Below are 230,686 nucleotides of genomic sequence, written 5' to 3' on the forward strand. Positions count from 1 at the left end.
AGCGATGACTTGCATATCCTCGACGAAAAGCGAGAGGGAACTACGATTCGCTATTTATCAATTTTGCTGCCTTTTTGGTGAGCAGAGGGAACGTCGATTCGCTAATATGTCTCTTTTGGCTGAAATGCTGCTCTTGGAGGGGAAATAAGTGATTGTAGTTCCGTCTAGGCAGCTAAACAGGATAATTTAGCTTAAATAGCGCACCGAGGTTCCCTTCAGCAGGAGCGATGACTTGCATATCCTCGACGAAAAGCGAGAGGGAACTACGATTCGCTATTTATCAATTTTGCTGCCTTTTTGGTGAGCAGAGGGAACGTCGATTCGCTAATATGTCTCTTTTGGCTGAAATGCTGCTCTTGAAAGGGGAAATAAGTGATTGTAGTTNACCGCCTGTAAAGAAGAACGCTTGACAGGCTCACTTTGGTGATGCCGAAATAAGGAACTCCGTGCTAGGAGTTGCAGGTTTCGTTCATATCAGCGCACTGACGTTCCCTTTCAGCAGGAGCGATGACTTGCATATCCTCGACGAAAAGCGAGAGGGAACTACGATTCGCTATTTATCAATTTTGCTGCCTTTTTGGTGAGCAGAGGGAACGTCGATCAGCTATTTTGCCTCTTTTGGCTGAAATGCTGCTCTTGGAGGGGAAATAAGTGATTGTAGTTCCGTCTAGGCAGCTAAACAGGCTGATTTAGCATAAATAGCGCACTGACGTTCCATTCTCAGTAACAAATAGGAGTCTTTTGGGACTCTTATTCCGCCTCTTTAGCCACTTTTTGTGGAAATAGGAGCTTCTAGAGACTCTTAACGTTTAAGTGAAGTGTGGATTCGGGAGAAATATCGTCGGATAAGACCTTATGGAGCTAATCTCACTATAAAAGCCCGAATTTCCTACAAGGCCCCTTAAACATNAAGTGAAGTGTGGATTCGGGAGAAATATCGTCGGATAAGACCTTATGGAGCTAATCTCACTATAAAAGCCCGAATTTCCTACAAGGCCCCTTAAACATCGTACAAGCTATTGACATTCAAACCAATTAAAGATTTCAGAAAGGGATTTATCCGTTTAAATGCCCTGATTGTAATGCTTAAACAGAGAATAACGTGATATCTTGGCACCTAATGGATATCAAACATTGTACGGAGTTTGCAAGCTTTGGCCAAATATACACAACATAGACGTAATTTGCGCTGCATCAACCTTTAGAAACACGATTGACTAAGGCCAGCGTAAGCTGGTTATTTTGTTTAGTAAAAATCAGGATAATTGTCCATATTAACACTAATAGCTTTTGCTTAGGAGAGGGGGGAGAAATCATGGATACAGAGACATATCGTTTTGCTAACTTTGGCACACGTGAAGATTTGCTGGAAGATTTGCGCAGACTCGAATCCCGCATGAAGGATGAGCTGGGGTATGAGGTCGCCCTAATTGCTTACACGCAAGAAGATGTTGAGAGTAAGTAAAGCAAAGTTTGAGCTATTAGAAGGGGGGGGTCTATATGAATAAAACGATCTTCAAAATCGTGGTGACCGCACTACTCGTCGGTCTTTCAGCAGGCTGCACAGCAGCGAGTCCCAAAAATCAAGCAGGCGCAAGCTCTTCCAACCCGAGTGCTGGCAGTTGGGATACAGGATTAAGAAACAATGAAAATCCTTCGATGGGTGCAAAGAGTGTCAATCAATCACCGCAACCAACAATTCTGCAACCTACGATCGATAATGTGAAAGCACATATCAACACGCATTTGAAGTTGAATCGGGATTTAGCGGATCAAATTATTCAAGCGGCGCACCTAGGATCTACAGCGGTTGCCGTAACCGATAACAATATTTATGTTGCAGTTGATATGGGGGGCATGCAAGCGATGGGCGCCGATGATGGCGTTAAAATGTTAAGTAAACATAACGACCCGGAAAACGAAGCAGGCTTGTTCGGCTCGGGGGTAGGCTCACAGATGGATTGGCTATCGGCCAAACCGATTCCAGCGGAAAGTGCCAATGCCATTCGACATTTGTTAACTCGGATTTATCCGGAAACGAATATTTTCATCTCGTCGAATCCACATTTTGTGAATCGGATGATGTACTATGACACGCAACAGCGAAATAATAAACGAATGGATACGTATTTGAATGAATTTAACACGATGGTCCAATATGTGTTCCCAACCTATTCCTCGGGGCAAAGAAACGTCTTACCTTAAGAATGCTTAAAAAAGCAAAATGAGTAACTTTTCCTAAATTGCGCTCCCTCAGCTGTTTGCTGGGGGTTTTGTCGTATATCTTTGCGTTCTTAAAATGTTTAATCACTTCTAAAAAAGGAGTACGACGGTGTTAACACATTCCGAATATCTGAATGCTTGTCACGCGTCTAATTAGGATGAATGAGTAATCGGTATAAGGTCCGTGCTTATTGCAGTTCGCGAGAGTGTGATTATGTTCATAAGGATGATGTCATCCAAGCGATTAACTTTGAAACCGCATACGGTTTGGCGCTGTATTATAATGATTCTCCTTCCAAACCGAGTTGTCCGAAATGCGGAGAATCAATGGCTTTTTATTCTCACTCGATTATTGACGAACCGTGGCTGCCCTGAAAAGCTTGACAATCTAAGCTTCCCTGATAAATAGTAAGAGGACAAGGGATCAGGAAAGGACCACCAAAGTCATGATGACAGATACTTTACCACAAGAAATACGCGAGCATATAAAGCAGAATAAACAGCAAAGACACACAGAGCATACGGCAGTAGAACGTAAACTTATTGGAACTGCAGCTTTCGAAGCCCCTAGTGAAGACATTTTAACGGATGCCCTGATCGCTCTCTATTTGGGCAAAAATGTCTTGTTGAAGGGTCCAACAGGGTCGGGAAAGACGAAGCTGGCTGAGCATGTTTCAGCATTCTTTGATCAGCCCATGCATGCCGTAAACTGTTCAACGGATCTCGATGCGGAAGCCTTGCTAGGATTCAAAACGCTAACACACGATGAGCAGGGTCGTACTCAGATCGCCTTTATTCCCGGTCCAATCATGAAAGCCATGACGAAGGGGCATTTTCTATACATAGACGAAATTAATATGGCTAAGCCGGAAACGTTGCCATTGATAAACGGTGTTTTGGATCATCGTAGATCGATTACAAACCCTTTTACAGGGGATGTCGTTACAGCACATCCGGATTTCCGAGTTATTGCAGCGATTAACGAAGGCTATATTGGCACAGTGCCTCTCAATGAAGCTTTGAAAAACCGATTTGTAACGATTGATGTCCCCTATTTGCAAGGAGAGACACTATTTCAACTGCTAAAGAGCAAATCTGTTTTACGGGATGAAAAGCAGTTAAGAACATTCGTACAGTTATCTGCCGATTTACTATCCTTAATTGAAATGGGGCAGCTGCCCGATGAAGCTGGTTCGATTCGAGCTTTACTGGATGCTTGCGATTTGACGGCCTATATTCCTCCCATGCGCGCAGTTTCGCGAGCGATCGCGGATAAGTTGGAGGATGAAAGGGAGCGTGCAGCCGTGATGAATGCGGCCGAGACGTTATTCTAAGCCAATGTTTGTAGGAAAGCTAAGCTTACTAGAGGATAAAATCGATGCGATGCTGCAAATGCAGCTTGTAGATTTGGCCCGGATGTTCACGAAATGCAAAGAACTTGAGGTGGAAGCAGCGTTCCATGCTGACTATGAGGAAGCTTCAGCTCGAATAACCGTGAGTCAGTTTTGGCGGGATTATCCTCCGGTTGATAAAGCAGCAGGAATGAAGAGTGATGTTTATCTCCGCGGTATCGGCAGTGCTTGGTTCACAGGGGCTGACGCGGTAAAGTCATATCTACACTTTTGCCAGAGTGCGAGCCTCCCGAAGCTGGCTAATTCGCTCTTTGCACTATGTGAGGATATGCGGTTAGAGCGTATTTGTCGAACTCGCAGACCAGGAACTGCCCGTGTATTCGCACATAGGCATCGGATATTGAGGGTCTATTTTCATCATAAGCTGAGGACACACATAAGCAAAGGCGAGTTGGCAGATGCTGTTCTTTTATTGGTGTATGGTTGGTTTACTGGTTTGGAATGGCATGCAAGCGTGGAGGATGCTGGTGCTGGACTTTCTGGCCGGTTAGCCCAGTTGTATCCGATTATGGAGCAGATTGAGGAAGCTGAACATACAGCAGAGGTTGCTGCTTGCTGCGAGGCGATGACGGACTCGCTGTCTTATTGGCTAGACAGAGATGCGACAGCTGCTTATTTCTGGATGCAGCAGGGCAGCGGAGCGGCGGAGCCGCTGCCTGCAGGGTATAAGGGCGAGCTGAAGCGCGCGAAGCGGCTCGCCAATGATGATGTGCTCCCCGAACATGAGGGGGAGCGTCAATTACCGGGCCAGGAGCGCATGCCGACCTGGCACCGCGAGAGCAGCGACCGCAGCCCGGGGCTGCTGCGGTTCGAGCTGGAGCGCGGCTCGCGCACAGCCGCGCAGGGGTCTGCGCCCCGCGAGGGCGACGCGGCCGACCAGGCGCTCGCCGTCGCCCAAGGGCGCTCGGTGCGCGCTAAGCGCACTGGCGCCGCCTCCGGCGAGCGGCGCGAGGGTGCTGCCGTACCCGCCGCCGCGGGGCACGGAGAGGGCGCAGTCGCCGCGTATGCGACGGCGACGTGGCTGGCGCCTGAACTGCCGACTGCTGCGCAGGAGGCCGGGTACAGGCGCCTAAGCGAGCGCGCAGCGCCGCTCGCGAAGCCCTTGCAGCGTGCCATCCGGCGCACGCTGGAGCAGAAGCGGATCGCCCCGCATGGCGATCGGTTGTTCGGGCGGCTCGACAAGCGGCTAACGCGAGCCGTGACGCAAGAGATGCCGCGCCTCTTCTATAAGAAGCGCGCGCCGGTACCCCAACTTGACGCGGCGTTCGCGCTGCTCGTCGACTGCTCGGCGTCCATGTATGACAAAATGGACGAAACCAAGCTCGGTCTCGTGCTCTTCCACGAGACCCTTCGATCCTTAAGAATCCCTCACGAAATCGTGGGATTCTGGGAGGACGCGGACCGCGTCACGGAGCAGGAAGCGCCGAACCTGTTCCAGGTTGCGGTCAACTTCGGCTCCTCCTTAGCGTCCGGAAGCGGCGCGGCTCTGCTTCAGCTTGAGCCGCAGCAGGACAATCGCGACGGCTTCGCGATTCGCCGCATGACGGAGCGGCTGCTGCGGCGCACAGAACGCCAGCGCATCCTCTTGGTGTTCTCGGATGGCGAGCCTTCGGCAGCCAATTACAATGATGTCGGTATCCTCGACACCTATGAAGCCGTGCTGCACGCTCGGCGTCAAGGGATTGAGGTCATCAGCATTTTTCTGGCCAGTGGAACTGTCCACGAAACGGAGCGGATTGCTATGCGCAACATGTATGGGCGCAGCAGCATTGTCGTCCCCAATGTGCAGGATCTCGCTGAACAGTTGGTGCCTATTTTGCGCAAACTTCTGCTCAAATCTATCTTTTAATGTCGAAATCCTTTACAATAGATCAGGGTATTTTTATATGTATGGCAGCAGATTGCCCTGCATATCTCCATTATCGTTTTCTTTACTTACATATACACGTTAAACCATTTATTAGCTTATTTCCACATCATATAAGGGGGATTTCATTTCATGTACGGAGCACCATTATCGAACAAAGCCAAGAAAATTATGCTGCTTGGATCCGGGGAGCTTGGGAAGGAAGTTGTTATCGAAGCGCAGCGCCTAGGGATTGAAACAATTGCCGTGGACCGTTACGCGAATGCACCAGCTATGCAAGTAGCACACCGCAGCCATGTCATTAATATGCTTGATGGGGAGCAGCTTAGAGCTGTGATTGAGCAAGAGCGACCGGATCTTATCGTACCGGAAATTGAAGCTATCGCTACGCCTGTTCTTGTGGAGCTTGAGAAGGAGGGCTATCGTGTCATTCCTACGGCTACAGCATCTCGTTTAACGATGGATCGCGAGGGGATTCGCCGCCTTGCTTCGGAAACACTAGAGCTGCGGACAGCGAAGTATGCTTTTGCAAATAGCCTAGAAGAATTGCATGCTGCCGTTGCGGAGATTGGTACACCATGTGTCATTAAGCCGATCATGAGCTCCTCGGGTAAAGGTCAAAGTGTATGCCGCACACCTGAAAATGTGGAACAATCGTGGAACATCGCTATGGAAGGCGGCCGCGCGAAAAACGCTCGTGTAATTGTGGAAGAATTCATTCATTTTGAGTCTGAAATTACGTTGTTGACGGTTCGTTCAGTTTCAGGAACTACGTACTGTGAGCCGATTGGCCATATTCAAAAGGATGGCGATTACATCGAATCCTGGCAGCCTCATGCAATGACAGAGCAGCAAATTTCGGATGCCCAGCACATGGCCAAAACTATTACGGACGCACTTGGAGGTTTCGGTCTTTATGGGGTTGAGCTGTTCCTGACCAAGGAAGGCGTATATTTCAGTGAAGTTTCGCCGCGGCCGCATGATACAGGCATGGTCACGATGGCAACTCAGGATTTGAGCGAATTCGCCCTGCATGCTAGAGCGATTCTGGGGCTTCCTATCACTGGAATTCGTCTATTGACGCCAGGTGCTAGCTACACCCTCAAAGCAGACCGCGAACAAGTCGAATATACGATCAGCGGGTTAGAGCAAGCTTTATCCGTACCCAACACACAGGTTCGCGTCTTTGGTAAGCCGGAGACGAAAGTGGGACGCCGCATGGCTGTTGCGCTGAGCAGTGCAGATACGGTAGAGGAAGCACGAAGCCTTGCGAAACAAGCAGCTGGCCTGCTTAAGTTAAACTACGAATAAAATTAGATTACCCAAGTCAAGTCATCATCAGGAGGCAAGCATAATGGAGGCTAAACCAGCAAGACTCTCCCGAACCGTGTTGACAGAAATCATTTTGCCGGCAGACACGAATTATCACAATACCGTGTTTGGCGGCCGCGTGATGCAATATATAGATAAGGTTGCAACGATAGCCTCGATGCGCCATTCGCGCAGAGGTGTCGTGACAGCATCTAGCGATAGCTTAGACTTCTTCGCCCCTGTCAAGCTAGGTGAGGCTATTCAGTTGGAGGCATTTGTAACGTGGACGCATCGAAGTTCGATGGAGGTTTATGTGAAAATCGAGTCGGAGAACCTTCTAACAGGCGAAAAAAAGCACACTGCGACGGCCTACCTAACCTTCGTAGCGCTAGATGATAACGGACAACCGTGTCCGGTGCCGGAAATCATCCCTGAAACTGATGAAGAAAAACGCCTGTTCGAAACAGCCGAAACGCGATTTGCAGCGCGCAAGCTGCGCAAAGAAGAACGTAATTTGAACATGTAGTTTTTTAATAGAAAGAAATCGATCCTGCCGATAGTATGGTATAATATGCCATAAACAATGATTTGAAGGAGTGAGGACGATAGAACACTATTTGTTCAAACAGCTGGCTTTCGTGAGGGGCCAAACCTTAAAATTGATGGATGGCGTTACCGAGGAAACAGCCGACCGAATCCCAGATGGCTTTCGAAATACGATCCGTTGGCAGCTTGGGCACGTTTATGTCGTGCTTGAACGGTTCGCATTTCAGTATTTGGGTCTTCCGCTTCGTTTGCCAGAAGGGTTCAAGGAGCAATTTGAGTATGGTACTACGCCTTTAAATTGGCCCGATTCTGCTGCCGTTCCGACCTTGCCAGAGTTGGAGAACTTGCTGAAAGATCAGCAAGAGCGGATACGTGATGTGCTTGGTCTTCGCATGCAGGAGAAGATTGTTCCACCTTATACAACTTCAGCCGGAATGACCTTGGAAACGCCAGAGCAGTTTCTTAGTTTTAATTTGTACCATGAAGGCATGCATTTAAGTATCATTAAACTTTATAAAATAATATTACGAGATTCATAGTCAAAGTAATAGTTGAAGAGCGCATGTTGCTTAAGTGACGTGCGCTTTTTTGCGCACATTTTTTGTTTTCGGGACAGATACTCCATTGGGGTTCTGCCCCTTTTTGTTTTGCTCTTCGTATGAAATAGAGGGATATTTTGGAATTTATTGAATTAAAGAAAGGAGTGTTTATTTCTTTGAACGAAAGAGTTTCGTCTGTCTATTAAAAACTTATGAAGGAGTAGATATACATGGATAACGTGATTAATTATTATAATAGATTTGACGAATGGGGCCGTCTTGATAGAGAGCCTATTGAATTTATAGTTAACTGGCACCATATACGGGGTTTGCTGCCGCTAAAAGGGCACATTTTAGATAATGGAGCTGGACCGGGCAAATACTCAGTTGAATTAGCGAAATGTGGTTATGATGTTACACTAACGGATCTTACCCCGAGATTAGTGGAAATAGCTGGTGAGAAGGCAGTTGAGATGAATGTAGAGGGATTTTTCAAAGGTTTCCATATTGCTGACGCAAGAAATTTGAACATTTTCAATGATGAGAAATTTGATGCATCTTTGATGTTGGGGCCTTTATATCATTTACAGACACCAGCGTATCGGGATTCTGCCGTACAAGAATTGCATCGAGTTACGAAGCGGGATGGTATTGTATTTGTCGCATTTATGACAAGGATACGGCATCTTACGACTTCCTTATTATTCCCTCAATACTGGAAACCGAATGATAACATAGAGGATATCAACTCATTTTTAGGGCATGCGGATGAGAATCCTTCCCATTTTAATGGGGGAGATGAAAGTCCGCTTTGCCCGATATCCCTTTGTGGGATGGCAAGGGCAAAAAAATGCCTATTCTAACAATACTCTTCCTCTCCTCTTTAAATAAGAACATTTGTTTGGTATAATGGAATCAAATGGAAGGAGACGGCTAATGCAAAGAACCTATAAATTCCGCTTGTATCCAACCAAGGAAGAGCAAGAAAACATTCATTTCGTACTGCAACGTTGCCGTCTCCTCTATAATCGATTGCTCGAAGAACGAATCGCTGCCTATAAGCAAACTGGGCTAAGCTTAACCTACTACGAGCAGAAGGCGACGTTGCCAGTGAGAAAACAGTATATACCCGAGCTCAAAAATGTCCATTNCGCGGAATATTTTCGATTCCGCGTCAAAAACGGTGAGAAAGCAGGCTTTCCGAGATTCAAGCCTGAAAGTCAGTATAGCTCCTTTACCTACCCGCAAAGCGGATTTTCCATAGAGGGAAAGCATCTTCAGCTTTCCAAGATCGGCAATGTGCGCATACGACTTCATCGGGAACCGCAAGGAACGATTAAGACGTGTACCATCATGGTCAAGAATGGCAAATATTACGCTTGTTTTTCTTGTGAAGTCGAAAGCAAATACCTTTCAGCGTCAGAAAAGCAGATAGGCATTGACCTTGGTGTGTCACAGCTTGCGGTAACATCAGACGGTGATCGTATACGATCACCGAAATTTCTTCGTAAAAGCGAAAAAAAGTTGAAACGAAAGCAGCGTGCGGTCTCGAAGAAAAAGCGCGGTTCAAACCGCAGACGCAAAGCTGTAGGCGAACTAGCCAGACTTCATGAAAAGGTAGCGAATCAGCGTAAGGATTATGCCCATAAAGAGTCGCGAAAGCTAGTAAATGAGTATGGACTCATTGCCTTCGAGGACTTGAACATACGAGGGATGGTCAAGAACCATCATCTTGCAAAAAGCATTGCAGATAGCGGATGGAAGCAACTTGTTCAATTCGTGACGTACAAGGCTGAAAGCGCTGGTCGTCAGGTTATGCAAGTGAATCCCTATCAAACATCACAAAGATGCTCTAATTGTTATGAAATCGTCAAAAAATCACTTACTGTTCGTGTCCATCAATGTTCTTGCGGATACAGGGCAGATCGGGACGAAAATGCAGCCATTAACATATTGAAACTAGCTTTACAAAAAATATCGTAGCCATACAAGTCCAATCAGGCTAGGAATTAGCCTTCAAGGAGAGACGAGGTTACAAGTCTCGATGATTTGAGAAGCTATCCAATTCATTGGAGAGAGGTTCACAAAGCGGTATATTTAATCATACGGACGAAGGAAGATTCACAGGGGCGTATTATTTTAACATAGAAGACATTAATCCTTACATGGAATCTCAAGGTTTTGAGACACTTAAATTGATTGGGTCATCAAGTATAGCTGGTTCATTTAAATCAGAGCAATTTGACTATTGGCGTTCTCGTGGCGATGAAGAATTTCAAGAGGTAATGAATTTGATTTACAAAGAATCTGAGAATCCTCACATATTAGGAGTGTCTTCACATTTACTATACATCGGCCGAAGGAAAAACTGAAAGGAGTGAAATAACTATGGGCTACATAATGGATTTAAGAAAGATCGTTGGAACAAGACCATTAATTATGGCCGGTGCTTGTGTTGTTGTTATTCATAATAACTCCATTTTATTTGAGAAAAGAACTGATAATGGCATGTGGGGATTGCCCGGAGGATCCTTAGAGCCAGGGGAAACAATGGAACAGGTAGCGAGAAGAGAGTTATTTGAAGAAACCGGTTTACAAGCCAAGGAGCTTGAATTATTAGATGTATTTTCAGGCCAGGAACTGTATTACAAATATCCACATGGTGATGAGGTCTATAACGTAGTGGCTGCTTTTTTATGTAAAGAATTTGATGGAGTTATCAATCAAGATGAGACAGAAGTAGCAGAAATTAAATTTTTTGAAATAGGTGAGATACCTGACAATATTAGCCCTCCAGATAGACCAATCATAAATACTTTTTTTAAAAGATTGTAAAATTAGAGAAAAAAATTAACAGCTTTAACGACTAGGAGCCAAAAATCACCTTACTTCATGTATAGAAGGAGCCCTACAATGTCCGAATATTACTGGGATAACAAGATTGAATATTTAAGAAATACTCGAGGGCTGTATTACAATGATGATTATTTAGAATTCTTAGTGAAGACGGTTTGGAAGATCGTAAAACCGGTGAACATCATTGATTATGGATGTGGTTTTGGATATTTGGGGCTTAAACTGTTACCGCTTTTGCCCGAAGGATCAACCTATACGGGAATTGACAAGGGTAATGAACTTATTAATACAGCGAGGGAAGTCTTTCAAAATCAACCGTATCCATCCGAATTTTACGTAAGTGATATTGAAGAAGTTACAATTGACAGAAAGTATGACATAGCTATGTGCCATGCTTTTTTATTACATATGACTGATTCGAAGAAAGTACTTCAGAAGATGATTGATTGTGTTTTAGATGATGGAATGGTCATTTGTTTTGAACCCCATTGGATTGCTAACATGTCAAACTACTGCCTTGATGAACTGGAGCAATCTAAAGTGATTAAATTGGGTATTTTGCAGAAATTGTACGAGGGAGATTTTTATCATAAGGGTAAGGACGGAAATATAGGTATCAAATTACCTATTTATCTCAGTCAATTAGGTTTGAAGAACGTTGAGTGTAGAGTAAGTGATAAGGTTAATTTCTTGGATCAGAATATGGACTTGCTAAATAAGCAAAGTCTTTATAACTCTTTGAGGGAAGAGGGATTAGGGGAACTACCTGGAGAGAAAGAGGAGTTTCTTCATAATATAGTGAATCGTGGATTAATGCTTAATGATGCTATGGATCAATATGAAGCTGAATTACTATTTTCAAAGGAATTCGATAATGAATCCTACTTAACCTATGCACCAAACATGAAAATTACATTTGGCACTCTAAGGAGATAGAGGAGGAGTTAATATCATGATCAGAAATATATTCGTAAGAAAAAGGAGGTAGTCCATAATGAAACTAGGAATGCCAACTTTAATAGAATTTAAAACACTTAAACAGAATGTCGATCTATGTAAAGAATTAGGTCTTGATTTCATTGAACTAAATATGAATCTTCCGATATGTCTACCCGAGAATTTAAGTCATCAGGAAATAAGGCATATTAAGCAAGAATATGGCATCGAATTTACTGTTCATTTACCAGAAGAAATTGATTTATCATCGTTTCATCCTTCAATAAGAATGGGACATTTACAGAGATGTAAAGAAACAATTGAATGGGCAAGCTTGTCAGGGATACAAACTCTGAATATGCATTTAAATAATGGCATTTACTTTACGTTGCCCCATGAGCGAATGTGGATTAATGAACAATACGAATCAGAATTTCATAAATTACTCTTTGAATCATTTTCACAACTCTATCAGCTTGCTAATTCTCTAAATGTTGTTTTGTCGATAGAGAATACATGTAACTTTCATGTTCCATTCATCAGCAGGGCTCTCAAAATGTTAACAAAGTTCGAAAATTTTCGCCTTACATGGGATGTAGGGCACGATGCAAAAGTTAACTTTAAGGAAGAGGTTGTATTCCGTGAATTTTCTGATCGGATTAAGCATATGCATCTTCATGATTGCAATGATAAATCAGACCATCAGCCCCTATATAGCGGTAATGTTCCGATTAATGATCGACTTCTTTTTGCTGAAAAATATGACTTGTCTGTTGTGATTGAAGTAAAGACAAGTGCATCTTTACGAGAATCAGTAGACCAAATAAAGGGAAATTATAAGAGTATTTAAACATTCAATCCTGAAACCAACCCTCAGATACATCGTATAACATCTAAAATGGCTTAACTTATGTTGCGAATTTCCTTACGGAAAACAAATAGGAGGTAAGAAAGTAATGAACGCTCATGAGATTGACTATCGTATTTTAGGAAATGAAATGCAGTATGTGGAAATCGAGTTGGATCCGGGAGAAAGTGTCGTAGCTGAAGCCGGTAGTATGATGATGATGGATCAAAATATCCAGATGGAGACTGTCTTTGGAGACGGAAGCAGTGATAATAAAGGGTTCATGGGCAAGCTGCTAGGAGCTGGTAAACGGTTGTTAACAGGTGAAAGCTTGTTCATGACGGTTTTTACGAATCATAACTCATACGGGAAAGAACAGGTGAATTTTGCTGCACCTTATCCGGGGAAAATCTTAGCGATGGATTTGCAAGATCTAGGTGGTAAGTTGATTTGTCAAAAAGATTCCTTCCTATGTGCAGCGAAAGGTGTCTCGGTAGGTATTGCTTTTCAGCGTAAGCTAGGGGCTGGTTTCTTCGGTGGTGAAGGCTTTATCATGCAGAAGATTGAAGGCGATGGTTTAGCTTTTGTTCATGCGGGTGGTTCCATCTGTGAACGTGTCCTTCGTCCAGGAGAAATAATTCGAGTAGACACGGGTTGTCTCGTAGCTATGACACAAGAGGTTGATTATGATATTGAGATGGTCAAAGGCGTGAAAACGGCGTTATTCGGCGGTGAAGGCTTATTCTTCGCAACGTTACGCGGACCTGGGCGCGTTTGGATACAATCCTTGCCATTCAGTAGGCTGGCGGACCGTATGGCTTCAGCATCGAGAGCGGGAGGAAGGAAAGAAGAGGGAAGCATCTTAGGCGGTATTGGTAATTTACTTGATGGAGATGGAAGATAAGGATTGCACTCATAACGTATAACATAAAAGAAAGCCCGGAAGCGACATGGATATTCGCACCGGGCTTTGCCTATGTTCTTACTTGGTTCCACCTTCGGCAAGGATGGTTTCCCAGATAGCGCCTTTGCCATAAAGCTCTTTGTTCACTTTATCCCAGCCGCCAAGGTATTCAATGTTGAATAATCCGGCAGGCGTTGTATAGTTTTTCTCGTATTGCTTGGCAACCTCGGGAAGAACGGAACGGAAGCCTTTTTCTGCGAATACGGTTTGTGCTTCAGGTGTATATAAGAAATCTAGGAACGCTTGCGCTACTTCACGATTACCATGTTTGTCTACGTATTTATCAATCAAGGCAACGGGATTTTCAATGGACGTTGTGTATTGTGGAATGACTTCGACATACTTTTTGCCGGATTGAATACGAGCCAGAAGCTCATTCTCATAAGTGACGATCGCATCGCCAACACCTTTATCGAAGGTAGTAAGGGAATCTGCTCCGCTTTTATCCAATACTTTAATGTTTTTGTATACTTTGCTTACGAGATCTTTTGCTGCAGCAGGGTCCTTTTTACCTGCAGCTTCGGAAGCTTTCAAGCCTGCGCCGTAGATGGCATTAATATCCCATTTGGCTCCGCCTGAAGTGCTCGGATTAGGAATCAGAACTTCTACACCCGGTTTCGTCAAATCAGCCCAGTCTTTAATTCCTTTCGGATTGCCTTCACGAACACCAATTGCAGCAATTGAAGCTGTGATATTTCCCTTGTAAGGATTGTTTTTCCAATCGTGCGTAATTAAACCCTTCTCGGCGATTTTTTGAATATCACCTTCCAAAGACAATGGAGCGATGTCAGCCTCAAAACCTTGGATAATGGCAGTAGCTTGCGCACCAGAAGCCACATAGGATTCTTTGAATTCAACAGTTTGACCTGTTTTCTTTTTCCATTGATCTTTAAATTTTGGAATAATGAGATCGAAGGATTCTTTTACAACCGAATAAGCTCCAAGTGTAATTATTACTTTGCCTCCTTCAGCCTTTGGAGCAGCACTTGCCGCGGTAGTTGCAGCAGCCGTTGAAGCAGCAGATGGAGAAGGTGAGCTTGCAGATTTAGTGCCCGTGCCGCAGGCTGTAAGGGCAATACTTGCGGTGAATAGTGTTGCTGTGATTAGGCCAAGCGTTTTGAAATTTTTCATGGTTTACAACTCCCCTTCTAATGTATACACAGTTTTTATATAAAAACAGGCAGCGGATCTTTTTTAGCCTGATTCTCAATCAATTTATTGTCCGTTTTCGTAAACACGGAGATGTGATGAATGAGTATATTTACTTCATCGCCAGGTTTATAAATCTTTTCCTTCACAGACTGATAAGCGAATAGCTTGATAGCCCCTGTATCAATTTCCAAATACCAGGAATCCCCTCGGAAATGAGCATGCGTTACTTTCCCTTTTTCTCCAGCAGTAGCGAGATGAGCAACATCATGGTTGCGAACTTCAATGGATTCTGGCCGAATCATCACGTTAACGTCTGGAAGCCACTGACCATCCTTCTGTAATTCTTCCAAGTAAGGAAACCCGATTAGTGGGGTATATTGCGAAATAATATTAGATTCTCCAATGAACGAGGCTACAAAAGAGGAAGCAGGCTTCGTATAAATCTCCCAAGGGCTTCCTTGCTGCTCAATTTTTCCGCCTTGGACAAGAATGATTTCGTCCGCAACTTCGATGGCTTCATCCTGATCATGAGTAACGAATAGGGTTGTTACTTTAAACTCATCGATGAGGTTTCTCAGCCAAACTCGCAGCTCTTTACGAATTTTGGCATCAATGGCAGCAAAAGGTTCATCAAGCAAGAGCAGTTGAGGTTCGGGTGCCAATGCTCTTGCGAAGGCAACCCGTTGGCGTTGACCGCCAGAGAGCTGATGAGGGTACTTACGTTCACTACCGGCAAGCCCCATCAAACCTAAAAGGTAAGTAACGCGATCATCAATGAAGTCCTTAGGCTTTTTCAGAACCTTCAAGCCATAGGCCACATTTTCAAACACGGTCATATGCTTGAAGAGCGCATAGCTTTGAAACACGAAGCCAATTCCTCTTTCTTGAACCGGAAGATGCGTCGCTAGTTTCCCGTCGAAGTAAATATCGCCAGAAGTGGGGCTTTCTAATCCCGACAACATGCGAAGAATGGACGTCTTTCCGCCTCCGCTTGGCCCGATCAAACCGACCAGATGACCTTTCGTAATGCTGAAATTGACGTCCTTGATGGCATGAAACTGCCCGAAATGTTTATTTAGGTTTTTGACTTCGATATGCATGCTGGGGCTCCTCCTTAATGGCTTCTCAATTGTTCACTTCTTCTTTTCAACCACTCAAGTGCTAATAAAATAGAAATCGATATGAGGCCTAAGACGAAAGCAACGCTGTTCGCTGCTACAAGGTGGAATTGTTCGGCATCTTGATAAACAAGGGTTGTCGCTGTTTGTGTTTGATTAATGATATTTCCGGATACAACTAGGATTGATCCAAATTCACCAAGTGCTCTTGCGATCGTTAAGATAAGACCATACAGCACGCCCCAACGAATACCGGGCCATGTAATTTGAATGAATGTACGCCAGGCACCAGCTCCTAGAGTAGCAGAAGCTTCTTCCGACTGAGTACCAATTTCTTCAAGTAAAGGCACCACTTCACGTACCATCAATGGAAATGTAATGAACATCGTTGCTAAGACCATGCCGGGCACTGCATAGACAATTTTCATATTATGATCTTCCATGAAGGTGCCAAATGCGGTGTTTGGACCAAAGATCAAAATAACCATTAAACCGACAATGATAGGAGATACAGCAAATGGTAAATCAATAAGTGCATTGATGACAGGCTTCAACCACCGAGAGATCCAGGAACCTCTGACAATTTCTAAGGAAACGTAAATGCCGACAATCGCATTAAGAATGGTTACAATCACTACGATAATTAAAGAAATTTTCATGGCATGCAGAGCTTCAGGTCTTACAAGAGCGTCGAAAAAAGCTTGCGGGCCTTCTTCAAAAGCACCAAAAGTAATACCAAGAAAAGGCAGCATAATAAGTAAGAAAATAACGATAAATGAAATACTGATCAATACGTTTCTCATGCTAGGCGCCCCTTTCCGCGTGTCAGTACATTGATGATCCAGAGAATAAGGACGGACAATGTAAGAAGCACGAGAGAGATAGCGGCTGCGCCCTCAGGGTTAAAGTTCTGTGTTTCACCATATATATAGACCGATGCGACCATCGTTTTACCAGGCAAATTGCCTGATATGAGGGAGATAGCTCCAAATTCGGCAAGTGAGCGAGAAAAGGCGAGCATGCTGCCGGCTATGATACCTGGGAATATGGCTGGGAACACGATTCTACAGAAGGTGTAAAATCTTCCCGCACCAAGTGTAAAGCTGGCTTGTTCTTCTGCTGGATCGATTTGTTCAAGCAAGGGTTGAACAGTTCGAATAACAAAAGGGAAGGTGACAAATACAAGGCCGATCACTATAGCCGTTTGATTATAAAGCAGCTTAATTCCCACATGGTCGAGCCAGACACCTAGTGGACTAGAAGGTCCTAATAGGGTTAGGAACATTAAACCAGCTACGGAAGTCGGAAGCGAGAAGGGGAGATCTACCATACTGTTTAAAATGCTTTTGCCGCGGAAGGTATAGCGGATGAGGACATAAGCAATGATGGTACCTACAATCGCTTGAATGATGGTTGAGACAACGCTGAGCTTAATGGTTAACAGAATGGACTTCCAGGCTAATGGTCCTGTAACCTCTTTCCAAAATGGATCCCATCCTAATGAAAATCCTTTCAAATAGATGGAACCAATTGGGATGACAAGAAGTACTATCAAATAGCCGATAAGCACAGATCGAACCGTAGCTTTAAAAACCTTATTTCTCACATTACACCACCTAATGTCATTAATCATATCTTTTTACTCGGAATAATAAAATGACTATACCAACGGATGGTCCGATTTGTCAATATGTCTAGACTCATTTTTATGCATGAAAGATGAAATATTTTTCTAACAAGTAAATTCACAAGGAATATGGCATGATTTGCACGATTAAAATACAGTTTTTGCACACGATTTTCTGATGTTAAAAGACAAGCTTATTAATGAAGGAATATTTCAAAAGAAATAAACGTTGTCTGAAATTAACTATTTCTTAATGGAATATTCTTTTAGAATGTAGAAAAACTTATTGACGAAGCCTAAAACTGGTGATAGTATAGGAAACATATTAAAACCAAGTAATCGGGTATGAATTATTTAATTAAATAAAGAGTCGACCAGATGACTGGAGACTCCCATTCTTGCTTAGCATTTTGAGGCATGAATCGGGAGTCTTTTCCGTTTTCTAAAGCCACTTTACTTTAGGAGAAGAAAGAGGGATTCACATGCTAGCTAATCGCACTTCATCATTAAAGGATTCCAAGTTTTGGCAGCCTTGGGTCATACCGATCCTCATTTTGCTTCTATGGCAAGTTCTTGGAATATCCGGGTGGTTATCTGAGCGCATTCTGCCAACGCCTTGGGAGGTTTTAACTGCTTTATACGGTGTAATTAAAGATGGAACTATTTTCGAATATGTAGCTGTGAGTACGAAGCGGGCTTTTCTTGGGTTCCTGATTGGCGGGAGCATTGCATTCGTCATTGGTTTGCTAAATGGGGTATTCCCAATAGCCGAACGATATATGGATTCTTCTGTTCAAATGGTTCGAACCATTCCTCACCTAGCGATGATTCCTCTCGTTATTATGTGGTTTGGTATCGGTGAGACATCAAAGCTGTTCCTCGTTTCATTGGGAGTTGCTTTCCCCATATACCTCAATACGTTTCATGGGATTCGATCCGTCGATCCAGGTTTAGTAGAAATGGGTAAAGTGTATGGCCTTAAAGGGTTCGCGTTATTTGCAAAAGTGATTTTACCAGGGGCATTAGCGAACATTTTACTTGGCATCCGATTTTCTTTAGGCATCATGTGGCTTAGTTTAATTGTAGCCGAAACGATTGCGGCGGATTCCGGAATTGGTTATATGGCAATGCATGCCAGAGAGTTCATGCAAATGGATGTTGTCGTGTTATGTGTTATCTTGTACGCCTTATTAGGGAAATTATCTGATTTAATTGCCAAGTATTTTGAAAATCGTTGGTTAAAGTGGCATCACAACTACTTGAATAAAGCCTAGAGAAGGGGGAAGAATCATGAGCTTTAAAAGTGGAGGCACTCAGCTGCATATTCGGAATGTAAACAAAGCATTTGGTCGAACACATGTGTTATCTGGGGTTGATTTATCGATTAAACAAGGAGAATTCGTAGCGATAGTAGGTCGCAGTGGTTGTGGAAAAAGTACATTGCTTCGTTTAATTGCTGGGCTCGATGAAGCTTCAAGCGGTGCCATTTTACTAGATGCTCAAGCGATCAATGGTATTCACGAAGATACGAGGGTACTGTTTCAGGAGCACAGGCTGCTGCCGTGGAAAAAGAATATCGATAACGTGCGGATCGGCGTTAAATCCGGCGGCAAAGAAGTCGCGTTTAAAGCACTCCAGCAAGTTGGGCTTGAACATAAGCACGATGATTGGCCTGCTGTTCTCTCCGGTGGTCAAAGGCAGCGGGTAGCCTTGGCAAGAGCGCTGGCGGGGAATCCGCGTCTGCTGCTTTTAGATGAACCGTTAGGTGCTTTGGATGCTTTAACTCGGATAGAAATGCAGCAGCTCATTGAGCAGCTATGGTTGGAGAAGCAATTCACTGTCCTGTTGGTCACGCATGATGTTAGTGAAGCTGTAGCGTTAGCTGACAGGGTCATCATTATCGAAGATGGGAAAATAGGGCTGGACTTAAAGATCTCACTTTCTCGACCTAGAGAGCATGATAGTGGATTTGCCTACTATGAAAAGACCATTTTGGATAGGCTTCTTGTGAAGCAATCATATGAGCAGGTAAGAATTGCGGCAGATGCCTTCTCGATTTAACGAATAGAAGAACGAAAATTAAAGGAGGACAAGGGAATGGCTCAATTTGATTTGCAGCTTCAAGCGGATGTACTAATTATTGGCGGGGGACCTTCTGGCGCATGGGCGGCCATCACAGCGGCGAAAGAAGGAGCGAATGTCATTCTGGTCGATAAAGGATATTGCGGAACGAGCGGTGCCACGGCACCATCTGGCACAGGCTTATGGTACGTGAATCCCAATGCGGATGAGCGTGAAGAAGCCATGAAGAGCAGAGAAGCGCTAGGCGGTTATTTAGCTGATCGCGGTTGGATGAAGAAAGTACTAGACCAAACGTATACCAATACGAATCAAATCGCTGCATGGGGGTATCCATTCCCGCTCGATGAAACTGGAACTTCGCATCGGAAGAGCCTGCAAGGTCCTGAATACATGAAGTTGATGCGCAAGCAAGTGCAGAAAGCGGGAGTCCGCATCCTGGACCACAGTCCGGCGCTTGAATTGCTAGCAGATGAGCATGGTGTTGCAGGGGCTACAGGGGTGAACAACCAAACGAATGATACGTGGCGTGTAGATGCGACCTCAGTCGTGATTGCAACGGGCGGATGTGCTTTCCTTAGTAAGGCTCTGGGTACGAATGTTTTGACAGGTGATGGATACTTGCTCGCGGCTGAAGCGGGAGCTAACTTATCAGGCATGGAATTCTCAACCGCGTATTCGTTAGCGCCGGCCTTTTCTCCTGTAACGAAGTCTGCCTTCTATACGTGGGCAACATTTTACTATGAAGATGGCAGCGTAATAGAAGGTGCGGGCTCGCAAAAGGGGCGTTCAGTGATTGCTCGTACGCTGCTGACTCAGCAAGTGTTCGCAAGAATCGATAAAGCTGATAATATCGTCAAAAAAGCGATGCGCCAAGCGCAGCCTAACTTCTTTTTATCGTTCGATCGCCTGGGCATTGACCCGTTCACACAAAAGTTTCCTGTCACTCTGCGGTTTGAAGGGACTGTAAGAGGTACTGGCGGTATCCATATCATTGACGAAACGTGTGCGACGGAAGTGCCTGGTCTTTATGCAGCAGGAGATGCAGCGACAAGAGAGCTCATCTGCGGTGGATTTACCGGCGGTGGAAGCCATAACGCAGCTTGGGCTATGTCCTCGGGGTATTTCTCAGGTGAAGCTTCGGCTAAATATGCACTGAAACTGGGTGCAGGAGCTTCAAATAGGAAGGCAAAAGGATTGTCCGAGGCTTCAGGTGTACCCAAACAAGCAACGAATAGATCCGATGCACCTGATACGCAAGAAATTATCAAAGCGGTTCAAGCCGAAGTGTTTCCGTATGACCGCAATTGGTTCCGCACAGGAGAAGGTTTGCAAGATTCGCTGGGACGCTTGAATCATCTCTGGCACGAGCTGAAGCAAGGCATTCAAGCAAGTGATGGGAATGTTGTTCGAGTTCGTGAAGCAGCTGCTATGACAGCAACAGCGAGATGGATGTACACCAGTGGTTTGGAACGAAAGGAAACACGCGGCATGCATCGCCGGGAGGATTTCCCGCGAGTTGATCAAGACCAGCAATATCGCATCATTAGCGGCGGTTTGGATACAACATGGGCAAAGCCTTTGATTGAGCAATCCTTAGCAAGCGTCAAAAAGGAGGCTGTTGTGTAATGATTGAACTGCTCAGTAAGGATCGCTGCATTAGCTGCAATCAGTGTGTATCCGTATGCCCAACGAATGTATTTCAATCCGTAGCGGGAGATATTCCGGTCATCGCCAGACAATCGGACTGCCAAAGCTGCTTCATGTGTGAGTTGTACTGCCCAACGGATGCTCTTTACGTTTCTCCGGTAGCGGAACAAACGATAGCAGTCGACGAAGGGGAGTTAGTTCAAGAAGGTTTATTAGGAAGCTACAAAGAGAACATAGGCTGGGGGAAAGGCAGAGAATCGACAGCCTCGTCAGACGGTTCATATATCATTTTCCAACGTATGCGTGCATCGCATTAATTCGCTCATTAACCATTCCAAACAACGATCAGGGGGTCCAAAGACATATGATACAGAGATCAATGAAAATGCTTAGTATTGCTCTTATTTTAACTTTATTTACAGTATTCTTAGTGGCTTGCGGTGCAAAATTAACGAAAACATCGGCTCCAGCAACGACGACAGCAGCATCAGAAGCAAAAATTACACTGCCTGAAACACTTCGAATCGGTTTTATTTCTGCGAACAACAATAAGACCATTACAGGACCGGAAGGCTGGGCGCAATCCAAAGGTTACTTGGAAAGCGAACTCAAAAAATACGGCGTTAAGGAGTTCAAATATTTCAACTTCCCGAATGGTCCTAACTTGAACGAGGCGATTACCGCTGGAACGCTGGATGTTGGAATCTATGGGGATACTCCCGCAATTAATGGGAAAGCTGCAGGTCTGAAGACGCGTTTGATTAACCAAACGCAAATCAATATGAATGCTTGGCTGGTAGCTAAAGCAGACGGTCCGAAGACGTTAGCTGATCTCAAAGGTAAAAAGGTTGCTACTTCACAGGGTTCCTATATGAGCCGATATCTAACTAGCTTACTTAAGGAGCAAGGGCTTGATAAAGACGTGAAGATCCTGCATTTATTACCTGCTGATGGCGAAGCTGCGTTATCCCGCGGTGACATTGCAGCCTATGCCTATCCAACTGGATTCGGGCCATTACTTCTGAAAAAAGGATATGTTGCTATTGATGAAGCGGCGAAACATCCGTTTCTACTAGGCTCAAGTCTAACGGTAGTTACGGAAGACTATCTGGCTAAGAACCCTCAATTTCCTAAACTTTGGAATGATCTTCGTACGAAAGCAGTGAAGGAAATTCGTGAGAACAGTGAAGAGTTTTTCAAATTCTATGCGGAAGCATCCGGCTATCCAGTTGACGTTGTGAAAGCCTCCTTTAAGATCGAACAGTGGCCCTTAGAATCAAGCACTACGGATGGTTTGAAACTAACAGAAGAAACGAAGAAATTTCTAGTGGAACAAGGATTGGCGAAGAAAGATTTTGTTATAACGGAATGGTTAGCGAAATAGGATTGACCAAGGAGGGATGAGGGTGAAAGAAGTTCCAATTTCCTATGTAAAGGCCAATCAAGCGGGTATTGTTGTTTTTGTCCTATTAGCATTTGCGTTTCAATGGACCTGGCTAGTTGCCTTGCTTTGGGTGATCCAGGTGCTTGGCCTAGTAGGTGGCGGGAATTGGAATCTGTTTGTGGCGGTGTCTAAACGGCTTCTATCTAGAAGTGGAACGGAAACACAAGCTGCAGAATTGACAAGGTTTAACAACGCTTTGGCCGTTTTATTTCTTACATTATCGCTTGCTTCTTTTGTCATCGGTTGGAGTATGATGGGGTACATCTCCACTGGATTGTTACTCTTAGCTGCAGGTGCAGCCTTGCTGGGCTATTGCATCGGATGTACGATTTATTATCGGTATAAGCAATTCATCGTCCGACAGCGAGTATAGCGTTTAATGGAAGGCAAATATGGAAAGACTCTCACTAGAGTAAGGTGGGAGTCTTTTGTATCCGCATTAGGACCAATTATTATGGCCGAAAATATGTTAAAAATAGGATTGACACCTCAAGTAGGTGATGCTAATATTGGTTTATAACTAATTCATACTAAACTTATCGGAATTATAAGCTAACGCGAAAGGGAGTTAACATCATGGAGCATTCTATCACAATTCAAAGCGACGACGTCGAATTGGCCGCAACGTTACATTACCCGACTAATCAATCAGGAGCCGCACAAGTTGATTGTCAACGTTGGCCGCTTATTATCATCTGTCATGGATTTATTGGCAGCCGGATAGGTGTGGATCGGCTATTTGTGAAGGCAGCTCGTAAGTTTAGCTCGCAAGGATATTTAGTTCTCCGTTTCGATTACGGTGGTTGCGGTGAGAGTACTGGCGACTATGGCGCTGGCGGGCTGGATGTTCTGATTGAACAAACTCGAAGTATCATTGATTATGCAACTACAATTGATTGTGTAGATCTTAGTCGTGTGATCTTGGTTGGTCATAGTTTAGGAGGTGCGGCTGCCGTTTTGACGGCGGCGAGAGATAATCGCGTAAAAACACTCGTGCTATGGTCAGCTGTCGCTCATCCACATAATGATATTGTAAGAATTGTAGGCAAGAGTGAATACGAGAAACTTCCTAAAGGTGGAGCAATCGACCATCATGGCTATGTATTAACAAGTCAATTTTTTGATTCTTTATCCCAGCATCAACCGTTTGAACAGCTGCGTAGATTTAACGGCGATGTCCTCGTTATTCACGGTACTGGGGATGATATTATACCAGTTGATTATGCGCCATTATTCCAGAAGATGTTCTGGATGCGATCAGAGGGTCAATGCGAACTCGAGCTTGTCTATCAAGCAGATCATACTTATTCAACAACAGGTTCTACGAAAGAACTTTTTGAGAAAACAGGGAACTGGTTATCCTTTATTCAGAAGCAGAAAAAAGATTGGAACGATTGGACAATTTAATGGAAGCGGAGGCAAGAGAATGGCGAAACCACTAGAGTTAGATGATATTTGGGTGGACAGAATTAAACAAATGTTAAACGGGTTGGAATACGGTTCCGTTCAAATCGTCGTTCACGATGGTAAAATTGCTCAAATCGATAAGACAGAGAGAAAACGATTCGACGCGTCATCTCAACCGCAATCCCAATTGCAAGCAGTAAAATCAGTGAAACAATCTAGTAAAGGTTAGCATATAGCGGATAAGTATAAAAGTAGTCTACAAGCCCTCTTTCTTCGGAAAGGGGGCTGTTTTCATGAAGCGGAAGCCTTATAATGAGGAAGAACAGGCGTAACATTTTGGAGTGAAATGGAAATGGAAAGTTTATGGGGGGGATCTTATGCAGAAGCAGCATTTTATATGGAAAGACTCTAAACAGATTAATAACTATGTATATGAATGGCTGCCTGATGAGATCAGTGAAATCAAAGCGATTGTGCAAATCGCACATGGCATGTCCGAGACGGCCGTTAGGTACGAGAGGTTAGCTTTTTTATTAACGAGTCAAGGGTATGCTGTTTATGCAAACGATCATTTGGGACATGGGCGAACAGCAGGTTCACCAGAATCCGTAGGTAAATTTGGTAAAGATTGCTTTCATGGCATGGTTGAAAATATGGGACAGCTCACTAGTGAGATCCGTAAAAGGTATCGAACTCATATTCCTTTGTATGTGATGGGCCATAGTATGGGCTCATTCTTAACGCAGCACTACATGGTGTCATATATAAATGAACATCCCGACAACGTTCAAGGTATCATTCTTTCAGGTACTAATGGTAAACAGGGACCAGCTTTAGATGCTGCGATCGCCATTGCTACAGCAGAAGCAGCTATTCGTGGAGATCATCACCGGAGTGAGCTTGTTACGTCTTTATCATTTGGAGCTTTTAATAAAAGATTCACACCGAACCGTACGCCATTCGATTGGCTAAGTAATGATACAAGTGAAGTTGATAAGTATGTAGACGATCCTTATTGCGGCGTTACATTTACATCGGGTTATTTCAGAGATTTCTTTAGGGGACTAAAGGAGATTCATCAAGCTAAGCATGTAAGACAAATCCGTAAAGATTTGCCATTATACGTATTCTCAGGTGAAGATGATCCGGTTGGTGGAGGTAATGGGGTGCGGAGGCTGCTAAGCATGTACGAGGAACTTGGGCTTAAGAACGTAAGCAGCAAGCTTTATCCCCGCGGCAGACATGAAATGTTGAATGAAGTGAATCGGGATGAAGTTATGGATGACATTGCAGCTTGGCTGAATGAACAGGTTGCAACTAAGGGATAAAAAACGAAGAGAATAAAAGAGAAAAGTAGGCTGCTCCTCTTTGTAGAGAAATCTATGAGAGGGGCAGCTTTTGCTTTTTAGTGAGGAAGAAGAGTGAATTATGCATTTCTTTGAAGCTGCTGGCGAATGCCTTCACGATCGATTTGAATCCAGTATTCTACGATACGTTCGTTTTGGATGCGATACACGGCGCTGGCGATCTCAATGATGGTTAGGCCAGTTGGCGGAAATCCGTCGACTTCTCCAATGTGAATGCCGGTCTGTTTCCAGCGTACATAGACACGATCATCCTGCGCGATGAGTTCTTGTACCTCCAGGTGGAAATCACCGTAGGCTGCAATCATTTCCCTAACGTGGTCAGCATAATTGGCTGGTGTGCGGTGAACGGTGGTTTCGTTTTCTGCGGTCATTTGATGAGCAAGTACCTGGTCAGCCATAAATTGAATGGCGGCATCGGGTTGTTTGCCAGAACGAACTTTGTTGAAAAACTGCTGAACGATTTCTGTTGGTGTTATAGGCATGAGAACTGCTCCTGTCTTTATGAATGTATGCTGAGTTTACTGGATAGCCGGGTGGAGTTCAAGCAAAGAATTTGTGGCGATCATGGCATATCTAAATGAGGGTCGATTAAAGTGCATTACTAGAGTATTAATGAGCCGTAGATGATGTCGGTACATTCAAGAGCATTAAATAGCTATGGATAAGCGTTGGTACATCATAAGAACATTAAATGAGCTAAGGAAGGGTGTTGGTAAATCACAAGAGCATTAAATGAGCTTTGGATGAGCGTTCGTGAAGCTGAGTAGCTAAAATATGTAGATCCATTGGAGAAAATACAATGAAAACCAACGCGATCTCAGAATATTCAACATTCCATTGGAAATTATGCAATAGAATTTCCTCCAATGGCCATTCCTGAGCCATTTTTGGGAAAATGCTGTATTTCATACAGTGGAATTACTTTTTACCCTTTCAATGAAGACGTTTCATTAGAAATTGTACAATAGAATGGATTCAGCTTTCTAATCTCTCTTTAATATTAAAAAAAACCACCCTGATAGAAGGCTGAGCCTGCTATCAGGGTGGATAATTTACAAGTTGAGAGGGAGCCTCTACTTCAACAGCTGACGGAATTCCTCGGTCAGCAGAGGCACGACCTCGAACAGATCGCCGACGATGCCGTAGTCGGCGACTTTAAAGATCGGCGCCTCAGCATCCTTGTTGATGGCGATGATGACGCGCGAAGAGCTCATCCCGGCAAGATGCTGGATGGCGCCGCTAATGCCGCACGCGATGTAGATCTCCGGCGTCACGACCTTGCCGGTCTGGCCGATTTGCATCGCGTACTCGCAGTAGCCCGCGTCGCAGGCTCCGCGGGAAGCCCCAACAGCGCCGCCCAAGACGGCAGCCAGCTCTTCGAGCGGCTGGAAGCCATCGGCGCTGCGCACGCCCCGTCCGCCGGAGACAACGATCTTGGCTTCTGCCAAGTCGATGGTGCCGGACGTTTTCTTGACGACCTCCCTAATGATGCTGCGCAGGGAGGGAGCGGGGTAAGCAACATCGATGACCTCGGCTTGACGCGAAGCGTCAGGCTCGGAGACTGCGATGTTGTTCGGTCTTATCGTGACGACCCATGTGCCATCCGGGTCGGTAAACGCTTTCTTTTCGACGGCTTTGCCAGCGTAAAGCGGTCGCGTGAACTGCACGCTATCCCCGCTGCGCGAGATAGCCGTTACGTCCGAGAGCTGGCCAGCTGCGAGCTTCGCCGCGGCCAGCGGTGCGAGATCTCGGCCAGCTGACGTATGGCCGAAGTAGAGCGCGCCTGGCTGGGCGGTATCCGTGACAGCGAGCAAAGCGCTCAAGTAGGCTTCCGAGCTGTAGCTCTCCAGCTGATTATTTTCGACGACATAGATGGTGTCTGCGCCATAAGCCGCAAGCTCACCAGCAAGTGCTTTGCTTCCTGCGCCGCCAATCAAAACTGCGGCGATGGTATCGCCATCAGCAGCGGAAAGCTGCGCTGCGCGTAACGCTTCAAAGGATACCTGGCGCAGCTTGCCGCCGCGTGCTTCTGCAACAACGAGAAATGTTTTGCTCATATATTTGCCTCCCCTTTATTTAGATCACTTTGGATTCGCTGCGTAATGCTTGCACGAGTTCGGTAACTTGCTGTGAAAGGTCGCCTTTTAGGATGCGGCCAGCTTTGCGCTCTGGTGGCAAGGTCAATTCAAGGCGTTCTGTCTTAGCGACAGCAGAATCAGAGCCCTCAATATCATCTAGCGATAAGTGCTGGAACGGTTTTTTCTTTGCTTTCATAATCCCAGGGAGCGAAGGGTAGCGCGGCTCATTCAAGCCTTGCTGTGCCGTGAATAGAGCAGGGAGAGGCACCTCAATTACTTCAATATCGCCTTCAGCATCGCGGTGGGCAACCGCTTTTCCTCCGGAAATTACCAATTTCGTAATAGAAGCAACATGAGGTAAGCCTAGGAGGGAGGAGAGTCGGATAGCGACTTGACCAGCCCCATTGTCGACAGAGAAATTACCGCCCAATAGGAGATCGACCGACTGTCCACGCAAATAGTTAGCCAAAATTTCAGCGACTTCGAACTCATCCCCTTTAATGCGCTCATCGGAGATAAGAACAGCTTCATCAGCCCCCATCGCAAGTGCAGTTCGCAGAGCTTCGGCTGTTCGTTCGGGACCAACGGAGAGCAGAGTAACCTTGCCGCCCAGCTCATCACGAATTTGAATTGCTTGCTCAACCGCATATTCATCGTAAGGATTGATGACAAATTTCACGCCATCCTCTTGAACGGCCCCATGTTGCAGGACGATTTTTTCCTCCGTATCAAACGTTTGCTTCAACAATACAAAAATATCCATAGTCAAGCTCCTTCCTGAATATACATGTTATACAGACCTTAAGACTCGATGCCTTTCATGAAAAAATCAATGGTAGGTCCAACTTGAGCGGATAAAGAATATTTCTGCCCGGAAATGAGCCAAGAAGTAACGACTTCGTCCATGCCGCCAAAAATCAAAAGCCTCACAAGCTTCACTTCAAAATCTGGACGGAAACTGCCGTCTTTCTTCCCTTTTTCTAATATATTTTCAATGAGGATAATATATCTCTTTAGTGCAAGGCCAATCTCTTTACGAAGTTCGAGATCACTCTGTCTAAGCTCAATTTGGGTGAGGTAAGCAAGATGAATATTCCCTTCTAGGACACTGAAATGAATCTCACATACTTTGTGCAGCGCTTCTCTAGCTGTCATTTGGTCATTCAGCCCATTATTGAGCTTCTCTACAAGCTCGCCTAATTTCTCTTGAAACAGGCTGGTCAAAATATCCTCCTTCTTCTTGAAGTAAAGATAGATGGTACCATCGGCCACTCCAGCTTCTTTGGCGATTCGGGAGACTTGAGATTTGTGAAAGCCATGCTCAGCAAACACTTTTAGAGCGCCTTCGAGTATTGCGTAATACTTATCTGGTTTTTTGCCACTTGTCAAGGAGATCACCTCGGTGTTAGAATACAAATATCGGTGAATGAATACTCATTCATTTTCGTAATTTCATCATAAAATACGCAGTACGCCTTGTCAACGACTTATTCAGCTTATTAAAGCAAGTAGGAAGGTTTGCCGGCTTACACTTCACAATGAAGCATTTTTCAACTCTGGAAATAGGGTCAAATGGAACTTGCTTTTTTACGATGCTTGAATGTAAGCGGTTACTTGATGGGGCGGGTGGGCTCCGGATTTCATTTGGTGGAGTGATATAATGGTGCACTTTAGTATGGATTCGTGCTGGATGGTGCGGCTAGCGTGGAATAAGAGTCCTTAGAGACTCCTAAATTTGTAGAAGGCAATGAAAATGAGGAAATAGCAATCTCTAAGCCTCTAATTTATCTGTTTTCGTGCAAAATGGTGTGAGCCGAGTGGAATAAGAGTCCTTAGAGACTCCTAAATTTGTAGAAGGCAATGAAAATGAGGAAATAGCAATCTCTAAAGCCTCTAATTTATCTGTTTTCGTGCAAAATGGTGTGAGCCGAGTGGAATAAGAGTCCTTAGAGACTCCTAAATTTGTAGAAGGGCATGAAAATGAGGAAATAGCAGTCTCTAAAGGCTCTTATTTATCTGATTTTCGAGTTAAATGGTGTGATTTATGTGGAATAAGAGTCCCTAGAGACTCCTAAATCCGTAAAAGGTAAAGAAAATGGGGAAATAGCAGTCTTTAAAGGCTCTTATTTATCAGAATTTCGAGCAAAAAGTTGTGATTCGTTCGACTCTTATCGTCTGCTAATCGCTCAAACAATCGAGTTTTCGCCGATTTTGGATGGATTAGAAATGGAACTTACTAATGGAACTTACTAATGGAACTTACCGAGGGAACTTGCTAAGCCCATGCTTACCAAGTCTTACGAGAACGCAGAACATGCTTACGAAGAAAGTTTAGCTAACGCAAAACGCAGGGAGGGTCCTCAATGACCGGTTCACTCATTCAGTTTCTTTTATTTCTTGCGGTTACGGGGTTTGCGGTGTATTTGTTTGTCCGCGTTGTGTATCACCGATATTTGTACATTAGGCTTGGCAAGTCAGTGAATTTGAAAACGGAAGCTAAGGCGAGGTTGAAGGAGTTTGCGATTCAGGTATTTGGCCAGACCAAGCTATTGAAGGATAAGAAGAGCGGCATCATGCATATTGTGATCTTTTATGGATTCATTATTTTGCAGCTTGGGGCGCTGGATCTCATTCTGAAGGGATTAATTGGCCGTGGGTTACCAATACCGGGTTACGATTATTTCACATTGATGCAGGAAGTGACGGTAGCGTTGATTCTTCTGGCCATGGGCTATGCGACCTATCGCCGATATGTAGAAAAGCTAAAACGGCTGAAACGCGGTTGGAAGCCTAGTATCGTTATTTTTTTCATTTTTTTCTTGATGCTATCTGTTGTCGTCAGCGGTGGGTTTGAACGGGTAAAGGAAGGGATGGAGACATCCGCTTTTGCGCCTATTTCATCACTTTTCGCGGCAGCTTTTGGTGGCCTCTCACATACAGCGGCGACGGTTGGTTTCTATATAAGCTGGTGGATGCATCTGCTAATTCTACTCTCATTTCTGATCTATGTGCCGCAGTCGAAGCATTTTCACATTATTACAGCACCTATCAATATCTTGCTTCGCCGCACAGAGCCTACTGGTAAATTGGCTTCTCTGAATTTGGAGGATGAAGAGGCTGAGTCGTTTGGTGTAGGCAAAATCGAGGAATTCACGCAGAAGCAGATGCTTGATTTCTACTCTTGTGTAGAATGCGGGCGCTGCACGAATGTATGTCCCGCGAATACAACAGGCAAGATGCTATCGCCGATGCATTTGATTACGAAGCTTCGTGATCATTTGACGGAAAAAGGCGCCGCCATCACTTCGAAATCACCATGGGTGCCAGCTTTTGCTTTCGCTAGTCCAAGTACGCATAACCCGCTTGAAGTTGAGCTCATTGGCGGCGTTATTACAGAAGAAGAGCTGTGGGCTTGTACAACCTGCCGCAACTGCGAGGATCAATGTCCTGTAGGGAACGAACATGTGGATAAGATTATCGATCTGCGTAGACATCTTGTACTGACGCAAGGAATCATGCCGCATGACGGGCAGCGTGCGCTGCAAAATATCGAGAGACAAGGAAATCCTTGGGGGATTAGCCGGAATGATCGCGTGAAATGGGTCAAAGAGGTGGATCCGGATGATGAACTCGGTGTACGAACGGTGAAGGAAAATCCGGAATTCGAGTACTTGTTTTTCTTGGGTTCCATGGGAGCCTACGATAATCGCAGCCGTAAGATCACTCATTCTTTTGTGAAATTGATGAAGGAAGCTGGCATTTCCTTTGCCATTTTGGGCAATGAAGAGAAGAATTCAGGTGATACACCTCGCCGTATGGGCAATGAATTTCTATTCCAACAGCTGTGTGCGGACAATATTGCGACTTTTCAAAAGTATAAGGTCCAGAAAATCGTAACGACGTGCCCGCATACGTATCATACATTCAAAAATGAATATCCCGAATTTGGCCTTACAGCAGACGTTTTCCATCACACCGAGCTGTTGGATCTGTGGGTGAAAGAGGGGCATCTTAAGCCGCAATATGAAGTGCGAGAGCGTATTACGTACCACGATTCTTGTTATCTAGGCCGCTACAACGAAGTGTATGAGGAGCCGCGCAATGTACTGCGAGCGATTCCAGGGGTTGAGTTGGTTGAGCAAGACCGTTCTCGCGAGAACAGTATGTGCTGCGGCGCCGGAGGCGGCATGATGTGGATGGAAGAAACAGCAGGTACACGTGTAAACGTAGCACGCACTGAACAGCTTTTAAGTGTGAAACCCACCGTTATCAGTTCTGCCTGTCCTTATTGCCTAACGATGGTGGAAGATGGAGCGAAGCTTAAGGAGGTAGAGGAACAGGTTAAAGCGCGAGATATCGCTGAAATTCTTGCCTTATCTGTGTTTGGAACGCCTTAGAGAATCGACTTCGTAGCCCTAAGGGCGAGCATTTTAAAGTCAAGGTTGAAGCGAAAACTGAAAAAATCATGTAGGAGGAAATTTCCATATGACAAAGATTCGTACAGCGGCCGTTATCGGCTCCGGTGTGATGGGCTCCGGTATCGCTGCCCATTTGGCAAATGTAGGCATTCCCGTGTTACTGCTCGATATGGTGCCTACCCAGCTGCAGCCGCAAGAAGAAGCTGCTGGCCTTGCGTTAGAACATCCCAAGGTGCGGAATCGATTTGCTCTTAATGCGATGGATAAGCTCAAGAAAACGAACCCTGCTCCCCTTTATAGTGAAGCTTTCGCTGAACGTATCACACCGGGCAATCTGGAAGATGATTTAGCGAAGCTTGGAAGTGTGGATTGGATTATTGAAGTTATTGTGGAAAATTTGCAAGCGAAGCAGCAGCTTATTAGCCGTATTGAAGCCGTTTGGAAGCCGGGAACTATTGTTTCCTCGAATACATCGGGCATTTCAATCAATGCCATGGTCCAAAGCGCCGGCCCTGAGTTTAAAAAGCATTTCCTTGGCACTCATTTTTTTAATCCGCCTCGCTATATGAAATTGTTGGAAGTGATTCCAAATGAACAGACAGACCCTGCCATTGTCGCTTACATGACCGATTTTTGTGAGAAAAAGCTTGGAAAAGGTGTTGTTCAAGCAAAAGATACGCCGAATTTTATCGGTAATCGAATTGGCACTTATGGGCTTTTGATTACTTTGCGTGAGATGCTCGCCAGTGGGTATTCCGTTGAAGAGGTAGATGCGGTAACGGGGCCGGCAATGGGCCGCCCTAAGAGCGCGACGTTCCGTACGCTGGATTTGGTGGGTCTGGATACATTCGTCCATGTGGCTAATAATGTGTTTGATCTGGTGACTGATCCAGTAGAGAAGGAAATTTTCAATACACCGGCCATTTTGAAAACGATGGTAGAAAAAGGCTGGATCGGAGAGAAGCAGGGCCAAGGATTTTATAAAAAAGTGAAGTCTGATGCAGGCAAAGAAATTCAATCCCTAGATTTAAATACGATGGAATATTCGGCAAGCCGCAAAATCAGCTCAGGCTCTTTGGAAGCTGCGAAGCAGGCCAAAGGTACGGTAGGGAAGTTAAAGGCCTTGCTCGGAGCCAAAGATCGCTACTCTGATCTGGCGTGGAACATTTTGAAGCCAGTGCTCCTCTATTCCGCAGAGAAGTTAGATGAGATTGCAGATTCAATCGTCGAGATTGATAATGCGCTCAAATGGGGCTTTAACTGGGATCTGGGTCCTTTCGAAACGTGGGATGCCATTGGGCTAAAACGTTCTGTGGAACGAATGGAAGCTGAAGGCAGTAAAGTGCCTGAATGGGTAAAAGCATGGATTGCCGCGGGTCACGACAGCTTCTATGAGAACAGGGGAGGCCAAAGTTTTTACTATCTGAAAAATGAGTTTCGCGGTGTTGAAACAAGGCCAGAACTCATTTCACTTGCCTCTTTGAAACAGCAAAATAAAGTCATTCGTTCAAATAGTGGCGCAAGCTTAATTGACATTGGAGACGGAGTAGCATGCTTAGAGTTTCACTCGCCGAACAATGCCATTGGAGCCGATATTCTTACGATGATTCAGCAAAGCGTGGACGAAGTACGGAGCAATTATCGCGGAATGGTTGTCGCTAACGAAGGCAAAAATTTCTGCGTCGGCGCCAATGTGATGCTGTTGCTAATGGAAGCGCAGGATGGCGAGTGGGATGAAGTAGACGGCATCATTCGATTATTCCAAAACTCCATGTTGAAGCTCAAAAGGCTGGAAAAGCCGGTTGTTGCTGCGCCGCATAAGATGACGCTTGGTGGCGGGGTCGAGTCTTGTATGCCGGCTGACCAAATTATTTTCTCAGCGGAAACGTATTATGGACTCGTTGAGGTAGGTGTTGGCTTAATACCTGCCGGTGGCGGATGTAAGGAGTTAGCACTTCTAGCAAGTCAACAGGTTCGTGACCCGGAAGTCGATCTTCAGCCTTGGATCAATGCGATTTTTGAAACGGTGGCCATGGCCAAGGTATCAACGAGCGGCCATGATACGAAACGTCTTGGATTTATGCGTGCTGGGGATACAGTCGTTGTGAATCCGGATTATCGTATTTATGAAGCGAAGCAAGCGGTTCTTCGTATGGAAGCAGCGGGATATACCCCTCCTGTGCAAGAGAAAATCCGCGTCGTTGGAGAGAACGGCAAAGCGGTGATGCAAATTGCTGCCTATACAATGCGCCAAGGCGGATATATCAGCGAGCACGATCAATTGATCGCGAATAAGCTTGCGCATGTGCTTGCAGGAGGTAATGTGCCGGCAGGAACGTTAGTCACAGAGCAATATATGCTCGATCTAGAGCGTGAAGCCTTCCTTAGTCTTTGTGGCGAACTGAAAACACAGCAGCGCATGCAATATATGCTTTCCAAAGGGAAAGCACTGCGGAACTAAGGAAGTAGAACTTGCCTTTCTAATTAGAAATCCCCGAATGGTGCATGCCTATTACTCATAATGAGGTGAAATCGATGAAAGAAGCAGTCATTGTATCGATAACGCGCACGGCAGTCGGTCGCGCGAAGAAAGGCAGCTTCGCTCAAACCAGAGCGGAGGATCTAGGTAAAGCCGTATTGGAAGAGGCTATACGGCGGGCTCCAGGGCTCGACAAGGGAGATGTCGAGGACATCATCATCGGGTGCGCGATGCCCGAAGGCGAGCAAGGGCTGAACTTCGCCCGCACGATGTCGCTGTATGCGGGCTTCCCGGTGACCGTGCCGGCGATCACGGTCAATCGCTTTTGCTCCTCCGGGCTGCAAGCCATCGCATATGCAGCGGAGCGCATTATGCTTGGCCACGCGGAGGTGATTGTCGCCGGAGGCGTAGAGAGCATGAGCCACGTCCCGATGACGGGCTTCAAGCTCTCGCCGCATCCGGGGCTGGTGGAGAGCATGCCCGAGGTGTACATGGGCATGGGCCACACCGCCGAAGAAGTCGCGCAGCGCTTCGGCATCTCGCGCGAAGCGCAGGATGGCTTCGCAACGCGGAGCCATCAAAAGGCTGCCGCAGCCATCGCAGCCGGCAAGTTCGTAGACGAGATCGTGCCGGTGGGCACGAGCGTGAAGGGCGTTGACGAACGCGGCAAGGCGTTCGAGCGGAAGTTCGTGTTTGCCACGGATGAGGGCGTTCGCCCCGATACATCCGTGGAAGGGCTTGCCAAGCTGAAGCCTGCGTTCAGCTTGGGCGGCTCTGTGACGGCGGGTAACGCGTCACAAACGTCGGACGGCGCAGCGGCGGCCGTGCTGATGAGCCGCGAGCGCGCGGAAGCGCTCGGGTTGAAGCCGCTCGCGACGTTCAAGGCCTTTGCGCTTTCCGGCGTGGAGCCGGAAATTATGGGCGTCGGGCCTGTGAAGGCGATTCCGAAAGCTTTGCAGATGGCAGGCATCACGCAAGACCAAGTGAAGCTGTTTGAAATCAACGAAGCATTCGCTTCGCAATGCGTCCATATTATTCGCGAGCTAGGCTTGAATGAAGATTTGGTGAATGTGAACGGTGGCGCTATCGCCCTCGGGCATCCGCTCGGTTGCACCGGTGCGAAGTTGACAACGAGCTTAATTCATGAGCTGCAGCGTCGTGGCGGCGGCTATGGTGTAGTGTCCATGTGTATCGGCGGCGGGATGGGGGCTGCCGGCATATTTGAAGTACATCCCGTTTAATTGAAGCAGATAAGTGGAATAAGAACTGATTCATGAGAGTCTATCTAGGGCTCTCATGAATCCTAAAATTTACCCTTGTACAATTAATTTAGAGGAGAGATGAACCATGGCGGAGAAAGTCGTAGGCGGTAGCTTTGTTATTACAGATACAGATTTTCATGATATTGTGACCCCGGAGGATTTTACCGAAGAGCACCGCATGATTGCGGAAACAACACGTGATTTTGTATCAGGGGAAGTCATGCCGAATGATGAGCATTTGGAAAAGCTCGATTATGATTTAACGGTAAAACTGATGCGCAGCGCGGGAGATCTCGGATTACTTGGCTCTGATGTACCCGAGATTTATGGCGGATTGGGGTTGGATAAAGTAAGTTCCACTGTGATTAGTGAAAATCTTGCCCGTGCTTCATCTTTTGCTTTGTCCATTGGGGCGCATGTCGGGATTGGCACGCTGCCGATTGTATTTTTTGGTACCACGGAACAGAAAAAGAAGTATTTGCCCGACCTTGCGACAGGCGCGAAAATCGCGGCTTACTGTTTAACGGAACCAACATCCGGCTCGGATGCTTTGGGGGCAAAAACGACAGCTCGTTTGTCTGAAGATGGTAAGTATTACCTTTTGAACGGATCTAAATTGTATATCACCAATGCCGGATTTGCTGATATTTTCATCGTGTATGCCAAAATCAATGGCACTGATTTCACGGCCTTTATCGTGGAGAAAGGTGATCCTGGCTTTACGATGGGGCCGGAAGAGAAGAAGATGGGGATCAAAGGCTCGTCGACGCGTCCGCTTTATTTTGAAGATGTCCGTGTGCCGGTTGAGAACTTATTGGGTGAAATCGGTAAGGGTCACCTGATTGCTTTCAACATTCTGAATATTGGCCGTTACAAATTGGCTACCGGTTGCCTGGGGGCTTCCAAGGAGACGATTGAGTTAGCTTCGAAATATGCGAATACCCGCCAACAGTTTAATACACCTATCTCGCATTTTCCATTGATTGGTAAAAAACTGGCGGAAATGAATATTCAAACATATATGTTGGAGAGCATGGTGTATAGAACGACTGGTTTGTTCGATACCATTCTCAAAGATATTGATCATACGAGCCCTGATGCCGGTAAACATTCATCGAAAGGGATTTCTGAATACGCGCTGGAATGCTCCATTAATAAGGTGTTCGCGTCTGAAGTGTTGGATTTTGTAGCGGATGAGGGCTTGCAAATTCATGGCGGTTACGGTTTTATCCAGGAGTACAAAGTGGAGCGTATTTATCGGGATTCGCGGATTAACCGAATTTTCGAAGGTACGAATGAAATCAATCGCCTGCTCATTCCAGGTACATTAGTGAAGAAAGCAATGAAAGGCGAACTGCCTTTGCTGCAAAAAGCACAAGCGCTGCAAGCGGAACTGCTCTCTATCGTCCCAGGCCAAACGTTCGAAGGCACACTAGCCGAAGAGGTGCATCTGGTTTCGATGGCGAAGAAGGTATTCCTGATGGTCGGCGGGCTTGCGGTACAGAAGTATGGTATGGCACTTGAAAAAAATCAGGAAGTTTTAAGCAATTTAGCCGATATCATGATCCAAATTTTCGCTGCTGAAAGCGGTCTTCTTCGTACGCAAAAGCAGATTGAAAAAGCAGGGGAAGAGAAGGCGAAGAATGCGATCCAAATCACGACGGTTTTTGTTCATGAAGCCTTTGACAAAATTGAGGCATATGCGAAGGAAGCGCTCAGTACGATGGAAGAAGGAGATGTTCTTCGGACTCAATTGTCGATTTTGAAAAAGCTGTCCAGACGCAGCGGTGTGAATACGGTTGGTCTGAAGCGCGACATCGCCGCACGTGTTATTCAGGGTGAGAAATTCATCGTATAGTCATCGATGTCAAGAACCTGAAGGGGATGGTTTTGTATGAATGAGGCAAAGCCTTGGCTGCGCCATTATCCATCTGAAGTGGCACCGACTTACGAGTACCCGAAGCATAATCTTGCACGTTTGCTGGTAGATTCCGCGCATAAGTTTCCGGACCGACCGGCCTTGTATTTCTTGGGGAAAACACTGCGTTATCGGGAGGTATTGGAAGCGTCTTATCGTTTTTCCAATGCTTTAAAGGAGCTTGGCGTTAGCCAGGGGGATCGAGTGTCGATAATGCTGCCGAATTGTCCTTCGGCCATCGTTGCCTACTTCGGAACCCTGATGATGGGCGGGATCGTCGTCATGACGAATCCGCTTTATGTGGAGCGAGAGCTGGTTCACCAGCTCTCGGATTCCGGAGCAACCGTTATTGTAACGTTGGATTTGCTGTTTGATCGTGTGCAAAAGGCGAAAGTCCAAACACAGATTCAACATGTTATTGTGACTTCTATTAAGGATTATTTGCCTTTTCCCAAAAATGTCTTATATCCGATTAAAATGAAAAAAGATGGTGCAAACCTTGATGTCACTTACGGGGATGGTGTTTATTCTTATAAAAAGCTGCTCCGAGCAGCTTCTCGCGCACCGATTTGTGTAGAGGTTGAGGCTGACGAGGATATTGCCCTCCTTCAATACACCGGAGGTACGACAGGGATATCCAAAGGTGTCATGCTGACGCACGCCAATTTGATTGCTAATACGTACCAAACAAGTCATTGGTGCTATCGCACCCAGTTAGGTGAGGAAAGATTTTTGGGGGCTATCCCTTGCTTCCATGTCTTTGGTTTGACCGTCTTGTTGAATCAATCGGTGTATCGGGCCGGGATGCTGATCCTCATTCCAAAGTTTGATATCAACTTGATTTTGGACACGATTCATAAGCTAAAGCCAACGATTTTCCCAGGTGCGCCAACCATGTACATTGCCTTAATCAATCATAAGCGCGTGAAGGAAGTGGATATTTCTTCTATTAATGTTTGTGTAAGCGGTTCAGCACCTCTCCCGTTAGAGGTACAAGAGCGCTTCGAGGCATTGACAGGCGGCAGATTAATCGAAGGCTATGGATTGACGGAAGCATCCCCTGTTACGCATGCGAATCCCATTTGGGGTTTTCGGAAAATAGGCTCAATTGGGATCCCTTTTCAGGATACAGATACGAAGGTTGTGGATTCGGATTCAGGTCAAGAACTGCCGGTTGGGGAAATTGGCGAAATTATCATTAAAGGGCCTCAAGTGATGAAAGGGTATTGGCAGCGCGAGCACGAAACGGCTATGACCATCAGAGATGGTTGGCTTTATACGGGCGACATGGGGCGTATGGATGAGGATGGGTTCTTCTCGATTGTTGATCGCAAGAAGGATTTAATCATAGCTGGAGGCTACAATATTTATCCGCGTGACATTGAGGAGGTTCTCTTCGAGCATCCGGCCATTCTGGAGGCTGCAGTTGCAGGCGTACCGGATGAATATCGAGGAGAAACGGTGAAAGCATTTATCGTGTTAAGACCGGGAATGACACTAACGGAAAAGGAACTAGAATTGTGGTGCCGTGAGCGTTTAGCTGCCTACAAAGTACCTCGGAAAGTCGAATTCCGCCAGTCTTTGCCGAAAACGATGATTGGAAAGGTGCTGCGCAGGCAATTACTAGAGGAAGAGAAGACGGTTTAAGAACCTCTTCCTGTTTAACAATTAAGGGGAAGCCCTTTACAAGAAGAGTGGAGGGAATCCTATGGATGATGCTAACGAACGAATTAATAAGAGACTGCAGCAATTAGCAGCATCAGCAGAGCCTACGTTTTGGGGCTTTCTTGGCTGTGAATTTGTGAGTATGCAAGACAACATCATCACGATTGCTTTGGAAGCCAAAACGCATCACTTAAACCCGATAGGGATCGTACATGGCGGTGTCCTATCTTCCTTGCTGGATAATGCAATGGGGATTGTTGTGATGATGGCCAGGCCGGAGGATAAGGTTGTAACGACGAATTTAAATGTTCATTTCGTAGCTCCTCTATATGAAGGCCGATTATTGGTGACGGCTGAGCTTGTTCATCAATCCCGAAAGATGATAACTACGCAAGGTCGTGTTTTTGACCGTGAAGGCAATTTGGGGACGATGGGAACAGGAACTTTTCGAGTGATTTGAGGTGGATTCATTTAAATGGGAGGCATGTGCTAAGCATGTCTCTCTTTTTCGTGAGTGTTAGCTTTCATCTATGATGTCATGTTTTATGACACAAAAATAAAATAAAGTCATAAAACATTCATGAAATTCACCTTTATGTCATATAAGTTAACACAAATCCATTGACTGAATTGGCAGGATCATCCTATAATCATTTAAAAGGCACTAAGGGGGAAGCACCATGCATCTTACCATTCGTGAGGCATTATCCATATATCCTTTAACGGAAGCGAAACTTGTAGCAGGCAAGCAAGGTGATTCCCGCATCGTCAAATCAGTTAATGTGATGGACGCTCCTGATATTGCTGATTGGACGAAATCAGGAGAGATGCTCTTCACCACAGCATTCGCGATGAAGGATAGTCCGCAAGAAACGGTTAATTTACTTCGTAAATTAAATGATCGCGGAGCTGCTGGGTTAGGGATCAAGCTGGGGCGTTTCTGGTCGGAGCTGCCGCAGATTGTTGCAGATGAAGCAGATCGGCTGCATTTTCCGATTATCGAGATGCCCTTTCAATTTACGTTTTCTGATCAAATGAATGCCTTGTTTAACGAAGAATACCGCCGCAATACAAAGCTGCTGCAATCTGTCCTTGAGAAACAGAAGAAGCTGATGCAATTCGGATTGAAACAGGATAATATGCTTTCCATGTTCCAATTAATCAGTGATATTCTTGGTTATCCTATGGCGGTAGTGGGAGCTAGAGGACAAATTTTATATAACACAAGCGCATGGAGTCCTGATCAACTCTCTCAGAATTGGCCGTGGAAACGGAAATCAGGCTGGGTATACGCAGGTAAAGAACGCGCTTATCGTGTAGGACTGCATCAGCAAGAAGATGAGCCTCTTGGACATTTGTTGATAATTCCGGATGCGGTTCTGCTCGCAAACGTGGAGGAAGGTTTATTCCAGCAAGCTGCAGATATCCTGACCTTCCATATGTGCTATACGTTTCGATCTCATGTTGAAGCATCTGCACAACGCGATTTACAAAACAATCTCATACGCTATTTGGATAAAGGAACCTCTCTTGAGGAGTTCCTTGAACAGGCGGAAGCCAGAGGGTTATCGATCTTTACAGGAGCTTATCAATGTGTGATCAGTAAAAATAAGCCGGAAAAACTGGTGGAGGAGCAGCCCCAAGTTAAGCTCAAGAACCTCAAACAATATATGGAATCACATCCGAAATCAAGCAGTCTGACTGGGCACCATTTTGTGTTCAAGGATATGCTGTTCTCGATCTATTCAACGAATCAGGTTGATGGGTTTCCAGAGGAAGAGCTGTCACAGCTTCTGACCAAGTACGCTAGCGATTCAGGATGTATTGAAGAAGCCGGTGATATGGCTTTCTATACGAGCTCTATGAAATTAAAGCCAACAGCGTTAAGGGAAGCTTATATGGAATGTTTGGAGACGAAGCGTATGGCATCCAAGCTTGGACTTCCTGATCGTGTGCTTCATTATGAAACCATCGAATTTGCGCATCTATTCCAGAACATGTCATCCACTATGATGGAAGATTACTGTGCCAAAATTCTACGTCCTTTACTTGAAAAAGATGCTGAATATTCGCAAGAGATGATTCGTACTTTAGAGGTGTTCATACGTAATGATGGTCAAGTAAGCGAGGCGGCAAAGCAATTATTTATTCATAGGAATACCGTAACGTACCGCTTGGAGAAGATTAGTGATCTCTTACAGGTTGATTTCAAAAAAGTAAACGATCTATTAAAATTGAAGGCCGTCTTCTTGTTTCGTCAATTTTTACATGTTAGATAGTAAACATAAAACCCTGAGACGCTTTAGGCGCTCAGGGTTTTCGCTTTTCTAAAGTAATAACAGTAATCTCTGGCCTGCACATCAGGCGAAAGGGGAGCATAGTTGTTCCAATACCGCGATTGGTGTAAACAAGCATTTTCGAATTAGGCACTTCACTAAGCCCTATGACATAATTTCTACCGCACGGTGGTTTGATAACAGCTCCAACTCCTGGTAATCGTATCTGACCGCCATGTGTGTGGCCGGATAATTGCAAATCGACGGCGCGTTCAGTTGCCTTATCCGCAAAATCAGGACAATGAGATAGCAGCAACGTAAATATTTGAGCATTGGCCCCGCGCAAGGTTTTCGCGATATCCGGTTTACCCGTCAGCATATCCTCAACGCCTGCTATTTGTATAGTTTGTCCTTTATAAGTGATCGTCTGAAAAGCGTTAACGAGAGACTGAAAGCCTCCGTTGTGCAGGATCGCGAGAGTGTAATTGTACCCAATCCATTTATCGTGGTTACCAAGTACTGCCCATTTTCCCAAAGGTGCTTCAAGGCTGCCCAGTAATTGACTGGTTAAATCTGGATCTTCGTTAATATCTGCGTCAAATAAATCGCCGGTAAAACAAAGCATGTCCGCTTTTTCTTTCTGAATCAGTTTCATGACACGTTCTAAGTCCTGAAGGTCGAAGTGATGACCAATATGGATATCGCTGAAATGTAAAAGTTTAATACCATGGAAGGCATTGGGAAGTCGCTCGAAAGGCAGTGTTATTCTCGTAATCTCGACCCATTTGGGTTCCAAGAAACTAGCATAACTGCCAAGTAAACCTCCGGAAGCGATGAAAGAGCCTGCAAGCACAGTACCTTTCTTGAGAAAAGAGCGTCTTGAGATCGGGGGTGGTGATTGCATATGTTCCTCCTGTCTTCTCTGGGAATATTTACAATTTCATTATACCAGTAAGATAGCGGGGGTTGCGAGTTGTGCGAGTTGTGTGATTTGCATATGATTGTAGCTTACTTTATAATCATTATTAACTAAAAGGAAGGGAGATGTTCTTATGTCAGCATGGAAAGAATTAACTACAGTAGAAGAGTGGCAGGAAGTACTGAATCGCTCTTCCGAGAAGCCCGTTGTCGTTCTAAAGCACAGCACAACGTGTCCGGTAAGCGCAAGCGCACTTGATGAATATGAGGAATATCTGTCCGGTAAACCAAATGCGGATGTAGATTATTTCTTAGTGAAAGTGATCGAATCCCGTCCGGTTTCGAATCAAATTGCAGAGGATCTGGGCATCAAACACGCGTCCCCGCAAATCCTTTATTTTAAAGATAAAGAATCTATCTGGAATACATCTCACTGGTCCGTAACGAACAAACATATTACAGCTGTTTTAGATTAATTCTACCATGTAATTTAAAAGAAGCCCTTGGTAACTGCTTATATGAAAATAGGCGACCAAAGGGTTTTTTTTTACGCTTTCCACGTTGTATACATATTACAATTAATTGAACAAAGTTTAAAAAAGATTGGCAAGCCGTTCTTCCTCCTATATACTTATTTGGCAACGATAAGATTTCAAGCTCTAGAGGAGTTTTCACATCATGAATGCTATGAATAAAACCAAAGTACCCATTTCTATATTTCTATTGATCGGCATCATTGCCATTTCTTTCTCAGCGATTTTTGTTCGGTGGTCATATGCGCCTGCTGCTGTCATCGCGATGTATCGGCTACTCATGACGAATGCCTTGATGCTGCCTTTTTTGTGGAATTATAGGAAAGAGATTGCTAGAATTCAATTAAGAGATTGGCTGAGAACAGCTATTTCCGGAATAGCGCTTGGTTTGCATTTCTTATTTTGGATGGATTCCCTTCATTTTACGACAGTAGCGAGTTCGACGGCTATTCTAACGTTAGAGCCCATTTTTGTGCTGCTCGGAGCGTTTCTTCTTTATGGACATCGGACTAGTCGAGCGGCATTGATCGCCATGTGTATGGCTATCGCCGGTGCCATTTGTATCGGATGGGGAGATTTTCAATTTTCCGGTAAAGCGCTTAGAGGGGATTTGCTATCTTTGGTCGGAACAATTGCTGTAGCCTTACATATTCTTTTAGGCAAAAGTTTGAGGGAGCATATATCAGCTTTTGTTTATAGTTTTTTCGTGTTCTTTTTTGCGGGGTTAGTACTTGCGGTCACCAACGTGTTCACAGGTGTGTCGTTTACCGCTTACCCAGCAAAAGAGTGGGGAATATTCTTGCTTTTGGCGATTGTTCCTACAGTGTTTGGTCATTATGTATTTAATTGGCTGCTTAAATATATGAAGGCTTCTTCTGTTTCAATGACCGTCTTAGGGGAACCGCTAGGGGCCACTTTATTAGCTTATTTCTTACTCGGAGAAACGATCACAACCGTTCAACTGCTAGCCGGGTGTTTGCTTTTAGTTGGTGTGGGCATGTTTTTACGCAGTAATGAAAAGCAGTAATTTTTTTTCGTAATTTATTGAACAATGGTAAAATAATACGAATGTCAAAAGCTCGCATACGCGGAGGTATATCGTGAGATTTCGTGATTTTCATCGTAATGTCAAACTAAGAATCGGGCTATCTTTCCTCTCCGGAACTGCTAATAATATGGTGCTTCCCTTCATGTCTATTTATTTTTCCGGAAAATTAGGAGATACAAGTGCTGGTTTAGTCGTAATTCTTGGCATTCTTGCTGGAGTCGTCGCGGGGATAATTGGAGGCTACTATGCAGATCGAATAGGGCGCAAAAAGCTGATGCTCACGGCTGAAGTAGGTTGGATGCTCTGTTTCGTTGGAATGGCGCTGGCCAATTCTCCTTGGCTTGAATCTCCGGGGATGACCTTTGTTCTGATGATTTTTGTTAGTATGTTCTGGGGCATTCATGGTCCTGCCAATGAAGCCATGCTGCTTGACGTTACAGCTCCGGATGTTCGGAAATTCATGTACGCCATCATGTACTGGATGAATAATTTATCTTTTGCAATTGCTGGGCTTGCAGGCGCTTTCTTGTTCAAATCTTATTTGTTCGAGCTATTCATTGGTTTATCCGTTATAGGTATGGTCACTTTGATTGTGACTTATTTCTTTATTGATGAAGTCTATCAACCACAAGCTGCTAGAGAGAGTAAAGGAAGCCTAAAAGGAAGTCCGTCGATGTGGGCCAATTATCGAATGGTACTGCGTGATAAAACCTTCATGATTTTCACACTAGCTTCTCTGCTGCTTGTATCGGTTGAGTTTCATCTTGGTAATTACGTGGGTGTACGGCTCGAAAAAGAGATGGTTAATATGCCATTCTTCCCATGGAATGAACAATCCTGGCATATTGACGGGTTGAAAATGTTAGGCTTTATCCGTACCGAAAATACGGTGCTAGTCGTTGTACTCTCCGTCCTCATGGGGATTATGATGCGAAGGTTCTCGGATAGCAAAGTACTGTTCATTGGGTACACATGTTACATATTGGGATATAGCTATCTGGCTTATAGTAATCAACCATGGCTGCTGCTCGTCTCGATGTTCATTGCAACGGTTGGAGAGCTCATGTATGTACCGATTAAACAAGCCTATCTGGGCAATATTGCACCTGATCATGCAAGAAGCTCTTATATGGCATTATTCGGAATGGTGTATAAAGGGGCCATGCTTTTAGGAGGTTTCGGTGTCATGCTTGGCGGATTGATCTCCTCGTGGATGATGGCATCTCTTATCGCGTTTAGCGGTTTTATTGGCATGATCATGTTTTATGCGATTCTAACCCAATTAGAAGAGCGTAAAGTGAAGGCGGAGGTTAGCCATCAGGCTTCTTCTGCAAGCGTTTCAGCGTAAAGGCATGGATAGGTAATAAATGGATGGCATTTTTTGCACATAGTTTTCCATGGTTGCTATTGTTGTATTTCGTACAACAAATCCAGCCTTCAATGGCTACTTTGCTAAACGATGTCTTGTATCGATAGACCGCAAATGAACCAGCCGCATCAACGGAGCAGGAGCTCTGTTTCATGCGGCTGGTTTTGCGTATGTAGATGGGTTATTTCTGCTCTGCAGCGAATTCCGCTTTGATTTTACTTAACAGCCCTGGACTGGTGAGTACTTCATATGCCGTGAAAGCCAGTAGCTTTGCTGTGAAAATCATGGCATTAAGAGCGGGGTCCTGCAGCGCGAGATCACGGAACTCCTTGGTATGCAGCATATGTCTCTCGTCTACAACTTTGACGAAAGGGTGAATCGTCGGGCATTGGGTAGACACGTTGCCTAGGTCAAGGGAACCGTGATCCTTGCCAATTTCGATCTCTTTCGGATCAATCCCCATTGCTAGTAACTGATCAGTGAAGACGGCTGAAAGTGTCTCATTGGTCCGAAGTTCGTCATAAGAATATTCGTAAAAGGAAGTTTTCAATGTACAGCCAGTTTGCAGGGCAGCGCCCTCAGCGCAGTGAAGTACTTTCTGGACAAGCTCGTTCGTATATGTACGGGATGCAGAGCGGACATAGAACTGAGCGACAGCATAGTCAGGGATAATATTGGGAGCTTTGCCGCCTTCGCTAATAATCCCGTGAATACGCGCATCAGACTTGGTTTGTTGGCGCAGTGCATTTATGGAATTGAACAGTTGAAGAACAGCATCAAGTGCGTTGATGCCTTCATAAGGTTGAGCAGCTGCATGAGCGGAACGACCAAAGAATTCGTATTGGATAGCGTCCATAGCTAGCGATTCGCCTGACTTCTCATATGTATAGTACGGGTGAGCCATCAGTGCGATATCCACATCTTTGAATAGTCCAGCCGCGGCCATTGGCACTTTGGCGCCTTTGGTTTCTTCGGCAGGTGTTCCATATACACGGATACTGCCGCCTGTTTCGTCGATGACCGACTTAAGGCCGATGGCTGCGCCAATACTCATCATACAGATGAGATGGTGACCGCAAGCGTGACCCAGGTCGGGCAATGCGTCATATTCAGCTAAGAAGGCCACGACAGGGCCCGCTTTGCCAGAATCATAGGTAGCGATAAATGAGGTTGCAATATCTAAGACACCGCGTTCAACGTGGAAGCCGTGATAGGTCAATTCCTCCGTTAAGCGATCCGAAGCTTTGAATTCTTCATGCCCTAGCTCTGGGTTTGCTCCTATAAAGCTGGATATGGCTTTGAATCTGTCTGCATGGTTATCAATGGTTTGTGTAATGGTTGTTTTCATAAATGGAAGACTCCTTTGTTGAATGGTTCTTAGCTCCATTGTAGTATAAAGGAAGGTGAACTACCACTTTACAGCCCACTGGGTTACAATTAATGAACAAAAAGAGTTAATAAACGCAATCTTACCAAAGAGATTTTTTGCGAAATATTTAGGGGGACTCTCACATGATGAAATATGGAGCCGAACACGAAGAACACCGATTCACATTATCTTTCACGGAATCAGAGATAAGAGGGCAATGGAGAGATATTTTCTTAGGTATTCATAAAGAGGTTGGCGAGGAGTTTCCAAAGGATTTAATCGATCCCTCTATACTGGTTATCTGTAATCTAGATGGAGAAATTGTTCAGATTGTCCTTCACGACGAGGGTTGTGATTGTGAATTCCAATTTACATTCTCGGAAAAGGCACAAATCGAAAATTATGTTAAGCAGCATGTAAACGTATAAAAAAACGACGAAAGAACTGGTGAGAGTGTCCCTTCCCAAACTGGGCGCTGGCGCATATAGTATTATACGTCAGGCTTTAGGGAGAGGATAGCAATGGAAAAGACGATCAATTATTTGGCATTTGGAGATTCACTAACGGTTGGTTTTGGAGCTCCGGAAGGTCACGGATTCGTATCTATCTATCGGCAAAAGTTGGAGCAATTGCTGAAGGTTCCTATTCACTTAAAGCCTGCAGGCAAGAATGGTGCTACAACTAGTCAATTGCTCCAATCACTCGAGTTAGATCCGGAGCTCCAAAAGGATATAAGAGAAGCGAATCTCATCACGATCACAGCTGGCGGCAATGACTTAATCCAGGCGGCAATTCCTTTCTTTTATCAAGGAGATCCCGCTTACTTAAAATCTGCGCTTCAAACGTATGAATCCAACTATAAGAAAATGGTCAGTGAAATTGAGGCGCTGCGGCAAGGGGTTGGGGAGCCTTGCTTGATCGTTTTAGTCGGGCTCTACAATCCATTGCCGCAGGTGCCGGATGCTGCTTATTGGGTACAGCGTTTTAATTTTTTTCTGCGCAAATTAGAGCAGTCCCATATTCTTGTGGTTCAAGTGTATGATGCTTTCGTAGGGCAAGATAACCGTTATTTGTCAGATGATGCTATCCACCCCAATGAAATTGGTTATGAAGAACTGGCGCGTCAAGTGGAGAATGCGGTTTCACTCGAACACCTTCAACAATTGATCCAATAATTATGCCGGTATAACATACCCGAATATAGAGAAGAAATGACAGGCGCTCCCAGCAAGCACGAAAACGTGCCAAATGGCATGGTGATAAGGGATGCGCCGCCATACATAGAAAATGGAACCAAACGTATAAAATAGTCCGCCTGCGACGAGCCACACGATACCGCCTAATGGTAGGTTCATGTACAGTGGCTTAAATGCGAAAACGATCAACCAACCCATGAGTATATAACAAAGGGTTGAAACTATGATGAATCGTTTCACGTAGAATATTTTCAAGACGATCCCGACAAAGGCTAAGCCCCAAATCACGCCAAAGAAGCTCCAACCGAGTGGCCCTCGCAAGGTGACGAGTAAATAAGGGGTATAGCTGCCTGCAATTAACAAATAAATGGCGGAGTGATCAAGAAGCTCAAACACATCCTTCAATCGCGGATGGCTCACACTGTGAAGTAGCGTGGAACAGGTATAAAGTATGACTAATGCTGCACCAAAAATGCTAAAACTGACAATGTGCCAAACAGTGCCATGTAAGGAAGCCTGCACAATGAGCAGGACAAGCGCTGCAATGCTTAACAACACGCCTACGCCGTGGCTGATGGCGTTGGCTTTCTCTTCCCGAATGGAATAGTCCATAAATAACCCTTCTTTCGCTCTTAAATATCCTATTACCTAATAGATTGGACGATGAAAAGATGTTTTTACCTTCATTTCAACTACAAAATAAAATTGCCTTAGTCACAGGAGCAGGAAGAGGCATTGGCAGAGCGCTAGCCATAGGCCTTGCTGAGGCGGGGGCTGACGTAGCTCTTTTCGCCCGTACAGCAAGTGATATTGAGGAAGTGGCCCATGAAATTCGTGCCTTGGGACGAAAGGCATATCCGATTACGGTTGATGTCACGAATAGAGAACAGATCGAGGAAGCAGTCCAACAACTCATTGAACAGACGGGTCGTCTGGATATTCTAGTGAACAATGCGGGCATGAATATTCGCAGTCAAGCGTTAGCTGTTACGGATGAAGAATGGGACACCATTATGCAAACGAATCTTAAATCTGCGTTCTTGTGTTCACAAATCGTAGGTCGTCATATGCAGCAAAAGGAATATGGAAGAATTATCAATATCGCTTCTGTTGCTGGTCAGGTTGCCCTTCGAACAGGTGTTGTATACGCAGCTACCAAAGCTGCGATGATCCAAATGACGAAGGTGCTAGCACTTGAATGGGGTAAATATGGGATTAATGTAAATAGCATTGGACCGTGGTATTTTAAAACACCTTTGACAGAGAAAATTCTTGCTAATCCAGATTACCTGGCCGAAATTATTGCGCGTACACCTCTTGGGCGCGTGGGAGAGCTTGAGGAGTTGGTAGGACCCGCTGTATTTTTCGCTTCGGATGCGGCGAATTATGTGACAGGTCAGACTTTGTTCGTTGATGGTGGTATGACCATTTACGGCTTCTAGGTGGAGCTTCAAGATAGATAGACAAACAGACAGCATAGACCGTCGTTGCCAGCCACTGCGGACCGCATACAGTAGGTATTGTTTTTGCAATAAAATAAGAAATGAGTGGACACCATGACGACAATCAAGATTATCACAGATAGCAGTTGCGACCTTCCCGAAAAGATCGTAGACGAGATAGAGATTGCGATTGTTCCATTATCCGTACATTTTGGAGAGGAATGCATGCCGCCTGACATGGTGCTAGCTGACTTTTATGCGAGAATGAGAAAGGAAAGCGTCCTGCCGAAGACGTCAAGTCCGGCTCCGCAGCTATTCCTCGCTGAATATCAGAAGGTCAAGGAAGACCAAGATATTCTTGTGATTAGTCTTTCATCTGCTCTTAGCAGTACCTACCATCATGCAATCATGGCTAAAGAGATGCTTCTCGAAGAAGGTTATACAGGACGTATCGAGGTGATTGATTCGAAAACAACTTCACTTGGACTCGGCGTTCTCGTCTATAAGGCAGCCAAAATGGCCGAAGCGAATGTTCCATTTGAACAAATTGTAGAAGTGATAGGGCAAGCTGTAACGACTTCGGTCACTTTTTTCTTTCTTGATACGTTAGAAAATGTAATAAAAGGCGGCAGGCTTGACCGAGTGAGGGGCGCGGTTGCGTCTGTGTTGAATATTAAGCTTCTAATGAAAGCCAGTGAAGAAGGTGCCGTGGAAGTGATTGAGAAAATCCGCGGAACCCAGCAAGCCTTGAAACGATTAATCACCAAAATAGGGGAAACTCACCACGATTTCGATAAAGATGTGATTGCCATCGCACATAGCAATTGTGAGGATAGAGCGCGTGAAGTCTTGAACCAACTACTTGAGAAATATCCGTTCCGCAAAGTGCTGTTCTCTAACATGGGCACGGTTATTGGTACCTATGCGGGTGAAGGCGGCGTTCTTATTGCTTACTAAAAATGTGAGTAAAGACGCAAGGATAAACGACTCCGTCGTCCTTCAGGGACGAGCGCGTTTGTCAAGGTAGATGCGAAGCAAAAGTATAAAACTTATACTTTCTTATCTACTGTATTTACCCGATCTTTATGATCGGTGAACAGGTGTCTTTATTCGTTGTAGGAAACTATAGATTTAGTTTACTGCTTGAAACTATCCAGGATATTGGGTTTCCACAATCTCTGTATCTTCCGTTGAGACCAGAGGGGACAGCTCGCCTGGAGCCATTAGCCATAATTCATGAAGGGCGCGCGTACAGCCTACATACAGCAGTTTGGCATCCATAAAAGTGGCTTCGTAATGCCCGGCAGTGACATCCATGAGTAGAACGGCATCAAATTCAAGTCCCTTGGTCAAAAAGACGGGAAGGACCGAGATACCACCGCGATACACTCGCTGCTTGGAAGTTATGAGATTCGTTTCGATTCCAGCATCTGTCAACGCATCATGAAGCTCTTGTGCTTGCTTCTCTGTACGGGCAACAACAGCGATTGTGCTCGAGCTCCCTTGCTTCAAGGTTGCGATGACACGCTGCAGAAGAGGCAATCGGCCTTTGATGTCCGTCTGTAGAACGCGGACTTTGTTGCCGCTGCGGAAAACTGGAACAGCAAGGAGCGGATTCTCGACGCCTCGTTTCAGAACCTCATTGGCAAACTGGATGATTTCCATCGTGGAGCGATAACTTCGTTCCAGTTCGAAATAACCGGTCTCGTCTGTCTGAAACAAGCTGGAAAATTCCTTCCAGTCAGTGATGCCTTGATAAGCGTGAATTCCCTGTGATAAATCGCCTAGTATCGTGAATGAACTATTCCTTGTATAAGAATCAAGCACAGCAACTTGGAAAGGTGAAAAGTCCTGCGCCTCATCAATCACGACGTGGTCGAATAACCGATCAGAGGGAATGCCGAAAAGGCGTGTATGAATATAAAGGAGTGGAGCGAGATCCTCAAGCTGCACTTCTTTTTTCTTGAAAAGCTTCAGCGAAGCGGTGACAATTGGTTCTGGTATTTGATTGAGAAGGTCGATGGGCAAGCTGTCCGGACGATCTTTGTCTGAGAAGAGCATCTTGTAGAAGCTGAATGCCGAGTGATCGGGCCATCCGGTCAGATACGTGCGCAGGCGCTGAGCAGCTTTCTTTTTCAGCTCTTTCTTCCGACTTTGCTCCCAAATCTTGTCGAGCTGAATTTCCATCCAGCGTTTGATCCGAGCAATGACACGCTCACGCCTTTTGACAAGCGGATAGTGCTTGTTCTCTACGAAAAACCATTCGCGAATGGTTGCAATTGGAAGCTTGACACCCTCCCACGGGATGAAGTCTGAAGTAGGTACATAAGACTCCTCGAACCTTGTGAGACAGTGATCTAGGTATTGTTTATAAGCAATGGACCCTTTAAATCGTCCAGGCGCTTGATCATCTACCGGCGGTCTTTTGCTGCCAAGTGAGAACCAGGTTTGAAGAACGAGTGCCTGATCAGCTAGCTTTACTTCTTGGTCGAGTACATCAAGTGCCCAATCTGTGAAAGTGCTTTGCTGGATATTTCCGACTCCAAGTTCAGGCAGTACACCGGAAATGTAGTCGAGGAACATAGAGTTGGGTGCAAAAATGATCATTCGTTCTGCACGAACCTGTTCGCGGTATTGATAGAGTAAGAAAGCAAGTCGATGCAGGGCGACAGTTGTCTTACCGCTTCCTGCGACCCCTTGGATAATCAATGCTGTATTCTTCGCTGCGCGGATAATGCGGTCTTGCTCGGCTTGGATGGTAGATACAATGTCGCGCAGTTTATTGTCTTTATTTTCGCCAAGACGGTAGAGTAAGAACTCATCGCCGACGGCCAGAGAGTCTTCATTGCGGTCATAGGTATCAACGACACGTTGGAGAATTTGCTTGCGGACGACGAGGTTGCGCTTGAGATAAACGAGGCCATCAATAAGGCCGTCAGGTGAATCGTAAGAAGCAGCGTCCAGTCCGCCGGTGAATGAATAGAAAAGGCTAGCGACTGGTGCCCGCCAGTCAATGACAAGCAATTGGCCTGTTCGCTCGTCCTCGACGCCTGATTTACCAATATAAAGCGGAAGAGCGGAAGCCGTTCCAGTCTCTTGGAAGTCTAGGCGGCCGAAATAAGGTTCATCAACAGCTTTAGCTAAATTGTATCGGCCATTCTCGCGTGCTGCCTCCAACGCTTGCTCTGTTAAATCCGGACCGTAATAAACAGGAGTCGACCTAAGCCGCTCAAGCTGTTTGTCAATTTCCGCATTCGTTTGCTCGAGTTGTTGTAATTCTTCTTGATAGGCACTTTGAGTCTTTGTGTCCAAGATCAGTTACCTCCTAAGATCAGATGTTGTCTATTAGAGAAATAAACAGGTAAACAATATATCACACCTGTCAGTATATGGGAAGCTAAACTGTCTAGCTTGTGATTTGGGCTCACCCAAGAAAGAATGTTATAATGGACGGGAACTTATTATAATTTGAAGGAGTGCGGAGCTATGTCCATCTACAATATTGAGGTTCAAACGATCTCAGGCGAAACGAAGTCACTTTCCGAATATAAAGGAAAAGTGCTGCTCATTGTAAATACAGCAAGTGCATGTGGGCTTACACCGCATTACAAAGGGCTCCAAAGCTTATATGAACAGTATCAAGATAATGGATTGGTTGTTCTGGGATTCCCTTGTAATCAGTTTGGCGGTCAAGAAACAGGTACGAATGAAGAAATCCAAAGCTTCTGCGAGCTCAATTACAAAGTTACATTTTCGTTATTTGATAAAATCGATGTGAAGGGTGAACATGCTCATCCCTTATATACTTACTTGCTAAGCCATACACCTGAACCGTACCGTACAGGAGAAATCGAATGGAATTTCGTGAAATTCCTAGTAGATGCAAACGGTATTGTTGTTAAGCAATACAGTGCTAGTACGGATCCAGCGGTTATCGCTCCGGATATTGAAGCAATTTTAGCATAGAATAAATAAAAAAAGCTGTTGCATCTATGACAGCGGCTCGCTATAATCATAATAATCATGAAGTTGAAGGAGACGAATCATATGAAGAATACAGCTTGGTTCGTACAAATTCATTATTTTGATAGGCGTTAGCACACACCTGTACATATCAGGGTGGGCTAACGCATTTCGCGTTGGCCACCCTGCGGGATAGCAATTCGCGCAGGACCATAGGTCCGGCGCGTTTTTTTATCTCGTTAAGAATGGGAAGGGTGGATGTTATGCGAAACGTGGAAGGATCAAATGAAGGTTGGAGTTCAGAAAGTTCGTATGGAAAGCAGCTAGAAGAACAAGCTATAGTAATCCTTCTAGACTCTAAAGCTACTGAAGCTGCATGTCGAATGACAAATGAGCTGAAACTAGCTGGTATAGGTATTAAGATGGTTGATGAGAAGTTGGATGTAGATAAGCAGCTATTGACTGTGACAAAACCTGGAATTCGCTTTATCATCTGTATTGGCTTGGAAGATAGCTCGAATGACCAAGTGAAGTTAATGGATATGCTAGACCTGTATGAGAAAGTGATGCCGATGGATCAAGCCATTTATTGCATCGAGAAGATTTATCCGCCAGCAGCTTTTACCTAAAAAAGAGTGGAGTGAAGAGATGAAGCACCCATATGGATTTATTTATGCACATCCGGATGATGAGACGTTTCTTAGTGCGTGCATCATTCGCAAGCTTGCCGATCAAGGGGAGAATCCTGCTTTGTTGTTGGCAACACGAGGTGAAGCAGGAAGACAAGGCTTAGAGCGGGCAACAGATCGATCAGAACTGGCTAAGCTGCGAGAGAAAGAGATGGATGAAGCCGCCAAGGTGTTGGGCTTGTCGAACGTGGAGAACTTGGGCCATCCGGATGGTCAGCTCGCAGAGATTGATTTCAATGCTCTAGTTGAAGGTGTCATCTCTTTTATTCAGCGGTATGAAGTCGAGGTTCTATTCACATTTCCGGAGGATGGGGGCAATGGTCACCCTGATCATATCACCATCTCCAAGGTGACAACGGCGGCTGTATGGAGCGGTAAGTGTCCGAGTGTACGCAAGTTATATTATGCAGCAGCGGCTTCATTACTCGCAAAAGGTCACAAGCCTTCGATAGTAGTAGATACAGAAGCTGGTTGGCCGATCAAGGCAGCAGCCTTGCGTGCTCATGCAACCCAGCATGTAACTATTGCCAAATACTTCGGTGATCTTGATGTTTTTCCGGAAAATCGTCGATGGGAAGCTTTTGTGCTTGGTTGGCAGGATGGAACGATGTGGCCAGAGCAGGACTTAACGAAGGTACTGGAAGAATAGGGGCATTAAATGGTATGATATGGGACAAGGCAGGTGAACGAACTCATGGCAATTATGGCTAAAATTGAAGCTGTGCTTATTGCGGATGACGCATCAACATTTGTAACGAGAGAAATCGACGGTGTCGAACTAAGTTTTGGGGGCATTGAAGGTGATCGTCACTTCGGGTTATTCGCCAAAGCAGACTCGCGGCAGCCGATGTACAAGAGAGGCCAAGAGATCATGAATCGTCGTCAACTCAGCATTGTATCCGTTGAGGAACTACAAGGCATTGCGCAGCGACTGGGTGTGGAAACAATTAAACCGGAGTGGTTGGGTGCAAATATTGTTGTGAGCGGCGCTCCTGAATTAACCAAGCTTCCTATGGGAATCCGAATGATCCTGCCAAGTGGCGGCGGACTTGTGTGCGAAGGCGAGAACGAGCCTTGTGCAGGACCTGGCAAGCAGATTGCCAATCATTACGGAGACAGAAGCCTAACACAACAATTTATCAAACATGCAGGGCAAAGCAGAGGGATTGTCGCTTACGTGGAACGCCCAGGTGAAATAAAACCAGGTGATTTGGTCGAGATTCAAATTTAGTTACATATATTTTTTTGGGGTACCCCCAAAAGTGTGCGTCTCTTCTCGAAATCTATATTTTAGTGAGATTTATCATAGAGAATTGATTAGGAAGGTGTGGACAGATGTCGCTTTGCAACTGTGAAACATGCGGACAAGTTCATATTTCGAAATTTGAAAAGCGTTGTAAATCTTGCTCCCAGATTCATTTGAACGAGTCACACAAAGTGAAGGATTTCGTTCGGGCCCATCCGCGTGCCACACTTATTGAGGTTTACCACCAAACGGGTGTATCTTTGAGAACAATAAAAGAACTTATTAGAGCTTGAATACATAGTAAACGGCTAAAACCATGTTGGTCTTCATTGAAGATCATCATGGTTTTTTATGTGGGATTATATGACTGCGACTATAAAAAGCAGCGATTGGTACTTGTTAAGTAACTAGGAATGGAACTGACAAAATGAACTTGCAAAATGAATTAGCAAAATGAACTAGCAAAATGAAGTAGCAAAAGGAACTAGGAGGCGCTATTTATCCAAATATCCGCCTATATTAGTTTAAAGGGAATGAGGAGGCGTTATTTTGCAATTTTTGGCGGCAAATACGGCATCCGAAGAGAAATAAGTGATCGACGTTCCGTTTCGCAAGCATAATAGTGACTTTCGAGCAAAATAAGGCATTGACGTTCCGCTCATGAAGGTTCAGGGTGGGGCTATTATGAAAGTGATAGCATTCTAGTGTATGAATCATTGAAAACCCGACCCAAGTCCCCCCCCGCCTCACTTTTACTGGTTCGATACGAAGTAACTGAAGCTAAGAAAATAAACGGATTACGCCGCCATTACGTGTGAGTGTTTATATAGGTTGATACAAAGCAAGCTACGCCCAAGCGTAATGCTTATGCTTGCTTTTCCCTGTTATCCACGCGAATGTTGTAATAAGAGAATGTCACTTCATTCAGTTTGCATCCTCCCTTCTGTTAGTTAGATATGATTCAAAAATTTGAATTAGAGTCATTCAGCAACTTTGTGAAGGGTTAAGGGCTAGAATGATTGCCAATGTTGTAATTACTGCAACAATTCTCACGCCAAAAGGCTATTTTGCCACTTGAAGTTGCAGTTTGTACAACATTTCGAACCGATTTGTTGCAAAATGGCCTATATAGGGCTCATTTGTTGTACATTATGCAAAAATGAAGGGGGAGAGGCAGGAAATCGGCAGTTATTGTTGTACGAAATACAACTTGCTCAGAAGCCCCCTAATTAGATTGGAGTCATCAATATGCAATAAGGTACAATATTGGTGAGGGGGAATGAGACGTATGAAAAGCAATATCCTATATGATGAGCAACGGATCAAGGTTGCTCAAGAGGCTCTCAGTGCCTAGTAAAAATCCGTAGCTAACTATCCTAAATAAGAGAAGCTTCGTCGTCTAACCCCAAGCCCAAAACCTTATAATTATATAGAAAAAACCTTTAATTCCCAATTGGGATTGAAGGCTTTTACGCTATTTTGAAGCTGTCACTACCGCTTAGCAAACACATCCAGCAGAAGTTCATCCTTCACGGGATCTTGAACATCCCAGGCGGTAGCGAATCTAACTTGGTGAGAAACGCCGACAATTTCGTACTTCTGTACGAGATGTTGGCGGGCGGAGCCGATAATGAGCGAATGCAGCCGCAGCTGCTTCTTCTGACCAAGAGCGCCAAGCTTCTGCAGAGTCGCTTTGGAGATTTGGCCGACACCATCGGTGACCATCACGAAGTCGGCATCGTGAAACTGCCGCTCGTGCTGTACGATGTCCATGCCTCTGCTCAGCGGCGCGTCGAAGTTCGTGCCGCCGCCGAATGCGAGCTGAGCCAGACCATAGAAGCGGTCCCAATCCGGCCGCTTATACGACAGCACATGCTCGATGAGCTCGCCCTTCGCCCCGAACAGGAGGAGGACGAAGTCCCGTCGCTCTAGGAGTGAGAAGGAGGCGAAGGTCGCCGTAAACAGCTGAGCAAGCCGCAGCTTGCTGCCTCGCATCGAGTGGGAGGTATCGAGCATGCAGATAACAGGACCTTTCTGCGGCTCTTCAACAGAGCCGGTGTAATTGTAGGTCATGAGCTTATTTTCCATCCATTTGACGAGAAAATAAGGCTCAAAGTCTTCGTCAGCGAGCAAGCTGGCTTCGCTCGGAAGCAGATGCGCGATGTCGCCAGACTGGCGTAAATCATCGTAAGCTTCCGGGACATAAGGCGAGCGCAGCTTCTTACGCTGCACCCTAAGGTGATGGATGTTCCGTCCCACCTCCTGCAGGAAAGACACTAGATCCTTGCTGCGCTTCAGTTTCTCAATCCACTGCACGTAGTGCTCGAACGTCTGCCGCCGCAATTTCCCCAGCTCGCTGCCCCAGCGCCGGTTCGCGAGCCTCTGACTCGCTTGCACGAGCTCGTGCACATTGAAGCTGTCCACCTCTTCGAGGGACAGCGTCTCCTTCAAAGCTTGCCCGAGCCAGTCGCCGAGCTCGGCCTCGATCTCCTTCATGGCCGCGAGGTCGCGCGCGCTCATGCGGTCCAGCTGCCGCTCGCGGCGCTCGAGTTCCTCTTCCGCCTTGCGCAGCTTCGCTTTGAGCTTATCGCGCTTCATGAACTCGGTGCGCATCTCGTTTTGCAGCTCTGCGATGCGCTGCTTCAGTGCTCGAATCTCCTCCGCGATGAGCGGCCGCGAATCGACGGCTTCCTGCTTGTCTTCGACGGCGCGCTTCCCTTGCTGCAGCGTATAGCCAACAAGCCGCAGCTTCTCGATTTGCTTCTCGGAGAGGCGCTCACTCACGCTCTTTTCCTCTTGTCCGCTCATCTGCTGCTTCTTCTCGAAGCCAAAGCCGCTTATTTTCTGTTCCTTTTGTCTGCGTTTGACTTCTTTCTCATAGGACTCGGTAAGCCACATCAGCGCCTTAAGCGCTGTTTTGAAAGAGGCATTTACTTGTCCAATTGTACGAGGATGAATGGACACATAGAAGTACTGCTTGCGCAGCGTTAAAACCATCCAACGGTGGAAGGGGGTTTCCTCTACAGTGCCGTCCACTTCAGGCTTCGTTAAGTAGAAACACATAAAGAAATCAGCAAAAAGTTCAAGCGTAAACCAAGGGGCTTGCCTTACGGCCTCGCGCATCCATTCTTGTGCAACGCGCGATGAGTGTACGTAGCCCTCGAACACATACCTGTCAACCCGAGTGCAGCGTATGATCATATAGGTAACCTCTTATAACGTATAGTCGTATATGATTCCCGGGATTTCCCGGTCAAACAGTGTGCGATATAAGCCTTGGATGGATTGTAATATGCGCTCGCCCTGAATGCGCAGATGCGTGAATTTAACGGCATACTGCTCAGGGTGCTGCAGAAAGATAGATTGAGAAGCAATCCATTCCGGCAGTTTCTTTTCTTTCTCCTGCCAGGAGATAAGTCTGCCTCGCAGGCTTCTGGCTGTTTCTTCCAGCTCCATTCGGCACTCTTCCAAAGTCGCTTTCAATCGTTCGGCAGCGTCCTTATTTAAAGCGCCGCCGATTTCTTTTTTAAATTGGAAGGCATGTAATTCATCTTCTTTCTCCAACCATTTTTTAACCGTCAAGTTATATTGAATCAGCGGGAGTTCTTGTTCCATTTCTCGTTTGAGCATGTCCTGGAATAAGGTGTCGAAGATGGCTTTGAGCTCTGCCAAATCTTCAGGGAAATCCCACAGCATATGCGGGGTTAGTACGGTATCCCACACATTGACCGCGCTGCGCCCATGGATAGCTGCTGAAATCTTCCACGAATGGCCAATCTTGTGGTAGCGGCGATCCGAAAGCACATATTCTTTCTCTTCAAGAGCTGTCTTCAATTGAAAAAGCATGTAAACCAGCGCATCTGGCAATTGAACCTCGGCCGCCTGTGATTTCAACTGTTTCACCAATTCCGTTGTCAAGAGGGTAGGGAGAGGTGTGGTTGGTGCCTGAAACATGAGTTCAAAGCTTGAAATTTGCTTGACATATTCGACTTCAAATCGGAATAAGAAGCGGTCGTACAGCGCCGCTAATTGTTCGTTATCTTCGGGTAACTCATTTGATGCTGCCATTAAGAATAGAAGAGGAGACTGCTGCTTCTGCCGTCCATTGAAGAAGACACGTTCATTTAAGACAGAAAGAAGCGCATTCAGTATGGCGCTGTTCGCTTTGAATATTTCATCGAGGAAGGCGAAGCGAGCGCTTGGTAAGTAGCCGTCAGTGAGCCTAATATACTCATCATTTTTTAGTTTTTGTAAGGAGACAGGCCCGAATAATTCATCTGGTGTTGTGAAGCGGGTTAATAGATAATCATAATAAGGTTCGTTACCGAATAATTCGGCAGCAGCGCGTGCTAATTGAGATTTCGCTGAACCGGGAGGTCCAACTAATAAGACGTGTTCGCCGCTCATGATAGCGAGCAGCAAGACACGGATGAGCTCTTCCCGTTCCATGAAACGTTTTTCGAGATGACCCATAGCTTCTCTTAATTTGTTCTGTATGACGATGGGTTCTTTCACATTGTTGTCCCCCTTGGCGTAATCAAAGCTTGTATGTTTACATTGTATCAAACTGCCCGGCAAACATCGAATATGCTACAATGTAATCTGTAGTGCCTATATGACATTAACGCTGCACAGGCAGCTTGCAGTCTTCCAAGAAAATACAAAGGAGCGTTATCTATGCCCCAAATGATCGTTAGAGGAATTAGTGTTCCTCAAATTCAATCCATTAGTACGGCGTTAATTGAAGAACTAGCTCAAGTATGTTCGTGTGGAACAGACAACTTTATGCTGGAATGTCTCCCCACAGTTTCTATATTTGAAGGGAAGGAAGTAGATACGTATCCTTTTATAGAAGTAGGATGGTTTGAGAGAGGGCAGGAGACGCGTGATGATTATGCTAGCGTGCTGACCAAACACGTTCTTTCGCTTGGCATACCTGAGGTAGAGATCGCCTTTCGCGTATACCGGGAGGATAGCTATTATTGGAATGGGAAGTTAATTTGAATGAGTTCATGGCTAACAGATATAACGAAGGAGTGGTCCCTATGCGGATTGGCGTGATTTCGGATACACATTTATCACCACGTGTTCAGAAACTGCCTGATGCTTTAATTGCAGGTTTACAAGGTGTAGATCTTATTATTCATGCCGGCGACTGGGTGAGTGAGCACGTTGTTGAATTGGTTGAGCGAATCGCACCCTGTGAAGCTGTGGCCGGTAACAATGACGGATCTGACATTATTGAACGATTCGGCCTGAGGAAAATACTGACACTTGGAGACTACCGAATTGGTCTTATCCATGGAGACGGCTTTCGCAAAACGACAGAGGAAAGAGCCCGAGAAGCGTTCCAGGCCGAGCGGCCGGATATCGTCATCTTCGGACATTCCCATGTTCCATATAAGCAAATGATGAACGGAATTCTCATGTTTAACCCAGGCTCGCCTACGGATAAAAGAAGGCAGCCGCAGTACTCCTACGGCATTATAGAGCTCAGTGATATCATTCATGCGGAGCATATCTATTATGATAGCAAAGTTTAGCATCCGATATTTCGAAAACCTGTTTTACCCTCCTGAGACAGCTTGGAAAACGATAAGCTGATCACCTTGCTGCAGCGTGATATTTAAATCTTCCAGCCAAGCGATATTCGTGTCATTGTAATAAAGCAGGACATGTTTGCGGACTTGCCCGGTTTCGGTCCAAAGATGAACGCGCAGCAGGGGATAGCTCGATATTAGTTGATTTAGTGCTTCTTGTAACGTAAGCGCATCCAACTGGAATTTGACGTTTCCCCCTGTGCAATCACGCAGCAAGGAGGGGACGCTGACGGTAATAAGCATGCTAGTCCTCCAAAATCATTGGCTTCACAGTGAGGATTCGTGATAATTGTCCTGGCAGACGTTCCCAGCTTTCTCCACGATCCAGTGAACAGTAAATTTCACCTGAGGTTGTTCCAAAATAAAGCCCATAAGGCTCAAGAGCATCCACAGCCATCGCATCTCGCAGTACGCTGACATGTCGTTCTTCTTCTGGGAGAACATCCCCAATAGGCTTCCAGGTATTTTCACCGCGTGCCATTCTGTAAACAATTAGCTTGCCGTCACGCATAGAGCGTTGTTCACTGCTTTCAAGCGGGATAAGAAATAAATCACCTGTTGGTGAAATGGAAATCGGGAAACCAAACGGTGCATCGCCATCACGTAGTGTAAGGCCTTCCTCGATAGGATGCCAGCTGTCACCGCCATCGATGGATTTGAATACCCCGCTATGCTCCTGCATATAGAGAATATCGGAGTTCTCCGGGTCGAGCACCATCTTGTGCACACAGTATCCGACACGTTCATCAGGTTGACCTGTTGGTATTCGGTTCAGTCCGTTGTTACACGGCTTCCAGCTAATCCCACCGTCAAGTGTACGGAAGACACCGACAGCAGATATTCCAATCCACATACGCTGTGAATTACTTGGATCGATGAGAATGGTATGCAGGCACATACCGCCGGCTCCGGGAAACCACTCCGGACGTGTGGGGTGCTTCGTTAAACCATCTAACTCTTGCCACGTTTGACCGCTGTCTCGGCTAATGAATAATCCCGCTTCTTCGACACCCGCAAAAAGAGTATCAGGCTGAGACGCAAGACCAGGCACCAGCTGCCAAATACGGTTTAGGGAAAAACCACTTTCCTCGGAGTACCTCGGACTATCCGCAGTCTGTTCCCACGATTCACCGCCATTGCTAGACATTCGAATTGTCGCGCCATAAGCAGCATGTGAAGTTCCGGCATACAACGTACTTGCTGATCGTGTATCTCCAAGAACACTATAAGCTTCCCATCCTGGTAAAAAAGGTCCTTTCATGGACCAATTTCGTCTTTCCGTCGTTGAGGAATAGATGAAAATGCCTTTATTGGTGCCGACGAGCAGTTGAAAGCGCTTTGACATACGTGCCCTCCTTTAATTATACTCCTAGGTTAAGTTCGACAGATGGCAAATAATTCCTTCCCCGAAATTGTCATTTCCTTAGTTTGCTTAGGTATTCACCGTGTTTTCAAGAGTAAGAGGGACATACACTGTCATAGTTCTATTTTTCGAATGGCGGTGATTCGATGCGTACTACGGTAGGTATCCTATTGGACTTGGAAACTTATTTGGGTATTGCGAGAGGAAGAACAGGCACTGAACGCTTAGCCCTGTATAACAAAGCAGGAAAGATGTATGGGTTAAGGCCTTTTTATATGTGTTTACAGCAAATAAAAGGTAATTCTGCTTTGGGCTATTACCATGAAAATAATGCGTATAGGCTCGTTAGGCGTTCTATTCCTCGTGTGACACATAACCGAACCATCAGCTTATCTCCTTATTTAAGAAGAAAATTAAAAGAGCTTTCTCAATCGAGCATCGTTTTCAACAGGCAAAATCGTTACGATAAACATCGTATACATCAACTCTTACACACCAATTATTCGCTGCGTAAATATCTTCCTGATTCTATTAAATATTCGCGGAAAAATTTAGAAGACTCCATGAAGAAATACTTCTCGCTTTTCATCAAGCCAACAAATAGCAGTGTAGGTGACGGAATCATTAAAATATCCAAGCTGGAGGGCGGGGGGTGGAATCTGTATTGGATGAAAGGGAAGCCAAAGCCTGTATCGAAGAAGCAAGTCATTTCTTTCATTGCAAATAAAGTGGGTAAACAAAACTACATGATACAGGAAGCAATCCAGCTAGCAACTTACAATGAAAGGCCTTATGATCTACGTATATCGGTGCAGCGTGGAGGTAGCGGGCAATGGCAAGTTACCGGAATGATTGGGAAAGTTGCAGCTTCAGGCCGTCATGTGACTAATGTGGCAAAGGGAGGGAAAGTTAAACGGTGTGAGCAGCTATTTGAGTCAAGCCGTTTTGATTCCTTCCAAATGAAGCAAGAGTTACAGCAAGTATCTCTGGAAATTGCCCAATATATTGGCGTAAAATTGCCTAATATGGCTGACATTGGTCTAGATGTGGGCATTGATCAGGATGGCCAGATTAAATTGATCGAAGTAAACGGTAGAGACCAACGATACACCTTTAAAAAAGCAGGCCTAGATACGACTTTTTACCGTACTTATGAAACACCAATGCGATACGCAAAGTTTCTATTGAATCAATTAAACGTAACTGAATGATTAATTTGCCCCAGTCTTCTGGGGCTTCTGTATAAGAAAATATCCTGTTTTTTAAACTAGGTAGGGACTGATTACATGGGGAATTCTCACTATTTTCTAATCTATTTAGATTATACTTAGAGTAATAACGAGACAAGGGAGATATCGATGAAACGGGTATTGCTCATAGAAGATGAAAAAAACTTAGTTCGATTTATTCAACTGGAACTGGAACACGAATCGTTCGAAGTACAGACAGCTTACGATGGAAAAACCGGATTGGAATTAGCTCTTCAAGATCAATGGGACTTGATATTATTGGATATTATGCTGCCAGAGCTGAACGGAATTGAGGTTTGTCGACGTATTCGTGCAGCGAAGAAGACCCCAATCCTCATGCTGACAGCCAGAGATAGTGTAGTTGATCGCGTATCAGGCTTAGATAGCGGCGCTGATGATTATATGCCCAAACCCTTTGCCATTGAAGAATTATTGGCTAGAATTAGGGCTATTTTTCGTCGTATCGAACTTGAGGGGAACGACCAGCATAGTATGCTTACTTTTCAGAATATTCAAATCGATATGGACGCCCGTATGGTTTATAAAGACAAGCAAATCGTTGAGCTTACAAAGCGTGAGTTCGATCTACTAGTAATGTTCATGAAGAACCTTAATCTCGTTCTGACGCGCGATATGCTTTTGGATCATGTGTGGGGGTATGATTCGTTAGTGGAGACGAATGTTGTCGATGTTTATGTCAGGTATTTGAGGAACAAGTTAGATCAAGCTGGCGAGAATAGCTGTATTCAAACGGTTCGGGGAATCGGATACGTGATGCGATGATGAAACGAATATCTTATTTTATTCGGAAGCTTCCTATTAAATGGAAGCTCATGTTAGGGGCAACTACACTCATCTTCCTTTTATTCGCAACTTATAATTTCTCCCAATATCTAGTTCTCAAACAGTGGATGATGAATCAAGAGGAAGACAAACTTCAAGTTAGTATGGCGCAGCTTCAAGACTATCTAGATGAAAAATCAAATACAATGGATGCCGTACTGATAACTGAAGTTCGACCCTACATAGAAAAAATGATTGGAAAAAACCAATTAGTACGTATCATTGGGCAAAGTGGAGAGCCACTCCTGACAGTTTCAAATCATTTTGATGAAAAATGGGTTACACCTAGGACAGTGTCAGAGCCAGAACTATTTGATATCACCCCTCAAGAAGATCACATTCTCATTTATAGGAGTCCATTCATAACGGCAAAGTTTGTTGGAACCTTAGAGATCGCAAGTAATCTAGAAACGTTTGATCATTTTAGTCAGACGTTATTCTGGGTTATGCTGATCGGCGGGGTGTTGGCTGTTTTCATTAGTGCAATTAGTGGCTTAGCTATTGCGAGGCAATTGATGCATCCTATTCGGGCATTAGCGGGAACCATTCGAAGTGTGAAGGAGAAAGGGCTAACAGAGCGTGTTAGCAACATAGAAAATGGAGATGAATTATCCAGTTTAGCGCAGCTATTTAATGAATTGATGCATCAGCTGGAAATCTCTTTTCGCCAACAAAAGCAATTTGTAGAGGATGCCTCTCATGAGCTGCGGACACCAATAACCATATTGGAAGGTCACTTGTCCCTCTTAAATCGCTGGGGTAAATCAGATCCTGAAGTCTTAAATGAATCTTTACAAGCTTCCCTCCAAGAGACTAGGCGATTGAAAGGGATCGTTGAAGAACTTCTAACCCTAACAAGAGTAGAAACTCACCTAGATACTGAAATTTGTGAGCCCATTCCAATAGAACCCGTCATCCTAGAGACGCTCAAAAGATTTGAGGTTCTCAATCCCGATTTTGAAATTCAAGTGAATACGGTGAAAATAAGTAATGTCCTGACAGCTATAAGCCCGCTGCACTTGGAGCAAATACTGCTGATCGTTCTGGATAACGCGGTTAAATACACATTGCAAGATAGACGGATCGTTATTGAGGGGCTGCGCTTGATAAATGAAGTACAAATTACCATTGAAGATCATGGCATAGGGATACCGCAAGCCGAATTGTCTTATGTGTTTGATCGGTTCTATCGTGTTGATAAAGCAAGAAATCGCGAGATAGCGGGTACAGGACTGGGGTTGTCCATTGCCAAGCAATTCGTGCATAAGTATCAGGGGGAAATAACGATACGAAGCAAGGAAAATGAAGGGACCAAAGTCATTATTAATTTACCTATTAACCAAATTATTAAATAGTTCATTTCTCATTTTGTTCTCATCTTCATCATGTAAAGTCATTTCTAATGCTTTCGTTCGAGCATTCAGTATAAATGAAGGATGATGAAGATGAGCTTTACTCAGTTGGATTATCATTGGTTTCAACTCATTAATCAATTAGGAAATACCCTACCCGCACTAAACCCAATTATACGTTTGTTAGCTTCAAATGCGGAGTATGTGTTTTATCTCGGGATTATTGTTTATTGGTTTTCGAGACAAGATATCAAGCGTAGAATGGTAGCTGAATCAGTTCTGTCCGCATGTGTGGCCGTAACTTTCAGCGGTATACTTGCGCATTTCTTCTACCGAGATCGCCCGTTTGTCACACATAATGTCATTCAACTAATTGCGCATCCAGCCAATGCCTCCTTCCCAAGTGACCATGCCATTGGCGCTTTCGTCATAGCCACTTCCATTTGGATACATCGGAGACAAGATGGGAAGCTATGGCTTGCCTTAGCATCAGGCATTGCATTCTCAAGAGTTTGGACAGGGGTGCATTATCCATCGGATGTCGTAGGAGGCGCTGTGATTGGAATAGCTGCCGCGGTTCTCATACATCAGTTATTTAAGCGTTCGTCGCTTGCATTGGAATGGTTGACGAAACTCATCCATTGGTATGAAGCTGCCGAGTCCAGGATTTGGCGCAGGAACGAAGCGCCGCGTTCTACGGTAAACAAATGATGAATACCTTTTGGGCGAAAGACCGTAAATGGGTGATAATTATGGCTCTCAAGGAAGAATTTTATTATTGCCGTTTTGGCGTACATGCGTCCCTTTGATAGGCTGGGGATGAAGGGAGGACATCCATTGAAAAAAACGTACATGGCTGTATCGCTACTTATGCTAGTGGTGACAGCTTGTTCCAATCCGGATCAAGGTCGTGTTGCGACATCAACACAACAACAGACTCAAACAGCGACTCCCGCTGCATCGAAAGAGGCCTCCCCTGTAAATACGAATAAACCTGATACAAAAGAGGTTCCAATACCGAGACCGACCTTATCACCTTCACCAAGTCCTTTGTCCACGGCTTCAAGTCCACCGAAAGTGCTTAACGCGGCAGTTTCCGAAGGGGCTAAACCCGACCATGTTGTGATTGTGGTAGAAGAGAATCATTCTTATGAGAAATTGATTGGCAATGCGTCGGCCCCTTATATCAATGCGCTGGCTGGGCAAGGGGCATTCTTCACGCATTCCTATGCGGTAGCACATCCGAGTCAGCCTAATTATTTCGTCTTATTCTCAGGCTCGGATCAAGGTGTCAAAAATGATTCTTGCGGTCATGAATTTAAGGCGGCTAATTTGGCTAGCGAACTGGTTAAGGCAGGCTATTCGTTTGCAGGCTACTCGGAGGATTTACCTGCGATTGGTTCAACCGTTTGTACGAATCACCAATATGGCCGAAAACACAGTCCATGGGTGAGTTTCTCCAATGTTGCCAAAGAGAGCAATCAACCTTTTGACCAATTTCCAAAAGACTTCAGCAAACTGCCAACGGTATCTTTCGTTATCCCTAATCAGGATAATGACATGCATGACGGGACAATTCTTCCTGCAGATGAGTGGCTAAAAAAACACATTGGACCCTATGTAACCTGGGCTCAAAGTCATAACAGCTTGCTCATTCTAACGTGGGACGAAGATGATAATTCCAAAGACAATCATATCCCAACAATCTTTGTTGGGCCTATGGTCAAACCAGCCCAATATGATCAGCGTATTACGCATTTGAATGTCTTACGTTCGCTAGAAGAATTGTATAAACTGCCTTATATGGGCGGTACAGCTGAAGTTCCTGCAATTCAAGGTATTTGGAAGTAAAGATAAAACTAAATAACTCACCGTTCTTTAGTGCTGCCTTATTGAAATTCGTTTAGATACTAAATGGGTTTTTCTTAACATAATAGCGTATAAGTTTCGAGGTAGAGCATGAGGATACTTCCTTTCTAATTATTTTGGTGAATTTGGTAGTATGGAGAGAAGGAATACTAGCGCACAAAAATAGTGCGCAAGGTCGTCAGATCCATCGCGACCGGACGCTAGCGCACAAAAATAGTGCGCAAGTTCGTCAGATCCGTCGCGACCGGACGCTAGCGCACAAAAATTGTGCGCAAGGACGTCAGATCTGCCGCGACCGGACGCTAGCGCACAAAAATAGTGCGCAAGGTCGTCAGATTCGTCGCGACCGGACGCTAGTGCACAAAAATTGTGCGCAAGGTCGTCGGATTCGTCGTGACCGGACGCTAGCGCACAAAAATTGTGCGCAAGGTCGTCGGATTCGTCGCGACCGGACACTAGCGCACAAAAATTGTGCGCAAGGTCGTCGGATTCGTCGTGGCCGGACGCTAGCGCACAAAAATTGTGCGCTATCTCGTCAGATCCGTCGCGACCGGACGCTAGCGCACAAAAATAGTGCGCAAGGTCGTCAGATCGGTCGCCATCGGGCGCTAGCTCACAAGGTAGTGCTTCTTTCAAAAAATCCTATTGTAATTTTGCTTAATTTTAAGTAAATTATCCATTTATCAGGTTGTGAAGTACACACCGCATGCTCCGAGAATTCATTTCCGGAGCATGCGACTATTTTTTTTAGTTAGAGTGTGGTGTAGGAGAAGAAGCTTACTTCTTATTTATTGGGCCGCCGCGGAAAGGGATGTAATCATCGCTAAAGTGTGGGGAACGTGTATAAGTGACTTAATAGTGAGAAAACACGATTAGAATCGGAGGATCATGTCCGGAGCCTCCGTAAGTGCTCTAAGTAAAGTAGCATTTTGCGTCCTGAGAAGGCAGAAAAGGCTGTCTCGGAGGTACGAATGGCGCGAAAGTGTCGTGAGACGTCTGTCTCAGCTGTTGAGAGAAGGCGATTTGGCGAGTATTTCGTCCTGAGAAGTTATATAGGAAGCGTCTCGGAAGGGGAGAAGAAGCTTAGCCCTATTAAACTTGGAAAGCCAAGTTTTTTTGGTAGATAAGACTTCCATGCCGCGTTGCGGCACCACTGAAAGTATAAGTTTTATACTTTTGCTTCGATATTCTTATCATTCCCGGAAAAGCGGAGATCATGAAGAGAGTAAAGTCATTTAATGAAAAAAACTCCTTCAGATGGATATCTGAAAGGAGTTTTTTTGGTAGTGAGAATATAGGTGTACTAAGTGAATATCCGGCTTAGTTAATCACGCGGCGGGCCGTTTTATAATTTTTGCTCCACCAACCGGAATTCATATCGGAAATCGTTACGCCTGGCTTCCCGTATGTGTGAAGAACCTTACCATTACCCATATAAATTCCGACGTGATGAATAGGTGAATAGAAGAAGACAAGGTCTCCAGGTTTTAGCTGATTTCTAGGCACAAATGTACCTACCTGTGATTGCTGCTTAGATGAACGGGGCAAATTGATGCCATTCTTCCCAAATACATATTGCGTAAAAGACGAGCAGTCAAATGAACTGGTATTGCCTTTCTGTGCCCCGAAGTTGTACCTCACGCCAAGGTACCGTTTACCGGTAGAGATAACACTATTTGCTTTCCCAGACACAGCTGTTGAAGCTGCTGTTATAGAAGCTGCGCTTGCAGCATGTGCGGATTGAGGTGCCGCTATTAGATTAACTGATGCAAATAAGGATACACTAAGTGTAATTCCTAATAGCGATTTACTTAGGCGGTTCATATTCATGTTGTTCATGATTGGATGTCCTCCTTCAGGATCGTGTTTTAGGCTTTCACCTGGGATAACCTTAACACATCCAGAATGACCTATATATTACCAAGGATAGGGGAATACTAGGTCAAATCAGGCTTAGACGAGGTTTATTAGAAAATCATGAGAATCCAATGAGGTCAAAAACCTTGACAAAAAAACAAAGTGCTTGTATCACTTCTCATTTCGCTCTCATGTTCTTTTCACATTCCTATGGTACGATCATTATGAGGCAGGTGAAAAAAATGAATCATCATACTATGATCAATGTAATCACCCATTATGGGTATCCGGGTATATTTTTGTTACTATTCATTGGGATAGTTGGCATACCGCTTCCGGTTGAGATTATTCTGCTAGGAGCAGGATATATAGCATTAAAAGCTAATCTTCACATAGGTGGTATCATCGGCTTTGCTTGGCTTGGTGCTTGCGCAGGGATGACACTGAATTACCTGCTTGGACAAAGCATTGGATTAAAGCGAATCAGCAAGGTTACCAAGTGGATTAAGCTATCCGAGAACAGATTAGAAAAGTGGGCAGAACATTTCAAAAAGCATGGTGCCATTTTACTTTTAGTTGGCTATTATGTAACTGGGCTAAGGCATGCCGCCCCTTTCATTGCAGGAGCTACGAAAATGCGGTTCGCCAAATTCATGAGTATCTCGTACATTGGCGCATTGGCTTGGATTTTGGTTATTGTTCTTCTTGGTCAAAAGCTTGGTAAAGCGTGGCACCACATCTATGCACAATTCCATCATCCAATTTGGATTGTGGTCGCGGCTATCATTATTGGTCTTGGCTTATTAACTAAGATGATGGTACGGCAACGCCGATTAACTTCATAAAGCATAAAAAACCTCCAATCCCGCTATTTAAGTGGGATTGGAGGTTTTTACTAACCTTAGTTTACTTACGTTTTACGGGTAAGAATCGCCCGTTCGCTCTCGAATAGCGCAGTACTTTGAAGAACATTTTTTTATCTGTTAATTGGTTAAATATAAAGGGGTCAGGCGCTGTGTTTACTTCTAATACCCATGGCTTCAAATCTTTATCGATACCGATATCAATACCAAGTTCTTTAAATCCCGGATAAACCTTCTGGTATTGCATTGCGATTTGATATCCTAGATAGCGCAGGCTTTTGATATAATCATTTTTTTTCCGATTCTTCAAATAGGGAGCAAGTAATAATTCTAATGGCAGCGGTTTGCCGCTATTATGAAAGTTCGTTACTATTTTTTGTGGATGAGCAACTCGACCGATATAACCAGTAGCTTCCCAAGTTTTCTTAGGGCTTTTTTGAACCATAATGCGGGTGTCGAAAATCCGCTTTTGATGGGTTAAGAGATGAATGCCTTGCTGAACCAAATAGGATCTATTTAACTTGGCTTTGTTTAACGCACCATATAAACCTAAAAAAGTTCGAAAGGATTTCGCTACTTTTCCGGACTGAAATCGATAAGTCTCATTCTTCTCTACACGAATAACGCCCTGTCCGAAAGAGCCATTGATTGGTTTGATATAAACCATCTTATGTTTATTAAGCATGGCAAGCAGGTTCTCTTGACTGTAGATTCTTGTTTCCGGAACAAATTTGCGAAGTTCTTTGTTTAATAAGAGAACTTTTGTCTTTGCCCATTTGCTGCCTACTGTAGTAGCTCGATTCATTGACATAACAGCACCTCTACGTGGATATTTTCGTAGCATAAATCTTTTCTAATTTGCTTGCTGTGGCACGCCAACTAAATTTTCTCGCTACATCAAGTCGAGCTTGCCTTGCCAGTCTTTTGGCCTTAGAAGGGTCCTTGGCTAGCTTAATAATTTCTTTGGCAAAAGCCTCTGGGCTCCGATAATTCTTCACTAAAAGTCCGTTATGCTCATGCCGAATAATCTCAGGAATTCCGCCATTTCTGGAGGCGATCGCTGGAATGCCGGATGCCATCGCTTCTACATTCACTAAGCCAAAGGCTTCATGACCTTGAGACGGGCAGACGAAACAATCCCCAGATTGATAGAAACGTGGCATATGACTTCGTGAAACGTAACCCTTGAATGATACTGGGATTCGAAGGGATGAAGCTAATTGTCGCAAATATTGCTTGTAGCCTGGCTTCCCAGTTCCGCCGGCAATGTAAAGCCTCGCTGAAGGGATGGACTTTCTAACGATCTGTGTAGCTTTCATGAGTACGGGAATTCCTTTCCTCGGAATCAATCTGCCTGCAAATAGAATGACAAATGGACGGCGACCGCCAGTTGAATAGTTTTTCTCTTTGCGAGGATGGAATTGAGCGAGATCAACGCCTAGATGAACGTAACGAACCTTATGGCTGATTCCTGGAAAGTTTCGCTTCAGGTGCTTTTGCAGCGAAAGGCTATTGCCAATAATGCGATTAGCATCCTTGAGATCTCTTGCAGCTTGCTTTTTGGATGTCATCGGCGGGGATATGAATGTCGTTGAATGCAAAAAAACAGAGATGGGCGTATGTGGGAATACTTTTCTCACGGCATGCACAAATCTAGGGCGATTATCGATTTGAATCCTATCGTATCGATGCCCTTTGACTGTCTTAAGTACATTAGATAAATAAGCTTGTTTATTAGCACCGGGTACTCGAAGAATCGTGATATGACCCAAATGGCTTTTCTTCGGGTAGTTGGCGCGCAGTCGACTTATAATGGTCACTGTATGTTTGGGGGATATTTTTTTGGCAATTTGATATATACAATGCTCCACAGAGCCTCCGACGGGAGGAGGGACAGGGATTTGTTCGGGTGCAATAATCAGAATATGCATAATAAAAACATTCACCTCTTGGCTTCATTTGCTGTTTCCAGTTATCATATTCAGAGGAAGTGGATGGACTTGGAGTACAGTCTACTTACTAAAATAAAATTTTTCGATCGTTACCATATTGCAGCCATTTATAAAGTGGGATACACTGAGGCGACAGATTCTGATCTAATTAGAAAGTTCAATTAAGGAGCGATACTCTCTTGAAGACATTAATTATTGCGGAAAAACCCGATATGGGACGTAATATAGCCGCCGCAATAGAGCCCAAAGCCAAAAATCTCAGGTCCCATCTAGAGGGTGAACAGTACATCATCACCTGGGCGATCGGACACTTAATTGAATTGGCTGAACCTGATCAATATGATGATAAATATAAAAAATGGAACATTAATCACCTGCCGATTATTCCTGATGAATTTAAGTTGATTCCTAACCCGCGGACATACGATCAGCTTAAAGTGATAGCTGAGCTTGCGAAGAAATGCGACATGCTAGTCAATGCGTGCGATGCGGGGAGGGAAGGGCAGCATATCTTCTCACTTATTCAGCGGCATCTTGGACTGAAACAGCCTGTTAAGCGTCTCTGGATTTCTGATTTAACCTCGGAGACGATTCGAAATGGCTTCGCAACATTAAAAGACGGTGCTGAGTACGAGAATTTAACACGCGCCGCGCGATCGCGCAGTGAAGCAGATTGGCTAATCGGTATGAATGGCTCTCGTGCATTCACAACGAAGCATAATGTATTGCTTTCCGTTGGCCGTGTTCAAACGCCGGTTCTTGCGCTTATTTATGACCGTCAGAAGCAGATCGAAGCGTTCTCTTCGCTCAAATTTTATGAGCTGGAGGGGCACTTTACACAGGGAGAGACGACGTATAGAGGCATGTGGCAGGGAGAACGCATGACGGATGGACCTAAGGTCGAGGCACTTGCCGCCAAGGTCAAAGGGAAACCAGCACGAATCATTTCCTACGAAGTGAAAGAGACGAAAGAATATCCGTTCAAATTATATGATTTGACGCTGCTGCAGCGTGAGGCGAATGGGAAATACGCCTTCTCAGCGAAGAAGACGCTGGATACGGCTCAGGCACTCTACGAGAAGCATAAAGTCATTTCCTATCCTAGAACCAATTCCAACTATGTCACTGAGCAAAATATCCCGGAAATGCACAAGTCCCTATCTGCTTTACAAGGAACGGCTTACCATGAGCTAGTGCAGGGGGCAAACCGGAATCTGGTGCACAAAAATAACAAGTTTATTTGCAATCCGAGCAAAGTTGAAGATCACCATGCGATCCTTCCGACGAATCGCAAAGCTTCGGGACTGAGTCCGGATGAACAGAAATTGTACGATTTGATTGTAAGACGCTTCTTATCCCAGTTTTATCCTCCAGCTGAGTACAAGGTTCATACGGTTATGACCGAGGTAGAGCAAGAAATGTTTAAAACCACGGTTAAAGAGCTGCTCGAATTAGGCTGGAAGGTCATTTACGCCGATCAGAAAAAAGAAAAGGCGAAGAGTACGAAGGGTAAAGAGAAGGAAGAGGAAGAAGACGAAGAAGTTGAAGTAAATGAGCCTTTCTCGATCGACCCACAAGGGAATGTCCTTTGCCATGATGCGATAGTGAAGGAAAAGGATACGCAGCCGCCTAAGCATTTTAACGAAGGAACGCTGCTCAAAGCCATGGAAAGCGCCGGCAAGCAGATTGAGGATGAGGAGCTCCGCGATGCCATGAAGGATTCGGGACTCGGGACTCCAGCAACTCGTGCAGCGACCATCGAGCGTCTCAAGAAGGTTGGCTATATTGACATGCAGGGCAAGAAAATCGTACTGACCCAGAAGGGGCGAACAGTTGTTGAATTAATCCGCGGCGCTGGTATTGAGCTGCTGACATCACCTGAGATGACAGGGCAATGGGAGCGCAGGCTGAATGAAATCTCTCGCGGTACGGCTTCGGACGAGCAGTTTATGCATAATGTCAAAAGATTCGCAACCCTTATCGTCGACAAGGTCCGCGTGCAGGCTAGAGCTTCTAAAACAGCTTTCGAAGGCGAAACGCCTCCGGCTAGCGCACCTAAACGCGGTTCTGCACGATCGGGTGCGGCATCATCTGCAGGTGGGACTAAGACGGCAGCAGCAGCTAAGAAAGCGGCTCCTGCTAAACAAACAGATGGAGCTAGCGCTTTCCTAGCGACTTGTCCAAGACCTGGGTGCGGAGGCTCCCTTTTCATGGGTCGTAAAGGATATGGCTGCTCGCACTACAAGGAAGGCTGCAAATTTGTCATCTGGAAAGAAAGCTTTGGCCGGAATTTAACGGACGCTCAAGTTCAGGCGCTCGTAAACAAAGGGAAAACGACGAAGCTGAAGCTCGTACTTGCTGATGGTACGGCGGCGGATGGACGAATCGTGCTGAGAAATATCGATACGGGAGAGCTCGGTACGGAAACGGAGTGATCGGAGGGTGAATGATGAGCCATTTAACGAACGACTGGGCGTCATTATTGGAGGGTGAATTTCAAGAGCCTTATTTCCAAGCTTTGCAACGATTTCTTGATGACGAATACCGCACAGAAACCATTTTTCCTGAACGAAATGAGATTTACAATGCTCTTCATTTAACTTCCTATGCGAATACTAAAGTAGTTATTTTGGGACAAGATCCCTATCACGGTAGAGGCCAAGCGCATGGCCTCAGTTTTTCCGTTAAACCGGGTATACCGACACCGCCATCTTTGCAAAATATGTATAAAGAATTACAGACTGATCTCGGCTGCTATATCCCTGATAATGGCTGCTTGAAGACTTGGGCAGACCAAGGCGTACTGCTGTTGAACACCGTTCTAACGGTAAGATCGGACATGCCGAATTCGCATAAAGGTAATGGGTGGGAACGTTTTACAGACAAAATCATAACGACGTTAAGTGATCGGGAGAAGCCGATCATTTTTGTGATGTGGGGAAGTCATGCGCAGGCCAAAGAGCGTCTCATCGAGACAACGAGGCATGTCATCATAAAATCTGTTCATCCAAGTCCGCTTTCTTCATATCGCGGTTTTTTTGGCAGTAAACCTTTTTCGCAAGCGAACGCCTATCTTAGAAATCTTGGGAGTTCGGAAATTGATTGGCAAATACCCAATTTATTGGCAAAGGAGCGGGAGTAATGAGCGACAATAAAGAATTTATTTATGTCTTACGATTAAAACCTGCTTTTCTAGACCGCAGCATTTGGACAGAAAAAGAAGAAAAAATCGTTGAAGAGCACTTTCAATACCTTTTACAATTGAAAGAGGAGGGTGAGCTCATATTAGCAGGAAGAACACAAACTTTTGACGAAAAAACATTTGGCATTGTTATCCTGAGGGTGGATAATGAGTTAGAAGCAACACTGATCATGGAACAAGACCCTGTTGTTGCTAATCAACTTATGACCAGTGAATTGTTTCCATACAGTATTGCGGTTATGTAATCAGGCTGCCAGTTTCTCTGGCGAAAAATCAAAGGAGTGAATCCAATGAAATTTCAAGAATTTAAGTATGAAAGACCTGACTTTAGCGCTTTTGAAAGTAAATTTAAAGAGCTTTTAGAGGGATTTAAACAAGCAGCATCATTTGACAATCAGGATCAAGCGATGGAAGCGATCGTTAGCCTGCGAAGTAAGCTGGAGTCCATGGAATCTATTGCGCGGATTCGTCACAGTGTGGATACCAACGATGAATTTTACAAGGCGGAACAAGAGTATTTCGATGAAATTGAGCCTTTATATCAAGGGCTGATTACCGAATTTTATAAAGCTCTCATCGAATCCTCCTATCGATCAGAATTAGAAGTTAAATGGGGGAAGCAGCTATTCACGATTGCCTCCTTATCGTTGAAAACGTTTTCGCCGGAAATTGTTGAAGATCTCGTACAAGAAAACAAACTGGCTAGTGAATATTCGAAGCTTCTTGCTTCTGCCAAGCTCAATTATGCAGGGGAAGAACGAAATTTATCCCAACTCGTGCCTTTTCAATTATCAACAGACCGAAAAGTCCGTAAAGAAGCGAATGATGTGAAATATAGCTTTTTTATAGAGAATGAAGCGAAATTGGATGAACTGTATGACCAATTAGTGAAGATTCGTGCTCTCATCGCAAAAAAGCTCGGATACAACAATTTTGTTGAGCTGGCGTATGCTCGATTGAACCGCTCTGATTATAATGCCAAAGACGTGGAAGTATTTAGGAATCAAGTTCTTGAACACATCGTTCCGGTGGCAACCAAACTAAAGGAACGGCAGAAGGCTAGAATCGGCGTAGACTCGCTGCACTATTACGACGACAAGTTTGGTTTCGCCTCTGGGAACGCGGCGCCAAAAGGCGATGCGGATTGGATTGTGGAACAAGCTCGTCAGATGTATGCAGAGCTATCCCCGGAAACGGATGAGTTCTTTACCTTTATGATCGATAATGGTTTGATGGATTTAGTGGCTAAGAAGGGAAAACGCGTAGGTGGATATTGCTCTTATATTAGTACATACAAAGCACCTTATATTTTCTCTAACTTTAATGGAACTTCAGGGGACATTGATGTCTTAACGCACGAAGTTGGTCATGCTTTCCAGGGCTATAGCAGCCGAGAATTTCAAGTGCCAGAGTACATATTCCCAACCTTGGAAGCCTGTGAAATCCACTCCATGAGCATGGAGTTTCTCGCTTGGCCGTGGATGTCGCTGTTCTTCGAGGACGAGACAGATAAGTATAAATTCAAGCATCTTAGTGAATCGCTCTTATTCATTCCTTATGGTGTTGCGGTAGATGAATTTCAACATCGGATTTATGAACAGCCAGAACTCACACCCGCAGAGCGTAAGCTAGTTTGGCGTGAGGTTGAGCGCAAATATTTGCCGCATCGTGTCTACGAAGATAACGACTATTTGGATAGAGGGGGCTTTTGGCAGCAGCAGGCCCACATTTACAAAAGCCCGTTTTACTACATTGATTACACGCTTGCACAAGTGTGTGCGTTCCAATTCTGGAAACGAGCGAATGAAAATCCGAAATTAGCTTGGGAGGATTACTTAAGACTTTGTCAGCAAGGCGGAAGCCGGAATTTCACTGAGCTTGTTCAAGTCGCGAAGCTAATCTCACCTTTCAAAGATGGTTGTGTCGCTTCTGTAATTGGTCATATCAATTCATGGCTTGATCAGGTTGATGATGCTGAGCTTTAAATCATAGGCTGGACATGAGTGATTTGCAGTCCGCTGTCACAGTCTTTACCTGTTTCATACGAGAGATTGCCGAGAACTTCTTCAAAGGTTTGGTAATCATCAGAAGTACCTCGTTGTAAGGCTTGAATGGCTGCTTGGAGGACGATTTGACCATCTTCCATTGCGATATCCCATAAGTCCCAAATGCTGTAAGTATACGTTTCTTCTAATGATGTAGGACAGTTCCAAACCGTCCTGGCTTCGTTTAAATAATCAAGCGGAGCCGGATGCTTGGTATACACGAACGGCGATATTTGACCTAAGGTGAATACTCGTTTGATTCCTTTCGGATCGTGGAACAAGCGCTGAGCCCGGATCATATCGATATAAGCATCATTCCAATCCTTCTCAGTAATCTGCGATGCCTGTTCAGGATAGTGAATGGCAGCAGCGTGAGCAAGCGCAGGAACAATGCCGAGGGGCAGAGCTTCTCCAACATATATTTCTTTCCATACAGGCGTATTCCATGTCTGTAGTCCAAGCTTGCGACGAACAATGAGTGTGTCCATAATAATCTCAAATCGTTGATGATCCCATTTCTTAAAGCCTGATTTATAAAAAACGTAAGGATGCATGTTACGGTCGAGAATATGATGTGTAAGGAATCCAAGTGCGTAAACAACAGCGGGATTATACAAGCCTCTGCCTTGCATATGGGAAAGCAGATCCTGAAGGAACGGACCACATGCTTTCGTATGCATGAGACTTCCCAATTCACCCAGTTTCTTGTCTTTTTTCCAAGGTAAGAAGTTATGATAGAACAAGAAATCGGGTCCTTGGCAGCCAAGGGAGAAAACATGTCGCAGCTGCTTATCACTCAGCATATTGGCATGCCCCAATTGGTTCATTAATTCTTGACCGAAAATCAGATGTGTCCAGATGTTAGGCAATAGGGCCCCTCCTTATTTGTGTTGCACTAAAATACATAGAGAACCATTATATTTTATCATAATGAGGAATTTCAAGGGCACATTTCATGAACAATTTGATCAGATAAGAGATACGGTGGAAGGAATAATCAACAAAATCGTCGAATTCAAACACTTGGTAATGGAAACCATCCATGTATGTTTAAGATGGGGGATAAATGAATGGATATACTTTCGAGAATGGAACCGTCATTTGCCACGGTTTTTGAATTCACAACCATGGGCATGGCGATTATTTCGCTCAATGGACAATGGATGAAGATGAATAACAGCCTAAGTTCGATTACAGGATATTCGGAAGAAGAATTATTATATACGGATATAACCACGATTTTAATGCCCGAAGAGACCGATAAACTGCTTGGGCTTTTAGAGCAATTGTCGTCTGGGGATTTGCGCTCTTTTCAGATCGAACAAAGAATGAAATCAAAAGAGGGAACAATCCTAAGAGTAGAATGCGGAATTTCGCTTATTAGAAACTCTGACAATGAACCTCTGTATTATATGGCCCAATTGAAAGATCTCTCGAAAAAAACTGAGATGGAACGTAAACTTGCAGAGAGTGAGCAGAGGTATAATTCATTAATTGAGCATAATCCTGCGGGGATCATAACAAGTGATTTGAATGGTTTGATCATAAGTGTGAATCCGGCTATGGAGCGGATTTTGGGTTATACGAAAATGGATATGGTGGGACGGTCCATTCATCATTTCTGGGAACAAGAGGATCAAGTAAGATACCCGACCGCCAGTGTGCTCTTGCAAACGGATAATTATATGCTTCGAGTTATACATAAGAGTGGCGAAAAGATTGAATTAGGCTTAAAAAATGTGCCGATTATCGTGAATGGGATAACGGAAGGCGTTTATATTATCGCTAGAGATATCACCCAGCATAATAAAGACCGTGAGTCATTGAGAGTTGCGCAGCAGGACCTGCATGACACCGTTCGCAGACAGCAAGGAATGACCATGAAGTTCAGACAAATGCGAGGGAAATTCATTCATATATTATGTGACGGTGAACTTCTATATAGGCTCGGCTATAAGCCATCGCATATCCTTGGCAACGGCTTATACGAGATATGGCCATTCTATATGGCAGCCAATATCGATAAGTACTACCGCAGGGCATGGAGCGGGGAAGAAAATGTCATGTATGAAGCCACATTTCGGGGGATTACGTATTTGACATCCTTACGTCCCATTTTTGAAAATGGCCGCGTAATTGAAGTGATCGGTTCATGTGTGGACATTACGGAACGAAAGCACATGGAGACGGAGCTCAGAGAAACGAAGGAGCTGCTGGAATCTTTTATTAATAATACAACAGATGCCATCTGCGTACTTGATCAACGGTTTAGAGTTATTTCTGTCAATACCGCGTATGAGCAAGTATTTGGTTGGAATCAGGATGAGCTTCTAAATAAACCATTGCCGATATATCCGGATTTCTTGGAAGAGCATCATAAAGAAATTCATGACACATTGAAAGCAGGTAACCAAATTTCTGGGCTAGAGACGGTTCGAGTTCGTAAAGATGGAGAGCTAATTCACGTAAGTGTGACCAAAACGCCAATTAAGAATGAGAAAGGCGAGATTATCGGGTTCGCTGGTATTACGCGAGATATTACAGAACGGAAACGAACAGAGGAACTGCTCCGCAAGTCAGATAAGCTCTCCGTCGCAGGCCAGTTAGCCGCAGGACTTGCCCATGAAATCAGGAATCCGCTCACGTCACTCCGAGGCTTCTTACAGCTGCTGCAGAATGATATGAAGGGAAAACAGCATTATTTTGACATCATGTTATCCGAACTGGATCGGATTAATTTCATCGTTAGCGAGTTCCTTGTCATTGCGAAACCGGAAGCTATTCACTACAAAAAAAGTGATTTGATAAATATATTACAAACCGTGATTGCGCTGCTCGATACTCAGGCTAATCTATGCAATGTGCAGCTTTTACTCGAATTTGAGTCTGATATTCCGGAGTTCATTTGTTCCGAGATGCATTTGAAGCAATTGTTTATTAATTTGGTGAAAAATGCGATAGAAGCAATTACGAAGGAAGGACAAATTAAAATTACCGTTTCTATGCTGGGAAGCGATATGATACGAGTGAGGACTCAGGATAATGGCTGCGGCATCCCAGAGGAGCGGGTCAAGCAATTGGGTGAACCTTTCTATACAACGAAGGAAAAAGGTACAGGACTTGGTCTAATGATGTGTTTCAAGATCGTTGAAGCGCATAAAGGCACAATGTCGATTCAGAGCCAAATTGGAGAAGGAACCATTATTGATGTGTTTTTGCCGACACAGACGATAGGTAAGGACATGAGTGAATTCGAATAGCCGGAATGTAAAAACCGCCAGACCTGTCAAGTAACAGGAACGGGCGGTTTATTCATTTCTAAAATCGGATACTAAATTCATTCGTCTCTCTTGAATACCATCTTGTCATCGAGGAGTCATGTTCACACTGAATTTGTACTTCATCAGGTGTATATTTTACGATAAAACCCGAATTTACCTGATAATAAACGCCTAATGAATCTAACGACCAAACATAAACAGGTGTTTTTGTAAGAGCGGCAATGAAAATTTCTGTATCTGTTTCCAGTAGTTTGGTTCCGTAAATCATCTTCACACCTCTGTCTTTTTATTTTGAAAAAGCAGCGCTTATTACTAGTGACAGCATGAACGGAGAAACAATCACAAACTGTTCCTATTTTTTTGTGGCGTATCGGTTTTATACCAAGTACAATCAAAGTTGTGCAATTTTGAATACGATTGACAGGGAGAAGCCAGGCTTCGAATTAGAAAGTAATCCGAACTATAATCTGTTCGCGCGTCTGCGCTTTGCGGAAAACAAACAGGACTTTCTTAACGTCGGTGACGAGCTCTTGAATGCTTATTTGAATACCAGCGCGGTCAGGGGCGGAGCTTTTCTTATCGCAAGTGCGAAGCTCAATCAATATTTCGATGATCCTTTTGTATTTATTCTAAAATGTGATTTTGAGCCCAAAATTGCACGGATTACCGACGAAAAGAGCTTATTGAATCAGGTGGAAATGGCGATTAATGCGAAAAACATGAAATCGATCCAATATCCGTTTATGCCTGAGGAGGGCATGTTAGAAACAGCGGAGCTCAAAATTCATCAGGCCTCGCATGCCCGTTATTTTGAGGATTTCCTAAAATATGTAGAATATGAGCAGTCAATGCCGGAAATTTTGCATCATCAAGTACTAGGGCTCGTTCAGCAGCAGTTAGAGCGAGATTATGAGCATAAACCTGAGGAACGTGAGCAGGAAGAAAAGGATTTGGAAATCTGGGCAGCCAGTGAAAAGCGAGAGCTGCAGGAAAAGTGGACACCGACTCAAGTCATGGATGCTGCCAATTATTTGATTGAGCAGAAGCCGGATCTAGAAATGCGCATCAAGCTTGATCATATTAGTGTGAAGGCGCAGCTTGCCGATTATGGACGCAAGGTTCACATTGCTAGACAGGGTGAGCGGTATGTCATTCTGATTGAAGGCGATTATTTACACTTCGAAAAAGGTGTATCACCGGTTGAATTGCTAAGGCCAGATGGTCTTCACGCTGTCATCGAACGGATCACGAGAGAAGAAGAAAACGATAGATAGAAATAGGGTTCCCACCACTATGAATTCCTTGTATAATAGGGAAGCTTTGCATGAATTGACAGTCGGTTAATTAGGACTTGTTAGAAGGAGAAAGGGGTCAATGGCAGTGATCGTGGTTGGGGGAATGATTGGTCTAGGTAAAACATCGGTATCGACTTTACTCGGACAAGAATTAAATTCAAATGTTTATTATGAAAGTGTCGATGATAATCCGATATTACCGCTGTTTTACACAGCATCTCCAGAAGAAATTGAGAAGAAGCGATATCCGTTTTTACTACAATTGCACTTCTTAAATACAAGATTTAAGGCCATTAAACAAGCATTAGTACATAATCGAAATGTACTGGATAGAAGTATTTATGAGGATTGGTACTTTGCCAAAGTGAATCGGGAGTTAGGGCGTATTTCACAGCTGGAATTTGATGTATATGAGGGGCTTGCGGACAATATGATGTCAGAGCTTGCCGAGCTTCCTAAGAAAGCGCCCGACCTCATGGTTTATCTAAAAGCATCATTCGAAACGGTCATGCACCGAATCGGACTGCGGGGACGCAGCTTCGAGCAAGATCAATCTTTGGTTGATTATTATCGGCAGCTTTGGTCAGGTTATGATGATTGGGTGATGAATCATTATCATGCCTCTGAAGTGTTGATTGTAGATATGGATCGTGTTGATGTTGTGAATCGTTCGGAAGATGCAATCCAACTAGTTGAGCAGGTACGTGCCAAGCTTTCTGAATTAGCCATCGTTTAATATTAAAATGACGAAGGGCCCCCTCATTCTGAGGGGGTCTTTCGAATTATGTAGGAGTTTAATTGAGTAGAGAAATTAAAGGTGTTCAAGATGTTTCATTTTAATTCATTTGGTTATAAAGTCCTGTGTTATTACATATACTATCGAAATATGACGGTATTTATCTCTAATTGTTGAATATCGTGTAAAATTATTGTATGATACATTATGTATCAAGCGAAACGAGAATTCTGCAATGGAAGTGTAGGTGATGAGTTTGTTATTTATCGTATGTTACAAAGGAAAGCCTATGTGCCCGCCACTTTCTAAATTGGCAGCAAGTGAGAAAATGATGAAGTTAAGCCGATTTTTCTCGAATCTTGAGATCGTTGAGGTTAAACAACAATTAGTTGCAACATAACAGTATATAAACTTCATACCCTCAAAATTAAGTACCTCCTTAACCTTTGGTTTAAGGAGGTTTTTGTCTTGACTGGATTATGTTACAGTAGATGGAAATGGCTTGTTGGTTTTGGAGGACAATATGAATAATATCTTACCTTCTACTAAGAAAGCAATCGTCACTGGTGCTGGAATTAGTGGATTAGCGTCAGCGCTTTTCTTACAAGAGCAAGGTTGGGAAGTTGTCATTTATGAGAAAAAGAAAGAGCTATCCGAATACGGTGCCGGAATTGTATTAGCTGCGAATGCGATGTATGTATTAACGGAATTAGGCTTGGATGAGCAAGTGAAGGCAGCTGGCGCTAAAGTCGGCATGGCTGAAATTCGCACTTGGGATGGAAACCCGATTACTTCAGTTCCCGTCTCGAAGCAAGCCGCTAAATATGGCACTTACAGCTACCTTATTCATCGCGCCAAGCTTCAAAAGATTTTGTTTCAACAGCTAAATGAACGAACAACGGTTTATTTGAATAAAAAGCTGATAACTTTTGAACAGGATCCCCATCAGGTCGTTGTCCAGTTTGATGATGGAACAGAAGATAGCGGACATATCTTAATCGGTGCAGATGGCATTCATTCACAAGTGGCCCATCTATTATTTGGTATAGACCAGCTCCGATATTCAGGTTTTAGAGCTTTCCGAGGTATAACTTCGTTCTTGGATAAGCGATATATGCCTGAGATCGGCGGTGGATTTGAGGCATGGGGAAGAGGACGCAGGTTCGGGTTTTCCCAGATTGGCGAGGGTCAGGTATTTTGGTTCGCTGCAATCAACGCAGCTTCAGGGACAGGTGTGGATCATAAGAAGGACTATGTTCTTCAGCAATTTAAGGGCTGGCATAACCCAATTGAGCGGGCTATCCAGTCAACAGATGAGGGGTCTATTTTAACGCATGACATTCATGATCGCATACCACTTGAAAAATGGAGCCGAGGGAGAGTAACACTGCTTGGTGATGCCGCTCATCCAATGCTTCCTAATCTAGGGCAAGGAGGCGCTCAGGCGATGGAGGATGCTCTTGTATTAGCTAGATGTCTAGAGGGGATTTCAATGCTTTCATTAAACAGCGTAACAGCCGCTTTACATTCTTATGAAAGTAGCCGAAAACCACGAACCAATCAAGTTGTACGTCAATCCAGACGGATGGGACGCATCGTGCAAATGTGCAATCCGGCTGCTATTATACTGCGTAATCAAGTGCTCAGACTTCTTCCTGATGAGGTCCAAATGAAGCAGTTGGATTGGCTTCTGGGTTATCGCGTGTAATTAGATGGAAAACACCGAATATAATGGAATAGTATACTTTGAGAAAAAGAAAGAGGTGCTGTCCATGTATGATTCTTCGGATATTCAAAGTAATAAGGGAATGGCTATCATTGGATACATTATATTTTTTATCCCGCTCATCGCTGCAAAGGACTCCAAATTTGCATGGTACCACGCTAACCAAGGCCTTACGTTATTACTTGCCGCTGTCATTGTGAATGTTGTCTTGGGTATTATCCCGTTTATTGGTTGGATTCTGTTGCCATTAGCGAATTTGGCTGTCTTTGTATTAGCCATTCTAGGTATTGTTGCTGCGGCTCAAGGCCAAGTAAAACCACTTCCGTTTATCGGAGGCTACACATTATTGAACTAGCAGGACATACATATTGAGAAGCAGGTTGCCTTTTTGGGCAGCCTGCTTTTTTGAAAGATCTGAATTTATATGTTTTGGGCTTGGGGTTAAGCGGAGCCTAACCCTCATTTAATCATAATAAGAAAGAATAAGTTTTGGGCTGGAGCGAACTTTAACAAGAAGGCGTGACTGTGGGTTTGGTAAACACTGCAATTGTACATGCATTTTTTTCTTTAAATAGCTCATTTTCGTAAATTCCTGCAATCGTGCAGGAATTTTCGGTGTTTTTAATTTCAGGACGGGAAAAGCTAAAAGTTCCTGCATATTAGCAGGCTTTTCCACTTCTGAAACGACTTTAGCAAAATACCTGCACTTTCGCAGTTATTGTACAACTTCCATTTCTAATTAAGTACAAAAAATGGGTTTATAAACTAAAGACCAAAGGCACAGCTGAGTTTTTTTCGTTTAATGATTAAGATTCAGATTGAAGCTGCCAATTCAGCAATACGTTGATTTACGTTGTCAGTGTACAACCCGCCGTGATAGCAAATAACAGCTTCAATGTCGTATTTGATGAGCTTCTTAAGTGATTGCATCGCTAACTCATAGTTAACGGAGTACTCCGGTATGGGCCCGAGAAGTTGACCATCTGAAACAACCAAGGCATTAGCCGCAATCAATGTTTTGCTCTGTTTGTGATACAGACTGACATGTCCCGGAGTATGACCTGGGGTATGTATGGCGATAATCCCGCCACAGCCCGAAAGTTCGAGTCCATCATCAAGAATGCCATTGACAGGGCCCTTAGGCGGATTCTCCAAAGCTGATCGGAAGGCCTGTCGCCATTCAGGTGAAATATCCGCAGGTAAACTAGCGACCGCTTGCTCGATCGATTCTGGGGTGATTTTGATCAACATTTTCTCGCCTTGAATATAAGGTTTCTCTATATCACTAGCCAGGATATCAAGCTTATGCGGAGATTTACTTATGAAATCTGGTAAACTCCCTATATGATCTATATCTTGATGGGTAATAATAATCGTCTTCAAATGATGGAGTGGAACGTTATGTTCCTCCATGGCACTCTGTATAAGCGGTAACAAACCGGGATATCCGGTGTCTACCAGAATGGTGCCTCCTTCATCGGAAATAAGGGTTGGGTGTATGACATCGATACGCCCCATGACAGGAACTGACAGTTCAAGCATATAAATACCTTTTGCAATCTGCATTCGAATCCCTCCAAAGAGAAATGATAGTGAAAGAACAGTGCTATCATACAAAGAAGGCATAGTAATTGTCAAACAAATATTTTATTATACCATAAAACTCGCTAAAAGTCAATATCCATTAATTTGTGAACATGACGTATTTAATTTTGTCCAAATTTTGATGAACGTGTGAATAAAATATGAACAAATCTTGGATTTGTGTTATACTATGTTTATAAAGCACTTACATTGGGGTTTGGAGTTGATAATTATGGCAAATAGAGCCGTTTTGATCAGTAGTAATGAGCGCAGTGAGCGTGATGTAATGCCATTAGTCAAGATGTTGACAATGGCGGCATGGACGTTGCTTGGCATAGGATTACTATTAAGTTTGTTGAATATGGATCATTTTAGTGATCGTAATGCCTCTTTGATGGTTGGAATTGGTTTTATGGTAGGCAGTGTGCACATCTATGTTATACGGACGGCTATTCACTTGGTGCATTCGCGTGCAGCCTCCAAGACGGAATGATCACAATTCCATTATGAGCAGTAATAAAGCCTTTCAAGTTACAACTTGAAGGGCTTTTTCGTTTTCACTCATTTTCATACATTTTCATAATAGTCAACAAACGTTCTGTGACATTTGTTTTACAGTAAAACGTCGATCCTTTGACGTATTTGTTAAGTTGCGTTTGCGACAGTGTACTTTTATCAGCGAGATGATATCTTGATAATAGATCAGATTTGTTGATAGGGAGGTTAAGTAGGATGAAGAAGAGAACACTCGTACAAGCTATGCTGCCCTTTATGATGGTCGCCATCATTGTTTTATTGGCAGGCTGCAGTCATCAAGCTATGGTACTAGATCCCAAAGGACCTGTGGGTGCAGAACAGAAAGATTTGATTGTGATTTCCACTATTTTATGTACGGTAATCCTCGTTCCTGTTCTTGCTCTTACGGCATGGATCGTATGGCGGTATCGTGATAAAGAAGGTAATAAAGCATCTTATAAGCCGAATTGGGCGCACAGTACTACTTTAGAAATCGTTTGGTGGTCAATTCCCATCATTATCATTGCAGCCTTGGCTATCATAACTATTCGTTATACACATGCACTAGAGCCTTCTAAGCCGTTGAAATCCAATAAACCGCCTATCACCATTCAAGTGACATCGCTAGATTGGAAATGGTTGTTTACGTATCCGGAGCAGGGCATTGCGACCGTTAACTATTTGCAAATTCCAGAGGATACACCAATTAAGTTTGAACTGACCTCGGATGCTCCGATGAACTCGTTCTGGGTTCCGCAGTTGGGTGGGCAAATTTATACGATGTCAGGTATGAAGATGACCCTGTATCTGCAAGCCGATGAGATCGGGCATTACTTCGGAACGGGAGCGAATTTCAGCGGTGCGCATTTTGCAGATATGACGTTCGATGTGAATGCGACATCTCAGAGCGATTTCGATGCTTTCGTAGCCAAAACGAAAAAGGTTCCAACAAAACTTACGATGGAAAGCTATGAAACATTAGCAAAGCCTGGTAAGTCGGAAGTGCAGTATTTCTCCTCAGTGCCAGATGGACTTTTCGAAAAGATTGTAACGAAATATACGAATGGTCAATCCATTCACAGCGGTCATGGCAGTACGGAATCCGTGAAAGAGACGAGTAAGCCTCAAGCAACGGACAAAAATGCCCCTATGAACCATAATGACCATAGTCACAAATAGTGACAAAATGATCAATCAAAGCTTTTGAGAAAGGGAGATCAGCTCATGTTGGATAAAATAAAGCAATTCGCATCAGAGTTTTTCGTAACCGGCGATCCACTCATCCTGGGCGCTCAGGTTAGTATCGGACTCTCGATGATTGCAATGATTTTCGTGCTGTCTTATTTCAGAAAGTGGGGCTGGCTTTGGCGTGAATGGTTAACTAGTGTTGACCATAAACGAATCGGGATCATGTACATCATTTGTTCGATCATGATGCTGTTCCGCGGCGGTGTGGATGCGCTTCTAATGCGTGTACAGCTAGCAATGCCAAACAGTGAATTCCTGCAACCAGAGCACTATAACCAAATCTTCACAACGCATGGCGTGATTATGATTTTATTCATGGCAATGCCTTTGATGTTCGGTCTATTTAATATTGTAGTCCCACTGCAAATTGGAGCTCGGGACGTCGCTTATCCGTTCTTGAACTCACTTAGCTTCTGGATGTTCTTCTGGGGAGCTATGCTTTTCAATGTATCGTTCGTCATCGGCGGATCACCGGATGCAGGATGGCTCAGCTATCCGCCGCTTTCGGAAATATCGCATAGTCCTGGCGTTGGGGAGAACTTCTATATCTGGGGGATTCAAATATCCGGTATCGGCAGTTTGGCAACAGGGATTAACTTTATTGTGACTATTTTGAAAATGCGTGCGCCTGGCATGAAGTTGATGAAGATGCCCATGTTTACTTGGTCCGTATTTTCAAGTTGTATTATGATTATCTTTGCTTTCCCGATCCTTACAGTGACGTTAGCCTTATTATTCCTTGATCGTTTCCTTGGCGCCCATTTCTTCACGTTGGACGGCGGCGGGAATCCGATGATGTACATCAACTTGATCTGGATGTGGGGTCACCCTGAGGTCTACATTGTTGTCGTGCCGGCTTTCGGGATTTTCTCAGAAGTTGTTTCTACTTTCTCCAAAAAGAAATTGTTTGGTTACAAATCAATGGTTTTCGCCATGCTGATCATTAGTTTATTGTCCTTCTTCACATGGGCGCATCACTTCTTTACAATGGGATCCGGTGCGGATGTTAACGCCTTTTTCGCTATTAGTACGATGTTGATTGCAATACCGACCGGGGCCAAAGTATTTAACTGGCTGTTCACCATGTTCCGCGGTAAGATTCGTTTTACGACACCGATGATGTGGACGATTGCCTTCATTCCATGTTTCGTTGTTGGGGGTATGACAGGGGTATTATTATCTGTTGCGCCTGCAGATTTTCAATTCCATAACAGCTACTTCCTGATTGCACATTTCCATCAAGTTTTAATTGGCGGTGTAGCTTTTGGTTACTTCGCTGGACTTTACTATTGGTGGCCGAAAATGTTTGGCTTCAAGCTGAACGAACACCTAGGTAAATGGGCATTCTGGTTGTGGAACATTGGATTCTATGTTTGTTTCATGCCGCAGTATTTCTTAGGCTTAGATGGTATGACTCGTCGTACGTACACGTACGGTTTCGATATGGGCTGGGGACCGCTGAATCTCGTATCAACCGTTGGTGGTTTCCTTATGGGTATCGGGTTCATTTTCCAAGTATGGCAAATTGCCCACTCCATTAAATTCAGAGAACCGGATGTGTCCGGGGATCCATGGGATGGCCGTACCTTAGAATGGTCGATTCCTTCGCCAGCTCCGATATATAACTTTGCCGTATTGCCAGAAGTCAGCGAGGCAGATGCATGGTGGGAACAGAAGCAGAAGCTAAGTTCAACTGCCAAGCAACAAGCCAAGATCGTATATGAACCGATTCATATGCCTAAGAATTCTTCTATTCCATTCATAATGTCCGCTCTGTGGTTTTTCGCAGGATTTGGTTTTGTTTTTAATTGGATGTGGCTGACGATTCCGGCCTTAATTGGTGTTGGGATCAGTATGATTGCACGTTCGTTCAGCTATGATACGGATTATTATATTCCTGCTGATGAAGTGAAACGTACGGAAGCCGCATTGAAAGGGGCGAAAGTATAATGGCACATGCAGCCGCGCAAGGTGGGCATCACGCCCACGAACACGATCATGAACATGATCACGAGTCGCTCAAAACGTTCGGATTCTGGATATTTCTAATCACGGACTGTATCTTATTTGGATCTTTATTTGCTACGTATATGGTTCTTCATCAAAATACAAACGGGGGACCAACCCCGGAAGAATTGTTCAAGATGCCAGGTATCATTGCAGAAACCTTTATCTTGCTGACTAGCAGCTTCACAAGCGGTTTAGCCGTGCTTGGCATGCATAAAGGGAACATGAAGCAGTTAATCGGCTGGCTCGCCGTAACGGTGCTTCTGGGAGCGTCATTCGTTGGACTCGAGCTTAATGAATTCATTAACATGGTTAATCATGAGGGTGCTACTATTAGTACGAGCGCATTTTTATCAGCTTTCTTTGCATTAGTTGGTACACACGGTTTGCACGTTTCGGTTGGTTTGATCTGGATGATCGGCTTAATGCTGCAATTGAAACGCCGAGGCATCACAGCAGTTACCAAACGGAAAGTAGCGGTCATTTCCTTGTACTGGCATTTCCTTGACGTTGTTTGGATCTTCGTATTTACAGTCGTCTATTTGATGGGGGTGATGTGAGATGAAAGGGCCGCATACAGGTTCACATGAAAACCATGACGCTCATGGTTCACTGAAATCTTATATCATTGGCTTTGCGCTCTCGATCATTCTGACCATCATTCCACTCGTAGCGGTCATGAATCATATGTTAACCAAAACAGGCACGCTCGTCTTGATCCTCTTCATGGCTGTGCTGCAATTCGGTGTTCAATTGTTCTTCTTCATGCATGTGAAAGAGGGCGAGAACGCACGTTGGAATATCATGGCGCTGATCTTTGGCCTTGTCATCTTGTTAACGATTGTGGCCGGTTCGATTTGGATTATGACTTACAATCAAGTTACTCATTAAGATAAGAGGAAAGACGTTCTCACCACGATTGTCGTGTTGGGAACGTCTTTTCTATTGTAGGGCTTTAGCTGTCTTCTGATAGTCTAATGGGCTGCTGAGACGATGAATTTCATCACTAAAGTATTCGAAGTACCTCTAACACGTCGGTCTGTTACGTTCCTTAGCTTCTCGTTTTTCTTGTTGTACTGCTTTTTCTCCGAATTGATCTAAGCGAGAAGGGCTGCCTGCGGGTCCATTGTTCTTGGGCTTACTATTTCTTCCACTCATGATTTATCACCTCCGTCGATTCAGCTTTTGCTAAATGATTATCGTTCATTCAGTGTGGTAAGAAATAGTTGTCTTTCTATCCTTAACATGATACATTATGTATCAGAGATACTAAATGTATCATTCATCCAGAATGGACAAGCTATTCTATTGAATGGAGAGGAGCCGAATGATTCGCAGAAGCCAACGATTTCATAACCATCTTGACGATAATCTGATTCATCTGCATAAGAACTTGTTCATCAACCCTTCTGATCCACAATATTATGAGAAAGTGATCCGATATATTGACGCTAATTCTCCGGAAGCTCATTATAAGATCGGACAAAAATTTCAATTAAAAGGTAATTTGAAAATGGCGATTTTTCATTACAAAGAGGTACTTCGAACGTATCCATCGCCATTCTATTCGGCTGCTAATCGAGCCATTCATGAATTGGATCAACAACAAGCAGCACATGCAGCTAGTATGCAAAAGGCTTTCCCAGAGGCAGAGAAGCGATTGTTACCTCCTTTTATGAAAATAATGCTTATCGTGCTCTTTGTTCTTAATTTGATGTTAGTCTTTTTGTTTGTTGGAGATGCCCCAATCTATAAAGCGATTTCGAAAATGAAAGTCTGGGGCGTTGGAAGTGACGTTACTTATGAGACAATGGATGTCCCATTTATCATGTATCTTGATCCTGACACCAAAAATGAAGATATTGAAACAGCGTTGCATAAGCAGGCTCTGGAATTAGCCAAGGAGATGCCGAATTCCAGCATTCTAATTTATGGCATCGTTTCACAAGATAATGTGAACAAAGGGAAAACGATGCTTCTCACGAATGATGAGTTGACGAAAAGCGCCGTTGTTATCGCTCAATATCATCCCGCGACGGATCGTACAGTGAGAATTCGCTTCCTGAATTCCGAATTTGAAAAGCACCAACCGCTTAGTGCGATTGGTGCTAATTTAGTTCGTACAGCTTTGGAATCGTACCGCAAAGATTATGGTAAGGCTCCTGTTAATCTGAATGCGCTCCTGCAAGATTATCCGAATAATTATTTGAGCTTTATTCCATTAGAAGCGGTCACAGGTTCTAATGACATTTCCACGGAGTTTAACGGGCAAGGCGGGTGGGTCTATAATATCGGCGCGGCTGATGTCGAGCAGATGTTTTATGCGAATGCAGCAGGTGTTGGCAGAGTCCCTTATGAACCTGTGCATATTGAAGTCAATAAGGCTGAACATCAATTGAAACTGGTTAGCGGCAGCTATTTACTATGGGTAAAAGATATTGGTCTTGGCGCCAACGGGAGCACACCCCAAGGAGATTTCAGAGTGATGGATCGTGTGCAGCAGCCCAAAGGGAAGCATGCACAGGTGTATGGAGAAGCCGGATTGGGGCTTGGAGCGATCGCGCTTCATGGAACATTCGATGAGAGCTCGATCGGTAGGGATCAATCATTGGGCTGTATACGACTAACGAATCGGGATGTGCAACAATTATTTCAGTTTGTTCCAAAGGGCACAGTGGTTCAAATAAATCCGGCCAAATGGACTGCGATCCATAATGAGCAAGTGAAGGACACGATATTGCTCATTCCAAATAAGCTGCCATCGCTTGATCAATCTCCTGAACAGGTATTTCATTGGCTTGGTTAATCACGGTTTGTTAATGCCATTACTTTATTATTTCCTGCGAATCTCATGAAAAAAGCAGCCAAGGCTTACCGAAGAGTAGTCGGAAGCGATAGCTGCTTTTTTAGTTTAACTACATTAAGTTTTCTGGGTTGAGTTTTTCCAGTTCAGGGATGACGAAGCGTCCGTCTTTGCGAATAAGAACATCGTCAAAGTAGATTTCGCCGCCACCATATTCGGGACGTTGGATAAGTACCATATCCCAGTGAACGGAGGACCGGTTCGTATTATCCGCTGTCTCATAAGCTTGACCAGGAGTGAAGTGAATGCTGCCATCAATCTTCTCATCGAATAAAATATCTTTCATTGGATGTTGGATGTACGGATTCACACCAATTGCGAATTCGCCGATATATCGAGCTCCGTCATCCGTGTTCAAGATATCATTCAATTTCTTAGTATCATTGCTTGTAGCTTCAATAATTCGGCCATTTTCGAACCGTAATACGATGTTTTCAAAAGAAGTGCCGGAATATATCGTAGGTGTGTTATAACTGATTACACCATTAACGGAGTCCTTCACAGGCGCAGTGTATACTTCACCATCAGGGATATTTCTCAGACCAGAGCAAGGGACGGCGCCAATATTTTTGATGGAGAAGCTAACATCGGTTCCTTTGGCAACAAGGCGAACGCGGTCTGTGCGGTTCATCAGCTCGACAAGCGATTCCATAGCGGCAGCCATCTTGCTGTAATCGAGATTACATACATTGAAGTAGAAATCTTCGAAAGCCTCGGTGCTTTTGCCTGCAAGCTGAGCCATAGATGGGTTCGGATAACGCATGACACACCATTTCGTATTGTTAATTCGTTCGTCGAATAGAGGGCGCTGGAAGTATTTCAAATAGAGCTTCATTTGATCATCAGGCACATCGGAGGATTCGGTAATATTATCACCGCTACGGACTGCTACATAAGCATCCATCTGCTTCATCCGCGCAAGCTCAAATTCGGACCATTGGGTAAATAGCTCTTGTGTTCCGGTCATCTGTAAGCTTCTCAGTATTGCTGGATCACGCAGCTCGATGAAAGGTTTACCACCTACGGCATGTACTTCTTCAATGAAACATTTGGCAAGTTCGGGGTCTTTGACTCCAATCATTTCAATCAGAATGTTCTCACCAGGTTTAAGACTAACGGAATAACGGATTATATTTTGGGCAAAAGTTTGTAATCTTGGATCTCTCATTCTGTAGGTCTCCCTTAATTGAATATAGGTACTTACAAATTATATCGCAACACGCGTTCTTAAGCTAATAATGACGATGATTTCGTGGAACTTAGTAGGGTATGCTACAATATATAACAAAGCAAGACAGCTAACAATAGCAATTACAACTAGAGGAGGACGCAATGGCAAGAGATCAGATCAAAGTACCATTCGGGTACGAACCACCAGCGGAGACTCATAAAGGAACAGTCTTATTATTTGAAACATTTGAGGACTGGACGGAGACTGAAGTACACGCTTTTACCAGATGGGCGGAGGAAAGAAAGTTCGTTCGAGCTGTCTTTTATCCCCAGCATGAGGAAACGCTTCGGAGAATGGACATATCTAGTCAACTGCCCTATTATGCCCGTGTGAAGCATTTGGAAAGCCTCCTGGAACAAGTGGAAACCACCCTTCAATTGGACTTGGATAAGTGGGAAGGAAAGCGTAAGAAATACACACCGATCGATACATCTTTGAAATTTTTGACGGATAAAACGCCTGGACCCCATTTCGTATGCATGAGTGATCGCTATGCGAATCTATTCGTTACGTATCCTTCCTTCAAGGAATGGATAAAAAAAGTAAGACTCGTCATCATCAACCAATTCCATGTTCCTCTCCATGGTAAGCTGAATGATTACGCGGAAAGATGGGAAGCTGTAGATTTTGGAAATGGCTCTTAAACAACGGATATCGAACAACAAATTAATCATATTAATTATGGTCGTTATCGTAGCAGGGATGAGTCAAGGTATGCTCCTGCCGCTGCTAACAATCCTTCTGGACCGTTCGGGTGTCTCAACGCAAGCCAATGGTCTGAATGCTGCAGCGCTTTATATTGGTATTTTCTCTACAGTGTTCTTCATAGAAAGGCCCGTGCGAAGATACGGATATAAACCAGTCATCATGGTCGGGATGGGTCTAGTGATCTTGGCAACTTGTTTGTTCCCGTTATGGCAGCAGATTGGTTTCTGGTTTGTGCTTCGTTTGCTTGTGGGGATAGGGGATAGCGCCCTGCATTATGCGACGCAGTTATGGATTGTTACATCAAGCCCTAAAGAACGTAGAGGACGAAATATCTCTTTATATGGCATGGCTTATGGCGTTGGTTTTAGCTTAGGACCTATAGGAATTACCTTGCTCAAAGCTGGCAGTTGGGTTCCCTTTCTGACGACCAGCTCTTTCTTTTTAATCGTTTTGATGCTTTTGATTCAGCTGTCCAATGAAAAGCCAGAACAACTGGATAAAGTGGAGGCGGTGCACAAGCGTGCTTCAAAGGTGTTGGCAATTGCTTGGTTTCCGCTCATTACCTCCTTACTCTATGGCTATATGGAAGCCTCGATGAACAGCAACTTTCCGATTTATGGACTGCGTGCAGGGCTCTCGGAATCTAATATTGGTGTTCTGCTGCCCATCATGGGGGTAGGGGGGCTCATCATGCAGCTGCCGCTAGGGATTTGGAGTGATCGTGTAGGGCGGAGAAGTATCCTTATAGTGAGCGGCCTCGTTGGCTCCATCGCATTTCTATGTATTCCTTTTGCAGGCTCGAATCTTTGGTTGATTGGACTCTGTTTAGGCGTAGCCGGGGGCATGGTAGGCTCGTTTTTCTCACTTGGTTTGGCCTATGCGGCAGACATACTGCCTAGACATTTAGTGCCTACTGCGAATGTACTTGCTTCTATCCAGTATAGCTTAGGAAGTATAGCCGGCCCTTTAATGGGAGGACTAGCTATACGCTACATAAGCACGGCTAGTATTTTTTTCTTGATAAGCATTATCTATGTCCTATTTGCCCTATCTGGGTTTACTTTCCGGCGACAATCTGTATAAAAAAAAGGACACGAAACCTAAAACCAGGTTTGGTGTCCTTTTCAACATGAAATGTTGGGTAGCGGCGGAAACGGATGTATTCATCACTAAAGTATGGGGATGGTGCTAAAGCCGCAGTGAAAGGTCGAAAATGTAATTTTCAAATGCTTACGTCCTGAGAAAGCAGAATATGCTTTCTCGGAGGCTCGAATAGAGCTAGAGTGGCACGAGACGTCTGAAAAGGATCTCTCAGCTGCTTGGAGAGGCGAGTTAGCTAGTTTTGTGGCTTGAGAAGGCAGAAAATGCTGTCTCGGGATCTCGAATGGAGCTAGAGTGGCACGAGACGTCTGAAAAGGACCTCTCAGCCGCTGAGAGAAGGGGAGTTAGCTGGTTTTGCGTCCTGAGAAAGCAGAAAAGGCTTTCTCGGAGGCTCGAATAGAGCTAGTGTATCACGAGACGTCTGAAAAGGACCTCTCAGCCGCTGAGAGAAAGGGGAGTTAGCTGGTTTGCGTCCTGAGAAAGCAGAAAAGGCTTTCTCGGAGGCTCGAATGAGCTAGTGTGTCACGAGACGTCTGAAAAGGACCTCTCAGCTGGTTTTTTGCTTATATGATGCTGCATCAGTATTGATAAAAGAGAAGCATGAAGAATTTTCCCCTAGCCCAGCGCAGAAAATTATATGCAAAAAACCTCCTCATGCTTGTGCTTGAGGAGGTTTTCGTTCGGGCTCAATAGTTAAATATTCTTTGAATATTAAGAAGGCTTGGCAAAGTGCCATACCTTTTTCACTTGCCCATCATTTAGCCAATTTCATAGCTTGCTGCTTGATCCGTCATATACCGCTCTGTCAAAATAGTCAGCATAGAAATTCCGATTTGATTTTCTCCGCCCTCAGGAATAATAATGTCAGCATATTTCTTGGACGGCTCTATAAATGCGTCATGCATCGGTTTAACGGTCGTTAAATATTGATCAAAAACAGATTGCAGCGTACGTCCCCGTTCATTAATATCTCGGGATAGTCGGCGCAGAATACGAACATCCGGGTCCGTATCAACGAACACTTTTATGTTCAAAGCGCTGCGCAGCTCTTCGTCTGTTAAGACGTGAATGCCTTCAAGCAGCACAATCGGCTTTACCTCGATGTGAATCGTTTCTCCTGAGCGCGCATGCTGCGAGAAATCATATACAGGAATGTCTACGGCATTGCCGCTTTTCAATTCATTTAAATGCTTGAGAAGCAAGGCGTTTTCGAAGGCACGGGGATGATCATAATTAATACGTTCCCGTTCTTCTAAAGTAAGACCACTATGATGAAGATAATAATTATCTTGTGAAATTAATGTCACGTTCGTGGACCCTAGCTTGTTAATGATGGATCGAGCTACTGTAGTTTTTCCTGAACCGGTACCACCGGCAATTCCTATAACGAGCATGAAATGTAGTGCCTCCCCAAATAACTTGAAAACCTTCCTCCGTAGTTTAACATATTGTTCGTATAAAAAGAAAAAGCGATCGAATTTCGATCACCTTTTGCCTTGAAAATAACCTTATCGAATTTGCTTCGGGGTATGGAACTTCTCTTGATTGGCCCTGATATCTTGTACGGCTTGCGTCAATTGTTCCATGGTTTGCTCGATCTGCTGCCCATATTCATCGTTATTAAAAACTTGGAGCTGCTCATGTGCTTCATGAACTTGCTGTTTAGCCTCTGTAAGTGCTGCATTTGCAGATTGTATAGAGCGTGGGTTTGCTTGTGAAATGGCTACTTGCAGTTGATGCTCAGCGTCTTGAGCTTGGAGTATCGCATGATCTGCTGCGTCAATGGCGTGCTGAACCTGCCGCGAAAACTCACGGGTGTCTGTCATAGGGAAGAGCCTCCTAAGGATAATAGTAGTTGATTTTTTAAATAGAACAGTGACTTTACTACATTGCTCCAAAGTTGGGGAAATCATTCTTCGTTTGGGAAATGAAATTATTTCCTGGGGAAGCGCAAAATGTGAGCGTACTTATGATATTTCGACATGAAAAGTCAGAAAATTTCGAATACAAAATCAATTGCATAAAAAGGCTATTGTTTCCAAAATAAAAGTGGACAAACCGCTTGAATATTCTTAAGCTAGTGAAGATAGCTTTTTTTTGACATGGTTAGACAATTAGGGTCTAAATAGGGGATGAAACGATGAGAGCATGGAAAGGTTTTTGCATAATTGCGGCTGTTACACTAAGTATTTCCGGATGTGGTTCATCCAAAACCAATACAACACCGGCAAATTCGTTCACGCCTACCTTAGAGGCGAGTACCATTGTTAATGGGGATGCAGCAACCCTTCGCATTACAACTGACCTTAAGCTTTCCAAAGAGCATTATGATCAACAGCGCAAGCAAGGAGAAGGGCACGTTCATGTTTCCTTGGACAAAGCAGAAAAAGAAATCATGACGACCACTGAAAAAAAATATGAACATTTAAGCAAAGGTCCTCACGAATTAAAAGTTTCCTTACATAATAACGATCATACGCCTTACGATGTAAGCAAGACGATTACGTTTGAAGTGAAGTAGGAGCATCCCATGCCATTTCTTAAAAAGAGATTGAGCTTACAGAAAAGAATTGTTTTCGTCGTAACTGCTGTTACGGTGAGTATGCTCTCTACAATGTTGATCTTCGATACTATAAGTTTAAATCAATCCATTCGAGAAGCCTATGTGAGTCAAATAAGCGGCATGACCATTGCCATCAATGGACGCTATGAAGAGTCTCGTTCCGTTACCGATGTGCAGCAAATATTTGATTATATTCAATATAAAAATACGCGTGTTCTAGAGATGAAGTTATACGATAAAGAGGGCATTGTTCTCGCGGCTTCCAATCGTTCTGAAGTTGGTAATCAAATGCCTCTTTCTAGGGTAGTCGTTCCGAAGCAGGATCAAACCATTGTTGACCGTGTGCCTATGGCGGATACGGATAAACCGGTTGTCCGTCTAACGGCGCCTCTTCAGGAGGATGGACATGTCGTAGGTGCGGTTGAAGTTATTTTTGATTCTTCCGAGGAAGCCGCGCTGCTGTCAAAACGAACGAAACTTATTCTGATTGTGGGCTTTAGTGTTGCAATTGTTATGTCAACATTGCTTTGGCTTATTTTGCGAAGAATTGTTATTCGTCCATTAAGTCGGCTTCGTGAAGCCGCGCTTATTGTGAAGCAAGGAGGAGACCTTCCTAAGCTGCAATTCAAAGCTTCTCCTGAAATTGCTGAGGTGTCTGAAGCTTTTAATGACATGGTTAAAAATTTGGATGAGCGCTACCATGAGCTTCAACAGGTGCTAAATACCCTGCAGGTTACACAGGACCACCTTGTCCAATCAGAAAAAATGGGAGCTTTGGGTAATCTGGTTGCCGGGGTTTCACACGAAATCAATACACCAATCGGGATTGGTGTAACAGCAATCAGTTATTTAGATCAAAAGACGAAGGAATTTAAGAGCCTGTATGAGACAGGTAAAATGAAAAAGTCTGACCTTGAGCAGTTTCTATCCATTACACAAGAGACGAATGCCATGGTGCAGACCAATTTGGAACGCGCTTCTTCCTTGGTGCGCAGTTTTAAACAAATTTCTGTTGATCAAAGTGTTGAAGTCAAGCGCTCGTTTCATTTGAAGGAGTATTTAGAGGGAATCATTTCAAGCTTGAAACCTACGCTCAAGAAAACAAGGCTACGAGTAGATGTTTATTGCGATAATGAGCTGATTCTTTACACTTACCCAGGTGCTTTATCACAAATTATTACGAATTTAGTCATGAATTCTTTGAACCATGCCTATGCGATAGAGGAAGAAGGCAGTTTAACCATACGTGTTGAAGATCATCAAGACTATATTATCCTTGCCTATACCGATGACGGTAAAGGGATGACGACAGAAGTGCTAGATCAAATTTTTGATCCTTTCTTCACGACGAGCCGCGGCAAAGGCGGAACCGGGTTAGGGATGAATATTGTTTATAATCTCGTTACTCAATCGTTGAATGGAACCATTGAAGGTTCAAGTACCTTAGGACAAGGAAGTTTATTTACCCTTACAATTCCGAAAGAGGAGGAAGCCTTACAATGACAATGCAAGATGGGTTATTCGAAGAGGATGAGCTTCTTTTCGCTGAGGAAGAAGAGAACGATTCACCTAAGGAAGTGACGATCGAACAAGACCCTTGGGTCGTACTCATTGTTGACGATGAGAAACAAATCCATCAAGTGACTAAAATGGTTCTGCAAGACTTTGAATTTGATGGAAAGAAGCTGGAATTCCATAGTGCTTATTCGGCTTTAGAAGCCAAACAAATGTTAAAACAACAACCGAATGCCTCATTAGTCCTTTTGGATGTTGTCATGGAACAAGATGATGCGGGGCTGCAAATTGTTAAGTACATACGCGAAGAATTGAATAATCAGGCGATACGCATTATTTTACGTACAGGTCAACCAGGCCAAGCACCTGAACGCACGGTCATCATGGATTACGACATTAATGATTATAAAGAAAAGACAGAACTCACAACACAGAAGCTGTTCACCACAGTGGTTACGGCGCTGCGCTCCTATCGTGATATTAAAACAATTGAGAAAAGCAGATCTGGCTTGGAGGAGATTATAAAATCATCTGCTTCGCTATTCGAGCTGCAATCTATGAAGAAATTTGCTTCCGGTGTTTTAACACAAATGACATCGATCGTTAATTTACATAAAAATGCGCTTCATTGCAGCTTTGCTGTTACCAAAGGTGTTGAAGATATTTATATCCTGGCAGCGAGCGGGGATTATGCATCCAATCAAGATGAACGAGCAAGGGATGTTGTTCCTGCAGATGTGCTTGAAGAGATTGAACTTGCCTTTCATTCCAAAAAAAGCAGCTTCGCATCAGATCGCTTTGTGATTTATTTTCAAAGTAAGATGGGGATGGAAAATGTCATCTATATGAATGGATTCAAAGCACTCAGCGAGTGGGAACATTATTTAGTTGATATTTATTGTGCGAATGTTTCTGTGGCTTTCGAAAATATTTATTTAAATGAAGAACTGGAAAGCACTCAGCAAGAAATTATTTATACGATGGGTGAAATTACGGAAACGAGATCCAAGGAAACGGGACACCATGTGAAAAGAGTCGCCGAATACTCCCGTTTACTGGCCATTAAGTATGGATTATCCGAGCAGGAAGCAGAAGTCATTCGCTTGGCTTCGCCGATGCATGATGTTGGTAAGGTTGGCATACCTGATGCCATTTTAAATAAGCCTGGATCGCTCACGAGTGAAGAATTCGATATTATGAAAACTCATTCTAATCTGGGTTATGAAATGCTCAAGCATTCGAACAAGCAAGTCTTGAATGCCGCAGCTATCATCGCGCAGCAGCATCATGAGCGTTATGATGGAACTGGATATCCCCAAGGACTTCGCGGCGATGAGATTCATCTCTATGGTCGTATAACCGCTTTAGCCGATGTCTTTGACGCTCTGTGCAGTGATCGTGTTTATAAAAAGGCTTGGGAGCTTGATCGTGTTTTGGAATTACTCAAAACGGAAAGTGGACGTCATTTCGATCCAGTGATTGTAGATCTCTTCATAAAGCATTTGGATGAGTTCCTGGTCATCAAAGAGTTTTACAAGGAGCAGCGTTAAGGACATTTGTGGATTTGGATAACAGGTGTCTGCGCCGCCTTCCGTAAAATTCGCCAAAAACGCGGATTATCTGGGGTAATTCCTGAATCCGTCTAATAAAGTGGTATGAAATCTGCTTCTTTGTCTCTTTTACGGAGATGGAGGAGCATTTCTTTTAATTGACATTTCCTGTATGCTAGAAAAGGGCTGGAGACAGAGAGAAAGAGAAAGAAGGTGTGACCATGGAAGGAATTGGACTCGTACTGGAAGGCGGAGGTATGCGAGGCGTATACACCGCAGGAGTCTTGGAATACTTTATGGAACAAGATTTATATTTTCCTTATGTGGTTGGTGTATCCGCTGGTGCATGCAACGCAGTTTCGTATATTTCCAAACAACCCGGGCGTAATAAAAAAGTAACAATTGGTTATATTAGGGATCACCGATATTTAAGCTATCGCAATTTATTCCGTCATAAAAGCATTTTTGGGATGGATTTCATATTTAACGAGTTGCCAAATAAGTTGGTACCATTTGATTACGATGCCTTCTATAACTCGCCGCAGCAGTTCGCTATTGGTACAACCGATGCGCATACAGGCGAACCCATTTATTATACGAAGCATCAACTCATGCAGCAAACGATGCCGATTGTTCAAGCTTCAAGCTCATTGCCTTTTGTAGCGACACCCATTCTTTATGAAGGCCGGACCTTGTTTGACGGTGGCTTAGTGGATCCGATTCCTGTGAAGAAGTCCCTTGCTGACGGGAACAAAAAGCATGTCATCGTACTGACCAAAGAACAAGGGTATCGGAAGACCCCATTTAAACAGCGGTGGCTAGCTAAAAGCTTTTATCCAGCTTATAACGGCCTTGTAAATGTACTTGTCAATCGAAGTGAAATTTATAATGGCACCTTAGAAACCATTGAACGAATGGAAGCAGATGGAAGTGCGATCATAATACGACCTTCGTCCAAAGTAGTAGTCGGCCGTATGGAAAAGGATCCTAAGAAACTAGAAGCACTGCACGAGCTTGGGTATCAGGATGCGAAACGAATGGGATCACAGATGAAAGAATGGTTACTTAGTTGACCGTAAGGAGCTGTGTACTTGGAAAAATCAAATCAAAAAATTACTACGTTTTTAATGTTTTCCGGCCAAGCTGAGGAAGCCATGAATTTCTATACTTCTTTATTTGACCATTCCGAGATATTGACCATAAAACGCTATGGACCAGGCGAAGTAGGCCCGGAGGGAAGTGTTCTGCACGCCACGTTTTCACTTCATGGACAGGTTTTTATGTGCATAGATAGCTATGTAAAGCACGATTTCACTTTTACACCTGCGATTTCTTTGTATGTCACTTGTGATAGTGAAGAGGAAATTGAACGCGTTTATGAGAAGTTAGCGCAAGACGGCAAGGTGTTCATGCCATTAGCGGCCTACCCATTTAGTGAAAAGTTTGGTTGGGTTGGTGATCGTTTTGGCGTTACATGGCAATTGACTCTTGTGAAAAACTAGACAGGGATGTAGTTATCATTTTTGTTTGCAATAAATACGATCATGAGGTATGGTATAAACAAACCAATAAGAACCCACGGGAGCTTGAGAAGTCAGGCTGAGATTGTGACCGTCATTGTCACTCACCGTTAATCTGATCTGGGTAATGCCAGCGTAGAGAACTTACATAAATGCACGTTCGTTCTGTTTCGAATGGGTTTATCATTTTCTACTCATGGCGCTCCCGGATAACGGGGGCTTTTTCTTGTGGTTAAATAGAGATGTGGAGAGGGGAAACAAAGAATGAAATGGAAGAAAATTGCACCACTTATGCTAGTTAGCTTAACCGTAGCCTTGGCTGGATGCGGCAATAAGATGGCTGAACAGCCGGCAAAACAAACGGCCAAGCCGTTAACGAACGTGAAGGTCGTTCTAGACTGGACGCCAAATACGAACCATACGGGGTTATACGTCGCAAAGGATCAAGGCTTTTTTGAAAAAGAGGGTCTGAATGTTGAAATTATTGCTCCTGGCGAAGGCGGAGCCGATGCGATGGTTGCTTCGGGGGCTGCGGAGTTCGGTGTCAGTTATCAAGAAAGCATTACACAAGGACGAATTCAAGGTGTACCGTTGGTTTCCATTGCTGCGGTGATTCAGCATAACACATCCGGTTTTGCATCGCCGGTAGCGAAGAACATCAAGTCGCCTAAGGATTTCGAGGGGAAGACGTATGGCGGTTGGGGTGCTCCGTCAGAAAGTGCAATGATCGACTCGCTTATGCAATCCGAGAAAGCGGATCCGAGCAAAGTGAAGATCGTGAACATCGGTGATGCCGATTATTTCACAGCTGTGAAACGGGATATTGATTTCGCATGGATTTACTATGCTTGGACAGGTGTAGATGCCGAGCTGCGCGGCGAGCCGATGAACATGATTTATTTGAACAAATATTCGGATAAACTGGATTACTATACACCGGTTCTTGCGACGAGTGAGAAAATGATCAAAGAAAAGCCTGAGCTCGTTAAAGCCTTCATGGCCGCTGCATCGAAAGGATATCAATTTGCGATCAGCAAGCCTGAGGATGCTGCTAATATTTTGATCAAAGCGGTGCCTGACCTAGATAAAAAACTTGTGCTTGCCAGTCAAAAATGGCTCAGCCCGCGTTATCAAGATGATGCTGCTCGTTGGGGCGAACAAAAAAAATCCGTATGGGAAAATTATGCGAGCTGGATGCTAGATCATAAGCTGCTCGAGAAAAATATCGATGCAGACGCTGCATTCACGAACAAATTCTTACCGGAAAGCTCAAAATAACACGATTTGTTGGAGGAGGCACTTATAGTGGCTAACGCACTTGTTAGTATTCAAATCATTCCGAAAACGAAAAACAATGAAGATGTCATCCCCTATGTAGACCGTGCAATTGAAGTCATTGCCAAGTCTGGCGTGAAGTATTTCGTATCTCCGCTGGAGACGACGATGGAAGGGGAGCTCGATCAACTTCTGGCTATCATTCAAGACATGAATGCGGCGATGATTGAGATGGGCAGCCCTAACGTAATTTCGCAGGTGAAAATATACTTCAACCCGTCGGGTGCTTCTATGGACAAGCTGACGGAGAAATACAGATAATGAAACAGCATCGCTGGTTCAAAGCGGGGTGGCCACCAATTGTTGTGGTCATCCTTCTGCTGCTTTTATGGCAGCTTGCCGTGACTTGGGGAGGTACAGCAAGCTGGCTGCTTCCTAGTCCGCTCAAAATATGGAAAGACGGCACTACGGATATGCCAAGAGTATGGATGCATACATTCGCCACTCTGCGTTTGATGTTGATAGGGTTTGGTGCTGGTGTAACAGGCGGCGTGATTGTTGCTAGCTGCTTACATCGGGTGCCCGCGTTAAAAGCTGGCTTTTACCCGCTACTTATTTTATCTCAAAATGTCCCGACCATTGCACTGGGGCCGCTGCTTATCATATTATTTGGTTTTGGCATTTTACCTAAAATTCTCTTAATCTCACTTGTTTGTTTCTTTCCTGTAACGATGTCCACCTTGGACGGCTTCATGCAAACGGACCGCAGTATGTACAACTATATGCAGATGATCGGCGCCAGCAGACGGCAAATCTTTTATAAATTAGAACTGCCGCATGCTTTGCCATTTCTCTTCACAGGTCTCAAAATATCGGCTACATACAGTGTGATGGGGGCCGTGATTGCCGAATGGCTCGGTGGAGGCGTTGGACTGGGCTATTATATGATTTTGCAAAAATCGGCGTTCCGCGCGGATCGCGAGTTTGTCGCTATTCTGATGATTGTCACGCTCAGCTTACTCTTTTTCTGGCTCATCGCAGGGATTGAGAAGCTCGTCATTCGATGGAACGTGAAACGGTCATCTTAAGAAAGGGGAGATGCGTTCATGAGTAAATTAGAACTTAGAGGCATTCATCAAACGTTCCCTGGCAAAAAACAGCATATATCCGTGCTTGCGGGTATTTCATTACATGTGAAAGAAGGGGAGTTCGTTTCACTTATCGGCCCCTCAGGCAGCGGAAAGAGCACCCTTTTTCACATTATTGGCGGCCTAGTGAAGCCTTCTTCAGGGGAGGTATGGCTGGATGGCGTGAATGTGACCGGCTCTAAGGGCCTAATCTCTTACATGCCGCAGCAGCCTGCCTTGTTCCCATGGCGTTCTATTGAGTCCAACGCAGCACTTGCTCAGGAAGTTGCAGGAGAAACGCGAACAGATGCGTTAGCCAAAGCGAGGGAGTGGCTGCCCAAGGTTGGATTAGGCGGCTATGAGCAAGAACTTCCGCATGTGCTTTCAGGTGGGATGCAGCAGCGTGTCTCTTTTCTGAGAGCATTGCTTAGTCCGCAGGAACTCATGTGTCTGGACGAGCCGTTCGGTTCATTAGACGCACTTACCCGGCAAGACATGCAGGCGTGGCTGCTTAATATATGGGAACAGAATAAGCGCTCCATTCTCTTTGTGACGCATAGCATTGAAGAAGCGCTGTTTCTATCCGATCGTATATATGTACTCTCTAACAAACCTGCAAAGATCATAGAAGAGTTGGTTATTCCGTTTGCAAGGCCGCGCCAAGAATCCGTTATGCTTGACCCGAAATTTCAAGAGCTTCGACAGTTTATTCAGGGGCTTTTGCGTCAGGAGATTACATATGATAAAAGCCATTGATGCTCATATACATCTTGATATGTACACGGAAACAGATGCAATGACTCTGTTAGCAGAATTACCAGAGTGCCACATCGAGGGGCTGATAGCAGTGTCGAGACATCTAGACTCTTGTAAGTCAACGGAGCGGCTGCTGAAGCAAGCCCCAGAGCAAGTTTTTGCCGCGTATGGATACCATCCTGAACAAGAACTGCCTACGGAAAATCAGTTGAATGATTTAATCGAATGGATTCGAGAGCGTTCGACTACGATGATCGCTGTTGGTGAAATTGGTTTGCCCTATTATATGAGGCTTGAGGCTGAAAAAGAGGGACGTGTTTTTGAATTAGCGCCTTACATTGAACTGCTTGAGAGCTTCTTGAAGCTGGCGGTGTCTTTGGATAAACCGGTCGTCTTGCACGCTGTGTATGAAGATGCTGACATTGTGTGCGACTTACTCGAGGAGCATGGTATAAAGAAGGCGCATTTTCACTGGTTCAAAGGGTCATATTCAACAGTGGAACGAATGATTCAATCTGGTTACTTTATCTCCATAACACCGGATGTTCTATATGAAGAGGAAATTCGTACCCTTGTTCGCGATTATCCAATTGCGCTGTTAATGGTCGAAACGGATGGCCCATGGCCGTTCGAGGGCCCCTTCGAGGGGCAGCAGACGCATCCGCGCATGATTCATGCTGTCATTGAACAGATAGCCCTTCTAAAAGGACTGCCAGTGGAAGAAGCGGCACATACACTTTTAAATAATACCAAACAATTCTACCGTATTCCTTCGTCTCACTTCTTTTAATTAAATCTAACTGGACATCTGTTCGTATAGGTTTTATAATAATATAGAACACATGTTCGATTTATGGATAAGGTGAGTGTTGAAATGACTATAAGATGCGGTTGGGTTAATGAAGATCCGTTATATATCGAATACCATGATCATGAATGGGGTGTTCCTGTCCACGATGACCGCCATTTGTTCGAGATGCTTAATCTGGAAGGCGCACAAGCGGGACTCAGCTGGTATACGATTCTGAAGAAGCGGGAGAGCTACCGGGAAGCGTTCGATGGGTTTGATCCGCATATTATTGTGGACTATGACGATAAGAAGCTGAATGAACTTCTGGAGAATCCAGGTATCGTTCGCAATCGCTTGAAAATAGCGTCTGTGGTTCAGAATGCGAAGGCCTTTCTAAAGGTGCAGCAAGAGTTTGGCACATTTGATTCTTATATTTGGGGATTCGTTGGCGGAAAACCGGTCAACAATCATTGGACGGATAGGGGTCAGGTGCCTGCTACGACGGAGATTTCGGATGCTATGAGCAAGGATTTAAAAAAACGCGGCTTTAAGTTCGTCGGTTCGACGATTTGTTATGCTTATATGCAAGCGGTTGGCATGGTGAATGATCATAACCAAACGTGTTTTCGATATAAATAGCTGCTCAATGACACGAAAGTTTGTGCTGTTACATATAAGTTCCGAAAGCATCGGGAGGGTACAAAGTCTTCAAAGACTTCGTAGTCCTTCCTTTTTTAATTTCCAATATTTTCAATGGATGTTAGAATAGAAGGGTGCGGAAAAGTTATAGGGGAAAAGCTGGGTCCTTCCGGATCCACTATTATCGGAGGTTAATTCATGGGAGTCGAATGGTATGACATGATCGCTAGAAGAAATGGCGGATATAAAAACAATGCCGTATATACGATTGAGGGGATTTCAGCGGAGCAGATATTTGAAGAAAGACTGATGAATATGATAGCTAATTTCAATTCAGTCTTAGATGCTGGGTGCGGACATGGAGAATTTACATTAAAGATGTCGAGACATGCTAAATCGATAATAGGATTTGACAACTCAATTGAAATGATAAAGATTGCTGAGTCAATTTTAGAAGAAAGTAAAGTGAATAATGTAAGCTTTATATGTGCTACGACTAAGACTGACTTACCTTTTAGTGATGGACAATTTGATTTAATTTATGACAGAAGAGGACCTACATCTATATTGAATCATAGTAGAATACTTTTTTCTGGAGGTACTGTATTCGGAATTCACTCAGGAGCATTGGAAACTGTTAAAGATAGATTAAATAGAAATGGATTTATAAACATTGAAATTGAAGAATTTAATAGTTCGATTATCTTTTTCCCAAATGAGATTGAATTTGCCAAGTTTATTTCAGGAACACCCGGAAATCCCGATTATACTACTCCAGAGTTAAAAAAGGAATTAGAAGTAAAGATTCAAGAGAATATGATAAATGGAAAACTTGGATTGAAAGAATATAAATACATATGGAAAGCTAAGAAACCTTAATTTTTAGTAAAATCGAAGAAGTAGACACCCTCTAACGACGTGTTCTGAGAGGTGTCGGGACAACAACGTTATTCGAAAGTCCACAAAAACTTAACGAAACACGATTATGGTATAATTTAATTATAAACCAACTTGAAAGAAGGGAGAATTGAATACTTATTGAACAAGCAAAATTAATAACTTTAGAGATACCTTCCAGCTGGAGTGTTATCAATATAACGCGGCGAGATATTAAACCAGAGAACTTTTCTGATGAAGAATATGAGTATGTCTGGGAATTTGATGAGGATATATTACAGTTTGTAAATAAAGAAAGTAAATGAAAATAATTGAAATCTTTAAAACTAATACCCAGTTGAGAGGTAGGGGGATTTATTTGGAATTTACTGTTAAACCCATAGCATATGTGAGTAATTCACGAAAAGAAATTGAAGATGATGCATGGGGTTCCATTATTTCTGAAATCGAACTTATAGATGAATTAAATGAATCATCACTTCAAGGAATTGAAGAATTTTCACACCTTGAGATTATTTTCTACTTTGACAAAGTGACGGATGACAAAATTCAGTATGAAGCAAGGCATCCACGAAACAATAAAGAATTTCCCAAAGTTGGTATATTCGCTCAACGCGGAAAAAATAGACCTAATAAACTGGGTTTAACTACAGTTGAATTGATTGAACATAATCGTAAAAAATTAATTGTGAAAGATTTTGATGCAATTGACGGAACTCCTATCATTGATATTAAACCCGTAATGAAAGAATTTCTTCCAAAAAATAAGGTTAAACAAGCTGAATGGTCTAGTGTATTGATGGAGGATTATTGGAAGACCTAAAATAACAAAATACCGTAGAGACTAGTAGTGATAAAGAGAAAGGCCATCTGATAGGGCGATTTGTCCAAATCAGTTGGCCTTGTTTGTGCTTCAATCAGGCGTATTGGAGTTGTTTCTCCATCAAGTTGGTTTTAATTAAATAGATTCTCTTGCGAATGTAGAAGTCATATACGGCTCCTGTTAGTTCGCGAGGTTTAATGCGGTTATTTGTGTCGTTATCTATGATTGTCACCGAACCATCGTCATAAAACTTGAACGTATAATCGGCGTAGTGGGTGTGTGCTTCGTCCAGCATGGCGTCAATCTGTCCGGGAAGAAGATGGTCAGTGTCACACAATGCCTTATGGTACCAATAATCCCTCTCAATAAAACGAAAATTGTGACTGGTGTTCATCATGTTAACAACCTCCTCATCTAATTGGAACATTTGTTCTTGTTTTTATTATAGCAAACAAATGTTCGTAATGGAAGGGGAATCTATGAAAAATGGGAAATATATTCATATGCAAAAAACCTCCAATCAATAGGATTGGAGGTTCGTTCGTGAAACGATATGCTTCGTTATGGCCAGACCATGCATACGGCCTGTTTCAATGAAAATTTCGTTCGCATCGTATTTAGATGAAGCGACAACCCCAGCTACATATAAACCTGGGATGTTCGTTTCCATCGTGTCAGGTTGAACAAGAGGAGCGCCATTTTCTTCGTGAAATTGTACACCGATGGAGGTCAGAAGCTCGCGATCTGGTCGAAATCCGGTCAGGGCAAGTACGAAGTCATTGTCTAAAGTGACATGTTCGGTTACTTTTCGCACAGTAATGGTATGCTCGTCAATACGTTCAACTTGGGAATCGAACCACATGTTAATACGGCCTTTTTTCACCATACTTTCAAATAGAGGACGAACCCATGGTTTAATGTTAGCTGAGAAGTCTTTACCGCGGTAAACCACTGTAACTTCAGCGCCAACTCTAAGCAAATCCATAGCGGCATCGACTGCGGAGTTGTTTCCGCCAATAACGGCTACTTTTGCTCCGGCATAAGGGTGGGCTTCTTTATAGTAATGCGTTGTCTTAGGCAGTCCTTCACCGGGAATACCGAGTAAATTAGGATGATCAAAGTAGCCCGTAGCTACGATGACATTGCTTGTGTCATACGCCGCCTTTTTCCCAAATTGATCCTCCGTATGCACTGTGAATCCAGTCTCCAATCGTTCGATAGAAACAACTTCCTCATAGGAACGAATTCGCAACCGCTCTCTACGCGCAACCTCTCTATAGTAGACTAAAGCTTCTTGGCGATAAGGTTTTTCATGAGGTGTTGTGAACGGATAACCGCCGATTTCCAACAGTTCAGGTGTGCTGAAAAACTGCAAATAGGTAGGATATAAATAAATGGCATTTACGATGCAGCTTTTTTCTATAAGTAAAGGTGAAAGGCCTTCGCGCTGTAAGGCGATAGCGGCTGATAATCCGCAAGGACCCGCACCAATAATGATGACTTGTTCCAATGTCACAACCTCCCCAAGACTAAATACTCATTCCATAGTATCGCAAGCTGAGGGAGATGCCAAGTTGCGCAAAGCAAAAAAGAGCAGACGCCTACCCCTAACTTCAGGAATAGCAGACTGCTCTAAATGGAAGAATGACTCCTTATTTCTGATTCAATTGCCGCTCTTCGTTACCTTCACTGATGTCATCTTCCGCTATGTTGACAGGTGTCGTATCAGGTGCATTTTCTAATGTGTCGTTAACGAAAGCCATATCTTGATTTTTCGCATTCATATTCGTTGTGCCTTTGTATTTGCCTCTATGCTTCTCGTTTTCCATGTCGTTCTTCCTTTCAAGGGCAGTTTAACGTTCAGCTTTAACGTGTACAGTTGTGGTTGTTTTTATTCTCCAATAAATAGGAAAGTTGATGAAACCCAAGAAAGCTTGGCGTCGTCTAGTTGAGTAGATGAATTGTGTAAGGGATGGTGGAATATGATTCAAGTGCTTGTGCAAAAATTGGCAGCAGCCAAAGAAAATGGCCGGATGCAAGTGGTTTGGTCGGTCCGTTTAGCGGATTTAGAAAAAGAATGGAGTAACACAAAAGACCATATTGTCATTTGGGAAGAACAACTCATCAAAGAAAAAAGAGATGTAGAAAAATTGAAAACTCGCAGCTTTACCAGCTTTTTGTATGAGATAATGAACAAGAAAGCAGAGAAACTGGCTGTTGAAGAACAAGAGTTGCTGGAATTGAGATTTAGATATGATGAAGCGGTTAGGCGAAGGGATCATCTCGAACAAGAAATACAAGAGATGCGGAATAAGCTCCATTCCGTGCGATTCTGGGACTTAGAGGTGGAAGATTTGACCCTTCAAATTGAAACCTACATTCATACTAATGACTCTGGGAAGAGCAGGCAGCTGAGGGAGCTCTTAGAACAGAAAGCCGAGTTTCAATTACAAGCCAAAGAGCTTCAAGAAGCGTTGAGTGCAGGGGAATCGGTCATGGATCATTTGCAATTAGCGGCTGGATCACTTCGTTCTGCGCGCAATTGGGGTACTTATGATATGCTCGGTGGCGGCATGCTGTCTACGCATTTCAAACATGGAAAAATTGATGAAGCCATGGATCATATGCACGCTGCTCGGAGTAGTCTAAGTCGTTTTGAAAAGGAACTTAAGGATGTTCATATGACATTGTCTATGGATAGCCAGATTAGCGGATTTCTCAAATTCTCAGATTATTTTTTTGATGGATTAATAATTGACTGGTTGGTTCAAGACAAGATTCAAGAAAAATCTAAACAAGTAGAAAATAAATCGAAGGAAGTGAAACGACTTTGTAACGAATTGGAGCAAGCTTTACGCAAGGCGGAGTCGAACGTGGGAGAAGCAAAGAGGTTATATAGTTCGGTGATACAAAATCCGCTATAATGGATATATATAGATGGAGACAAAAGTTCTAAAAAGCAGATCTTAAGAGCTGGCGGCAATACCTGGGGTTGAGTAGTTTGAAGTAGGACGATTTTTGAGTGAGGTGCTCGTATGAAACCATTGAAATTAGCAAAAGAAGAGAAGGAATTGTTGATTGAGGATTTGCAAGGTCATCTGGAGTTAGATCACAATATTGAATTAGGACGTTTGGCCACGGAACAATTAATCGATTATATGCTTCAACAATTGGCTGCGCCTATTTATAACCAGGCCATAGAAGATGCTGGCAAAACATTGATGGAAAGAATGAGTTCATTAGAAGAGGACCTCTACGCCATGAAAATGACGAAAAAAATAACACGCAGATAACAGGTACATAAAAGGATCTGAGAGGAGACCTCGAGCAATTTGAACAAGTCAGAAGAGATGTTCGATATCTATGATGAAAAGATGAATAGGCTTGGGGTGGCTCCGCGCTCAGAAGTGCATGCGAAAGGGCTGTGGCATCGCACTTTTCAGTGTTGGATCGTTAGCCTAGAAGGGAAGGAACCTAATCTCCTACTCCAGTTAAGACATCCAGAGAAGGATCTGTTTCCGAATTTGCTGGACATTTCTTGCGCCGGGCATCTCGCTGCTGGAGAAACCCCGGAAGACGGTGTGAGGGAACTTGAGGAAGAGCTGGGGCTGAAGGTTGATTTCAGTGATTTAATCCCTTGCGGGATGTTTGCAGAAGAAGATCTGATTTCGGATCAACTCATGGATCGTGAGTTTTGTCATGTGTTTATATATCGATGTGACCAACCGCTGAATCGATATACGCTGCAACCGGATGAGGTCAGCGGATTGTTCGTAGTAAGTGTCGCAGAGTTGGAGCGTTTAGTTCACAAAGAAACAAAAGAAATAATGGCTAGTGGCTATAAAATGGGTATCGAAGGCGGGTTAGATCAAACAAGTCTGCTAATGACTCTAGATCATTTGGTGCCGCATCCAGTCGCTTATTTTGATCTTGTGTTTCGTAGATTAAGGGAAAATGGATGGGCTGAATGAAAAAGAACCGTATCGGGTGACCCAATCGGTTCTCATTGCGTACATAACATTTTTTAGGCGAAGTACTTGTTCGCTATGTAGGCATAAGCGATATAACAGACAATGGAGAGTCCGATACAGACAATACCGAGAGCTGTTTTCCGCTTAAACAAAAGCAAGAATCCGGCACTAAATGCTGATCCCATAACTAGCATTGAAATAAAAGTTAGAACACCCATCGTTATTTATCTCCTTAACCTTTGTTTACGTAATCACGCACCATATCTTCTGTTACATAAGAACGGAGCGGAGAAATACCTTCTTTGGCATGGGCGATGATTTGGGCTGTTACGGCGTTGATCGCATCAACATTAAAAGGGAGCCCGCTTCTGCACAGATCGACAGCAGCGTCAATAGCTTGCTCACGCTGTTCATCTAGCTCTGCAAACCTAACGAGATGTAGGTGCTGTGCATTCGAATGTTTGGATATCGCTTCATGTACATTCATCTTCAAGTTCTCCTTTAGTGACCATATTCTAATCTAGTATACACGATTGAATGGATGAGGAACAGTTTTTGCAGGAGGAAATCCGAACAATAATCGACATTATAAAGTTCACCTCATTAATGATTAGTGTCATTAATTAAATGAGAGGGGTCCAGACGCGAGTCGTTGAAATGCCGGAGGATTTCAAAGTGTTACTGGAGGCGAACGTACAAGCTAATCTGGCTTACAATAAACTTTCCTATTCGCACAAAAAAGAATATGTGACATGGATACACAGTGCAATGAAGAAGGAAACACGAGCGAAACGCAGAGAGTAAGCGATAACAAGACTGACAGAAGCCCCGGAGTGAAACTAATGAACTCGTTACCGATTGAAGCCATACTTCCTCAATTGAAAGAAGCTTTACGAATGAATCCATGCGCAATATTGGTCGCTCAACCTGGAGCGGGCAAAACAACGCAAGTACCGCTTGCTATACTGCAAGAGTCTTGGCTGCAAAATCAAAAGATACTCATGCTTGAGCCTAGAAGACTGGCAGCTCGTGCGGCTGCTCGCTATATGTCGAAGCTTCGTGGTGAAGAAGTAGGGCAGACCATTGGTTATCGGGTCAAAAATGACTCGAAGGTTGGACCAAACACACGAATTGAAGTGATAACGGAAGGTATTCTTACGCGCATGCTTCAAACAGATCCGGCCCTGGAAGGGGTGGGGGCTGTTATTTTTGATGAATTTCATGAGCGCAGCTTACATGCAGATTTGGGGTTGGCGCTGAGCAGGCAATCGCAAACCTTGCTTCGTGAAGATCTGCGAATTCTTATTATGTCGGCTACGATTGAGGCCAACACGGTTTCCGCCATGCTTGATCATGCACCGATTATTCAAAGTGAAGGACGAACTTATCCGGTTGCAACTCATTATCTGGATGCGAAAATTACAAGCAAATTAGAACAGGCTGTAGTAATAAGCATCCAACGCGCCTTGCAAATGAATGAAGGCAGCTTGCTCGTTTTTCTCCCGGGAGCAGCTGAAATTCATCGTGTGGCTAGCAGCCTTGCTGCGACAAAATTGGGAAAAGAGATAGAGATCGCACCTCTATATGGTAATCTATCCCAAGAGGCTCAGGACCAGGCGCTGGCGGTATGCTCGCCAGGGCACCGGAAGATTGTGCTGGCCACTTCGATTGCCGAGACAAGCTTGACCGTCGAAGGCGTCACGGTCGTTATCGACAGCGGGCTTATGCGCGTACCCCGCTTCTCGCCACGCACCGGCATGACCCGTCTGACGACGGTGCCTGTGTCAGTCGCCTCTGCGGATCAGCGCAGAGGCCGTGCCGGTCGGCTCGGTCCAGGCGTGTGTTACCGCCTATGGACCGAGACCGAGCAGCGGCAGCTCCCGCTAAGCAGCACGCCAGAGATCCGCGAAGCGGATCTGGCGCCGCTTGCGCTGGAGCTGGCCGCCTGGGGCGTGCCAGACCCAGCTTCGCTGGTCTGGCTGGACCCGCCGCCTGCTGCTGCGTATCAGCAGGCGCGGGAACTGCTCGTGCAGCTGGGCGCGCTGCACGGGGACGGGGGCTTGAGCGCGCACGGCAAACGCCTAGCGTCGCTGGGGCTGCACCCGCGGCTTGCGCACATGGTGCTGCAAGCCATACCGCTTGAGCTCGGCGCCTTGGCTTGCGAGCTCGCTGTAATGCTGAGCGAGCGCGATTTCATGCGCGTCGCCGAAGGTAGAGATGCGGATATTCGCACCCGCATCGAAGTGCTCTGGCGCGCTGCGCAGGGCGAGCAGCGCGCAGACGTTGACTTTGGCTTATGCCGCCGCATCGCGGCGGAAGCCAAAGTGCTCATGCAGCAGCTCGGCATCCGGCCGAGCGGGAATAAAGCGAATGCGAGCGGATTGCTGCTCGCATTCGCTTATCCCGACCGCGTCGCACAGCGGCGAAGGGCGGGGCGGTTCCTGCTCAGCAGCGGGCGCGGCGCTGTGCTGCCCGAGCTGCAGCCGCTCTCGAACGAGCGTTACCTCGTCGCCGCTGAGCTGGATGATAACGGAGCCGAGAGCCGTATTTATTTGGCCGCCCCGATTCAGGAGGACGAGCTGTTTGAAGCCTTTGAAGGCCGCTTGCTGGGAGAGCAAGAAGTGCTGTGGGAACAGGCAACGGGTTCCGTTAAAGCAAGACAGCGCCTTCGGTTAGGTGCCATTATCCTCAAAGAAAACCCATTGCAGGATCCAAACCCAGAGTTGGTGCTGCAAGCTTTGATATCCGGTATTCAAGCAGAATCTTTGGAACTGCTGCCTTGGACTCGAAGTGCGAGGCAACTGCAACAGCGAGTTATGTTTTTGCATCGATTTGATGTAGAATGGCCAAATATGGGGGATGCCAATTTGCTCGCTTCCTTAGAGGACTGGTTAGGGCCTCATCTTTACGGTTTAAAAAGCAAAGGGGCATTAGCACGTCTTAACTTGACAAGCATATTAGAAGAAATGCTAACATGGGAGCAGCGTCGATGGTTAGAAGAATGGGCGCCAACGCACATTCAGGTACCCAGTGGTTCCCGTATCCCCGTTGATTATAGCGTCAATGAGTCGCCGACTTTATCGGTTCGTTTGCAAGAAATGTTTGGTTTAGCCGATACCCCAAGGATTGCAAAGGGGAGGGTGCCGGTTACCTTACACTTATTATCGCCTGCTCAGCGTCCTGTTCAGGTGACGAAGGACTTGGCGAGCTTCTGGCGGGATGCTTATTTCGAAGTCAAAAAAGATCTCAAGGGCCGATACCCCAAGCATTACTGGCCGGATGATCCGATGGCGGCGATGCCAACAAATCGAGCTAAACCGCGTTCCTAACCTAATTTGCACGAGAAGGGAACTGAGCAAGCCATGACAATCCGCTCCGAACCGGAGGAATTCGTCATTTATGTATCGGCTGGTTTCGCAACAGCGCCTAATTTCTTAGATGCTTTCGCTGCCGAACTAGCTGCTCGTTTTGAACAAGCTGGTTCACGTGTCCAAGTCGTTATTCATTATCCGTATGGCGATTGGACGCGGCGAAAGCAAGTCCAGCTCCGAGAAATTACCAGTGATCTATGGAACAATGCACATCGGAAAAGGTCTCATTACGGCGGAAAAAGCTTGTTGAAGTTGATCACCGACAACCTGGTCTCAAGACAGCAGTTGCTGCTGATCGGTCATAGTGCAGGAGCTTTGGCTTCAATTCTGGCAGCCGATGCCCTTATGAAAGAGGGGGTTTCCATCCTCGGTGTGGTCCAAATTGGATCGCCGAAATGTGCGATTCCGCCATCGTTAAAGAGCCGTGTTCTTTATCTTGATGCTGCTAATCAGTTGGATAAATCCAATGATCCAGTGCCTAGACTGGGCACATGGGGTGGCTGGATGAGAACACGCTTGGGACTGCGCCGCTGGAATCGCATGAAACATGCTCCTGCTCATCGACAAACTTTACCGTTAATAGGTGGACATGCTGATTATTTCAGAGATCACAATCCCTATATATGGAATGCAACAACGAACCTGCAAACCACAATGAACACGATTTGGACTTGGTTACAACGAATAGAAAAGGATGATGAACATGATTGAAATTCTAAAAGCGAGCATGGAACACAGCAAAGAAGAAGGTTATCTCGGGCAAGTGCAATTCAAGGTGGAAGGCCATGAACATCCGTATGAAATCACCCTGCAAAGCAAACGAGGTAAAGATGACTGGAGCTACGCGCTTAACTTTTTACAGGAATCTGGAAAAGAAGAGGATATTGAAGCCGTTGAAGATTTGCTGGAAGATGACGAATGGTTTGATCTGCTCGTGGACGCAGCTCAAAAAACCATAGTGAAGTAAGACATTTTGCTTACATAACGATCGTTCGATAGGAGAAAACGCCAATGGATCATGGGGTAAAGGCAACGCTCAAGTTGAGCTATGATCAACATGCCCGATCGCGGGATGGAAATACAGTGCAATCGTGGAAAGTAGAGGAAATGGATCGTTTTATGGCTAGGCTGCAGGCAGCTGACAAGGGTAAAGGGCAACGGATTTTAGATCTTGGAAGCGGTCCAGGCCATCAGGCTATGTATTTGAAAAATCATGGATGCCAAGTCACTTGCGTTGATTTATCCGATGAGATGGTGAACATTTGCCGGGAAAAAGGCCTTGAAGCCTTAGCCATGGATGTCTACACCTTAGATTTGGAGTCGGAGTCGTTTGACGCTATTTGGACGATGAATGCTCTGCTACATGTACCAAAGGATAGTTTCCTCCAAGTTCTGGCTAATATGGAGCGAGTGCTGAAGCCAGATGGTTTCTTGTACTTGGGCCTTTATGGCGGGTACGAAAGCGAAGGGATTTGGGAGAATGACACGTATAGTCCTCAGAGGTTTTTCGCCTTCTATGAAGATGAGCACGTTCAGAGAAAAGTAAGTGAAGTATTCGACATCGAACACTTTTCTGTTTTACCGATGGAGGGCATGCAGGCCGATTACCAATCGATCTTTGTCAGGAAAAAGCATCAGAAGCCTCCCTCAGGAGCGAAGTAGCACTAACGCCGAAATGATTTCATGAAAAAGTTAAGCCTAATTAGCTCTGAACTAGCTGAACTAATTAGGCTTATTTTCGTTTTTTTCATCGGAATGCTTTGATTATCACATGCTAGGGCTCTTCTTCATTTAGAATAGTCTCCTGGCCGTGACAAAACGCTTTTTCCATTTTTCATCGAAGTCTGCGATGTGAACGCCGAGCTCTTTCGAATAAGTATGAAGGATTTTCCCGTCTCCCGCATAGATGCCTACGTGCCCGATATCGAGCCCGCGAGCGCTGAAGAACAGCAGATCGCCTTTGCGTATTTGGTCGATTCCGATTTCTTTCCCTTTCTGGGCTTGGTCGTAGGAGACTCGCGGGAGATCGATGGACAGGACTTGGTTGAAAACATATCGGACAAAAGAAGAGCAATCGAACGTATTGGTCTGACCGGAAGCGGCACCGAACTCGTAAGGGGTTCCCAGGAATTTGGACCCGAAAGCGATCAAATCGTCGGCTCTCTTTTCGGCCAATGCCGGGCTTGCGTAATCGGTATACATCGGTGCAGCTGAGATGAAACCAATTGTATCGTCTTTGGTCTGCACCTCCAACCAATTTGCGTCGATTTCTCGGATCACGTGGATTCTCTCGTTTTTCGGAAGTAAACGGAGGACACGGGTATCCGTATCTTTTGCTGGAGAATCACGCAGGTTGACGCCATATTCGATCGTGGTCTCATAGTCATGAGCGGATGAAATGGTAATTGAACGGGAATATTCATGCCATTTCACAAGATTGCCTAGCGTTTCGCTAATAAATCGTACTGGAACCATGGTAAACCCGTCGATAATTTTGCCAGACACAGGCATCTCCAGCCGTTCTTGGTTTTTATAAGCGACTGTATCCCCGATTCTGTATGTAAGTACGACGCCTTCTTTAATGGCAGTAACCGTTCGTGTGTTCTCATCCCAAGAAATTTTTGCACCCTCAGCTTCAAAAATGGGACGCATCGGAACAAGGCTATAGCCGTTCTCGATCACAGGAGGAGTCTGAAAGGACAGCGGATGCCCGTCCAGAAGTACAGAAGGCGGCAGATTCACCTCGGCATGTACCGACGTTCCACGGAGAAGTATCATGGTCAGCAGTGTAAACGTAGCTCCGTAAAGGAAGCCGTTTCTAATCTTCATATTCATACACCCTTACTAAATTTACTTTGATAATATATAGACGCAGCTGCAGGGGAGTTTGTTACTTTCCAATTTATGGGCATCCTATTAACGAGAAAAATTGAAACGACCGAAATTTTATTAATTTGATAAGCCTATGTGCTAAAATGTGGATAGCAATTTATTAAATCACAACCAAAGCAAAGGAGCGGAATGATGAATCAACACGCATCGGGATCTCAACAAATCACAGCATTTGCTGAGAAAAAAGTGACCTGGCTGGAACTTTTCTATGATCTGCTTTTTGCAGTGGCAGTTTCAAAGGCTAGTCATGTTTTATTACATGTCGAAAATGGTTCTATTCCAGTTGAATACTTAGCCAAATTCGTTCTCATATTTATTCCGATCTGGTGGGCTTGGGTGGGGCAATCCCTCTTTGTAAACCGGTTTGGACGAGATATCTTATCTCACCGAATATTTCTGATTCTACAATTATTCTTTGTACTCATCATGACGGCCAGTCTATCGGTTAATTTTGACCAATACTATGTTCCATTCTTAATAGGCTATATTGGTTTAAGAGCGATGACAGCCATCCAATATCTTTCGGTACATAAAAAAGAAGAATCACATAGAAAGATCGCTGCCCGTTATTTAGGTAGTCGCTTTTGGATTGGATTAGTGATATCTGCTTGTTCACTTTTCTTCGACTCATGGATTCGTTATGCCGTTTTGTATGCGGGAATTACGGTAGACATTTTGCTCCCATTAATCGGTCGGCATTACTTGGTGAAAAGCCCAATAAATACGCATCATCTATTAGAGCGCTTTTCGTTGTTTACACTTATTCTTCTTGGAGAATCCGTAATCAGTATACTTACAGTCTTACAGTCTAGCGACTGGACGTGGCCATCTATTTTATTTGCTTCAATCACTTTTTTATTAATTATTGCTATGTGGTGGCAATATTTTGACAACGTTGAAAAGAAAGTGAATAAGTCATTAGAAACTGCTGGGCAAACCATCATCTATGGCCATTTATTCATTTATTCATCCATGTGTATGATTGCAGCTTCGATCCAATTGTTATTTTTGAAGCAATTAAATTATTCATTTATGTTAAACTTTATTTTTGGATCAGTACTGCTTTACTTTTTCTCAACTACGTTGGTTTTCCATAAATATCGACACGCACATCTGAGATTAGGTATCTATCATTTGGTGTTATTAGTAGGGTTACTTGGGATTTTTTTCACGGTGGATTTGTTTTTGCTTTTACCAAATTACATGATTATTGGAGAAGTGATGCTGTTCTTTGGTGTATATGCGAAATTAACGACTTGATCTTTTGGGTGAATGAACCAAGGCAAACATCGTGCCATGTCATATTGCCTTCCTCATATAATGTGGGTAGTTTTAATACCTAGAAGGATATGAGAAAGGGTGATGATATTGGTCAGAAGACGAACGTTATCAAGCCTAGATAATGACATACAAGCTTTGAAGAGAGATGTTAAGAAGCTTGAACAGCCTATAACATCAGATCGATTAGCAAGGATGGCGATAACGAGGAGGGAACTTGCTCCAAGATCTGTTAGTGGTCCCAAGATAGCTAGGAGGGCCATCACATTAGACAAACTTGCTCCCAGCGTCGTTAACCATATCACATCAGACGTAGTACAATTAATCAGTGCTGGTGCATTAAGCGCAGCAACAGTTGCTAGTCAAGCAAGTGATGCCGTCGGACCCCAGGGACCGATGGGACTCCAAGGGCCTATTGGACCGACTGGTCCACAAGGACCGCAAGGCTTACAGGGTTTACAAGGTCCACAAGGTCCTACGGGAATGGCTGGAGTAACAGGACCAACAGGACCAACAGGTGCACAAGGACTCCAAGGATTACAAGGCATCGAGGGACCGATTGGGATGTCGGGACCTTCTGGAATAGTCGATATTCGATTCGCAGGAAGCAACTTACCAGTCCCATTTATCATTATCCAAGGATCGGGAGACGCTACGGCAGAGTTAATTTTACCGCCAATTACATTGTTAGCTAATCAGGTGGTCAAATTAGATGCATTTGCGAATATTAATTTTATCATCGTTCAAAATTATTCGGTGGATAGCACCATTTCCAGAAATCAAGGGGCCATCGTTACAACGGATCATGCTGTAATGATCCAAAATCAGGATCAGCCCTTTTTTCCGCAAGCAGCTGTAACGACTTTTCTAACTTGGGTGGATAATCCAGGTCCAGGAACCTATAATTACTCGTTTACTATTACAGGTTCAGCTAACGGTATAACGGATGCTTCTATAAATAGCAGGGGATTAACCGCCATGGTTATTACCGTAACATAGTAAGAGATTAATAAGATTATTGGGACAAATGGAAATAAGGCTGGACACAAGTCGTGTTCAGTCTTATTTTTAATATATGGAAAATAAGAAAAGCCAAATGATCAAAGGGGGACCATTTTATGAAAATAACGGATGTTCCATTTTGCACAATTGACTGGAGCGAAATGAGCGCTACTCAACATCCTGGAATTGAAGGTAATGCTTATTGGCGTACATTTGAAATGGGAAACATAAGGGTGCGAATGGTAGAATATACGCCTGGTTATATAGCTGACCATTGGTGTAATAGAGGTCACGTATTGTTAGTACTGGAAGGTGAATTATATACCGAACTTTCAGATGGAAAAGAATTTAAACTCACGCCAGGAGTCAGTTATCAAGTGGCTGATGATACAAATCCACATAGATCTTATACGAAAACTGGAGCCAAATTATTTATTGTAGACTAAGAACTGATTTGCTGTCTCTATTACGCTAATCAGCTAATAAATGAATCAAGCCCTTGTTTTCCATGATAAGTTCGAGATGAACGGATAAGTCGACAAGTCCTCTTTTTATCCGCTTTAGTAAGGCGCCTCCATATGATTCAACATATAAAATATATAAAACAAAATGAAAGGAGAATGAATGAAAACCTATATTTATTTTATTCGGCATGGGATAGCCCCATTTTCGATTGAACATGAACGAGCTGGAGGAACTAGTCTTTCTGAAAAAGGGAAATTAGATGCTAAGAAAGTGGCAGAGTTGTTAAGTAACGAAGACATTGATGTTATTGTTTCTAGTTCATATTTTCGAGCATTAGAAACGGTTAGTCCGCTCGCAGAGCTTTTGAAGAAAGAAATTATTCCATACGTTGAGCTTATCGAGAGGCCAATCGTTAGCTTGAATTACGCGGTATCCGACGAGGAATTATTAATTGGAATTGAACAGTCTTTTACTGTCTGATTTTAAAGGCAAGAAAATCGCTATTGGCACGCACGGGAATATCATGACGATCATATTGAATTATTTTGATTCTAGTTACGGATTCGAATTTTGGAAACAGACCTCTAAACCTGACATTTATAAACTAGAATTTGAAGAAAAGGAATTAAAGCTTGTTGAGAGGTTGTGGGATCAATGAGACCAGCAAGATTCGTCATCGGTCGGCGAACTGATACCACACGCGTACTTTGGCATAAATCGTTAATTGTCCCGGTTGAATGGGAGTGACTGTACTTTTGGCTAACATGGCGGTTGCATAGGGGATAGGTTCGGCGGTCCCGGTAATTTCTTGGATTTGGCTGGGGACTGTGAAAAGAGTAACTCCCAATGTATTGGCAATGGTCATAGCTTTGTGTCGGGCGTTTCGAATGGCATTCGATAATGCCTGATTCTCGTAAATTTCTGGCTGTGAAGTCGTAAACTTAATGTCTGTGATGTTATTGGCGCCACTGGCAACGGCAGTGTCAACGAGAATTCCTGTCAGTTCTACTTTATCGTTGGTAATTTGCAAAAGATGGGTTACTTTATAGCCTCGAAAAACTTGCTTCCCTTCTTGATAATCGTACTGAATTTCAATTCCAAAATCGTACGTTTGTATTTTTTCCCGGGGGATGTTTAGTTTTAATAAGGACTGAATGATCGTGGTTACAATTTTGGCGTTTTCGGTTTGGACAGCAGGCAAAACAGGACCTTCGGTTATGGCGCCCAGCACCGCTATCGCTCTGTCGGGAGTTGCAGCCGCTGATCCCATACCTAGGACTTCTATGGTAGGTGGGCATTTATATGGAGGAAAAGTGGTCGGCTTATTAACGGGATAATTGCACATAGAAGGACTCCTTTCCTGTGAAATACATAATCTAATGTATGGAAATGTACGGACAATAATTCTTGTTTAAATAAGCAATGTCGAAGGTGTGAAAAAGGCCATCCTGCAAAGGATGGCCTTTTTCAATAGTTAAATTGTTTGATTGGGGAAGAAAAACGAAGTAGGGGGAGTAGTTTTATACCTATTTTCATTAAAAATAGGTTGCAGTCTAATAGTTATTGGTTTGTAGTCCATACCTCTAATAGACCATTTCATATTATAGAATGTTTCACTTGGGAGGTGAGGATAACTGTGCCAAGAAAACAACTACTTAAAAAGAAATTACTTAAAACAACCAGATTGAAATTAGGGTGCTCGAAAAATGGTCGAAGAAAACATTGTAAAAAGAAAACAATAATTATTTGCCCTCTAAAAAAAAGAAAAAAACATAAAAAGGTTATTATTTTCAAAAGAAAACTTAAGGTTACCGGTTTACAGGGAATGCAGGGGATGCAGGGACCACCGGGACCGAAAGGTACTCAAGGACCTTCAGGATTGCAAGGGCCTCCAGGCGCCACGGGACTTGTCATCATCCCTGACATCATCATTTTGCCAACTGCTCAAAGATATTTTTATATTATGAATTCAGATACTCAGTCCCTTGTAAGTATTCCGGCTAATGAATTCACCAATGATGAGGGAACATTCATAACACAATTTACAGACTATGGTCAAAATAGCTATAGTAATCTTTACATCAATGGGATATTACAAGAAAGCAGTATTTACTGCGTAAATGAAAGTGCATTAACCATAAATCTCAACAATCAAACTTTATACTCAGGTACACCAATTATTCTTGAAACCGTTAGATTCTTAGCTCAAATAACTCTTTAAAATGGTTTGTGATACTCAATTAATTAGCCCTTCCCTTTTACTATTATTAGCATAATCTAGTTGAGAGAAGAGAGGTGATATAAATGCCAATTACAAAACCCTTTATGGCTGCCAGAAGATTTACGGCTACAGCAGGGGATGGAACGGGAACCGGTGCAGCATATAATATTCTTGCAACAGCTACCACGAATGATGCTGGTGTAGCTGCCACTGCCTTTCCAACTGCACCTGCGTATTATAATCTTTATATTAATGCTCAGATTCAATCAGCCGATACTTCCACCGCTACCACTACTGCTATTACCATCCCAAACGGTGACGCACTCGATCCTGCGACTCCAATTGTAATCGAATTTGTTGTAAACTAATTTATTTTAATGGAGATGCCGACAAATCTTACTATTTTAGATTGTCGGCATTATTTTATTAAACCTCTAATTATGGCATCATATTAGTCTTGATTCAACATGAGATCCATATCTTTTAGTAAGATCTTGTTCTTACGAAAGGATGGTTAAATTGTTGTATTCGCCTCATTTGATTACACGAAAAATCATACCAGAAAATCAAGAATTCCCCATGCTGTCACTATCCAGTCGAATCACGCCAGAACATCTGTTTTATATCCGGAACCATTTTCCATATCCGAATGTGGACATGCGCACTTGGGGACTTTCTATCGAAGGATGTGTAAACAAACCAAGGTATTTTCGGTATCATGATCTCTTAAAAATGCCTCAAGTTACACTGCCCGTAACGCTTGAGTGTGTTGGAGATAAAAGGTCATTTTTTCAACCGAAAACTCGCGGCGTGCAGTGGGGACTTGGGGCAATTAGTCATGCGGTTTGGACTGGGGTTCGTCTTCAAGATTTATTGCTTGCAGCGGACGTTCAAAGGAATGCACGTGAAGTGACGTTCGAGGGCATGGATAAAGGAGTTCGAACAGATATGCCAGGCGTTTTTTCCTATAAAAGAAGTTTATCTCTCGAACACTCTTTGCATCCCGATACCATTATAGCCCTTTACATGAATGGCAAACCGCTGCCTTACCTTCATGGTTATCCGGCTAGATTAATTGTTCCAGGATGGTACGGAATGGCTTCAGTCAAATGGCTTCACCGAATCGTTGTCATAGAGGAACAATTTCAAGGACCTTTCCAAGTCGTAGATTATGTATATGATCGAAAACCATTAACGCCATCCGCTCCCGAGCCGGTTACAACCATTCATCTCAATTCGACCATTGCGGGGCCAACAGATCAGGAGGTATTGGCAAAAGGGGAGCATTGTGTATGGGGTACAACCATATCTAGCAGAGATCCAGTTGATCTGGTAGAGATAAGTACCGACAATGGAAACACCTGGTTGGCAGTATCTTGGTTGGATCAACATGAAGCTTATTCTTGGAGGCGCTGGTGCTGGAAATGGACGGTAACTGAACCTGGAACCTATGACATGAAAGTCAGAGCTAAGGATACAGCAGGTAACATGCAAAGTGAAATGGCAGATTGGAATGTAAAAGGTTACGGTTATAATGCAATACAGCGTATACGTGTGTACGTTGATTGACTATCCTTGTACATCTCCCAACCCTTCTCTGACCATATATGTACATACAAGTTGAGCGAATGATATAATACGGTCAGAATCAATAGCCTGAGGTGAATCATGAAAGAAAAGCAAATGCCGAAATACTTACAGTTAAAACAGGAAATCCTATCGTGGCTTCATACCGGGAAGCTGAAACCGAGTGATCAAATGCCATCGGAAAATGAAATAGCCGAGCAATTTCAGATGAGCCGTCAAACGGTTCGCCAGACATTCGGGGAGTTAGAGCAGGAAGGTTGGCTGTATCGGATGCAAGGCAAAGGAACATTCGTTTCCACACCACAGACACAAAAAAGTCGAGATGTGCAAACCATTGGCATTCTGTCAACCTATATATCGGATTATATTTTTCCCCATATCGTAAGAGGAGCGGAGTCTGCTTTACGTGCTAGAGGATACAGACTGCTCTTGTCTTCCACAGACAATGATAAGGAAAAAGAAAAGGAAAGCCTCGACATGATGATGAGTCAGCCCTTAAGCGGCCTTATTATTGAACCGACCAAAAGCGCGGCAGGCAATCCGAATTTAAGTTATTATCTCTCATTAGACTATCAACATATTCCTTATTTGATGATTAATGAGCGGTATCCGGAGATGAATTGTCCTTCTTTGGTCGTAGATGATGAAGAGGGTGGATTCAAGGCGGCTCAGCACTTAATTGAGCTTGGGCATCGTCGTATTGCTGGGTTCTTTAAGACCGATGATCTGCAAGGGGTTAATCGGATGAAAGGGTTTATTCGTGCTCATCATCATTATCAAATCCCGTTATTGCCGGAATTCGTCATTCATTATTCGACGGAAGAGAAGAGAATCAAACCCTACGAAAGCGCACAAGCGATGCTAGGTCAGGTGGATGAGCGGCCAACGGCATTCGTTTGCTACAACGATGAGATAGCTATTCATCTTCTTGAAGCTATACGTACAACAGGTCTTCAAGTGCCGCAGGATATCTCTCTAGTCGGCTTTGATGACTCTTCTTTAGCAACCGCAACAGAGGTCAAGCTGACGACACTTTCGCATCCCAAAACGCAGATGGGTACGGATGCAGCAGAGATATTGATCGATATGATACAGAATAAACGAGTAAATGGAAGAAAAACAGGGAAAGTCTATAAGCCGGAATTAATCATCAGGGATTCAACCATCCGAGTTAATCTGTCATAAAAATTCAGCTAGCCAACTTGTACGTACAAGTGATATACTGAATGTAGAAACGACAGAAATTTGAAGTAGGCTATCCATCGAGTCCATAAGATTATTTTCATCCATTGACTTCCATGATTCTCATGCTTTAGAGTAAATTCATATAAGCCTGTCCAAAATGAAAGCACAGCTATCTAGGAGGAAATCGCAAATGACGACGAAAGCGTTTGAAGGAACATACCAAGGAGAGAAAGCCATTTGGTTACAAGCCGGCCGTTATGAAGCAGCCGTTTTACCGGAAATTGGCGCTAATCTAATTGCTTTTAGAGATACTGAAAAAGAATACCGCTTTTTGCGTGAGCCTGCAATGGAAGAGATGGAAGCTTTTAAAGCACGTCCATTCGTGCACGGGATACCCGTATTATTTCCACCCAATCGCTACGAGGACGGGAAGTTTCCTTGGCAAGGCAAAGTCTATGAATTTCCGATCAATGAACCGAAGACAGGAAATCACCTGCACGGTTTTGTACACAATATTCCATGGGCTGTTGAGAAATTCCGTACAGATGAAACTGAGAGTTCAGTAACCCTAGCTTTACGCGTAAGAGAAGGGCATTCCGTTTATGCGTATTTACCGCATGATTTCACGATACGCTTGACTTACACATTGAATGCATACGGTTTGCATCAGCATGTATCCGTACATAATGAAGGCAAAGAGGCTATGCCTTGCTTGTTAGCGTATCACACGACGATCAATGCTCCTTTTGCGCCGAACAGTCAGGCTTCTGATTATGGGTTCAAAATGACGATCGGCAACCGCTGGAAAATGAGTGAAAGAATGCTGCCAACCGGGGAGTATCAGCCATTGTCAGCGGACGAAGAGAAGATGAAAGTAGGCGGCTTGTCGCCATTCTTTGAATCCATGGATAATCATTACACAACCTCGCCGCAAAACGGCCGCAACTATATGGAGTTGACAGATTCACGCGAAGGGATCAAACTTGTTTATGATGTAGGAACTTCCTACAAACAGTGGATGATCTGGAATAATGGCGCTTCTGAAGGATTTTTCTGCCCAGAGCCGCAAATGAATCTGGTAAATGCACCGAACGTAGGTCTCCCGGCTGATCAAATTGGACTGGTTTCCTTGGAGCCAGGCGAAATTTGGGAAGAAACAGGACGTCTTTATACGATTGAATTGAACAAATAAAACGAATAAAAGGAGAGACTTTGATCTCCGACCAAAGATCCCTATATCAGCCCCTTTGACGCATGGAGAGAATCCGACGAGATGATCTGCTAGCGGCGAGGGGGTATTTTTATCCGAAAGAAAGGCGGGGTACATATTGGAAAATAATGATGCTTCAGAAAAGGAACAACTCACAGCAGAGATCAAAAGACTAACGTTGGAAAACGAGAGATTGAAACAAGAGATCGCGAAACTACGCGGAGTTACGCGTCCATCTTCGGGCTCCATGGATAGCATGTCTACGAAGTTGAAAGAAGCGTTGAGAGAGTAATCATAACTTTGATCTCAAGAGAATTTGATTTTTGAGCTAAAAGAGGTTCCCGTCCAAGACATTGGCCTCCACCCCCAAGAATGAAAATAATGTGCCATATGACGAAAACGGCCCATTCACAGATGTGAACGGAGCCGTTTTTTTGCCATTTTCCACCGGATGAAAATCATTGCTATAACAAATATGTTAGCGTTGACGCGCAGTGAAAATTTGAAAGACTACACCGAACTTGTCTATGACCATACCGTAAGCTGGGCTAAAATGAGTTTCTTGCAGTTCCAAGCTTACTTGTCCGTCTTGTCGTAACGATTCATATAGTTGTTTCGCTTGTTCCTTTTCAGAAGTGGTTATACAGATGGTAACTTGATTGCCAATGGGATGGGATTGACCCGGAAAAATATCGGAAACCATCAGTTCTGTTTGGCCGACTTTTAGTACCGAATGAGCTATACGATTCCTTGCATTGGCCGGTAATGATGATTCGGTGGAATCTGGACTCTCTCCGAATGTTTGGGTAAAAACAACTTTTGCGTCTAATGCTTGTACATAAAAATCAATAGCTTCTTTGGCATTTCCGTCCAACATAATAAAAGGTGTTAATTGTAAAATCATGATCAAACAGCTCCCTTGGTTCAAATTTTGATTATTTTTCGCAGGATGTTCAGAATTTTTGTGGGCTCAATGTTCATTATAATTTATAATGGTGACAGGAGTTGTCATAAATATAAAAAACGGAGAAATGTTATGCCCAAATCGAAACGGCTTCTGGCATTGATGATGACCGTTAACCGCAAACGGAAGTTTACGGTCAAGGAACTTGCCCAAGAGTTTGAGGTGTCATCGAGAACGATTTTAAGAGACTTACAGGAACTAAGTGAGTTAGGGGTTCCTTTATATTCGGAAGTAGGACCTCACGGCGGTTATCAGGTGTTGAACGAAAGAATCCTGCCGCCCATTGCCTTTACCGAGGAAGAGGCCATAGCCATATTTTTTGCCTGTCATGCCCTGCGGCATTATGCCTGCCTCCCCTTTAAAACGGAAGCTTCTTCGGCATTGAGCAAGTTTTATAACTACATGTCTGGAGACGTCCGGGATCGTATTGATCAAATGAAGAACCGGGTTGACTTTATAACGCCGTCAAGACATTCGGAATCCCCCCATTTATCCATCTTGCTGGATGGCGCTATCGATCAAAAAGTCATTCTCATCGAATATGAATCGCGAGAAGGAATAGCCAGTAGGGAAATACAGCCGATTGGTATCTATGCGAGCAATGGCTTATGGTATTGTCCAGCTTACTGCTTTCTTCGCGGCGATATTCGTGTATTCCGATGTGACAGAATGCATTCGGCGGTTCATGCTTCTGATTCTTCTTCGAAACCGATAGATCTTAGGCATGTTCATCTTGGAAATAGGGAAGCACTTAACAAGGCGGAAGAGGAAGAAGCTATTTTACATGTGGAATTAAGCAAAGAAGGCGTCCAGAAGTGCGAGGCTGAGTTATGGGCGGGATCTAAATTGCACTTCAATAACGATGGCACTGGTTGGCTAGAGGGTAACATTGGGAAGAGTGACATCCCGTTTTTCGCAAAGTTTGTTCTTGGTCTGGGAAATGAGGCCACAGTAAAAAGTCCACCGCAATTGGTAGATGCTATGAAAGAAATGATGGCCAAGATTATGGCAAAGTATAATTTCGAGTGACAGGATTGCCGCGCAGTTCGACAAAGCTAGTTACATTCGTTATAATGAGAACTGCCAAAAGGAGGGAACTAAAATGAACGAAACATTGCCACCAAAAACGTGTTCGATCGACCGACTCGTTACGAAAGAAGCAGAAGTTAACAAAGTGCTTGCTGGTGAGAAAACAGCTTGCAGACGCAATGGACGCTATGCAGATATCGGTGAAACGATGGAATTGCAAGGCACAGCGTTTATAGTTACCAACGTGTACCAACAAACTTTGGGTGAATTGACTGTGGAACATGCAAAAGCGGAAGGTCATACGTCCGTAGATGAGTACCGTGATAGTATTTTATCCATGCATCCAGGCATGCCATGGCTGCCGCATATGAAAGTATGGGTACACGAATTTCAAAAGGCTGAATAAGTAATAACAAAAAACAGTGTGGATCTAAGGATCTGCACTGTTTTGTTAACCACATAAGAAAGTTTAAGTTTTCGGTTTCCGAAAACGGCTTTCTTATTAGCGATAAAAACTACATTTAAACGCGGTCGCTCATCTTTGAATGGCCTCGATAGAGGTTTTCTCAATTCTCATATAGAACGGATGATGGTATTGTCTTGGTATGTACTGCTTTTATATCTACATATATTTAGTGTTGTTTTAAGTATAGGCCCTTATTTTATCCTATTCCCATTATTGACTAGAATTCGTAATGTGCCACTCGAGCAATTGCCAGACTACCTTGAACCATTTCGGATTACGGTTCGGCTTACCAAGCATGCCGGCCACGTGCTTGTTGCGACAGGAATTTTTCTCACGTGGATAACGGCGTGGACGTGGAAAACATCCTGGATTATCGTCACGGTTCTCATTATGGTTGCTTCGCTGTACTTTATTGCCCGTGCATTCTCGCCCCTGCTCCGTCAGCTCAAGGCACCACACGAGAATCGAGATTTCTTAGTCAACAAGCTGCGCAAGGCATTGGTCTGGTATGTCATCATTACGTTGTCGATGATGTGGTTTATGGTGGCCAAACCAACCATTTGGTAATAAGCTTAAACAGCAGGCTTCCCGGCGTACATAACAACGAAATTGTAATATTTGTAAACGCAATCAACGTCAATGAAGCCACAAGCTCGAAGCCAATTCAGCTGTTGATCGAGCGGAGCCATTTTATCCAATTTCGTCCTTTCGTAAGCAGCTTGCAGCGCTTCAGGTGTTAGATCTGTGGCTTCTACTTTAGCTGCCCAATCAGAACGGTACAATTGATCTAGGAAAGGGCTGCTGCCTAGGACTTGATCTGCGTTAACGAAGAACCCGCCTGGTTTCAGCAGCTTAAAAATCTTTTTATACAGATCATGCTTAGCCTGATCTTCAAGATGATGAATGGAAAGAGAGGAGATGACGCAATCAAACGGTTCTGAAGTCTCGAAAACACTATAGTCCTCCGCTATATATGTCACGTTGGCTCGGTTTTCTCCAAAGCGCTGTTTAGCGATATCGAGCATACCTTGCGAAAGATCAATTAACGTTAGCATTGCATTAGGGTATTGGTTGATTACATAAGAGGAGAAGAGGCCGGTACCTGCTCCTAGGTCGAGAATACGTGGAGATGCATGATCGACCTTCACTAGTGAAGCTGCTGTGTGGTAAAAATCATCAAAACAAGGAATCAGTTTTCTTCGCTGGCTATCATATTTCTCAGCAATTTCATTGAACTTTGTTGTGATTTGCTGGTTTGTTAGCTGGCTCATAGGCTGATCAACTCCACTCCATAGATTGATATTGCTTTGTTGGTCTTATTTTAAAGGGAAAAGCAGGAAAAATCTAAGATATAAAACCGATCATCTTTATAGGTATTAACTATTAATATGGCAAGAACTATTGCGAATAGTTCGAAAAGGTATCAATGTTTGGTTCGACGCAACAGCTGATTAAGAACCTCGGAGAAGACTAGTCCGATCGCGATTGCACCAGATAACAGGAAGGATTTGGCCGCTAGCTGTACGGCAAGATCGTAGTGGTTGAGGACGACATTACGCATCGCATCATAGGCTAAGCCGCCGGGTACTAACGGGATAATTCCCGATACACTGAATACTATAACTGGTGTTTTGTATATTTTCGCAAAAAATTGACTGATAACGGTTACGAAAAAAGAGGCAATCAACGTGGCCAGAATTGGGTCCAAAGGAATCATTTGAATAGAAACATATAACATCCACCCGCACATACCCACGAAGCCGCACTGCAAAAGTGTGCCCTTAGGGACGTTGAAAAGAATAGCGAATGCCGCAGTAGCAATGAAACTCGTTAAGAGCTGCTCAATCATCATCATCCTAAATTCCCACCCCGTTATTAAATGAAAGTACAAAGGCAATGCCAGCTCCAATGGCAAAAGCAGTTAAGAAGGCTTCAGCGCCTTTGGAAACCCCAGAAACGAAATGGCCTGCCATCAAATCGCGTACGGCATTCGTAATAAGAAGCCCCGGAACAAGAGGCATGACAGAGCCAATAATAATGGTATCAAGCGCATGACCAAACCCCATTTGGACAAACAAGAAAGCCATGATTCCAATGAGTAAGGAAGCGAGAAATTCAGCAAAGAACTTTATCGGCACTAACCGGTTAAAATAATTAAGGAATGCGAAGCCAGCCCCGCCAGCTACGAATGCAGGCAGGAAATCATGCCATTTTCCTTGGAACATGATTAAGAAACAACCGCTTGCAACAGCAGCGGATAGAATCTGAAACCAAGCGGGATAACGCATCTTGGCCACATCAATGTCCTCAAGAAGCCGATAAGCTTCGTTGGGCGTTAGTTCCCCTTGGCTGATTCGTCTAGAAACAGCATTCACAACCGTGACTTTGCGAAGATCGGTCGATCGAGCGGATATACGAATTAGTCGTGTGGTCTGCTCAGGTCCATCAATGGAGAAAATGATACCAGTCGGGGTTACAAAGCTATGGGAGTTCGGCACACCAAAGGCTTCCGCGACGTGGGTCATGGTGTCTTCGACACGATAGGTTTCACCACCGTTTTCCAGCATGATTTTACCAGCCAGTAAACAAACTTGTGCAATTTCGTAGTTCGTAGCAGCAAGATACGCCATGGTTTGTTCTCTCCTGAAAAAGTATTTGCCAAAAGAATAATATAGCACGGAAACCATTGAAAATCATATGTCTATAACATTTGGTGTACGCCCAACTACAATAGGTCATGTTTCCGTATGTTCTTAACAACAAAAGGAAATTGTAAAAGGTAAGTTACTAAGCAGAGAGACTTTGATCTCCGATCAAAGATCCCTATATTAGGAGGAAGAACATGAGAGCTTTTAAAAATACCATTCTTGCCGTGTTGACTGTATTACTCATCATAACGAATAGCACGACAATTTATGCAGAAAAGCCTACTGAATTGCTTATAGCAGCATTCGTTCGAAATGGCGAATTATGGATTAAAGTCGGTGACAACGAAAGACAACAAACCCGAGGAGCATACATATTAAACCCGAAATGGTCTTATGACGGCCAGTGGATAGCTTACACAAAGGGCGAACATGAACAGGAGCTTTGGTTATTACAGGTTCAAACTGGACGAAGTCATCTCGCTGCGCATGAAGGCGGGAGGAACTTTCAATGGCAACCTAACCGGAATTCTCTCGCATTTCTAACCGCGCAGCAGCTTAATTGGATAGATTCTGATGAACTTGCAAAACCGGAGAAAATTGCAGATGGTATCGGGAATTATTCCTGGTGTCCAGATGGGAGCGGTTTTATAGTTTCGATGGCAGCTAAGCTTTCAAACGACGGATGGACACCGGTACGAATAATGAAAATACCATTAACCGCTGATGCTGATCCTAACCTCTTTACGATGTTGTATACGCTGCCCAAGCAATCTGACGATTTTTTTGCTGTGGACACGAGCATCTTCAAATGGTCTGCAAACAGACGTTGGATTGCTTTCTTGGCTAAACCAACAGCTTCATTGTCGGCCGATGGCAACACATTATGTATATTATCTGCAGACGGTTCAGTTTTCAAAACACTCGATCAAATGGTTAACAACGAGATGTGGTTTGAGTGGGCGAGCAAAGATGAGATGCTTGCCTATATCGAAGGTGTCGGAAGAGAAGCTACAACGAATAAACATTTGAAGGTTTTGCGGATTCCAGACGGGAAATCTGTTTCCTACACACCTAAGGGGTATGTCGAGCAAAGCTTCACTTGGCGTGGTCTCCAGAATATCGTTACTTCAAGATCCAAAGAAGCGGAATGGTCGATCGACCCAGCTAAACGTCAGTTTCCCTATTTGGTTAATGTGAAGCTGAAGAGTCATCAACAGAAACTAATAACGCAGCCTTCAGATACTTACGGTGATTTTAATCCCATTTCTCTTCCCTCACACCAGTTGGCATGGATTAGATCCAATCGCAGCAAATCAAATGTCTTGGTCGCGGGTCCTCATGGCACAAAAGCTGAAATTTGGATCGAAAACATTGACCTTGGAGCTAACTACTACGAACAGAGGAACTGGAATACGGTACTGAGCTTTTTTATTGGAAAATAAACGAATGAGATGCTAGCATGAAAGCAAATGGGCAATAATTGGTGTATAATGGAATTAAAAATGGTTGTGAGGTTATGCGATGCCGAAGTATATTGCACTGTTGCGAGGAATTAATGTCAGCGGTCAGAAGATGATTAAGATGGAAAAGCTGCGAAGCATTTTTGAATCCATGGATTATAAGAATGTGATTACGTATATACAAAGTGGAAATGTTATTTTTGATTGTGAGGAAGGCGACCCTGCTGTCGTTCGTGATCGAATTGTGAGCGAGCTCAAGGTTCAACTTACTTTCGATATTCCTGTCATCATTCGAACACTAGAAGAATTGCAAGAGGTTGTAGAGAATACCCCTCACAAAATAGTCAATATAGAAGCCAATGAACAAAGATATATGACCTTTTTATCTCACACAGCGACCGATGCGGCTATCGCCAAATTAGAAGCTTTTCAAAATGAAGTGGACGAGTTCCGCGTCAAAGGGCTCACCGTCTATTTACTCATTCGTAAAAACTACGGAGAATCAAAGTTCAGCAACAATTTCATCGAAAAGAAGCTAGGTGTATCCGCGACAACGCGGAACTGGGAAACTGTGATTAAATTGATTCAACTTGCTGAAGGAGGGAGTTAATCCATTATGCCCTATGAAGATGCACATATGAGTTATAAGGATACATTTATACAGGTTTCTGCTGACTGTCCAGTCGAAGTAGGAATCGTGCCTTCCATGAAAAAGGATAGTAAAACCGCACATTTGATTCAATACGAGCTGCTGTCTCAAAACCCTTACAAATATACACAAGGCGAGCTTATTTATGAGGTCTATTTGCAGCATAAACAAATCCCAAAGAGTGAAATTGAAGCTCGTAGTGATGAAATTCGTGAGGAGCTTTTTTCTAAAAACCACCCTTGTTTAAGGGCATCCATGCTTCCAAAGAAGCACGGTTGGGGTGTGCATTACAATGAAGAAGGCAAAATTGCGATTTACCCCATGGAATCTGAAGCCTACCAGCAATTTGTTGAAGCAGGTGAAGACGGTCCTAAGTTGTTATTTGCAATGCGAAATTCTCGCGGGTGAAAGAAATAGGAAGAGAAAACGAGGAATCCTTTTATCTAAAAGGGATTCTTTTTTTGTTCAATAATTGACGGATTAGTAAACAAAATAATATAATGTCTAATATATAATAAACTTTATTAGGAAGTGTTTGTTGTGGAGATGTCTGAAATGTTCTGGAAAGCCTCACTAGATGAGTGGAAACGTGGCTATGTACAGGAAGATGATGGTTTTATTTGTTTATTATGCGGCAAGAGAACGGAAGTAGGTATTATTTATCCCCAGGATGGTGTTTTGTATGAGGCAGAACGCTATCTTAAATGGCATATTCAGCATGCGCATGGATCTGTCTTTCAATATTTCATCGGGTTAGATAAAAAGCTTACAGGTCTGACCGATCATCAGAATAGCCTGCTACAGCTATTTTATGAAGGAAAGAGCGATACTGAAATCCAAAAGGAATTGGCTATTGGCAGTGCCTCAACGATTCGAAATCATCGATTTGGATTGAAGGAGAAAGAGCGCCAAGCTAAGATTTTTGTGACGATGATGGAGCTGTTGAAAGAGAAGGACCAGCATGCGCCAGCTTTTGTAGAAATTCATAAAACGGCCAAGATGGTAGATGAACGATATAATATTACCCAAGATGAGTACGAGAAGATCGTTAAGAAGTATTTTCCAGACGGTACGTCAGGTGAACTAGTCTCATTTTCACAGCAAGAAAAGCACAAAATCGTTGTGCTGCGCGAAATTTCCAAACGATTCGAACAGGAGCGCTTTTATGGAGAAAAGGAAGTAAACGAGATGATCAAGCCAATCTTCCACGACTATGTGAAAATACGTAGATATTTGATTGAATATGGCTTTCTCGATCGAGAACCAGACGGAAGTCAATATTGGCTGAAAGGATGAGTAGGAACAACATGAATAAAAAGGAGCCCAATGAGATGAATCGTAGACAAGAGCTGCAGCAGCAATATAAAGAAACGAAGAAGGAAGCCGGCGTGTTTCAAGTCCGGAATACGATCAATGGCAAGGTGTGGGTCGTGAGCACGAAGAATTTAAAATCTATGAATGGAAAGCTGATGGAATTACAAATGGGCGGAAATCGGAACGAAACTCTTCAGAAGGAGTGGAACGAATTCGGTGGCGATGCCTTCGTAATGGAGGTGCTAGAAGTGCTCAAGGTGAAGGAAACAGGATATTTCGATGAAAACGATGCGTTGAAAAAGCTGGAAGAGAAGTGGCTTGATGACCTCCAGCCATTTGAGGAGCGCGGATATAATAAGCGGAAGGTGTAGGGCGTATCGAATATTTCGTAAGGCGCGAGTTATGTAAGTTTAAGAGAGGTTTAGCAGGGATTCTGCTGAACCTCTTTTTGGTATGTAATATTGGAATTTCTATACTGCATATAGCATCACCTGTATAGCTAGGTTTATATATCTGGATTTGAGATACTTGACATCACTATTCTGTATTATACATGATAACAGGAATCGTTGTAATATGAATGAGCAGACCAAGTGTAAAGACATGAGGAAAGCATTTGGAGAGAAGGTCTGCTAATTTTTTAATATAATTTCACCTTTTAATGGGTAGAAATAAGGGGTACAAATAAGAAGTCAAAGGAGAAATAACACATGGATATTCAGGGAAAAGTATTTGTGATAACTGGCGGAAGCAGCGGTCTTGGGAAAGCTATTGCGATTGAGGTGGTGAGTCGAGGAGCGAATGTTGTCATCAATGGACGCCGCGAACAATCGTTGGCTGAGGCTGCAAAAGAAATCGATCCTACAGGAAAACAAGTACGGTTTGTTGCCGGTAATATTTCAGATCCTGCAATCGCGCAGCGCTTAATCGACGAAAGTTTGGCTCACTTTGGACGCATTGATACGCTAGTTAATAGTGCAGGAATTTTCATGTCCAAGCCATTTACGGAGTATACAGAAGAGGACTTTGCAACATATTTATCCACCAATGTCGTCGGCTTCTTCCACGTAACCCAACGTGCAGTGGCTGAGATGCTTAAACAAGGAACGGGACACATTATTAACTTCACGACGAGTCTGGTTGACCAACCGTCGGTTGTCGTTCCTTCCGTACTCGCCTCATTGACAAAGGGCGGTCTGAAATCAGCGACGAAATCATTAGCAATTGAGTATGCTTCCAAAGGAATACGCGTGAATGCAGTCTCACCTGGGGTAATTAAAACACCGATGCACCCAGTTGAATCATATGATGATCTAGCTAAACTCCATCCTATGGGACGCATGGGCGAGTCACATGATATCGTCGAAGCAGTCTTATATCTGGATGCAGCCAACTTCGTAACTGGTGAGATCCTCTATGTTGACGGCGGACAGAATGCTGGTCACTAAGCAAATGTAGAAGCAGATACAAAATAACTAATTTGAAAGGGGAGAATATCCATGCCGATCGTTACGATCCAAGTGACCCGTGAGGGCACCGCACCAGATCGAGAGTCTATTACAGCGGAAGAAAAGGCGGCGCTGATTAAAGGGGCAAGCGAGCTTTTGCTTAACGTTCTGAACAAGCCTTTAGAAGCTACCTTCGTAGTTATTGAGGAGGTCGACACCGAGAATTGGGGTTGGGGTGGACTACCTGCTTTGGAGTATCGCCGGCAGCTTGCCGATAAGATGAAGTAAGCATAGCGTCGGCGATTGTTTCCATAGACCCGATATGAAGCGCTTATAGGAAACCAGGATTTGCCCGTTAGGTTTAGATATCTGTTTTTGAGATACTCGATATCATTATTCTGTATTATGCAGGATAACAAGACTTATTGTATGATGAATGAGCAGATGAGAAGGTCTGATATTTTTTTAAATATAAACTACCTTTTAATAGGTAGATCAAAAGGAGAATGGTAAAAATGAATATTCAAGATATAGTAGCAGTCATTACAGGTGGAAGCAGCGGGATTGGAAAAGCAGCAGCAATTGAACTGGTGAAACGAGGAGCCAATGTAGTCATTAATGGCCGCCGCGAACAAGCGCTGGTTGAAGCTGCAAATGAAATCGATCCGACAGGCGCACATGTGGCATATGTTGCCGGCGACATTTCAGATCCCCAAGTAGCTGAACGCTTAATCGGCGAAGCACTTTCGCGCTTTGGACGTATCGACACACTGTTGAACAATGCCGGCATTTTTATAGCGAAACCATTCACGGACTACACTGTAGCGGATTTTGAATCGGTACTATCCATTAATATGGTAGGATTCTTCCATGTTACTCAGCGTGCGGTGACCGAGATGCTGAAGGCGGGTTCCGGTCACATCGTCAACATCACGGCAAGCGGAACCACAGAGCAGCCCATCAAAGCCGTGCCATCTGTACTTGCTGCACTGACCAAAGGTGGCTTGAACGCGGCAACGAAGTCGCTGGCGATTGAGTATGCGGACAAGGGCATTCGCGTGAATGCAGTCGCGCCAGGGATCACCAAAACGCCGATGCATTCGGTTGAGACGCATGATTATTTGGCACAATTGCACCCAGTGGGCCGAATGGGCGAGGTTCAGGATATTGTTGACGCTATTGTGTATTTAGAGTCCGCAAAGTTCGTGACCGGAGAGATTCTTCATGTCGATGGTGGTCAAAACGCCGGCCAATGGTAAACAGTAAATAATTTTTTGAATGGGGATAAATACTGAATTCAAAAAAAGGAGGATGGCGTTTATGCTGTACGAACTGCGGATTTACCAAGTGGTTCCGGGCCGTATGCAAGCTATACTGGATCGGTTTCGGGATAATACGATAAGAATTTTTGCTAAGCATGACATGAAGGTAACTAATTTTTGGGTGGATGTAGATGAAACGAAGGACCGGTTGTATTACGTGCTTGAGCATCAGGACATGGATTCGCGTGAACGGAACTTCCAGGCCTTTCTTGAAGATCAAGAATGGCTTGAGCTTAAGGAGAGAACCGAACAAAACGGTCCGCTCCATGAGAATATCGATATTGTGTATATGAATAAAGCGCCATTTTTCTAAATCGAGTAAGATCACAACGGGATCCTCCTATAATGGTAGAGAATATGGAGCAATTTGGTAAGTTGGAAGCTTTTTTTGGGGCAAAAAAAGGAAATGAGGTGGACGACATGCCAGTAAATAAAACAAACAAAACACTGGGCGATATACCCTTCTCCGTGCTCGATTTGTCTCCTATCATTGCCGGCGGCAATCCTTCCGAGTCGTTTCGCAACACGCTGGAACTTGCCCAGCTTGCCGAGAAGTGGGGGTATAACCGATACTGGCTGGCGGAACACCACAACATGCCCTTTATCGCCAGTTCCGCCACATCTGTTGTTATCGGCCATGTGGCAGCCGGTACGTCAACAATCCGGGTAGGATCAGGCGGGATAATGCTTCCCAATCATTCGCCGCTGGTAATCGCGGAACAGTTCGGGACACTTGAATCGTTGTTCCCGGGACGTATCGATCTCGGCCTTGGACGGGCGCCCGGCACGGATCAGCGAACTGCACGTGCCCTGCGACGTGACACACGGAACGACGGCCAGGATTTCCCGTTACAATTGGACGAGCTGAGGGCCTATTTTGACCCATCGTTGGCGTCACATACTATGCCTGTGAAGGCCATCCCCGGTGATGGTTTAAACCTTCCGATCTGGCTGCTCGGCTCCAGCGGGTTCAGCGCGCAGCTGGCCGGTCAGCTCGGTCTGCCTTTTGCCTATGCCAGCCATTTCTCGCCTGCAAACACTGTGCCAGCCTTGGAAGTATATCGCCGTTCCTTCAAGCCTTCGAAGGTACTGGACAAGCCGTACGCGATTGTAGGCGTCAACGTGATTGCTGCCGAAACAGATGAAGAAGCAAACCTCCTGGGAACAACACTGCAGCAGCAATTCTTAAATCTGATCCGGGGTAAGGAAATGCAGCTGCAGCCCCCTGTGGGCAGCATGGACAACTTATGGAGCGAGTACGAAAAACAAGCTGTGGAGCAGCAACTGGGTTCTTCTATCTTCGGCAGCCCGAGCACCGTAAAAGATAAGCTTCAAACCTTCCTTGACAATACCCAGGCTGACGAAATAATGGTCAACACCCAGGTGTTTGACCACAAGGCCCGTCTGCGTTCCTACGAAATCGTCGCAGATATCATCAAACATGTAACTTACGAACAGTTTTTCTAAATGGAGGAGGGAAGAGATGTTATATGAGCTGCGAGTTTATGATGTAAATCCAGGCAAAATGAAGGTTATCCAAGACAGGTTCAGAGATCATGTTATTCAATTATTTATGAATCATGATATGAAAGTGACGCATTTCTGGGAAGATTCGGATGATGCGAATAACCGTCTTTATTACGTTGTTGAGCATGACAATATGGAAATGCGTAACCTTAACTACGATCGTTTCCGCAACGATCCTGAATGGATTGAAGTAAAACGAATCTCAGAACTTGATGGACCCTTAGTTAAGAAGCAAGAAAGTATATTTATGAAAAACGTATCATTTTTCGATAACAAATGAAAATCATGCAGGAACCTGCATGTAAATTAAAAAAGATTTCTAAAAACAATAATGAAATGGAGCAAATAAAATGAAAACTTTAGTAATCGTTACTCACCCGAACATCGGCGCATCCAACTGGAATAAAGCATGGGTGGAGGAATTGCAAAAGCATGACGATATCACGATTCATGAATTATATAAAGCGTACCCCGACGAGAATATCGATGTTGCTAGAGAGCAGCAATTGATTGAAGCGCATGACCGTATTATTTTTCAATATCCACTTTATTGGTACAGCACACCGCCATTACTCAAAAAGTGGTTTGATTCCGTCTTGCTATACGGCTGGGCCTATGGTCCGGATGGCTCTAAAACAGCAGGTAAAGAAATCGGTGTTGCGATCTCGACCTATGGTACAGAAGAGTCATATCAAGCAACCGGGTTCAATCGCTTTACCCTGCGAGAAATATTGCGACCAATAGAAGCGCTTGCTCATTTTATTAGTGCCTCTTATCTGCCTCACTTTTCACTAAACGACACTTCTATCGTTACGGAGTAAAGCCAGTTGTGGTGGACTAATGAAAGACTTGATCATTGATGTTTATATGGATACGATGTGTCCCTGGTGTCGCATGGGAACTACCAGTCTGCAAACAGCTTTGAAACAATTGCCAGAAGGCACTAAGGCAACCATTCGTTCGCATGCTTTTCAGATTAATCCTGGTATTCATCCTGAAGGAGAAGATTATCGGCAGGTTATGATTGGCAGATTAGGCGGGGTTCCTCAATTCGAAGCAAGAATGAGGCAGTATAATGAAACCGGTGCTCATTTCGGCCTTACATTTAATATGGATAGTGTGAAATATACACCGAATACTACCTTATCCCATCAGTTAATAGCTATTATGCCAGAGAACTTGCAAGAGCAATTGATTGAGAAAATATATACGGCTTATTTTGAAAATGGCATCGATATCGGTAATGTGGATGAACTTGTGGAAATAGCAAGAGCAAACGGGATCACTGACGATGCTGGTGAACTCAAAATGCGGCTTATTAAAGGCGATGGGATTGAAAAGGTTGAATTAGGACAGCGCAATGCGGAGAAGCTAGGAATCAGAGGGGTGCCTTACTTTGTCATCAACGAGAAGGTCAGCCTATCTGGTCTACAATCCCCTAATGATTTTATAAGAGCGTTTGAAAATAGTTAAGCTGCACGGTACAAGTGTAATCGTGGATCAAGGGGAACGATAAAATGAATTTTCAAGGTAAAGTAGCAGTAATTACGGGTGGAAGCAGCGGTATTGGAAAAGCAGCGGCAATTGAACTGGTGAAACGAGGAGCCAATGTAGTCATCAGTGGGCGCAGCGAACAAGCGCTGGTAGAGGCTGCAAAAGAGGTCGATCCGACAGGCGCGCATGTCGCATATGTTGCCGGTGACATTTCAGATCCCCAAATAGCTGAACGCTTAATCGGTGAAGCACTTTCGCGCTTTGGACGTATCGACACACTGGTGAACAGTGCCGGTATTTTTATAGGAAAATCATTCACGGACTTCACTGAAGCGGATTTTGAATCGATACTGTCCATCAATGTGGCAGGATTCTTCCAAGTTACTCAGCGTGCGCTGACCGAGATGCTGAAGGCAGGTTCCGGCCATATCGTCAACATCACAGCAAGCGGAGGCGCGGAGCAGTCTCTTAAAGCCGTGCCAGCCGTACTTACCGCACTGACCAAAGGAGGCTTGAACGCGGCAACGAAATCGCTGGCGATTGAGTATGCGGATAAGGGCATTCGTGTGAACGCAGTCGCGCCAGGGGTCATTAAGACGCCGATGCATTCGGTTGAGACATATGATTATTTAGCTCAATTGCACCCATTGGGCCGAATGGGCGAGGTTCAGGATATTGTTGACGCCATTGTGTATCTGGAATCCGCACAATTCGTGACCGGAGAGATTCTTCATGTCGATGGCGGTCAAAATGCCGGACAGTGGTAAAGTGTTAGCCCGATCAAGGAAGATGCATCTATAATTGCAGAATACAAGGCAAAACGTTCAGTAATTATTCGGAAGTAGTAGTCTTGGGAAAAATAATCCCGATTATATGTCTTTGTGGGCAGGAGAAGGTTTGCGGATGCTTACTTCTGGCCAAAGTGCAGAGAGTATCGTGCAGGAAACTATCAATCAGGCGCAACGATTCTCTATTAAATAAAAATAGAATGACTGTGGAGACGCGTTTACTTGACCCAAGAGCAATGAAAGAAGACGTGCGTCTACCTTCGTAGTTATCGAAGAGGTTGACACCGAGAATTGGGGTTGGGGCGGACTACCTGTGTTGGAATATCGCCGGCAGCTTGCCGCTAAGATGAAGTAATTACTTTAATTTTTTTTAATCGAACCCAGTGCCAACACGGCACTGGGTTTGGTTTTTATAAAGGGGCGTCTTTACTCATCGTATATGTCTTACTCTATTTGGAATAATAGCAGTGACTGTGTCAACCAGGAGGAGTTTTCATGAGATGGTTTATAAGAGGTAAAGATACATTCAATAATTATGAAAATCTTCCTACAATGAAAAGCAATAACCTGGAGGAAGACAATAATCATGAGTTTACATCGGATATCGAGCAAAACGAAAAGATTTTAAGAGAAACATTCCAGGATTGTTCTGACTTGGAATACCGAAGGATAGAAGGTAACCATAACTTTCAAGGGCTCATTGTTTACATAGATAACTTGATTGATACAAAAATGCTTGAAGAGCATGTAATTAAACCAATGCTCACGAGCTTAACAAATGATAACTTTCCGAAGGAAGCAGGAGATCTCCTAAGTGAGATGATCTCCGTTGGAACCACGAATAGCTCTACAAAAGTATCGGAAACCATTCAAAACATATTAGAGGGTTATGCCGCCATTCTAACGACAGGCAGCAGTAACGTAATGATGGTTTCAATTCCTGGTTTATCTAAAAGAAGTATTGAAGAAGCGTCATCCGAGCCGGTTATATACGGCCCAAGGGACGGCTTCATTGAACATATTTCAACAAACATAAGTCTGATACGTACCAGACTCAAAACATCAAAATTAAAGGTAGAATATATTACCCTAGGAGAGCTGTCCAAGACTCGAATAGCCATTACCTACCTAAAGGGTATTGTGCAGGAAACATTAGTTGACGAAGTTAGAACAAGATTGAATGCCATACAAGTGGATGGTGTACTCGAATCAGCGTATATCGAAGAATTTATTGAGGATCAACCGTTTTCAATATTTCCCCAAGTCCACAATACAGAACGTCCAGATGTGGTGGCTGCTGAATTGCTTGAAGGAAAAGTAGCCATTCTTGTGGATACTACCCCAATTGTCCTTATTGTTCCGATGACGTTCTGGACAGGACTTCAGGCAAGTGAAGATTACTATACTCGTTGGCCAGTCGCTACTTTTGTTCGATGGATTCGATTCCTCTTCATCAATTTAGCGATATTTTTACCTTCATTGTATGTAGCTATTACGACCTTCCATCAGGAAATGATACCCACTAATCTTGTGCTGAGTATTGCTGCCTCGAGGGAAGCCGTTCCCTTTCCTGCGATGATTGAAGCTTTACTAATGGGAGTCATATTTGAAGGCCTGCGGGAAGCCGGAAATCGTCTGCCTAAACAGATAGGCCCAACCATAAGTATCGTTGGAGGTTTAGTCATTGGCCAGGCATCGGTTCAAGCGGGATTAATATCTGCTCCAGTCGTCATTATCGTGTCCATCACTGGCATTGCGGCGTTTACGGTCCCTCGCTATAGTTTTGGAAATGGGATCCGATTACTTCGTTTTCCAATGTTATTCTTGGCGGGGGGACTGGGCCTCTATGGCATTGTTCTAGGATTGATAGGCATCATATTACACGTGACCTCCCTTCGTTCCTTCGGGGTTCTTTATTTTTCTCCAGTCTCTCCGCTTAAGTTGACCGGCTTGAAGGATGTTTTGATAAGGATACCGATTTGGGCGAAATTTCGCTCGTCGACAAGATCGAATCAAGAGGGAGGGCGTTCTTAGCAGTTCATAGAAATTTAGGTTGAGGGCGGATTAAAGATTTGGGGGTTAAGAGATGAGAAGACTAAAATATATGATTCTTCTCGTATTTGTCTTTATTAGCGGGTGTTGGGATCGTATGGAAATGAATGATCTTGCATTTGTCACGGGTACTGCGATGGATCTGTCGGACGACGGCAACATGCTGCTATGTTCCCTTCAAATCGCAACGCCATCTACAGAAGGAGGAATGAGTGGCGGAGGGAGCGGCAGCAAAAATAATTTTTTCATTATATCCGCAGAAGGAAAGAATGGAAATGAAATTCATCAAAAACTTCAGAAGAAAAGCTCACGCCATTTGTTCTACTCTCATCGCAGCATTGTGTTTATTAGTGAACGTTTAGCTAAGCATGGCATTCAAGGTGTACTGGATATCTTTACTCATGACCCAAGAAATCGCTTAAAGACCTATATCATGGTTGTTAAAGGGGAAGCAGGGCGGAATATTTTGCAAATGAATTATCCTTTAAAGCAAGTGCCAATCGAAGCAGTGAGGGAAATGGAAAATTCGGGAGATGATTTAGCAGTAACATTGAAGGATTTTTTTATTTCGTCTGAAAGTGAGGGTGTTCATCCCGTCGTAGGGGTAATTGAATCCGATATCCACTCCAAAGATCCACATAAGCAACTATTTAAGTTAGCGGGCGCCGGCGTTTTTAAAGATTTAAAGCTATCCGGTTTATTAGATATAAATGAAACATTGGGGCTGATGTGGGTGACGAACAAGCTGAAGTTCGGTCGAATCACGGCAAATTTACCTGAAGGTAATGGGGAAGTTGGGATGATGATAACCCATGCTGACCGCAAAATCATTACGCAGACTGGGCATGATTCTGTACAATTTAAGATTCAATTGGAAGGTCAAGGAAGTTTGGTCGAGAATAATTCCGGTCTGGATATCAACGAACCAAAGAATTTGAAGCTAATAACAAAAGCGTTGGAAAATGCAGCCAAGAAACTAGTCAAAGATGTTATATTTAAAATCCAAAAGAAATATAAAGTGGATAGCGTGGGCTTTGGCCAAGAAATTTATAAGCATAACCCTGAAAAGTGGGCAATTTTGAAAAACCAATGGGATACTCGGTTTCCAGAGGCAGATATATTGGTTGAAGTTAACCTGATAATAAAAGGAGAGGGAATGGTACATTCTTCCTTCGAGAAGGAGTCCGAATAATGATCCTGCAAATATCAACTTTTGTTATTTTCACGTTGGGTTGGTCTTACTATAAAGTTCAGATGTTTCTAAATAAAAAACAGCCTAAAGTAGCTGTTATATATAGTTGTTTGATGGGATTATGTTTGATTCTAGGTTCTTTATTACTTGCCCATGTTCATATTAGCATAACAGCTCCTGTGAGATTCATTTTTGAGCCCATCGGAAAAATCATTTTAAAACAATGAAATCTAAACCTCTGACTTCCTCCAACGCCTCTTTATCGTATCAATCATTAGAAGTGCAAGGGGTAAAATGAATTGTGTGAAAATTGCATAACTTGGATAAGAATTTCTAAGAAAAGTAGTCAAATCAGTGGAATAATATTTAAAAACCGAAATCGATCCTATCCCTGCCAAAAGTGTTACAGGGAATACAAAGTCCCTGTAATTTCTAATGTTAAAAAAATGGCTTACACTTAGACATATAATAAAACAGATGAGAGCATCTTTTACAAAGCAACCCATAACCCATATAGCCACCCCTAAAGCTTCCAAGCGTTCAAAACTTCCTGTTATGCCTATATACCGAATTACTTCTAACACTGGAAAAGTCAATTTATCGGTTAACGGCCCGAAGATCATAATCAGAGGTATAATAGCAATGAAGAGAAGACCTGTGATTAGCAACAATGCGATGAACGAAACTTTGGCTGCTTTCTTCGGTTGATTCAAATAAGGAAGAAGCCACCCCAAAATAAAAAATTGACTTAAGTAAGTGGTTGGGAAAACGGACGCCTGAAGGACTGGAACCATTCCTTTACTCATCATAGGAAGGATCCGCTCCGAATCAGATTCTGCGAGCATGAGTATCAAGAGAGGAATCAACAAAACAAAGATGAGTAAGGAAATGTACTCATTAGATCTTGCGATAGATTCGATACCCATATAGGCTGCTAAACCACATAAGAGTGCCAACGTTAGACTGACAACGATACCAGGAGTTCTCATGAGCAAAACGGTATTAATAAACTGAATATGTTGATTAAGTACGACGAAATCATAACTAATCCAGTAATAAATAAAATAACATCCTAAGCATTTTGCAGGCCATTTCCCTATGATTTGAGAGCTGTACTGTATAATCGTAAGACCAGGGTAGCGATTCGACAATTTGATCATCACCCAAATCGTTAATGACCCGATCAAGACAGCAGGGAAAATCGTTATCCAGGCATCTTGCTTGGAGGTCTTCGACTCCAAACCTGGTATAATAAGAATGACGATAGGAGCTATAAAGGAGAAAATTAACAAACATAATTGAGTTCCCGATATTTTTTCAGCAGACTTCATTCACGTTTCTCCTTCAGATCAGATTCTCTCCAAGTATTCCCTTCTTAACACCTTGTATACAGATGGCAAGTAATCCGGGAATAGGTATAATCAATTGAATATTCTTTCTCTCATTTCCGCGACGCTGCTTATTGAACACCTTGCATAGACGATTGTATGTGAATGAAGAAGAGCAATTGGATAGGCCGACAGCCTGTTCAATTGCTCTTCTTTTTGTGAATGGATTAGTACGAATTACAGCGTCACGCTTAGGTCCTGAATTTCACGCCAGTCATCTCCTCGCTGAGCAACCAAAGCCGCTCCGCAAAGCCAGGATCGATCGCCCAAGGAAGTACACCGGACATTACTTGACCAAGCCCTTGCAAAGCTTCGGCCGTTATGACCTCGGCAATATCGGCATCTATGCAATAAACGCCGCCTTTGCCCTCAAGCTGAGGACTCGTCGCACACCATACGTTAGTTGCAGCTCCCTGCTCAGTGGTTTTAAATTCCCCACCTGCTGCACTCTTCTCATCATCCGACATATAACGCACCAAATCAGTCATGATTCTGCCGGGATGGACAGAAAAGGCGCGAACGCCGAACGCATGGCCTAAGCGGTCCAGCTCAACAGCAAACAGCGCATTGGCAGATTTGGACTGTCCATAGGCCTTCCACTTGTTATACTCCTGACGTTCGAAGTTTGGATCTTCAAAATCAACGCCTCCGAAGCGGATACCGGTCGAAGAGACGGAGACAACACGCGCGTTTCCTGCTTGTTTCAAAGACGGCCAGAGCCGAGCTGTTAACTGGAAGTGTCCTAAGTGATTGGTCGCGAACTGGGATTCATAGCCGCGCGCATCGCGCACCAGCGGAGGAGCCATAATGCCTGCATTATTAATGAGCATATCCAACTGCCGGCCAGTATTTAGAAACCGCTGGGCGAATGCGTCGATGGAATCGGGGGCTATAAGATCGAGCTCCTCCAGCTCCACTCTCGGGATATTAGCAATTAAAGTGCGCGCTTTCTCGGGCGTACGCGCGGGTACAATTACCGACGCACCTGCTTCCGCCAGAGCGCGGGTTGTCTCAAGTCCGATACCGGAGTACCCGCCGGTCACGATGGCGATCTTGCCGCTCAGGTCAAGTCCGGCTAGCGCTTCCCGCGCTATTGTTTGCGGCCCGTAGCCCGATGGGATCGGTGCTTGAGGTGTAATCTTATAAGTGTGATCTGTATGCATAGTTCAATCTCCTCCTAAGCCTGAACGCTTCATCAGGTCCTTAAAGTGGTCCAACTTGTAATTCATCATTTCCAAAGTAGCGTTCATTTCCGCCATCTGCGACTCAATTTTGAGTTTATGCTCATGAAGTACACTGTAGCAGCTCTCGTAATTTCGAGCGGATGCCAGGGTCATATACTTTTCAATTTCCTTCAGAGGCATATTGGTTCGTTTGAGATGGGTAATGAAGATGAAACGGTCGAGATGGAGCTTGTCGTATTCCTTCTGCCCGTTTTCCTTACGCTTCACTGGCGGCAGCAGCCCAATTTTCTCATAATAACGTATCGTATCGTAACTGAGACTGGTCCTCTTGGAAATCTCTGCGATTGAAAATGTAGGCTCCATCCCTCACCCTCCTTCCATCTTATTGAATATTAAGTTTGTTCGTTTTCATTTGCATCCTATCGTATGGAGTTTACTCCATGTCAAGCGATTTTCTTCAGCCGTACCTCTTTCACTATCAAGAGCCAATTCTAGTACTTTAGCTAAAATGGGCGCGTATCTCCGATAAGAAGGCTGACAATGCGGGCGTGATTAAAGCGTCTTTGCGCCTGATGAACACGGTAGTGACTATGGCATGCTTGCCGGGGATCTCATGGCAGCGGATTCGGCCTTGCTTTTCCGACTCGGTTATGATGGAACGCGGAAGAAGAGCAATGCCGAGGCCGGCGCCTACACAGCCTATAATCGTTTCAATCGATCCGAATTCCATCAACTTAACGGGCAATATGCCTTCATCTTGGAGCAGCTGATTTAATTTTGCCCGGTAGGAACAGCCGCTGTGGAATACGAGAAGCGTAGCCAGCTGCATATCATGGATGGAATTAACAGGCGGATGGGAGACCGAGGTGACAAGTACCAGCTCCTCATCAATGACGTTTTCCTGAACCAAATCGGGATGCTCCACAGGACCGGCCACGAATGCTCCGTTCTGCTCATAATGAAGAACGGCATGAATGTGCTGCTCGGAAGTACCGGTAATTAAAGAGAAGTCGACCGCCGGATATTCGGTATGATACTTGGTAAGCAGAGTAGGCAGTCGAACGGCGGCAGTTGTTTCCAGAGACCCGATATGAAGCGGCCCTGCGGGAGCGGAGGAGTCTCCGACGGCCAATCTGGCTTCCTGAATGACATGCAATATTTTCTCCGCATAGGAAACAAGGATTTGACCGGAAGGGGTAAGCGTAATGCCCCGATTGTGGCGGTAAAAAAGCTGAGTCTGCAAATCTGTCTCCAGCTGTTGAATCTTATGGGTGACGTTGGATTGGGCAAAGTTTAATTTATGAGCTGCTTTAGAAATGCTGCCTTCGTGCGCTGTGGTAAAAAACACTTTGAGCAATTGAATATCCATATAGACCTCCTGTATATTTAGATTTAGACATCTGAATTTAAGATATTTAATATCACTATTCTGTATTATACATGATAACTGGAATCATTGTATGATGACTGAATGAACAGACGAAAGTAGAGATAGGAGGGGAAGTGAATGGAGAGAAGGAGTTTGATCGTTTTGCTCGGAGGCATAGCAGCATTGATGGTGGCTATGGGAATCGGAAGGTTCGCCTTTACTCCTATCCTCCCGATGATGATGGATCACCATCTGTTCTCCGCCGCGGGTGCGGGTTATCTGGCTTCAAGCAATTATTCTGGGTATTTGATTGGTGCATTTGTCCTGACGCTGGTCCGGGTTAAAAGCCGATCCATGCTGCTGTTCGTCGGGTTAATCGTTTGTATTGCTACCACATGGGGAATGGGTGTGTTCCACAGCTTAGAGGCCTGGGTTGTACTCCGGTTTTTGTCGGGCCTTGCCAGCGCAATCGTGGCATACCGGCACGCAGACGTTAAGCTCTCCTCATGACCACGACCATCAACCTTCGGCCGTTCGGCGGGTCTTGATATGTTTGATGATTTCCTATGGCTTGGAAGGCTTGGGCTACATTGTTACCGGTACCTATCTTGTAGCTTTCGCCAAGTCGGTTTCTAACATCCCCAATATTGCGTCATTTAGTTGGATACTGGTTGGTATTGCCGCGACGCCTTCGTGCATCGGTTGGTCGATGCTTGCCTCTCGATGGGGAAAAAAGTGGACATTGACCGTTGCCATGCTCCTGCAATCCATAGGTATCGCAATTCCAGTTCTTATTCCTTCTTCAACCGCTATATTCGCTGGCGCCATACTGTTCGGCGTAACCTTTATGGGGATAACGACGCTGTCTATTTCTTTTGCCAAGGAGTTATACCCCAAAAACAACCGAAAGATTATAGGTTTGCTGACCACCTTTTTTGGTTTGGGGCAAATTATCGGACCGCTTGTTGGAGGTATTCTGATCTCGGGAAATGGCAACTACCTCACCGCTTTAATCGGAGCGGCTTTTATCGTCTTCTTGGGGGCGCTTAGCTTGCCGTTGGGTATAGGCCGAACCGACCGGCAGCTCAAACAAGCTAAATGTTAAAGGTTTGAGGTTTGACACGGCCAGAATTAATGAGGGGTTCTCTCGTCGTAACTAACCAAATTCTTTCGGTTTTTGAAGAAGCACTCAATGTTGACAACGCTATCTACTAAAAGGTAGAATTAAAACATGACAAAAATTAAAAATACAGCAGAGGCTATTTTGGATACTGCTCAGTCGATTGTTCAGGATGTCGGGTTTAACGGATTTAGCTATGCACACATTGCAGAAAAAGTAGGGATACGCACTGCCAGTATACATTACCATTTCCCAAATAAGGAGGATTTAGGAGAAGCGCTGATTTCACGGTATCACAGAAATTTTATTTCTGCAATTACTCAAATCGATACCCAGACACAGAACAGTTTGGAAAAGCTACGCAAATTCACTTTACTTTACGGCGGCCCTGTTCAAGATTATTGTACTTGTCTGGGCGTCATGATTTCTACTGACTTGGCTACTTTATCAGGTAAGACACGAGAAGGGCTAGCTCAGCTTTTCAGCGCTAATTTAGAATGGCTAGAACGAGTGATGGATCAGGGGCGGCGTGAAGGGTATCTAAACTTTGAAGGTGCCGCGAATGTGCAAGCCCATCAATTCCTTGCTTCGCTTCAAGGTGCGCAATTACTTGCAAGAAGTTTTCGGGATGTAAGCAGGTTTAACATGATTGCCGAAGGATTAATATCCGCTTTAACTTAAAAAAGAAGGCGGATATTTTTTGCAAATAATTTACCTTTTGATAAGTAGGGGATTCTACGGCAATGGAGCTGACCTCAAGGTGGACAGCGAATTCTTAAAGCTTGATATATCATACAATTAAAATGAAAGGAGCTGCCGCGGCAGCTCCTTTCATTTTAATTGTACACCGTTTTTATTAGGAAAAAACTTTGAGCAACTGAACCAGAAAGCGCTCTAAAGAGGGTTGAAAAATATATCCTTCACACCCTGGAGGTGTTCAAAGATATGGGAATCTACGTTTCAATCGATGATCTCAGTACGGGATATTCTTCATTAAACTATTTAAAGCATTTCACTGTAGATGCGTTAAAAATCGACCGCTCGTTTATCAAGGTTTGCTTAGAGACAAAGTGCTACTACCCAAAATGATCTTGTCTTCGATAGAACAAAAGCTGCAGTGTATTCATTTCGTCACTCCATATAATCAAAGGCATGACTTTTGGCATAGAGCGTGAGATTTATCATGCTTTGGCGACCAAATGTTCTGCCTTTTTCTTTGTGAAAACATGACCTTTCACAGATTTGCTTGCGTTCTTTTCTTGTTAAAATCTTAGTGTAAGAAATCAAATTGCTAGATACCACGGAGGTGAAAGGAAAATTGAATTTTAAAAAACGGAAATTATATGTGTTATCCTTCGCTCTATTAGTCTTTATTGTTTATTCCTTTTACAGTTCTTTTCACAAAAATGAAATGGTGAGGGCTCATGGGGTTTTAACTACAGTTAATGAAAATTCGAGCACGGATTACGAAACCGCTATTTTTTCAGGTGGTTGTTTCTGGAGTATGGAAGCTATTTTCGAAAAGCTTGATGGCGTCTTGCGCGTTGAAAGTGGTTATACAGGAGGACATAAGGAAAATCCCACCTATGAAGAAGTGGGTTCTCAAACTACAGGACATCTCGAATCGGTGGAAGTTCGTTATAACCCGAATCAGATTACGTATGACGAGCTGCTTCAAGTTTTCTGGCGAAACGTTGATCCTACGGATGCAGATGGTCAATTCGTTGATCGTGGCAATGAATATCAATCCGCTATTTTTTACAATAGCAATAAGCAGAAAGAGTTGGCTGAAGCATCCAGAGATGCATTAGCAGAATCAAAAAGGTTTGAACAACCGATTGTAACTAAGATTTCAGCTGCATCAACGTTTTACAGAGCCGAGGAGGAACATCAGGACTATTACAAGAAAAATCCAATCAGCTACAAGATAAACGAATTCGGCTCTGGTCGCGATTCATTTTTGGATAAAACTTGGGGCAACGAACGAGTAGTGAAAATTCCAGCAAAGATAGGTTTGAATAAAGATTTTAATAAAATGGAAAAGCTAAAATCACTCACTAAGCTCCAATATGATGTAACTCAGAATGATAGGGACGAGCAGCCATTCAAAAACGAATACTGGAATAACAAAGAAGAAGGAATTTACGTGGATATTGTATCGGGTGAGCCTTTGTTTAGCTCAAAGGACAAATTTGATGCAGGTACGGGCTGGCCTAGTTTTACAAAACCTTTAGAGCCAAACAATATTATTTTTAAAGAAAAAACTGATTTTTTTTCGGTGACTACCCAGGTCAGAAGCCGTAATGCTGATTCCTTTCTGGGCGATGTGTTCAAAGACGGACCCCAACCAACAGGACTGCGATTCTGTATGAACTCTGCGGCGTTACAATTTGTACCGGCAACTGAACTTGAAAAAAGAGGATATGGCGCTTATGCCGACCAATTTAACGGGCAGAAATCGTGAAAATGATTGGAAAGAATAGACACTAAATAACAATAATCATAAAATTCAGGAGGCTTGAGAAATATGAGAGATGAATTTGTATTCCATATATTAGACAAACACCATAAACAATTGCTTGAACTGGTTGAGGGATGTCCAGAAGACAAACGCAAGGTTGTGCCTGAAGGTTTTATCAACAGCATTCATTGGCATATTGGGCATGTTCTTACGGTTACTGAGTTCCATGTGTTCGGTCTTTCAGAGCAAACTCTGGTCCTTCCAGAAAACTACCAAGCGTTTTTCGCTTACGGTTCGAAACAATCGGATTGGCAAGAAGAACCGCCTGCGTGGGATTTATTAATCGCTCAGCTGAAAGAACAGCTTAACCAGATCCATGAGTTGTTGAAGGATAAGCTGGAAGTATCTGTGAAGGAGAACTTTCTAAAAGGCGAAAATTTCGGGGAGTTAATCGTCTCAACTGTGCTGCATTTAGTCAATCATCTGGGTATCATCTGGGCTATGCTGAAAGTGCTGAAATGATCAAAAAGTAGACACTTTCGTATCATAAAATCGCAGTAATCGGCGACTGGACTTTCGCGCTTGGATCGTATCGTCACATTGGTGGACTATGAGGGAATATCGATGTGAAAATTAATATTATGGAATAAAAGCTCTCCCAAATAGGGTGGCAGCCCATTCATGGCTGCTGCCCTATTTGTATGTTTATAACTTGCGAGCAAATAGCTGAAGGACCCCTTGTTGTAGGGAAATTGGTTTACATTCTCTTCGCAGATGTTCCTACTTTTTACAGGTTGACAGATATAAACTCTAGTATTAGAATAAATATAATTATTATATTTAATTATAGTTATAATAATGATATGATATATTTTTTGTGGACCCGCTTGCTGCGGTTGGCGGAATCTGGGGCTTTTGTCCATTTGATTTGGAGCAAACCTTTAAGAAAAGGAGTTTTTCAAATGAATATTCAAATATTAGAACCTGAATATCAAGCTAAAGAAGAATTCGACCGCGGCAAAATACAAGCTCAGAAACCTCTAGGTTTTTCGGGGCAAGGGGCTGCTACGGTCAGGCTTGGTCCTCTTTTTTATTGGTCTTGGTCATATGCTGCGGCAAAAGGAGGGATCGGGCTTCATCCTCACCAGGGGTTTGAGATTATTTCATATGGCATTGCCGGTCAAGGCTTTCACAAAGATTCACTCGGTACCGAAAGCATTCTTGGACAGGGTGATATTCAATTGATGCAAGCAGGCTCGGGTATTCAGCACGCAGAAAGCGTCGAAGCGGGTTACGAAGGTTTTCAAATTTGGCTTGAGCCTTACTTGAATGAAGCGGTAAGAAGACAACCGACCTATTCGCTGTTCAAGCACGAGAAATTTCTTCAGACAGGCCAGGATGGGGTAAACGTAAAGACGATATTGGGCGAAGGCTCGCCCATCCTTCACCTGGTAACAGATGCACGGATGTACGACGTCGAGATTCAGCCAGGAGCATCATTTATCCATAAGCTATTGCCAAACCGGACACTTGCAGGATTGGCGATTAGAGGTATAGGTGGTTCCATCTGGGTATCCGGCCAAGAACCAACCTCATTTAAGAATAAAGACTTTGCGATCGTTCAATCTCAACAAGAAGGAGAAATCAACATACGCGTTTCAGGAGAAAAGCTTCGAATATTTCTAATTGATGTTCCTACTTTGGTTGAATATCCTTTGTATAATAAGGCCAGATAAGGGGGATGGAGAATGACTGAACGAGATGCTGAGGGTAAGGAACTTGATTTAAAACTAATACGCGTAATAAGAAACATGGTGAAAGAGTTGTACGGGAGCTTAGAACGTGACATTGACAGCTATGGCCTCAGTGGGGAGACCTTTCAAATTTTGGAGTTTCTTTATAATAAAGGACCGCAGCCTATCCAGAAAATAAGCGACACCTTCACGATTCCAAGCGGTAGTATCACCTACGTGGTTGATAAGCTTGAGAAGAAGGGCTTCGTGGAACGACTCCCCATCCCGGGTGATCGACGAAAAACGAATGTGACATTGACTGCTGAAGGGCGAAGCTACTTTGATAATATCTTCCCAAGGCATGTTCAATCGATCTCCAATAATTTGTCCTTCGCAACGGACGGGGAGAAGCTCGAACTTATTCACGTGCTGAAGAAAATTGGGTATGGTATCAAGAATCGTGAAGGCAATACCAATAATGATGGATCAGATTCTTTTTGAAAGAAGGATTTTACTTAAATTTTGTATGTAGGGGGATTAGAAAATGGAAATAGGTATAGATACATTTGTCGAAACAACTCCGGATGTTAAAACGGGCAAGACAATAAGTCATGCGGAGCGGTTGCGTGAGGTTGTTGAAGAAATCGTCCTTGCCGATCAGGTTGGGTTGGATATATTTGGGGTTGGTGAGCATCATCGTAAGGAATTTGCGGATTCCGCTACTGTCGTTGTGCTGGCTGCAGCGGCGTCCATGACGAAAAGGATACGCTTAACCAGTTCGGTTACCGTACTCTCTGCTGTTGATCCAGTACGTTTGTTTCAGCAATTTGCCACGCTCGATGGTATTTCAAATGGTCGTGCTGAGATTATCGCGGGTCGAGGCTCTATGGTCGATGCGTTTCCATTGTTTGGTTATGATTTAAAAGACTATGATGAGCTTTACGCGGAAAAATTGGAACTATTATTAAAATTAAGGGACTCAGAGAAGATATCCTGGAAAGGAAAGCATCGACCTGCCCTTACGAATCTGGGGGTGTATCCGCGTCCAGTTCAGAACCCTTTACCCGTGTGGCTTGGCAGTGGGGGTAATGCGCAATCGGTCATACGAGCAGGGGAACTGGGACTACCTCTCGTTTTGGCGATCATTGGCGGGAGCCCCTTGCAATTTGCTCCGCTCGTGCCACTCTATAAGGACGCTGCTACTCGTGCAGGACATGATGCATCGAAATTAAAGATAGCCGTACACTCACTCGGGTTCGTTGCGGAGAGTACCTCACTTGCGGCGGAAAAGTATTTCCCTCCCACTCAGGCAGTGTTTAATTCAATGAGCAAAGAGCGTGGTTGGGGACATTATAGCCGTTCACAATTCGATGCCTCATGCAGCCCAGAAGGCGCATTCTACGTAGGCGATCCCGAAACGGTGGCCAACAAAATTATTTATATGCAAAAACATTTAGGCTTCTCACGATTTTTCCTACATTTACCTGCCGGCAGCATGCCACATGAGGATGTTATGAAATCCATTGAACTATTGGGTAAGGAAGTCGCACCGCGAGTTCGGGAAGAGGTCGCAAGATGGGAAGCCGACAATGAGTGACGCGTAGAAAAACTATAACAAGGGTATCTAACGCTTAGGATAAAAAATTAAGAAATAAGGAAAGTAAGGAATAGGGCTGACCTGAAACGTAAAAATTCGGGTCGGCCTCTTTATGCAAGGGAAAAAAGTAGACTGGAGTTTTAATTGATGCTGGACGCTTTGCGGCGTTGCCGTATACTGCTTATCATCCATAAAATCAAAGGTATGACAATGTAAACGAAGGGGTAAAAGTAGCCGATAAGATATACGTTCTTAAACATATATGAAATCCGTATATTGTGCGAGCTATAGATCACGAACGCCAGCCATATGAAAGTCGTTAGACAAGCGATAAGCTTCCAACGAGCCTGATCTTATCTTTCTTGACATTGAAATGCCTGGTTTAACAGGGCTTCAAGCAGCCGAAATAATCTAATAGCTAGGAGTAAAGTCGAAAATTATATTTTGCACTGCTTATGATCAGCACGCCATTGAAGCATTCAAACTGCGGGCGTTTCATTATATATTGAAGCCTTATGATGAAACGAATATTCAGGGGATTTTGAAACATCCCTAGAATATCCCGTTTCCACTCTAAAATCTCCCTTCTAACAAGTCAATCATAATTCTGATATCCCCTTTGTTATCTAGTTTTGATATACCAGGTATCGAGTCTTTTCATAACCAAAATAGATCACTTTATGATAACCTAATCTACAAGGTAATCAAGATACTTTTAAATATTTCAAATAATTCCATGCGATGAAGAGAATAAAGTACAAGGGCTCTTAAGTTCAGAGAGCAAAGGATTTGGTGGAAGCTTTGCCTTAAACCCTTGTACGGTCATCTCGGAGCTTTTGAGTGAAAACCAGATTGAACCTTGAACCTGGTAATAAGCTCATACGTATAGCACACGTTATTATGCTAGAGGTCAAAGGGTTTACTTTGACTTCATGAGGCTGGAAGTCATGAGATTTCCGGTGAATCTGGGTGGTACCACGAAATGATCCTTTCGTCCCTAATCGCTGTATAACATTGCGGTTAGGGATGGAAGGATTTTTATATTTTAGAAAATGGGAGGAAAAACCATGATAAAGATTGAGGAACTACAGTCGAAGCATGAATGGCTTAATAGGCTAATGAAGAGCGATATGGTAACAGGATCGGAGGCACTTATCAGAAGCTTACTAATTGAAGGTGTCGATAGTGTTTTTGGGATTCCAGGAGGAAGTATCCTGTACATTTACGACGCCATTCGTGACATTCCAGAGTTTAAACATATTATAGCTCGTCATGAGCAGGGGGCAATTCATGCTGCAGACGGCTATGCGCGCGCTACAGGAAAAGTTGGGGTTTGCTTTGCAACATCGGGACCTGGGGCAACTAATCTAGTTACGGGTATCGCCACTGCTCATATGGATTCTGTTCCATTAGTTGTGATTACAGGAAATGTTTGACCGACCTGCTTGGTACTGATGCGTTTCAGGAAGCGGATATTACCGGTATCACAATGCCTATCTTGAAGCACAACTATTTAGTTCGTGATGTTAATGAGTTACCAAAGATTATTCATGAAGCATTTTATATTGCTTCCACTGGACGAAAGGGGCCGGTTTTGATCGATATACCAAAGGATGTATCGAGCCAAAAGATGATCTTTCAATATCCGTTCGATATTCCTAAGATTCGGGGATACCAACCGGACATCCATCCGAATTTAACACAAATCGAAAAATTACTCATGGCTATCGAAGAAGCCGAACGTCCTGTCATTCTGGCTGGCGGGGGCGTTATATATTCGGACGCTTCCAAGGAATTACTCGAATTTGTAGAAAAAACCCGGATACCAGTTACGACGACATTGCTTGGCTTGGGAGGATTTCCAAGTGCACATGAATTATGGATGGGCATGCCGGGCATGCATGGAACATACGCAGCCAATAAAGCCTTACAAAATTGCGATCTTCTCATCAGTATAGGAGCACGCTTTGACGACAGAGTAACGATGAAAACTAGCGGATTTGCTCCTAAGGCGAAAACTATTGCGCATATTGATATCGATCCAGCAGAAATTGGGAAAATCGTTCAAATAGCGATCCCTTGTATTGGCGATGTGAAATCCGTGCTTCAACAAGTTAACGTTCATGCGAAACCGACAAAATCTGAAGCATGGCTGACAGAGATTCAAGAAAACCAAAAAAAGAATCCTCTTCGTTATACGGATTCGGAAATAACTTTAAAACCACAATTCGTAGTTGAAATGATTAGCGAAACGACCAATGGCGAAGCGATCATCACTACGGACGTAGGGCAGCATCAAATGTGGGCCGCTCAATTTTATAAGTTTAAGCATCCGCGTTCGATCATTACCTCAGGTGGACTTGGAACAATGGGCTTTGGTTTACCTTCGGCGATAGGGGCACAGGTAGGTTCCCCAGACCGACTCGTGGTGTCTATCAATGGCGACGGAGGAATTCAAATGAATGCACAAGAGCTTGCGATTTGTTCTATTCATAACATTCCCGTGAAGATCGTTATTCTGAATAATCAGGTCCTCGGCATGATAAGGCAATGGCAAGAAATCATTTACGATAGCCGCTTTAGTCATATGGACCTCTCTGGTAGTCCAGATTTCGTAAAACTAGCAGAAGCCTATGGTGTTAAAGGGCTCAGGGCAACAAACAAAGAAGAGGCTCGTACGGTGTGGAAAGAAGCTCTGGAAACACCAGGTCCTGTACTTATTGATTTTGTTGTTACTCAGGATGAGAATGTTTTTCCAATGGTTGCCCCGGGTTCCACGATAGATGACATGATTATGGGGGATGAAAGATGAAACGTCACACGATTTCTGTTCTTGTAAACAACCATCCGGGTGTTTTACAGAGAGTTGCTGGATTATTCGGACGCAGGGGTTTCAACATTGACAGTATAACTGTAGGTCAGTCAGAAGAACCTGGATTGTCCCGTATGATCATTGTGACATCCGGGGATGATAAAACACTCGAACAAGTACAAAAGCAGCTTAATAAACTAATCGATGTTATTCAAATTGTTGAATTAACCGCTTATCCGCTGGTTGACCGCGAGCTATCACTTATCAAAGTAAGTGCTGTGTCTAAAGTGAAGCCGGTTATTTTAAGTATTGTTGAACCCTTTCGTGCTTCTATAGTTGATTTAGGATTGGAAAGTCTAATCATTCAAGTTGTTGGAGATCAAGATAAAATTAATTCATTAATTGAGCTGCTGGGACCCTATGGCATCTTGGAACTAACACGAACAGGATTGACGGCTATGACTCGCGGAGAAGTCCAAGGTGATTTACAACCTAATACAACATTAACATGATAACCAACGAGTTAAATCCGTTAAGTGGAAAATAAAAATGGAAGGTAGAGATAACATGAAAACACTATATCATGACAATGAGTTAGACAATGCCATTTTTTTTAGCCATTATATAATGGTCATGAAGGACGGAAGAATGATCGGAGGAGGTACTATTGAAGCATATAATGACAGTGAGGTACAGGTGGGTAACAGACAATATTCACGTAAAAAATCAACCTTTATTGTTTCACCAGCTCCTCAAATCTCAATTTATTTCTAATGCAGATCAATGATAAGTCAAAGTGGATCTGCGATTGTTTGTTACGAGTTGCATAGAAATTAATAACGTAAGGAACCGCCAGAGGTGGTTCCTTATTTCTAGTTCAATTGAACGAAAAGTGGAGAATGCTCTCCTGGTTAGAAAGTCTAAGAAAATCGAGCCTAGTTTTGAAACGTACTTTGTTCCGCCAACTTTAATTCAATAATATGATTTGATAATAAGTCCATAAACAGCCGGGTAGCCTGGCTTATATATTTATCTTTATGGTAGATGATGCCAATTTCCCTGCTTAGCGTTGGATTTACAATTTTAATTGCTTTTAACTGTGTGTCGTTGTACATATTCAAGTACGTTTTAGATAGGGCGGTCACTCCAGCGCCAGCTTTTACAAGGCTAATAATGGTTTCGATCGCCGTCGTTTCGATGATTGGCTCAAAATTAAAACCACAAGTACTGCTGGTTAAATCCATAATTTGCCGGCATTTGTGCGTTTGGGGGAACAAAATTACCGGATATCTGCTGATTTCGTCAAAATTAATGCTCTCTCGTTCGGCCAAAGAATGGTCGCTAGAAACCGTCAAATAAATATCTTCCTTATATAAGGGGTGTTTACGAATACGTTCATCTTCGATAGGAAGAATTGTGATTGCCAAGTCAATTTGATTCTGAATGACTCGTTCTACAATATCGTCGAAATTGACGATTTTAATTTGCACTTCAGGATAAATATTATGAAAATCGATCAACAAAGACGAAACGAGTTGAGTTAGCTCTCCGGGGAGTGCACCTATGGATAAAGTTCCGCGGGTTACCTTTTGAAGCTCCATAATTTGCACTTTGACATTCTTTAAGGAAGAAAAAATCACTTTGCATTCGCTTAAAAGAATTTTACCTGCTTCAGTTATCGCAATTTTTTTACCGATCCGGTCGAAGAGTGGAACCCCAAGCTCTTCCTCCAGCATCTTGATTTGATGACTCAGCGTCGGCTGACTCATACCCAGTTTCTCTGAAGCCCTTGTGAAATGCAATTCTTCACAAATTGCTGAAAAATATTCCAGTTGTCGAAACTCCATTGATATACCTCACTTTTATGTTCATCTAGACAAATTGTAGTATGTACTATGTGAAAAAATAGTATTTCTAAATATTCCTTATACAATAAACTTTTACATAAATATAATGTTTTTGTAAAAAAGAAAAACTAAATGATCAATTTAATTAATGATAACAATAGAAAATCGAATATTGATACTTTTCATCAATTAATTAATAATGATACTTATGTTAGATAAAGGAGTGAGTTTATCATTTATACAACTTATACCTTTAAAGTGCAAGCACATTAATTTCTTGCATCGCTTCAAGTGGCGCAATTAATTGCGAGAAGTTTTCAGAACTTAAGCAGGTTTGGAGAAAAATAATATCTGTTTTAACCAAAAATTAAAGCAAATATTTTTACATTGAACTACCTTTTAATAGGTAGATTAGGGGGCAATAAAAATTAGTTTTCAAGGTGAAGTGGTAGTAGTTATTGGTGGAAACAGCGGAATTGGAAAAGCCGCGGCAATTGAAATGGTGAAACGAGGAGCAAACGTATTAATGGCCGCCGTGAACAAGCATTAGCAGAGGCTGCAAAAGAAATCGATCCAAACAGCATATAGCGTGTCTACACGCTAGGCGTCGCCAAATCATTGAGAAAGTAATTTAGTCTTACCCGTTCAAGCATGTAGAGTAATTGGCCGAGCGGTTCAACAAAATTATTAAAGAAAGTAGTGACAATCATCCATGCAAACTATAACTGCCGTACAGGAACAAAAAAGCATCGGTTCAATTCAATTCTTACCCGTTAACCTATTTGCATCGGTTATGGGAATTTCAGGTCTATCATTGGCTTGGAGAGAAGCAAGCAAGCTATTCGGCACTTCCACCGTCATTGCTGATATTATAGGAATTATTGCAATTGTGATTTTTATCGCGTTAAGCATAGGTTATATTTCAAAATGGGCTTTATACCCGCAAAAAGTCAAAGCTGAATTTATGCATCCCATCGTGGGGAATTTTTTCGGTACGATCACGATAGCCATACTCTTGCTTTCCTCCGTGATCGGCATCTACAGTCAAATATCGGGGCAAGTGATTTGGATCATCGGAGCAGTATTGGCATTAGCGCTTTGTTTTGTTTTCGTTGCACGCTTGTTGAACGGGAATCACGAGCCGCTTAACAAGGTTCCGGCTTCGCTGGTTCCTGTGGTAGGGACCCTTGATATTTCGGTTGCCGGGGGGACAATGCCGTTCCCATGGGCGCATGAATTTAATTTATTTTCCCTTGCAATCGGTGGAACCGTGGCTTTAGTATACTTCACGTTGATCCTATCCAGATTGATTCATCACGCTCCAATGCCAGCAGGATTAACACCTTCTATGATAATAATGATTGCACCGTTTGAGGTTGGTTTTCTTGGCTATACGAACTTTGAGAAGGGAATTGATCAGTTCGCCTCCATTTTGTTTTACTTTGGTCTGTTCTTGTTCACTGTCTTGTTCTTCAAAGTATTCAAAAAGTCGATCCCGTTTGGCGCTTCTTGGTGGGGCGTAAGCTTTCCGATAGCTGCTCTCAGCAATGCCGCTTTAAAATATGCGATGTTCGTGGATTCGTGGCTGTTAATAGCCATTTCAGCGATCATTTTGGCTTTGCTCAGTATCGTTGTGTTCGTTCTCTTTATTCGAACAATGAAGGTGCTATTTAATGGGAGTCTGCTTAAAGGATAGTCATGAATTGCTCCACATGCATTCGCTGAAAATACGCTGATGTGTAAGCCCATCAATTTCTAGCTGGTATTGAATAGTTGTGGGTTTCTTTTTAGATAATAATAGAGTAAACACGATCTCCTTAGTTATAAAAATATTCCAAAATAAATGATATGAAATGGAGCGACAAAATGAAAACTTTAGTAATTGTTACTCACCCGAACATCGAAGCGTCTAACTGGAATAAAGCATGGGTACAGGAGTTACAAAAGCATGATGATATCACTATTCATGAGTTATATAAAACGTACCCTGATGAAAATATAGATGTTTCTAAAGAGCAGCAATTGATTGAGTCACATGATCGAATTATTTTTCAATATCCGCTTTTCTGGTACAGCACGCCGCCTTTACTCAAAAAGTGGTTTGACCAAGTATTACTTTATGGTTGGGCTTATGGACCGGATGCTACTAAGATAAAAGGTAAAGAAATAGGTGTTGCAATTTCAACATATGGTACCGAGGCATCGTATCAAGCAACCGGGTTTAATCGCTTTACACTTCAAGAAATATTGCGACCAGTAGAAGCACTTGCTCATTTTATTAGTGCCACTTATCTGCCTCACTTTTCTCTAAACGACACCTCGGACGTCACGGAAGAGCGACTAGCAAAGAGCAGTAAAGATTATATTCATCATATTAAAACTGTGAAGCCAGCAGTAGTGCATTCATGAAAGATTTAATCATTTTTTTCCATTGATTGAGAAAATATACACGGCTTATTTGAAGATGGTATTAATTACGGTGGGCAAAAACTAAAACCTATCGTTCACCGATGAAAAACCAAACAACAGTCCAAAGATTTTTGAATAAATCTTTGGACTGTTGTTTATTTCTACATTAGCCTTACTTATAAATTTAATTGATTTTGGACGCTTTACGGCGTTTACATTTAACGATGGAATTATAACATTTTAAGTTGATATTTCTGCATCTTAAGTAAAAACGCTTTCAAATAAAGAAAACCTTGTTATAATGACCTCATCTAGAACAGTTTGATAACAACAGCTCAAATTGAGGAGGGAGGATTCAAGATTAATTAAAAGAAATTCTAGACGCTTTCAAATAATAAATATGGCATGACAATTTTGAGGAGGATAATAATGACTCAAACCGTTGAACGTGCGAAAACGCGAAGCATCGCAAGCAATATCTTCAAAGGTTCGGTTGGAAATTTGATAGAATGGTACGACTGGTATGTCTATACTGCTTTCGCTGTGTATTTCTCGGCACAGTTCTTCCCAAAAGGAAACCCGACAAGCCAACTGTTAAATACAGCAGCGGTCTTCGCTGTAGGCTTCTTAATGCGCCCGATAGGGAGCCTGTTGCTTGGTCGATATGCCGATCGTCATGGCCGCCGTGCTGCGCTAACGCTTTCCATATCTGTTATGGCCGGAGGGTCGCTGATCATTGCCTGCACGCCTAGTTTTGGCACCATTGGCGTGCTAGCCCCCGTTATCTTGGTTCTTGCTCGCCTACTTCAAGGATTGTCGCTAGGTGGAGAATATGGAACGTCGGCAACGTATTTATCTGAGATGGCTAGTAGTGGCCGCCGTGGATTCTACTCGAGTTTTCAATATGTAACACTTATTGCCGGACAGTTGGTGGCACTCGGAGTCCAGATCATCCTACAGCAAATGCTCAGTGAACCTGACATGAAATCATGGGGCTGGCGGATTCCTTTTGTCATCGGAGCAATGGGGGCACTGACCGTATTATGGCTTCGTCGCACGATGGACGAATCAGAGCAGTTCTCGAAAATGAGTTCTGAAAGCCGTGATAACGCCGGGACTGTTCGGGCTCTGATGAAGCACCCCAAGGCAGTGCTGACAGTGATTGGACTAACTCTAGGGGGAACCGTTGCTTTCTATACTTACACGACGTATTTACAAAAATTCATGGTGAATACTGTGGGACTACACAAAGAGACTGTGAGTTGGATCAACTTTATTGCCTTGCTGGTATTTGTCATACTACAGCCGCTCGCTGGCATGCTATCCGACCGGATCGGTAGACGCCCGCTGTTGATCAGTTTCGGTATCCTTGGAACATTATTAACGGTGCCGTTGTTCCTGATCATGGAACACACGAAGAGCCCTATCGGTGCTTTATTGCTTATGTTAGTGGGTCTCATTATTGTTACCGGTTATACATCTATCAATGCCATCGTGAAAGCCGAACTCTTCCCGACAGAAATCCGTGCTCTTGGCGTGGGTTTCCCATACGGACTCACCGTCGCGGTTTTTGGCGGGACCGCGGAATTCATCGCATTATGGTTCAAGAGTATTGGAGTCGAGTCGCTCTTTTACTATTATGTAGCTGTCTGTATTGGCATAAGCTTCTTTGTTTATTGGCGCATGGGAGAGTCTTCAAAAGTTTCCCGGATAGAAGCCGAACTCGACGCTAAACATTAAACAATTGATAATAAGTTCATTTGCACTATTGGCAAAAATACTGCGTCTTTATGAGTTATGCAGTTGAAGTGAATTTTTGTAAATATCCCTGCATAGGAGCCCACTGGAAGTTCGGTATCCATGATCTGAATGGGTATTCTAGTTCTTGAGTGCTTGTGCTTCACCTTAACGGACACAGTAGCGCTTATTTGCCCGTAGTAGCGTCCAATTGGATGGATTTTTATGAAATAAGGTCCACTGTGTCCGTAAGAATCGAGAAACAGTGGTTAATCAGCAAATAAAGTCTTTGGTGTCCGTTAAACATAATTTAAACGGAAAATTTGCCACCGGATCTGGTTCTTTCCATTAAAAGCACTTTTTTGATGGAAAACCTACTGCAGTAACAACCTTTTTTGTGATTCCGAAGAAAATACTGCACGGAATTAACTGGAGATTTCCAGATGATATGATCAACGTCTTAGCAACTAGTCAATTACAGGTATATGATCTTATATTATCGTTAATTACGGCCGTTTTAGCAGGAAATGGATCAAATTGCATAGGTCATATCTTCCATTGTAAAAATCCAATAAAATCCAAAAATCCCCATCCTAATTATCATCTAGAAGCAGTTTCATTGGAAAATATCCAACAGAACGTGTCATCTCCATCGCAAATGAGAGAAAACAGTGGATAAATTCCAATGGACCAGGGGTTTTTCCAGTAATTCACTTCAATTGCATAGATCATGTGCGTCTTTATGCATTACCAAGGATTGTAATCTCTTCTCTTAAGGAGTGATTACAATTTTTTTACTTTTAAGTTCTCTTCAATGCAACCTGAGCATCATTATTAGATAGTCGTCAGCATTAAATTTCACATTATAGTATTGAATTGTCATCCAGCGCAATCTCGCTGCACAATTGCAGCTTCCAACCCCAGGAACCTATAGAAATTATGCATCATTATGATAGAAAAAAGGACATTGATAGTTGATATGTTGATTTTTATAATTAGATTACATCACGCGAAGAATCAATCGGACACAAAGCAATTAAATTAGGATGGAATTAAAGACACTAGAAATAAGATAGGATAAGGGAGATCATGGTATGAACGATTCAATTGTAAAAAAAATAACGAACAGCTCAAAAAGGAAGTCACTATTTCATTTTACGAGAGTCCGCAACTTGCCTTCAATTGCACACCTTGATGCTTTGTATTCATGTAATCAGGTTGATCCTGACTTATCAAATGAAAGACGGATAGTCAGTAGAGAAATACATTTTCACGGAAATATTTTTGTAGCAAACGCCCATCTACGAATTGCAGATAAAGTTATGGATGAAAAAACAACTCATAGGCAATTTCATAATTATCTGGACCAGCACGTATTTTTTTGGCCAACGCAAAGAGATTGTCAAAAAATGCTGGAGATTTATTCAAGAAGAGAACCAGATGAAGCATTTGCTATCCTTCAATTGGATGCACATTCCTTGCTTTGTGACTTCTATGACACTGTTAAGTTGTCTAAGTACGATTCGGGAAGCTCACCTCGTTACCCAACTCGTTGTTCCTATAAAAAAAGTCTGCAAATGTTTTTGCCACTAGACCAATTCGAGATTGTCCGGGAAAATGATGTGCCTTCAAAACCTTCTGAGATACGCGAGGTCCTTGTGGAAGAGAAAGTAACGAACTTGTCCCGTTATTTACAGACCGTTTATTGTGAAAATAGTAAGGAGATTCCCGAAAAATGGAGGAAGTATACACAATCTTTTCAGGATTTTAAGAATCGAGTCATTATGTTGGATCGCGTATAAAATCCATTCGTCAACGGATAATACGTATGATTATCCAATTCAAGAGTCAGAACGTCGATATCGATAACGATTTTGAACAAGCCTATTAAGGATTGAATTGTTATCTCAGTGACAAAAGAACCATTACAGATTCGTCATGTAGTGGACTTGTCTCGAAAAGGAGAACGATTGAAATGATTTGGAATATCCTAAAATCCAGAAGTTTTTTATCAGCATACATTTTAGTCATTCTCATGCTTGTTGCTGCTGTAGTTCTACAACAAAAGGATATACTTTTCCCAGAAATCGCTGGTATGGCCATGGGGGTTATGGTGTTTCCTGTACCGCATTGGATGAAGAAGCCGGTTCACCTGTGGCTTTCCCCAACATTAGGTGCATTCATTGGCACCTCTTTGAACTATTTGTCCCTAATGCCTGTGCCGAAAATATGGTTTGGTCTTGTGATTATTGTCATTCTAATGCATATATTTCGCGTCAATTTTGGACCAACGATTCCTGCTACATTGCTGCCGATCTTTTTAGGTCTACATGAGTATGTTTTTGCAATCACAACTGCTGTCTTTACGTTTGTGATTATGTTTGCTGCTTTTAGATTGAGAAATCCAGAGAAGTTGTCTGGTGATCCGCAGCATTTTCGAAAGAAAACGGATACGGTTATCATAACCATTGTTTTAGCTCTTTGGATTGGGCTGGCATTCGCAACAAGATTAGAAGTTTTAGTGGTTCCACCTGTATTTGCCCTCATTTTCGAGGTCTTTCATGCTAAGGAATTTACCTGGAAATCGATTCCATCTCGTTTGGCGGTATTGACGACAACGGCAATTCTTTCAGTCGGAGTCTATCACTTGTTGGCAGGTTCAATCATTTGGGTTGGTGTCGTAAATGTTCTGATTACACTCATTCTTTGTAATTTGTTTAAAGTACCTGTTCCTGTTGCATTTGGCGTCTCGTTGATGCCTCTTATATTCCCAGTATGGGGGACCTGGGGTTTTCCAGTTGGTGTCTTTGTCACAACAGGAGTTTTGATGTGTATTTCTGCAGCATACCGTCAATTCAAAAACAAAAAGGAATACAACAAGAAAGATTAGGTATCTGAAATTGAGATGCTCGATATCATAATTATGCATTATACGTGATAACTGGAATCGTTGTATAATGTATGAGTAAACAAAGTAATGCTAAAGAAACCTGAATATCCGGTAGTATCTAATAAAAGGTAGAAGCTTCACTTTAAGGTGCGCAATTACTTGCAAGAACTTTTCGGGATTTAAGCAAGTTTGATAGCATTGCCGATAGATTAATATCCGCTTTAACATAAAAAAGAAGGCGGATTTTTTTATAAATATAATTTTATCTTTTAATAGATAGACAAAAACTTTTCGAAAATAGTAAACGAACAATTTTTCTAAATGGAGGTGGGATGAGATGTTGTATGAGCTGCGAATTTATGATGTTAATCCTGGCAAGATGAAGGTTATCCAAGACAGGTTCAGAGATCATGTTATTCAATTATTTATGAATCATGATATGAAAGTGACGCATTTCTGGGAAGATTCGGAGGATGCGAATAACCGTCTTTATTACGTTGTTGAGCATGACAATATGGAAATGCGTAACCTTAACTACGAGCATTTCCGCAACGATCCTGAATGGATTGAAGTAAAACGAATCTCAGAACTTGATGGACCCTTAGTTAAGAAGCAAGAAAGTATATTTATGAAAAACGCATCATTTTTCGATAACAAATGAAAATCATGCAGGAACCTTGCGATCTCGACCTATGGTACGGAAGAGTCGTATCAAGCAACCGGGTTCAATCGCTTTACGCTGCGAGAAATATTGCGACCAATAGAAGCGCTTGCTCATTTTATTAGTGCCTCTTATCTGCCTCACTTTTCACTAAACGACACTTCTATCGTTACGGATACGGATGAACGATTAGCACAGAGCAGCATCGATTACATTAATCATATTAAAAMKGTAAAGCCAGTTGTGGTTAGTTCATAACGGGATCACTGACGATGCTGCTGCTGAACACAAAATGCGGCTTATTAAAAGCGATGGGATTGAAAAGGTTGAATTAGGACAGCGGAACGCGGAAAAGCTGGGGATCAGAGGGGTTCCTTTCTTTGTAATTAATGAGAAGGTCAACTTATCTGGACTACAATCTCCTAATGGATTTATGAAAGTGTTTGGATATTGACGGACAATAACGGTAGTAGTGGATTTACCGAGATTTTTTAGTATAATCGTAAATAGAGATGATAAGCTCTAACTATACTATTTCGGTTAAGGAGTCGTACAATGTCAAAAACACTAATTTTCGGACATAAAAATCCGGACACTGATTCAATCACATCCGCAATTGCTTATGCTGCACTGAAAACGAAATTAGGGCAAGAGGTTGAGGCTGTTCGTCTTGGCAGTGTGAATGGTGAAACTCAATATGCTTTGGATACTTTTAAAGTTGCAGCGCCTCGTCAAGTTGAGACTGTAGCGAATGAAGCAGCTAATGTTATCCTGGTAGACCATGTTGAGCGCCAACAGAGTGCTACTGACATCGATCAAGTACGTGTTGTGGAAGTCATTGACCACCATCGTATTGCTAACTTCGAGACTAGCCATCCGCTGTACTACCGCGCAGAGCCAGTTGGTTGCACAGCAACCATCCTTAATAAATTGTACAAAGAAAACGGAGTTTCCATCGATAAAGATATCGCAGGTTTGATGCTTTCAGCTATCATTTCGGATTCCTTGTTGTTCAAATCACCGACTTGCACGGAGCAAGATGTTGCCGCTGCTCGTGAACTTGCTGCACTTGCTGGCGTTGACGCTGAGACTTATGGTCTGGAAATGTTGAAAGCCGGAGCAGATCTAAGCGACAAAACAGTTGCACAATTGATTTCTTTGGATGCAAAAGAATTCCAAATGGGCAGCTACAAAGCCGAAATCGCACAAGTGAATGCAGTTGATGTTAACGATGTTCTTTCCCAGCAAGCTGAGATTGAATCCGCGCTTAATGCCATCATCACTGAGAAAAAGCTGGACTTGTTCTTGTTTGTTGTGACAGACATTCTTAACAATGATTCCGTTGGTCTGGCTCTTGGACGCAAAGCAGATGCGGTGGAGAAAGCTTACAACGTTACGCTTGTAGACAACAAAGCGCTGCTCAAAGGCGTAGTTTCACGTAAATCTCAAATCGTGCCTGTTCTTACGGATATCTTTAACAACCTGTAAGATTCAGCTTTATTATTGAAGACACCGTTCGGGATGAACGGTGTTTTTTGGTTATTTGCTCATCTTTTGGTATGATAGAAGGGAATTGAAAGGAAGAGGTGAAGATGAGATGGTTGATAACGTTCAGCAAGGCAATTATGAAAAGGCAACTTTCGCTGGTGGATGTTTCTGGTGCATGGTGACACCATTCGAGGAGCTGCCAGGAATTATATCCGTTGTGTCAGGTTATATTGGCGGTCACACAAGCAATCCGACTTATAAAGAAGTTTGTTCGGAGACAACAGGTCATGCTGAAGCTGTTCAGATTACATTTGACCCCGAACTTTATCCTTATGATAAATTACTTGATACATTTTGGCGTCAGATTGATCCCACAGATAGCGGAGGTCAGTTCCATGACCGCGGATCGTCATACCGAACTGGTATTTTTGCCCATAGTGACGAGCAGAAAGAGAAGGCTGAAGCCTCCAAGCAAGCCCTCCAGGATAGCGGCCGATTCGATCGTCCTATCGTAACCGAAATCGTTCGGATTGATGCGGAAGCCTTTTACCCCGGGGAAGACTATCATCAAGATTATCATCACAAAAATCCGCAGCATTACAAGGCCTACCGCAAAGGTTCAGGACGTGATTCCTATATTGAAAAGCATTGGAACACAGCCAAGGATAAAGCTGAGCGTAAGCAAAAATTAACACCGATTCAATTTGAAGTAACGCAAAATAATGCGACGGAACGGCCATTTGAGAATGAGTTCTGGGACTCTCATGAGAAGGGGCTGTATGTGGACATCGTATCGGGCGAACCGTTATTTAGCTCCTATGACAAATTTGATTCGGGCTGTGGCTGGCCTAGCTTCACGAAACCGGTATTTGAAGGTAGTGTGAAAGAGAAAACGGATACTAGTCATCTCATGGTACGTACAGAGGTGCGAAGCCATGAGGCTGACTCCCACTTAGGTCATGTGTTTAATGATGGTCCAGGGCCTGATGGTCTTAGATATTGCATAAATTCAGCTGCACTTCGTTTTATTCCTTTAGCCGATCTGGAGAAGGAAGGCTATGGCGCTTATCTTCGTTTTTTTGAGGAGAAGTAAGACATGAGATTTACAAAAAAGACGCTAATCAGGATGAAGATCCTGGCTAGCGTCTTTTTCATTGTATAGGAAATTATGGGGTAATATGAAAGATGTGGGTTTGTGGATAAGTTTTGTAAAATGAACTGGGGGATAGGAAGATGAACAAGTAATATCTTACAACAAGAAAAGGACGGTCAGCGGAGAAGTCGATTTCCGCGCTTAAACAGTACGGACGGTTAGTTGAGAAGTCAATTCCGACCTCTCCGACACTGTCGACGAGCTTCGGCTCGCAAAGCTCCCGCTATAAGCGCGTTTTCTGCGCTTATTTGTTCTTTACGTGGAAGCACGATTGACTACATAGATAATCAGGGCAAGCACTCCAAGGGAAATTGCAATCACATAGAAAAACGTAAGACGGGACCAATTTCCTTTGGTTTTGTTATCATATTCGGGATTGCCTTCTTTATTTGTTCGTGAGTGACCAATGATCACTGTAAATAAGACTGCTGCTATTAAAATGACAGAAAAGATTAAATAATAAGGATTGCTTGACATCTCAGCACCGCTTTCTGTTATTTTCATGTTGTTGAGCCCATAGTTATCTTATTTTATCAAATGAAAAATGGACTGTTATTCTTTGTACCAAGGGTTCAAATGGATAAGGACTTCATCGACGTCACCATGCTGTTCCATAATGGATTTCTTGATAGCACGGGAGATATCATGCCCTTGTTGGATCGTGAGCTCACCGGGAATCGCAACTCTGGCATCTACTAAAATGTAATGACCGTGCTCCCGTGCACGAATACGATCGATTCGTTTTACCTGTGGAACCGCTTGGATTAATAGCGTATATTGGTGCAGCTTTTGTTGATCCACTGTTTTCTCCATGAGGACATCAAAGGCTTCTTTGCCCATTTCCACAGCTAATTTCAAAACCAATAATGAAACGATAATTCCCGCTGCTGCATCTCCGTAAGATAACCAGTGAATGTTATAAGTTTTACCAACAAAGGCCAATCCAATTCCAACAACTGCCGCCAGAGAGGCGTAGACATCGGCTAGGTGATCCTTGGCAGTTGCAATTAGCCCCTTACTGTTCGTTCTACTGCCAATCTGCATCGTATATACATAGAGGACGTATTTCCAAACCATAGACACTGCTGCTGCAATAAAGGCAATTAAGTTTGGTGTTAGAGGCTCATGGAAAAATGCGGCTGTCGAATGATAGGCAATATAAATGGCAGCTAGCGCAAGGATAAAAGCTACAAATCCCGACCCTAAAACCTCTGCTTTGCCATGGCCGTAGGGATGGTCTTCATCGGCTGGAAGTTTGGAAATTTGCATGGCACTCAGTGCTGCGATCGTGGCGATAATATCACCTGCGTTATGAACCCCATCAGCTAATAAAACTTCACTATGAAACAGCAAACCAATTACGATTTTCATGATGGTAAGAATGATATTGCTGATTAGCGATAGCCATATCGCCCAAACAGATGATTTGTTGTCGTTGTTCATCAATGATGACCTCCTACAGAAGTGTTTCCCCAAGGAAAAAAAATCCCTTGACCAAGGGTCAAGGGATTAGCTTCATTTTTATATGGGAATCTAGCAAATTATAATAGGGCATGTTCAACACTTCACTTTACACAAATATCTTTGTATAATACCACACATAGCAGCAATTAACAAATTATGATTCCGTCGCCTTCACGTAGGTAAAAACAAGATGGAAGGGGAGCAGAAATAGTTCAATGTTAAAGATTTGGTTGAATGAAATTGAACACCAATTGCTCCCGAACTTGGAGCTTTACAGTAAGCAACCTTACGATCCAATTGTTGTACATTATATACCTAAGCCATGGAAGATTGTTGGTTCTGGTAATTATGCAGCCGTACTTGCGCATCCGGATTACCCTGAGGTTGTTGTTAAAGTATATGCGCCAGGCAGACCGGGCATCCAAGAGGAAACAGAAGTATATAGACGTCTAGGGAAACATCCCGCATTTTCAGAATGTTTGCATGCAGGAGATAATTATTTGGTACTGCGCCGTTTGACAGGCGTTACTTTATACAAATGCTTGCATCGAGGGATTCCGATTCCACGCCAAGTCATTACAGACATAGATGAAGCACTTGCTTACGCTGTTAGCAGGGGCTTAAATCCGCATGACGTACATGGGAAAAATGTGATGATGAAAGATGGCAGAGGATTAGTAGTCGACGTGTCTGACTTTCTGAAAAGCGAATATTGTCCCATGTGGGACGATCTCAAAAATGCTTATGATCATTTCTATTATCCATGGGTCCGTAAAATGCCCATTCCCGGCTTTGCACTGAATGTGGTTCGGAGAAGCTATCGCACATGGAAGAAATACCGTAGAAAGAGCAAGTGAACAGAATTTTATATAAAAGGAAGGTTTGATTATGAGAGTACATGAATTTGAGATCCATTCCGATTTACAACGAGCCGATTTATCGGTCATCTCTGCAAAGTCTTCTCATTTTATTTCGGATATTACGATAGACTTTGAGCTTGATCATAAACATCACATTGTGGATGTGAAAAGCCTGCTTGGCATGCTTCTAGTCCCAATCAAAGCGGGAACAACACTTCGTTTGCTCACAAAAGGCAAAGATGAGGAAGAGGCCATGCACTTTATGTTTGATTTGTTTGCGCCATACCGCGGGGATTAATGACTGGGCACAATATTTGACCCTATTCTCACAAGATTGGATAGAGATTGTCCCTAAGAAAAGGGATAAAATAAGCGTATTAAGGAAGCTATACGCAATTTAGGGATGATATTGGAGGAATGTGCGAGATGAGTAAGTATCACATCGTGGTCGTTGGTTGCGGCAGCATGGCGAATGTATGGGTCGAGTATATGTTAAAACGTGAGGATAGCGACATTGTCGCGCTTGTTGATATTAAGACGGAATTCGCACAAGCCATGGCTGACCGCCATGGTCTTACCTGCGGCGTCTATACCAGCCTGGAGCAAGCTATTCAGGAAAGCGGCGCTAATCTCGTGCTGGACATCACAATTCCGTCCAGCCATTTCCAGGTGTGCGGTACTGCACTCCGGCAGGGATGCGACATCTTCGGTGAGAAGCCGATGGCGGCTACAATGGCGGAAGCGCGGGAGCTGGTGCAGCTGGCGGAGCGAACGGGGAAGTCCTTCTCCGTCATGCAGAACCGCCGCTACGACGCGAATATTCGCGCACTGCGGGAGATCATTAACGCGGGCACGATCGGCCGCGTTGGTTATGTCGGCGCCGATTTCTTCTTGGGGCCGCATTTTGGGGGCTTTCGCGAAGCGATGGAAAGCCCGCTCATTCTAGACATGGCGATCCATACCTTCGATCAGGCTCGGTTTATTACGGGGGCAGACCCCGTCTCGGTGTACTGCCAGGAATTCAACCCGCCCGGCTCGTGGTACGCGGGGAATGCCTCTGCGATCTGCATCTATGAGCTGTCTGACGGCTCTGTGTTCTGTTACCGCGGCTCCTGGTGCGCGGAAGGGGCGCCAACCTCTTGGGAGGCGGCTTGGCGTGTGACCGGCGAGCAGGGCACCGCTCTGTGGGACGGAAGCGGCGCACCGTATGCCGAGATCGTCGCCGGCGGCGACCAAGCCGGCAAGTTCATCCGCGACTACACGAGAGTGGACGCGGAAGTGAACTGGCCCGGCCGCAGCGGCCACGCCGGCTGCCTGGACGAGATGTTCGCGGCGCTGGAAGAAGGCCGCCGCGCGGAGACGGACTGCCGCGATAACATCAAGAGCATGGCGATGGTTCTTGGCGCGCTCGACAGCGCAAAGCTTGGCCAGAAGGTTGATCTTAGAAACTACTGGAACTAGGATGCTGTATGTGCAGCTGCCTCAAGGTGGCAGGTGAAGCATGCTGATTTGTTGATGTCTACGTTACTTCTTGCTAGGGTGGTATCCTTCTACCCGCAGCAGTTACGCTGGCACTTACAGTATATGCACCAATTCGCTCAATGCTTGGGACAAAGATGTACAGAGCTAGCTACTCCAAGTAATTAATGTTATTATGCGAGTTCATATTGGATTTGTAACAAAGTGGCGAGTGGTCAACCGACAAGATGCAGAATGTGCAGCAAATCTCAGATTATTTTATATATGAAGAAGATTATATGCATTAGGTACATCCAATTGCCACATTTTAAACAGATATGGGCCAAATGCTTCGAATTAGCTGTACTTTTTGCAACAACGTACGTGAAATCGTCGTTTTAATCAAAATTAGCTGTAATTTTTGCATCAAACATAAAACTTAGGTAACCGAATCAGCTGTAGACTCTTGAATGCAGCTCCATAACGCTGATTTTCACCGCTAAAGTGCCGCTGTGCCCGCAAAGTGGCGCCATAAAGATGAAAATCATTCTTAAAGTAGCCGGAGACGAGAGAATTCCCTCATTTGCAGCTCCATAACGCTGATTCTCACCGCTAAAGTACCGCTGTGCCCGTAAAGTGGCGCCATAGAGATGAAAATCAATCTTAAAGAATCGCCCAACTAGGCGAATTCCATTGCCCTATTCTGCCAAACAAAGAGGTTAAACAGAAAGTCCTGTTTAACCTCTTTGTGCGTAGATAAGAGAGTATAAGTTTTATACTTTTGCTTCGCATCTACCTTGACAAACGCGCTCGTCCCTGAAGGACGACGGAGCCGTTTATCTTTGTATTCCCTTTAATGAATATCTTTCTTTTTAAATCTTCCGCCTTTAACATCATGAATATTGCCTATGGCGAGGAAAGCTTTGGGATCCAATTCGTCCAAGATGGACTTCAGCTTGGCTTCTTCCAATCGGGTGATGACGCTGAAAATCACTTTCTTGTCATCTCCTGTAAAGGCGCCTTCGCCCTTGAGGTAGGTTACGCCGCGGCCAAGTCGGGACGTTATGGTGTCCCCAATTTTGTCGGATTCATCGCTGATGATCCAGACGGCTTTGGATTGATCCAGGCCTTCGATGGTGATATCAATCATTTTGAAGGCAATGTAATACGCAATGAGCGAGTACATCGCATGATCCCAACCGAAGACAAAGCCTGCGCTGGCCAGAATAAACAGGTTGAAAAACATCACGATTTCGCCGACGGAGAATGGCGACTTTTTGCTAAATACAATGGCTACAATTTCTGTTCCATCGAGAGAACCACCTGAGCGAATGACTAATCCTACACCGATACCAAGTATGATTCCACCGAAAACTGCAGCAAGCAAAGGATCAATGGTAATCGCTTGTACCGGATGCAGCAGGGAGGTTCCTATGGACATAAGGACGACAGAGAATAAGGTGGAGATGGCAAATGTTTTGCCGATTTGTTTGTATCCTAAAAGTAAGAAGGGTAAATTCAAAATAACGAGAAAGACGCCTAATGGGATTTTTGTCAAATGAGAGAAGATGATTGAAATACCTACAACGCCGCCATCAATAATATTGTTGGGGACTAAGAAAATTTCCAAACCAATTGAAAATAAGGTTGATCCGACGATCATGAATAAAATTCTACGAATAAATTTAATGCGAGTTATTTTTTGATGTTGAGAGCGTGCTTGCTCAGCTCCAGCTGTTAGGTTTGACATGAAAGGTTCCTCTTTTCCACATTTTCATACAATTGAGTTCTAATGAATAATGAAGGAATGAGGCCCGTGTAACCCGATATGAATTTGAGGAAAGCTAATAAGATACCTTTCAGTCGCTCCCATATTTTGGATAATATAAAAATAATAAAAACAACAAATACGGTCATCTCATATTGTTTATCATAATCTTCGTTCCATTGAATCTTGTCTTCGTGAGCTCGTAATGTTTCTCTGGATGGCGGATGTGCTTGAACGGTTAAGACATGGGTTGTATTAGATAGAACGATGCTATCGGTATCGAAAGAATAGTGGTGCGAAATTGGCGGTGTCAAAGGAAATACGAACAACCCAAGAATGATCCAGACCAAAATCGTCCATTGCCATTTATGTTTAAAATGATGCAGGAGCATACCCTCCAATCATGTTTTGTAACCAAATTTGCTTGAATTGTAGCACTTCAGTCCCACTGAGTCAAACCTGAAAGCGGTATCATTTCTTATTTTCAAATCATAAACAGCGTGATAAGATTGGAGTGTATTTGTGATTTCAATGTTGTAAGCGCACTCATGATCTACCTCTTCTCAAAACTCCTTCTAACGCTTGACCTTAACCTTAGGTTAAGGTTTATTCTTAGAAAAACTTGAAGGAGGAATGAGCATGTCTCGAGATCATAACATTTATCAAGATAACACTGAAACATACGATTTATTAATTAGTAAGCAACCAAATTTAGCAAAGGTAATTCATAAGATAAGGCCCTATGCGCATTTGGATGTGGTAGACTTAGGAGCAGGTACAGGAAGGCTTTCCATGTTTCTGGTCGAAGAAGCCCATTCACTTTGGTGTCTGGATAGTTCAAAGGCCATGCTTCGTGTGTTAGAGAAAAAGTTAACTACATTATCTTCTAAACCTAACTGGCGAACGATTGTTTCCGACCATAGAGCACTGCCAATTGAGGACGCTAGCAAGGATCTCGTCGTAGCTGGATGGAGCTTATGTTATCTTGCTAGCTCGAATAATGTAGATTGGGAGAATAATTTGAAACAAATGATGTCTGAAATTAGACGTATTCTTAAACCAGGAGGAACCGTGATTATTCTGGAGACTTTGGGTACAGGTTTTGCGAAACCGACGAGATATGATTATTTGGCACCTTATTACCAGTTGTTAGAAACCGAATATGGGTTTGAACACACCTCGCTAGCCACCGATTATAAGTTCAAAGATGTGAATGAGGCTGTACAATTAACTTCGTATTTCTTTGGGGAGGATTTTGGAAAGCAAGTAAGGGCAAATAATTGGCATGTGGTACCTGAGTATGCGGGTATTTGGTATAAGCACTTCAATTCGCAGCACCAAAAATTATCGTAATAACTTATAATAGACAATATTCCATGGATATAGTCCAATAGACCTATAGTGTTCATGAATCGCTTGGTTAAGAAAATGATCCAGCATCCTTGGGGGGAGCTTGCATGTTGAGGATCTTGTTACAGAAATACAATTGGTTGAAGTATGTGATAGCAGGCATCGTTACTTTAAGTTTATACATCGGTTTAATTCACATCATCACCGTCGAAGGAGCCGGCAATAATCCGCGATTCATGATGCTTCGGTTAGAGGACATAGGTCCTGGTGGCTATTATAGTACACCTGAAGGGCTCGGAAAGCTGAGAGCCGTCTTTGATTATTTGCATCAGCAGCATGTTCAATACAGTATGGCAGTCATTCCGCGTTGGATCAATATAAGTCAAGACGGTAAACGTTATGATCGCGCTATCGATCAGTTGGATAATGACTATATTCAAGCCTTTGATCGAGTTCTACGCGAAGCTGCAGAGCATGGCGGATCTATTGGCATGCATGGTTATACCCATCAGGTGGGAGATGTTTATCGTGAGGATGGGCATCAAGCGTCGGGTATAGGCAACGAATTCAATGTTGTAGATAAGCCTGAAACAGCGACCACTGCTTTTGCGGAACAACGTGTGCAAGAAGGTTATCGCCGTTTTCGCCTTGCTAATTTATCGCCTCATTTCTGGGAAGCGCCGCATTATCATACAACGCCCGAACAGGATAAGGTGTTTCGTTCTTATTTCGGCCTCTTTTATCAACCAGATGTTACGATCGATTCCAACCCACCTGCAGCGCAATATTTGAATGTTCTTAATAAGGGGTTTGGAAATACGTCGTTTGGCAATGTGTACGTACCGACAACCCTTTCGTATATACCTAGTGGTAAAGATGAGAAGTTTATTCTTAATCAAATGGGGAAAACAGAGCGAATTAACTCTTTTTTCTATCATCCTTTTTTGGAGTTTAGCCATCTGGTGCCTGTCGTGGACGATGAGGGTGAACAGATTCTGAAGGACGGAATACCGCAATATCAATACGCTGGTGAGAATAAAAGTGTGTTACAAAGGCTAATCGAACAAATTCATTTGAAGGGTTATCCGTTCTATTCCATTCATGATTACGTACCTTTTACGCCATCTGTGAGTCTGAAAGGTGGAAGCACAAAATCTAAGCTCGTACAAATCGGCAATGTAGCAGGCAAGAATCGAGATGACATTGTTACGTGGGATAAGAAAACCTCCAATCTGTCGGTCATTCAAGCTCAGTACGATGGATTACGCAATGAAAACCAACCTGCACCACGGGTTTGGGCGTCCTTGCCGTATACAGATGGCTCATCATTTACACTTAATGGAATGAATGATCCCAATAAAAAGGGTCTTTGGGTTGTTCGACCTTCCGGCAAGCTTGAGAGCTACTCTTCAAATGGGACTTCGTTCGTGCAACAACAAATTTGGACGATTCCTGCTAAACGTTGGTACGATTTGTATGAATTGCGACAGTCCAATGGGGACTGTATCCTTGCCGGTCAATCGCAAGATCGAAGTCAACTTCTAGGTGTATACATGCATGGAGGGAAAGTTAAAGAAATTAAGCCTTACACGTTTAGGTCCAATTCTTCAAGGGATCTACTTGTGAGGAAATTACGAAATGAGGACAGCCAACGCTTGTTTTTGTTCAAAGAGAATACCTCCCAAGGCGTGGAATTTGAATTGGATACAGCGAACATGCAATGGAAGCTGAATAAGGTTTCACTGAACATTCCCGATGAGCTCGGCGGCATCCGATTCGGTGATTTTAACGGGGATGGCAAGGAAGATATTTTACGCTCTGACTCCAAAAATTTAACGAACCGTGTGTATCTACAAACAACGGAGGGTGAATACAAGCTGCTCTCGGTATTTGGTCCTTGGGGCCGAACGAATGGACGCTTAACAGTTGCTGATTTCGATGGAAACGGTAAAACGGATATCGCGATGTTACCAAACGATGAGGGTCAATTAGATGTTGCTTTGTCCTATCAAAGTCTGAATGAATAAGAAGCAGGTATGGGGCAGAAGAAGCAACAGGGACTCTGGTTTGAAAGTATAGGATGGTGAGTCTATGAGTAGTGTGAAGATCGACATTAGAAATATCCGTCTAGAAGAAGCGAAGGAGTATTGGGCGCTGCGGCTTGAGGCACTGTATAAACATCCTGATGCGTTCGGCGCTGCATATGAAGAATCGGTTTTGCTGCCTTTGGAAGAAATTGTGAAACGGATTGGTCAAGATAGCAGTAATTATATATTGGGTGCTTTTACAATTGAAGGTCAGCTTATCGGGACAGCAGGATTTAAACGAGAGCAAAGTCTAAAGATAAAGCATAAAGCCTTTATTTGGGGTGTATACGTATCTGAGAAATACCGCGGGCAAGGGATTGCGAAGCAATTAATGATAGAAGTGATCCGTAGAGGGAAACAGCTGGAAGGTTTGAAGCAAGTGACACTTAGCGTGGTAACCACGAACAGAACAGCTATTGACCTTTACCGCAAATTAGGTTTTGAGACGTATGGCGTTGAACGAAATGCTTTGGAATATGCGGGACAAGGCTATGATGAAGAAATGATGGTTTATATATATAAGAAGCAATAGTTATAGAACCAGGAGAGCTGCCATTGTGCGGCTCTTTTTTGCAGCATTTTGGACCATGTCTGCATACAGTGTAAAAGTTGATCCTTTTAGACGGAGGTGATGAAGTGAGCACTGTGGTTGGAATTCTTCTAGATCGAAAAACTTATTTAGGCATTCACAGGCAGCGGACCGGATATGAGCGAATCGATCTTTATAATAAAGCCGCTGAACATCTGGGGATGACGCCATTCTACATGTGCCTTCAGCATATCAGTGAGAAGTCTGTTCTAGGTTTATGCTATGAAAATAAAAAGTATCGACTAATTAGGCTGCCTATTCCCAAAGTCACTCATAATCGTGCGATGACGCTTACGCCGTATTTACAAAAGCAATTAAGTCTTCTTTCCAAATCAAGTATTGTATTCAATGGGCAAAATCGCCATGATAAACTTCGTATTCACAAGTTATTATCGACAATCAAATCAATTCGAGAATATTTTCCTGAAACTATGGCCTACTCAAGAGAACAAATGGTAGACGCGATGAAAAGATTTTCATCTCTTTACGTTAAACCGTCGAATAGCAGTATTGGTAAAGGGGTGATTAAAGTCTCTCAGAAGGAAAACGGGGATTGGCAGGTTTGCTGGAGTAATAACGAACCGAAAATGCTTAGTGAAAGGAAAGCCCAAGATTTTATCCATGAAAAGGTTGGAAAACAAAGCTATCTCATCCAACAAGCGATTTCATTGGCAACGTATAATGGTCGACCCTATGATTTAAGGATTTCCGCCCAACGCGGGGATAAAGGGAAGTGGCAGATTACGGGTATTGCAGGCAAAGTTGCTGCATCAGGTAGACATGTTACGAATTTGGCTAAAGGCGGAGAAGCTAAGCGATGTGAAGAATTGTTTCGGGCTAGCGGCTTTGATCCATACCGAATAAAGGCATCTGTTGAGCAAGCATCTCTGTTGATCGTCGAAAACTTAAGTGAGCGCATCCCAGATATGGCAGACGTCGGACTGGATGTTGGCGTTGACCACAATGGGCGAATTAAACTTATCGAAGTGAATGGAAGAGATCAGCGATATGAATTTAAGCAATTAAAAATGCATCAGACTTTTAATAATACGTATGAGACACCGTTAAGATATGCTAAGTTTCTATTAAACCGATGAAGTTTCAATGAATCCAGCCCTATCTTTTGTGGGGCTATTACATAGTAAATAGGAGAAATGGGGATTAACACTACTATAATTGGCTTATTCAACTAGGACACAAATAGCGTGAATGGAATAAACTTTAGTATGACGCTGTAAAGGTGGAATTCGAGGTGAAAAGTCGAGTGTTAATTATCAAAATGAATTTATTGCCCTGGTATAACGAACTTGATGATAATCTAGATATCGATCATTCAGAATTTCCAGGGCTTGTCCGTGATCAAATAGTAGCAATTGGCGAGTATTCAATAGAGTTCATAAGTAGATTTGAAACGAGATTGAGGCAAATTAGCGAAATTACTTAGCAAATTTACCTCCGCAGTTGATCATGTACGATTAGGAGGATTTTGTTTTACTTTTTTAGAGTATGCTCGATACTCTTTGTACCATTGAAATAACCATACTCCTAATGTGAAGTAGACCCCGCTTGCCAAGTATCCGCCAATGACATCACTAGGGTAGTGAACTCCAAGGTAAATCCGGCTTATCCCAATAATGATGATCATCATGCTGCAGATGATGATGATGACACTTCTAGCGATTCTCGTAGAGAGGTGCCGCCAAAGGAGAAAAGCAAGAGACGAGTAAAGCGCGAAGGCTTCCATGGAATGTCCGCTTGGGAAGCTGTAGCCAGTTTCTTGAATAAGTCTATGCAGGTCGGGTCTTTGACGAGCGAAATACAATTTGAGGAGCAGATTAATAATGCCTGTACCTGCAACTATGGAAATAAAGAAAATGAGTTCAAAACGATGATGTAAAACGAAATAAAGAAAAAGTATGGCAGAGAGGGCAATGACGACTACTATCGGAGTCGAACCAATGAAAGTGAATACTTTCATGAGCAGGGTGAGTCCAGGCGATTCCATTCCTTGAATGAGACTAATTACATTATGATCGAATTGCGCGATCCGTTGGCCTTGAATGTAGGTAGCAACAAGGGAGAAGCAAATAAGTGAAATGATGCAGAGAATGAGGACAAAAGTAATCTTAAGTTTTGGGATCATGGTAGGTACTCCAAATTCACAATTTATTAATGTTTACAAATATTTAGTATAACATAAGGATATTTATGTATACGAGGCCATTGTTATTTAAAGGTATTTCATCATGCCTCTAGAATTATGGATCATGAAGAGGTGATCCGATGGAATTATATCATTTTAGCCATGAACCCGATATTGAGGTATTCATCCCAAGAGTAAAGGCAAATCGTACAGATATGCCTCCAGTCGTTTGGGCAATAGATCCTGAACATGCCTTTACTTTTTATGTTCCACGGAATTGTCCGCGTATTGTGTACAAGAGATCAGCAGCAATGAGTGAAGAAGATGAGCGAACATTTTTTGGAGTAAGTTCCTCTGACACAGTCATGGTGGTGGAGAACGATTGGTATTCACAGATCAGTCAGACAACCATGTATCGGTATACATTTGCAAGGGAAGGCTTTGAAATGTTTGATGAAACCGCAGGTTACTTCATTTCTCAGCAAACGGTCACACCTCTGGACATGCAGCCTATCAGTCATTTATTAGATCAATTGATGGCATTAAATATTGAAGTGAGATTTACACCAAGATTAATTAAACTCAGAGAAGCTATTCTTGCATCTACGCTCAACGATTTTGGCATTCATCGATTTGAACATGCGAAGCGTTAATAGATCGAGTTAATAATTTTTAGAGTTTGAATCTCTCGATCTGGTCCCATTTATTTTCGAGTTCTAGTATTCGCTTTTGCATGGGGCCAAGGAGGTCGAAGTGGGGATAGGAAGGACTATAGTGAATATATTGCGGGTTCAGTCCATGTGATACACACCATTTGGATAACCGATCCAAGTCAGAACACCCCACCTTCGTGACCGTTCGAATGCCAACAAAGCGTTTATCCAGCCAGTAATGAGTCAAAAAGGCAATTTCGCCGCGGCTAACGGCAGCCTTCCATTGTTGAAGTTCTTCTCTTTTTATGCCAAAGGCCATTGTGATTCCATCCTTTTTGCTTAGAATTCATAAAAGTGTGTTATAATTATACAATATAAGACAAGAAGAGGCAGGGAATGACCTGCTTCTTTTTATTTTTAAAAATGAATTTGGCTTTTGTATTGCTTCATACCCATCAAAACAAGTAAAATAGAAGAGAAGCATTATTTGATCGATGTAAAGCCAACGATGCCAACAAGGGATTGGATCCTTTTCAATGAGGAAGAACCAGACGGTCAGCATGTTTTTACCACAAGAAAATAAACGGTTTAAAGGAAAAGGGGACATTTAAAAGTGAACGTTCATTTAAATTTTACGAACAAGGGAAAACTGGTTATTGAAAATTTTAACAATGAGGAATTAATTGAAATTTTCAGCCGATACATCAACACGTTAACGAAGAAATACGCGGTAGATGTTAAGGTCCTTGCAGAAGCTAATCAGAACATTGTCGAAGAAGGTTCATTCAAAGTTATCCTTTCCAATGTACAGTGTGATGTAGAAACTTTTTTCAAAGAACTCGGAAGAGACATTAAAGTGCCTTTGAAAAAGAGATCAGACGGAAAATTGGAGAACGTGTTTAAAATCCAGGTTATTGAGTAAGTAACGGAGGCTTGTATGCTTAGTTTAGAAGAAAAATTAGCTATCGTGGAATCTTTTCCCGAGTTAGAGCGGAAAAATGTTTCCCTTGGCCGGATCAATTTTCATTATGAAGATAGTGCTTATGATAAGAAAACTGTTGTTTATCACCTGCACCCTAACGGAAATGGATTTGTATACGCTGAATATATCAAAGGATATGCTACGGACAACAAAGGGTTAATAAATATCCGTGATTTCAGCGCGGATGAGCTGCGAGACATTATCGAGAAGTCGATTCTTTCTTTAACGGGTAAGACATCCAAGAAGCTTCCAAAGATGGATTCAGAACAACAAGAAGAGCATTGGATAGATGAAGACGGCCATCTCTTGGTCGTTACCTTCGTTGAAGATTTATGGTATATCTATGCCGGCAGCAATCTAGACTGTGCCTTTGAAACCTATGAAGAGGTTCAAGAGTATCTGGAAGAAGAAGGATTCGCTAAAAAGTAAATTTAATTGGTATATTTCAAGAAAACCTCATCTACGGATGAGGTTTTCTTTCAGGAGATAAGATGTTTTGGGTTGGAGCGAATTTAACGAAAAGAAGCAACTCTCTCTATAGTTCCTTTGTGATAAACCTGCAATTATACATGCTTTTTTTCTTTGAATAGCCACTATTCGCAAAAGCCTGCGATCTTGCAGGCTTTTAAGGTCTTTTTTTAATTTCAGGATGGAAAAAGCTAAAATTTCCTGCATAATAGCAGGCATTTCCTCTATTCAAACGATTTTAGCAAAAATACCTGCACTTTCGTAGTTATTCTGCTCTGGACTTGAGTGAATAATCGTTCTCCTCGACACGTTAACGAAGCCCTTATGGGATGCAGCTGTTAAGCGCTAATGTTTAGTCAGTGGATGAATAACATGCATTTCTTACATGATAAAGCATCTAAATCGAATGCTTTATTCACTGTTGGTGCTTTTCGAGCAAATAAGATGCAGGTATTACAGGTAAATATCTAAAATACAACAAATCATCTAAGATAAGATGTACAATTTGCAGGTCGAGACTGGATGAATCTTGGCTAGGTTAGCAGGCAGCGCTCCAAATTACAAACGAGAATTAAACGTTAAAAGTACTGAACCCTCACTTGTGGCCTATTTGTGCTATAATTGATGGAAAATTGATCTAGCTGCAATTGATTCTAGTGGGGGTATTTTTGTGAAATTTAGACCTTGTATCGATTTACACAACGGTAAAGTTAAACAAATCGTAGGTGAAACGTTAAGTACGGAGGGGAAGGAAGTCATTGAAAACTTTGTTTCCTCTTATGACTCAACCTATTATGCCGCGATGTTCAAAAGGGATCATCTGCTTGGTGGACATGTCATCATGCTAGGTGACGGGAATAAGGATGAAGCCGTGAGCGCGCTGCGAGAGTACCCCAGTGGATTGCAAATTGGCGGAGGTATTCATGCGGAAAATGCTGGTTACTATCTTGAGCAAGGTGCTTCGCACGTCGTTGTGACCTCCTATATTTTCCGCGACGGGCAACTGAATATGGACAATCTTAACCGAATCGTAGCTGAGGTAGGGAAAAATAATTTGGTCATAGATCTCAGCTGTAAAGAGAAAGATGGCAAATGGTTCGTCGCTACTAACCAATGGAAGCAATTAAGTGACTTTGAATTGAATAATGAAAACATTCAGTTTTTGGAACAATATTGTGATGAGTTTCTAATTCATGCTGTTGATGTAGAGGGCAAGCAAAGCGGTATTCAGCAAAGCCTGGTCCGTACATTGGCAGATTGGATAGAAATTCCTACTACCTACGCAGGTGGAGCTAGATCATTCGCGGATCTTGAGCTATTCAAAGAGTTGTCCAGAGGAAAGCTCGATATCACCATTGGGAGTGCCTTAGATATTTTCGGTGGCAAGCTCTCTTATGATGAAGTCGTGAAATATATGAACGAGTTAACTTAGTTAAAAGCAGCAGATACCTTACGATTAAGGTGTCTGCTCTTTTACGATTCGGTGAAATAGGGGATGTTTGAGGGATGGCACGCTGGCAAAGACTTTACTATTTGGGTATGGTTTTAGCCCTAATATTAGCTGTAACAGGGGAATTAATTTGGCTGCCTGATCCCTTGCGATTAGGTGCAAGGATTTATTGGATAGATGCGATTGATCTACTGATCTATGCTCTTGCCTTGATTCCTATTATTTGGATGGCTGGCGCACTAAGGCATATGTTCTCGCAAAGAAGTATCTGGATTCGCGTTCGAAGTATCGCGGTAATCGCAGCTTCCTTGACAAGTGTCATTATTCTGTTAACAATTCCGAAGAAAGTTGAAATTTCGGTGAGTACTTTTCTTATAACTTGGTTACTAATATTTATAGATTTATTTTTCCATGAACGGATGCGTCGCAAGATGCCTGTTCAGAGTATAACCGTGTTTGGTTCTACTTTGTGTCTATTGCTCGTGATGTTCTGGCCAACGAATTTCATGGTCACTTACCCAGGATTGACCTTAAATATGAATCGTTATGCTCTGGCAAATGGGGGAAGTGCTCATGGAGATATTTCGGGTGTGCTCGTCTTTGAGCGGCCAGCATTCCCGATCGATTGGCTATATGCGAAGCTTTTTCCTAAGTATACATTTGAGCCGAAGAATCTCGGTATGTCTTTGGGAGCGTATAACCAAGAAGTACGTGCGATGAAGGAGGATGCGAACGCCGCGGGAAGTGCAATTGCTTATCAGAAAGTAGGTAAGGGCAAGGGGATCACCTCGCACGGTGTTCGCATCACAGCTATTCTAAAAGATAGCCCTGGTGCTGGCGTCTTGCAGCTAAGCGATGTGATCGAGGGAGTAGATGGTTATAGCGTTATAACAGTTCAAGAGCTGACAGCCCGAATGAAATTGACCAAGCCTGGGGATCAAGTGAAGGTGTTGTTGCTGCGCGGCGGACAGCAAGTTAGTCTATCGGTTATGACACGGGCAAATCCGGACGATCCGAGCCGTGCTGCCTTCGGCATTCAAGTTGCGAATGAGGTGCAATATGATATTCCAGAGCCGGTGAAATATCATAACTATTTACTGCATGAAGGAGGGCCTTCGCATGGGGCGGTGCTGGCACTAACTTTGATTGATCAGCTCACACCTTGCGGTGTTACTTACGGGAATCGTGTAGCAGGCACAGGAACCATAGAGCCCGATGGTTCGATTGGTCCAGTTGGAGGCTTAGAGCAAAAAGCCTATAGTGTCAGCAGAACGGATGCCGATGTATTCTTTGTTCCATCCCAAAATGAGTCAGAAGCAAGACGAGGAGCAACTGGACTGCTAATTGTACCTGTGAATACGATTGACGATATGTTGAATTGGTTGCACAATCATCCTAAGCAAAAAAATCAGTCAACTTGCTCTTAGCCAAAAAAAGCGCATGTTGTCACTTCGACAACTGCGCTTTTTCATAGTTTACTTAGCCATGCTCATATTTTCTTAACAATATTTATATAAAATATATAAATAATAGACTACTCATTGGAGGTCATGCAAAATGGACTCGTTATTTGAACTAGAGAAGAAAATAGAAGCTAAAAGAGATGAGCTTAACCATGCGGGAAACATGTACGAGCTGCGCTCCGAGTTCATTTTGCGATTATCTGGTGAGTTGGATGAATTATTAAATACTTATCAAATATTGATAGCTTGTTAGTCTCTAGACGATTCATAAATCTTTCGTGCGAAAACTTTTCAACAGCCTAGTTAGGGTCAGCGCCATGTCCTGGGAATTCAGGAACATAGACGGTATGGCCTTTTTTGCGTAATTCAGAAGCAACCCCAGACCAAAAGCTTGTATCTGCCCACGAACCATGAATCAGAACAAAAGTGAGAGGCTGATCTCTTTCACGGTACTCATGTTCGAAATCCTGAGCCTAAGGAGCCTGAGTGGTGTAAGGCCATACGGAAGGGGGAAATGGGGGGGGGTTAGGATGCTGGAACGTCCAAGATTGGAATGGTTGCGGCAGGTTCTCATAATTGTAGGTCATTAAGGTCTTCCTCTCGAAGTTTATGCATTAGTGTTTGCCCAGAAAGCCCAGTTGCCACAACAAAACAAAATGACGTCCGTTCTGGACGTCAACGTTAGAAAATGCGCCCTCCAAAGTTGTCATTTTTGCGAGCAGATGGTAAATGTATCGTTTTCACATGCTCACTATGGAGTATCGATTTCCCGGTAGCTGTATGGAGCTCGAGAAAAGGATGATCCGCTGAATGAAGGACGCCAATTTTACTTGGATTCTCCCCAAGATCCAGGACAACAAACTGGCTTTCCAGTTTTTTTAACTGCTGATCAAATGTGCGTGAAAACGTAACTTGAGAAGGTTGGACGAGAAAATTCTCCATTTTCATAGAGTACGGTGTCGTATTAGGATGGTATGGGATCACATATTTGACATGCTTCATCGAAATAAAAATCGTATGAAATATAGGGGAGTGGAAGGCAAAATAATCATTCATGATATGAGTCAAGTACCCATGTATGCTTTGATTGCCAGTGATATATATTTCAACGAACATCCCTTTAGCGCTCATTAACATCTTTCGATAAGAGATAGACGAGGACTGAAGATCAAAAGGATATTCCGAAGGTGGGTCTATGGAAGAGCTAGCATAGGTATCGAGCTTTAAATACTGTAAATGGATAATTGGAATATAGTAAAAATGAAATTCATTGAAAATCACGATAATATCACTGCCTACCTCAAGCAGTACGCCCTTTAAAGGTTGTTGAAGCCCCGAAAATGATAGCTCCACTTGTTTATCAATTAGTTTTGTCATTGCTTCCACAGTTTGCACCTCCTTTCAATCTAGTAGAAATGCTTTAACTAGTGCATAAATAACCCCAAATGGCGCGCTGAATGCCGTAGCAATCAGCGCGCCTGCGACGAGATTGGGGTTATAGGATATGGGAATCATTTGTGCAGCAAGTTCTACTAGATTTAAAGAGCGCGGTATTTTTTCAGTAAAAGTTTAATGGCTACGATTTGTGAAGCTGTTGCTTTGTTGCTTTTGTTATTGTTGCTTTTGTTGTTATTATTGCTTTTGTTGTTATTGTTATTTTTATTGGAAGAGCTATTCGAGTTATTGCCTTTGCTATTATTTTTGTTAACGGCATTAATACTTTTAATATGGAAGATTGGAATTCGGATGATTTCATTATTTACAACAAGCAGCAAGACGTTATCCCCGGAATATACGACAAGACCTTCCACTTTCTCAGGGCCTCCACGGTTGATTTGAACAAATGTGTATCTCATTTGATTCAAGAGTCCTTCAAAGGTATAAGCATGTTCAAAACGGTTAAGAGTTCTGCCGCTTCTGTTGCTTTTATTGCTTTTGTTGCTTTTGTTGCTTCCATTGCTACTGTTACTTTTGTTACCTCTGCTAGCATTGCTGCCACTAATGCTTTTGATATGTTGTAATTGAATGTAAACAATTATTCCATCATTCATACGGACTACTAAGTAATCATGATGGACGGAAAGTAATCTACCAACGATAGAGTCAGGACCTCCACGATTGATTTTAACCTCAGTACCGATTAATGAACCTAAATAGTTTAAACTCATTTTGTCATTTCCCCTCTCAGGAATGTGGTTTAGTTTGTATATAAGCAGCGGATACTAGTTTGTGTTCACCCCCTGTACCAATGTCATTGCTGCTCATTTGTAATATAAGTATATGTATCCGTTAGAGATGAGGTACTAGATTAGAATCTATTTTTGTAATAATTCCACCAAAAGAAGGAACCTACTAATAATTAATTTTTCTATATCAACCAATATCTCTATCCAATTCGAATCTACTATCATAGACTGCACTATCAACTATGAGGAGGTTTTTGGAGATGGAAGTTAGTTTATCTAACAAATGTAATTGCGAAAAAGCAAGCGGCAACAAAAATGAGAAAACACAAGCGCAAAAAAATGACAAAACCAGAGGCTGCAAAAGTAACAAAACAAGAGGAAACAAAAGCGACAAAACAAGAGGAAACAAAAGCGACAAAACAAGAGGAAACAAAAGCGACAAAACAAGAGGCAACAAAAGTGACAAAACAAGAGGAAACAAAAGCGACAAAACAAGAGGCAACAAAAGTGACAAAACAAGAGGCAACAAGAGTGACAAAACAAGAGGCAACAAAAGCGACAAAACAAGAGGAAACAAAAGCGACAAAACAAGAGGCAACAAGAGTGACAAAACAAGAGGCAACAAAAGTGGCAAAACAAGAGGGAACAAGAGCCGTGGCAATCGTTCATAATCACGAATAAATTAATCTAGAATGAAAGTCTATCTACAGTAGATAGGCTTTTTATTATGTAAAAAGGCGGTGTGCCATGATACCGACTCGACATATCGTAATCCAGGATCATCAACTTAGAAAGTTGAATGAAGATGTTTGGAGCAATCAATTTGTAAACGGTGTACTTATTAGTAAAGGGAAAAGTGTTCCTATTAAGATTCGTTATCGTGGTGGGCACACGCGAGAGTATAGGAAGAAATCGTACGAAATTGTATGTGGGGGTAAGACTTACCACCTGAATGCAGAGTATGATGATCCTTCGATGATACGGAATGCACTCTCCTTTCGATTTTTCCAACGTATTGGTGTACCTAGTCCACAAACAAAGCATTTTGAATTGAAGCTAAATGGAGAGAATCTGGGGGTTTACTTAGAAATAGAAGCGGTTGATAAAAACTTCTTCAGGCAAAGGAAGATTAGTGCGCAATCCCTTTTTTATGCCGTGGATGATGATGCCAACTTTGAGCTGTTTCACCCGGAAACAAAAAGGAATAAGAAGTCGTTGTTTGAAGGGTACGAGCAAATCATGGGCTTAAGCGCCGAAAAAAAAGAACTGAGCGCATTCATTTCCAAGATCAATAAACTGTCTGGAAAACCATTGTCTCAATACTTACAATCCCATTTGGATATAGATAATTATTTGCGATGGTTAGCAGGAGCCGTTTTTACTGGAAATTTTGATGGGTTTGATCAAAATTATGCGATCTATCGTCACAGGCCAAGCAAATTATACCGCATCATACCTTGGGATTATGAAGGCACGTGGGGGAGGAATTGCTATGGGAAAATATGTGGCAGTGATTTGGTACGTATTAAAGGCTACAATGGCTTGACCGGAAAACTGATGAGTTTCAAGAGCGTTAGGCTGCGTTATAAACAAATTCTTGCCTCCATTCTTCGTACATCGTTTACACAGAAACAGATATCTCCGATGATTGAACATTTACATGGTACGATAGCCCCTTATTTATTGAATGATTATAATCGTAAGTGGCCTTATTCAGAATTCAGAGGTGAGCCAGAACTAATAATGAACTACATTAAGGAAAGGCGGGAAATTATTAAGCAAGAAATGGAAAAGCTTTAGTTAACCAAATGCCCCATAGCATTTGGTTTTTTGTTGTTCCAATTCCTCTTTTACTAGACTTGAGTGGAAGTTTTGAAAGACGGGGGTAAGCGTTTATAGCAAAATGAATACAGGTCCCGTATACATACTGTATCAGTATCTACTAATGATAGATGGTGGTAGATGGTAGGAGGGAGGGAATGACAATGGTCGTCATTTTTATCATTATATTTGCAGGGATTCTACTATACTTTTTACTTAAACCGCCTTTACAGACCGAAATAGAAGCCGCTTATGAAAATGTACCTTCCGTAGACTTGACTATGCCCGAAATGTCATTCATTAAGAGAATAGACGTTTGAGGCAGTATACTCTGATAGTTAAATACTTTTTCAAAAAGCGGGGTGAAAATTTATGATCGGTTCCTCAATGGTAACCCTTACAATAGCAGCATTTCTAATGACAGTTATCCTCATTCTATGGCGTCCTAAGGAGTTGAATGAAGCTATTCCGGCTATTGGAGGAGCTGTCCTCGTCATTCTAAGTGGGAGTGTTTCGTTCGGTGATTTGCTGAAAATAACAAATACGATCAGTGACGCTGCTATCACAATTATGGCTACCATCGTCATGGCCATCGTATTAGAGAGCTTTGGATTCTTCCAATGGGCAGCTGAAGGTTTAATGGCTAGAGCCAAAGGATCAGGGATCCGTCTATTCTGGTACGTTAATCTACTTTGTTTCCTGATGACTCTATTCTTCAACAATGATGGCAGCATTATGATAACAACGCCTATATTAATCATTGTTCTTCAGAATTTAGGTTTAAAAAATCATCAGAAAATTCCCTATTTACTCTCAGGCGCCCTGATTGCTACTGCTTCTAGTGCTCCTATTGGTGTTAGTAATATTGTTAATCTCATTGCGCTAAAAATTGTCGGAATGGATTTATATATGCACACATTAATGATGTTTATCCCCTCTACGTTAGGTTTAATCGTATTTTTATTGCTTTTATTTCTTTGTTTTTACCGCATGCTTCCTAAGAAATTGCCATTAAACGCGATAGTACCTGGAAAACATCCTTTATACGTTGATCCTCCAAAATCGATGCCAGTCATTAAAGATCGAACAAAATTTATGAGAAATATATTATTGTTTGTATTTATAGTTCGTGTAAGCCTATTTGCTGCTTCGTATATGAATATACCGGTAAGTCTTGTGGCTGTTATTGGATCAATTATTCTACTGACTTGGCGTTGGATATATCTCAAAATATCTCCTGTCGATATGGTAAAGAAGACTCCGTGGCATATTCTCGTATTTGCCTTCGGGATGTACGTTATCATATATGGATTAAATAATATTGGCCTTACTCATATGCTAGTCAATTTCTTAAAGCCGCTAGCTTCAGGAGACTTATTAAATGGAAGTTTGCTAATGGGCGGACTAGTCACAGTCTTGTCTACGTTAGTAAATAATCACCCAGCTTTAATGATTGGAACTCTCACGTTAACGGGCATGGGGTTAGACCCTCTGACTTTAAAGGTTACCTACTTAGCAAGTGTCGTGGGTAGTGATTTAGGGTCTTTAATTCTGCCAATTGGGACACTGGCTTCGTTGATTTGGCTCCATATCCTTAGGCAGCATAAGGTGAAAATAACATGGAAGGATTATTGCAAGGTCACATTTATAACGATTCCCCCTGCTTTAATATTCACATTGGTTTGTCTTTCTTTTTGGGTAAAGTGGATTTTTTAAAAAAATGAAAGTTAAGGAGGTTATCAACCATGATATTTTTCAACACGTATATTGGAATGATGGTACAGATTGAGATGATGGGGGATCGGGATAAAATTGGCTACCTGATCGATGTGGGACCAGATATCATTGTCATTTACATGGAAAAGAAGTATTTGTATATTCCTATCGCTCATATTAGAAATATCGCATTACAAGCCGATGACAAAATGAATACGGAGTCTCCGCCAGCCCCAGTTAAGCAAACAGGAGAGATCTCTTATAACCAGATCTTAAACAGTGCGATCGATCGATTCGTAGAAATTTATATTTCCAGTAATCAGACAATCCATGGTTATGTGAGACATATTGCACAAGACTACTTTGTGTTTTATTCGCCTCTTTATCAAGTCATGTACATTCCGTTATTTCATCTAAAATGGATCAGTCCGTATCAAACCTATCAGACTCCCTATTCCCAAGTACAAAATCAAATGGCAGGCAGTTCATCAGATCCAACTTTTGCTTTGCTCCCGAATACCTTTGATCAGCTGCTCAAAGACTTAGAAGGAGAAATCCTCTGTTTTGACACTGGTTTACATGCGAACAAGATGGGTTTGCTGCAGAAATTAAACCTTCCTTTTGTTGAACTGATCACGGCGGATGAGAAGAAGCTGCATTACAACATTCAACATATCAAGAATTGTATTCCCTTTAAAAAGTGAAGGAGTTTTCATTTTCTAGTAGAAAAGCAGTTAGCCAGAAAGTGGATAACTGTCTTTCTCTTTTTATTTAGGAGGCACTTTATGGTAAGATGGGAGTTGTTTTTCATAAAATGGAGTAAAGTAGGTTCAAGCCGATGACACATAGAGATCAGAAGATTTATCGTTTCAGTAAAGCACCCATATGGGAGCTTCAGCGAAGATATTATGAAGAGCAGGGAATTCGCGCATGGCAGAGTGAAGAGGTCCCACAATACATAACTAGTAATCCAAGTATTGCAGTAGCCTATGCCGAGATCATATTTGGATTTCTTCAAGATAGAGCAAAGCTTGGTTACACATTGGAACCGGTGACGATTCTGGAGCTTGGAGCGGGTTCGGGCAGATTAGCCTATCATATTGTAAAAGAACTATGTGAGCTGAGGGATTATGCAAGTATAACACTTCCTCCATTTCGATATGTCATGAGTGATCTAGCGTTCAAAACTATCACTTTTTGGCAGCAACACCGTAGTTTACTTCCCTTTGTGGAACAAGGGGTTCTGGATTTTGCACAATTTGATGCTGATCTGGGTACCGAACTTCATTTGACGCATTCTGGTGATCGCATTAGAACAGGCGACTTACAACAGCCTCTCCTGGTTATTGCGAATTACTTTTTTGACAGTATCCCGCAAGAACTGATCTATGTAGACGAAAACAAAATTTATGAATGCATGATTTCTTTGCACTTCCCTGAGGGTGATACCGAACGTAGCGCTGCGGATATGCTGAAGAGCGTCATTCCTGAGTATCATTATCGAAGAGCCGATGAATATGAACAGGAATCTTACCCATATCGCGAGGTTGTAGGGTTGTATTCGCAGAAGCTGGAGGATTCCCATATCCTCTTTCCGGCCGTCGGGCTGCAATGTTTGGAACGACTTGGTCAGCTCTCCCAAGAGGGATTTCTCCTGCTCACTGCGGATAAAGGTGACCACCGAATAGAGAATTGGGAATATAATGAACCTCCCAAACTGATTCATCATGGCAGCTTTTCCCTGACAGCCAATTATCATGCCATTAGGTATGTATTTGAGCAAAAGGGTGCCATGAGCTTATTCACATCGCATCCCTACAACCATTTGAACATAGGGTGTATGCTAATGCTGCCCAATCCGCATGGTTATGGGCATACACGATTAGCCTATCGTCGGTTTGTCGAGCGTTTTGGTCCTGATGATTTTTTCAGTATCAAAGAATGGTTTGATTCGCATTTGGATCTGATGGAAATTAACCAACTCTTAGCTTTTTGGCGTTTGGGCGGGTATGATGCTCAATTGTTTCTCCAAAGCGCGAAGCGCCTATCAAATCTAATTCCAGATTGTGATGAAGAAGAATTATCGGACATTCGACAAGGTATACTTCTGATGTGGGAAGGATATTATCCGATGGAATTAAATCGTGACTTAGCTTTGGACTGCGCTATGTTATTGTATCAAATGGATATGTTCCAGGATGCTTTGCTATTCTTTGAACGGACCAACAATGAGTATAGGAACGACGCTTCTGTGCTTTATGAGATGGCCATTTGCTATTACGAGGTCGGTGAAAATGCGTCTGCTAGGGAATTTGCTCGTAACACACTTGAATTAGCACCAGAACATGAAGGTGCTTTGGCGCTTATGAAACTGTTTCCATCGTTGTGAGTTAGCAAAGAATATACAATAAAAGTGGTGAGATTCTTGGAAGAGCAAAGGCTGAGAGCTAAAGAATTATTCGATTTGTATCGAGGACATTTTTTTCAAATGCATCGTGATGGTGTTTTCGAAGAATATAAGACATACGGAATTGAAAGTCAAATCGAAATGGACTGGTACAACGAATGGATCGATAACTACACGAATCAACTATCGATAAGAGACTGGGATGCGATCACAAGCTTAGAGTCACTAGCCAAATATTATCAGGATTCTCGCATACTTGATCATGTGATTACCTTTGCTTCGCGCCATATCATGGGAGCCGATAGTATCGTTAAACTTATGTATGCCGAAAAATTGATGGATTTAATCAAATCCTTAAAGAAGGTAGTTTCTAGAGAAATAAGGCATTCGGCTTATCAACTTACCTATAAGATATTAGAAGATATTATTTCAAAACCATTGATTGTTGACCCAGGACATGAGTTGTCTCAATATCACTTAAAAGATAAGAAATCGCTTAATAGCAGGGTTAAAAAGAGTATGGACGAGATAAGAAATGTTCGGGATTAGTATAATGGAGACCAAAGAACCCGCCTTTAGAAAAAGGAAGGGTTCTTATTTACAAAATGAAATTAGATTCTGCGGCCTGTGATGTAATGGCTTGTCCAATGCGAACTATTGAAGTCGCTGACGACAACACCTTTGTTTGGCAAATTGTTAATGAATTTGCCATTACCTATGTAGATGCCCACATGGTTAATTTGACCTGGTGTACTTACGCTGAAAAATACCAAATCACCTGGTTGGAGCTGATTACGTGGAATGTATGTGCCCAATTTGGCTTGAGCCTTAGATCCCCAAGGAATATTAATGCCATTTAGTTGAAATACATATTGCGTATAGGAAGAACAATCTAAACGCAATCGCTGTAGATCCTTAGAACCAAACACATAGGTGACCCGACCTTGAAATGAGGCAGCTGTGTTGACAATTTTATTCGCTAAACTGCCGCCAGCAGCCGGATTAGAAGGAGCGGGCGCGGGAGCAGGATTTGATGGAGAAGGAGCAGGTGCAGGTTTATTTTCATGTACGGTTACATAAGAGCGTGAAACATAGCCTTGTTTTCCATTGTAATCGACTAAAACCCAGTAGTCATTGGCAGCTTCAACTGGCAGCACAGTGCCTTGTTTAACAAATCCCCAAACAGGTGCACTCGTACTCTGATCGGCCCGGAAGTTAACACCTTTATTCACGGTTGCAGTTGCTACAGGGGCAGCAAAAGCACTAGTGGAAAGGCCACTAAACATGGAGAGCGCTAAGCCTAGAGAAATAATTGTCTTTTTTCCAAGGTAGTTCTTATTCATTTTTTGCATGAATTAGCTTCCTCCTTCTGGTATAAAAGCTGAGGTGAATCTAGCACCTACAATTACTTTATCACAGTTGAAATTCCCTAAAATTTACCGAATAGGGCGGAAAGCCATAACTATCTAGCATATTTCACCATTATTAGAATTTCGTTAGAATTTGATGAGTAATAATTCCTTGACAGGTAAATTTATCACTTCTTAACATTGAAAGCACTTTCGTTCCAATTTCATTTGCAACATTATTTGTCTGCTCTGCGTTAAGTAAGTAACTCAGAAACGGGTTATACAAAAACATGCCCAAAGGAGAACAGAGCTGATGAAAAAAATAGCCGCGTTAACGGTAACAACCTTATTGTGCAGTAGTTTGACATTCGGTTCAGCTTTTGCTTTTTCGGATCTAGATGAAGGACAAGCAGAATCCATTCTTGCATTGAAAAACCGTGGCGTCGTAAGTGGGATCGATCAGGAGCACTTTGTTCCTAAAGGGAAAATTAGCTATGCACAGAGCGTGCAAATGATTGTAAAAGGCTTGGACCTGAACTTAGATTTAATGAAGTTCAAAAAACAGCCAGTAGCAACGGATATGTATTCGAACATCGCGAATGACGCTTGGTATGCAGACGCCTTTATCATTGCTCATTATCACGGTTTGGCGATTCCTAAGGAAGTGAACCCGAATTCGACGATTACTCGCGAACAATTTGGGGACTTATTAGTTCGTGCCTTAGAAAAGAAAGGCAATTTCCCACTGGTCAAAATGTTCATCGTGATCAAGGATGAGGATCAAATCACGATTGATTATCAAGGCACTTTACAGAGGCTGCTGCTTTATAAAATTACTTCGCTGGATAAGGATGGTAAGTTTAATCCTAAAAATGAGCTTACACGTGGAGAAGCCGCTAATTGGCTCTATAATGCTGTCCGTGTGATGGAAGCTCATACTCAAAAACCGGCTCCAGTTGAAGAGGTAGCGGTAAAGGTCGAGAAAGTCAATGAGGATGTGAACATGGTAACGCTGTCAAGAGGTGATAAACCTAACCCTGGATACGGCATAGAAATCAATGCGATCTAGTTTAATCAAGAGGGGCAGGCTATCATTACTTATACATTAGTCGAGCCGAAACCTGACATGATGTATGCTCAAGTGATTACCGAAGCCAAAACTGTTACCTATGTTTCGTCTAAGTATAAGGTAGTAGTAAAACCTGATGCTTCAAAATAGTTCCAAACATGTTGACAACTAATAAAGAGATGAATTATTCTGTAAGAAAGCGCTTGCCCCAATTATCAGGATAACGTTTGGGCAACGGTTGGATATAGGTTAGGATATAGGTTTGGATAGAAGGAGCTGTACGAATTGCCTACACTCAAAGATATTGCAGATTTAGTCGGAGTCTCCATTTCAACAGCCTCACGCGTAGTACGAAATGACACCAGCAGACACATCAATCCGGAGACGAAAGCCAAGATTTGGGAGGCTGTGCGTCAATTGAATTACATACCTAATGAATCGGCGCGTCTCCTTGTGAGCAAACAAAAGACAGAGAAAAAGCAGACGAAGCAAATTGGCTGCATCATTCAAACGGCTCGTCTGAACGACGATCACCCCTATTACTCTCCGATCATAACGGCATTTACCAAGAAAATATTGGAATCCGGTTATTCTCTTGGTTTCATGCATACTTCAGATGAGCTTAAAGATGAAGCGCTGCTGCATCGTTGCGTACATGACATACAAGTCGATGGCATCATCATCGTTGGCGAAGTTGGCCCCGAGATCGTTGACTATTTGCGAAAAGTGGAGGAGTTAGCACTGATCGGCATTTGTACGAACGGTACGGAAATTACCATGGTTGATTACGACCGTATTCATGCCGCGAAGTCAGCTGTCGACCACCTCATCACTCAAGGGCATCAATCGATTGGTTTTGTCGGCGGGCCAGGTCATACAAGTGAATTAAACAGCGAAGAGAGATTTCAGGGCTATAAATTTGCGATGTATGACGCGGGTATTCCTATAAATAAAGAATGGGTGATAGACACCCGGTGGGAAATCGACCGCAGTTACGAGAGTATAATGGAGCGTTTGAAGCGCACAGATCTGGAACGGCCTACGGCGATATTCTCGGCAAGTGATCAGTTAGCAATTCCTGCTATGCGAGCTGTCATTGAGAACCAATTGCGCATTCCAGAGGATATTGCGTTCATCTCGATGGATAATATTGATTTTGCCCAATATACAACACCGCCGTTATCGTCGGTTCATGTACCGAAGGTTGAGATAGGCACAACCGCAGCTTCAACCCTGTTAGATATGCTGAATGGCGAGCAGCCGCAGCTTTCCAAAGTGCTGCTGCCACATCGACTTATTGTGAGAGAATCTTCTGTCTTTACAAGAAACTAATTTTTTTTAATTCGTTGGATAACGTTGTCCTGAGTTTGGCGCCAATATCATTTAGCTAATTGAAGGGGGGTGAAATAGGTTTTCGGCATATGTACGGTTTGCACGTTCAATCTTAAAAAAATGAACAAAGGGTGATAGCGAAATGGTCAACAATACAAAAAAGGTTGTTCTCGTCACGACGCTCATGTCGGCAATGGTTGTTGTAAGCGCTTGCGGTAATTCCGGTTCCTCAAATTCTACATCCACTGCAGCTCCCAAAACAGATAGCAAGGCTACGGCTGCAGCATCTACTGAAAAAGTGACAATTACTTATGGCGGCTGGAGCATGGATACGATGACCGATGTCATTAAAGCTTTCCAAGCGAGTCACCCGAATATTGAAGTAAAAGCGGAGAATACGCCGTACAAACAATATTTCACCAAATTAGAAACGGCCGCACAAGGCGGGACAATGCCTGACGTACTTTGGATGAATGGTCCTAATTTCGTCAAGTATGCAGAGAACGGCATGTTAAAGGATCTGACCGCGACGATCAAGAGCGACCAGTTAGATCTCTCCAAATATCCAAGCTCGCTGGTATCACTCTATAGTCTAGGCGGCAAAAATTATGGGATTCCTAAAGACTTTGACACGATTGGCTTATGGTATAACAAAAAGCTGTTCGATGATAAAGGAATTCCATATCCGGACGGCACATGGGATTGGAGCAAGCTGACAGAAGCAGCTAAGAAATTAACGGACGCAGCCAAAGGCGTATATGGCTTCGCTGCTCCAATGATGAATCAGGAGGATTTCTATAACACGATTCTTCAGGCTGGCGGCTATGTCATTTCGGAGGACCATAAGAAATCAGGCTTTGACCAACCGGAAGCGATTGAAGGTTTGAAATTTCTAACGGATCTGATTCAAGTTCATAAAGTATCTCCGACACTAGCTCAAATGACGGAAACGGCTCCTGCGGATATGTTCACATCAGGCAAGCTCGCTATGTATTTTGATGGCTCCTGGGCAGCTTTTACCATCAATCAAAACGCCGAAATGAAAAACAAGGCAGACGTAGCCGAACTGCCAAAAGGGAAAAAGCAAGGCGTAGTCATTCACGGTCTGGGTCATGTGATATCCGCGAATTCCAAACATCCGAAAGAAGCATGGGAATTCGTTAAATTCCTTGGCTCCAAGGAAGCGGCTGAAATTGCTGCAAAACAAGGTGGAGCGATTCCTGCTTATAAGGGCAGCGAGACTTCTTGGTTAGCAACATTCCCGCAGTATAAAGCAAAAGCTTTCATTGACATGGCAGCGTATGCAACGCCATACCCTGTGTCCAAAAATACTTCGGTTTGGAATACGTACGAAACAGAAATTTTGAAAAATGCATGGACGGGAGATAAACCGGTAGCTGATGCGGCCAAAGAGCTCGGAGCTAAGATGAACCAAGCATTAGCAGCAGAAAAATAAGGCTTAGGGGATCCGTTTCGGAAAGCAACGTTCGAGTGCGGATCTCCTTCCCCAATTCCACTCATAGGAGAGTGAGTAAACATGCGATTCAGCTCGAAGCGACTATCCGATTGGAAGTGGGCATATATCATGATTATGCCACTAATGCTTGGCTTACTGGTGTTTTATATTTGGCCTGTGTTCCAAACCTTTTATTTTTCCTTTACGGAATGGGGGGCTTTTGGCAAATACACCTGGACTGGCTTGGCGAATTACAAGGTGCTGTATACGGATAAAGAGCTGCTTCACGCTATCTGGAATACTAGCATTTATATCGTACTTGCTGTGCCGATCGGGATTATTCTGGCTATTCTGTTGGCTGTTCTGCTGAACCAGCAGGTCAAAGGGTTGTCCATTTACCGCACAATGTATTTTCTTCCGGTCGTAACTATGCCGGCCGCGATCGCAATGGTCTGGAAATGGCTGTATAACTCTGATTTCGGTTTGATCAATTACTTACTTAGTTTATTGTCCATTCCTGGTCCTCACTGGTTGACGGATAATCGCACGGCGTTATTATCGATTATTATTGTTGCCATATGGTGTTCCATTGGCAGCCACATGATTATATTTCTGTCCGGACTCCAAGGAATCTCAGTTTCCTACTATGAAGCCGCATCCATTGACGGTGCGGGGCCTGTAACCAAATTAATGCGTATAACGATACCTCTCTTGACGCCAACCATTTTTTTCGTACTGGTTACTTCATTGATTGGCGCCTTTCAGGTATTCGACTTCATATATATGATGGTAGGCGATATCGTCATGGAATCCACGCAGTCGATTGTGTTCTTATACTACAAATACGGCTTCTTGAAAAATAACAAGGGCTATGCGTCTTCAATCGCTGTCCTGCTGTTTACCATTATTATGATCATTACGTATATTCAAATGAAAATTCAGAAGAAATGGGTTCACTACGAATGAGGAGGGCGGCTGCATGAACACCAGAATCCATCAACGAAAATCGGTTCAGACCGGGATCATTCATCTTATTCTTATCCTTGGAGCTGTCATCATGGTAACTCCCTTCATCTGGATGTTTCTTACTTCGGTGAAAACGTTGGGGGAGTCAACAGCGATACCACCGGTACTATTTCCCAAAACGTTACAATGGAGCAATTATACGAAGGTATTTGTGAACTTGCCATTTTTCACTTTTTATTGGAATACCTTTATTACAACGGTGATAAAAGTAATCGGCCAATTAATCATTTGCTCGCTAGCTGCATATGCTTTTGCTCGGATCAGCTTTCCGGGGCGTCATTTCTTTTTCATTCTGATGCTGTCCGTACTTATGGTGCCGGGGCAAGTATTCCTCATCCCGCAATATATGATTATGAAAGACCTAGGGTGGCTCAACTCGCTTACAGCACTCATCGTTCCAGGCTTATTCAGTGCTTTCGGCACATTCCTGCTGCGCCAATTTTTCATGACGCTGCCGCACGAGCTGGAGGAAGCCGCGAAGCTTGATGGCTGCAATCAATTTCGTATTTATTGGCAGATCATGCTGCCTTTGGCCAAATCGGGGATGATCGCTCTCGCCATTTTCACCATGCTGTGGTCGTGGAACGATCTGATGTGGCCGCTCATCGTCAACAGCTCACCGGACAAAATGGTGCTGTCAGCGGGCATTGCGTTCCTCCAAGGCGAGCATAAAACGAATTATACGATTATTATGGCTGGCTCAATGATGGCTATCTTGCCTATGATTATTATCTTCTTTATTTTCCAGCGCTCATTTATTCAAGGGATAGCTTTTACAGGGAGCAAGTCCTAACAGACAACATAAGGAGAGAGACCAACTATGCAAAAAGTTACAGCCATTCTGCTGGGTGCCGGCAATCGCGGTGCCCAAGCTTATGCGCCTTACGCGCTTAATCATCCTCACGAGCTTGATATTATCGCAGTAGCGGAACCCGATGACGATAGGAGAGCAGCGTTTGTTACTGCTCACCAAATTTCGCAGGAACATGCCCATTCGGATTGGGAAAAGCTCTTGGCACAGCCGAAGCTGGCGGATATCGCCATCATTTGTACGCAGGATCAGATGCATTACGAGCCGACGCTCAAGGCGCTTGAGCTTGGTTATCACGTCCTTCTTGAAAAACCGATGTCTCCAAGTCCAGCGGAATGCGTCGAAATGGAACGTATGGCGAAAAAGCATAATCGCTTGCTGACGATATGCCATGTACTGCGTTATACGGCGTTCTGGAAGGCGATGAAACGTGTCATCGATGAAGGGAAGATTGGACAAATCGTCTCCATTCAACTGAATGAGAATGTGGGCAATATGCATATGGCGCACAGCTTTGTGCGCGGCAATTGGAATAACTCGGACACTTCGAGTCCGATGATCTTGGCCAAATCGTGTCACGATATGGATATTTTATCGTATATCATGGGCGAGCCTTGCGAGCGTGTGAGTTCATTTGGATCACTTATGCATTTTAATGCGGAGAACGCGCCAGAAGGCGCGCCAGTACGTTGTCTCGACGGCTGTCCGGCGGAAGCCAGCTGTCAATACTATGCGCCCAAATATTATTTGGGCTCCGGCCGGGGCTGGGCAGCTAAGTTCACAACTGATACTAGCTTAGAGGGTATACTTGAGGCGCTGCGCACAACGCCATATGGCAAATGCGTGTATCGCAGCGATAATAATGTCGTCGACCATCAGGTCGTCAATATGGAATTTGCCAGCGGAGCTACCGCGATGTTCAGTATGTGCGGGTTTACGCGGGATAATACACGCATTGTGCAGGTCATGGGTACGAAAGGTGAAATTAGAGGAAACATGGAAGAGCATACATTCACTGTCCATGATTTTGTGACGAATGAGCAGAATGCGATTCATGTCCATGCATCCGAAGAGGGGCATAGCGGAGGCGATGTGGGCATCGTTCGCAGTTTTCTTCGCGAGGTTCGTGCATATGCTGGAGGAGAAAGTGAATCATCTGCAGCTGCTTCTGTGAGAAGCCATTTGATGGCATTTGCTGCTGAGGAATCGCGTGTGAACGGCGGAAAGCCGATTGAAATTGAGCAGTTTTATAAGACACTAGTCAAGGTATAGAGAGTTAAAAACGCAAGCGGCCTTGGTATTCGGCAGCTTGCGTTCTTTCATAGGCGACCTGTAACTTAAACTTAAAATTAAGAAGGAGGATAATAAATTAACGTTTTATAGACGGCTTTAGCATTAGATGTATTCGTATACGTATGAGGGCGATCGGCTGTGAAGTGAATGGCATCGCCAGCTTTCAGCGTATAGCTTTCCTGGGAGATAGTTATATCCAGCTTTCCTTCTACCATGAGAATGTATTCTTCAACGCCCTCATTATGAGGTTCGGAGGCATGACTGCAGCCTTGATCCATTTCGACCGTATAAATTTCAAAGCTCTTTTGAGGGTGAAATGGGAAGAGCGGGAACGCGCGATATTGTCCATCTTCCTCTTCAAATGGAGAAAGCCCGGCTGCTCGGACAACCGTAATCTTCGGTTCGGTATCTTCGATTAGACTTGTAAACGAAATTTGTAACCCGCTCACAATTTTCCAAAGTACGGAAATCGTCGGATTCGAGTCTCCTCGTTCAATTTGCCCCAGCATCGCTTTGCTGACACCAGTCAGATCAGCGACTTGATCTAAGCTTAGTCCTCTTGTTTTGCGAATGTTTAAAAGTTTTCGACCCACCATTTTATGAATCGGTTCGTTCATTTTAGGTCCTCCAATATATATTTTCCGTTTTGTCAAAATGCCTATTTACAATATAACATACATTTGTATAATATGGTATATAGATGATAAAACGCACGTTTGTGCATTATAGTAAACTTAAATTGGGGGAACGATAATGAGCGCTACCATGATTGGACTGGTTAAAGAGCACAGGGGACCTGGTGCCATACTGAAAGAGGTTCCTATTCCGACTTGCGGAGCCGACGAAGTTCTTGTCCGCATTAAAGCAACATCGATTTGCGGAACAGATTTACATATTTACAATTGGGATGCCTGGGCAGACAAAACCGTTGTAACTCCGAACGTCTTTGGTCATGAATTTGCAGGTATAGTCGTGGAAGTCGGAGAACGTGCTACAGGTGTGGCGATCGGTGATTATGTATCTGCGGAGGGCCATATGGTATGCGGAATCTGTAAAGCATGCCGTACAGGAAATGCACATGTTTGCCCGAATACGAGAAGCTTCGGGATTACCGCACTTGGCTGTTTTGCCGAATACGCCGTTGTGAAGGCGACGAACATTATTCATAATGCGCCTGATCTACCTTTTGAAATCGCTTGCTTGCAGGACCCGCTAGGTAATGCCGTGCAAACGGTATTATCCGGCGACATTGTAGGAAAGTCTGTTGCGATTATTGGTGTTGGCCCGATTGGCTTATTGGCCATTCAAGTAGCAAAGGCTTGCGGAGCTGGAGCTATTTATGCCGCGGACATTAACCCTAACCGCTTGGAGCTCGCTAAACAAATGGGTGCGGATTTTACAATTAACGCCATGGAAACGCGCTTATCTACGGCACTCCGAGAAATGACGGATGGAGAAGGTGTTGAGGTTGTTCTTGAAATGTCCGGCAATCCTCAGGCGATCGTAGACGGATTTGAAGCTGCTGCCAACGCGGGAAGAGTGTCCTTGCTCGGTATTCCAACCAAAGAGGTGAGCCTGGACCTAACGAATCAAATTATTTTTAAAGGGCTGCGTGTTGAAGGGATTACCGGTAGAAAGATGTATCAAACCTGGTATCAAATGAAGGGTTTGCTGAACCAGAAGCGAATAGATCTGGCACCGGTTATTACGCATAGATTTACATTAGATCAATATGAGGAAGCTTTCCGGTTAATGAATCAAGGTCAATGCGGGAAAATTGTATTTACACATTAGACGAACACAAAAGCGGGTGCTTACGAAGCTAGTTTTGCTCCGCAAAACTCCAAGGCGGATGCTTACGAAGCTAGTTTTGCTCCGCAAAACTCCAAGGAGGTTCACATGAACTATTTAAACGATTTGGCAGCGGATATTGAAGGATGGAAGCGAGAAGGAAGATACCGCTCGATTAAAGTATGGGAGAGCGGTTCCGACTCCTGGATGTACTTGAATGGTAAGAAAGTTCTTCAAATGTCTTCCAATAACTACTTGGGCTTAACCCATCATCCAAAGCTCAAGGAAGCTGCGATTGCAGCTATTGAGAAGTATGGGGTCGGTAGCGGTTCGGTTCGTACGATTACGGGAACTCTTGATATTCACGATGAACTGGAGACGGAGTTAGCCAAGTTTAAGGGAACAGAGGCGGCACTTGTGTTCCAGTCCGGTTTTACAACGAACCAAGGCGCATTGTCAGCTGTTCTTGGAGCCGACGATGTGGTGATCAGCGATGAGCTGAATCACGCGAGTATCATTGATGGCATCCGCTTGACGAAAGCGAGCCGCAAAATTTTCGCTCACAAGGACATGAATCAGCTGGAAGCCATTTTGAAAGAAACGCAAAAGCATCGTAAACGCGTCGTTGTGACGGATGGTGTATTCAGTATGGATGGCGATATTGCGCCGCTTCCTGACATTGTTCAACTTGCAGAAGCCTATGACGCTATTGTGTATGTGGATGATGCCCACGCGAGCGGAGTGCTTGGCACCAACGGTAAAGGTTCGACGGACCATTTCGGTCTTCATGGCAGAGTGCATATTCAGATAGGCACTTTATCCAAAGCAATCGGAGCCGTCGGAGGCTATGTTGCCGGTGCCCAGCTCTTGAAAGAGCATTTGATTCATACGGCAAGGCCGTTTCTGTTCAGTACCTCGCAAACGCCGGCGGTTGCAGCTACGTGCTTGGCCGCTATTCAAGTGCTTAAGGAAAGCTCGGATTTAGTAACAAAGCTCTGGGATAACGCGAATGGATTCCGAGCATCTTTACAGGGATTAGGCTTTGATACCGGGGCAAGTGAGACACCTATCATACCGATTATTATAGGCGATCCCGCAAAAACCATGCGCTTTTCGGATCGTTTGCTCGAAGAAGGCGTGTTTGCCCAAGGCATCATCTATCCGACGGTTGCTATAGATAAAGGCAGAGTGCGGCTTATTGTAACGGCTCAGCATACAAAGGAAGACTTATCTTTTGCCTTAGATAGATTGCAGAAGGTCGGTCAGGAGTTCGGACTGATCTAGTAAAAAGTAAAAAGTAAAAAGTGCGGCCAACCTCAGAAGACGGGTGGTCGCACTTTTTTTGTGCTTTTGGAACCATGCCATATGGATATGTCCAACTCTTAATCTCTCACATAGGATATAGCATCCTATTTTTATAGGAGGTGAGAGAAGTGAAAGTGAACTATTATACGTTAGCTTTGGGGTTACTAGGAGCAGCCAAATTGATTTTGAACGCTTACGGATTAGATATTATTCAAGACGATGAGATGAATGCTATTGCTAATGGCGTAGCAGCTGTTTTATCTATAATTGGGGTTTACACCAACCATCAAAAACCTGCCTGAGTACAGATGGCATTGACGGGAAAAACAGTGAAATAACGCCTCTTCGTTCCTCTTCCTCATGATTTTAAGTGATTTTCGACCAATTAGCGGCGCTACGTTCCCTAAGCAATATTTATAAGATTTGGCGATCGATAATAATTCGTTATCTGTTGGTAAACAATGAAACAAGATGATTAAGAAAGGAGCAATGAACATGGGTGATAACGGACCAATCAAACCTAACGGGTCACAACATGCCGAGAAACCATCAAATGATCCGGAAAAACAAGGAAGATCCGCAGCAAAGAAAAAATCAAAGTAATTGGTGAAACATGGGTAGAATAGACTTGATTGGCAAGGTTTTATAAATAGAATCGTTGTTAATCTCAATCACGGCTGCCAAGAGCAGGCGTGATTATTTGCGTTAATCCGAAATAAGTTTAGTGATAAATTATTTATAGTTGCTTGACATAAGTAAGTAAAATACAGTATCATACGAACATAAAGTTTATGACTTTAAAAAAGTTAGTGTGAAGAAAGGGGGACATAAAGGTGAAAAGTAATTATCATATCGGTGCTTTAATAATAAGAGTGTTGTTAGGAATTACCTTCTTTGCTCACGGTTTTGATAAGTATCAAGGAGGTATTGGCAATATAGCAGGCTGGTTTGACAGCATCGGTATTCCAGGCTTTATGGCCTATATCGTTGCAACGATCGAATTGATAGGGGGTCTAGCACTGATTCTAGGATTTGGTACGCGTATTGTATCCGCACTTATGGTATTAATCCTTTTAGTAGCCACTTTTAAAGTGAAATTAGCCGTCGGATTCTTTGGAAATGGTCAAATGGCCGGATACGAGCTGGATCTTTCCATGATTGGGGCTGCTATTTATCTTCTCTTAAATGGCAGTTATGTTGTTTCAATTGATTCGTTATTCAAAAAGGGTCAAAAACCAACACAGCTTCTATAATGTTCTGATCGCTCAAAATTCGCATGGCGGGCAAGAGCAAACGATTCTTTCCTTATACACAACGATGTATCCATGGGGTGCAATTAAGAAGTGACAGTTAGTCAGAAATTGACTGCTGTCACTTTTTTCATTTGCACATGAAGAAGCAAAAGTAAAGAGGTTATCCCAAAGTAGAGTTTACTCTACGCTTGGGATGGCCTTTTTTTATTCTTCAGAAGTTCGTATAAGATGATGAATTGTTGGAGATAAATATGTTTCGTGATATTTGCAAATACAAAGGAGAGAACGGATATGGAAAAATTGTATACAGCAACGGCAACGGCTGAGGGTGGAAGAGAGGGGAAAGTCACATCCAGCGATGGGGTCATTGACCTAGAATTGAAAGTACCCAAGGAATTAGGAGGGCCAGGCGGACATGCAACGAATCCGGAGCAGCTATTCGCCGCTGGTTATGCTGCTTGCTTCGACAGCGCTTTGAAACTAATCATCAGGACGAAGAAAGTCCAAGTAGAGAGCACGAAAGTAACCGCAAGTATTACCATAGGCAAAGATGGCAGCGGCGGCTATGAATTAGCGGCCAAATTGGATGTTTCCGTCAATGGCGTCGAGCCCGATGTTGCCAAGGAATTGGCTGAAGCAGCTCATCAATTTTGCCCCTATTCCAAAGCAACCAAGGGGAATATTGAAGTTGAGGTTAATGTTTTGTAGTAAATGAAGCAGGAGTCGCTGTTGGTGATCCTGCTTATTATTTTAATGGAATGGAAAAAAATAATTACTAAGCCATAGAGAATGCAATGGAAGTATTTTGGGGAAAAGGCCTTATCTCAGTATCTTGTTAATGTGAAGTATGGTATTTCTGTTTCGGCTGTGATCTTTGATCGTCAAACACTAGACAATATCGTTAGTACGTCACTGAACTTTCTACGATAAAATTTTTTTGTTCTTTTTAGGAACGATCATTCCCCAATGATATAAAGCAGGTAGATTCATTTATGGTAATTGATTCGCCTATGGAAGATTATGTTACAAATACAAACACAAATTAAAGAAGATGTTATTTATATGCAAACAGCAACATTATTAGGCAAAGTAACATTGGTTACTGTAGGGTCCCGAGGTATTGGAGCGGTAATCGTAAAACAGTGAAGGGGCAGGAGTTGCTTTCACCTATGCGAGTGCTGTGCAAAAAGCTGAGGAAATCGTGAAGGAAGTTGAAGCGGCAGGGCGTTGGCCCTTCGCGCTGATAGCAGCGACCCGGATTCAGTAAAAGGCGCAGTTTCAGATACAATAAAAGCTTTCGGTGGAATAAATATTCTAGTTAATGTTCGCGCCATATTTGCAGCTATGCAAGCCGTCGCTCCTCAAATGGGAGAAGGCGACCGTATCATCTCCACCGGCAGCATTAACGGCGATGTCAGTGCATTCCCAGGAATGAGCCTTTATAGTATGGCGCAAGCGGCCATAGCTGGACTTACTCGTGGGCTGGCTCGTGATTTGGCGCCGCGTGGCATAACCGTCAACAACCTTCAACCAGGGCCGATTGATACCGATATGAACCCTGCTGACGGACCGTTTGCTCCGACGCTCAAAAGTATAATTTCTCTGGGTCGCTACGGTAAAGTAACAGAAGTGGCTGGTCTGGTTGCATATCTGGCATCACCTGAGTCTGCCTTCATAACAGGTGCATCCATAAACATAGATGGTGGATTCATGCTTTAAGTTTGTAGATTGAAAGCAATTAAGTTCTTTTATCATTAAAACAAGGCTGCGGGAATAACCCGCAGCCTTGTTTCGTTATTGGATCATTCAACTTTCGAGGGGGCAGATGAGCATCTGTGGATACCAATGTTGTATTTTTTGCAACAATTCCCACTCCCAAAGGCCATTTGGTATGCTGAAGTTGTAGTTTGTACAACAATTCGACCCCATTTGTTGCGAAAAGATCGATATAGGATCAAATTGTTGTACATTAGAGTCAATTTCATAATTCCAAAATTTAATTATGAAATTGACTCCATTATGCAACATCATAGGGAAAGAGGCGAGATCTAGGCAGCAATTGTTGCACTTTCTACAACATCATTCATCCGGCAGCTCAAGTGAGCAAATAAGACGATGGACTTCAATTAAGACACCATATGGTAGAACAAGAATGAATGAATCGACGATCTTAATAATCTTGTAATCTATTATTTGTAAAAGTAGACATTGTAAGTGATATAATAGTCTTGTTGATTTACATATTCTGGTGTGTAGAAGGAGAGACAAGAATGAGTCCAATTCGATCCCTACCAAGAAGTCAGCCTGAGCGTCAAGGTATCGCGTCTTCCTCGATTATGAGATTTTTACAAGAAGTTCAAGACCGCAGTCTAGAGCTTCACAGCTTTATGCTCCTCCGACATGGGCACGTTGTATCGGAAGGATGGTGGACACCTTATTTGCCTGAACGTCCGCATATGCTGTTTTCTTTAACTAAAAGCTTTACTTCAACTGCCATCGGATTGTTAGTAGGAGAAGGGCGAGTCTCGCTCGATGACCGGGTTGTCTCCTTTTTCCCAGAGGATATGCCGCCAGAAGTGACACCAAATCTAGCTGCGATGACCATTCGACACTTACTCATGATGGGTACTGGTCATGCAGAAGATACGAGTGGAAAGATGCAGTCAACGGATAACTGGGTCAACAGTTTCTTGAATCTTCCCGTAGAGCATGAGCCAGGTACGCATTTCGTCTATAACAGCGGAGCGACCTATATGCTTTCGGCTATTTTGCAGAAGGTAACCGATCAAACGATACTGGAATATTTGCAGCCGCGTCTGTTGGAACCGTTGGACATCCAAGGTGCCACATCGGAAAGCTGCCCCCGCGGTATCCACATTGGCGGCTGGGGAATGAAGATCAAAACCGAGGATATTGCCAAGTTTGGACAGCTATATTTACAAAAAGGTCAATGGGGTGGGAACCAGCTCATTCCTGAGTCGTGGGTAGAAGAAGCGACAACGAAGCAAATTTCCAATGACTCCAGCACCAATAATGACTGGTCTCAAGGGTATGGGTATCAATTCTGGAGATGCCGTCACGGCGCATATCGAGGAGACGGAGCTTTCGGGCAGTTCTGCATTGTTCTCCCGGAGCAGGATGCCGTCATCGCGATAACGTCTGGAGTCAATGACATGCAAGACGTACTTGATATAGTTTGGGAGCATCTGCTGCCTGCTATGAAATCCGAAGAGCTGCCTGTGGACAAGGAATCCTCAGAGCCGCTAACCCATGTGCTGCATGGCCTAAGCTTAGAACCGCCGCGATTTCTTTCAAGCTCAGCGCTGGAGACCAGCATATCGGGAATTGAATTTGAGTTAGAAGAAAATAAAGAACAAATTCATACATTTTCTATTGATTTTACAGAGGATTCAGCCAACGTAACTATTGAAAATAACACCGGAAAACATACGGTTTACTTTGGTAGAAACGAATGGTATCAGGGAATATATACGCTTCATATGAGACAGGAAAATATAGCATTCGGCTCAGCAACATGGCAGGATTCAAATACGCTTTTATTAACGTTAAGATATGTGGAAACGCCATTTTGCGTAACTGTAGTATGTACGTTCAATGATGGAAGTTTACAACTGCAATTTCGACAGAACGTTAGGTTCGGCAATGAGGAACCTAAGTGGATTCTAGGAAAAGTTATGTGAACGATGGTTGAAAAAGGGAAAGGTCGGTCTGCAGCAGCAGACTGATCTTTTTCTATAGGCTTAAGGCACCTGATGATACCGATTTCGGTAGTCTCGGGGAGAGCAGCCGGCGTGGACTCTAAATTGCTTATTAAAAGAGCTTAATGACTGAAAACCGCTTCTTTCAGCGATCTCTATGATCGAATACTTTGATGTTCGCAGTAAATCCGTGGCCGATTGAACGCGCAGCTGATTCACAAAATCATGTGGGGATAAGCCCGTTAATGCACGAAATTCGCGATAATAGTACGAGCGCCCGACACCGGCACGACGCGCAAGTTCGTCTCCATCAAGTGCCTCCAGGTAATGGCTAAGAATATATCCGACGGATTCTGCGATTGTGTTCGTTCCTCTCGGAGCTGCTTGCTCCATTTGATCGCTAAAGAATCCGTCCACTTGTAATAAAATATCAATCAAGTGCATGTACTGACGCGTCACCCATGCCGTATGCCCTTGCTCTTGTGCTTCCGCAGCGGAACGCGCAGCTTTTGCAATTGCTTTGGCATAAGTCGTATCCCCCGGAATGAGCGGGGACATGCCTTGTCCAGCATAAAACGGCATGAGCAGCCGGCTGCCATCGGGAAGCTTCAAAACCGGTGACGGTGTAAAAAGCACTAAGATCGCTTCGAATGGTTGATCTGGATGCGCATAGCTCCAGTGTGGCTCGAAAGGCCGACATAGAAACACGTCTCCCGGTTGACCGTGATAGATCCGATCGCCGAATCGGTACTCCAACTCATGATCGAGCAGCACGCCGATTTCCAAGCAATCATGGACATGCAGATCGTGTTCCTCATCTGATCCCCAGACACGGCTAAAAGCAAAAGAGCGTGTCAGCCGCAGCTGTTCTACATACATCCTAATCCCCCCCAAGTCATTATACCTTATTCTGTTCGGGGACAAAATGACAAGTTTGCTGCGCATTTTGAAGAGAATTACGATTTCGTGATGTGATACATTAGGGTCATGCTCGAAATTGGAGGTAACCTATATGCGATTGTATTTAATTGGAGCCGGTGTCATAGCACATACACATGCGGAGGCAGCGGCTAAGCTTCCTCAAGCGGTCGAGCTTCGGGTAGCGGACCCGAATGCGGAAGCGCTGAAATCGTTTCTCAGCAGCTTTCCAGAAAGCATGACATTTGCGGATGCCGAGCAAATGCTATCCTCCGAACCGCCGCTTGATGATGATATCGTGATCGTGGCTACACCTCCATTTGCCCACTTGGAGGGGACGCGTCTTGCATTGAAATCCGGTCGGCATACGTTATGCGAAAAGCCGTTCGCAATGAACGATGAAGAGGCGGAAGAGATGCTTCTTCTGGCAGAAGTAGAAGGAAAGCTGCTTGGCTGCTGCAGCGTACGCTATAAGGGCATGCTCCATAATGAAGCTGTTAAGAAAGTCATTCGATCAGGCGCGCTTGGCGATATCTATCACGCTACGTTCGTTAACAAATGGACGCGCAGTCGCGCAGGAATCGAGTACCAGCCAGCTAGCCGGTGGTTTCTTGATAAAAGCAAAAGTGGCGGCGGCATTCTCATGGACTGGGGCCCCTATGATTTCGCCACTTTAATCGATGTACTGGATCCTGCTGAAATTGAGGTCAGCAGCGCTTGGACGGCGAAGCCCCACACAGCCGCGGATCCTCAAGATGTCGTATACGATGTTGAGCACCATGTGGGTGCGCAATTAACGTTTCGTTCTCGTTCAAATGCCTGTCCTATCGCTGTTCATTACGAAAGAGGCACGTGCACTCACGGGAGTGAGCAGTTTATTGGCGAAATCGAGGGAACACTCGGTGCTCTCCGCTGGACGCCATTTGACTCGCGTCAACCGGTTTTTTTAAGGAAAGACCATGATGGGGTTGTTGTGGAAGAAATTGTTGATCCGGGACCTCGCGGACCTTACACCGTCATGGATCACCCGCTTGTACATTTCTATAACCAAGTGAACGCTTTGCCGTCACATGCGAACGTAGGTCGGAGAGCCGTCGATCATTTCCTATGTATCGGTGCCTTATATAAATGTGCAGATTCCGGAGAAAAGCAGCTTGTGACAGTAGCGCCTGCAATAGATTCAAGGGAGGCTTCTGTGTGAATATTCGCGGCTTTTCGAGCAACATGTACGGTTGGTTTGAACGTTGGAAGTCAGATGGAAAAGAGCCAGTATGGGACGATTTATACCGTGCCTGCGCTGAAGCGGGTCTTGACGCTGTCGAGACGGATGCAACACCTGAGAAGCTGGCACTAGTTCGTGCTTACGGACTAACGGTTTCCGCTTCTTATATCGGTCTTCCGCTTCATGGCGAGTATGCAGACCTTGAAGCGGAAGTTCTTCCCTACGCAGAACGGCTAGCTGCTGCTGGCGGCACCGATCTGCTCGTCAACGCTGACCCCTACGGCGGCTGGAAACATCCACTGCCAAAGCCGGAGGAGCTTGTTCAGAGACAGGGAGACAACTTGTCTCGTCTTGCCGACAAGCTAAGCCCATTTGGACTGCAGCTTTCTCTGCACAATCATGCGGCAGATCGCCATAATGCGGAGGCTGATTTGCGCTCTGTCGTGCAGTTCGCCGACAAAGCTGTTGGCCTTTGCGTTGATACGGGCTGGGCGCATGTAGCTGGCTGTGATCCGGTTGCTTGGGTGCGCTCATATCCTGAACACATCAAAGCATTTCACCTGCGCAACCAACGTGGCCGCGTTCCGGCCGAGGACGTGACCGAAGGGGAAATTGACATGCTGGCGTTGCTGGAAGCGGCAGCCCATATAAATTATGGCGGTTGGATAGCGCTCGAGCTATGGCATCCGCCAGAAACGAACCCGGCCCGCACGATGACTGAGGACGTGCAGCGGTCCATCACGTATTTACGCGAGATAGTAGGGAAACTGTAGAGGACTTTGTCAGGGAGAGTTCCGTATAGGAGAAGGGAGCCTTATGTTCTTTTTACAAAGACATAAGGTTTTTTGCTGTCTAATTATAAAGGGAAACACCCACTACGCATTTTATAAGCGTATTTTCGGAGAAGAAGGAAACTTGGCAACCATCGCTCTTTACCAATGTGAATCGATTCCGGGTCGAACAGATATAGTAGATATCCTCAAAGCCGCATTAAGTTAGAAAATTTAGAATCTGCTTTTTGTGATGTTCATCATGCTCAGAAAATTCATGAATTATGTAAAGAAGTGAGTAAGGAGTACCTGTATTAGGGCAATCTCTGGCACCGTTAGCTGTTACTTCTAACAATACATCCTCAGTTTTCATTTCCCTTAATATATTGATCAGTCTCATTCTGTCACTTGAGAATTCTTGAAGGAGTTGGTCTTTCGATATACCCGATTTTGCATATCCATATGCTTTAGTATTAAAAGAGTCGAAATCAGGGAATACCATACCTTCGCCTTTCTTAATTGAAGGAATAACCACATTAATAAGATGAAGATCCCAGTTTCTAAGATGAGCGATGATTTCAGCTATCGAAGCCTTTCCTTCTTTAACTTGGCTATGCCAATCTATATCACTTAATCGATGCAAAGTAGCTGTCCACTTGCAAAATTGTTCGTACTCATTGATTGTTTTGTCTACATTCATAAAGCATCCCCCTAATGTTAATAAATATAGTTTAACACAAATTCACCGACGGGAACATATGTTTCCATTCAATATTTTTTTGCATTTTTGTAGCTCGCATGGTGAAATCACCCGACCGCAGTCACCCAAACGGCTGTTTGGAGGAACGTCGATTCGTTAATTTGGGAAATCAGCGCATGAAATCGAATGAGAGGAACGTAGTAACGTTATTTGATCAAAAAAAACGATTTGGAGGCAAAAAACGCGAAATAACGCATCGTCGTTCCTCTTCCTCGTGTTTTCGGGGCTTTTTCGTCCAAATAGGGCATCTACGTTCCCTTGTGGGGAATTATGGTTACCATAGATGAATACGATCTCACTTTTTTATTGAAGTTGTACTTAATTCAGAAAGTTCATAATAAGTATCGTATTAGAAAACATTGTTAGTCACTCTAAGTATCAAAGGGGTGTCACAGGCTAAGTTTAATTAACCAGGATATCAACGAATTGGCTGCAAAAATTGAATCTCTTATTGTACAGCAGCGGCCGCATGTCGTTGTTATGTTTCTTCCAAACGGAGTTACTGGACATCGAGATCATATAGCCATATCCCGGGCTACCGAACAAGCGGTTCTTCAATCCGAGGAGAAATTGATGCTTTCTCATTATTGCACCTTCTTTTACGCATCGATTCCTCATTACTATGATTATTGCGCAGATTCAGCACCTACCGGTGCAGTCCCCGTTACTGGCAAAGTAAACATTCTGAATCAGCGTAAAACAAAAGGGCGTGCGCTTCACGCACATCGAAGTCAAGTCTATTCAGTAAACCGAGCCTACCCGGGTGTTATGCAGGGAGATTATGGAGTTATCGGACAATATGAGTACTACACGAAGGTACGGCCAGACGGAATTTTTGAAGACATTCAGGAAAGCACAGAAGGAATTCCAGAGATAGAGTTTTGTTAACTAACTAATGAGTAGATGAAGCAAAAAGTGGAGCGAGGTTGGCTTATTCGAAAGTTTGTAAAATTTATCGTATGGATCAACCCCCTCTATATCTAGAGGGTTTTTTTCTACGACGGACCAATTAACGCACACAGCTAATGATACCAGCATGAAATAGACGTTTAACGGACCTGGGGAGGCTGTCTATTCACCGTACAATGAATAGAACAATCTCCTACATGCCGTTACTGCCTATTTGGAGCGATGATTTCGAGCTTACGGACTTCAGCGCCGTTATTCGGTTTCAATCTATCTTATTTTCATAATTTGAAGTAGATAAAGGGCTGTCGAGTCCATTAGATTTTCTAAATTCAATCTACAGCAACCGTCTCGAATGAGAGAGCCTATACTGGCTTGAACAGTATGAAAATGGTGGACACCAGTTCTACGACTTCACTAACTCGGATTAGCAAAAAGGTAAGCGTTACACAGGATGAAGAGTATACCGCTTCAATCTTTGCTTATATTGAGCAAGGATCAATTGATGTTTGGCTGATCTTCTATAACGGCACTACGGAAACGATTGTAGCGCCCACTAGCGTAACGCCTACGCTCAATCAATGGACGAAGAAATCTATTACAGCCAAAACTCCAACTGGAACGACACAAGCAGCGGTCATGGTTTACAGCTCATATATGAGCATTGGTGCAAAATTATACGCAGTTCACGCCAACTCCGCTACCAAAGAAGCGGTTGTTTCAATCGGAGCAGGCGTGTCTTTGCTGACTACGGATAATTACGGAGATCTTTATTATGTGAAGTACGAAACTAATCTCTACAAGTACGATAAATAGAGAATTCTTCAGTTCTGTTTCTTTCGGCCATGTCATCGGCATGGTCTTTTTTATGTTGGGATCTGATCATATCAATTACAATGCTCCTGCATCCCTAGCTGTATAGAATGAAGGAAAGATTGGCCGATAGTTCAATTCTTCCCTGATGCGTGTTGTATCCACGATCATATCCCATGGGTTGAACTCTTGCTGCATGGCTTCTGTCACATGGATGTCAGTACGACCATGAAGTCGAAACAGTTCTTCAACAGTGATGGGGGAATCATCAGCAACGTTATAGATGTGGCCATCTATGCCATGTGTAGAGGCAGCAAGCAGCAAAGCTTGACTTACATCCGCATGGTGCACCATATGGAGCCGCTTGCCGAGGTTCCAGTTGCTCATTATTGGCAGAAATTCTGTGACATGGGGATCACGTTCACCATAAACAAAACCAAACCGTACAATACGAAGTCCCAATCCCTTCTCACGATGCAGACGGAGCAAGGACTCTTCTGCTGTTGCTTTGGTCTGAGGATAAGGGAATGCAGGTCGTAATACGTCTTCTTCACGGCTCGGTCTGTTATGAATTCCAGCACCATACACTAAATTGGTGCTCGCAAACACAAATCTTGGAACATCTGCATCTAAGGCTGCACTTGCTAAAGCAATGCTGGCTTCAATATTTGACAGTTTCGCTGTAGCTTCATCTATTCCGCGGAACTGAGCGGCTAGGTGTATAACGACGTCAATGCCTTGCAAAGCATTCGCGAGTTTTTCCGTCTGCAAAAGATCACCTTCAAATACTTCAACACCCATTTGTTGAAACGTATTCGCCCTTGAAGTATCTCGAAGCATAACTTTAACGTTATGCCCGTGCTGCTGCAAACGAGGTAGAGGAAGTATTGAATAGTTTGGCGGGAGCGTTACGATTATCCGTTGATGAGTGCCGCCATCTTCATATGCTTGCAATGCCAGCAAAACTGGAGGGGGAAGAGGATCAAGAAGTGAGTACTGGGTTGGAGCAAACAGTGCGGGCTCTTGAACCTAATCCTGCTTTCATATTGGGAAGAGGTTGGGATTTATTAATGTGGAATCAAGCGGCAGAGCTTGTATTTCGACTACCGAAATTCTCTAAGGAATTACAGCAGCGCCCTAATTGGTTGCGGCGTTTTCTGACGGATTCGTCTCTACAAACGAATAATTTGGATTGGGAAGCTAAAGCAAAGGTGATGATTGCGCGGTTTCGTGCGGATTACCCACTTTTCTCAAATGACCAAAAGATTAAGGGTTTAGTTGAGGAGTTTATGGAATTAAGCGAATTGTTTCGTTCTTTTTGGCCAAAATATGATGTTCAGACCGTCGCTGACTGCCACAAACGTTGGAACGATCCCTTAATCGGGGAGATGGAATTTGAACATGTGACCTTACAGCCACCGACCAATCCAGAACTTAAAATTATGATTTATACTGCATCACCGTCTACGGCTGCGCGATTGAAAACGTTACTGAGGTAGAACATTCTAAAAGAATGAGGGACAAAATGCGGTCCGTATAACTTTCCTGCAGTTCGTCATAGGGGTTCGGTAGTCGCCGGGAGGATTATCCTATGTTTTTTTTGCTGAGATTGAAAGTAAATATTTGTGAGTAGGATGTGCACTCAAATGGACAACTGTTCGAAAATCATGGGTATTCCGGTTCCTAAAATAACAATGGATGATACCGTTGAATTGATTAGCGAGGTCATAACTGAGAAAAAAACAGAGCTGTTTCATGTTATTACGCTCAATCCGGAAATCACAATGTCTTGTCAACACGACCAACAGCTGCGTTCTATTATTGATGAGGCAGGTCACCTCACAGCTGACGGTATCGGAATCGTCATGGTATCGCATTTAAAAGCGAATCCGCTGCCCGAGCGTGTTACCGGTTGCGATCTTCTAATCAAGTTACTTGAGACTGGTAACCGAAACAATTGGTCTTTTTACCTGCTTGGTGCAGATGAAGCTACCAGTAAAAAGGCTGCGGAAAATATCATTAGGACATACCCGAATGTATCGGTACTGGGAAGACATCACGGATTCTATGATCAGATGGAAGAGGCACGAATTACTGAAGAAATAGACAATTTGAGTCCCGATGTCTTAGTTGTTGCACTTGGTGCTCCAAAAGCTGAACGTTGGATCTATAAATTTAAGGATAAGCTCAATGCTAGAGTAGCTATTGGTGTTGGAGGTAGTCTTGATATCATCGCTGGAAAAGTGAAACGAGCACCGGCCATTTGGCAAAAGCTAAAAGTGGAGTGGTTGTTTCGATTAATAAATCAACCCTCAAGATGGCGGAGACAATTGATTTTACCTCGTTTTGTTATTCGTGCATTGTTTTTTAAAGAAGATAGCTAAGTATAGAAGACAACAAGAATGAGAGATCAATAACAACTAGAATGCGGACCTTAATTGTAAAGAAACTCGATAATTTGGTAGGTTTCCCTATCAAGACCTTGCCCTCATTATCGCGTTCAGTCATTGCTCGTCCACCGAGCAGGAGAGTTAAAATTATCGACGAATGTGGTTATTAGATATGTCGAGGCGTAGAGGAGGAACGAATGCAAGAGAATCAGTGTTTAGGTTGTCAACTTGCTAATAATGAAATTGAAACGCATATGAAGGGTTATTGAGCACAACAAGAAAAGCTATAGAGGAGGAGACTGCCTTACAGCAGCTCCTTTTTTGCTTGCGCCTCACAGTCGCACAATCTAAGTGGTTCAAAGCAGAGGTGGCGGAGATGTTAGATGACCCGCCGTAAAAACGAGGAAATTTATGCCAATGAGCATAATTTGCAGGAAAGCACGAAAGGGATATGACCTGTAAGACTCATCTACGTGATTAGGGTCAGGATGGATGGAACAGAATGTGCAGATAACTGAGGGAAGTCCCGTAGTTTCCTTGGCGCAAACGCGTGTGAGGTAGGCGAGGTATAACCCGAAAGGGAAAGCCAACTCGATGAGCTGCGAGATGGCGGATTGAATAAGTCTGAGCCGATGAAAGCTGGTAACAGTCTGGAGGATAAAACTTGGATGATTATGCGCGAGAGAAAAAAACTACGACTGACCAATCAACATACAGCTGTTAAGTAATGAAATAGGTTCGAAATCAATTTCAGATTCACCTTTCCCGGCTAAAGGACTGGAGCGACGTTAATCCCCGAAAAAGATTGAATTTGAAAATCTAATGGACTCGACAGCCCTTAATCTACTTCAAATTATGAAAATAAGTAGGCAGTTAACGGCATCTAGGTCCGTTAAACGTCTATTTCCGGTTGGTTTCATTAGCTGTGTGCGTTAATTGGTCCGTCGTAGAAAACATAACCTGCTTCCACTCCAAAAGAGACAAAGGGAACGTGCTTCGTAAATGACGACGCGTAGATATCCTACCTATGGTTGGTGGGAAAGTCATTGGACGTTCAAGGCAAGGCATCGATATCTAAGAAGACTTCGCTTGATTAATTGCGGCCTCGATATAGGCTCTCAAAGTTTTGATGAACGTGCGCATAGCGTAACCGACATACCTGTCGCTGCGGTAGATTAGACAAATGTCTTGAGAAGGTGTAGGATTTCTCAGTTGAAGAACCTTAATGTCTTTATTGTGTAGATTTTCCAGCAGTAATCGCGGAAGAACACAGACGCCAACTCCGCTCAGCACCATCTGAAGGAGGGAGGATAACGTTGTCGTCACCATATGCGGCTGCAGAATAAACCCTTTATCCATGCAGAATCGGTCGATCAGCTTGCGACATTGATGGTCGGGTGGGAACATGACCATCTTCAAGGCATGCAGCCTGTTCAAGGGGATGAAGTTCTCTGTGGCAAGGGGATCATTTGTACTTACCGCCAAAGAGAACTCCTCGTGAAACAGAGGAATTGACGTGAGGCGTTCATCGATAACAGGTCCGATGGTTACGCCAACATCGATGCTTCGGTCCAGCACTTGTTCTGTTATTTTCGTGGTTTCAAGAAGGGACAGCGAGATGGTGGGATAGCTCTGATGGAAGTTAAGCAGCAACGCATTAAACATGAGATCCGCGTCACCGGGTAAGACACCGATGGAAAGCGATCCACCTTGCATTTGTTTCAGGTCAGTAATGGCATCGCTCGCTTGCTGCAGATGCCCGAACACGGCAGCACCATGTTCATGAAGTATCGCTCCGGCTTCTGTGAGGACGATTGTTTTTCCCACACGATCGAACAGTAAAACCCCTAATTCTTCTTCCAATCTTCTTATCTGCTGGCTGATGTTAGGTGCACTGACTCCCATCTTCTCGGCTGCTCTCGTAAAGTGGAGCTCTTCACAAATCGCCATAAAATACTGAAGTTGTTTTAACTCCATAGCTCGCACCTGCTTTCAAATGCATTGCTGATTGCATGTTGCATGTTCACTAATTATTGTCACTTCATTTTCTTTTTCTGTCAATTCATAATCGTTAACTTATACTTAACGTTTCGGTAATGCGCACTGCATTGATGGAACATTCCATGGGACCTATACTAGGAATATATCAAACGCTTTTCACTACAAAGGAGGAAAACATTATGTCCGAAATGATTATCGACACGGCAAAAAAAGTACGTCAAGTGGTGCTGTACCAGGTGCAGGCTGTCCCAGAGGAATTGTTCGACATTCAAGCTGATTCCTACAATAACACGATTCGCTGGAACATTGGACACATGATTTATTGGATGGATACTTACATGACACTTGCCTTCTCAAAAGAATCGGCTATTCCCGCAAGCTACGCATCGTTCTTCAACAGCGGGACTGCGCCGGCAAATTGGGCTGAAACGCCTCCACCTAAGGAAGAACTAATCCAACAGCTGTCAGGTCAACTTAACTCCCTATCCGAGTTAGCTCCCGAGAGTCTGGAGGTACAGCTGGAAGCGCCGCTGCAATTTGGACCGCTCACCTTTAATCGTGCGGGAGAGTTACTCAACTTTGCAGTGGTCCATGAAGGGATGCATATTGCTACCTGCAATTGCTTACTTAAAGTCATTCAAGGAAATACAAACGAGAAAGTATAGCAATAAATATCAAGGGAAGGCTGCCGATAGCATAGGATCGGCAGTCTTCTCAATTAACGCGCAATAAAGCTTGGTGGTTAATAGCTTCCTATTTTTAAATGGGAAATAAAGGAATTTCCAATCGTGTATCGAATAATATTATTTGATAGTACCGATTTGGAGGTTGATGAAAATGGAATTAAAAATTGAACGTTTAGATTTTGAAATGGCGGACATTTCTGGGTCGAGGTTTCAAAAGGTTAAAGCTGAGAATTTAAATTTTGACAATGTCAACTTAGCAAAGACGCAAATTAATAATGCAAATATGAGAGGAATGGCATTAAATGATGTGAATATGACCGAGTCTAGAATTTCGGATGCAAATCTCTCAGGTACTGAAATCAAAAATGCTAATATTAGCCATGCTATTATTGACCATGTTCATTTATTTGGCACTGAATTTCGTAATATTGTTCACCCTATGGAAGGTGATGGTAATTACAATCCAACTGGCTTTTACAAACCAATTAGCTTTTTAAATTGTGACCTATCTAATGTACAAGTAACAAACTGTAATTTAACAAATATGGATATTCGCGATTGCGATATATCTGGGTTGAAGATTAACGGGGTGTTAATAGAAGACTTAATAAATAAAAATAATACATAGGAAATGAATCATCGATTATTCAATTATAGGATAAGGTTTGATGAATACAAATGTTTATGAGCAGGTGCTGAGGCAGCCTGCTTATTTTATTTAAGGGATAGTTGAATATTTAATTGAATACAAGATGAATTGAACATTACCAAAAGCAAGGATACATCTGCAGCAGATCTGCTATTGAAGGTATGAGTCCGAATGGTATACCGTTGATAATCAGTACAAAACGGTTCCAAATGATCATGTGAGCACATGCCGCTAATATATATAGGTAGTAATCGAGGCAGGAGAAACAAATTAATCGTAATTCGAAACGAGGGGGGTGTAAGAATTGCTAAGCAAAAATCATTTAAAACTTATCGTAATCATCTTAGGTGTAGTGGTTTTTAATATCGCGGTCCTTTCACCTGGGATTATAGGGATAAAGATCGGCGGTAGTGCATTTGAAACTGCTTCAGGTGTGACAATAATTTTTGCCAGTATCCTCGCTCTATCGTACGCGATCAACATGTTGATATTCAAGCTACCGTCAGTTAAACCAGTGAAAGAAATCAGGACACACAATGAATATATAGATGCCCTTACTCATTATAAAGGAGTCAAAACTTTGCAGAGCGATATTGGGCTAGCCCTTCGGCAGCTAGAGCGCCTAAGAAAAAGAATGGAGACATTGTTAGGGCTTTTAAATCAAAGATTTGATCCTAATGAACTTACTTATAAGAAATTCACTTCTGTGGCGCAAGAAGTCGAGAAATTGTTCTATCTCAACATTCGCAGCATACTGGGCAGAATGCATGTATTCGATGAGAATGAGTACAAGATTATCATGCTCCAGGAATCGTCGAGGTTACCTTCAGATCTCATCGCAGAAAAGACGATGGTGTATAACGAGTTCCTGTCGTTCGTTAAGGATTCTCTCGGTACAAACGAAGAAATTTTGTTGAAAATAGACAAACTTTTAATGGAAATCTCGCGATTGGACAGTTTAGAACTTGCTGACATAGAGCAAATGCCGTGCATGCAAGAAATAGACTCGTTGATAAAACAAACAAAACATTATAAGGAATAAGAGGTGACTTAGATGAAAAATAGGAGAAATTTGTTCCTCCTGTCGGGTATTATCATTGTTTTAGTATTCGGACTTGTGTATGTAGGTGTGAAACTGACTGCAAATCTTGGGAAATCCAGTGTTCAAGTCGCAGCTGAAAATGCTGGAGAACGGTTATCCAAACTTTACTCCGATATATCTATTGCCACGGATAAGCCTGTAAAGGGACAGATAGACCTTAATCCGGCTGATGTTGCTGAAACGCTTCCGGATATCTCGAAGTTTCCAATAACAGTGGAAAGCACAACGGATAATTTTATTGAGATCTTCTCCTCTACAGAAAAGTCGGGGACGGGCGTTGATGGTTGGTTATCCGAAGTGGCAACGGAGTTCAATCAAGCCAAGATTGAAGTAAACGGCAAACCAGCTTCCGTGAAGATACGTAATATTGCTTCAGGTACTGCGACGGACTATATCAAATCCCGTAAATACATTCCTGACGCATTCACTCCATCCAACGAGTTATGGGGAGAAATCGTTAAGGCAAATGGCATCAAGACTCAGCTAATTACGAAGCGTTTAGTAGGAAACGTACCGGGGATCGTCATTTCAAAGGCAAAACATGATGCTCTGGTAGAGAAGTATGGATCAGTGAATGTCAAAACCATCACAGAAGCGATTTCCAATAACGAGTTCGCAATGGGATATACCGATCCATTCGCCAGCTCTACTGGTCTGAACTTTCTCGTTACTGCTCTGAACACCTTCGACAGCTCCAATTTATTGGGGGAGAAAGCGGTAAGAGAATTCGAGAAATTCCAATCCAATGTACCGTTCACCGCGTCCACAACAATCCAAATGCGTGAAGCTGCAAAGTCTGGCGCTCTAGACGGGTTTGTCTTGGAGTATCAAACATATGTCAACGCGGCGGACCTTAAAGGCAGCTATGTGTTCACACCATTTGGAGTTAGGCATGATAGCCCACTCTATGCATTAGGGGATCTGCCACAGAATAAACTCGATATAATAAAGAAATTTGCTGAATTCGTAACACAAGAGAAATACCAAAAAACAGCGAAAGAAAAGGGCTTTAACGGCCTCGAAGATTACAAGTCTGAACTCGCACCTGTTGATGGTAACCTTCTAGCTTCTGCTCAAAAAATATGGAAAGAAAAGAAGAATGGCACCAAACCAATTGTCGCGGTATTTGTAACGGATGTTTCCGGAAGCATGGCGGGGGCGCCGCTCAATCGCCTCAAAGAGTCCTTATTCAAGGGACAGAAATACTTGGGCAAAGACAACAGCATCGGCCTAGTTTCTTACTCCAGTGGTGTAACAATTAAACTCCCGATCGCGAAGTACGACACAAATCAGCAGTCCATGTTCGTCGGCGCGGTCAATAGCCTCCAGGCGAGTGGTGGAACGGCAACCTTTGACGGTATTATTGTTGCCCTAAAGATGATTCAAGACGAATTGGCTGTTAATCCAAATATGAAGCCAATCATTTTTGTTTTGAGCGATGGCGAGACAAACGAAGGGCATTCTCTCAAGGACATAAAGGGATTAGTCGAAGTCTATAAAGTCCCAATTTATACGATCGGCTATAACGCAAACATCAAAGCCCTCGAAAGCATTTCAAGTATCAACGAAGCTGCAAGCATCAATGCAGACACTGACGATGTGGTGTATAAACTCGGCAACCTGTTCAACGTCCAAATGTAATTCAAATCGAGGAGGGATTCATATGTCATTCACATTGGAAATAGCCAATCCTGAAGAAATAAAAGCAGTGATCGAACATGAGATTAAGCCGGTCCCCGAGGAAATCGCCAAGTTGAAAGAGATTGCTGACTCTAATGTAGCTACGATCATGTCATTAGAACTTGATTCGCTCGACAAACGGAGGGAAATTCTTCAATCGATCGATACATTCGGTGTAGTTACAATGAAATTGTCGTCCTCTAAAAATGCGTTACTGCATGTTTCGGTCGGTAATCTTTCAAAAGCTGGCGAAGATGGGGGGCAAGTAGCCAAGGGATTAGCAGACCTGCACACACAAATCAAAGACTTGGACCCAAGCCTCGTTGATTTCGCCAAAACCGGCATCCTTGGTAAGTTCTTCAGCCCTATTCGGAGCTACTTCCTTAAATATGAAAAGGCAGATGGCATCATTGCAGATATCATCGTTTCTTTAGATAAGGGAAAGTCCACGCTCAAGAATGACAACACCACACTGGAGTTCGAACAACAATCTTTGCGCGAATTATCCAAGAAACTTAGGAAGGAAATTCAGCTTGGAGCGTTGATGGATGAATCCATCGAGGTGCAAATCGAAGCGGCCAAGATACGGAATGAAGATCCAGAAAAGATTCGGTTTATTACGGAGGAATGCCTTTTCCCCTTAAGACAGAGGGTTATGGATTTGCAAGAGATGTTGGTTGTAAACCAACAGGGCATTATGGCAATGGAACTGGTTATACGGAACAATAGGCAGATGATGCGTGTTGTCGATCGCTCAAAGACCGTAACGATTTCCGCATTGAAGATATCTGTAATGGTTGCCAGCGCCCTGTACAATCAAAATATCGCTTTGAAGAAAGTTGAGCTCTTGAACCAAGTAACTAGCAATCTAATAACTGCTACTTCGCGTATGCTGAATGAACAAGGAGCCGAAATTCATAAGAAATCGATTGAATCCAACATTTCAGTTGATACTCTAAAACAGGCATTTACAGATGTAATCGCTGCTCTGGACTCGATTAGTATCTATAAACAGGAGTCTCTGCCAAAAATGCGTGAGACAATCAATGAGTTCCGGAATTTGGCTGATATCGGCGAAAAGCAAATATTGCGTCTGGAAAAGGGCAGCCAGTTATCCATATAATATAATGGAGGCGTTCTCGATGGTAAGTAACCTTGGATCTAAAGTTGGAGAAGTCGTATCAGTTAGTCGTAGTGAAAAGCATTCGTTTAGTAAACAGACTGTCAACGTTATCAGGCTCTTTACTGGACTGGGAGTAGAAGGCGACGCACACATGGGACTGACCGTAAAGCATCGTTCACGAGTAGCGCAAAACCCGAATCAACCCAACCTTCGCCAGATTCATTTCATTCATTCGGAGTTGTTCGATGAACTACGAAGTGCTGGTTTCCATGTCGAACCTGGGCAATTGGGTGAAAATATTACAACCAGAGGGATAAACTTGCTAGGACTGCCAACAGGAACAAAGCTGTTTATAGGTGAAACCGCAGTTATTGAGATCACGGGACTTCGCAATCCTTGTTCACAAATTGACAATTTCCACTCAGGGCTATTGAGTGCGGTTCTGGACCACGATGAGAATGGAAACCTAATCCGAAAGGCTGGAGTAATGGGTGTCGTGTTAACTGGGGGAGAAATATGGGTCAAGGACTCTATCCAAATTGTCCTGCCTCCTGAACCGTTTCGTCCTCTGGAACGAATATAAACTGAAGCAGGCTGCCAGTGAATCGCGCGGTGGCTCTTCCGTTAACCGTCAGCGGATAGTGTAACAATAATGAAAATCATTTTTAGTAAAGAAAGTCAACCAGAATAAACTGGCTGACTCTATTATCGAACAAGCCCAGATAAAAGTCTTACCCTTGTACCGTACGTGAATTAGCGAATAGAGGGAATCCAAAAAAAGGAAAAATGGCTAATGTTCCTACAGCTGGTCCCGTTCCCGAACTACTGAGAATGCCAATAAGCTGAATGCTATTGATATTGAAGGAGTAGGTGCTTCCTGGGAGGACTTCGAAACTAATGTTATCCCCGGAGTAAGTTCGTACTTGTACGGTCAAGGTAATGTTGGCACTATCATTCTCCACAAGCACCAATGCGGTTATGCCTGGTGTTTGCGATGAGTAATACCCTTTACCTACACCCGGTCCTTGGCTAATCGGATAGGATATAAATGAATTTCCATCTGGATTAAATGCCATTTTCTTCACCTCCCTTAAATGGCGTTAATATAAGATATGTCTAGTGAATGATACTAGTAACGTTATTTCTCATGGTAGATTTAACTATTTTCATAATACATGGGAGGATGTCATGACAACTGAAATAGCTTATGGGAGTAAAGAAGAAAGCGAATACGTTAGAAGAAGGTTAATTGAATATAATCAAGAACATGTTCCCGATGATTTGAAGAACAATTACGAGGAAATAAATCTGACTATAAAGGATAACGAAGGTAAGATAATCGGTGGAATATTAAGTGTCCATTGTTGGAACTGGATTGAGGTTGACATTTTGTGGATAGATAAAGAACTAAGAGGTTCAGGTTTCGGAACTCAACTTTTAACCCGAATTGAGGATATTGCTAAAGAGAAAAAATGCACTTTCATCAAACTAAACACTTTTAGTTTTCAAGCACCAGAATTTTATATGAAAAATGGATATAAAGAAATTGCAGTTTTTGAAGACGCTCCATTAGGCAGTAAGCATTATTATTTTAGAAAAGATATTAGGGTCCCATAAGAATTTGCTTTCCTTGATGGAACACAGAATAACATACTTAATGCAATAAAAGTTTATCAAAACGATGAGGGCGGATTTGGACATGCATTAGAACCAGACCTACGAACACCCGAAAGTCAACCTCTCTATACAGAGTTTGCGTTAAGAATATTACACGATTGCAATATAAAGGATGTAGATTTGGCGAATAAGGTTTGTGAGTATATTGCACATCATGCTGATTTGGAAAGTGGAA

239 protein-coding genes, 5 pseudogenes, 1 riboswitch and 1 other annotated feature (1 of these 246 cut by a window edge) are annotated in these 230,686 nt (G+C 43.5%); of the genes and pseudogenes, 188 read left to right on the top strand and 56 right to left on the bottom strand.

Annotated elements, in window-relative coordinates; all coding sequences use genetic code 11:
- The first annotated feature begins 1,315 nt into the window (after nucleotides 1–1,315).
- The 14 genes and pseudogenes from ASG93_RS35450 to ASG93_RS26260 all read left to right on the top strand — a co-directional run bounded on the left by ASG93_RS35450 (nucleotide 1,316) and on the right by ASG93_RS26260 (nucleotide 13,441).
- Nucleotides 1,316–1,465 (top strand): hypothetical protein, encoded by a 150-nt coding sequence (locus ASG93_RS35450; RefSeq protein WP_156411049.1) that lies wholly within the window; start codon nucleotides 1,316–1,318, stop codon nucleotides 1,463–1,465.
- 35 nt (nucleotides 1,466–1,500) lie between these two features.
- On the top strand, nucleotides 1,501–2,205 hold the full coding sequence (locus ASG93_RS26200; RefSeq protein WP_056836782.1) for a hypothetical protein: 705 nt from the start codon (nucleotides 1,501–1,503) through the stop codon (nucleotides 2,203–2,205).
- Nucleotides 2,206–2,669: 464 nt separating this feature from the next.
- Entirely contained in the window at nucleotides 2,670–3,557 is an 888-nt protein-coding gene (locus ASG93_RS26205; protein WP_056836784.1) for an ATP-binding protein, read from the top strand.
- Between the two features lie 469 nt (nucleotides 3,558–4,026).
- Nucleotides 4,027–5,484, top strand: a complete 1,458-nt coding sequence (locus ASG93_RS26210; RefSeq protein WP_235550971.1) for a nitric oxide reductase activation protein NorD — start codon at nucleotides 4,027–4,029, stop codon at nucleotides 5,482–5,484.
- Between the two features lie 150 nt (nucleotides 5,485–5,634).
- Nucleotides 5,635–6,813, top strand: coding sequence for a formate-dependent phosphoribosylglycinamide formyltransferase (gene purT / locus ASG93_RS26215; RefSeq protein ID WP_056836786.1), 1,179 nt, complete (start codon nucleotides 5,635–5,637; stop codon nucleotides 6,811–6,813).
- Between the two features lie 43 nt (nucleotides 6,814–6,856).
- Entirely contained in the window at nucleotides 6,857–7,339 is a 483-nt protein-coding gene (locus ASG93_RS26220; protein ID WP_056836788.1) for an acyl-CoA thioesterase, read from the top strand.
- Between the two features lie 70 nt (nucleotides 7,340–7,409).
- Nucleotides 7,410–7,898, top strand: a complete 489-nt coding sequence (locus ASG93_RS26225) for a DinB family protein (protein WP_156411050.1) — start codon at nucleotides 7,410–7,412, stop codon at nucleotides 7,896–7,898.
- A 230-nt stretch (nucleotides 7,899–8,128) separates the two neighbouring features.
- Entirely contained in the window at nucleotides 8,129–8,761 is a 633-nt protein-coding gene (locus ASG93_RS26230; protein WP_056836792.1) for a class I SAM-dependent methyltransferase, read from the top strand.
- A gap of 73 nt (nucleotides 8,762–8,834) precedes the next feature.
- Nucleotides 8,835–9,048: helix-turn-helix domain-containing protein (locus ASG93_RS37295; RefSeq protein WP_414858889.1), on the top strand; the 214-nt coding region annotated here is incomplete at its 3' end.
- Nucleotide 9,049: 1 nt separating this feature from the next.
- Nucleotides 9,050–9,881 (top strand): annotated as a pseudogene (locus ASG93_RS37300) (RNA-guided endonuclease InsQ/TnpB family protein); the annotation flags it as partial.
- 405 nt (nucleotides 9,882–10,286) lie between these two features.
- Entirely contained in the window at nucleotides 10,287–10,733 is a 447-nt protein-coding gene (locus ASG93_RS26245) for an NUDIX hydrolase (RefSeq protein WP_056836799.1), read from the top strand.
- Nucleotides 10,734–10,811: 78 nt separating this feature from the next.
- On the top strand, nucleotides 10,812–11,690 hold the full coding sequence (locus ASG93_RS26250; RefSeq protein WP_056836801.1) for a class I SAM-dependent methyltransferase: 879 nt from the start codon (nucleotides 10,812–10,814) through the stop codon (nucleotides 11,688–11,690).
- Nucleotides 11,691–11,748: 58 nt separating this feature from the next.
- On the top strand, nucleotides 11,749–12,540 hold the full coding sequence (locus tag ASG93_RS26255) for a sugar phosphate isomerase/epimerase family protein (RefSeq protein ID WP_056836803.1): 792 nt from the start codon (nucleotides 11,749–11,751) through the stop codon (nucleotides 12,538–12,540).
- A 106-nt stretch (nucleotides 12,541–12,646) separates the two neighbouring features.
- Complete coding sequence (locus ASG93_RS26260) at nucleotides 12,647–13,441, top strand: TIGR00266 family protein (protein WP_056836805.1); 795 nt, start codon at nucleotides 12,647–12,649, stop codon at nucleotides 13,439–13,441.
- A 78-nt stretch (nucleotides 13,442–13,519) separates the two neighbouring features.
- On the opposite strand, the gene ASG93_RS26265 is transcribed toward ASG93_RS26260, so the two are convergent.
- Genes ASG93_RS26265 through cysT form a run of 4 tightly spaced genes read right to left on the bottom strand, consistent with a single transcriptional unit; the run spans nucleotide 13,520 to nucleotide 17,377 of the window.
- Entirely contained in the window at nucleotides 13,520–14,632 is a 1,113-nt protein-coding gene (locus ASG93_RS26265) for a sulfate ABC transporter substrate-binding protein (RefSeq protein ID WP_056836806.1), read from the bottom strand.
- Between the two features lie 35 nt (nucleotides 14,633–14,667).
- Nucleotides 14,668–15,753, bottom strand: coding sequence for an ABC transporter ATP-binding protein (locus tag ASG93_RS26270; protein ID WP_056836808.1), 1,086 nt, complete (start codon nucleotides 15,751–15,753; stop codon nucleotides 14,668–14,670).
- 14 nt (nucleotides 15,754–15,767) lie between these two features.
- Nucleotides 15,768–16,574 (bottom strand): sulfate ABC transporter permease subunit, encoded by an 807-nt coding sequence (locus ASG93_RS26275; protein ID WP_056836810.1) that lies wholly within the window; start codon nucleotides 16,572–16,574, stop codon nucleotides 15,768–15,770.
- Entirely contained in the window at nucleotides 16,571–17,377 is an 807-nt protein-coding gene (gene cysT, locus ASG93_RS26280) for a sulfate ABC transporter permease subunit CysT (protein ID WP_235550972.1), read from the bottom strand. The genes ASG93_RS26275 and cysT overlap by 4 nt, the downstream gene beginning before the upstream one ends.
- Before the next feature lie 503 nt (nucleotides 17,378–17,880).
- On the opposite strand from cysT, the gene ASG93_RS26285 reads away from it, so the two are divergent.
- The 9 genes from ASG93_RS26285 to ASG93_RS26325 all read left to right on the top strand — a co-directional run bounded on the left by ASG93_RS26285 (nucleotide 17,881) and on the right by ASG93_RS26325 (nucleotide 25,306).
- Nucleotides 17,881–18,672, top strand: coding sequence for an ABC transporter permease subunit (locus ASG93_RS26285; RefSeq protein ID WP_056836814.1), 792 nt, complete (start codon nucleotides 17,881–17,883; stop codon nucleotides 18,670–18,672).
- Nucleotides 18,673–18,688: 16 nt separating this feature from the next.
- On the top strand, nucleotides 18,689–19,459 hold the full coding sequence (locus tag ASG93_RS26290; RefSeq protein ID WP_056836816.1) for an ATP-binding cassette domain-containing protein: 771 nt from the start codon (nucleotides 18,689–18,691) through the stop codon (nucleotides 19,457–19,459).
- Between the two features lie 36 nt (nucleotides 19,460–19,495).
- Nucleotides 19,496–21,106, top strand: coding sequence for an FAD-dependent oxidoreductase (locus ASG93_RS26295; protein WP_056836818.1), 1,611 nt, complete (start codon nucleotides 19,496–19,498; stop codon nucleotides 21,104–21,106).
- On the top strand, nucleotides 21,106–21,444 hold the full coding sequence (locus ASG93_RS26300; protein ID WP_056836819.1) for a 4Fe-4S binding protein: 339 nt from the start codon (nucleotides 21,106–21,108) through the stop codon (nucleotides 21,442–21,444). Before ASG93_RS26295 ends, ASG93_RS26300 begins: the two co-directional genes overlap by 1 nt.
- Nucleotides 21,445–21,491: 47 nt before the next feature.
- Complete coding sequence (locus tag ASG93_RS26305) at nucleotides 21,492–22,511, top strand: ABC transporter substrate-binding protein (protein WP_063891974.1); 1,020 nt, start codon at nucleotides 21,492–21,494, stop codon at nucleotides 22,509–22,511.
- 22 nt (nucleotides 22,512–22,533) lie between these two features.
- Entirely contained in the window at nucleotides 22,534–22,944 is a 411-nt protein-coding gene (locus tag ASG93_RS26310; RefSeq protein WP_056836821.1) for a DUF4395 domain-containing protein, read from the top strand.
- Between the two features lie 203 nt (nucleotides 22,945–23,147).
- Nucleotides 23,148–23,978 carry an alpha/beta hydrolase gene (locus ASG93_RS26315; protein ID WP_056836823.1) on the top strand — a complete coding sequence of 277 codons (831 nt, stop codon included), beginning with the start codon at nucleotides 23,148–23,150 and terminating at the stop codon, nucleotides 23,976–23,978.
- 19 nt (nucleotides 23,979–23,997) lie between these two features.
- Entirely contained in the window at nucleotides 23,998–24,207 is a 210-nt protein-coding gene (locus ASG93_RS26320; protein WP_056836824.1) for a YezD family protein, read from the top strand.
- A 148-nt stretch (nucleotides 24,208–24,355) separates the two neighbouring features.
- Complete coding sequence (locus ASG93_RS26325; RefSeq protein WP_056836826.1) at nucleotides 24,356–25,306, top strand: alpha/beta fold hydrolase; 951 nt, start codon at nucleotides 24,356–24,358, stop codon at nucleotides 25,304–25,306.
- A 98-nt stretch (nucleotides 25,307–25,404) separates the two neighbouring features.
- Here the strand turns inward: ASG93_RS26325 and ASG93_RS26330 are convergent, their stop codons facing one another.
- The 4 genes from ASG93_RS26330 to ASG93_RS26345 form a co-directional block, all read right to left on the bottom strand.
- Entirely contained in the window at nucleotides 25,405–25,821 is a 417-nt protein-coding gene (locus ASG93_RS26330) for an ester cyclase (protein WP_200984542.1), read from the bottom strand.
- 597 nt (nucleotides 25,822–26,418) lie between these two features.
- Entirely contained in the window at nucleotides 26,419–27,402 is a 984-nt protein-coding gene (locus ASG93_RS26335) for an electron transfer flavoprotein subunit alpha/FixB family protein (protein WP_056836829.1), read from the bottom strand.
- A 19-nt stretch (nucleotides 27,403–27,421) separates the two neighbouring features.
- Complete coding sequence (locus tag ASG93_RS26340) at nucleotides 27,422–28,186, bottom strand: electron transfer flavoprotein subunit beta/FixA family protein (RefSeq protein WP_056836832.1); 765 nt, start codon at nucleotides 28,184–28,186, stop codon at nucleotides 27,422–27,424.
- Nucleotides 28,187–28,224: 38 nt separating this feature from the next.
- Nucleotides 28,225–28,812, bottom strand: coding sequence for a TetR/AcrR family transcriptional regulator (locus ASG93_RS26345; protein WP_056836833.1), 588 nt, complete (start codon nucleotides 28,810–28,812; stop codon nucleotides 28,225–28,227).
- Nucleotides 28,813–29,786: 974 nt separating this feature from the next.
- On the opposite strand from ASG93_RS26345, the gene ASG93_RS26350 reads away from it, so the two are divergent.
- From ASG93_RS26350 to ASG93_RS26380, 7 genes are all read left to right on the top strand, one after another.
- Nucleotides 29,787–31,820, top strand: a complete 2,034-nt coding sequence (locus ASG93_RS26350) for a (Fe-S)-binding protein (RefSeq protein WP_056836835.1) — start codon at nucleotides 29,787–29,789, stop codon at nucleotides 31,818–31,820.
- Nucleotides 31,821–31,908: 88 nt separating this feature from the next.
- Complete coding sequence (locus ASG93_RS26355; RefSeq protein WP_056836838.1) at nucleotides 31,909–34,302, top strand: 3-hydroxyacyl-CoA dehydrogenase NAD-binding domain-containing protein; 2,394 nt, start codon at nucleotides 31,909–31,911, stop codon at nucleotides 34,300–34,302.
- Nucleotides 34,303–34,376: 74 nt separating this feature from the next.
- The gene (locus ASG93_RS26360) at nucleotides 34,377–35,561 is read left to right on the top strand and encodes an acetyl-CoA C-acyltransferase (RefSeq protein WP_056836840.1); all 1,185 of its coding nucleotides are present in this window, start codon (nucleotides 34,377–34,379) and stop codon (nucleotides 35,559–35,561) included.
- Nucleotides 35,562–35,667: 106 nt separating this feature from the next.
- Nucleotides 35,668–37,440, top strand: a complete 1,773-nt coding sequence (locus ASG93_RS26365; RefSeq protein WP_056836841.1) for an acyl-CoA dehydrogenase family protein — start codon at nucleotides 35,668–35,670, stop codon at nucleotides 37,438–37,440.
- Nucleotides 37,441–37,476: 36 nt separating this feature from the next.
- Entirely contained in the window at nucleotides 37,477–39,147 is a 1,671-nt protein-coding gene (locus ASG93_RS26370) for a long-chain-fatty-acid--CoA ligase (protein ID WP_056836843.1), read from the top strand.
- 61 nt (nucleotides 39,148–39,208) lie between these two features.
- Entirely contained in the window at nucleotides 39,209–39,625 is a 417-nt protein-coding gene (locus tag ASG93_RS26375; protein WP_056836846.1) for a PaaI family thioesterase, read from the top strand.
- Between the two features lie 220 nt (nucleotides 39,626–39,845).
- A complete protein-coding gene (locus tag ASG93_RS26380; protein WP_056836849.1) occupies nucleotides 39,846–41,444 on the top strand; it encodes a PucR family transcriptional regulator in 1,599 nt (532 codons plus the stop codon).
- Between the two features lie 31 nt (nucleotides 41,445–41,475).
- Here ASG93_RS26380 and ASG93_RS26385 read toward each other — a convergent pair whose 3' ends face one another.
- Nucleotides 41,476–42,345 carry a metallophosphoesterase gene (locus ASG93_RS26385; protein ID WP_056836850.1) on the bottom strand — a complete coding sequence of 290 codons (870 nt, stop codon included), beginning with the start codon at nucleotides 42,343–42,345 and terminating at the stop codon, nucleotides 41,476–41,478.
- A 148-nt stretch (nucleotides 42,346–42,493) separates the two neighbouring features.
- Here ASG93_RS26385 and ytxJ point away from each other — a divergent pair, with 148 nt between their 5' ends.
- From ytxJ to ASG93_RS26400, 3 genes are all read left to right on the top strand, one after another.
- Nucleotides 42,494–42,835: a bacillithiol system redox-active protein YtxJ gene (gene ytxJ / locus ASG93_RS26390; RefSeq protein ID WP_056836852.1), complete on the top strand. Its 342-nt coding sequence runs from the start codon at nucleotides 42,494–42,496 to the stop codon at nucleotides 42,833–42,835.
- 202 nt (nucleotides 42,836–43,037) lie between these two features.
- Nucleotides 43,038–43,919 carry a DMT family transporter gene (locus tag ASG93_RS26395; RefSeq protein WP_056836853.1) on the top strand — a complete coding sequence of 294 codons (882 nt, stop codon included), beginning with the start codon at nucleotides 43,038–43,040 and terminating at the stop codon, nucleotides 43,917–43,919.
- A gap of 73 nt (nucleotides 43,920–43,992) precedes the next feature.
- Nucleotides 43,993–45,288, top strand: a complete 1,296-nt coding sequence (locus ASG93_RS26400) for an MDR family MFS transporter (protein WP_063891975.1) — start codon at nucleotides 43,993–43,995, stop codon at nucleotides 45,286–45,288.
- A 202-nt stretch (nucleotides 45,289–45,490) separates the two neighbouring features.
- On the opposite strand, the gene ASG93_RS26405 is transcribed toward ASG93_RS26400, so the two are convergent.
- Complete coding sequence (locus ASG93_RS26405; RefSeq protein WP_056836856.1) at nucleotides 45,491–46,657, bottom strand: M20 family metallopeptidase; 1,167 nt, start codon at nucleotides 46,655–46,657, stop codon at nucleotides 45,491–45,493.
- A gap of 164 nt (nucleotides 46,658–46,821) precedes the next feature.
- On the opposite strand from ASG93_RS26405, the gene ASG93_RS26410 reads away from it, so the two are divergent.
- Together ASG93_RS26410 and ASG93_RS26415 are read left to right on the top strand one after the other, a co-directional pair.
- Nucleotides 46,822–47,106, top strand: coding sequence for a hypothetical protein (locus ASG93_RS26410; protein WP_056836857.1), 285 nt, complete (start codon nucleotides 46,822–46,824; stop codon nucleotides 47,104–47,106).
- Between the two features lie 93 nt (nucleotides 47,107–47,199).
- The gene (locus tag ASG93_RS26415; protein ID WP_056836859.1) at nucleotides 47,200–47,853 is read left to right on the top strand and encodes a GDSL-type esterase/lipase family protein; all 654 of its coding nucleotides are present in this window, start codon (nucleotides 47,200–47,202) and stop codon (nucleotides 47,851–47,853) included.
- Here ASG93_RS26415 and trhA read toward each other — a convergent pair whose 3' ends face one another.
- Nucleotides 47,854–48,486: a PAQR family membrane homeostasis protein TrhA gene (gene trhA, locus ASG93_RS26420; RefSeq protein ID WP_056836861.1), complete on the bottom strand. Its 633-nt coding sequence runs from the start codon at nucleotides 48,484–48,486 to the stop codon at nucleotides 47,854–47,856.
- A 59-nt stretch (nucleotides 48,487–48,545) separates the two neighbouring features.
- On the opposite strand from trhA, the gene ASG93_RS26425 reads away from it, so the two are divergent.
- Both ASG93_RS26425 and ASG93_RS26430 read left to right on the top strand, forming a co-directional pair.
- Nucleotides 48,546–49,316 carry an SDR family NAD(P)-dependent oxidoreductase gene (locus ASG93_RS26425; protein ID WP_056836863.1) on the top strand — a complete coding sequence of 257 codons (771 nt, stop codon included), beginning with the start codon at nucleotides 48,546–48,548 and terminating at the stop codon, nucleotides 49,314–49,316.
- A 114-nt stretch (nucleotides 49,317–49,430) separates the two neighbouring features.
- A complete protein-coding gene (locus tag ASG93_RS26430; protein ID WP_056836865.1) occupies nucleotides 49,431–50,273 on the top strand; it encodes a DegV family protein in 843 nt (280 codons plus the stop codon).
- A gap of 192 nt (nucleotides 50,274–50,465) precedes the next feature.
- On the opposite strand, the gene ASG93_RS26435 is transcribed toward ASG93_RS26430, so the two are convergent.
- A complete protein-coding gene (locus ASG93_RS26435) occupies nucleotides 50,466–52,628 on the bottom strand; it encodes a HelD family protein (protein WP_056836867.1) in 2,163 nt (720 codons plus the stop codon).
- Between the two features lie 174 nt (nucleotides 52,629–52,802).
- Here ASG93_RS26435 and ASG93_RS26440 point away from each other — a divergent pair, with 174 nt between their 5' ends.
- The 4 genes from ASG93_RS26440 (at nucleotide 52,803) to ASG93_RS26455 (ending at nucleotide 55,199) form a co-directional block, all read left to right on the top strand.
- Nucleotides 52,803–53,282, top strand: a complete 480-nt coding sequence (locus tag ASG93_RS26440) for a glutathione peroxidase (RefSeq protein WP_056836869.1) — start codon at nucleotides 52,803–52,805, stop codon at nucleotides 53,280–53,282.
- Nucleotides 53,283–53,542: 260 nt separating this feature from the next.
- The gene (locus tag ASG93_RS26445; protein ID WP_056836871.1) at nucleotides 53,543–53,908 is read left to right on the top strand and encodes a His/Gly/Thr/Pro-type tRNA ligase C-terminal domain-containing protein; all 366 of its coding nucleotides are present in this window, start codon (nucleotides 53,543–53,545) and stop codon (nucleotides 53,906–53,908) included.
- A 19-nt stretch (nucleotides 53,909–53,927) separates the two neighbouring features.
- On the top strand, nucleotides 53,928–54,617 hold the full coding sequence (locus ASG93_RS26450; RefSeq protein WP_056836872.1) for a PIG-L deacetylase family protein: 690 nt from the start codon (nucleotides 53,928–53,930) through the stop codon (nucleotides 54,615–54,617).
- A gap of 45 nt (nucleotides 54,618–54,662) precedes the next feature.
- The gene (locus tag ASG93_RS26455; RefSeq protein WP_056836875.1) at nucleotides 54,663–55,199 is read left to right on the top strand and encodes an MOSC domain-containing protein; all 537 of its coding nucleotides are present in this window, start codon (nucleotides 54,663–54,665) and stop codon (nucleotides 55,197–55,199) included.
- A gap of 1,506 nt (nucleotides 55,200–56,705) precedes the next feature.
- On the opposite strand, the gene ASG93_RS26460 is transcribed toward ASG93_RS26455, so the two are convergent.
- Together ASG93_RS26460 and ASG93_RS26465 are read right to left on the bottom strand one after the other, a co-directional pair.
- Complete coding sequence (locus ASG93_RS26460) at nucleotides 56,706–58,415, bottom strand: vWA domain-containing protein (protein ID WP_056836876.1); 1,710 nt, start codon at nucleotides 58,413–58,415, stop codon at nucleotides 56,706–56,708.
- 12 nt (nucleotides 58,416–58,427) lie between these two features.
- Nucleotides 58,428–59,729, bottom strand: coding sequence for an AAA family ATPase (locus tag ASG93_RS26465; RefSeq protein WP_268796060.1), 1,302 nt, complete (start codon nucleotides 59,727–59,729; stop codon nucleotides 58,428–58,430).
- 162 nt (nucleotides 59,730–59,891) lie between these two features.
- On the opposite strand from ASG93_RS26465, the gene ASG93_RS26470 reads away from it, so the two are divergent.
- Complete coding sequence (locus ASG93_RS26470) at nucleotides 59,892–60,218, top strand: DUF1904 family protein (RefSeq protein WP_056836879.1); 327 nt, start codon at nucleotides 59,892–59,894, stop codon at nucleotides 60,216–60,218.
- A gap of 41 nt (nucleotides 60,219–60,259) precedes the next feature.
- Complete coding sequence (locus ASG93_RS26475) at nucleotides 60,260–60,757, top strand: metallophosphoesterase family protein (RefSeq protein ID WP_056837659.1); 498 nt, start codon at nucleotides 60,260–60,262, stop codon at nucleotides 60,755–60,757.
- Nucleotides 60,758–60,781: 24 nt separating this feature from the next.
- Here ASG93_RS26475 and ASG93_RS26480 read toward each other — a convergent pair whose 3' ends face one another.
- Both ASG93_RS26480 and ASG93_RS26485 read right to left on the bottom strand, forming a co-directional pair.
- A complete protein-coding gene (locus ASG93_RS26480; protein ID WP_056836881.1) occupies nucleotides 60,782–61,057 on the bottom strand; it encodes a MoaD/ThiS family protein in 276 nt (91 codons plus the stop codon).
- Nucleotide 61,058: 1 nt separating this feature from the next.
- Nucleotides 61,059–62,159, bottom strand: a complete 1,101-nt coding sequence (locus ASG93_RS26485) for a WD40/YVTN/BNR-like repeat-containing protein (RefSeq protein ID WP_056836883.1) — start codon at nucleotides 62,157–62,159, stop codon at nucleotides 61,059–61,061.
- A 164-nt stretch (nucleotides 62,160–62,323) separates the two neighbouring features.
- Between ASG93_RS26485 and ASG93_RS26490 the strand changes: the two genes are divergently transcribed.
- From ASG93_RS26490 to ASG93_RS26510, 5 genes are all read left to right on the top strand, one after another.
- Nucleotides 62,324–63,388: a YheC/YheD family protein gene (locus tag ASG93_RS26490; protein WP_056836885.1), complete on the top strand. Its 1,065-nt coding sequence runs from the start codon at nucleotides 62,324–62,326 to the stop codon at nucleotides 63,386–63,388.
- 147 nt (nucleotides 63,389–63,535) lie between these two features.
- Nucleotides 63,536–64,210, top strand: coding sequence for a response regulator transcription factor (locus ASG93_RS26495; protein WP_056836887.1), 675 nt, complete (start codon nucleotides 63,536–63,538; stop codon nucleotides 64,208–64,210).
- The gene (locus ASG93_RS26500; RefSeq protein ID WP_056836889.1) at nucleotides 64,207–65,625 is read left to right on the top strand and encodes a HAMP domain-containing histidine kinase; all 1,419 of its coding nucleotides are present in this window, start codon (nucleotides 64,207–64,209) and stop codon (nucleotides 65,623–65,625) included. The genes ASG93_RS26495 and ASG93_RS26500 overlap by 4 nt, the downstream gene beginning before the upstream one ends.
- Before the next feature lie 90 nt (nucleotides 65,626–65,715).
- The gene (locus ASG93_RS26505) at nucleotides 65,716–66,333 is read left to right on the top strand and encodes an undecaprenyl-diphosphatase (RefSeq protein ID WP_056836892.1); all 618 of its coding nucleotides are present in this window, start codon (nucleotides 65,716–65,718) and stop codon (nucleotides 66,331–66,333) included.
- A gap of 126 nt (nucleotides 66,334–66,459) precedes the next feature.
- Nucleotides 66,460–67,473 (top strand): alkaline phosphatase family protein, encoded by a 1,014-nt coding sequence (locus ASG93_RS26510; protein WP_200984532.1) that lies wholly within the window; start codon nucleotides 66,460–66,462, stop codon nucleotides 67,471–67,473.
- 1,338 nt (nucleotides 67,474–68,811) lie between these two features.
- On the opposite strand, the gene ASG93_RS26520 is transcribed toward ASG93_RS26510, so the two are convergent.
- On the bottom strand, nucleotides 68,812–69,315 hold the full coding sequence (locus ASG93_RS26520) for a C40 family peptidase (protein WP_056837662.1): 504 nt from the start codon (nucleotides 69,313–69,315) through the stop codon (nucleotides 68,812–68,814).
- A gap of 179 nt (nucleotides 69,316–69,494) precedes the next feature.
- Here ASG93_RS26520 and ASG93_RS26525 point away from each other — a divergent pair, with 179 nt between their 5' ends.
- On the top strand, nucleotides 69,495–70,193 hold the full coding sequence (locus ASG93_RS26525) for a DedA family protein (protein WP_056836896.1): 699 nt from the start codon (nucleotides 69,495–69,497) through the stop codon (nucleotides 70,191–70,193).
- 61 nt (nucleotides 70,194–70,254) lie between these two features.
- Here the strand turns inward: ASG93_RS26525 and ASG93_RS26530 are convergent, their stop codons facing one another.
- Nucleotides 70,255–71,022 carry a YheC/YheD family protein gene (locus ASG93_RS26530; protein WP_056836898.1) on the bottom strand — a complete coding sequence of 256 codons (768 nt, stop codon included), beginning with the start codon at nucleotides 71,020–71,022 and terminating at the stop codon, nucleotides 70,255–70,257.
- Between the two features lie 10 nt (nucleotides 71,023–71,032).
- Nucleotides 71,033–72,142, bottom strand: a complete 1,110-nt coding sequence (locus tag ASG93_RS26535; protein ID WP_056836900.1) for a glycosyltransferase family 4 protein — start codon at nucleotides 72,140–72,142, stop codon at nucleotides 71,033–71,035.
- A 200-nt stretch (nucleotides 72,143–72,342) separates the two neighbouring features.
- On the opposite strand from ASG93_RS26535, the gene ASG93_RS26545 reads away from it, so the two are divergent.
- From ASG93_RS26545 to ASG93_RS26560, 4 genes are read left to right on the top strand one after another with little or no spacing between them, the layout of a single operon-like run.
- Nucleotides 72,343–74,598, top strand: coding sequence for a type IA DNA topoisomerase (locus ASG93_RS26545; RefSeq protein WP_056836904.1), 2,256 nt, complete (start codon nucleotides 72,343–72,345; stop codon nucleotides 74,596–74,598).
- A gap of 14 nt (nucleotides 74,599–74,612) precedes the next feature.
- Nucleotides 74,613–75,305 (top strand): uracil-DNA glycosylase, encoded by a 693-nt coding sequence (locus tag ASG93_RS26550; protein WP_056836906.1) that lies wholly within the window; start codon nucleotides 74,613–74,615, stop codon nucleotides 75,303–75,305.
- A complete protein-coding gene (locus ASG93_RS26555; RefSeq protein WP_056836908.1) occupies nucleotides 75,305–75,610 on the top strand; it encodes a YciI family protein in 306 nt (101 codons plus the stop codon). Before ASG93_RS26550 ends, ASG93_RS26555 begins: the two co-directional genes overlap by 1 nt.
- A 45-nt stretch (nucleotides 75,611–75,655) precedes the next feature.
- The gene (locus ASG93_RS26560; protein WP_056836909.1) at nucleotides 75,656–77,350 is read left to right on the top strand and encodes a M3 family oligoendopeptidase; all 1,695 of its coding nucleotides are present in this window, start codon (nucleotides 75,656–75,658) and stop codon (nucleotides 77,348–77,350) included.
- Here ASG93_RS26560 and ASG93_RS26565 read toward each other — a convergent pair.
- Nucleotides 77,347–78,279 (bottom strand): zinc dependent phospholipase C family protein, encoded by a 933-nt coding sequence (locus ASG93_RS26565; RefSeq protein ID WP_056836911.1) that lies wholly within the window; start codon nucleotides 78,277–78,279, stop codon nucleotides 77,347–77,349. The two genes, ASG93_RS26560 and ASG93_RS26565, sit on opposite strands and share 4 nt — an antisense overlap.
- A 201-nt stretch (nucleotides 78,280–78,480) precedes the next feature.
- Here ASG93_RS26565 and ASG93_RS26570 point away from each other — a divergent pair, with 201 nt between their 5' ends.
- The 6 genes and pseudogenes from ASG93_RS26570 (at nucleotide 78,481) to ASG93_RS26595 (ending at nucleotide 84,803) form a co-directional block, all read left to right on the top strand.
- Nucleotides 78,481–80,670, top strand: a complete 2,190-nt coding sequence (locus ASG93_RS26570) for a PAS domain S-box protein (protein WP_056836912.1) — start codon at nucleotides 78,481–78,483, stop codon at nucleotides 80,668–80,670.
- A 455-nt stretch (nucleotides 80,671–81,125) separates the two neighbouring features.
- Nucleotides 81,126–81,965 (top strand): annotated as a pseudogene (locus tag ASG93_RS26580) (DUF3900 domain-containing protein); the annotation flags it as partial.
- A gap of 100 nt (nucleotides 81,966–82,065) precedes the next feature.
- Nucleotides 82,066–82,722 carry a deoxynucleoside kinase gene (locus tag ASG93_RS26585; RefSeq protein WP_056836918.1) on the top strand — a complete coding sequence of 219 codons (657 nt, stop codon included), beginning with the start codon at nucleotides 82,066–82,068 and terminating at the stop codon, nucleotides 82,720–82,722.
- 250 nt (nucleotides 82,723–82,972) lie between these two features.
- Nucleotides 82,973–83,122, top strand: coding sequence for a hypothetical protein (locus tag ASG93_RS35455; RefSeq protein WP_156411052.1), 150 nt, complete (start codon nucleotides 82,973–82,975; stop codon nucleotides 83,120–83,122).
- A gap of 123 nt (nucleotides 83,123–83,245) precedes the next feature.
- The gene (locus tag ASG93_RS26590; RefSeq protein ID WP_056836920.1) at nucleotides 83,246–84,430 is read left to right on the top strand and encodes an FAD-dependent monooxygenase; all 1,185 of its coding nucleotides are present in this window, start codon (nucleotides 83,246–83,248) and stop codon (nucleotides 84,428–84,430) included.
- 64 nt (nucleotides 84,431–84,494) lie between these two features.
- Nucleotides 84,495–84,803 carry a hypothetical protein gene (locus ASG93_RS26595; protein ID WP_056836922.1) on the top strand — a complete coding sequence of 103 codons (309 nt, stop codon included), beginning with the start codon at nucleotides 84,495–84,497 and terminating at the stop codon, nucleotides 84,801–84,803.
- 458 nt (nucleotides 84,804–85,261) lie between these two features.
- Here the strand turns inward: ASG93_RS26595 and ASG93_RS26600 are convergent, their stop codons facing one another.
- On the bottom strand, nucleotides 85,262–86,014 hold the full coding sequence (locus tag ASG93_RS26600; protein ID WP_056836923.1) for an MBL fold metallo-hydrolase: 753 nt from the start codon (nucleotides 86,012–86,014) through the stop codon (nucleotides 85,262–85,264).
- Between the two features lie 250 nt (nucleotides 86,015–86,264).
- On the opposite strand from ASG93_RS26600, the gene ASG93_RS26605 reads away from it, so the two are divergent.
- From ASG93_RS26605 to cyoD, 5 genes are all read left to right on the top strand, one after another.
- Nucleotides 86,265–86,525 (top strand): hypothetical protein, encoded by a 261-nt coding sequence (locus tag ASG93_RS26605; RefSeq protein WP_056836925.1) that lies wholly within the window; start codon nucleotides 86,265–86,267, stop codon nucleotides 86,523–86,525.
- Between the two features lie 239 nt (nucleotides 86,526–86,764).
- The gene (gene cyoA, locus ASG93_RS26610) at nucleotides 86,765–87,727 is read left to right on the top strand and encodes a ubiquinol oxidase subunit II (RefSeq protein ID WP_056836927.1); all 963 of its coding nucleotides are present in this window, start codon (nucleotides 86,765–86,767) and stop codon (nucleotides 87,725–87,727) included.
- A 45-nt stretch (nucleotides 87,728–87,772) separates the two neighbouring features.
- A complete protein-coding gene (locus ASG93_RS26615) occupies nucleotides 87,773–89,746 on the top strand; it encodes a cbb3-type cytochrome c oxidase subunit I (protein WP_056836929.1) in 1,974 nt (657 codons plus the stop codon).
- Nucleotides 89,746–90,363 (top strand): cytochrome o ubiquinol oxidase subunit III, encoded by a 618-nt coding sequence (cyoC, locus tag ASG93_RS26620; protein WP_056836930.1) that lies wholly within the window; start codon nucleotides 89,746–89,748, stop codon nucleotides 90,361–90,363. Before ASG93_RS26615 ends, cyoC begins: the two co-directional genes overlap by 1 nt.
- 1 nt (nucleotide 90,364) lies before the next feature.
- Entirely contained in the window at nucleotides 90,365–90,694 is a 330-nt protein-coding gene (gene cyoD / locus ASG93_RS26625; protein ID WP_056836933.1) for a cytochrome o ubiquinol oxidase subunit IV, read from the top strand.
- 135 nt (nucleotides 90,695–90,829) lie between these two features.
- Here the strand turns inward: cyoD and ASG93_RS36860 are convergent, their stop codons facing one another.
- Nucleotides 90,830–90,961, bottom strand: a complete 132-nt coding sequence (locus ASG93_RS36860; RefSeq protein ID WP_268796061.1) for a hypothetical protein — start codon at nucleotides 90,959–90,961, stop codon at nucleotides 90,830–90,832.
- Nucleotides 90,962–91,130: 169 nt separating this feature from the next.
- On the opposite strand from ASG93_RS36860, the gene ASG93_RS26630 reads away from it, so the two are divergent.
- Nucleotides 91,131–92,609 carry a L,D-transpeptidase gene (locus tag ASG93_RS26630; protein ID WP_056836935.1) on the top strand — a complete coding sequence of 493 codons (1,479 nt, stop codon included), beginning with the start codon at nucleotides 91,131–91,133 and terminating at the stop codon, nucleotides 92,607–92,609.
- Between the two features lie 109 nt (nucleotides 92,610–92,718).
- Here ASG93_RS26630 and ASG93_RS26635 read toward each other — a convergent pair whose 3' ends face one another.
- Nucleotides 92,719–93,834 carry an aminopeptidase gene (locus ASG93_RS26635; RefSeq protein ID WP_056836937.1) on the bottom strand — a complete coding sequence of 372 codons (1,116 nt, stop codon included), beginning with the start codon at nucleotides 93,832–93,834 and terminating at the stop codon, nucleotides 92,719–92,721.
- A gap of 164 nt (nucleotides 93,835–93,998) precedes the next feature.
- Here ASG93_RS26635 and ASG93_RS26640 point away from each other — a divergent pair, with 164 nt between their 5' ends.
- Both ASG93_RS26640 and ASG93_RS26645 read left to right on the top strand, forming a co-directional pair.
- Entirely contained in the window at nucleotides 93,999–94,541 is a 543-nt protein-coding gene (locus ASG93_RS26640; protein WP_056836939.1) for a hypothetical protein, read from the top strand.
- Nucleotides 94,531–95,688 carry an MFS transporter gene (locus tag ASG93_RS26645; protein ID WP_056837664.1) on the top strand — a complete coding sequence of 386 codons (1,158 nt, stop codon included), beginning with the start codon at nucleotides 94,531–94,533 and terminating at the stop codon, nucleotides 95,686–95,688. Before ASG93_RS26640 ends, ASG93_RS26645 begins: the two co-directional genes overlap by 11 nt.
- Before the next feature lie 776 nt (nucleotides 95,689–96,464).
- Here ASG93_RS26645 and udk read toward each other — a convergent pair.
- Together udk and ASG93_RS26655 are read right to left on the bottom strand one after the other, a co-directional pair.
- Entirely contained in the window at nucleotides 96,465–97,100 is a 636-nt protein-coding gene (gene udk / locus ASG93_RS26650; RefSeq protein ID WP_056836941.1) for a uridine kinase, read from the bottom strand.
- Nucleotides 97,101–97,214: 114 nt separating this feature from the next.
- Complete coding sequence (locus ASG93_RS26655) at nucleotides 97,215–97,532, bottom strand: hypothetical protein (protein WP_056836943.1); 318 nt, start codon at nucleotides 97,530–97,532, stop codon at nucleotides 97,215–97,217.
- A 314-nt stretch (nucleotides 97,533–97,846) separates the two neighbouring features.
- On the opposite strand from ASG93_RS26655, the gene ASG93_RS26660 reads away from it, so the two are divergent.
- The 13 genes from ASG93_RS26660 (at nucleotide 97,847) to tsaA (ending at nucleotide 109,161) form a co-directional block, all read left to right on the top strand.
- Nucleotides 97,847–98,227 (top strand): hypothetical protein, encoded by a 381-nt coding sequence (locus ASG93_RS26660; RefSeq protein ID WP_056836946.1) that lies wholly within the window; start codon nucleotides 97,847–97,849, stop codon nucleotides 98,225–98,227.
- Nucleotides 98,228–98,236: 9 nt separating this feature from the next.
- Nucleotides 98,237–99,772 (top strand): sensor histidine kinase, encoded by a 1,536-nt coding sequence (locus ASG93_RS26665; RefSeq protein ID WP_056836948.1) that lies wholly within the window; start codon nucleotides 98,237–98,239, stop codon nucleotides 99,770–99,772.
- Nucleotides 99,769–101,334, top strand: coding sequence for a DUF3369 domain-containing protein (locus ASG93_RS26670; RefSeq protein ID WP_200984533.1), 1,566 nt, complete (start codon nucleotides 99,769–99,771; stop codon nucleotides 101,332–101,334). Before ASG93_RS26665 ends, ASG93_RS26670 begins: the two co-directional genes overlap by 4 nt.
- 221 nt (nucleotides 101,335–101,555) lie before the next feature.
- Complete coding sequence (locus ASG93_RS26675) at nucleotides 101,556–102,407, top strand: patatin family protein (RefSeq protein ID WP_056836949.1); 852 nt, start codon at nucleotides 101,556–101,558, stop codon at nucleotides 102,405–102,407.
- Between the two features lie 18 nt (nucleotides 102,408–102,425).
- Nucleotides 102,426–102,836 carry a VOC family protein gene (locus tag ASG93_RS26680; RefSeq protein ID WP_082615116.1) on the top strand — a complete coding sequence of 137 codons (411 nt, stop codon included), beginning with the start codon at nucleotides 102,426–102,428 and terminating at the stop codon, nucleotides 102,834–102,836.
- 66 nt (nucleotides 102,837–102,902) lie between these two features.
- Nucleotides 102,903–103,013, top strand: a riboswitch (TPP riboswitch).
- 105 nt (nucleotides 103,014–103,118) lie between these two features.
- Complete coding sequence (locus ASG93_RS26685) at nucleotides 103,119–104,132, top strand: ABC transporter substrate-binding protein (protein WP_056836951.1); 1,014 nt, start codon at nucleotides 103,119–103,121, stop codon at nucleotides 104,130–104,132.
- Between the two features lie 27 nt (nucleotides 104,133–104,159).
- The gene (locus ASG93_RS26690) at nucleotides 104,160–104,450 is read left to right on the top strand and encodes an MTH1187 family thiamine-binding protein (protein WP_029194191.1); all 291 of its coding nucleotides are present in this window, start codon (nucleotides 104,160–104,162) and stop codon (nucleotides 104,448–104,450) included.
- A complete protein-coding gene (locus tag ASG93_RS26695; protein ID WP_056836953.1) occupies nucleotides 104,450–105,217 on the top strand; it encodes an ABC transporter permease in 768 nt (255 codons plus the stop codon). Before ASG93_RS26690 ends, ASG93_RS26695 begins: the two co-directional genes overlap by 1 nt.
- A gap of 18 nt (nucleotides 105,218–105,235) precedes the next feature.
- Nucleotides 105,236–106,012 (top strand): ABC transporter ATP-binding protein, encoded by a 777-nt coding sequence (locus ASG93_RS26700; RefSeq protein WP_056836956.1) that lies wholly within the window; start codon nucleotides 105,236–105,238, stop codon nucleotides 106,010–106,012.
- Nucleotides 105,996–106,802, top strand: coding sequence for a TatD family hydrolase (locus ASG93_RS26705; protein WP_056836959.1), 807 nt, complete (start codon nucleotides 105,996–105,998; stop codon nucleotides 106,800–106,802). The genes ASG93_RS26700 and ASG93_RS26705 overlap by 17 nt, the downstream gene beginning before the upstream one ends.
- An 84-nt stretch (nucleotides 106,803–106,886) precedes the next feature.
- Nucleotides 106,887–107,441 (top strand): DNA-3-methyladenine glycosylase I, encoded by a 555-nt coding sequence (locus ASG93_RS26710; protein WP_056836960.1) that lies wholly within the window; start codon nucleotides 106,887–106,889, stop codon nucleotides 107,439–107,441.
- Nucleotides 107,442–107,639: 198 nt separating this feature from the next.
- Nucleotides 107,640–108,320: a class I SAM-dependent methyltransferase gene (locus ASG93_RS26715; protein WP_056836962.1), complete on the top strand. Its 681-nt coding sequence runs from the start codon at nucleotides 107,640–107,642 to the stop codon at nucleotides 108,318–108,320.
- Nucleotides 108,321–108,696: 376 nt separating this feature from the next.
- Complete coding sequence (gene tsaA, locus ASG93_RS26720; RefSeq protein ID WP_056836964.1) at nucleotides 108,697–109,161, top strand: tRNA (N6-threonylcarbamoyladenosine(37)-N6)-methyltransferase TrmO; 465 nt, start codon at nucleotides 108,697–108,699, stop codon at nucleotides 109,159–109,161.
- A 94-nt stretch (nucleotides 109,162–109,255) separates the two neighbouring features.
- Here the strand turns inward: tsaA and ASG93_RS26725 are convergent, their stop codons facing one another.
- The 3 genes from ASG93_RS26725 to ASG93_RS35460 form a co-directional block, all read right to left on the bottom strand.
- On the bottom strand, nucleotides 109,256–109,558 hold the full coding sequence (locus tag ASG93_RS26725; protein ID WP_235550974.1) for a hypothetical protein: 303 nt from the start codon (nucleotides 109,556–109,558) through the stop codon (nucleotides 109,256–109,258).
- 123 nt (nucleotides 109,559–109,681) lie between these two features.
- Nucleotides 109,682–110,671 (bottom strand): YpdA family putative bacillithiol disulfide reductase, encoded by a 990-nt coding sequence (locus ASG93_RS26730; RefSeq protein WP_056836966.1) that lies wholly within the window; start codon nucleotides 110,669–110,671, stop codon nucleotides 109,682–109,684.
- A gap of 142 nt (nucleotides 110,672–110,813) precedes the next feature.
- Nucleotides 110,814–110,990, bottom strand: a complete 177-nt coding sequence (locus ASG93_RS35460) for a hypothetical protein (protein ID WP_156411053.1) — start codon at nucleotides 110,988–110,990, stop codon at nucleotides 110,814–110,816.
- Between the two features lie 153 nt (nucleotides 110,991–111,143).
- Between ASG93_RS35460 and ASG93_RS26735 the strand changes: the two genes are divergently transcribed.
- From ASG93_RS26735 to ASG93_RS26745, 3 genes are all read left to right on the top strand, one after another.
- Entirely contained in the window at nucleotides 111,144–112,085 is a 942-nt protein-coding gene (locus tag ASG93_RS26735) for a hypothetical protein (protein WP_056836967.1), read from the top strand.
- 111 nt (nucleotides 112,086–112,196) lie between these two features.
- Nucleotides 112,197–112,454 (top strand): DUF2164 domain-containing protein, encoded by a 258-nt coding sequence (locus tag ASG93_RS26740; RefSeq protein ID WP_047677672.1) that lies wholly within the window; start codon nucleotides 112,197–112,199, stop codon nucleotides 112,452–112,454.
- Nucleotides 112,455–112,493: 39 nt separating this feature from the next.
- The gene (locus tag ASG93_RS26745; RefSeq protein WP_156411054.1) at nucleotides 112,494–113,132 is read left to right on the top strand and encodes an NUDIX hydrolase; all 639 of its coding nucleotides are present in this window, start codon (nucleotides 112,494–112,496) and stop codon (nucleotides 113,130–113,132) included.
- 53 nt (nucleotides 113,133–113,185) lie between these two features.
- Here ASG93_RS26745 and ASG93_RS35465 read toward each other — a convergent pair whose 3' ends face one another.
- Together ASG93_RS35465 and ASG93_RS26750 are read right to left on the bottom strand one after the other, a co-directional pair.
- Nucleotides 113,186–113,350, bottom strand: a complete 165-nt coding sequence (locus ASG93_RS35465; protein ID WP_156411055.1) for a hypothetical protein — start codon at nucleotides 113,348–113,350, stop codon at nucleotides 113,186–113,188.
- A 14-nt stretch (nucleotides 113,351–113,364) separates the two neighbouring features.
- Complete coding sequence (locus ASG93_RS26750) at nucleotides 113,365–113,619, bottom strand: YpbS family protein (RefSeq protein ID WP_056836968.1); 255 nt, start codon at nucleotides 113,617–113,619, stop codon at nucleotides 113,365–113,367.
- A 170-nt stretch (nucleotides 113,620–113,789) separates the two neighbouring features.
- On the opposite strand from ASG93_RS26750, the gene ASG93_RS37305 reads away from it, so the two are divergent.
- From ASG93_RS37305 to ASG93_RS26770, 5 genes are read left to right on the top strand one after another with little or no spacing between them, the layout of a single operon-like run.
- Nucleotides 113,790–113,936, top strand: coding sequence for a YdeI/OmpD-associated family protein (locus tag ASG93_RS37305; protein ID WP_414858890.1), 147 nt, complete (start codon nucleotides 113,790–113,792; stop codon nucleotides 113,934–113,936).
- Nucleotides 113,937–113,974: 38 nt separating this feature from the next.
- On the top strand, nucleotides 113,975–116,461 hold the full coding sequence (gene hrpB, locus ASG93_RS26755) for an ATP-dependent helicase HrpB (RefSeq protein WP_056836970.1): 2,487 nt from the start codon (nucleotides 113,975–113,977) through the stop codon (nucleotides 116,459–116,461).
- A gap of 33 nt (nucleotides 116,462–116,494) precedes the next feature.
- Nucleotides 116,495–117,214: a hypothetical protein gene (locus tag ASG93_RS26760; RefSeq protein ID WP_056836971.1), complete on the top strand. Its 720-nt coding sequence runs from the start codon at nucleotides 116,495–116,497 to the stop codon at nucleotides 117,212–117,214.
- Nucleotides 117,207–117,470: a hypothetical protein gene (locus tag ASG93_RS26765; RefSeq protein WP_082615118.1), complete on the top strand. Its 264-nt coding sequence runs from the start codon at nucleotides 117,207–117,209 to the stop codon at nucleotides 117,468–117,470. Before ASG93_RS26760 ends, ASG93_RS26765 begins: the two co-directional genes overlap by 8 nt.
- A 44-nt stretch (nucleotides 117,471–117,514) precedes the next feature.
- Complete coding sequence (locus ASG93_RS26770; RefSeq protein ID WP_056836975.1) at nucleotides 117,515–118,165, top strand: class I SAM-dependent methyltransferase; 651 nt, start codon at nucleotides 117,515–117,517, stop codon at nucleotides 118,163–118,165.
- Between the two features lie 129 nt (nucleotides 118,166–118,294).
- Here the strand turns inward: ASG93_RS26770 and ASG93_RS26775 are convergent, their stop codons facing one another.
- On the bottom strand, nucleotides 118,295–119,332 hold the full coding sequence (locus tag ASG93_RS26775) for a stalk domain-containing protein (RefSeq protein WP_056836978.1): 1,038 nt from the start codon (nucleotides 119,330–119,332) through the stop codon (nucleotides 118,295–118,297).
- A gap of 195 nt (nucleotides 119,333–119,527) precedes the next feature.
- Between ASG93_RS26775 and ASG93_RS26780 the strand changes: the two genes are divergently transcribed.
- The 4 genes from ASG93_RS26780 to ASG93_RS36585 all read left to right on the top strand — a co-directional run bounded on the left by ASG93_RS26780 (nucleotide 119,528) and on the right by ASG93_RS36585 (nucleotide 122,620).
- On the top strand, nucleotides 119,528–120,655 hold the full coding sequence (locus tag ASG93_RS26780) for a low temperature requirement protein A (RefSeq protein ID WP_056836981.1): 1,128 nt from the start codon (nucleotides 119,528–119,530) through the stop codon (nucleotides 120,653–120,655).
- 108 nt (nucleotides 120,656–120,763) lie between these two features.
- Complete coding sequence (locus tag ASG93_RS36865) at nucleotides 120,764–121,672, top strand: collagen-like protein (protein WP_156411056.1); 909 nt, start codon at nucleotides 120,764–120,766, stop codon at nucleotides 121,670–121,672.
- Between the two features lie 119 nt (nucleotides 121,673–121,791).
- Complete coding sequence (locus ASG93_RS26790) at nucleotides 121,792–122,121, top strand: DHCW motif cupin fold protein (RefSeq protein ID WP_056836986.1); 330 nt, start codon at nucleotides 121,792–121,794, stop codon at nucleotides 122,119–122,121.
- 178 nt (nucleotides 122,122–122,299) lie between these two features.
- Complete coding sequence (locus tag ASG93_RS36585) at nucleotides 122,300–122,620, top strand: histidine phosphatase family protein (RefSeq protein ID WP_056836989.1); 321 nt, start codon at nucleotides 122,300–122,302, stop codon at nucleotides 122,618–122,620.
- Nucleotides 122,621–122,813: 193 nt separating this feature from the next.
- On the opposite strand, the gene ASG93_RS26805 is transcribed toward ASG93_RS36585, so the two are convergent.
- Entirely contained in the window at nucleotides 122,814–123,485 is a 672-nt protein-coding gene (locus tag ASG93_RS26805; RefSeq protein WP_056836993.1) for an SIMPL domain-containing protein, read from the bottom strand.
- A 291-nt stretch (nucleotides 123,486–123,776) separates the two neighbouring features.
- Between ASG93_RS26805 and ASG93_RS26810 the strand changes: the two genes are divergently transcribed.
- The 6 genes from ASG93_RS26810 to ASG93_RS35470 all read left to right on the top strand — a co-directional run bounded on the left by ASG93_RS26810 (nucleotide 123,777) and on the right by ASG93_RS35470 (nucleotide 128,635).
- The gene (locus ASG93_RS26810) at nucleotides 123,777–124,361 is read left to right on the top strand and encodes a DUF4183 domain-containing protein (RefSeq protein WP_056836994.1); all 585 of its coding nucleotides are present in this window, start codon (nucleotides 123,777–123,779) and stop codon (nucleotides 124,359–124,361) included.
- Between the two features lie 83 nt (nucleotides 124,362–124,444).
- Nucleotides 124,445–124,729 carry a DUF4183 domain-containing protein gene (locus tag ASG93_RS26815; protein WP_056836996.1) on the top strand — a complete coding sequence of 95 codons (285 nt, stop codon included), beginning with the start codon at nucleotides 124,445–124,447 and terminating at the stop codon, nucleotides 124,727–124,729.
- 151 nt (nucleotides 124,730–124,880) lie between these two features.
- A complete protein-coding gene (locus ASG93_RS26820) occupies nucleotides 124,881–125,930 on the top strand; it encodes a sulfite oxidase (protein WP_162262881.1) in 1,050 nt (349 codons plus the stop codon).
- 99 nt (nucleotides 125,931–126,029) lie between these two features.
- A complete protein-coding gene (locus tag ASG93_RS26825; protein WP_056836999.1) occupies nucleotides 126,030–127,133 on the top strand; it encodes a GntR family transcriptional regulator in 1,104 nt (367 codons plus the stop codon).
- 190 nt (nucleotides 127,134–127,323) lie between these two features.
- Nucleotides 127,324–128,325 (top strand): aldose 1-epimerase, encoded by a 1,002-nt coding sequence (locus tag ASG93_RS26830; RefSeq protein ID WP_056837001.1) that lies wholly within the window; start codon nucleotides 127,324–127,326, stop codon nucleotides 128,323–128,325.
- 136 nt (nucleotides 128,326–128,461) lie between these two features.
- Nucleotides 128,462–128,635 carry a hypothetical protein gene (locus ASG93_RS35470; RefSeq protein ID WP_156411057.1) on the top strand — a complete coding sequence of 58 codons (174 nt, stop codon included), beginning with the start codon at nucleotides 128,462–128,464 and terminating at the stop codon, nucleotides 128,633–128,635.
- 186 nt (nucleotides 128,636–128,821) lie between these two features.
- Here the strand turns inward: ASG93_RS35470 and ASG93_RS26835 are convergent, their stop codons facing one another.
- Nucleotides 128,822–129,247 carry a VOC family protein gene (locus ASG93_RS26835; RefSeq protein ID WP_056837003.1) on the bottom strand — a complete coding sequence of 142 codons (426 nt, stop codon included), beginning with the start codon at nucleotides 129,245–129,247 and terminating at the stop codon, nucleotides 128,822–128,824.
- Nucleotides 129,248–129,379: 132 nt separating this feature from the next.
- Between ASG93_RS26835 and ASG93_RS26840 the strand changes: the two genes are divergently transcribed.
- The 3 genes from ASG93_RS26840 (at nucleotide 129,380) to ASG93_RS26850 (ending at nucleotide 131,369) form a co-directional block, all read left to right on the top strand.
- Complete coding sequence (locus ASG93_RS26840; protein WP_056837005.1) at nucleotides 129,380–130,336, top strand: helix-turn-helix transcriptional regulator; 957 nt, start codon at nucleotides 129,380–129,382, stop codon at nucleotides 130,334–130,336.
- A 73-nt stretch (nucleotides 130,337–130,409) separates the two neighbouring features.
- On the top strand, nucleotides 130,410–130,742 hold the full coding sequence (locus ASG93_RS26845; RefSeq protein WP_056837007.1) for an ASCH domain-containing protein: 333 nt from the start codon (nucleotides 130,410–130,412) through the stop codon (nucleotides 130,740–130,742).
- Nucleotides 130,743–130,931: 189 nt separating this feature from the next.
- Nucleotides 130,932–131,369 (top strand): hypothetical protein, encoded by a 438-nt coding sequence (locus ASG93_RS26850; protein ID WP_414858891.1) that lies wholly within the window; start codon nucleotides 130,932–130,934, stop codon nucleotides 131,367–131,369.
- Nucleotides 131,370–131,374: 5 nt separating this feature from the next.
- Here ASG93_RS26850 and ASG93_RS26855 read toward each other — a convergent pair whose 3' ends face one another.
- The 3 genes from ASG93_RS26855 to ASG93_RS26865 form a co-directional block, all read right to left on the bottom strand.
- Complete coding sequence (locus tag ASG93_RS26855; RefSeq protein ID WP_056837010.1) at nucleotides 131,375–132,073, bottom strand: class I SAM-dependent methyltransferase; 699 nt, start codon at nucleotides 132,071–132,073, stop codon at nucleotides 131,375–131,377.
- Between the two features lie 152 nt (nucleotides 132,074–132,225).
- Nucleotides 132,226–132,654 carry a threonine/serine exporter family protein gene (locus tag ASG93_RS26860; protein WP_056837669.1) on the bottom strand — a complete coding sequence of 143 codons (429 nt, stop codon included), beginning with the start codon at nucleotides 132,652–132,654 and terminating at the stop codon, nucleotides 132,226–132,228.
- 4 nt (nucleotides 132,655–132,658) lie between these two features.
- The gene (locus ASG93_RS26865) at nucleotides 132,659–133,432 is read right to left on the bottom strand and encodes a threonine/serine exporter family protein (RefSeq protein WP_056837013.1); all 774 of its coding nucleotides are present in this window, start codon (nucleotides 133,430–133,432) and stop codon (nucleotides 132,659–132,661) included.
- 212 nt (nucleotides 133,433–133,644) lie between these two features.
- Between ASG93_RS26865 and ASG93_RS26870 the strand changes: the two genes are divergently transcribed.
- From ASG93_RS26870 to ASG93_RS26945, 16 genes are all read left to right on the top strand, one after another.
- Nucleotides 133,645–134,892 (top strand): TolB family protein, encoded by a 1,248-nt coding sequence (locus ASG93_RS26870; protein ID WP_056837015.1) that lies wholly within the window; start codon nucleotides 133,645–133,647, stop codon nucleotides 134,890–134,892.
- Nucleotides 134,893–134,971: 79 nt separating this feature from the next.
- Complete coding sequence (locus tag ASG93_RS26875; protein ID WP_056837017.1) at nucleotides 134,972–135,520, top strand: DUF1697 domain-containing protein; 549 nt, start codon at nucleotides 134,972–134,974, stop codon at nucleotides 135,518–135,520.
- A 27-nt stretch (nucleotides 135,521–135,547) separates the two neighbouring features.
- Nucleotides 135,548–135,967: a DUF6157 family protein gene (locus tag ASG93_RS26880; RefSeq protein WP_056837670.1), complete on the top strand. Its 420-nt coding sequence runs from the start codon at nucleotides 135,548–135,550 to the stop codon at nucleotides 135,965–135,967.
- A 132-nt stretch (nucleotides 135,968–136,099) separates the two neighbouring features.
- Entirely contained in the window at nucleotides 136,100–136,855 is a 756-nt protein-coding gene (locus ASG93_RS26885; protein WP_056837019.1) for a DUF2087 domain-containing protein, read from the top strand.
- 35 nt (nucleotides 136,856–136,890) lie between these two features.
- Nucleotides 136,891–137,244, top strand: coding sequence for a GIY-YIG nuclease family protein (locus tag ASG93_RS26890; protein WP_056837673.1), 354 nt, complete (start codon nucleotides 136,891–136,893; stop codon nucleotides 137,242–137,244).
- Nucleotides 137,245–137,583: 339 nt separating this feature from the next.
- Nucleotides 137,584–138,321: an SDR family NAD(P)-dependent oxidoreductase gene (locus ASG93_RS26895; RefSeq protein ID WP_056837021.1), complete on the top strand. Its 738-nt coding sequence runs from the start codon at nucleotides 137,584–137,586 to the stop codon at nucleotides 138,319–138,321.
- Between the two features lie 51 nt (nucleotides 138,322–138,372).
- Nucleotides 138,373–138,609 (top strand): tautomerase family protein, encoded by a 237-nt coding sequence (locus ASG93_RS26900; protein WP_056837023.1) that lies wholly within the window; start codon nucleotides 138,373–138,375, stop codon nucleotides 138,607–138,609.
- A 227-nt stretch (nucleotides 138,610–138,836) separates the two neighbouring features.
- Complete coding sequence (locus ASG93_RS26905; protein WP_056837025.1) at nucleotides 138,837–139,580, top strand: SDR family NAD(P)-dependent oxidoreductase; 744 nt, start codon at nucleotides 138,837–138,839, stop codon at nucleotides 139,578–139,580.
- Nucleotides 139,581–139,641: 61 nt separating this feature from the next.
- The gene (locus ASG93_RS26910) at nucleotides 139,642–139,956 is read left to right on the top strand and encodes an NIPSNAP family protein (protein ID WP_056837027.1); all 315 of its coding nucleotides are present in this window, start codon (nucleotides 139,642–139,644) and stop codon (nucleotides 139,954–139,956) included.
- 107 nt (nucleotides 139,957–140,063) lie between these two features.
- A complete protein-coding gene (locus ASG93_RS26915) occupies nucleotides 140,064–141,110 on the top strand; it encodes an LLM class flavin-dependent oxidoreductase (protein ID WP_056837676.1) in 1,047 nt (348 codons plus the stop codon).
- 16 nt (nucleotides 141,111–141,126) lie between these two features.
- Complete coding sequence (locus ASG93_RS26920) at nucleotides 141,127–141,450, top strand: NIPSNAP family protein (protein WP_056837029.1); 324 nt, start codon at nucleotides 141,127–141,129, stop codon at nucleotides 141,448–141,450.
- Nucleotides 141,451–141,520: 70 nt separating this feature from the next.
- Complete coding sequence (locus ASG93_RS26925; protein ID WP_056837031.1) at nucleotides 141,521–141,991, top strand: NAD(P)H-dependent oxidoreductase; 471 nt, start codon at nucleotides 141,521–141,523, stop codon at nucleotides 141,989–141,991.
- Nucleotides 141,992–142,010: 19 nt separating this feature from the next.
- Nucleotides 142,011–142,643 (top strand): DsbA family oxidoreductase, encoded by a 633-nt coding sequence (locus tag ASG93_RS26930; protein WP_056837034.1) that lies wholly within the window; start codon nucleotides 142,011–142,013, stop codon nucleotides 142,641–142,643.
- 44 nt (nucleotides 142,644–142,687) lie between these two features.
- Nucleotides 142,688–143,431: an SDR family NAD(P)-dependent oxidoreductase gene (locus ASG93_RS26935; protein WP_056837036.1), complete on the top strand. Its 744-nt coding sequence runs from the start codon at nucleotides 142,688–142,690 to the stop codon at nucleotides 143,429–143,431.
- Between the two features lie 516 nt (nucleotides 143,432–143,947).
- The gene (locus ASG93_RS26940) at nucleotides 143,948–145,486 is read left to right on the top strand and encodes a spore germination protein (protein ID WP_056837038.1); all 1,539 of its coding nucleotides are present in this window, start codon (nucleotides 143,948–143,950) and stop codon (nucleotides 145,484–145,486) included.
- Between the two features lie 52 nt (nucleotides 145,487–145,538).
- A complete protein-coding gene (locus ASG93_RS26945; RefSeq protein WP_056837040.1) occupies nucleotides 145,539–146,696 on the top strand; it encodes a Ger(x)C family spore germination protein in 1,158 nt (385 codons plus the stop codon).
- 230 nt (nucleotides 146,697–146,926) lie between these two features.
- Here the strand turns inward: ASG93_RS26945 and ASG93_RS26955 are convergent, their stop codons facing one another.
- The 4 genes from ASG93_RS26955 to ASG93_RS26970 all read right to left on the bottom strand — a co-directional run bounded on the left by ASG93_RS26955 (nucleotide 146,927) and on the right by ASG93_RS26970 (nucleotide 150,637).
- Nucleotides 146,927–148,027 (bottom strand): GerAB/ArcD/ProY family transporter, encoded by a 1,101-nt coding sequence (locus ASG93_RS26955; RefSeq protein WP_056837044.1) that lies wholly within the window; start codon nucleotides 148,025–148,027, stop codon nucleotides 146,927–146,929.
- A 248-nt stretch (nucleotides 148,028–148,275) separates the two neighbouring features.
- Nucleotides 148,276–149,247: an oxidoreductase gene (locus ASG93_RS26960; RefSeq protein WP_056837046.1), complete on the bottom strand. Its 972-nt coding sequence runs from the start codon at nucleotides 149,245–149,247 to the stop codon at nucleotides 148,276–148,278.
- Between the two features lie 3 nt (nucleotides 149,248–149,250).
- Nucleotides 149,251–149,631: a MerR family transcriptional regulator gene (locus ASG93_RS26965; RefSeq protein ID WP_056837047.1), complete on the bottom strand. Its 381-nt coding sequence runs from the start codon at nucleotides 149,629–149,631 to the stop codon at nucleotides 149,251–149,253.
- A 136-nt stretch (nucleotides 149,632–149,767) separates the two neighbouring features.
- Nucleotides 149,768–150,637, bottom strand: a complete 870-nt coding sequence (locus tag ASG93_RS26970; RefSeq protein WP_056837049.1) for a LysR family transcriptional regulator — start codon at nucleotides 150,635–150,637, stop codon at nucleotides 149,768–149,770.
- Between the two features lie 138 nt (nucleotides 150,638–150,775).
- On the opposite strand from ASG93_RS26970, the gene ASG93_RS26975 reads away from it, so the two are divergent.
- The 12 genes and pseudogenes from ASG93_RS26975 to ASG93_RS27025 all read left to right on the top strand — a co-directional run bounded on the left by ASG93_RS26975 (nucleotide 150,776) and on the right by ASG93_RS27025 (nucleotide 161,134).
- Entirely contained in the window at nucleotides 150,776–151,147 is a 372-nt protein-coding gene (locus ASG93_RS26975; protein ID WP_056837053.1) for a YbfB/YjiJ family MFS transporter, read from the top strand.
- Nucleotides 151,148–151,193: 46 nt separating this feature from the next.
- Nucleotides 151,194–151,742, top strand: a complete 549-nt coding sequence (locus tag ASG93_RS26980; RefSeq protein WP_056837055.1) for a YbfB/YjiJ family MFS transporter — start codon at nucleotides 151,194–151,196, stop codon at nucleotides 151,740–151,742.
- Between the two features lie 126 nt (nucleotides 151,743–151,868).
- Nucleotides 151,869–152,438 carry a TetR/AcrR family transcriptional regulator gene (locus tag ASG93_RS26985; RefSeq protein ID WP_056837057.1) on the top strand — a complete coding sequence of 190 codons (570 nt, stop codon included), beginning with the start codon at nucleotides 151,869–151,871 and terminating at the stop codon, nucleotides 152,436–152,438.
- A 228-nt stretch (nucleotides 152,439–152,666) separates the two neighbouring features.
- Nucleotides 152,667–152,846 (top strand): annotated as a pseudogene (locus ASG93_RS34500) (EAL domain-containing protein); the annotation flags it as partial.
- Nucleotides 152,847–153,168: 322 nt separating this feature from the next.
- Complete coding sequence (msrA, locus tag ASG93_RS26990; RefSeq protein WP_056837678.1) at nucleotides 153,169–154,221, top strand: peptide-methionine (S)-S-oxide reductase MsrA; 1,053 nt, start codon at nucleotides 153,169–153,171, stop codon at nucleotides 154,219–154,221.
- A 63-nt stretch (nucleotides 154,222–154,284) separates the two neighbouring features.
- Nucleotides 154,285–154,740 carry a DinB family protein gene (locus ASG93_RS26995; protein WP_056837059.1) on the top strand — a complete coding sequence of 152 codons (456 nt, stop codon included), beginning with the start codon at nucleotides 154,285–154,287 and terminating at the stop codon, nucleotides 154,738–154,740.
- 440 nt (nucleotides 154,741–155,180) lie between these two features.
- Nucleotides 155,181–155,954: a pirin family protein gene (locus ASG93_RS27000; RefSeq protein ID WP_056837061.1), complete on the top strand. Its 774-nt coding sequence runs from the start codon at nucleotides 155,181–155,183 to the stop codon at nucleotides 155,952–155,954.
- Between the two features lie 12 nt (nucleotides 155,955–155,966).
- Nucleotides 155,967–156,452, top strand: a complete 486-nt coding sequence (locus tag ASG93_RS27005; RefSeq protein WP_056837064.1) for a MarR family winged helix-turn-helix transcriptional regulator — start codon at nucleotides 155,967–155,969, stop codon at nucleotides 156,450–156,452.
- A 43-nt stretch (nucleotides 156,453–156,495) separates the two neighbouring features.
- Nucleotides 156,496–157,548, top strand: coding sequence for an LLM class flavin-dependent oxidoreductase (locus tag ASG93_RS27010; protein ID WP_056837066.1), 1,053 nt, complete (start codon nucleotides 156,496–156,498; stop codon nucleotides 157,546–157,548).
- 732 nt (nucleotides 157,549–158,280) lie between these two features.
- Nucleotides 158,281–158,550: a binding site (T-box leader), on the top strand.
- A gap of 65 nt (nucleotides 158,551–158,615) precedes the next feature.
- Nucleotides 158,616–160,360, top strand: a pseudogene (gene ilvB, locus ASG93_RS27015) (biosynthetic-type acetolactate synthase large subunit).
- Nucleotides 160,357–160,872, top strand: coding sequence for an acetolactate synthase small subunit (ilvN, locus tag ASG93_RS27020; protein ID WP_056837068.1), 516 nt, complete (start codon nucleotides 160,357–160,359; stop codon nucleotides 160,870–160,872). Before ilvB ends, ilvN begins: the two are co-directional and overlap by 4 nt.
- 55 nt (nucleotides 160,873–160,927) lie before the next feature.
- Nucleotides 160,928–161,134 carry a hypothetical protein gene (locus ASG93_RS27025; protein ID WP_162262883.1) on the top strand — a complete coding sequence of 69 codons (207 nt, stop codon included), beginning with the start codon at nucleotides 160,928–160,930 and terminating at the stop codon, nucleotides 161,132–161,134.
- 161 nt (nucleotides 161,135–161,295) lie between these two features.
- On the opposite strand, the gene ASG93_RS27030 is transcribed toward ASG93_RS27025, so the two are convergent.
- Nucleotides 161,296–162,207, bottom strand: a complete 912-nt coding sequence (locus ASG93_RS27030) for a LysR family transcriptional regulator (protein WP_056837071.1) — start codon at nucleotides 162,205–162,207, stop codon at nucleotides 161,296–161,298.
- 445 nt (nucleotides 162,208–162,652) lie between these two features.
- Here ASG93_RS27030 and ASG93_RS37310 point away from each other — a divergent pair, with 445 nt between their 5' ends.
- The 11 genes from ASG93_RS37310 to msrA (ASG93_RS27070) all read left to right on the top strand — a co-directional run bounded on the left by ASG93_RS37310 (nucleotide 162,653) and on the right by msrA (ASG93_RS27070) (nucleotide 172,485).
- Complete coding sequence (locus ASG93_RS37310) at nucleotides 162,653–162,757, top strand: SDR family NAD(P)-dependent oxidoreductase (protein WP_162262884.1); 105 nt, start codon at nucleotides 162,653–162,655, stop codon at nucleotides 162,755–162,757.
- A gap of 162 nt (nucleotides 162,758–162,919) precedes the next feature.
- A complete protein-coding gene (locus ASG93_RS27035) occupies nucleotides 162,920–163,903 on the top strand; it encodes an SLAC1 anion channel family protein (protein ID WP_056837073.1) in 984 nt (327 codons plus the stop codon).
- A gap of 170 nt (nucleotides 163,904–164,073) precedes the next feature.
- On the top strand, nucleotides 164,074–164,616 hold the full coding sequence (locus ASG93_RS27040) for an NAD(P)H-dependent oxidoreductase (RefSeq protein ID WP_056837075.1): 543 nt from the start codon (nucleotides 164,074–164,076) through the stop codon (nucleotides 164,614–164,616).
- Between the two features lie 429 nt (nucleotides 164,617–165,045).
- Nucleotides 165,046–166,356 (top strand): MFS transporter, encoded by a 1,311-nt coding sequence (locus tag ASG93_RS27045; RefSeq protein WP_056837077.1) that lies wholly within the window; start codon nucleotides 165,046–165,048, stop codon nucleotides 166,354–166,356.
- A 1,091-nt stretch (nucleotides 166,357–167,447) separates the two neighbouring features.
- Nucleotides 167,448–168,155 (top strand): DUF7002 family protein, encoded by a 708-nt coding sequence (locus ASG93_RS27050; RefSeq protein WP_056837079.1) that lies wholly within the window; start codon nucleotides 167,448–167,450, stop codon nucleotides 168,153–168,155.
- A 173-nt stretch (nucleotides 168,156–168,328) separates the two neighbouring features.
- A complete protein-coding gene (locus ASG93_RS27055) occupies nucleotides 168,329–169,243 on the top strand; it encodes a hypothetical protein (protein WP_056837081.1) in 915 nt (304 codons plus the stop codon).
- Nucleotides 169,244–169,580: 337 nt separating this feature from the next.
- On the top strand, nucleotides 169,581–169,904 hold the full coding sequence (locus ASG93_RS27060; RefSeq protein WP_056837083.1) for an NIPSNAP family protein: 324 nt from the start codon (nucleotides 169,581–169,583) through the stop codon (nucleotides 169,902–169,904).
- Between the two features lie 21 nt (nucleotides 169,905–169,925).
- Nucleotides 169,926–170,162, top strand: coding sequence for an NAD(P)H-dependent oxidoreductase (locus tag ASG93_RS34505; protein WP_082615120.1), 237 nt, complete (start codon nucleotides 169,926–169,928; stop codon nucleotides 170,160–170,162).
- A complete protein-coding gene (locus ASG93_RS35485; RefSeq protein ID WP_156411058.1) occupies nucleotides 170,146–170,358 on the top strand; it encodes a DsbA family protein in 213 nt (70 codons plus the stop codon). The genes ASG93_RS34505 and ASG93_RS35485 overlap by 17 nt, the downstream gene beginning before the upstream one ends.
- A gap of 101 nt (nucleotides 170,359–170,459) precedes the next feature.
- Complete coding sequence (locus ASG93_RS27065) at nucleotides 170,460–171,392, top strand: manganese-dependent inorganic pyrophosphatase (RefSeq protein ID WP_056837085.1); 933 nt, start codon at nucleotides 170,460–170,462, stop codon at nucleotides 171,390–171,392.
- A 109-nt stretch (nucleotides 171,393–171,501) separates the two neighbouring features.
- Nucleotides 171,502–172,485: a peptide-methionine (S)-S-oxide reductase MsrA gene (gene msrA / locus ASG93_RS27070; protein ID WP_056837086.1), complete on the top strand. Its 984-nt coding sequence runs from the start codon at nucleotides 171,502–171,504 to the stop codon at nucleotides 172,483–172,485.
- 315 nt (nucleotides 172,486–172,800) lie between these two features.
- Here the strand turns inward: msrA (ASG93_RS27070) and ASG93_RS27075 are convergent, their stop codons facing one another.
- Together ASG93_RS27075 and ASG93_RS27080 are read right to left on the bottom strand one after the other, a co-directional pair.
- Nucleotides 172,801–173,049: a hypothetical protein gene (locus tag ASG93_RS27075; protein ID WP_235550976.1), complete on the bottom strand. Its 249-nt coding sequence runs from the start codon at nucleotides 173,047–173,049 to the stop codon at nucleotides 172,801–172,803.
- Between the two features lie 48 nt (nucleotides 173,050–173,097).
- On the bottom strand, nucleotides 173,098–173,988 hold the full coding sequence (locus ASG93_RS27080; RefSeq protein ID WP_056837088.1) for a cation diffusion facilitator family transporter: 891 nt from the start codon (nucleotides 173,986–173,988) through the stop codon (nucleotides 173,098–173,100).
- A gap of 236 nt (nucleotides 173,989–174,224) precedes the next feature.
- Here ASG93_RS27080 and ASG93_RS27085 point away from each other — a divergent pair, with 236 nt between their 5' ends.
- From ASG93_RS27085 to ASG93_RS27095, 3 genes are all read left to right on the top strand, one after another.
- Complete coding sequence (locus ASG93_RS27085; protein ID WP_056837090.1) at nucleotides 174,225–174,866, top strand: hypothetical protein; 642 nt, start codon at nucleotides 174,225–174,227, stop codon at nucleotides 174,864–174,866.
- Between the two features lie 31 nt (nucleotides 174,867–174,897).
- Nucleotides 174,898–175,167 carry an HPr family phosphocarrier protein gene (locus ASG93_RS27090; RefSeq protein ID WP_056837092.1) on the top strand — a complete coding sequence of 90 codons (270 nt, stop codon included), beginning with the start codon at nucleotides 174,898–174,900 and terminating at the stop codon, nucleotides 175,165–175,167.
- Between the two features lie 128 nt (nucleotides 175,168–175,295).
- Complete coding sequence (locus tag ASG93_RS27095) at nucleotides 175,296–176,330, top strand: Gfo/Idh/MocA family protein (RefSeq protein WP_056837094.1); 1,035 nt, start codon at nucleotides 175,296–175,298, stop codon at nucleotides 176,328–176,330.
- An 850-nt stretch (nucleotides 176,331–177,180) separates the two neighbouring features.
- Here the strand turns inward: ASG93_RS27095 and ASG93_RS27100 are convergent.
- Complete coding sequence (locus ASG93_RS27100; RefSeq protein WP_056837096.1) at nucleotides 177,181–178,077, bottom strand: YitT family protein; 897 nt, start codon at nucleotides 178,075–178,077, stop codon at nucleotides 177,181–177,183.
- Nucleotides 178,078–178,734: 657 nt separating this feature from the next.
- On the opposite strand from ASG93_RS27100, the gene ASG93_RS27110 reads away from it, so the two are divergent.
- The 4 genes from ASG93_RS27110 to ASG93_RS27125 all read left to right on the top strand — a co-directional run bounded on the left by ASG93_RS27110 (nucleotide 178,735) and on the right by ASG93_RS27125 (nucleotide 183,218).
- On the top strand, nucleotides 178,735–179,448 hold the full coding sequence (locus ASG93_RS27110) for a class I SAM-dependent methyltransferase (RefSeq protein ID WP_056837100.1): 714 nt from the start codon (nucleotides 178,735–178,737) through the stop codon (nucleotides 179,446–179,448).
- Between the two features lie 104 nt (nucleotides 179,449–179,552).
- On the top strand, nucleotides 179,553–181,472 hold the full coding sequence (locus tag ASG93_RS27115; RefSeq protein WP_056837102.1) for a DUF2334 domain-containing protein: 1,920 nt from the start codon (nucleotides 179,553–179,555) through the stop codon (nucleotides 181,470–181,472).
- A 64-nt stretch (nucleotides 181,473–181,536) separates the two neighbouring features.
- Nucleotides 181,537–182,064 carry a GNAT family N-acetyltransferase gene (locus ASG93_RS27120; RefSeq protein ID WP_056837104.1) on the top strand — a complete coding sequence of 176 codons (528 nt, stop codon included), beginning with the start codon at nucleotides 181,537–181,539 and terminating at the stop codon, nucleotides 182,062–182,064.
- A gap of 104 nt (nucleotides 182,065–182,168) precedes the next feature.
- Nucleotides 182,169–183,218 (top strand): YheC/YheD family protein, encoded by a 1,050-nt coding sequence (locus ASG93_RS27125; protein WP_056837107.1) that lies wholly within the window; start codon nucleotides 182,169–182,171, stop codon nucleotides 183,216–183,218.
- Between the two features lie 368 nt (nucleotides 183,219–183,586).
- Here ASG93_RS27125 and ASG93_RS27135 read toward each other — a convergent pair whose 3' ends face one another.
- On the bottom strand, nucleotides 183,587–184,264 hold the full coding sequence (locus tag ASG93_RS27135; protein ID WP_056837111.1) for a phosphatase PAP2 family protein: 678 nt from the start codon (nucleotides 184,262–184,264) through the stop codon (nucleotides 183,587–183,589).
- 140 nt (nucleotides 184,265–184,404) lie between these two features.
- Here ASG93_RS27135 and ASG93_RS27140 point away from each other — a divergent pair, with 140 nt between their 5' ends.
- The gene (locus tag ASG93_RS27140; RefSeq protein ID WP_056837113.1) at nucleotides 184,405–184,917 is read left to right on the top strand and encodes a DUF6886 family protein; all 513 of its coding nucleotides are present in this window, start codon (nucleotides 184,405–184,407) and stop codon (nucleotides 184,915–184,917) included.
- A 19-nt stretch (nucleotides 184,918–184,936) separates the two neighbouring features.
- On the opposite strand, the gene ASG93_RS27145 is transcribed toward ASG93_RS27140, so the two are convergent.
- Complete coding sequence (locus ASG93_RS27145; protein ID WP_056837115.1) at nucleotides 184,937–185,236, bottom strand: hypothetical protein; 300 nt, start codon at nucleotides 185,234–185,236, stop codon at nucleotides 184,937–184,939.
- Between the two features lie 294 nt (nucleotides 185,237–185,530).
- Here ASG93_RS27145 and ASG93_RS27150 point away from each other — a divergent pair, with 294 nt between their 5' ends.
- The 5 genes from ASG93_RS27150 (at nucleotide 185,531) to ASG93_RS34510 (ending at nucleotide 189,533) form a co-directional block, all read left to right on the top strand.
- Nucleotides 185,531–185,839 carry a hypothetical protein gene (locus ASG93_RS27150; RefSeq protein ID WP_056837117.1) on the top strand — a complete coding sequence of 103 codons (309 nt, stop codon included), beginning with the start codon at nucleotides 185,531–185,533 and terminating at the stop codon, nucleotides 185,837–185,839.
- Between the two features lie 15 nt (nucleotides 185,840–185,854).
- Nucleotides 185,855–186,328, top strand: coding sequence for a hypothetical protein (locus tag ASG93_RS27155; RefSeq protein ID WP_056837119.1), 474 nt, complete (start codon nucleotides 185,855–185,857; stop codon nucleotides 186,326–186,328).
- 709 nt (nucleotides 186,329–187,037) lie between these two features.
- Nucleotides 187,038–187,799, top strand: coding sequence for a phosphoribosylformimino-5-aminoimidazole carboxamide ribotide isomerase (gene hisA, locus ASG93_RS27160; protein WP_056837121.1), 762 nt, complete (start codon nucleotides 187,038–187,040; stop codon nucleotides 187,797–187,799).
- 74 nt (nucleotides 187,800–187,873) lie between these two features.
- Nucleotides 187,874–189,244, top strand: a complete 1,371-nt coding sequence (locus tag ASG93_RS27165; RefSeq protein WP_056837123.1) for a PDZ domain-containing protein — start codon at nucleotides 187,874–187,876, stop codon at nucleotides 189,242–189,244.
- 130 nt (nucleotides 189,245–189,374) lie between these two features.
- Nucleotides 189,375–189,533 (top strand): aspartyl-phosphate phosphatase Spo0E family protein, encoded by a 159-nt coding sequence (locus ASG93_RS34510; RefSeq protein WP_082615121.1) that lies wholly within the window; start codon nucleotides 189,375–189,377, stop codon nucleotides 189,531–189,533.
- Between the two features lie 46 nt (nucleotides 189,534–189,579).
- Here the strand turns inward: ASG93_RS34510 and ASG93_RS37315 are convergent, their stop codons facing one another.
- The 3 genes from ASG93_RS37315 to ASG93_RS27175 all read right to left on the bottom strand — a co-directional run bounded on the left by ASG93_RS37315 (nucleotide 189,580) and on the right by ASG93_RS27175 (nucleotide 191,448).
- Nucleotides 189,580–189,699 (bottom strand): alpha/beta fold hydrolase, encoded by a 120-nt coding sequence (locus ASG93_RS37315; RefSeq protein ID WP_414858894.1) that lies wholly within the window; start codon nucleotides 189,697–189,699, stop codon nucleotides 189,580–189,582.
- Between the two features lie 262 nt (nucleotides 189,700–189,961).
- Nucleotides 189,962–190,657, bottom strand: coding sequence for a hypothetical protein (locus ASG93_RS27170; RefSeq protein WP_056837681.1), 696 nt, complete (start codon nucleotides 190,655–190,657; stop codon nucleotides 189,962–189,964).
- A gap of 161 nt (nucleotides 190,658–190,818) precedes the next feature.
- Nucleotides 190,819–191,448, bottom strand: coding sequence for a DUF2642 domain-containing protein (locus ASG93_RS27175; protein ID WP_056837125.1), 630 nt, complete (start codon nucleotides 191,446–191,448; stop codon nucleotides 190,819–190,821).
- A gap of 333 nt (nucleotides 191,449–191,781) precedes the next feature.
- On the opposite strand from ASG93_RS27175, the gene ASG93_RS27180 reads away from it, so the two are divergent.
- The 7 genes from ASG93_RS27180 (at nucleotide 191,782) to ASG93_RS27205 (ending at nucleotide 197,959) form a co-directional block, all read left to right on the top strand.
- Nucleotides 191,782–192,147, top strand: a complete 366-nt coding sequence (locus tag ASG93_RS27180; protein WP_056837127.1) for a hypothetical protein — start codon at nucleotides 191,782–191,784, stop codon at nucleotides 192,145–192,147.
- Between the two features lie 66 nt (nucleotides 192,148–192,213).
- Nucleotides 192,214–193,266, top strand: coding sequence for a CotH kinase family protein (locus tag ASG93_RS27185; protein ID WP_056837129.1), 1,053 nt, complete (start codon nucleotides 192,214–192,216; stop codon nucleotides 193,264–193,266).
- A 179-nt stretch (nucleotides 193,267–193,445) separates the two neighbouring features.
- The gene (locus ASG93_RS35490; protein WP_156411059.1) at nucleotides 193,446–193,607 is read left to right on the top strand and encodes a hypothetical protein; all 162 of its coding nucleotides are present in this window, start codon (nucleotides 193,446–193,448) and stop codon (nucleotides 193,605–193,607) included.
- A 52-nt stretch (nucleotides 193,608–193,659) separates the two neighbouring features.
- Nucleotides 193,660–195,003 (top strand): arsenic transporter, encoded by a 1,344-nt coding sequence (locus tag ASG93_RS27190; protein WP_056837131.1) that lies wholly within the window; start codon nucleotides 193,660–193,662, stop codon nucleotides 195,001–195,003.
- 29 nt (nucleotides 195,004–195,032) lie between these two features.
- Entirely contained in the window at nucleotides 195,033–195,707 is a 675-nt protein-coding gene (locus tag ASG93_RS27195) for a DUF2642 domain-containing protein (protein WP_056837133.1), read from the top strand.
- Between the two features lie 134 nt (nucleotides 195,708–195,841).
- Entirely contained in the window at nucleotides 195,842–197,392 is a 1,551-nt protein-coding gene (locus ASG93_RS27200) for an SAM-dependent methyltransferase (RefSeq protein WP_056837136.1), read from the top strand.
- A gap of 36 nt (nucleotides 197,393–197,428) precedes the next feature.
- On the top strand, nucleotides 197,429–197,959 hold the full coding sequence (locus ASG93_RS27205; protein WP_056837138.1) for a hypothetical protein: 531 nt from the start codon (nucleotides 197,429–197,431) through the stop codon (nucleotides 197,957–197,959).
- A 62-nt stretch (nucleotides 197,960–198,021) separates the two neighbouring features.
- Here the strand turns inward: ASG93_RS27205 and ASG93_RS27210 are convergent, their stop codons facing one another.
- A complete protein-coding gene (locus ASG93_RS27210; protein WP_056837140.1) occupies nucleotides 198,022–198,762 on the bottom strand; it encodes a C40 family peptidase in 741 nt (246 codons plus the stop codon).
- Between the two features lie 310 nt (nucleotides 198,763–199,072).
- On the opposite strand from ASG93_RS27210, the gene ASG93_RS27215 reads away from it, so the two are divergent.
- From ASG93_RS27215 to ASG93_RS27240, 6 genes are all read left to right on the top strand, one after another.
- A complete protein-coding gene (locus ASG93_RS27215) occupies nucleotides 199,073–199,828 on the top strand; it encodes an S-layer homology domain-containing protein (protein WP_156411060.1) in 756 nt (251 codons plus the stop codon).
- Nucleotides 199,829–200,113: 285 nt separating this feature from the next.
- Nucleotides 200,114–201,160 carry a LacI family DNA-binding transcriptional regulator gene (locus tag ASG93_RS27220; RefSeq protein WP_056837143.1) on the top strand — a complete coding sequence of 349 codons (1,047 nt, stop codon included), beginning with the start codon at nucleotides 200,114–200,116 and terminating at the stop codon, nucleotides 201,158–201,160.
- Nucleotides 201,161–201,302: 142 nt separating this feature from the next.
- Nucleotides 201,303–202,616: an ABC transporter substrate-binding protein gene (locus ASG93_RS27225; protein ID WP_056837145.1), complete on the top strand. Its 1,314-nt coding sequence runs from the start codon at nucleotides 201,303–201,305 to the stop codon at nucleotides 202,614–202,616.
- Between the two features lie 81 nt (nucleotides 202,617–202,697).
- On the top strand, nucleotides 202,698–203,582 hold the full coding sequence (locus ASG93_RS27230) for a carbohydrate ABC transporter permease (RefSeq protein ID WP_056837146.1): 885 nt from the start codon (nucleotides 202,698–202,700) through the stop codon (nucleotides 203,580–203,582).
- Nucleotides 203,583–203,595: 13 nt separating this feature from the next.
- Nucleotides 203,596–204,435 (top strand): carbohydrate ABC transporter permease, encoded by an 840-nt coding sequence (locus tag ASG93_RS27235; RefSeq protein ID WP_056837148.1) that lies wholly within the window; start codon nucleotides 203,596–203,598, stop codon nucleotides 204,433–204,435.
- 27 nt (nucleotides 204,436–204,462) lie between these two features.
- Nucleotides 204,463–205,725, top strand: a complete 1,263-nt coding sequence (locus tag ASG93_RS27240; protein ID WP_056837149.1) for a Gfo/Idh/MocA family protein — start codon at nucleotides 204,463–204,465, stop codon at nucleotides 205,723–205,725.
- 77 nt (nucleotides 205,726–205,802) lie between these two features.
- On the opposite strand, the gene ASG93_RS27245 is transcribed toward ASG93_RS27240, so the two are convergent.
- A complete protein-coding gene (locus tag ASG93_RS27245) occupies nucleotides 205,803–206,363 on the bottom strand; it encodes a helix-turn-helix domain-containing protein (RefSeq protein ID WP_056837150.1) in 561 nt (186 codons plus the stop codon).
- Between the two features lie 136 nt (nucleotides 206,364–206,499).
- On the opposite strand from ASG93_RS27245, the gene tdh reads away from it, so the two are divergent.
- The 8 genes and pseudogenes from tdh to ASG93_RS27275 all read left to right on the top strand — a co-directional run bounded on the left by tdh (nucleotide 206,500) and on the right by ASG93_RS27275 (nucleotide 213,796).
- Entirely contained in the window at nucleotides 206,500–207,540 is a 1,041-nt protein-coding gene (gene tdh / locus ASG93_RS27250) for an L-threonine 3-dehydrogenase (RefSeq protein WP_056837151.1), read from the top strand.
- A 105-nt stretch (nucleotides 207,541–207,645) separates the two neighbouring features.
- Entirely contained in the window at nucleotides 207,646–208,821 is a 1,176-nt protein-coding gene (locus ASG93_RS27255) for a glycine C-acetyltransferase (RefSeq protein ID WP_056837152.1), read from the top strand.
- Nucleotides 208,822–208,970: 149 nt separating this feature from the next.
- On the top strand, nucleotides 208,971–209,144 hold the full coding sequence (locus ASG93_RS36000; RefSeq protein WP_198146374.1) for a hypothetical protein: 174 nt from the start codon (nucleotides 208,971–208,973) through the stop codon (nucleotides 209,142–209,144).
- Between the two features lie 531 nt (nucleotides 209,145–209,675).
- A complete protein-coding gene (locus tag ASG93_RS27260) occupies nucleotides 209,676–210,095 on the top strand; it encodes a DoxX family protein (protein WP_056837153.1) in 420 nt (139 codons plus the stop codon).
- Between the two features lie 10 nt (nucleotides 210,096–210,105).
- Nucleotides 210,106–210,180 (top strand): annotated as a pseudogene (locus ASG93_RS36590) (NAD(P)H:quinone oxidoreductase, type IV); the annotation flags it as partial.
- Nucleotides 210,181–210,386: 206 nt separating this feature from the next.
- Nucleotides 210,387–210,803 carry an organic hydroperoxide resistance protein gene (locus tag ASG93_RS27265; RefSeq protein WP_056837155.1) on the top strand — a complete coding sequence of 139 codons (417 nt, stop codon included), beginning with the start codon at nucleotides 210,387–210,389 and terminating at the stop codon, nucleotides 210,801–210,803.
- 519 nt (nucleotides 210,804–211,322) lie between these two features.
- Nucleotides 211,323–211,814, top strand: coding sequence for an SDR family oxidoreductase (locus tag ASG93_RS27270; RefSeq protein ID WP_200984534.1), 492 nt, complete (start codon nucleotides 211,323–211,325; stop codon nucleotides 211,812–211,814).
- Nucleotides 211,815–212,365: 551 nt separating this feature from the next.
- Nucleotides 212,366–213,796, top strand: a complete 1,431-nt coding sequence (locus tag ASG93_RS27275) for a serine hydrolase domain-containing protein (RefSeq protein ID WP_056837157.1) — start codon at nucleotides 212,366–212,368, stop codon at nucleotides 213,794–213,796.
- A 60-nt stretch (nucleotides 213,797–213,856) separates the two neighbouring features.
- On the opposite strand, the gene ASG93_RS27280 is transcribed toward ASG93_RS27275, so the two are convergent.
- Entirely contained in the window at nucleotides 213,857–214,693 is an 837-nt protein-coding gene (locus ASG93_RS27280) for an AraC family transcriptional regulator (protein WP_056837159.1), read from the bottom strand.
- A gap of 133 nt (nucleotides 214,694–214,826) precedes the next feature.
- Here ASG93_RS27280 and ASG93_RS27285 point away from each other — a divergent pair, with 133 nt between their 5' ends.
- Together ASG93_RS27285 and ASG93_RS27290 are read left to right on the top strand one after the other, a co-directional pair.
- A complete protein-coding gene (locus ASG93_RS27285; protein WP_056837161.1) occupies nucleotides 214,827–215,933 on the top strand; it encodes a Gfo/Idh/MocA family protein in 1,107 nt (368 codons plus the stop codon).
- Nucleotides 215,930–216,727, top strand: coding sequence for a sugar phosphate isomerase/epimerase family protein (locus ASG93_RS27290; protein ID WP_056837163.1), 798 nt, complete (start codon nucleotides 215,930–215,932; stop codon nucleotides 216,725–216,727). The genes ASG93_RS27285 and ASG93_RS27290 overlap by 4 nt, the downstream gene beginning before the upstream one ends.
- Before the next feature lie 217 nt (nucleotides 216,728–216,944).
- Here ASG93_RS27290 and ASG93_RS27300 read toward each other — a convergent pair whose 3' ends face one another.
- Nucleotides 216,945–217,424, bottom strand: coding sequence for a DinB family protein (locus tag ASG93_RS27300; protein ID WP_056837167.1), 480 nt, complete (start codon nucleotides 217,422–217,424; stop codon nucleotides 216,945–216,947).
- Nucleotides 217,425–217,910: 486 nt separating this feature from the next.
- Between ASG93_RS27300 and ASG93_RS27305 the strand changes: the two genes are divergently transcribed.
- Together ASG93_RS27305 and ASG93_RS27310 are read left to right on the top strand one after the other, a co-directional pair.
- On the top strand, nucleotides 217,911–218,372 hold the full coding sequence (locus tag ASG93_RS27305; RefSeq protein WP_056837169.1) for a PIG-L deacetylase family protein: 462 nt from the start codon (nucleotides 217,911–217,913) through the stop codon (nucleotides 218,370–218,372).
- Nucleotides 218,373–218,765: 393 nt separating this feature from the next.
- Nucleotides 218,766–219,206: a hypothetical protein gene (locus ASG93_RS27310; protein ID WP_156411061.1), complete on the top strand. Its 441-nt coding sequence runs from the start codon at nucleotides 218,766–218,768 to the stop codon at nucleotides 219,204–219,206.
- Nucleotides 219,207–219,281: 75 nt separating this feature from the next.
- On the opposite strand, the gene ASG93_RS27315 is transcribed toward ASG93_RS27310, so the two are convergent.
- Complete coding sequence (locus tag ASG93_RS27315) at nucleotides 219,282–220,073, bottom strand: NAD-dependent epimerase/dehydratase family protein (RefSeq protein WP_235550977.1); 792 nt, start codon at nucleotides 220,071–220,073, stop codon at nucleotides 219,282–219,284.
- 17 nt (nucleotides 220,074–220,090) lie between these two features.
- Here ASG93_RS27315 and ASG93_RS27320 point away from each other — a divergent pair, with 17 nt between their 5' ends.
- The gene (locus ASG93_RS27320; RefSeq protein ID WP_235550978.1) at nucleotides 220,091–220,702 is read left to right on the top strand and encodes a transcriptional regulator; all 612 of its coding nucleotides are present in this window, start codon (nucleotides 220,091–220,093) and stop codon (nucleotides 220,700–220,702) included.
- Between the two features lie 147 nt (nucleotides 220,703–220,849).
- A complete protein-coding gene (locus ASG93_RS27325; RefSeq protein WP_056837174.1) occupies nucleotides 220,850–221,587 on the top strand; it encodes a WecB/TagA/CpsF family glycosyltransferase in 738 nt (245 codons plus the stop codon).
- Nucleotides 221,588–222,667: 1,080 nt separating this feature from the next.
- Here ASG93_RS27325 and ASG93_RS27330 read toward each other — a convergent pair.
- Complete coding sequence (locus ASG93_RS27330; protein WP_056837175.1) at nucleotides 222,668–223,570, bottom strand: LysR family transcriptional regulator; 903 nt, start codon at nucleotides 223,568–223,570, stop codon at nucleotides 222,668–222,670.
- Between the two features lie 203 nt (nucleotides 223,571–223,773).
- Here ASG93_RS27330 and ASG93_RS27335 point away from each other — a divergent pair, with 203 nt between their 5' ends.
- The 6 genes from ASG93_RS27335 (at nucleotide 223,774) to ASG93_RS27360 (ending at nucleotide 229,417) form a co-directional block, all read left to right on the top strand.
- Nucleotides 223,774–224,259, top strand: a complete 486-nt coding sequence (locus ASG93_RS27335) for a DinB family protein (protein WP_056837178.1) — start codon at nucleotides 223,774–223,776, stop codon at nucleotides 224,257–224,259.
- Between the two features lie 172 nt (nucleotides 224,260–224,431).
- Nucleotides 224,432–224,908: a pentapeptide repeat-containing protein gene (locus ASG93_RS27340; protein WP_056837180.1), complete on the top strand. Its 477-nt coding sequence runs from the start codon at nucleotides 224,432–224,434 to the stop codon at nucleotides 224,906–224,908.
- Nucleotides 224,909–225,233: 325 nt separating this feature from the next.
- Nucleotides 225,234–225,971 carry a hypothetical protein gene (locus tag ASG93_RS27345; RefSeq protein WP_056837183.1) on the top strand — a complete coding sequence of 246 codons (738 nt, stop codon included), beginning with the start codon at nucleotides 225,234–225,236 and terminating at the stop codon, nucleotides 225,969–225,971.
- Nucleotides 225,972–225,983: 12 nt separating this feature from the next.
- Entirely contained in the window at nucleotides 225,984–227,672 is a 1,689-nt protein-coding gene (locus ASG93_RS27350; protein WP_056837185.1) for a vWA domain-containing protein, read from the top strand.
- Between the two features lie 22 nt (nucleotides 227,673–227,694).
- Nucleotides 227,695–228,834, top strand: coding sequence for a toxic anion resistance protein (locus tag ASG93_RS27355; protein WP_056837187.1), 1,140 nt, complete (start codon nucleotides 227,695–227,697; stop codon nucleotides 228,832–228,834).
- Nucleotides 228,835–228,853: 19 nt separating this feature from the next.
- Entirely contained in the window at nucleotides 228,854–229,417 is a 564-nt protein-coding gene (locus tag ASG93_RS27360; protein ID WP_056837189.1) for an MOSC domain-containing protein, read from the top strand.
- Nucleotides 229,418–229,565: 148 nt separating this feature from the next.
- Here ASG93_RS27360 and ASG93_RS27365 read toward each other — a convergent pair whose 3' ends face one another.
- Nucleotides 229,566–229,910, bottom strand: a complete 345-nt coding sequence (locus ASG93_RS27365) for an S-Ena type endospore appendage (protein ID WP_056837191.1) — start codon at nucleotides 229,908–229,910, stop codon at nucleotides 229,566–229,568.
- Between the two features lie 112 nt (nucleotides 229,911–230,022).
- Between ASG93_RS27365 and ASG93_RS27370 the strand changes: the two genes are divergently transcribed.
- Complete coding sequence (locus ASG93_RS27370) at nucleotides 230,023–230,451, top strand: GNAT family N-acetyltransferase (protein WP_056837193.1); 429 nt, start codon at nucleotides 230,023–230,025, stop codon at nucleotides 230,449–230,451.
- 196 nt (nucleotides 230,452–230,647) lie between these two features.
- Nucleotides 230,648–230,686 carry the start of a hypothetical protein gene (locus tag ASG93_RS27375; protein WP_156411062.1) on the top strand. 159 nt of this gene lie beyond the right edge of the window, so 39 of the gene's 198 nt are visible here — the first part of the coding sequence; it begins with the start codon at nucleotides 230,648–230,650; its stop codon lies off the right edge, out of view.

Source organism: Paenibacillus sp. Soil787, from assembly GCF_001429545.1.
Taxonomy (GTDB): Bacteria; Bacillota; Bacilli; order Paenibacillales; family NBRC-103111; genus Paenibacillus_E.

Bases quoted from the DNA above. Each gene is read 5' to 3' on its own strand.
- ASG93_RS26845 (WP_056837007.1), top strand. From the start codon at position 130,410: ATGAACGAAACATTGCCACCAAAAACGTGTTCGATCGACCGACTCGTT.
- ASG93_RS26300 (WP_056836819.1), top strand. From the start codon at position 21,106: ATGATTGAACTGCTCAGTAAGGATCGCTGCATTAGCTGCAATCAGTGT.
- ASG93_RS37305 (WP_414858890.1), top strand. From the start codon at position 113,790: ATGCCGGAGGATTTCAAAGTGTTACTGGAGGCGAACGTACAAGCTAAT.
- ASG93_RS26935 (WP_056837036.1), top strand. From the start codon at position 142,688: ATGAATTTTCAAGGTAAAGTAGCAGTAATTACGGGTGGAAGCAGCGGT.
- ASG93_RS26250 (WP_056836801.1), top strand. From the start codon at position 10,812: ATGTCCGAATATTACTGGGATAACAAGATTGAATATTTAAGAAATACT.
- ASG93_RS26385 (WP_056836850.1), bottom strand. From the start codon at position 42,345: ATGCAATCACCACCCCCGATCTCAAGACGCTCTTTTCTCAAGAAAGGT.
- ASG93_RS26505 (WP_056836892.1), top strand. From the start codon at position 65,716: ATGAGCTTTACTCAGTTGGATTATCATTGGTTTCAACTCATTAATCAA.
- ASG93_RS26615 (WP_056836929.1), top strand. From the start codon at position 87,773: ATGTTGGATAAAATAAAGCAATTCGCATCAGAGTTTTTCGTAACCGGC.
- ASG93_RS26425 (WP_056836863.1), top strand. From the start codon at position 48,546: ATGTTTTTACCTTCATTTCAACTACAAAATAAAATTGCCTTAGTCACA.
- ASG93_RS27265 (WP_056837155.1), top strand. From the start codon at position 210,387: ATGGAAAAATTGTATACAGCAACGGCAACGGCTGAGGGTGGAAGAGAG.
- ASG93_RS26875 (WP_056837017.1), top strand. From the start codon at position 134,972: ATGCCGAAGTATATTGCACTGTTGCGAGGAATTAATGTCAGCGGTCAG.
- ASG93_RS26825 (WP_056836999.1), top strand. From the start codon at position 126,030: ATGAAAGAAAAGCAAATGCCGAAATACTTACAGTTAAAACAGGAAATC.
- ASG93_RS26670 (WP_200984533.1), top strand. From the start codon at position 99,769: ATGACAATGCAAGATGGGTTATTCGAAGAGGATGAGCTTCTTTTCGCT.
- ASG93_RS27285 (WP_056837161.1), top strand. From the start codon at position 214,827: ATGCGATTGTATTTAATTGGAGCCGGTGTCATAGCACATACACATGCG.
- ASG93_RS27275 (WP_056837157.1), top strand. From the start codon at position 212,366: ATGAGTCCAATTCGATCCCTACCAAGAAGTCAGCCTGAGCGTCAAGGT.
- ASG93_RS26560 (WP_056836909.1), top strand. From the start codon at position 75,656: ATGAAATTTCAAGAATTTAAGTATGAAAGACCTGACTTTAGCGCTTTT.
- ASG93_RS26285 (WP_056836814.1), top strand. From the start codon at position 17,881: ATGCTAGCTAATCGCACTTCATCATTAAAGGATTCCAAGTTTTGGCAG.
- ilvN (WP_056837068.1), top strand. From the start codon at position 160,357: ATGAAACGTCACACGATTTCTGTTCTTGTAAACAACCATCCGGGTGTT.
- ASG93_RS27170 (WP_056837681.1), bottom strand. From the start codon at position 190,657: ATGACAAAACTAATTGATAAACAAGTGGAGCTATCATTTTCGGGGCTT.
- ASG93_RS26660 (WP_056836946.1), top strand. From the start codon at position 97,847: ATGAGAGCATGGAAAGGTTTTTGCATAATTGCGGCTGTTACACTAAGT.
- ASG93_RS26325 (WP_056836826.1), top strand. From the start codon at position 24,356: ATGCAGAAGCAGCATTTTATATGGAAAGACTCTAAACAGATTAATAAC.
- ASG93_RS27025 (WP_162262883.1), top strand. From the start codon at position 160,928: ATGAAAACACTATATCATGACAATGAGTTAGACAATGCCATTTTTTTT.
- ASG93_RS27055 (WP_056837081.1), top strand. From the start codon at position 168,329: ATGATTTGGAATATCCTAAAATCCAGAAGTTTTTTATCAGCATACATT.
- ASG93_RS27365 (WP_056837191.1), bottom strand. From the start codon at position 229,910: ATGGCATTTAATCCAGATGGAAATTCATTTATATCCTATCCGATTAGC.
- ASG93_RS26740 (WP_047677672.1), top strand. From the start codon at position 112,197: ATGAAACCATTGAAATTAGCAAAAGAAGAGAAGGAATTGTTGATTGAG.
- ASG93_RS27185 (WP_056837129.1), top strand. From the start codon at position 192,214: ATGATACCGACTCGACATATCGTAATCCAGGATCATCAACTTAGAAAG.
- ASG93_RS27120 (WP_056837104.1), top strand. From the start codon at position 181,537: ATGAGTAGTGTGAAGATCGACATTAGAAATATCCGTCTAGAAGAAGCG.
- cyoC (WP_056836930.1), top strand. From the start codon at position 89,746: ATGGCACATGCAGCCGCGCAAGGTGGGCATCACGCCCACGAACACGAT.
- ASG93_RS27255 (WP_056837152.1), top strand. From the start codon at position 207,646: ATGAACTATTTAAACGATTTGGCAGCGGATATTGAAGGATGGAAGCGA.
- ASG93_RS27280 (WP_056837159.1), bottom strand. From the start codon at position 214,693: ATGTATGTAGAACAGCTGCGGCTGACACGCTCTTTTGCTTTTAGCCGT.
- ASG93_RS26865 (WP_056837013.1), bottom strand. From the start codon at position 133,432: ATGGCGTATCTTGCTGCTACGAACTACGAAATTGCACAAGTTTGTTTA.
- ASG93_RS26855 (WP_056837010.1), bottom strand. From the start codon at position 132,073: ATGAGCCAGCTAACAAACCAGCAAATCACAACAAAGTTCAATGAAATT.
- ASG93_RS27140 (WP_056837113.1), top strand. From the start codon at position 184,405: ATGGAATTATATCATTTTAGCCATGAACCCGATATTGAGGTATTCATC.
- ASG93_RS26405 (WP_056836856.1), bottom strand. From the start codon at position 46,657: ATGAAAACAACCATTACACAAACCATTGATAACCATGCAGACAGATTC.
- ASG93_RS26315 (WP_056836823.1), top strand. From the start codon at position 23,148: ATGGAGCATTCTATCACAATTCAAAGCGACGACGTCGAATTGGCCGCA.
- ASG93_RS27370 (WP_056837193.1), top strand. From the start codon at position 230,023: ATGACAACTGAAATAGCTTATGGGAGTAAAGAAGAAAGCGAATACGTT.
- ASG93_RS26340 (WP_056836832.1), bottom strand. From the start codon at position 28,186: ATGGATATTTTTGTATTGTTGAAGCAAACGTTTGATACGGAGGAAAAA.
- ASG93_RS26870 (WP_056837015.1), top strand. From the start codon at position 133,645: ATGAGAGCTTTTAAAAATACCATTCTTGCCGTGTTGACTGTATTACTC.
- ASG93_RS26965 (WP_056837047.1), bottom strand. From the start codon at position 149,631: ATGGAGCCTACATTTTCAATCGCAGAGATTTCCAAGAGGACCAGTCTC.
- ASG93_RS27180 (WP_056837127.1), top strand. From the start codon at position 191,782: ATGAGAAAACACAAGCGCAAAAAAATGACAAAACCAGAGGCTGCAAAA.
- ASG93_RS27080 (WP_056837088.1), bottom strand. From the start codon at position 173,988: ATGAACAACGACAACAAATCATCTGTTTGGGCGATATGGCTATCGCTA.
- ASG93_RS26410 (WP_056836857.1), top strand. From the start codon at position 46,822: ATGATGAAATATGGAGCCGAACACGAAGAACACCGATTCACATTATCT.
- ASG93_RS26375 (WP_056836846.1), top strand. From the start codon at position 39,209: ATGGATGATGCTAACGAACGAATTAATAAGAGACTGCAGCAATTAGCA.
- ASG93_RS27200 (WP_056837136.1), top strand. From the start codon at position 195,842: ATGACACATAGAGATCAGAAGATTTATCGTTTCAGTAAAGCACCCATA.
- ASG93_RS27215 (WP_156411060.1), top strand. From the start codon at position 199,073: ATGAAAAAAATAGCCGCGTTAACGGTAACAACCTTATTGTGCAGTAGT.
- ASG93_RS26925 (WP_056837031.1), top strand. From the start codon at position 141,521: ATGAAAACTTTAGTAATCGTTACTCACCCGAACATCGGCGCATCCAAC.
- ASG93_RS26530 (WP_056836898.1), bottom strand. From the start codon at position 71,022: ATGTCAATGAATCGAGCTACTACAGTAGGCAGCAAATGGGCAAAGACA.
- ASG93_RS27355 (WP_056837187.1), top strand. From the start codon at position 227,695: ATGTCATTCACATTGGAAATAGCCAATCCTGAAGAAATAAAAGCAGTG.
- ASG93_RS26905 (WP_056837025.1), top strand. From the start codon at position 138,837: ATGAATATTCAAGATATAGTAGCAGTCATTACAGGTGGAAGCAGCGGG.
- msrA (WP_056837086.1), top strand. From the start codon at position 171,502: ATGGTTGATAACGTTCAGCAAGGCAATTATGAAAAGGCAACTTTCGCT.
- ASG93_RS26335 (WP_056836829.1), bottom strand. From the start codon at position 27,402: ATGAGCAAAACATTTCTCGTTGTTGCAGAAGCACGCGGCGGCAAGCTG.
- ASG93_RS27035 (WP_056837073.1), top strand. From the start codon at position 162,920: ATGCAAACTATAACTGCCGTACAGGAACAAAAAAGCATCGGTTCAATT.
- ASG93_RS26790 (WP_056836986.1), top strand. From the start codon at position 121,792: ATGAAAATAACGGATGTTCCATTTTGCACAATTGACTGGAGCGAAATG.
- ASG93_RS26910 (WP_056837027.1), top strand. From the start codon at position 139,642: ATGCTGTACGAACTGCGGATTTACCAAGTGGTTCCGGGCCGTATGCAA.
- ASG93_RS35460 (WP_156411053.1), bottom strand. From the start codon at position 110,990: ATGGAAAACGAGAAGCATAGAGGCAAATACAAAGGCACAACGAATATG.
- ASG93_RS26940 (WP_056837038.1), top strand. From the start codon at position 143,948: ATGAGATGGTTTATAAGAGGTAAAGATACATTCAATAATTATGAAAAT.
- ASG93_RS26535 (WP_056836900.1), bottom strand. From the start codon at position 72,142: ATGCATATTCTGATTATTGCACCCGAACAAATCCCTGTCCCTCCTCCC.
- ASG93_RS27350 (WP_056837185.1), top strand. From the start codon at position 225,984: ATGAAAAATAGGAGAAATTTGTTCCTCCTGTCGGGTATTATCATTGTT.
- ASG93_RS26995 (WP_056837059.1), top strand. From the start codon at position 154,285: ATGAGAGATGAATTTGTATTCCATATATTAGACAAACACCATAAACAA.
- ASG93_RS27330 (WP_056837175.1), bottom strand. From the start codon at position 223,570: ATGGAGTTAAAACAACTTCAGTATTTTATGGCGATTTGTGAAGAGCTC.
- ASG93_RS26495 (WP_056836887.1), top strand. From the start codon at position 63,536: ATGAAACGGGTATTGCTCATAGAAGATGAAAAAAACTTAGTTCGATTT.
- ASG93_RS26640 (WP_056836939.1), top strand. From the start codon at position 93,999: ATGGCAAGAGATCAGATCAAAGTACCATTCGGGTACGAACCACCAGCG.
- ASG93_RS26750 (WP_056836968.1), bottom strand. From the start codon at position 113,619: ATGAATGTACATGAAGCGATATCCAAACATTCGAATGCACAGCACCTA.
- ASG93_RS26880 (WP_056837670.1), top strand. From the start codon at position 135,548: ATGAGTTATAAGGATACATTTATACAGGTTTCTGCTGACTGTCCAGTC.
- ASG93_RS26430 (WP_056836865.1), top strand. From the start codon at position 49,431: ATGACGACAATCAAGATTATCACAGATAGCAGTTGCGACCTTCCCGAA.
- ASG93_RS26305 (WP_063891974.1), top strand. From the start codon at position 21,492: ATGATACAGAGATCAATGAAAATGCTTAGTATTGCTCTTATTTTAACT.
- ASG93_RS26460 (WP_056836876.1), bottom strand. From the start codon at position 58,415: ATGATCATACGCTGCACTCGGGTTGACAGGTATGTGTTCGAGGGCTAC.
- ASG93_RS26915 (WP_056837676.1), top strand. From the start codon at position 140,064: ATGCCAGTAAATAAAACAAACAAAACACTGGGCGATATACCCTTCTCC.
- ASG93_RS27165 (WP_056837123.1), top strand. From the start codon at position 187,874: ATGGCACGCTGGCAAAGACTTTACTATTTGGGTATGGTTTTAGCCCTA.
- ASG93_RS26900 (WP_056837023.1), top strand. From the start codon at position 138,373: ATGCCGATCGTTACGATCCAAGTGACCCGTGAGGGCACCGCACCAGAT.
- ASG93_RS26775 (WP_056836978.1), bottom strand. From the start codon at position 119,332: ATGAAGATTAGAAACGGCTTCCTTTACGGAGCTACGTTTACACTGCTG.
- ASG93_RS27145 (WP_056837115.1), bottom strand. From the start codon at position 185,236: ATGGCCTTTGGCATAAAAAGAGAAGAACTTCAACAATGGAAGGCTGCC.
- ASG93_RS35490 (WP_156411059.1), top strand. From the start codon at position 193,446: ATGACAATGGTCGTCATTTTTATCATTATATTTGCAGGGATTCTACTA.
- ASG93_RS27005 (WP_056837064.1), top strand. From the start codon at position 155,967: ATGACTGAACGAGATGCTGAGGGTAAGGAACTTGATTTAAAACTAATA.
- ASG93_RS26655 (WP_056836943.1), bottom strand. From the start codon at position 97,532: ATGACAGACACCCGTGAGTTTTCGCGGCAGGTTCAGCACGCCATTGAC.
- ASG93_RS26605 (WP_056836925.1), top strand. From the start codon at position 86,265: ATGGCAAATAGAGCCGTTTTGATCAGTAGTAATGAGCGCAGTGAGCGT.
- ASG93_RS27050 (WP_056837079.1), top strand. From the start codon at position 167,448: ATGAACGATTCAATTGTAAAAAAAATAACGAACAGCTCAAAAAGGAAG.
- ASG93_RS26265 (WP_056836806.1), bottom strand. From the start codon at position 14,632: ATGAAAAATTTCAAAACGCTTGGCCTAATCACAGCAACACTATTCACC.
- ASG93_RS26360 (WP_056836840.1), top strand. From the start codon at position 34,377: ATGAAAGAAGCAGTCATTGTATCGATAACGCGCACGGCAGTCGGTCGC.
- ASG93_RS26725 (WP_235550974.1), bottom strand. From the start codon at position 109,558: ATGATGAACACCAGTCACAATTTTCGTTTTATTGAGAGGGATTATTGG.
- ASG93_RS27340 (WP_056837180.1), top strand. From the start codon at position 224,432: ATGGAATTAAAAATTGAACGTTTAGATTTTGAAATGGCGGACATTTCT.
- ASG93_RS26710 (WP_056836960.1), top strand. From the start codon at position 106,887: ATGACTATAAGATGCGGTTGGGTTAATGAAGATCCGTTATATATCGAA.
- ASG93_RS26980 (WP_056837055.1), top strand. From the start codon at position 151,194: ATGATTTCCTATGGCTTGGAAGGCTTGGGCTACATTGTTACCGGTACC.
- ASG93_RS26520 (WP_056837662.1), bottom strand. From the start codon at position 69,315: ATGAACCGCCTAAGTAAATCGCTATTAGGAATTACACTTAGTGTATCC.
- ASG93_RS26450 (WP_056836872.1), top strand. From the start codon at position 53,928: ATGAAGCACCCATATGGATTTATTTATGCACATCCGGATGATGAGACG.
- ASG93_RS26815 (WP_056836996.1), top strand. From the start codon at position 124,445: ATGCCAATTACAAAACCCTTTATGGCTGCCAGAAGATTTACGGCTACA.
- ASG93_RS26440 (WP_056836869.1), top strand. From the start codon at position 52,803: ATGTCCATCTACAATATTGAGGTTCAAACGATCTCAGGCGAAACGAAG.
- ASG93_RS26770 (WP_056836975.1), top strand. From the start codon at position 117,515: ATGGATCATGGGGTAAAGGCAACGCTCAAGTTGAGCTATGATCAACAT.
- ASG93_RS26260 (WP_056836805.1), top strand. From the start codon at position 12,647: ATGAACGCTCATGAGATTGACTATCGTATTTTAGGAAATGAAATGCAG.
- ASG93_RS26585 (WP_056836918.1), top strand. From the start codon at position 82,066: ATGGCAGTGATCGTGGTTGGGGGAATGATTGGTCTAGGTAAAACATCG.
- ASG93_RS26840 (WP_056837005.1), top strand. From the start codon at position 129,380: ATGCCCAAATCGAAACGGCTTCTGGCATTGATGATGACCGTTAACCGC.
- ASG93_RS26470 (WP_056836879.1), top strand. From the start codon at position 59,892: ATGCCCCAAATGATCGTTAGAGGAATTAGTGTTCCTCAAATTCAATCC.
- ASG93_RS26860 (WP_056837669.1), bottom strand. From the start codon at position 132,654: ATGATGATTGAGCAGCTCTTAACGAGTTTCATTGCTACTGCGGCATTC.
- ASG93_RS27195 (WP_056837133.1), top strand. From the start codon at position 195,033: ATGATATTTTTCAACACGTATATTGGAATGATGGTACAGATTGAGATG.
- tdh (WP_056837151.1), top strand. From the start codon at position 206,500: ATGAGCGCTACCATGATTGGACTGGTTAAAGAGCACAGGGGACCTGGT.
- cyoA (WP_056836927.1), top strand. From the start codon at position 86,765: ATGAAGAAGAGAACACTCGTACAAGCTATGCTGCCCTTTATGATGGTC.
- ASG93_RS26985 (WP_056837057.1), top strand. From the start codon at position 151,869: ATGACAAAAATTAAAAATACAGCAGAGGCTATTTTGGATACTGCTCAG.
- ASG93_RS26555 (WP_056836908.1), top strand. From the start codon at position 75,305: ATGAGCGACAATAAAGAATTTATTTATGTCTTACGATTAAAACCTGCT.
- ASG93_RS27225 (WP_056837145.1), top strand. From the start codon at position 201,303: ATGGTCAACAATACAAAAAAGGTTGTTCTCGTCACGACGCTCATGTCG.
- ASG93_RS27045 (WP_056837077.1), top strand. From the start codon at position 165,046: ATGACTCAAACCGTTGAACGTGCGAAAACGCGAAGCATCGCAAGCAAT.
- ASG93_RS26550 (WP_056836906.1), top strand. From the start codon at position 74,613: ATGAGCCATTTAACGAACGACTGGGCGTCATTATTGGAGGGTGAATTT.
- ASG93_RS26645 (WP_056837664.1), top strand. From the start codon at position 94,531: ATGGCTCTTAAACAACGGATATCGAACAACAAATTAATCATATTAATT.
- ASG93_RS26490 (WP_056836885.1), top strand. From the start codon at position 62,324: ATGCGTACTACGGTAGGTATCCTATTGGACTTGGAAACTTATTTGGGT.
- ASG93_RS27065 (WP_056837085.1), top strand. From the start codon at position 170,460: ATGTCAAAAACACTAATTTTCGGACATAAAAATCCGGACACTGATTCA.
- ASG93_RS27235 (WP_056837148.1), top strand. From the start codon at position 203,596: ATGAACACCAGAATCCATCAACGAAAATCGGTTCAGACCGGGATCATT.
- ASG93_RS26415 (WP_056836859.1), top strand. From the start codon at position 47,200: ATGGAAAAGACGATCAATTATTTGGCATTTGGAGATTCACTAACGGTT.
- ASG93_RS26760 (WP_056836971.1), top strand. From the start codon at position 116,495: ATGACAATCCGCTCCGAACCGGAGGAATTCGTCATTTATGTATCGGCT.
- ASG93_RS27010 (WP_056837066.1), top strand. From the start codon at position 156,496: ATGGAAATAGGTATAGATACATTTGTCGAAACAACTCCGGATGTTAAA.
- ASG93_RS26890 (WP_056837673.1), top strand. From the start codon at position 136,891: ATGAATCGTAGACAAGAGCTGCAGCAGCAATATAAAGAAACGAAGAAG.
- ASG93_RS26445 (WP_056836871.1), top strand. From the start codon at position 53,543: ATGCGAAACGTGGAAGGATCAAATGAAGGTTGGAGTTCAGAAAGTTCG.
- ASG93_RS26765 (WP_082615118.1), top strand. From the start codon at position 117,207: ATGATTGAAATTCTAAAAGCGAGCATGGAACACAGCAAAGAAGAAGGT.
- ASG93_RS27335 (WP_056837178.1), top strand. From the start codon at position 223,774: ATGTCCGAAATGATTATCGACACGGCAAAAAAAGTACGTCAAGTGGTG.
- ASG93_RS27360 (WP_056837189.1), top strand. From the start codon at position 228,854: ATGGTAAGTAACCTTGGATCTAAAGTTGGAGAAGTCGTATCAGTTAGT.
- ASG93_RS36585 (WP_056836989.1), top strand. From the start codon at position 122,300: ATGAAAACCTATATTTATTTTATTCGGCATGGGATAGCCCCATTTTCG.
- udk (WP_056836941.1), bottom strand. From the start codon at position 97,100: ATGCTCGTTATAGGAATTGCCGGTGGTACCGGTTCAGGAAAAACTACA.
- ASG93_RS27000 (WP_056837061.1), top strand. From the start codon at position 155,181: ATGAATATTCAAATATTAGAACCTGAATATCAAGCTAAAGAAGAATTC.
- ASG93_RS26380 (WP_056836849.1), top strand. From the start codon at position 39,846: ATGCATCTTACCATTCGTGAGGCATTATCCATATATCCTTTAACGGAA.
- ASG93_RS27190 (WP_056837131.1), top strand. From the start codon at position 193,660: ATGATCGGTTCCTCAATGGTAACCCTTACAATAGCAGCATTTCTAATG.
- ASG93_RS36860 (WP_268796061.1), bottom strand. From the start codon at position 90,961: ATGAGTGGAAGAAATAGTAAGCCCAAGAACAATGGACCCGCAGGCAGC.
- ASG93_RS26365 (WP_056836841.1), top strand. From the start codon at position 35,668: ATGGCGGAGAAAGTCGTAGGCGGTAGCTTTGTTATTACAGATACAGAT.
- ASG93_RS26245 (WP_056836799.1), top strand. From the start codon at position 10,287: ATGGGCTACATAATGGATTTAAGAAAGATCGTTGGAACAAGACCATTA.
- ASG93_RS27245 (WP_056837150.1), bottom strand. From the start codon at position 206,363: ATGAACGAACCGATTCATAAAATGGTGGGTCGAAAACTTTTAAACATT.
- ASG93_RS27175 (WP_056837125.1), bottom strand. From the start codon at position 191,448: ATGAGTTTAAACTATTTAGGTTCATTAATCGGTACTGAGGTTAAAATC.
- ASG93_RS26350 (WP_056836835.1), top strand. From the start codon at position 29,787: ATGACCGGTTCACTCATTCAGTTTCTTTTATTTCTTGCGGTTACGGGG.
- ASG93_RS26945 (WP_056837040.1), top strand. From the start codon at position 145,539: ATGAGAAGACTAAAATATATGATTCTTCTCGTATTTGTCTTTATTAGC.
- ASG93_RS27325 (WP_056837174.1), top strand. From the start codon at position 220,850: ATGGACAACTGTTCGAAAATCATGGGTATTCCGGTTCCTAAAATAACA.
- ASG93_RS26895 (WP_056837021.1), top strand. From the start codon at position 137,584: ATGGATATTCAGGGAAAAGTATTTGTGATAACTGGCGGAAGCAGCGGT.
- ASG93_RS26485 (WP_056836883.1), bottom strand. From the start codon at position 62,159: ATGTCAAAGCGCTTTCAACTGCTCGTCGGCACCAATAAAGGCATTTTC.
- ASG93_RS26675 (WP_056836949.1), top strand. From the start codon at position 101,556: ATGGAAGGAATTGGACTCGTACTGGAAGGCGGAGGTATGCGAGGCGTA.
- ASG93_RS26715 (WP_056836962.1), top strand. From the start codon at position 107,640: ATGGGAGTCGAATGGTATGACATGATCGCTAGAAGAAATGGCGGATAT.
- ASG93_RS26955 (WP_056837044.1), bottom strand. From the start codon at position 148,027: ATGAAGTCTGCTGAAAAAATATCGGGAACTCAATTATGTTTGTTAATT.
- ASG93_RS26835 (WP_056837003.1), bottom strand. From the start codon at position 129,247: ATGATTTTACAATTAACACCTTTTATTATGTTGGACGGAAATGCCAAA.
- ASG93_RS27060 (WP_056837083.1), top strand. From the start codon at position 169,581: ATGTTGTATGAGCTGCGAATTTATGATGTTAATCCTGGCAAGATGAAG.
- ASG93_RS26255 (WP_056836803.1), top strand. From the start codon at position 11,749: ATGAAACTAGGAATGCCAACTTTAATAGAATTTAAAACACTTAAACAG.
- ASG93_RS26600 (WP_056836923.1), bottom strand. From the start codon at position 86,014: ATGCAGATTGCAAAAGGTATTTATATGCTTGAACTGTCAGTTCCTGTC.
- ASG93_RS27085 (WP_056837090.1), top strand. From the start codon at position 174,225: ATGTTAAAGATTTGGTTGAATGAAATTGAACACCAATTGCTCCCGAAC.
- ASG93_RS26780 (WP_056836981.1), top strand. From the start codon at position 119,528: ATGAATCAACACGCATCGGGATCTCAACAAATCACAGCATTTGCTGAG.
- ytxJ (WP_056836852.1), top strand. From the start codon at position 42,494: ATGTCAGCATGGAAAGAATTAACTACAGTAGAAGAGTGGCAGGAAGTA.
- ASG93_RS27110 (WP_056837100.1), top strand. From the start codon at position 178,735: ATGTCTCGAGATCATAACATTTATCAAGATAACACTGAAACATACGAT.
- ASG93_RS26295 (WP_056836818.1), top strand. From the start codon at position 19,496: ATGGCTCAATTTGATTTGCAGCTTCAAGCGGATGTACTAATTATTGGC.
- ASG93_RS26220 (WP_056836788.1), top strand. From the start codon at position 6,857: ATGGAGGCTAAACCAGCAAGACTCTCCCGAACCGTGTTGACAGAAATC.
- ASG93_RS27240 (WP_056837149.1), top strand. From the start codon at position 204,463: ATGCAAAAAGTTACAGCCATTCTGCTGGGTGCCGGCAATCGCGGTGCC.
- ASG93_RS35450 (WP_156411049.1), top strand. From the start codon at position 1,316: ATGGATACAGAGACATATCGTTTTGCTAACTTTGGCACACGTGAAGAT.
- ASG93_RS26695 (WP_056836953.1), top strand. From the start codon at position 104,450: ATGAAACAGCATCGCTGGTTCAAAGCGGGGTGGCCACCAATTGTTGTG.
- ASG93_RS26975 (WP_056837053.1), top strand. From the start codon at position 150,776: ATGGAGAGAAGGAGTTTGATCGTTTTGCTCGGAGGCATAGCAGCATTG.
- hrpB (WP_056836970.1), top strand. From the start codon at position 113,975: ATGAACTCGTTACCGATTGAAGCCATACTTCCTCAATTGAAAGAAGCT.
- ASG93_RS26230 (WP_056836792.1), top strand. From the start codon at position 8,129: ATGGATAACGTGATTAATTATTATAATAGATTTGACGAATGGGGCCGT.
- ASG93_RS26590 (WP_056836920.1), top strand. From the start codon at position 83,246: ATGAATAATATCTTACCTTCTACTAAGAAAGCAATCGTCACTGGTGCT.
- ASG93_RS27075 (WP_235550976.1), bottom strand. From the start codon at position 173,049: ATGAAAATAACAGAAAGCGGTGCTGAGATGTCAAGCAATCCTTATTAT.
- ASG93_RS26735 (WP_056836967.1), top strand. From the start codon at position 111,144: ATGATTCAAGTGCTTGTGCAAAAATTGGCAGCAGCCAAAGAAAATGGC.
- ASG93_RS26395 (WP_056836853.1), top strand. From the start codon at position 43,038: ATGAATGCTATGAATAAAACCAAAGTACCCATTTCTATATTTCTATTG.
- ASG93_RS26805 (WP_056836993.1), bottom strand. From the start codon at position 123,485: ATGTGCAATTATCCCGTTAATAAGCCGACCACTTTTCCTCCATATAAA.
- ASG93_RS26930 (WP_056837034.1), top strand. From the start codon at position 142,011: ATGAAAGACTTGATCATTGATGTTTATATGGATACGATGTGTCCCTGG.
- ASG93_RS27155 (WP_056837119.1), top strand. From the start codon at position 185,855: ATGCTTAGTTTAGAAGAAAAATTAGCTATCGTGGAATCTTTTCCCGAG.
- ASG93_RS27115 (WP_056837102.1), top strand. From the start codon at position 179,553: ATGTTGAGGATCTTGTTACAGAAATACAATTGGTTGAAGTATGTGATA.
- ASG93_RS27030 (WP_056837071.1), bottom strand. From the start codon at position 162,207: ATGGAGTTTCGACAACTGGAATATTTTTCAGCAATTTGTGAAGAATTG.
- ASG93_RS26475 (WP_056837659.1), top strand. From the start codon at position 60,260: ATGCGGATTGGCGTGATTTCGGATACACATTTATCACCACGTGTTCAG.
- ASG93_RS27040 (WP_056837075.1), top strand. From the start codon at position 164,074: ATGAAAACTTTAGTAATTGTTACTCACCCGAACATCGAAGCGTCTAAC.
- ASG93_RS26455 (WP_056836875.1), top strand. From the start codon at position 54,663: ATGGCAATTATGGCTAAAATTGAAGCTGTGCTTATTGCGGATGACGCA.
- msrA (WP_056837678.1), top strand. From the start codon at position 153,169: ATGGTGAGGGCTCATGGGGTTTTAACTACAGTTAATGAAAATTCGAGC.
- ASG93_RS26595 (WP_056836922.1), top strand. From the start codon at position 84,495: ATGTATGATTCTTCGGATATTCAAAGTAATAAGGGAATGGCTATCATT.
- ASG93_RS27135 (WP_056837111.1), bottom strand. From the start codon at position 184,264: ATGATCCCAAAACTTAAGATTACTTTTGTCCTCATTCTCTGCATCATT.
- ASG93_RS34510 (WP_082615121.1), top strand. From the start codon at position 189,375: ATGGACTCGTTATTTGAACTAGAGAAGAAAATAGAAGCTAAAAGAGAT.
- ASG93_RS27300 (WP_056837167.1), bottom strand. From the start codon at position 217,424: ATGAATGTAGACAAAACAATCAATGAGTACGAACAATTTTGCAAGTGG.
- ASG93_RS26630 (WP_056836935.1), top strand. From the start codon at position 91,131: ATGATTCGCAGAAGCCAACGATTTCATAACCATCTTGACGATAATCTG.
- ASG93_RS26355 (WP_056836838.1), top strand. From the start codon at position 31,909: ATGACAAAGATTCGTACAGCGGCCGTTATCGGCTCCGGTGTGATGGGC.
- ASG93_RS26960 (WP_056837046.1), bottom strand. From the start codon at position 149,247: ATGCATACAGATCACACTTATAAGATTACACCTCAAGCACCGATCCCA.
- ASG93_RS26830 (WP_056837001.1), top strand. From the start codon at position 127,324: ATGACGACGAAAGCGTTTGAAGGAACATACCAAGGAGAGAAAGCCATT.
- ASG93_RS27230 (WP_056837146.1), top strand. From the start codon at position 202,698: ATGCGATTCAGCTCGAAGCGACTATCCGATTGGAAGTGGGCATATATC.
- ASG93_RS26970 (WP_056837049.1), bottom strand. From the start codon at position 150,637: ATGGATATTCAATTGCTCAAAGTGTTTTTTACCACAGCGCACGAAGGC.
- ASG93_RS26700 (WP_056836956.1), top strand. From the start codon at position 105,236: ATGAGTAAATTAGAACTTAGAGGCATTCATCAAACGTTCCCTGGCAAA.
- ASG93_RS27210 (WP_056837140.1), bottom strand. From the start codon at position 198,762: ATGCAAAAAATGAATAAGAACTACCTTGGAAAAAAGACAATTATTTCT.
- trhA (WP_056836861.1), bottom strand. From the start codon at position 48,486: ATGGACTATTCCATTCGGGAAGAGAAAGCCAACGCCATCAGCCACGGC.
- ASG93_RS26200 (WP_056836782.1), top strand. From the start codon at position 1,501: ATGAATAAAACGATCTTCAAAATCGTGGTGACCGCACTACTCGTCGGT.
- ASG93_RS26570 (WP_056836912.1), top strand. From the start codon at position 78,481: ATGGATATACTTTCGAGAATGGAACCGTCATTTGCCACGGTTTTTGAA.
- ASG93_RS35465 (WP_156411055.1), bottom strand. From the start codon at position 113,350: ATGGGTGTTCTAACTTTTATTTCAATGCTAGTTATGGGATCAGCATTT.
- ASG93_RS35455 (WP_156411052.1), top strand. From the start codon at position 82,973: ATGAGTTTGTTATTTATCGTATGTTACAAAGGAAAGCCTATGTGCCCG.
- ASG93_RS26205 (WP_056836784.1), top strand. From the start codon at position 2,670: ATGATGACAGATACTTTACCACAAGAAATACGCGAGCATATAAAGCAG.
- ASG93_RS26370 (WP_056836843.1), top strand. From the start codon at position 37,477: ATGAATGAGGCAAAGCCTTGGCTGCGCCATTATCCATCTGAAGTGGCA.
- ASG93_RS27090 (WP_056837092.1), top strand. From the start codon at position 174,898: ATGAGAGTACATGAATTTGAGATCCATTCCGATTTACAACGAGCCGAT.
- ASG93_RS26665 (WP_056836948.1), top strand. From the start codon at position 98,237: ATGCCATTTCTTAAAAAGAGATTGAGCTTACAGAAAAGAATTGTTTTC.
- ASG93_RS26500 (WP_056836889.1), top strand. From the start codon at position 64,207: ATGATGAAACGAATATCTTATTTTATTCGGAAGCTTCCTATTAAATGG.
- cyoD (WP_056836933.1), top strand. From the start codon at position 90,365: ATGAAAGGGCCGCATACAGGTTCACATGAAAACCATGACGCTCATGGT.
- ASG93_RS27100 (WP_056837096.1), bottom strand. From the start codon at position 178,077: ATGTCAAACCTAACAGCTGGAGCTGAGCAAGCACGCTCTCAACATCAA.
- ASG93_RS26635 (WP_056836937.1), bottom strand. From the start codon at position 93,834: ATGAGAGATCCAAGATTACAAACTTTTGCCCAAAATATAATCCGTTAT.
- ASG93_RS26705 (WP_056836959.1), top strand. From the start codon at position 105,996: ATGATAAAAGCCATTGATGCTCATATACATCTTGATATGTACACGGAA.
- ASG93_RS26320 (WP_056836824.1), top strand. From the start codon at position 23,998: ATGGCGAAACCACTAGAGTTAGATGATATTTGGGTGGACAGAATTAAA.
- ASG93_RS27095 (WP_056837094.1), top strand. From the start codon at position 175,296: ATGAGTAAGTATCACATCGTGGTCGTTGGTTGCGGCAGCATGGCGAAT.
- ASG93_RS26920 (WP_056837029.1), top strand. From the start codon at position 141,127: ATGTTATATGAGCTGCGAGTTTATGATGTAAATCCAGGCAAAATGAAG.
- ASG93_RS26480 (WP_056836881.1), bottom strand. From the start codon at position 61,057: ATGCTTATTACCGTCAGCGTCCCCTCCTTGCTGCGTGATTGCACAGGG.
- ASG93_RS26275 (WP_056836810.1), bottom strand. From the start codon at position 16,574: ATGAGAAACGTATTGATCAGTATTTCATTTATCGTTATTTTCTTACTT.
- ASG93_RS26270 (WP_056836808.1), bottom strand. From the start codon at position 15,753: ATGCATATCGAAGTCAAAAACCTAAATAAACATTTCGGGCAGTTTCAT.
- purT (WP_056836786.1), top strand. From the start codon at position 5,635: ATGTACGGAGCACCATTATCGAACAAAGCCAAGAAAATTATGCTGCTT.
- ASG93_RS26685 (WP_056836951.1), top strand. From the start codon at position 103,119: ATGAAATGGAAGAAAATTGCACCACTTATGCTAGTTAGCTTAACCGTA.
- ASG93_RS26290 (WP_056836816.1), top strand. From the start codon at position 18,689: ATGAGCTTTAAAAGTGGAGGCACTCAGCTGCATATTCGGAATGTAAAC.